General features: G+C 35.8%; 171 protein-coding genes, 17 tRNA genes, 3 rRNA genes, 4 pseudogenes and 3 riboswitches (2 of these 198 only partly in view). Of the genes and pseudogenes, 138 read left to right on the forward strand and 57 right to left on the reverse strand.

Annotated features, from left to right (window positions below):
- The 5 genes from MHI57_RS22290 to MHI57_RS22310 form a co-directional block, all read left to right on the forward strand.
- On the forward strand, positions 1–387 hold the final stretch of the coding sequence (locus MHI57_RS22290) for a branched-chain amino acid ABC transporter permease (protein WP_224935586.1). Its footprint begins 474 nt before the window's first position; 387 of the gene's 861 nt are visible here — the last part of the coding sequence; its start codon lies off the left edge, out of view; the stop codon is at positions 385–387.
- Entirely contained in the window at positions 384–1373 is a 990-nt protein-coding gene (locus MHI57_RS22295; RefSeq protein ID WP_322910052.1) for a branched-chain amino acid ABC transporter permease, read from the forward strand. The genes MHI57_RS22290 and MHI57_RS22295 overlap by 4 nt, the downstream gene beginning before the upstream one ends.
- Entirely contained in the window at positions 1373–2128 is a 756-nt protein-coding gene (locus MHI57_RS22300; protein ID WP_095370061.1) for an ABC transporter ATP-binding protein, read from the forward strand. Before MHI57_RS22295 ends, MHI57_RS22300 begins: the two co-directional genes overlap by 1 nt.
- On the forward strand, positions 2121–2822 hold the full coding sequence (locus MHI57_RS22305) for an ABC transporter ATP-binding protein (protein ID WP_095370060.1): 702 nt from the start codon (positions 2121–2123) through the stop codon (positions 2820–2822). Before MHI57_RS22300 ends, MHI57_RS22305 begins: the two co-directional genes overlap by 8 nt.
- A gap of 276 nt (positions 2823–3098) precedes the next feature.
- The gene (locus MHI57_RS22310) at positions 3099–4391 is read left to right on the forward strand and encodes a globin-coupled sensor protein (protein WP_095373500.1); all 1293 of its coding nucleotides are present in this window, start codon (positions 3099–3101) and stop codon (positions 4389–4391) included.
- An 86-nt stretch (positions 4392–4477) separates the two neighbouring features.
- On the opposite strand, the gene MHI57_RS22315 is transcribed toward MHI57_RS22310, so the two are convergent.
- From MHI57_RS22315 to MHI57_RS22330, 4 genes are all read right to left on the reverse strand, one after another.
- The gene (locus tag MHI57_RS22315) at positions 4478–4636 is read right to left on the reverse strand and encodes a hypothetical protein (protein WP_157733759.1); all 159 of its coding nucleotides are present in this window, start codon (positions 4634–4636) and stop codon (positions 4478–4480) included.
- A 99-nt stretch (positions 4637–4735) separates the two neighbouring features.
- A complete protein-coding gene (locus tag MHI57_RS22320) occupies positions 4736–6085 on the reverse strand; it encodes an MFS transporter (RefSeq protein ID WP_340978205.1) in 1350 nt (449 codons plus the stop codon).
- 3 nt (positions 6086–6088) lie between these two features.
- A complete protein-coding gene (locus MHI57_RS22325; protein ID WP_340978206.1) occupies positions 6089–7279 on the reverse strand; it encodes a hypothetical protein in 1191 nt (396 codons plus the stop codon).
- A 2-nt stretch (positions 7280–7281) separates the two neighbouring features.
- Complete coding sequence (locus MHI57_RS22330) at positions 7282–7749, reverse strand: RNA polymerase sigma factor (protein ID WP_233435280.1); 468 nt, start codon at positions 7747–7749, stop codon at positions 7282–7284.
- Positions 7750–8300: 551 nt separating this feature from the next.
- Between MHI57_RS22330 and MHI57_RS22335 the strand changes: the two genes are divergently transcribed.
- The 4 genes from MHI57_RS22335 (at position 8301) to MHI57_RS22350 (ending at position 12545) form a co-directional block, all read left to right on the forward strand.
- A complete protein-coding gene (locus tag MHI57_RS22335) occupies positions 8301–9026 on the forward strand; it encodes a (Fe-S)-binding protein (protein WP_095370057.1) in 726 nt (241 codons plus the stop codon).
- A 10-nt stretch (positions 9027–9036) separates the two neighbouring features.
- Positions 9037–10473: a LutB/LldF family L-lactate oxidation iron-sulfur protein gene (locus tag MHI57_RS22340; protein WP_095370056.1), complete on the forward strand. Its 1437-nt coding sequence runs from the start codon at positions 9037–9039 to the stop codon at positions 10471–10473.
- Complete coding sequence (locus tag MHI57_RS22345) at positions 10463–11173, forward strand: LutC/YkgG family protein (protein ID WP_340978209.1); 711 nt, start codon at positions 10463–10465, stop codon at positions 11171–11173. The genes MHI57_RS22340 and MHI57_RS22345 overlap by 11 nt, the downstream gene beginning before the upstream one ends.
- A gap of 400 nt (positions 11174–11573) precedes the next feature.
- Positions 11574–12545: a proline dehydrogenase family protein gene (locus MHI57_RS22350; protein ID WP_095370054.1), complete on the forward strand. Its 972-nt coding sequence runs from the start codon at positions 11574–11576 to the stop codon at positions 12543–12545.
- Positions 12546–12646: 101 nt separating this feature from the next.
- On the opposite strand, the gene MHI57_RS22355 is transcribed toward MHI57_RS22350, so the two are convergent.
- Positions 12647–13123 (reverse strand): glutathione peroxidase, encoded by a 477-nt coding sequence (locus tag MHI57_RS22355; protein ID WP_307318038.1) that lies wholly within the window; start codon positions 13121–13123, stop codon positions 12647–12649.
- A 49-nt stretch (positions 13124–13172) separates the two neighbouring features.
- Positions 13173–13889, reverse strand: coding sequence for a FadR/GntR family transcriptional regulator (locus MHI57_RS22360; RefSeq protein WP_340978211.1), 717 nt, complete (start codon positions 13887–13889; stop codon positions 13173–13175).
- Positions 13890–14064: 175 nt separating this feature from the next.
- Between MHI57_RS22360 and MHI57_RS22365 the strand changes: the two genes are divergently transcribed.
- Both MHI57_RS22365 and MHI57_RS22370 read left to right on the forward strand, forming a co-directional pair.
- Positions 14065–15480 (forward strand): FAD-binding oxidoreductase, encoded by a 1416-nt coding sequence (locus MHI57_RS22365; protein ID WP_095370052.1) that lies wholly within the window; start codon positions 14065–14067, stop codon positions 15478–15480.
- On the forward strand, positions 15481–16446 hold the full coding sequence (locus MHI57_RS22370; protein WP_307318035.1) for a bile acid:sodium symporter family protein: 966 nt from the start codon (positions 15481–15483) through the stop codon (positions 16444–16446).
- Between the two features lie 57 nt (positions 16447–16503).
- Here MHI57_RS22370 and MHI57_RS22375 read toward each other — a convergent pair whose 3' ends face one another.
- The gene (locus MHI57_RS22375) at positions 16504–16791 is read right to left on the reverse strand and encodes a YxcD family protein (RefSeq protein ID WP_224935623.1); all 288 of its coding nucleotides are present in this window, start codon (positions 16789–16791) and stop codon (positions 16504–16506) included.
- Positions 16779–17228, reverse strand: coding sequence for a hypothetical protein (locus MHI57_RS22380; RefSeq protein ID WP_095370049.1), 450 nt, complete (start codon positions 17226–17228; stop codon positions 16779–16781). Before MHI57_RS22380 ends, MHI57_RS22375 begins: the two co-directional genes overlap by 13 nt.
- 211 nt (positions 17229–17439) lie before the next feature.
- On the opposite strand from MHI57_RS22380, the gene kynU reads away from it, so the two are divergent.
- The 7 genes from kynU (at position 17440) to MHI57_RS22415 (ending at position 23731) form a co-directional block, all read left to right on the forward strand.
- A complete protein-coding gene (gene kynU / locus MHI57_RS22385) occupies positions 17440–18681 on the forward strand; it encodes a kynureninase (protein ID WP_307318066.1) in 1242 nt (413 codons plus the stop codon).
- Entirely contained in the window at positions 18681–19319 is a 639-nt protein-coding gene (kynB, locus tag MHI57_RS22390; protein WP_095370048.1) for an arylformamidase, read from the forward strand. The genes kynU and kynB overlap by 1 nt, the downstream gene beginning before the upstream one ends.
- A complete protein-coding gene (gene kynA, locus MHI57_RS22395) occupies positions 19319–20167 on the forward strand; it encodes a tryptophan 2,3-dioxygenase (RefSeq protein WP_180316992.1) in 849 nt (282 codons plus the stop codon). Before kynB ends, kynA begins: the two co-directional genes overlap by 1 nt.
- A 287-nt stretch (positions 20168–20454) precedes the next feature.
- Positions 20455–20976: a signal peptidase I gene (locus tag MHI57_RS22400; RefSeq protein ID WP_322910077.1), complete on the forward strand. Its 522-nt coding sequence runs from the start codon at positions 20455–20457 to the stop codon at positions 20974–20976.
- Complete coding sequence (locus MHI57_RS22405) at positions 20973–21869, forward strand: hypothetical protein (RefSeq protein ID WP_180316991.1); 897 nt, start codon at positions 20973–20975, stop codon at positions 21867–21869. Before MHI57_RS22400 ends, MHI57_RS22405 begins: the two co-directional genes overlap by 4 nt.
- A 135-nt stretch (positions 21870–22004) precedes the next feature.
- A complete protein-coding gene (locus MHI57_RS22410) occupies positions 22005–22427 on the forward strand; it encodes a GNAT family N-acetyltransferase (RefSeq protein WP_095370044.1) in 423 nt (140 codons plus the stop codon).
- A gap of 239 nt (positions 22428–22666) precedes the next feature.
- Positions 22667–23731 carry a C45 family autoproteolytic acyltransferase/hydolase gene (locus MHI57_RS22415; RefSeq protein ID WP_095370043.1) on the forward strand — a complete coding sequence of 355 codons (1065 nt, stop codon included), beginning with the start codon at positions 22667–22669 and terminating at the stop codon, positions 23729–23731.
- Positions 23732–23818: 87 nt separating this feature from the next.
- On the opposite strand, the gene MHI57_RS22420 is transcribed toward MHI57_RS22415, so the two are convergent.
- Positions 23819–25153, reverse strand: coding sequence for an ABC transporter permease (locus tag MHI57_RS22420; RefSeq protein ID WP_340978222.1), 1335 nt, complete (start codon positions 25151–25153; stop codon positions 23819–23821).
- Positions 25150–25839, reverse strand: coding sequence for an ABC transporter ATP-binding protein (locus MHI57_RS22425; RefSeq protein WP_095370041.1), 690 nt, complete (start codon positions 25837–25839; stop codon positions 25150–25152). The genes MHI57_RS22420 and MHI57_RS22425 overlap by 4 nt, the downstream gene beginning before the upstream one ends.
- Positions 25840–26023: 184 nt before the next feature.
- On the opposite strand from MHI57_RS22425, the gene hemG reads away from it, so the two are divergent.
- A complete protein-coding gene (gene hemG, locus MHI57_RS22430; RefSeq protein WP_340978225.1) occupies positions 26024–27409 on the forward strand; it encodes a protoporphyrinogen oxidase in 1386 nt (461 codons plus the stop codon).
- A 27-nt stretch (positions 27410–27436) separates the two neighbouring features.
- Here hemG and MHI57_RS22435 read toward each other — a convergent pair whose 3' ends face one another.
- On the reverse strand, positions 27437–29110 hold the full coding sequence (locus MHI57_RS22435) for a BCCT family transporter (RefSeq protein ID WP_340978227.1): 1674 nt from the start codon (positions 29108–29110) through the stop codon (positions 27437–27439).
- Between the two features lie 266 nt (positions 29111–29376).
- Here MHI57_RS22435 and MHI57_RS22440 point away from each other — a divergent pair, with 266 nt between their 5' ends.
- The gene (locus MHI57_RS22440) at positions 29377–30234 is read left to right on the forward strand and encodes an AraC family transcriptional regulator (protein ID WP_322910059.1); all 858 of its coding nucleotides are present in this window, start codon (positions 29377–29379) and stop codon (positions 30232–30234) included.
- Between the two features lie 45 nt (positions 30235–30279).
- On the opposite strand, the gene MHI57_RS22445 is transcribed toward MHI57_RS22440, so the two are convergent.
- From MHI57_RS22445 to MHI57_RS22460, 4 genes are all read right to left on the reverse strand, one after another.
- A complete protein-coding gene (locus MHI57_RS22445) occupies positions 30280–31482 on the reverse strand; it encodes a CynX/NimT family MFS transporter (protein ID WP_340978231.1) in 1203 nt (400 codons plus the stop codon).
- A gap of 87 nt (positions 31483–31569) precedes the next feature.
- Positions 31570–31899: a hypothetical protein gene (locus MHI57_RS22450; RefSeq protein WP_095370037.1), complete on the reverse strand. Its 330-nt coding sequence runs from the start codon at positions 31897–31899 to the stop codon at positions 31570–31572.
- 480 nt (positions 31900–32379) lie between these two features.
- Complete coding sequence (locus MHI57_RS22455; RefSeq protein WP_340978232.1) at positions 32380–32928, reverse strand: hypothetical protein; 549 nt, start codon at positions 32926–32928, stop codon at positions 32380–32382.
- The gene (locus MHI57_RS22460; RefSeq protein WP_095370035.1) at positions 32925–33302 is read right to left on the reverse strand and encodes a hypothetical protein; all 378 of its coding nucleotides are present in this window, start codon (positions 33300–33302) and stop codon (positions 32925–32927) included. Before MHI57_RS22460 ends, MHI57_RS22455 begins: the two co-directional genes overlap by 4 nt.
- A 268-nt stretch (positions 33303–33570) precedes the next feature.
- Between MHI57_RS22460 and purU the strand changes: the two genes are divergently transcribed.
- The 4 genes from purU to MHI57_RS22480 all read left to right on the forward strand — a co-directional run bounded on the left by purU (position 33571) and on the right by MHI57_RS22480 (position 37567).
- Positions 33571–34470: a formyltetrahydrofolate deformylase gene (gene purU, locus MHI57_RS22465; RefSeq protein WP_095370034.1), complete on the forward strand. Its 900-nt coding sequence runs from the start codon at positions 33571–33573 to the stop codon at positions 34468–34470.
- A gap of 230 nt (positions 34471–34700) precedes the next feature.
- Entirely contained in the window at positions 34701–35420 is a 720-nt protein-coding gene (locus tag MHI57_RS22470; RefSeq protein ID WP_322910061.1) for a DUF5058 family protein, read from the forward strand.
- A gap of 12 nt (positions 35421–35432) precedes the next feature.
- Positions 35433–36125 (forward strand): small-conductance mechanosensitive channel, encoded by a 693-nt coding sequence (locus MHI57_RS22475; protein WP_233435276.1) that lies wholly within the window; start codon positions 35433–35435, stop codon positions 36123–36125.
- Positions 36126–36145: 20 nt separating this feature from the next.
- A complete protein-coding gene (locus MHI57_RS22480) occupies positions 36146–37567 on the forward strand; it encodes an amidohydrolase (protein WP_095370032.1) in 1422 nt (473 codons plus the stop codon).
- An 89-nt stretch (positions 37568–37656) separates the two neighbouring features.
- Here the strand turns inward: MHI57_RS22480 and shc are convergent, their stop codons facing one another.
- Entirely contained in the window at positions 37657–39534 is a 1878-nt protein-coding gene (gene shc, locus MHI57_RS22485; RefSeq protein WP_307318010.1) for a squalene--hopene cyclase, read from the reverse strand.
- A gap of 174 nt (positions 39535–39708) precedes the next feature.
- Here shc and MHI57_RS22490 point away from each other — a divergent pair, with 174 nt between their 5' ends.
- The 4 genes from MHI57_RS22490 (at position 39709) to MHI57_RS22505 (ending at position 44696) form a co-directional block, all read left to right on the forward strand.
- The gene (locus tag MHI57_RS22490) at positions 39709–40779 is read left to right on the forward strand and encodes a DUF2515 family protein (protein WP_233435344.1); all 1071 of its coding nucleotides are present in this window, start codon (positions 39709–39711) and stop codon (positions 40777–40779) included.
- Positions 40780–41070: 291 nt separating this feature from the next.
- Positions 41071–42261 carry a hypothetical protein gene (locus tag MHI57_RS22495; protein ID WP_340978234.1) on the forward strand — a complete coding sequence of 397 codons (1191 nt, stop codon included), beginning with the start codon at positions 41071–41073 and terminating at the stop codon, positions 42259–42261.
- 31 nt (positions 42262–42292) lie between these two features.
- Entirely contained in the window at positions 42293–43519 is a 1227-nt protein-coding gene (locus MHI57_RS22500; protein ID WP_370873394.1) for a Zn-dependent hydrolase, read from the forward strand.
- A gap of 1 nt (position 43520) precedes the next feature.
- Positions 43521–44696 (forward strand): amidohydrolase, encoded by a 1176-nt coding sequence (locus MHI57_RS22505; protein WP_095370027.1) that lies wholly within the window; start codon positions 43521–43523, stop codon positions 44694–44696.
- Positions 44697–44779: 83 nt separating this feature from the next.
- Here MHI57_RS22505 and MHI57_RS22510 read toward each other — a convergent pair whose 3' ends face one another.
- Together MHI57_RS22510 and putP are read right to left on the reverse strand one after the other, a co-directional pair.
- On the reverse strand, positions 44780–46060 hold the full coding sequence (locus MHI57_RS22510; RefSeq protein WP_095370026.1) for a PucR family transcriptional regulator: 1281 nt from the start codon (positions 46058–46060) through the stop codon (positions 44780–44782).
- Positions 46061–46198: 138 nt separating this feature from the next.
- Positions 46199–47665: a sodium/proline symporter PutP gene (putP, locus tag MHI57_RS22515; RefSeq protein WP_095370025.1), complete on the reverse strand. Its 1467-nt coding sequence runs from the start codon at positions 47663–47665 to the stop codon at positions 46199–46201.
- Positions 47666–48058: 393 nt separating this feature from the next.
- Here putP and MHI57_RS22520 point away from each other — a divergent pair, with 393 nt between their 5' ends.
- From MHI57_RS22520 to MHI57_RS22555, 8 genes are all read left to right on the forward strand, one after another.
- Complete coding sequence (locus MHI57_RS22520) at positions 48059–49207, forward strand: ABC transporter substrate-binding protein (RefSeq protein ID WP_095370024.1); 1149 nt, start codon at positions 48059–48061, stop codon at positions 49205–49207.
- Between the two features lie 30 nt (positions 49208–49237).
- The gene (locus MHI57_RS22525; RefSeq protein ID WP_095370023.1) at positions 49238–50113 is read left to right on the forward strand and encodes a branched-chain amino acid ABC transporter permease; all 876 of its coding nucleotides are present in this window, start codon (positions 49238–49240) and stop codon (positions 50111–50113) included.
- Between the two features lie 15 nt (positions 50114–50128).
- Positions 50129–51106 (forward strand): branched-chain amino acid ABC transporter permease, encoded by a 978-nt coding sequence (locus tag MHI57_RS22530; protein ID WP_095370022.1) that lies wholly within the window; start codon positions 50129–50131, stop codon positions 51104–51106.
- Positions 51078–51851 (forward strand): ABC transporter ATP-binding protein, encoded by a 774-nt coding sequence (locus MHI57_RS22535; RefSeq protein ID WP_095370021.1) that lies wholly within the window; start codon positions 51078–51080, stop codon positions 51849–51851. Before MHI57_RS22530 ends, MHI57_RS22535 begins: the two co-directional genes overlap by 29 nt.
- The gene (locus tag MHI57_RS22540; RefSeq protein WP_340978243.1) at positions 51844–52554 is read left to right on the forward strand and encodes an ABC transporter ATP-binding protein; all 711 of its coding nucleotides are present in this window, start codon (positions 51844–51846) and stop codon (positions 52552–52554) included. The genes MHI57_RS22535 and MHI57_RS22540 overlap by 8 nt, the downstream gene beginning before the upstream one ends.
- 349 nt (positions 52555–52903) lie before the next feature.
- Complete coding sequence (locus MHI57_RS22545) at positions 52904–53473, forward strand: TetR/AcrR family transcriptional regulator (protein WP_157733756.1); 570 nt, start codon at positions 52904–52906, stop codon at positions 53471–53473.
- 26 nt (positions 53474–53499) lie between these two features.
- Positions 53500–53844 carry a DMT family transporter gene (locus tag MHI57_RS22550; protein WP_095370018.1) on the forward strand — a complete coding sequence of 115 codons (345 nt, stop codon included), beginning with the start codon at positions 53500–53502 and terminating at the stop codon, positions 53842–53844.
- The gene (locus MHI57_RS22555; protein WP_095370017.1) at positions 53844–54155 is read left to right on the forward strand and encodes a DMT family transporter; all 312 of its coding nucleotides are present in this window, start codon (positions 53844–53846) and stop codon (positions 54153–54155) included. Before MHI57_RS22550 ends, MHI57_RS22555 begins: the two co-directional genes overlap by 1 nt.
- A gap of 44 nt (positions 54156–54199) precedes the next feature.
- Here MHI57_RS22555 and MHI57_RS22560 read toward each other — a convergent pair whose 3' ends face one another.
- The gene (locus tag MHI57_RS22560; protein WP_095370016.1) at positions 54200–55036 is read right to left on the reverse strand and encodes a squalene/phytoene synthase family protein; all 837 of its coding nucleotides are present in this window, start codon (positions 55034–55036) and stop codon (positions 54200–54202) included.
- 376 nt (positions 55037–55412) lie between these two features.
- Here MHI57_RS22560 and MHI57_RS22565 point away from each other — a divergent pair, with 376 nt between their 5' ends.
- Positions 55413–57143: an ABC transporter ATP-binding protein gene (locus MHI57_RS22565; protein ID WP_095370015.1), complete on the forward strand. Its 1731-nt coding sequence runs from the start codon at positions 55413–55415 to the stop codon at positions 57141–57143.
- Positions 57133–58953: an ABC transporter ATP-binding protein gene (locus tag MHI57_RS22570; protein ID WP_445293209.1), complete on the forward strand. Its 1821-nt coding sequence runs from the start codon at positions 57133–57135 to the stop codon at positions 58951–58953. The genes MHI57_RS22565 and MHI57_RS22570 overlap by 11 nt, the downstream gene beginning before the upstream one ends.
- Positions 58954–59019: 66 nt before the next feature.
- Here the strand turns inward: MHI57_RS22570 and MHI57_RS22575 are convergent, their stop codons facing one another.
- On the reverse strand, positions 59020–59148 hold the full coding sequence (locus MHI57_RS22575; RefSeq protein ID WP_095370014.1) for a YfhE family protein: 129 nt from the start codon (positions 59146–59148) through the stop codon (positions 59020–59022).
- Between the two features lie 241 nt (positions 59149–59389).
- Between MHI57_RS22575 and MHI57_RS22580 the strand changes: the two genes are divergently transcribed.
- Together MHI57_RS22580 and MHI57_RS22585 are read left to right on the forward strand one after the other, a co-directional pair.
- Positions 59390–59779 carry a hypothetical protein gene (locus tag MHI57_RS22580; protein WP_340978249.1) on the forward strand — a complete coding sequence of 130 codons (390 nt, stop codon included), beginning with the start codon at positions 59390–59392 and terminating at the stop codon, positions 59777–59779.
- Between the two features lie 78 nt (positions 59780–59857).
- Positions 59858–60223 carry a hypothetical protein gene (locus MHI57_RS22585; protein ID WP_340978252.1) on the forward strand — a complete coding sequence of 122 codons (366 nt, stop codon included), beginning with the start codon at positions 59858–59860 and terminating at the stop codon, positions 60221–60223.
- 394 nt (positions 60224–60617) lie between these two features.
- On the opposite strand, the gene MHI57_RS22590 is transcribed toward MHI57_RS22585, so the two are convergent.
- On the reverse strand, positions 60618–61529 hold the full coding sequence (locus MHI57_RS22590) for a TIGR01777 family oxidoreductase (RefSeq protein ID WP_307317995.1): 912 nt from the start codon (positions 61527–61529) through the stop codon (positions 60618–60620).
- Positions 61530–61631: 102 nt separating this feature from the next.
- Here MHI57_RS22590 and recX point away from each other — a divergent pair, with 102 nt between their 5' ends.
- Both recX and MHI57_RS22600 read left to right on the forward strand, forming a co-directional pair.
- Positions 61632–62441, forward strand: a complete 810-nt coding sequence (gene recX, locus MHI57_RS22595) for a recombination regulator RecX (protein WP_307317993.1) — start codon at positions 61632–61634, stop codon at positions 62439–62441.
- A gap of 15 nt (positions 62442–62456) precedes the next feature.
- Positions 62457–62783, forward strand: a complete 327-nt coding sequence (locus MHI57_RS22600) for a YfhH family protein (protein WP_095370010.1) — start codon at positions 62457–62459, stop codon at positions 62781–62783.
- Between the two features lie 35 nt (positions 62784–62818).
- Here the strand turns inward: MHI57_RS22600 and MHI57_RS22605 are convergent, their stop codons facing one another.
- Positions 62819–62977, reverse strand: a complete 159-nt coding sequence (locus MHI57_RS22605; RefSeq protein ID WP_095370009.1) for a YpzG family protein — start codon at positions 62975–62977, stop codon at positions 62819–62821.
- 19 nt (positions 62978–62996) lie between these two features.
- Complete coding sequence (locus tag MHI57_RS22610) at positions 62997–63167, reverse strand: small, acid-soluble spore protein K (RefSeq protein ID WP_095370008.1); 171 nt, start codon at positions 63165–63167, stop codon at positions 62997–62999.
- A 120-nt stretch (positions 63168–63287) separates the two neighbouring features.
- Between MHI57_RS22610 and MHI57_RS22615 the strand changes: the two genes are divergently transcribed.
- Entirely contained in the window at positions 63288–63557 is a 270-nt protein-coding gene (locus MHI57_RS22615) for a YfhJ family protein (protein WP_095370007.1), read from the forward strand.
- Positions 63558–63634: 77 nt separating this feature from the next.
- Here the strand turns inward: MHI57_RS22615 and MHI57_RS22620 are convergent, their stop codons facing one another.
- Positions 63635–64615: a metal-dependent hydrolase gene (locus MHI57_RS22620; protein WP_095370006.1), complete on the reverse strand. Its 981-nt coding sequence runs from the start codon at positions 64613–64615 to the stop codon at positions 63635–63637.
- 87 nt (positions 64616–64702) lie between these two features.
- Here MHI57_RS22620 and mutY point away from each other — a divergent pair, with 87 nt between their 5' ends.
- The 11 genes from mutY (at position 64703) to nikC (ending at position 75979) form a co-directional block, all read left to right on the forward strand.
- The gene (gene mutY / locus MHI57_RS22625) at positions 64703–65809 is read left to right on the forward strand and encodes an A/G-specific adenine glycosylase (RefSeq protein WP_307317989.1); all 1107 of its coding nucleotides are present in this window, start codon (positions 64703–64705) and stop codon (positions 65807–65809) included.
- A gap of 75 nt (positions 65810–65884) precedes the next feature.
- Positions 65885–66637 (forward strand): enoyl-[acyl-carrier-protein] reductase FabL, encoded by a 753-nt coding sequence (fabL, locus tag MHI57_RS22630; RefSeq protein WP_095370005.1) that lies wholly within the window; start codon positions 65885–65887, stop codon positions 66635–66637.
- A gap of 85 nt (positions 66638–66722) precedes the next feature.
- Positions 66723–66878 (forward strand): gamma-type small acid-soluble spore protein, encoded by a 156-nt coding sequence (locus tag MHI57_RS22635; protein ID WP_224935696.1) that lies wholly within the window; start codon positions 66723–66725, stop codon positions 66876–66878.
- Between the two features lie 163 nt (positions 66879–67041).
- Complete coding sequence (locus tag MHI57_RS22640) at positions 67042–67308, forward strand: YgaB family protein (RefSeq protein ID WP_095370003.1); 267 nt, start codon at positions 67042–67044, stop codon at positions 67306–67308.
- A 261-nt stretch (positions 67309–67569) separates the two neighbouring features.
- Entirely contained in the window at positions 67570–68100 is a 531-nt protein-coding gene (gene ntdP, locus MHI57_RS22645; RefSeq protein ID WP_095370002.1) for a nucleoside tri-diphosphate phosphatase, read from the forward strand.
- Between the two features lie 171 nt (positions 68101–68271).
- On the forward strand, positions 68272–70020 hold the full coding sequence (locus MHI57_RS22650; RefSeq protein ID WP_095370001.1) for an ABC transporter ATP-binding protein: 1749 nt from the start codon (positions 68272–68274) through the stop codon (positions 70018–70020).
- A 373-nt stretch (positions 70021–70393) separates the two neighbouring features.
- Entirely contained in the window at positions 70394–71386 is a 993-nt protein-coding gene (locus MHI57_RS22655) for an ABC transporter ATP-binding protein (RefSeq protein ID WP_095370000.1), read from the forward strand.
- The gene (locus MHI57_RS22660) at positions 71383–72366 is read left to right on the forward strand and encodes an ABC transporter ATP-binding protein (protein ID WP_095369999.1); all 984 of its coding nucleotides are present in this window, start codon (positions 71383–71385) and stop codon (positions 72364–72366) included. Before MHI57_RS22655 ends, MHI57_RS22660 begins: the two co-directional genes overlap by 4 nt.
- 17 nt (positions 72367–72383) lie before the next feature.
- Positions 72384–73982 carry an ABC transporter substrate-binding protein gene (locus tag MHI57_RS22665; RefSeq protein WP_095369998.1) on the forward strand — a complete coding sequence of 533 codons (1599 nt, stop codon included), beginning with the start codon at positions 72384–72386 and terminating at the stop codon, positions 73980–73982.
- Positions 73983–74061: 79 nt separating this feature from the next.
- Entirely contained in the window at positions 74062–75066 is a 1005-nt protein-coding gene (locus MHI57_RS22670) for an ABC transporter permease (protein ID WP_340978263.1), read from the forward strand.
- A gap of 19 nt (positions 75067–75085) precedes the next feature.
- Positions 75086–75979 carry a nickel transporter permease gene (nikC, locus tag MHI57_RS22675; protein ID WP_233435343.1) on the forward strand — a complete coding sequence of 298 codons (894 nt, stop codon included), beginning with the start codon at positions 75086–75088 and terminating at the stop codon, positions 75977–75979.
- A 57-nt stretch (positions 75980–76036) separates the two neighbouring features.
- Here nikC and MHI57_RS22680 read toward each other — a convergent pair whose 3' ends face one another.
- From MHI57_RS22680 to MHI57_RS22690, 3 genes are all read right to left on the reverse strand, one after another.
- A complete protein-coding gene (locus tag MHI57_RS22680; protein ID WP_095369995.1) occupies positions 76037–77122 on the reverse strand; it encodes an FUSC family protein in 1086 nt (361 codons plus the stop codon).
- 505 nt (positions 77123–77627) lie between these two features.
- Positions 77628–82097 carry a glutamate synthase-related protein gene (locus MHI57_RS22685; RefSeq protein WP_340978265.1) on the reverse strand — a complete coding sequence of 1490 codons (4470 nt, stop codon included), beginning with the start codon at positions 82095–82097 and terminating at the stop codon, positions 77628–77630.
- A 351-nt stretch (positions 82098–82448) separates the two neighbouring features.
- On the reverse strand, positions 82449–83744 hold the full coding sequence (locus tag MHI57_RS22690) for a glutamate-1-semialdehyde 2,1-aminomutase (protein WP_095369993.1): 1296 nt from the start codon (positions 83742–83744) through the stop codon (positions 82449–82451).
- 262 nt (positions 83745–84006) lie between these two features.
- Between MHI57_RS22690 and MHI57_RS22695 the strand changes: the two genes are divergently transcribed.
- The 3 genes from MHI57_RS22695 (at position 84007) to perR (ending at position 85686) form a co-directional block, all read left to right on the forward strand.
- Positions 84007–84330 carry a potassium channel family protein gene (locus MHI57_RS22695; protein ID WP_340978266.1) on the forward strand — a complete coding sequence of 108 codons (324 nt, stop codon included), beginning with the start codon at positions 84007–84009 and terminating at the stop codon, positions 84328–84330.
- A 76-nt stretch (positions 84331–84406) separates the two neighbouring features.
- Positions 84407–84877: a thioredoxin-dependent thiol peroxidase gene (bcp, locus tag MHI57_RS22700; RefSeq protein ID WP_095369992.1), complete on the forward strand. Its 471-nt coding sequence runs from the start codon at positions 84407–84409 to the stop codon at positions 84875–84877.
- Positions 84878–85245: 368 nt separating this feature from the next.
- The gene (perR, locus tag MHI57_RS22705) at positions 85246–85686 is read left to right on the forward strand and encodes a peroxide-responsive transcriptional repressor PerR (RefSeq protein WP_180317040.1); all 441 of its coding nucleotides are present in this window, start codon (positions 85246–85248) and stop codon (positions 85684–85686) included.
- 127 nt (positions 85687–85813) lie between these two features.
- Here perR and MHI57_RS22710 read toward each other — a convergent pair whose 3' ends face one another.
- Positions 85814–86176 (reverse strand): YgzB family protein, encoded by a 363-nt coding sequence (locus MHI57_RS22710; protein WP_095369990.1) that lies wholly within the window; start codon positions 86174–86176, stop codon positions 85814–85816.
- Positions 86177–86320: 144 nt separating this feature from the next.
- Here MHI57_RS22710 and MHI57_RS22715 point away from each other — a divergent pair, with 144 nt between their 5' ends.
- The 20 genes from MHI57_RS22715 (at position 86321) to MHI57_RS22810 (ending at position 94180) form a co-directional block, all read left to right on the forward strand.
- On the forward strand, positions 86321–87181 hold the full coding sequence (locus MHI57_RS22715; protein WP_251163047.1) for a nucleotidyltransferase-like protein: 861 nt from the start codon (positions 86321–86323) through the stop codon (positions 87179–87181).
- Positions 87182–87462: 281 nt separating this feature from the next.
- Positions 87463–89011, forward strand: a 16S ribosomal RNA gene (locus MHI57_RS22720).
- 387 nt (positions 89012–89398) lie between these two features.
- A 23S ribosomal RNA gene (locus MHI57_RS22725) occupies positions 89399–92332 on the forward strand.
- A 229-nt stretch (positions 92333–92561) separates the two neighbouring features.
- Positions 92562–92679 (forward strand): 5S ribosomal RNA (gene rrf / locus MHI57_RS22730).
- The 16S, 23S and 5S rRNA genes sit together here with 16 tRNA genes alongside, the layout of an rRNA operon.
- Positions 92680–92698: 19 nt before the next feature.
- Positions 92699–92773, forward strand: a tRNA-Asn gene (locus tag MHI57_RS22735).
- Between the two features lie 2 nt (positions 92774–92775).
- Positions 92776–92869 (forward strand) — tRNA-Ser (locus MHI57_RS22740).
- Between the two features lie 15 nt (positions 92870–92884).
- Positions 92885–92959, forward strand: a tRNA-Glu gene (locus MHI57_RS22745).
- A gap of 4 nt (positions 92960–92963) precedes the next feature.
- Positions 92964–93039: transfer RNA gene (locus MHI57_RS22750), tRNA-Val, on the forward strand.
- 10 nt (positions 93040–93049) lie between these two features.
- Positions 93050–93123, forward strand: a tRNA-Met gene (locus tag MHI57_RS22755).
- Between the two features lie 3 nt (positions 93124–93126).
- Positions 93127–93203 (forward strand) — tRNA-Asp (locus MHI57_RS22760).
- 54 nt (positions 93204–93257) lie between these two features.
- A tRNA-Phe gene (locus tag MHI57_RS22765) sits at positions 93258–93333 on the forward strand.
- Between the two features lie 3 nt (positions 93334–93336).
- Positions 93337–93409 (forward strand) — tRNA-Thr (locus tag MHI57_RS22770).
- 11 nt (positions 93410–93420) lie between these two features.
- Positions 93421–93504, forward strand: a tRNA-Tyr gene (locus MHI57_RS22775).
- A gap of 3 nt (positions 93505–93507) precedes the next feature.
- A tRNA-Trp gene (locus MHI57_RS22780) sits at positions 93508–93581 on the forward strand.
- 6 nt (positions 93582–93587) lie between these two features.
- Positions 93588–93663: transfer RNA gene (locus MHI57_RS22785), tRNA-His, on the forward strand.
- Between the two features lie 46 nt (positions 93664–93709).
- Positions 93710–93784, forward strand: a tRNA-Gln gene (locus MHI57_RS22790).
- A gap of 5 nt (positions 93785–93789) precedes the next feature.
- Positions 93790–93864: transfer RNA gene (locus tag MHI57_RS22795), tRNA-Gly, on the forward strand.
- A gap of 19 nt (positions 93865–93883) precedes the next feature.
- Positions 93884–93957: transfer RNA gene (locus tag MHI57_RS22800), tRNA-Cys, on the forward strand.
- Between the two features lie 31 nt (positions 93958–93988).
- A tRNA-Leu gene (locus MHI57_RS22805) sits at positions 93989–94077 on the forward strand.
- Positions 94078–94098: 21 nt separating this feature from the next.
- Positions 94099–94180: transfer RNA gene (locus tag MHI57_RS22810), tRNA-Leu, on the forward strand.
- A 187-nt stretch (positions 94181–94367) separates the two neighbouring features.
- On the opposite strand, the gene MHI57_RS22815 is transcribed toward MHI57_RS22810, so the two are convergent.
- The 5 genes and pseudogenes from MHI57_RS22815 to istA all read right to left on the reverse strand — a co-directional run bounded on the left by MHI57_RS22815 (position 94368) and on the right by istA (position 99378).
- Entirely contained in the window at positions 94368–94658 is a 291-nt protein-coding gene (locus MHI57_RS22815) for a hypothetical protein (RefSeq protein WP_340978268.1), read from the reverse strand.
- A 299-nt stretch (positions 94659–94957) separates the two neighbouring features.
- Entirely contained in the window at positions 94958–95452 is a 495-nt protein-coding gene (locus MHI57_RS22820) for a site-specific integrase (RefSeq protein WP_340978688.1), read from the reverse strand.
- A gap of 558 nt (positions 95453–96010) precedes the next feature.
- On the reverse strand, positions 96011–97177 hold the full coding sequence (locus tag MHI57_RS22825) for an IS256 family transposase (RefSeq protein ID WP_340978270.1): 1167 nt from the start codon (positions 97175–97177) through the stop codon (positions 96011–96013).
- Between the two features lie 83 nt (positions 97178–97260).
- Positions 97261–97827 (reverse strand): annotated as a pseudogene (locus MHI57_RS22830) (ATP-binding protein); the annotation flags it as partial.
- 45 nt (positions 97828–97872) lie between these two features.
- Positions 97873–99378 (reverse strand): IS21 family transposase, encoded by a 1506-nt coding sequence (gene istA, locus MHI57_RS22835; RefSeq protein ID WP_340978273.1) that lies wholly within the window; start codon positions 99376–99378, stop codon positions 97873–97875.
- A 395-nt stretch (positions 99379–99773) separates the two neighbouring features.
- On the opposite strand from istA, the gene MHI57_RS22840 reads away from it, so the two are divergent.
- Entirely contained in the window at positions 99774–100466 is a 693-nt protein-coding gene (locus MHI57_RS22840) for a 4'-phosphopantetheinyl transferase family protein (protein ID WP_340978274.1), read from the forward strand.
- Here the strand turns inward: MHI57_RS22840 and MHI57_RS22845 are convergent.
- Positions 100463–101365: an alpha/beta hydrolase gene (locus tag MHI57_RS22845; protein ID WP_340978276.1), complete on the reverse strand. Its 903-nt coding sequence runs from the start codon at positions 101363–101365 to the stop codon at positions 100463–100465. The genes MHI57_RS22840 and MHI57_RS22845 overlap by 4 nt on opposite strands.
- Positions 101366–102016: 651 nt before the next feature.
- Here MHI57_RS22845 and MHI57_RS22850 point away from each other — a divergent pair.
- The 7 genes from MHI57_RS22850 (at position 102017) to MHI57_RS22880 (ending at position 152247) form a co-directional block, all read left to right on the forward strand.
- A complete protein-coding gene (locus MHI57_RS22850) occupies positions 102017–102712 on the forward strand; it encodes a thioesterase II family protein (protein WP_340978277.1) in 696 nt (231 codons plus the stop codon).
- 10 nt (positions 102713–102722) lie between these two features.
- Positions 102723–107168, forward strand: a complete 4446-nt coding sequence (locus tag MHI57_RS22855; protein ID WP_340978278.1) for an amino acid adenylation domain-containing protein — start codon at positions 102723–102725, stop codon at positions 107166–107168.
- A gap of 171 nt (positions 107169–107339) precedes the next feature.
- Complete coding sequence (gene panD, locus MHI57_RS22860) at positions 107340–107702, forward strand: aspartate 1-decarboxylase (RefSeq protein ID WP_340978279.1); 363 nt, start codon at positions 107340–107342, stop codon at positions 107700–107702.
- 37 nt (positions 107703–107739) lie between these two features.
- A complete protein-coding gene (locus MHI57_RS22865; protein WP_340978282.1) occupies positions 107740–127839 on the forward strand; it encodes a non-ribosomal peptide synthase/polyketide synthase in 20100 nt (6699 codons plus the stop codon).
- 57 nt (positions 127840–127896) lie between these two features.
- Positions 127897–136200: an amino acid adenylation domain-containing protein gene (locus tag MHI57_RS22870; RefSeq protein WP_340978283.1), complete on the forward strand. Its 8304-nt coding sequence runs from the start codon at positions 127897–127899 to the stop codon at positions 136198–136200.
- 245 nt (positions 136201–136445) lie between these two features.
- On the forward strand, positions 136446–148988 hold the full coding sequence (locus tag MHI57_RS22875) for an amino acid adenylation domain-containing protein (protein WP_340978285.1): 12543 nt from the start codon (positions 136446–136448) through the stop codon (positions 148986–148988).
- A gap of 232 nt (positions 148989–149220) precedes the next feature.
- Positions 149221–152247, forward strand: a complete 3027-nt coding sequence (locus MHI57_RS22880; protein WP_340978286.1) for a cyclic peptide export ABC transporter — start codon at positions 149221–149223, stop codon at positions 152245–152247.
- A gap of 853 nt (positions 152248–153100) precedes the next feature.
- Here MHI57_RS22880 and MHI57_RS22885 read toward each other — a convergent pair.
- Together MHI57_RS22885 and MHI57_RS22890 are read right to left on the reverse strand one after the other, a co-directional pair.
- Positions 153101–153226: a hypothetical protein gene (locus MHI57_RS22885; RefSeq protein WP_340978287.1), complete on the reverse strand. Its 126-nt coding sequence runs from the start codon at positions 153224–153226 to the stop codon at positions 153101–153103.
- 91 nt (positions 153227–153317) lie between these two features.
- Positions 153318–154666 (reverse strand): annotated as a pseudogene (locus MHI57_RS22890) (IS3 family transposase).
- 942 nt (positions 154667–155608) lie between these two features.
- Here MHI57_RS22890 and MHI57_RS22895 point away from each other — a divergent pair.
- The 17 genes and pseudogenes from MHI57_RS22895 to MHI57_RS22975 form a co-directional block, all read left to right on the forward strand.
- A pseudogene (locus MHI57_RS22895) lies at positions 155609–156139 on the forward strand (DEAD/DEAH box helicase family protein); the annotation flags it as partial.
- Positions 156140–156265: 126 nt separating this feature from the next.
- A complete protein-coding gene (locus MHI57_RS22900) occupies positions 156266–157141 on the forward strand; it encodes a DEAD/DEAH box helicase (protein WP_340978690.1) in 876 nt (291 codons plus the stop codon).
- A gap of 8 nt (positions 157142–157149) precedes the next feature.
- On the forward strand, positions 157150–157299 hold the full coding sequence (locus MHI57_RS22905) for a hypothetical protein (RefSeq protein WP_340978288.1): 150 nt from the start codon (positions 157150–157152) through the stop codon (positions 157297–157299).
- Between the two features lie 372 nt (positions 157300–157671).
- Entirely contained in the window at positions 157672–158418 is a 747-nt protein-coding gene (locus MHI57_RS22910; protein ID WP_340978290.1) for a hypothetical protein, read from the forward strand.
- A 96-nt stretch (positions 158419–158514) separates the two neighbouring features.
- Entirely contained in the window at positions 158515–159054 is a 540-nt protein-coding gene (locus MHI57_RS22915) for a DUF262 domain-containing protein (RefSeq protein WP_340978292.1), read from the forward strand.
- Position 159055: 1 nt separating this feature from the next.
- Positions 159056–159424, forward strand: coding sequence for a hypothetical protein (locus tag MHI57_RS22920; protein ID WP_340978293.1), 369 nt, complete (start codon positions 159056–159058; stop codon positions 159422–159424).
- A 272-nt stretch (positions 159425–159696) separates the two neighbouring features.
- Positions 159697–160260 (forward strand): hypothetical protein, encoded by a 564-nt coding sequence (locus MHI57_RS22925; RefSeq protein ID WP_340978294.1) that lies wholly within the window; start codon positions 159697–159699, stop codon positions 160258–160260.
- 191 nt (positions 160261–160451) lie between these two features.
- Positions 160452–160537: riboswitch (cyclic di-GMP riboswitch) on the forward strand.
- A 577-nt stretch (positions 160538–161114) separates the two neighbouring features.
- Positions 161115–161600: an HNH endonuclease gene (locus tag MHI57_RS22930; protein WP_340978297.1), complete on the forward strand. Its 486-nt coding sequence runs from the start codon at positions 161115–161117 to the stop codon at positions 161598–161600.
- A gap of 109 nt (positions 161601–161709) precedes the next feature.
- Positions 161710–162675 carry a hypothetical protein gene (locus MHI57_RS22935; protein ID WP_340978299.1) on the forward strand — a complete coding sequence of 322 codons (966 nt, stop codon included), beginning with the start codon at positions 161710–161712 and terminating at the stop codon, positions 162673–162675.
- 160 nt (positions 162676–162835) lie between these two features.
- Positions 162836–163783, forward strand: a complete 948-nt coding sequence (locus MHI57_RS22940; protein WP_340978301.1) for a hypothetical protein — start codon at positions 162836–162838, stop codon at positions 163781–163783.
- Positions 163777–164019: a hypothetical protein gene (locus tag MHI57_RS22945; protein ID WP_340978303.1), complete on the forward strand. Its 243-nt coding sequence runs from the start codon at positions 163777–163779 to the stop codon at positions 164017–164019. Before MHI57_RS22940 ends, MHI57_RS22945 begins: the two co-directional genes overlap by 7 nt.
- A gap of 173 nt (positions 164020–164192) precedes the next feature.
- Entirely contained in the window at positions 164193–164378 is a 186-nt protein-coding gene (locus MHI57_RS22950; protein ID WP_340978305.1) for a hypothetical protein, read from the forward strand.
- A 324-nt stretch (positions 164379–164702) separates the two neighbouring features.
- Positions 164703–164773: transfer RNA gene (locus tag MHI57_RS22955), tRNA-Gly, on the forward strand.
- Between the two features lie 337 nt (positions 164774–165110).
- Positions 165111–165926, forward strand: a complete 816-nt coding sequence (locus MHI57_RS22960) for an ABC transporter ATP-binding protein (protein ID WP_095369988.1) — start codon at positions 165111–165113, stop codon at positions 165924–165926.
- A 63-nt stretch (positions 165927–165989) separates the two neighbouring features.
- Positions 165990–166910 (forward strand): iron-hydroxamate ABC transporter substrate-binding protein, encoded by a 921-nt coding sequence (locus tag MHI57_RS22965; RefSeq protein WP_307318270.1) that lies wholly within the window; start codon positions 165990–165992, stop codon positions 166908–166910.
- Between the two features lie 4 nt (positions 166911–166914).
- A complete protein-coding gene (locus MHI57_RS22970) occupies positions 166915–167955 on the forward strand; it encodes a FecCD family ABC transporter permease (RefSeq protein ID WP_095369986.1) in 1041 nt (346 codons plus the stop codon).
- Entirely contained in the window at positions 167952–168959 is a 1008-nt protein-coding gene (locus MHI57_RS22975) for a FecCD family ABC transporter permease (protein WP_095369985.1), read from the forward strand. The genes MHI57_RS22970 and MHI57_RS22975 overlap by 4 nt, the downstream gene beginning before the upstream one ends.
- 124 nt (positions 168960–169083) lie before the next feature.
- On the opposite strand, the gene MHI57_RS22980 is transcribed toward MHI57_RS22975, so the two are convergent.
- Complete coding sequence (locus MHI57_RS22980) at positions 169084–169749, reverse strand: B3/B4 domain-containing protein (RefSeq protein WP_095369984.1); 666 nt, start codon at positions 169747–169749, stop codon at positions 169084–169086.
- A gap of 87 nt (positions 169750–169836) precedes the next feature.
- Here MHI57_RS22980 and queG point away from each other — a divergent pair, with 87 nt between their 5' ends.
- The 15 genes from queG to MHI57_RS23055 all read left to right on the forward strand — a co-directional run bounded on the left by queG (position 169837) and on the right by MHI57_RS23055 (position 187163).
- Positions 169837–170976, forward strand: coding sequence for a tRNA epoxyqueuosine(34) reductase QueG (queG, locus tag MHI57_RS22985; RefSeq protein ID WP_340978313.1), 1140 nt, complete (start codon positions 169837–169839; stop codon positions 170974–170976).
- A gap of 89 nt (positions 170977–171065) precedes the next feature.
- Entirely contained in the window at positions 171066–171932 is an 867-nt protein-coding gene (locus tag MHI57_RS22990) for an amidase domain-containing protein (protein WP_095369982.1), read from the forward strand.
- 71 nt (positions 171933–172003) lie between these two features.
- On the forward strand, positions 172004–172477 hold the full coding sequence (trmL, locus tag MHI57_RS22995) for a tRNA (uridine(34)/cytosine(34)/5-carboxymethylaminomethyluridine(34)-2'-O)-methyltransferase TrmL (RefSeq protein WP_095369981.1): 474 nt from the start codon (positions 172004–172006) through the stop codon (positions 172475–172477).
- 82 nt (positions 172478–172559) lie between these two features.
- Positions 172560–173309, forward strand: a complete 750-nt coding sequence (gene nfsA / locus MHI57_RS23000; RefSeq protein ID WP_095373493.1) for an oxygen-insensitive NADPH nitroreductase — start codon at positions 172560–172562, stop codon at positions 173307–173309.
- Between the two features lie 460 nt (positions 173310–173769).
- Positions 173770–175665: a PrkA family serine protein kinase gene (locus MHI57_RS23005; RefSeq protein WP_307318272.1), complete on the forward strand. Its 1896-nt coding sequence runs from the start codon at positions 173770–173772 to the stop codon at positions 175663–175665.
- A gap of 64 nt (positions 175666–175729) precedes the next feature.
- Positions 175730–175894: a hypothetical protein gene (locus tag MHI57_RS23010; RefSeq protein ID WP_180316988.1), complete on the forward strand. Its 165-nt coding sequence runs from the start codon at positions 175730–175732 to the stop codon at positions 175892–175894.
- Positions 175895–176202: 308 nt separating this feature from the next.
- Complete coding sequence (gene yhbH, locus MHI57_RS23015) at positions 176203–177375, forward strand: sporulation protein YhbH (RefSeq protein WP_095369979.1); 1173 nt, start codon at positions 176203–176205, stop codon at positions 177373–177375.
- A 266-nt stretch (positions 177376–177641) separates the two neighbouring features.
- Positions 177642–178592 (forward strand): MBL fold metallo-hydrolase, encoded by a 951-nt coding sequence (locus MHI57_RS23020; RefSeq protein ID WP_095369978.1) that lies wholly within the window; start codon positions 177642–177644, stop codon positions 178590–178592.
- Positions 178593–178625: 33 nt separating this feature from the next.
- Positions 178626–179252 (forward strand): NUDIX hydrolase, encoded by a 627-nt coding sequence (locus MHI57_RS23025; RefSeq protein WP_095369977.1) that lies wholly within the window; start codon positions 178626–178628, stop codon positions 179250–179252.
- 66 nt (positions 179253–179318) lie between these two features.
- A riboswitch (SAM riboswitch) is annotated at positions 179319–179419 on the forward strand.
- Between the two features lie 181 nt (positions 179420–179600).
- A riboswitch (SAM riboswitch) is annotated at positions 179601–179711 on the forward strand.
- Between the two features lie 76 nt (positions 179712–179787).
- Positions 179788–181587, forward strand: a complete 1800-nt coding sequence (locus MHI57_RS23030; protein WP_095369976.1) for a PLP-dependent aspartate aminotransferase family protein — start codon at positions 179788–179790, stop codon at positions 181585–181587.
- Positions 181588–181611: 24 nt separating this feature from the next.
- The gene (locus MHI57_RS23035) at positions 181612–182604 is read left to right on the forward strand and encodes an aliphatic sulfonate ABC transporter substrate-binding protein (protein ID WP_322909117.1); all 993 of its coding nucleotides are present in this window, start codon (positions 181612–181614) and stop codon (positions 182602–182604) included.
- Between the two features lie 21 nt (positions 182605–182625).
- Entirely contained in the window at positions 182626–183453 is an 828-nt protein-coding gene (locus MHI57_RS23040) for an ABC transporter permease (RefSeq protein ID WP_233435275.1), read from the forward strand.
- Between the two features lie 12 nt (positions 183454–183465).
- Positions 183466–184194, forward strand: a complete 729-nt coding sequence (locus MHI57_RS23045) for an ABC transporter ATP-binding protein (RefSeq protein ID WP_307318281.1) — start codon at positions 183466–183468, stop codon at positions 184192–184194.
- Positions 184195–184215: 21 nt separating this feature from the next.
- The gene (gene acsA, locus MHI57_RS23050; RefSeq protein WP_322909118.1) at positions 184216–185940 is read left to right on the forward strand and encodes an acetate--CoA ligase; all 1725 of its coding nucleotides are present in this window, start codon (positions 184216–184218) and stop codon (positions 185938–185940) included.
- Between the two features lie 26 nt (positions 185941–185966).
- Positions 185967–187163, forward strand: a complete 1197-nt coding sequence (locus tag MHI57_RS23055; RefSeq protein ID WP_340978325.1) for a homoserine dehydrogenase — start codon at positions 185967–185969, stop codon at positions 187161–187163.
- Positions 187164–187681: 518 nt separating this feature from the next.
- On the opposite strand, the gene MHI57_RS23060 is transcribed toward MHI57_RS23055, so the two are convergent.
- Positions 187682–187906: a hypothetical protein gene (locus MHI57_RS23060; RefSeq protein ID WP_095369970.1), complete on the reverse strand. Its 225-nt coding sequence runs from the start codon at positions 187904–187906 to the stop codon at positions 187682–187684.
- A gap of 157 nt (positions 187907–188063) precedes the next feature.
- Positions 188064–188909, reverse strand: coding sequence for a TetR/AcrR family transcriptional regulator (locus MHI57_RS23065; protein WP_340978328.1), 846 nt, complete (start codon positions 188907–188909; stop codon positions 188064–188066).
- 308 nt (positions 188910–189217) lie between these two features.
- On the opposite strand from MHI57_RS23065, the gene MHI57_RS23070 reads away from it, so the two are divergent.
- The 3 genes from MHI57_RS23070 to MHI57_RS23080 all read left to right on the forward strand — a co-directional run bounded on the left by MHI57_RS23070 (position 189218) and on the right by MHI57_RS23080 (position 194960).
- Positions 189218–192307: an efflux RND transporter permease subunit gene (locus tag MHI57_RS23070; RefSeq protein ID WP_307318288.1), complete on the forward strand. Its 3090-nt coding sequence runs from the start codon at positions 189218–189220 to the stop codon at positions 192305–192307.
- A 196-nt stretch (positions 192308–192503) separates the two neighbouring features.
- A complete protein-coding gene (gene proC / locus MHI57_RS23075) occupies positions 192504–193304 on the forward strand; it encodes a pyrroline-5-carboxylate reductase (RefSeq protein ID WP_307318289.1) in 801 nt (266 codons plus the stop codon).
- A gap of 264 nt (positions 193305–193568) precedes the next feature.
- Positions 193569–194960 carry an L-cystine transporter gene (locus MHI57_RS23080; protein WP_307318291.1) on the forward strand — a complete coding sequence of 464 codons (1392 nt, stop codon included), beginning with the start codon at positions 193569–193571 and terminating at the stop codon, positions 194958–194960.
- Positions 194961–195088: 128 nt separating this feature from the next.
- Here MHI57_RS23080 and MHI57_RS23085 read toward each other — a convergent pair whose 3' ends face one another.
- The 3 genes from MHI57_RS23085 to MHI57_RS23095 all read right to left on the reverse strand — a co-directional run bounded on the left by MHI57_RS23085 (position 195089) and on the right by MHI57_RS23095 (position 198200).
- Positions 195089–196384, reverse strand: coding sequence for an NCS2 family permease (locus MHI57_RS23085; protein ID WP_095369965.1), 1296 nt, complete (start codon positions 196382–196384; stop codon positions 195089–195091).
- A gap of 186 nt (positions 196385–196570) precedes the next feature.
- Positions 196571–197569, reverse strand: a complete 999-nt coding sequence (locus MHI57_RS23090) for an inorganic phosphate transporter (protein WP_095369964.1) — start codon at positions 197567–197569, stop codon at positions 196571–196573.
- A gap of 13 nt (positions 197570–197582) precedes the next feature.
- On the reverse strand, positions 197583–198200 hold the full coding sequence (locus MHI57_RS23095) for a DUF47 domain-containing protein (protein WP_095369963.1): 618 nt from the start codon (positions 198198–198200) through the stop codon (positions 197583–197585).
- Between the two features lie 452 nt (positions 198201–198652).
- On the opposite strand from MHI57_RS23095, the gene MHI57_RS23100 reads away from it, so the two are divergent.
- From MHI57_RS23100 to MHI57_RS23110, 3 genes and pseudogenes are all read left to right on the forward strand, one after another.
- The gene (locus MHI57_RS23100; RefSeq protein ID WP_095369962.1) at positions 198653–200929 is read left to right on the forward strand and encodes a HelD family protein; all 2277 of its coding nucleotides are present in this window, start codon (positions 198653–198655) and stop codon (positions 200927–200929) included.
- A gap of 35 nt (positions 200930–200964) precedes the next feature.
- A pseudogene (locus MHI57_RS23105) lies at positions 200965–201742 on the forward strand (aldo/keto reductase).
- A gap of 111 nt (positions 201743–201853) precedes the next feature.
- Entirely contained in the window at positions 201854–202114 is a 261-nt protein-coding gene (locus MHI57_RS23110) for a GlsB/YeaQ/YmgE family stress response membrane protein (RefSeq protein WP_095369960.1), read from the forward strand.
- Between the two features lie 196 nt (positions 202115–202310).
- Here MHI57_RS23110 and MHI57_RS23115 read toward each other — a convergent pair whose 3' ends face one another.
- The gene (locus MHI57_RS23115) at positions 202311–203222 is read right to left on the reverse strand and encodes an RluA family pseudouridine synthase (RefSeq protein ID WP_095369959.1); all 912 of its coding nucleotides are present in this window, start codon (positions 203220–203222) and stop codon (positions 202311–202313) included.
- A gap of 212 nt (positions 203223–203434) precedes the next feature.
- On the opposite strand from MHI57_RS23115, the gene MHI57_RS23120 reads away from it, so the two are divergent.
- Positions 203435–203806, forward strand: coding sequence for a DUF5365 family protein (locus MHI57_RS23120; RefSeq protein ID WP_095369958.1), 372 nt, complete (start codon positions 203435–203437; stop codon positions 203804–203806).
- Between the two features lie 79 nt (positions 203807–203885).
- On the opposite strand, the gene MHI57_RS23125 is transcribed toward MHI57_RS23120, so the two are convergent.
- Both MHI57_RS23125 and MHI57_RS23130 read right to left on the reverse strand, forming a co-directional pair.
- The gene (locus tag MHI57_RS23125; protein WP_095369957.1) at positions 203886–204359 is read right to left on the reverse strand and encodes a thioredoxin family protein; all 474 of its coding nucleotides are present in this window, start codon (positions 204357–204359) and stop codon (positions 203886–203888) included.
- Positions 204356–204802, reverse strand: coding sequence for a disulfide oxidoreductase (locus tag MHI57_RS23130; RefSeq protein WP_095369956.1), 447 nt, complete (start codon positions 204800–204802; stop codon positions 204356–204358). The genes MHI57_RS23125 and MHI57_RS23130 overlap by 4 nt, the downstream gene beginning before the upstream one ends.
- 272 nt (positions 204803–205074) lie before the next feature.
- Here MHI57_RS23130 and MHI57_RS23135 point away from each other — a divergent pair, with 272 nt between their 5' ends.
- The 4 genes from MHI57_RS23135 (at position 205075) to MHI57_RS23150 (ending at position 210704) form a co-directional block, all read left to right on the forward strand.
- The gene (locus MHI57_RS23135; protein ID WP_095369955.1) at positions 205075–206619 is read left to right on the forward strand and encodes a bifunctional GNAT family N-acetyltransferase/carbon-nitrogen hydrolase family protein; all 1545 of its coding nucleotides are present in this window, start codon (positions 205075–205077) and stop codon (positions 206617–206619) included.
- Between the two features lie 231 nt (positions 206620–206850).
- Complete coding sequence (locus MHI57_RS23140; protein ID WP_095369954.1) at positions 206851–208593, forward strand: phospho-sugar mutase; 1743 nt, start codon at positions 206851–206853, stop codon at positions 208591–208593.
- Between the two features lie 343 nt (positions 208594–208936).
- Positions 208937–210055, forward strand: coding sequence for a GAF domain-containing sensor histidine kinase (locus MHI57_RS23145; RefSeq protein ID WP_340978339.1), 1119 nt, complete (start codon positions 208937–208939; stop codon positions 210053–210055).
- Between the two features lie 16 nt (positions 210056–210071).
- A complete protein-coding gene (locus MHI57_RS23150; RefSeq protein ID WP_095369952.1) occupies positions 210072–210704 on the forward strand; it encodes a response regulator in 633 nt (210 codons plus the stop codon).
- A 49-nt stretch (positions 210705–210753) separates the two neighbouring features.
- Here the strand turns inward: MHI57_RS23150 and MHI57_RS23155 are convergent, their stop codons facing one another.
- Positions 210754–211005, reverse strand: coding sequence for a YhdB family protein (locus MHI57_RS23155; RefSeq protein WP_095369951.1), 252 nt, complete (start codon positions 211003–211005; stop codon positions 210754–210756).
- A gap of 199 nt (positions 211006–211204) precedes the next feature.
- Here MHI57_RS23155 and MHI57_RS23160 point away from each other — a divergent pair, with 199 nt between their 5' ends.
- Both MHI57_RS23160 and MHI57_RS23165 read left to right on the forward strand, forming a co-directional pair.
- The gene (locus tag MHI57_RS23160) at positions 211205–211549 is read left to right on the forward strand and encodes a DUF3889 domain-containing protein (protein WP_095369950.1); all 345 of its coding nucleotides are present in this window, start codon (positions 211205–211207) and stop codon (positions 211547–211549) included.
- 202 nt (positions 211550–211751) lie between these two features.
- Positions 211752–213158, forward strand: coding sequence for a SpoVR family protein (locus MHI57_RS23165; RefSeq protein ID WP_095369949.1), 1407 nt, complete (start codon positions 211752–211754; stop codon positions 213156–213158).
- A gap of 117 nt (positions 213159–213275) precedes the next feature.
- Here MHI57_RS23165 and MHI57_RS23170 read toward each other — a convergent pair whose 3' ends face one another.
- Positions 213276–214139: a YitT family protein gene (locus MHI57_RS23170; RefSeq protein ID WP_095369948.1), complete on the reverse strand. Its 864-nt coding sequence runs from the start codon at positions 214137–214139 to the stop codon at positions 213276–213278.
- Between the two features lie 202 nt (positions 214140–214341).
- Here MHI57_RS23170 and MHI57_RS23175 point away from each other — a divergent pair, with 202 nt between their 5' ends.
- On the forward strand, positions 214342–215253 hold the full coding sequence (locus tag MHI57_RS23175; RefSeq protein ID WP_340978342.1) for a cation diffusion facilitator family transporter: 912 nt from the start codon (positions 214342–214344) through the stop codon (positions 215251–215253).
- Here the strand turns inward: MHI57_RS23175 and MHI57_RS23180 are convergent.
- The gene (locus tag MHI57_RS23180; protein WP_095369946.1) at positions 215250–215561 is read right to left on the reverse strand and encodes an ArsR/SmtB family transcription factor; all 312 of its coding nucleotides are present in this window, start codon (positions 215559–215561) and stop codon (positions 215250–215252) included. The genes MHI57_RS23175 and MHI57_RS23180 overlap by 4 nt on opposite strands.
- A 217-nt stretch (positions 215562–215778) precedes the next feature.
- Here MHI57_RS23180 and MHI57_RS23185 point away from each other — a divergent pair, with 217 nt between their 5' ends.
- Positions 215779–216477, forward strand: a complete 699-nt coding sequence (locus tag MHI57_RS23185) for a response regulator transcription factor (RefSeq protein ID WP_095369945.1) — start codon at positions 215779–215781, stop codon at positions 216475–216477.
- Between the two features lie 58 nt (positions 216478–216535).
- Positions 216536–217873, forward strand: a complete 1338-nt coding sequence (locus MHI57_RS23190; protein ID WP_322909124.1) for a HAMP domain-containing sensor histidine kinase — start codon at positions 216536–216538, stop codon at positions 217871–217873.
- Positions 217874–217920: 47 nt separating this feature from the next.
- Here MHI57_RS23190 and MHI57_RS23195 read toward each other — a convergent pair whose 3' ends face one another.
- Positions 217921–219279: a hemolysin family protein gene (locus tag MHI57_RS23195; RefSeq protein WP_307318311.1), complete on the reverse strand. Its 1359-nt coding sequence runs from the start codon at positions 219277–219279 to the stop codon at positions 217921–217923.
- 501 nt (positions 219280–219780) lie between these two features.
- On the reverse strand, positions 219781–220329 hold the full coding sequence (locus MHI57_RS23200) for a GNAT family N-acetyltransferase (protein WP_095369942.1): 549 nt from the start codon (positions 220327–220329) through the stop codon (positions 219781–219783).
- A 155-nt stretch (positions 220330–220484) separates the two neighbouring features.
- On the opposite strand from MHI57_RS23200, the gene MHI57_RS23205 reads away from it, so the two are divergent.
- Both MHI57_RS23205 and MHI57_RS23210 read left to right on the forward strand, forming a co-directional pair.
- Positions 220485–221714, forward strand: a complete 1230-nt coding sequence (locus MHI57_RS23205; RefSeq protein WP_095369941.1) for a dicarboxylate/amino acid:cation symporter — start codon at positions 220485–220487, stop codon at positions 221712–221714.
- 532 nt (positions 221715–222246) lie between these two features.
- The gene (locus tag MHI57_RS23210) at positions 222247–222714 is read left to right on the forward strand and encodes a helix-turn-helix transcriptional regulator (RefSeq protein WP_340978347.1); all 468 of its coding nucleotides are present in this window, start codon (positions 222247–222249) and stop codon (positions 222712–222714) included.
- Between the two features lie 52 nt (positions 222715–222766).
- Here the strand turns inward: MHI57_RS23210 and MHI57_RS23215 are convergent, their stop codons facing one another.
- A complete protein-coding gene (locus MHI57_RS23215) occupies positions 222767–223273 on the reverse strand; it encodes a universal stress protein (RefSeq protein ID WP_157733753.1) in 507 nt (168 codons plus the stop codon).
- A 102-nt stretch (positions 223274–223375) separates the two neighbouring features.
- Here MHI57_RS23215 and MHI57_RS23220 point away from each other — a divergent pair, with 102 nt between their 5' ends.
- Positions 223376–225376 (forward strand): transglycosylase domain-containing protein, encoded by a 2001-nt coding sequence (locus tag MHI57_RS23220; RefSeq protein WP_322909125.1) that lies wholly within the window; start codon positions 223376–223378, stop codon positions 225374–225376.
- A gap of 102 nt (positions 225377–225478) precedes the next feature.
- Here MHI57_RS23220 and MHI57_RS23225 read toward each other — a convergent pair whose 3' ends face one another.
- On the reverse strand, positions 225479–225799 hold the full coding sequence (locus MHI57_RS23225) for a hypothetical protein (protein ID WP_095369938.1): 321 nt from the start codon (positions 225797–225799) through the stop codon (positions 225479–225481).
- A 240-nt stretch (positions 225800–226039) separates the two neighbouring features.
- Here MHI57_RS23225 and fumC point away from each other — a divergent pair, with 240 nt between their 5' ends.
- Complete coding sequence (gene fumC, locus MHI57_RS23230) at positions 226040–227413, forward strand: class II fumarate hydratase (RefSeq protein WP_340978351.1); 1374 nt, start codon at positions 226040–226042, stop codon at positions 227411–227413.
- A 56-nt stretch (positions 227414–227469) separates the two neighbouring features.
- Here fumC and MHI57_RS23235 read toward each other — a convergent pair whose 3' ends face one another.
- Positions 227470–227670, reverse strand: a complete 201-nt coding sequence (locus MHI57_RS23235) for an alpha/beta-type small acid-soluble spore protein (RefSeq protein WP_157733752.1) — start codon at positions 227668–227670, stop codon at positions 227470–227472.
- Positions 227671–228029: 359 nt separating this feature from the next.
- Between MHI57_RS23235 and MHI57_RS23240 the strand changes: the two genes are divergently transcribed.
- Positions 228030–228290 (forward strand): metal-sensitive transcriptional regulator, encoded by a 261-nt coding sequence (locus MHI57_RS23240; RefSeq protein ID WP_095369936.1) that lies wholly within the window; start codon positions 228030–228032, stop codon positions 228288–228290.
- A 53-nt stretch (positions 228291–228343) separates the two neighbouring features.
- On the opposite strand, the gene MHI57_RS23245 is transcribed toward MHI57_RS23240, so the two are convergent.
- From MHI57_RS23245 to MHI57_RS23260, 4 genes are all read right to left on the reverse strand, one after another.
- Positions 228344–228538 (reverse strand): hypothetical protein, encoded by a 195-nt coding sequence (locus MHI57_RS23245; protein ID WP_095369935.1) that lies wholly within the window; start codon positions 228536–228538, stop codon positions 228344–228346.
- A 51-nt stretch (positions 228539–228589) separates the two neighbouring features.
- Entirely contained in the window at positions 228590–228802 is a 213-nt protein-coding gene (locus tag MHI57_RS23250; protein ID WP_340978352.1) for a YheE family protein, read from the reverse strand.
- 65 nt (positions 228803–228867) lie between these two features.
- Positions 228868–230055 carry a YheC/YheD family endospore coat-associated protein gene (locus MHI57_RS23255; protein WP_340978354.1) on the reverse strand — a complete coding sequence of 396 codons (1188 nt, stop codon included), beginning with the start codon at positions 230053–230055 and terminating at the stop codon, positions 228868–228870.
- Positions 230052–230686, reverse strand: the 3' end of a protein-coding gene (locus MHI57_RS23260; RefSeq protein ID WP_095373491.1) for a YheC/YheD family endospore coat-associated protein. 736 nt of this gene lie beyond the right edge of the window; the window shows 635 of its 1371 coding nt (coding positions 737–1371); the start codon falls outside the window, past its right edge — the gene reads right to left on this strand; its stop codon occupies positions 230052–230054. The genes MHI57_RS23255 and MHI57_RS23260 overlap by 4 nt, the downstream gene beginning before the upstream one ends.

A 230686-nucleotide genomic window follows, 5' to 3' on the forward strand; every position in this document is an offset into this window, starting at 1 on the left:
GCAAAGACAAGAGTAGGAATGATTGTGCGAGCAGGTGTAGATGATATGGAAATGGTATCAGCACTTGGGTTTAATGTGAAAATCATTTTTTCAGGGGTGTTTATCTTTGGTGCTGCTTTGGCTGCTTTCGGGGGTGTGTTAAGTGGACCTATACTTGGAATGTACCCGATGATGGAATGGGAGATTCTTGTTAATTCAATGATTGTCGTCATTATTGGTGGTTTAGGCAGTTGGAAAGGTGCTTTTATTGCTTCAATGATTGTTGGGTTTGTCGATATTTTCGGAAGAATTTATATGCCTACGTTTGCGATGGCTTTTATCTTCATATTAATGGTTGCAATTTTAATGGTTAAACCAACAGGTTTATTCGGAAGGGTGGAATCATGAAAAAAGCATTATTATCAACTATTCTTTTGCTTATCACTGTTTTAATTCTGCCTCACATCATTTCTCCATTTATGGTGTATTTATCAACAGAAATTCTTGTTTTCGCTATTTTTGCAATGAGTTTGGGTCTGATTATGGGTTTTGGAGGAATGCCATCATTAGGACATTGTGCACTATTCGGTTTAGGTGCTTACACCGTTGCTATTTTGAGTGAATATACAGCAAATATCTATTTACTTTTAGGTGCAGCTATACTAATTTCACTTTGTTTCTCACTCGTTACAGGTTATATTGCTATTCGTAATAAAGGGGTATTCTTCTTAATGATTACCTTAGCTTTTACTCAAGTCTTATTTTTAATTACTTCAAGAATGAAGTTCTGGGGTGGAAATGATGGCTATAGTGCAAGTTTGACAGCTAATTTTGGTTTTGGGGAGATTACTTCTAATATCGGTTTATTTTACATGATGGGATTTTTCTTTGTTCTTACTTATTTTCTCTTGAAACTTTTTGTTAATGCCCCAGCAGGCAAAGTGCTAAAAGGCATGATGGAGAATGAAGGCAGAATGATTGCTCTAGGCTATAACCCGAAGACTTATAAAATGTTTGCTTATTTAATTGCCGGTAGTATGGCAGGTTTAGCTGGAGGCTTATACATTTATAAAACACAATTTGTTTCTCCGGCACTGTTCAGTGTGCATATGGGTGCAGAAGTAATGATCATGGTTTTTATTGGTGGTATGGGTACGATTTTTGGTCCGGCATTAGGTGCTGGGGCATTTGTTTTCCTACAAAACTATATTAGTACGATGACAGATCGCTGGCCGCTTATCTTAGGATTATTATTCATAGCAATTGTTCTCTTAAAAAGAGGAGGGATATTGCATCTTCTCCAGTTTGTTGCGACATTTGGCTTAAAGTTATTTAAATCTTCTCGGAATGCTCCTGTAGATAAACATGTTAAAGGAAAGGAGCAAGCAAGCTGATGACATTATTGAAAATTGAAGACTTAAATAAATCATTTAAGGCATTGCATATCTTAAAAGGTGTCAATATCGAAGTAAATAAGGGAGAACGTCATGTGATTATAGGCCCCAATGGAGCTGGTAAAACAACTTTATTTAATTGTATTTATGGTACATTGCCATTATCTTCAGGAAAAGTTTATTTAGCGGGCAAGCGTATTGATCATATTCCTTCCTTTAAAAGAACCGAGAAGGGGATGGGGAGAACTTTTCAGAAGAATAATCTTTTTGAGGAATTAACAGTTGAAGAGAATGTACGTTTAGCGATTATGGGGAAAAAGAAATATCGACTCAATATGTTTAAGCCTATGCAAAATTATAATGATTTAGCAGAAGAGTGTCATAGATTACTAGAAGAGTGGGAAATGACAGAGCGCCGTACTGTATTGGTCAAAGAACTTTCCTATGGTGAACAACGTTTATTAGAAATTATTTTATCATTGAGTACAAATCCGGAAATTATACTCTTGGATGAACCGACCTCAGGAATGTCGCCAACAGAAACAAGTAGATTTGTTAAACTCATCAAAAAAATACCTGATCATATTACTTTGGTTATTATTGAACATGATATGGAAGTTGTGTTTAGTTTGGCTAATAAAATCACTGTCCTTCACCATGGGACAGCGATGATGACGGCTAGCCCTGAAGAAATTCGAGGAAATCAAATGATCCAAGAAATTTACTTTGGTGGAGGAGCGTTGAGTCATGATTGAGCTAAAGGAAGTACATTCATATTATGGTCATAGCCATATATTACACGGTGTTAATTTACAGGTGAAGAAGGGTCAGTGTGTTGCACTTCTTGGTAGAAATGGTGCTGGCAAAACAACAACGATTCATTCTATCGCTGGGCTAGTTGTTCCTAAGGAAGGCACCATCCAGTTTAAGGATAAAGAGCTTGTTGGTAGAACACCAAATCATATTTCTAAAGCTGGTGTTGGTCTTGTCCCTCAAGGGAGACGGGTTTTCCCCTCTTTAACGGTGAAAGAAAATTTGTTAATAGCTGAAAGAAAAAGTATATCTAGTGAAAAACAATGGACAATTGAAGAAGTTTATCAATTATTTCCGATATTAAAAGAACGTGAAGAGAATATGGGCAATGAATTATCAGGTGGGCAACAACAAATGCTAGCCATTGGCCGTGCGCTCTTACTTAATCCAGATTTCTTGTTAATGGACGAGCCATCTGAAGGACTTGCACCTGTTATTATTGAACAAATTAAAAATATCATTTTAGATGTCAAGAAAACAGGATTATCCATGCTAATCGTAGAACAAAATATTGATTTAGCCTGTTGTGTGGCAGATGAAGTGATTATTTTAAACAAGGGAGAAGTCGTTTGGCAAGGGCTTCCTGCTGAGCTATTGCATAATGATGAATTATTAAAAGTCCATTTAGGTGTATAAAGTACCGATGTATAATGAAATGGATTAAGTGTATCGAATCAATCACGAACAGTTCACATTTGAACTGTTTCGTGATTATTTTTATACTGTTTCAAATTACCTCCTACCTTATTTGAGCTTTTTACAATCGAAAATGTTCTCTCGTTTTAAAAGGACCTTTGAATAGAAAGTTGAATTTGATGGGTATTTATATTTATGAAAGAATATGGAATTATTTCAAAAACAACCGATATTAATAGTATAATTTACCTATTAAATCATTCGGGGGAAGCATTCATGAGTTTGTTTAAAAAAAGAACGAGTAAAAAGTTAAATGAAGAGGTTGAAGAAGGAAAGGGTGTATTGGACCTTGGTGACGCATCTAAGTTCACACGACAAATGGAATTAATTCATTTAAGTGAAACTGATTTAGGTCTCATAAACAAGATGCAGCCAATCATTCAAACGCACAGTGAACAATTAGTTAATCAATTCTATGATAATATTTACAAAGAGCAATCACTTATTGAAATTATTGAAGATTATAGTACGGTAGAGCGTTTAAAAGGAACATTGAGGGTACATATTGAAGAAATGTTTGCCGGTATAATAAATGAAGAGTATGTGGCGAAGCGGTTACGGATTGCCCATGTACATGTGAAAATAGGCTTACAAACAAAATGGTATATGTCTGCTTTCCAAGGATTATTATTATCGATTATCCAGCTTGTAGAAAAGATGGAACTTACTTCGCGTGATTGCTGTCTTCTAATTGCTGCCGTAACGAAAATTTTTAGCTTTGAACAACAGCTGGTCTTAGAGGCTTATGATACAGAAATAGAGACTTTAAAAGCAAGAGAAGAAGATAAGAAACAAGAAATAAGGGGAAATGTAGCAACAGAAACAGAAACCCTTGCAGCCATTTCTGAGGAAACTAACGCATCTTTCCAAGAATTAATTGCTCAAGCAGAAGAAGTAGTCGAGCATGCTGAGAAGGGGCAAGATTTTTCTCTAAAAGCGAAGGAGTATGCTGAAAACGGCAAGCAATTTATCAATGAACAAGGTGAATTAATGTTGACGATTGTCGACTCTGTTGCAGAAATTAAACAAGATGTTAAAAGTTTATTGTATGTAATGGATGAAATGCATGAAATTACTACAATTGTAACGGATATATCGAGTCAGACGAATTTATTATCCCTCAATGCTGCTATTGAGGCCGCTAGAGCAGGCGAACATGGACGTGGGTTTTCGGTAGTGGCAGAGGAAGTGAGAAAACTTTCGGATCAAACAAGATCGTCTGTAGAAAATGTCTCACAATTAATCGCTAATACAAATGGACAAATCGATAAATTAAGTGAATCACTTCAAGAAGTAAGTAATACAGTCCAAAACGGTCAATCTCATATGAAGGCGACGGAAGAACATTTTGAATATATTGTTGGTACAATGAAAGATACGATGCAACAGAATCAAAAGATTATGGAAGAAATCGATGGAATTGTTAACGTAGTCCATCTTTTAGGAAAAGGGTTTGAAGAGGTAGCGTTTACAGCAGAGAATTTAACCTCAATTGCTCAAGATATGTGATGATTAGAAAGAATCTTTAATGGGTAAATGAAAAGGTATGCTAAATTTTTTATAAAAATGAGGACAGAAGTGTTGTTCAATCCAGTCTAACTTTTTATCTTAAACTGTACAACACTTTCTATCAATAGAATCTGCTCAGCTATTTGGTCCTTTGTCTTTCTTTGATGTTTGGGTGTTTTTTGTAGGAGTTTTTTTAAATAGTATAAATCACGAAGAAAAAGAAGTTGTTCCGCTGTTGTTAACATGATCAACACTCCTATTTATTTCTGTCCTACTTATTTACCCATTTGTGTAAAAATCAAACAAAATTTATTTAAGTAAAAGCTAGGTACACATAGTTGTACCTAGCTTTTATTACTTTTAACAAATGTGTAAATAGCTGTCTTTTTATTCATGAGAAAAGGTAAAAAAGTTAAAATAATAAGAGATAAGCCACTTACTAAGAATATATTTTGAATCCCAAAAAGGTGAATAAGATAGGCTCCCCCAAGAGGAGAGATGAAAATCGTCGAACTTGTTAATGACTGATAAATACCAGCAATGGAACTCACTTCGTCTTCCTGTGGAATTGTTTGTATACAATAGTTAGTAATAATAATAGAAATGCCAGTTCCTATTCCGCACAAGACACCAAGGAGGAGAATATAGCTAAGGGAAAAGCCCTTTTCTAAAAAACCAAGGCCAGTAAACCCTAAACCAAGACTAAGAAGGGCTAAACTAAGCCATCTCTCTAAGCGCACAAACCTTTCTTTTTTACTAATGATATAGATTGTTAATACTGAACCGCATCCAATGCTTGCAATCAATAGTGTCATATATGCAGGTTTTGTTGGCGCAACTAGTTGAAATAGCGCAGGGAATTGTGCTTCAACTAATTGGATAATGAACATTCCTACTATATTTAATGATAAGACAATCATTAAAGTTGGAGCACGATATAAACTTTTCCAACTGTTTTTCCATTGATTTAAAAATGTATTGTCAACTGTTTCACGCGGTGATTGTGTATACTTTGCTTTTGTTTGTATGATTTTTCTTAAAGAAAATAATAAACAAGCAGAAATCATAAAAGCGAATGCGTTAAATAGTAGTAAATGTTTTGCAGGTAATAAGGTGAGTAATGCACCACCTATTAATGGTGCAATGATTTTTGCTGCTTGATTCACACCTCCATTCCAAGAAACGGCCTTTAGTTTTAAATGAGCTGGAATGAGCTCATGAACTAAACCTTGTTGAGCAGGAAAGTGAACAGTACCGACAAAAGATCGAAGTGCCAATAAAATGAGTGCTAACCAAGGAGTGTTTGCAAAGAATAAGAAAATTGTAAAGAAAACCGTTACTAAATCAGCACATCCCATAAGGATAATTTTATTGCGCTTTTGTACAAAGATGCCAGAAAATTGAGAAAATAAAACTTGTGGTAAAGCATAAGCAATGGGTATGAAAGCAAGTAGAAAAGAACTCGTTTGCCATACATATCCAAATAGGACCATAATTGCTACCATATCAAACCATTGACCAATCATTGATAGACAATAAGAGATAAATAACCTACTGTATCCTCTGATTTCCCATATGGAACGCGCAACTTCTTGTGGTTGCCATGATGAAGGGAACTGCCGAGTGCGAGTTTCCACTGTACTCAGCAATTCTTCTATTTTGATTTTCGCTATTTCAAGAGTATAATGATCCATGGTTTATAAAACAAGTTCGCCAATATTAGTTGCTATTTGCTCATCATGATCTTGTAAAACATGTATTTCACCTTTAAAAGATTGACTGACCTTTTTCTTTAATATCACTTTTGTTGTTTCATCTACAACTAAAATATCCCCTGCTAAAATAATTTCTGAGATATGGTCAATATCTGCATGAGTTAACGTGTCATTTATTGTTAGTTGATCTTGTATGATTATTGTTGTTTGTGGATCTAACTGCTTAAAGTTAGTCGAAAACCATGTCTCCTCTTTTACTGCTATATAGTTTTTAACATAAACAAAAACTTCATTTTCGAGATTGGCTAATTTTTCAAAAAGAATATCTTCTGTACCTTCTGGGCACAAGATATAAGATAAAGAATGAATAGAAGAGAATGCTTCATTCAATCCTTCTCTAGTTATAGTTGAATCAATAAATATAGGTTTAGTTGTATAAATCGATTGTTGTTTATATCTCTTAATATTATGTTTATTTAAATGGGTTTGAGTTGAGAGTACTTGATAGCCTTTTGGGATAATGTTTTGGTTACCGTTAATACTTAATTTTCCTAAGATTAAAGGTTGTTGAAAATCATAATAACGAATCGTACCGTTAATATCTAACCTCGCGATCTTTTCCTTCAATAATGTTAAATCAACATGCTCATCAATTGTTATTATCCCGTTTACTAATAGATTTGTGCCTTCACGTAACCCTTCTAAATATCCTGTTGTTAAATGAAGGTTTCCATTTTCTAATTTAGGTTCTGGCCCTTCATAACTGACTAATGTACCATTTGTTGTTAATAATTTGGATTGAATAGCGCCGTTCAAGTGAGATGGAGAGTAGATGATACCGTTGACAATAAATGTGATGTTTTTTTGCAGAAGTTCTTCTAGTGTGACATCTACATTCACAATGACTGCTCCATTGATAAACACCGTTTCATTGTCACCTACAATTTTTAAATAAGCAGAATCAACCTTGTAGACACCGTTAGCCATTTTCACATTCTTCTCTACCATAATGGTTTGGCCAATATTTTTTACATTTAATTTTGGCACGAGGTATGCATTCTTTTGTGAATAGACGAGTAACCCTACATTATTAATCTTTTCTATTTCTTGAATGCTTTCCTCAGTTGCTTGGATAAGATTTAAAACCCCGACATTACTATATTTTTTTCCCATTATTATTGTTCCTCCTCTAAGATCTTTCGTAGTTTTTTCATTGCTTTTGCTAAATGATACCTAACAGTTGAAGCTGATAAACCAAGCTTTATAGCAATTTCATCACTTTTTAAACCAATCCAGTATTTTTTGAAAATGATATCACTTTCAATAGCTGATAATTGACTAAGTAACTCTACCGTTTCAATTGAGGTTTTCATAAAGGTAGGTAAAATTACTTCTTCATTTTGGTCAATATTCATTTCTCGTTTGAATTTTCTCCGCTGATCAATCAATTGATTTTTCATGACACGGTAAAACCAAGCTTTTTGCTTATATTTTGGCCAAGAAGACAAATCATCTAAATGCATGGCCTTTTCTAAAGCTTGTTGGATCAAATCCTGTGCTTCATGCTCATCATAAGCAATAGACGAAGCAAATTTATATAAATCATCCCGCAATGATATATAAATAGATTGCAATACAATCACCTTTATTCCATGGAAAAGTAGTTTTTCTTCTCAGCTTCATATAGATAACGAAATAGATGCTACAAATGTTGGTGGAGTATAAAAAAATTTTGAGAAAAGTGCAATTTCAAACAACAGATTTAGAAAAATGGCCTCAGCAACAATGTGAAATATAGGCATTTCATAAGAAGTGAATAGGATAATGTATGGCTCACTCACTCTAGCTGAAATGCTGGCACGCTTCCCGTAGAATCCACGTAACTGCAGGATTATCTCTGTCTTTCTCAACTGGAAAGTACAAAATGAAAGCTTTAGAAAAATGGGTTTTGCCGGTCTCCCTTCATTTTGTACATTCCTAAGTAATGAATGATATACATCGTTCTCTTCACCTTTACAATGGCTCCTTCATCTAGCTTACCATTGGAAACGTTCTTTTTACCTTAAAAGATACATCTTTTATTCGTCTTATGAATAGAACGTATTAATATTTAGAATTTAATAAATATACAAACAATGGTACGATAGATAGTAGTTATCTGATTATTTATTAGCGCGATAAGGGGGTTTTTAAGATGAAGGTTTCACTTTTTGCTACCTGTTTAGTCGATATGTTTAACAGTAAAGCAGGGGTAGCAACTGTAGAATTATTAGAAAGGCTTGGCTGTGAGGTGGATTTTCCTGAAAATCAAGTATGTTGTGGTCAACCATCTTACAATAGTGGTTACGTAAAAGAATCAAGGGATGCAATGAAAAGGATGATAGAAACCTTTAGTCATTCTGAATATGTAGTTTGTCCATCTGGTTCATGTGCCTATATGTTTCATGAATATGAGCATATATTTAAAGACGATCCACATTGGGGGCCACAAGCGAAAAAATTAGCTAAAAAAACGTATGAATTAACAGAGTTTATCGTTGATGTGTTAAAAGTTGAGGATGTAGGCGCAAGCTATCAGGCGAAAGCTACTTATCACACTTCCTGTCATATGACACGATTGTTAGGTGTAAAAGAAGCGCCGATGAAATTATTATCACATGTAAAGGGATTAGAGTTTACAGAATTGCCAAATAAAAGTCAATGCTGTGGATTTGGTGGAACATTTTCTGTAAAGATGGGGGCCATCTCAGAGCAAATGGTAGATGAAAAAGTAGCCCATATTAATGAAACAGGAGCAGAGCTTTTAATTGGCGCTGACGGTGGCTGTTTAATGAATATTGGCGGTCGAATTGATAGAGTGGGCGAACCAGTGAAAGTGATGCATATTGCTGAAGTATTAAATAGTAGAACAGAAAGATAGGGTGATTGATATGCCAATGAGGATTGGAAATGAGCAATTTACTGATCGAGTAGCGTCTGGTTTAGAAAATCGCTTTATGAGAGGGGCGGTTTCAGGGGCGCAAGATCGCTTGGAAGTGCGTAGACAGGATGCAGCAAATGAATTAGGCGATTGGGAAGAATGGCGAGCACATGGGGAAGAAATTAGACAACATGTATTAGAAAATCTAGATTATTATCTGTTTCAACTAAGTGAAAATGTAGAAAAGTTAGGTGGACATGTTTTTTTCGCGCAAACACCAGAAGAGGCTAATGATTACATTAAAGGTGTAATTAAGAAGAAAAATGCTAAGAAAGTAGTAAAGTCGAAGTCAATGGTGACAGAAGAAATCGATCTCAATCATCATTTGGAATCGGTTGGGTGTGAGGTCATTGAAACAGATCTAGGTGAATATATTTTGCAAATCGATGATCATGACCTTCCATCACATATTGTTGCTCCAGCACTACACAAAAATAAAGAACAAGTAAGAGATGTGTTTACCAGGAAATTAGGTTACCAGGGGACAGATAGACCGGAGGAATTAACACAACATGCTAGGAAAATGCTAAGAAATGAATATTTAACAGCAGATATAGGTATAACTGGATGTAATTTTGCCGTCGCTGAAACAGGTTCAATCTGCCTCGTAACGAATGAAGGAAATGCCGACTTATCAACTTCTTTGCCCGATACACAAATAACTGTTATGGGAATGGAGAGACTTGTGCCATCGTTTACAGAATTAGAAGTATTAGTAGGAATGCTTTCTCGTAGTGCAGTCGGACAGAAATTACCAAGTTATGTTACCGTTTTAAGTGGCCCAAAAGAAGAGGGAGCAGTGGATGGCCCAGAAGAGTTTCATTTAGTTATTGTTGATAATGGTCGTTCAAATATTTTAGGTGGAGAATTCCAATCGATCCTCCAATGTATACGTTGTGCCGCTTGTGTAAATGTATGTCCCGTTTACCGTCATGTAGGCGGACATTCATACGGTTCTATCTACTCAGGTCCAGTTGGTGCAGTACTTTCTCCATTACTCGGTGGTTATGAAGAATATAAAGAACTTCCTTATGCTTCCACATTGTGCGGGGCGTGTACTGAGGTTTGTCCGGTGAAAATACCATTGCATGACCTTCTTCATAAACATAGGCAAGTCATTGTTGAAAAAGAAGGAAAAGCCCCCATTTCTGAAAAGTTAGCGATGAAAGCTTTTGGTCTTGGAGCAGCTTCTCCTGCTTTATATAAAATGGGTGGGAAATTTGCCTCAAAGGCTGTTGGGCCATTTTCTGATGGGACAAAGCTAACAAAAGGTGTCGGTCCATTAAAGGCGTGGACGGAAATCCGTGATTTTCCTGCTCCGCAAAAGGAAAGATTCCGTGACTGGTTTAAACAAAGGGGCAAGGAGGAAAAGAATCATGGCGATTGAAAATAGAGATATATTTCTTAAGAAAATTGCAACACGATTAGGAAAAGAAGAAGTGAGGAAGAAGATAGAAAAACCCGAGTGGAAATATGCCCCACAAAAGCGGGTGTTAAAGGGGGCATCGCAGTCCGAATTAATTTCGGTCTTAAAGAACCAATGCAAATTAATTCACACGGACTTGATTGAAACAAATCTATCAAACTTGCCGCAAACATTAGAAGACCGAGTGTCAGATTACGGCGGTGAATCCATCGTAACTTGGCGTGATAGTAGATTAAAAGCATGGGGAGTAACAGCCAAGCTTGATGAATTGCATAAGCAAGGGGTAGCGTACTATGAATGGAATCATGAAGTTGAAGTAGAAAATATAGCAATAGCTGAAAAAGCAAACATCGGATTAACGATTAGCGAGATTACCCTTGCAGAATCGGGAACTGTCGTATTATTTAGTGATAAACACAAAGGCAGGACAGTCAGCTTCTTACCGGAAAAATCAATTATACTTGTACCTAGAAGTTCTATCGTACCGAGAATGACACAAGCAGCTGCCTATATCCGGGAAAAAATAAAAGAAACAGGAGTAATTCCTAGTTGTATTAACTTTATAACTGGACCAAGTAATTCTGCTGATATTGAAATGAACTTAGTCGTCGGTGTACATGGACCCATAAATGCAACATATATTATTATCTCTGATTTATAAGGTTACTGAGGAACAAGGGAATATGCGAAATGAGAATCCGAACAAATACTAGGGAATAGTGTTTGTTCGTTTTTTTTATGGAATTGATCATTTTTCTTCATTCGGTTGTTTGTTATGATTTTCGTCAATGCGCTTCCCTAGATTTCGTCCCACGCAATTATCATACATAAATACAACTATTAGAAATGGACATATTTTTATCTTCTTTTCCGCCTTTATTTATTTTTTAAATATAATTTTTTGGTTTGTTTCCTTTCTTTTAGTGGTACAGTTATTTTAAAGAAAGAAATCATTGTTTCTTCTTAAATATAGGAAAAAAATAATTATTCGCAAAATAATTTTTATTGCTAATTTATGATATAATGACCATGTAAAAATTAATAGACAAGGAGTAATCGCTATGCTGAAAGATCTATTTATAGGCTTATCTCAAAATCAATTTTTAAATAGTGCAGCAAAAAAATATGGTTTAAAACTGGGTGCTCAAAGTGTCGTTGCGGGTACAAATATTGAAGAAGCGATTGTTAAGATTAAAGAATTAAATGCCCATGGTATCGCATGTACAGTCGATAATCTAGGGGAATTTGTTAATCAAAAAGAGGATGCGACTGCAGCAAAAGAACAAATCTTAGCAGTTGTTGAAGCGATTCATGAGCATGAAGTCGATGCTCATATTTCGTTAAAACCATCTCAATTAGGTTTAGACATTGATTACTCCTTTTGTTTGGAGAACTTAAAAGAAATAGTAAGTAAGGCTCATGAATATGGCATCTTTATCAATTTTGATATGGAGGATCATGGCCGTTTACAACCTTCATTTGATTTATTGGATGAATTATCAAAAAGTTATGATAATATAGGGACTGTTATCCAGGCCTATTTTTATAGAGCAATAGAAGATATAGAAAAATATAAAAATTATCGTTTGCGTATTGTAAAAGGTGCATATAAAGAACCAGCTGAAGTTGCTTATACTGCGAAGGAAGAGATTGATAGCAACTATATTAAACTAATAGAATATCATTTGTTACATGGTAAATTCACGTCGATTGCAACACATGATCATCATGTAATTAATCATGTGAAGAAATTTGTAAAGGAACATGATATTCCAAATGATCAATTTGAATTCCAGATGTTATATGGATTCAGGAAAGAAATGCAATTAGAGCTTGCGAAAGAAGGCTACAACTTTACCACATATATTCCGTTTGGTGATGACTGGTACGGTTATTACATGCGACGTCTCGCAGAAAGACCACAAAACATCAATCTCGTTGCAAAACAAGTATTTAATAAAAAGACAAATACTATTCTTGGCGTTGCTGCTGGTGCATTCTTACTCGGTAGATTATCTAAAAAGAAAAAATAAACTGATATAATAAAAGGTTCCGAATGGGGGCCTTTTTTTGATCATAGAAAATAGAACATAAGGAAACTCCTATATTTAATAGGGGAATCCTTATGTTAATTTTAGAGCAATTTTTCAATGTCACTCGTTAATTTTTCCGGTTCGGTTGTTGGTGCGTATCTGTCGTATACTTCCCCATTCCGGTCAATAAGAAACTTGGTGAAATTCCATTTAATATTCTTTGAAAGTACACCTTTCTTCTCTTCTTTTAAATAAGAAAACAGTGGTTCTGTGTTATCACCGTTTACATCTATCTTTGCAAACATTGGAAAGGAGACACCATAATTCACTTGACAAAACTCTGTTGTTTCATCGATATTAGCGAATTCCTGGTTGTTAAATTGAGCACATGGAAAACCAAGGATGACAAAGCCTTTATCTTTATATTTTTCATATAGCTCTTGCAATCCTTCAAACTGAGGAGTAAGGCCGCACTTACTGGCAGTATTAACGATTAGGATTACTTTTCCTGCAAAATCTTTTAACTGTTCTGTATGACCATTTGTTTTTTTTACTTCAAAGTCATAAATAGTTTTCATTATTATTCCTCCAAACATCAAGTAGGTTTATTTTAGCCGACTTTATTATTTATAAGTAGGATTCTGCTTGTTCATTGAAAAGCATTGATTCGCTTAATTCTTTTCTTACCCTATTAATATGGTTACTCATTAATTGCCGCGCTTCATTCCCATTTCCTGATGCAATTGCTAAATAAATATCACGGTGCTCTTCCATAGTAGATTTTTCCCGTTTATTGTCTTCTGCAAACCGGTTTGACCTCGTTACTTTTATAGTATTTTTCATATGTTCAGTAAGGTTATTCATAAGTTTGATAAATATAGAATGGTGTGACGCATAAACGATATGTAAGTGAAATTGAAAATCCGCGTGGATGCCGTCTTCGGGCGTGGATGCCGTTTCCATCGCTAAAAGCGAATGGCGGATATTGGCTATATCTGTTGATGTCGCTCTAGATGATGCCAAACCAGCACACTCCACTTCTAAAACTTTTCGTAAATCTAACATTTCATATATATTTGTCTTCGGATTAGCAGAAAGGATAGGTGCTTCAGAAGTTAAACAATCAACTGATCTAATGTATGTTCCACTACCTTGCCGAATCTCTAAGACACCTTTCATTTCTAAAATTTTCAATGCTTCTCTAATTGATGTTCTGCTAGAGGAAAAGAGAGTTGCAAGTACTCTTTCAGGGGGGAGGCGATCTCCTGATGATAGTTGTTGATTGATAATATATCCTTCTAATTGTTCTGTAATAATCATATGTATTTTTTTCTTTTGCGACATGATTTCCACTCCCTTTCATATCATCATACAAAAAAAGGGAAAATGCAGCAATTTTAAATTTTTAATTATTGATTTTTTTGAATTTTCTTGTACAATGAGAACATGTTAGACCAATTTTCTCAAAATTCAATAATTGGTCTGTACAATTTTGATTTGTAAGGAGAGAGACTAAACAATGAAAACAACAGAGGGCAGTCAAACGAATAATCAAGAATTAGTAAGCGCTTTATTGAGCTTTTTAACAGATGAACAAGTATCTATTAATGAAACCATTCTTGACTTACATAGTAAAGATGAATCCTATCATAAAGGTAGTCATCCTGATATTGTTGTTTATCCCAAAAATGCTAGTGAAGTAAGTCAAATTATACAAAAGGCGGGAGAATTCCAAACGCCCATTATTCCTTTCGGGGTTGGTTCGAGTTTAGAGGGACATGTCATTCCTTACAAAAAGGGAATAACGATGAATTTTACTGAAATGAATAGAATTTTAGAAGTTAAGGAAGAAGACTTTTTAGTAAAAGTTCAACCTGGTGTGACACGTTCGCAACTAAATAAAGAGTTAAAAAAATACGGTTTGTTTTTCCCTGTTGACCCAGGTGCTGATGCTACATTAGGCGGGATGGCAGCAACCAATGCAAGTGGAACCACTTCAGTTAAATATGGTGTAATGAGAGATCAAGTACTAGATTTAGAAGTGGTTTTAGCTAATGGGGAGATCATACATACCGGTAGTTTAGCCGCCAAATCTTCTTCTGGCTATCATTTAAATGGACTATTTGTCGGGTCAGAAGGGACTTTAGGCTGCTTTACTGAGTTGACGTTAAAAGTGTACGGTATTCCAGAATTCCAAATGGCTGGTAGAGCAACCTTTCCTACAATTGATGATGCAGTTGGTGCTGTAGTTGGTATCCTACAAGCTGGCATTCCGATTGGCAGAGTTGAATTGGTAGATGAAGCTTCAATTAATCAAGTGAATCTTTTTAGTGAGACTAATTACGAGATTAAGCCAACGCTATTTTTAGAATTTCATGGTAATGAAGCAGGGCTTCAACAAGATGTAGAATTCATGAGAGAAATTGTAGCTGATTTCCATTGTCAAGATATAACATTTGAAACAGATACGGCTGCTCGTAACCTTTTATGGGATGCAAGACATAATTTAGCCTACGCTTATGTACACGGTTATCCAGGAAAGAAAATGATGGTAACAGACGTATGTGTACCGATCTCAGAATTAGCGGGTGCCGTTACTTATGCAAGAAAATGCCTAGATGAGATTAATTTAATTGGTGGCCTGACGGGACATGTAGGAGACGGAAACTTCCATTCGCTTGTGATGATTGATTTGAATAATGAAGAAGAAGTAAACAAAGCTAAACATTTCAATGAACAACTTGTCTTGTATGCTTTAGAAAAGGGTGGCACTTGTACTGGCGAACATGGTGTTGGGGTAGGAAAGATGAAATATCAAGAACAAGAGCATGGGAAGGCATTAGAAGTGATGAGGAACATTAAGAATGTCTTAGATCCAAATCACATCTTAAACCCAAATAAGGTTATTCCTTTTAATTCGGAGGGGGAGAGTTAATTGAAGATTCTGGAAACCGTTAGTAATCTCGCAGGAAAGTATTTTGCTTTTCTTGTTATTATTGCTGCAGTTGTGGCTTATCTCTATCCACCGTTATTCGTAGTCTTCGGTGGATATATCACCTTGTTACTTGGCGTAGTCATGTTCGGTATGGGTTTAACATTAAAACCGGTAGACTTTAAATTAGTATTTTCTCACCCACTCCCAGTTTTACTGGGCTTTGTAGCACAATTTACAATCATGCCTTTGACAGCTTTCGCTATTGCCTACCTTATGCAATTACCGGCAGAATTAGCAGCGGGATTAGTATTATTAGGGTCAGTCCCGGGTGGTACAGCATCTAATGTCATGGTGTATTTAGCAAAAGGAAATGTACCCTTATCGATAACAATGACATCGTTATCCACTTTGATTGCACCAATAGCTACACCGCTCATACTTTTAGCTCTAGCAGGTCAATGGATGCCCGTTGATGCGTGGAGTATGTTTGTATCAATTGTTCAAGTAATTATCGTTCCTATTATACTTGGTTTAGTAGTGAAGAGAATATTCCCGGTTATCGTAGAAAAAAGTATAAACGTTGTTCCACTTATTTCTGTTACAGCAATCATTATTATCGTTACCGCTGTTGTAGGAGGGAATGCTGAGAAAATTGCTTCTTCTGGGCTTTCTGTCTTTATTGCGGTGATGCTCCATAATGCAGCAGGTTTACTATTAGGATACATGGCTGGCGTGCTTTTCAAAATGGATGAAGGTACGAGAAGAGCGATTGCTATTGAGGTGGGCATGCAAAACTCAGGGTTAGGTGTTTCGTTAGCAACTGCTCACTTTGGTCCAGTTGCCGCTATTCCAAGTGCTTTAGGCGCTGTTTGGCATAATATATCGGGTCCTATTTTAGCTACGTACTGGTCAAAAAAACCAGCAAAAGAAAAAGAAGTAATCACTAAACAAACAAAGGTGATTTAACTTATATACCAATAATAAAAGAGCATCCTTTACGGATGCTCTTTTTACAAAACTTGTTTATTGTACAACAGCGATAATTCCTTGTTCATCGTCGAGTACGAGGTTTATACCTGCATATGGATCGCGATTAAGAAATTCATCTAACCATAATCTTAATGCTTCGATCATATTCGCTGTAATCAAGACTTGCTTGCGGCCGCCAACATGAGATTCGGCAGAGAAACCATAATCGTCATCATACATGAGCTCAATTTCGACTTCTTCTAGCTTCACTTGTTTTTTACGAGAAATGTACACACATAATGCATTGACAATATCTTGTTCAGGAATAATTAATTGTTCCATGGATTTGGTTCCTGTTTTTTCTTTTTATCTTTAATCATCGTAAAGATTTTACGAATAATCATAATGACAAAGACGATAGCTAAAACATTGACAAGTAAACCAAGAATACTACCTAACATACCCATATTTCCAAACAGGCCACCAAATAATAATCCCGCTAGTCCACCTAACATAAGTCCTTTCATTAATCCGCCAGAAAAGAAACCACCATTATTCTTTTGTTGTTGATTTGTTGCTGTGTTGTTTTTTTGTTGCTGATTATTTTGAACGTTCGATTGGTTATTATTGTTTGTCGTGCTTTTATTAAAGTTTACACCTTTTTTACCTGATTTATAAGATTTCGCCTCAACAGTTGAAACCTGGTCTTGGAAGATTGTTGTTCCTACTGGTGAAAAGACAAGTGCTGCAGTAAGTATAGCTGCAAAAATTTTCTTCATTATCTATAGTTCCCCCTAATAGTGTATTACTACTTATTATATCAAAATAGGTTAACAATTTGTAAGCAAAATTAGATTGTGCGTTTTTTGACATAAATGATTTAAACGGTTATTCATTGCAAAGATGAAAGAAGTTAGCTATAATTTTCGCGATATAGATAATTTTCAGAAAGGTTGTGTTTGCTTGAACAGATACTCACTTGCGTTTGCAATGGAGAAAGACCAACAAGATCAACTGGCAAAATATCGTAAGGAATTTTACCTGAGAGACGATTTAATATATCTAGATGGAAACTCTTTAGGGTTATTATCTAAAAGAGCTGAAAAATCACTAAATGAAGTAATTCAATCATGGAAGGAATACGCAATTGATGGTTGGACCGAGGGAGGGGCTCCGTGGTATTATATGGCCGAAACAATTGGGGAAAGCTTGGCCAAGCTCGTAGGAGCTAAGAAAGCAGAAGTTATCGCATCTAATTCTACGACAGTTAATTTGCATCAAATATTAGCTACCTTTTTCCAACCAAAAGAAGGTAAAAATAAAATTATCGCGGATGAGCTAAACTTTCCGTCTGATATTTATGCGATCAAAAGTCATCTTCGTATGAGAGGCTATTCAGAGGAACAATTTATTAGTATTCAAAGTAGAGATGGTCAATTTATTCGCGAAGAAGATATTATTGCAGCGATGAATGAAGAAATTGCACTCATTATTTTACCTAGTGTATTGTATCGAAGTGGACAAATTCTCCAAATGAAAAGGTTAGTCGAAGAAGCTCATAAAAGAGACATACTAATTGGCTTTGATTTATGTCATTCCATTGGAGCCATTCCCCATTCATTAACAGAATGGAATGTTGACTTTGCCTTTTGGTGCAATTATAAACATCTAAATGGTGGACCTGGTGCTGTAGGTGGTTTATATATCAATGAATGTCATCATGGAACAGCTCCTGGCTTAGCTGGCTGGTTTGGTTCTCATAAACAGAAGCAATTTGACATGGAACATGAGATGACTGTAGCAGATGACGCAAGTGCATATCAAATGGGCACGCCACAAATTTTAAGTATGGCACCATTATTGGGAGCGCTTTCTATGTTTGATGAAGTTGGGATTAATGCTATTAGGCAAAAGTCTTTGCAATTAACAGATTATATGATGGACTTAATTCACTATGAATTAAAACCTTTTGCCTTTCAACTATACAACCGCACGGATGAGAGTAGAGGGGCACATATTTTACTTGGGCATAAAGAGGCTGCGAGAATTTGCAAAGCTTTAAAGGAGGAAGGTGTTATTCCTGATTTTCGCATGCCAGATGGAATCCGTTTAGCACCTGTGTCCTTATATAATTCGTTTGAAGATGTATGGCGTGCAATAAACATATTGAAGAAAATCATGGAAGAGGAAACATATAAAAAGTTCGAAAATATACGAGGAGTGATTGCCTGATGGGACATTGGATAGATATTTCTCAGCCACTGCACAATGGGATGGCACATTGGCCAGGAGATGAAGCTTTTTCTTTTAACTTATCTGCAACGAGAGAAGAGACTGGTTCGGTTAATATTGGTCAACTGTCTACAAGTATACATATCGGTACCCATGTAGATGCACCGTTTCATTTTATAGAAGATGGTAAAAAGACAAATGAATTAGATATTAATTTGTATATTGGTAGAGCTAAACTGATTGATTTATCAGGTGAAGAAAGAATCACAACCGCCTTATTAGACCAATTCCCATTACAGAATGTAAAGCGACTATTAATCAAAACGAGTAGTGAGCCTAAGCCAAAGCATTTTCCAACAAGGGTCCCTGTCATCAGTGAAGATGTCCCGTTATATTTAAAAAAATGTGGGGTGGAACTGATTGGTGTTGATTTTCCGTCAGTGGATGAATTGGATAGTAAAGCATTACCTATTCACCATAAGCTCCATCAACATAATATTCATATACTAGAAAATATCGTTGTTCATGATATTGTACAGGGAGACTATGAACTGATTGCTCTTCCACTAAGAATTGAAGGCGGGGATGGCAGTCCAGTAAGAGCAGTAATAAGAAAATTAGAAGGAGGGGGTGCATGATGACAAATAAACAGGGGCAGCCCCCGTTTGAGAATGAAAATGGGATACATACCGCATTCGATGAGAATATGACATATGGTGAATACTTGCAACTAGATCAAGTACTGGGCGCGCAAAAAAGGTTGTCTGGTCACCATGATGAGATGTTGTTTATTATTATTCATCAAGTATCTGAATTATGGATGAAACTTATCTTACATGAAATTCAATCAAGTATTGCAGCCATTGAAGCTGATGACTTGTCGACAGCACAAAAATGCTTATCTAGGGTAACGAAAACACAATCTCAAATTATACAGGCTTGGGACGTTCTATCTACTCTCACACCATCTGAGTATATCGAGTTTCGACCTTTCCTCGGCCAAGCTTCAGGCTTTCAATCTTATCAATATCGTATGATAGAATTCGCACTAGGGTATAAAACACCGCATGTGCTAAAAATCTATCAAAAAGATGCTGACTTGAAAGAAGAGTTGTTGAAATCATATGCAGCAAAAAGTCTCTATGATGTCAGTATCCATTGTTTACAGCGTAATGGATTAACAATTGATGAGACGATACTTTGTAGAGATGTAGAAGATACTTATGAATATAATGAATCGGTTAAAGAAGCATGGAAATCGGTGTATTTAAATAACGAGAAGTATTGGGAGCTCTATGAATTAGCAGAGAAACTAGTAGATATTGAGGATTCGTTTCAACAATGGAGATTTAGGCATATGAAAACAGTAGAGAGAATAATAGGCTTCAAGAAAGGTACAGGTGGCTCATCTGGCGTCGGTTATCTAAAGAAAGTCATTGATCAACAGTTCTTCCCTGAGTTATGGATGATTAGAACAGAATTATAAATGAATAAATAGTAATAGTCCAAAAAGCCCTCTATATCATTTGAAGACAGGGGCTTTTTTCTACTTTTATAGCAAATTGTTACGTAAACGAATGATAAGATAGGAATAATAAATCATTAGGTAAAAAGTAGTGGTTTGTTACAGGTTTTGATTTTTATACTTAAATTTCTGAATATTTAGGTATTTACTCTCTTGTCATATTTTCCTAATATTACTATATTTATTCTTAATTGAAGAACAATTGAAACGAGAAGGGAGGAGGAAGTATTCGAAAGGTCATTTCGGTCATTGGTAATAGTTTATTTGTCCTTCTCATTTTATTAGGTGTTCTTTCTTTATACACGCTAATCACTAGTGACCAAAATCAAGAAAAGCCACCATCTCTATTTGGGAGAAGTCTTCTTATTGTATTAACAGGAAGCATGGAGCCGAGTATCTCACCAGGTGATGTTGTTGTGGTTAAACAATCTACGTTTAATCAAATCAACGAAAATGATGTGATTACATACCGAAATGGGGCAGACTTTGTCACTCACAGAGTAACTGAAGTAGCTAAGGATGAATCTGGCTCATTTTTTAAGACGAAAGGCGATGCAAATAATACTGAGGATGAGACGAAGATACGGTCTGAACATCTAACAGGTAAAGTAGAATGGGTGTTGCCGAAAGTAGGCTCTATTGCTGAATTCTTGATCAGTCCAATTGGTTTAAGTTTGATGTTTTTCATTGTTCTTGCCATTATTTTTTCAGACAAGCTATTTAAAAGGAACAAAAAAATCATAAATGAATTTGAGGGGGAGAAGAGTTGAAAACAAAATTATCGTTAAGTTCATTGGCATTATTATTAATTGCTACAGCTATTTTTGGGACAGTTGCTTATTTTTCTAAAAGCTTTACGAGTACAGGAAACACAGTTCAAGCTGCAAAATTTAATGTGAACGCAGTGAATGAAAGCGGTGAGACAATTGGGGATGGACAATTCTCCTTAGGTGAGAATTTTTACCCAGGGATGGATCCTGTCAAAGTTTATGCTTTTGAAATTCAAAAAAATGATACGAAGGTGCCCGTTGAGTATCAAGTAGATTTAATTCCATCGGGTAAATTATTCCCTGCCAATGGCAATTCGCCAATTGTTTTGTCATTAGAAAGAAAAGTGAATGGGGAGTGGAAGGAAATCGATCATACTTCAACATTTAAACCGACAGTGGATAACGAGCAATTTCGTATTTTCGCAAGGTGGCCACATGGTGATAATGATATTAACTTCCAAGGGAAAACAGGAAATTTAAAACTGAAAGTTGTCGCTACTCAAGTAGATGAAGAGGAAGGACCTCCGTATTATACTGGTTCAATCGCTTTTAAGGCAACACCTTCAGGGGATATCAGAACAACAGCAAATAAAGAAGTGAATTTTTATAAAAATGACCAAGGTAATAAGGTCATTGAAGTGAAAATGGGAGAAGGTAATGGGGACTTCGAGAAAAAGGTCGGTAATTTTACAATAACAGAATCACAAGAGGGTGGCAATACATGGTATAAAGTCGTGACAGATCATGAATATTACGCTGGACCAAAAGTTTGGAAATTAACAGCGGATCGTGTCAATACTTCTCAGGCTGGTGTAATCGATTTTAGAAAAGATACGAATGTTTACCTAACTATTGAATCGCAACAGTTATACAAATGGTTTACTTCAAACTAATACTGAAGGCAGGATAACCAGGGTTACTGTAGAATAGTTAGTTGAGAGAGTAAGAAAGGGGCAAGTTGTTTGTTATTATATGAATCAATATATATCTTCTTTTCAGCCTAATCTAACGAGAAAAGGGGTTAAAGAATGATATATACGAGTAATCTACAAGATATAACGATAGACATGCTATCAGGTTTTTTTGTGGGATGGGGGAATTATCCGCAACCGAAAACGCATCTATACCTAATGCACAATAGCTATAAAGCGATTGTGGCCATTGATGAAACGAACGATAGAGTCGTAGGCTTTATTACAGCTATCAGTGATGGTGTGATCTCGGCATACATTCCGCTGCTAGAAGTACGACCAGACTATCAACAGCAAGGTATTGGAGAAACACTTGTAAAGATGATGCTACAGGAACTGAGCGATATTTATATGATTGACTTATCTTGTGATGATGATTTAGTTCCGTACTATGAAAGATTCGCCATGACGAAGGGAAATAGCATGATTATACGCAATTATGAGAGGCAGTCTGGGAGAAATATTAATAAAACGATATAAAGAAGTTCTTGCATTAAAACGGGCAAATGCTATTTCAATAGCTTTGTTCGTTTTTTTTTTTGTATTGGCAAAAGAATGAAATGGAAGGAGTTTACATTAATGATTATGAACACAACAAGTAGAATATTAGTTGAAAAGTTAATGGTTCCCTGCTTTTTAATTTGCACTGGCGAGTTGTCTTTATTTTCCGAAGGACTTCCAGTATGCTTATGTTGAGAGCAACTGTGAGGAGGATACATATGAAGAAAATCTATAGTGATATTATTCAATTTAGAGGCAATCATTATGATTATGGTTTCTTGCAAGGGGAGTTATTAAAGGACTCATTGTCCGTGAAAAATAGAGAAGACCAGTGGAAGGTAAGGAAGCCACGCTTTACTATCAATGTAGAAGAGGCAAAGTCGATGATTACACACTTTGCTCCAGGTGTTTGGGATGAACTAATGGGTTTACAAGAGGCATTAGAATGGCCAATAGAGCGGGTATTACAAGAATACGGTGGCTATCGCGTGAATCATCATAAATCAGGCTGTTCTATATATATAGGTGAGGATTATTTAATCCGCAATTATGATTATCATCCCAAAACATATGAAGGGCGATATACACTATTCCAACCGACTGATGGAATGGGCTATAGTATGATTGGTCCATCGCAACGAGTAACAGGGCGAATGGATGGTATGAATGAGTGTGGTTTAGCAATGGGCTATAACTTTATGAATAGAAGAAGACCAGGTGATGGTTTTATTTGTTGTATGATTGGCAGACTTATTTTAGAGTCATGTCAAGATGTTGAAGAAGCAGTTGCGATGTTAAAAGAAATTCCTCATCGTCATTCCTTTACTTATGTTGTTCATGATCAAAAGGGAAGAAGTGCGGCAGTGGAAACCACCCCAAGAGAAGTGACAGTGCGTGAAACTCTATCCTGTACAAACCATTTTGAGAAACTCTTATCAGAAAACCGTCATCAATTAGCAGATTCAAAGCGTCGTTTAGCTGTTATGGAAGAAAATCGCGCAGCAATGAGTAGTCCAGAGCAAGCTTTTCAATTGATGAATGGTATAGGTAAAGGTGTATTTTCTGATTTGTATGGAAGCTGGGCGGGGACTATTCATACATCTGTATATTTTCCGCGTAGCCTAAAAGTATGGATGGCATTGGGAGGAAATCAACAACCTTATGAGATTGACTTTGCTTCTTGGCTATTAGGAAAAGAGTTATCAATCGAGAGAATGACTGGTAAAGTGGACACGGATATTCCTTTTCTTCATATGGATGAAGGGGCGAATTGGTTTAAGTGAAATGATAAAAAAAGAAAAAGCCAGTTGTGCAAATGAAGAAATGCTCAAAACTGGCTTTAGGGTGGCCTGTTATGGTACTGATTTTGATTATAATTCTCTTCTCATCGCCTTAAGAACATCCACTTTTGTTGCTCTCTTTGCAGGGCGGAGACCTGAGAATACGGTAACGAGTAAACAAATACCGACACTAATAAGGGTCAGTGACCAAGGGATATATGACAATAATAGTCCTTCTGGAGCTGCCTCATCAAATGCTGTTTGAATAATAAATGGTACAGATAAATTGACTAGGAAGCTGACACCATAAGCAACAATCGTCCCAAAGATGGCGCCTAATAAGCCGATATAAGTACTTTCTAATAAAAAGATATTTTTAATTGTATGTGGATGTGCACCAATCGCTTTCATAATACCGATATCCGGTGCCCTTTCCGTTACAGCCATTGTCATCGTATTGTATATACCAATAGATGCAATGATCAATGCAATCGTACCAATAAAGATAAGGCCAATTTTCATAATAAGGAAGATGACATTCATTTGTTTCATTTCATTGGCAATCGAATAAATCATATAGCCTTTATCTTCAAGTGTCTTGTTAATTCCTTCTACTTCTTGAACGTTATTTGCGTATACTTTTACATAATCATAGACGTCTTCCGATTGTTTGGCGTCAAGTTCGCCGCCTTCGTACATTTCAGTGGCCCCGCGCATAACGCCAGTGAATTGTTCAACTTCTTGTAAGATTTCTTCGGAAATAAAGACATGTGCTTCATATGCCCAATCGCGAGCAGGCTTTTCAGCGATTCCTACAATTTTAACAGAAATGGTTTTCTTCGTTTCTTTCCCATCTGTTAATTTAATGACTTCCATGTCCATTTCTTTATTTAGCAAGTCATCAGTATAGACATAGTCCTCGTTGATATTTCCTTCATCATCGTACAATTTCTCAGGGTTAGCACCGTTTTTAATTAAGCTTTCAGTAAAGTGATAACCGACAACAACTTCATTCTCCCCCTCAGGTAAGCGCCCAGAGGCGAGCTTGAAGTCTGCTTTAATCTCTGATGGAAAGTGTGTGACGATGGCATTCGTATTAGATGTATAGTCATCTAGTTGGAAGAAAGGCATCTGCGCCAATTCATTCCTGCGGGTAACGGCTTCCACTCCGTCCATTTCTTCAAAATAAGTAATATCTTCATTTGTTAGTCCTTGTGAATCTTCTTTCCCGTATATCTCCACTTGGGTAACCAATTGGTTTTGCATCATATCAGAAATAATCGATTTATGAAGTCCGAAGCCGACAGAGGCAAGTACAATTAAGAATGCAACACCAATCGCAGTAGCAAGTACTGTCATAAATAACCTAGATTTATTTTTCTTTAAATTTTGTCTAACGAACTTAAACTGATCTTTAAATGTCATTTCCCTACTTCCTCCAATACATGACCGTCAACAATTTCTATTGTGCGATGACCGAACTCGGCAACCTCTTCATCATGAGTAATGATAAGAAAAGTAATCCCTAATTCTTCATTTAATTGTTTAATGAAAGCGAGTAAGCTTTTCTCGGTGTCACTATCTAGGCTACCCGTTGGTTCATCAGCAAGAATAAGAGGTGGATTCACTACAAGTGCACGAGCAATACTGACCCGTTGTTGTTGTCCGCCTGATAATTCGCTTGGGTAATGGTCCTTAAACTCTGCTAGTCCAACACGCTCAAGTGTCTCTAACGTTTTTTGTTTACGTTCCTTTTCATTCATCCCTTTAAAAGTTAACGGCAATTCAACATTTTGGAATGCTGTCATACTTGGAATCAATTGAAAGTTTTGAAAGATAAAACCGATATGCTGAAGTCTAAAGGAAGCAAACTCTCCTTCAGAAAGCTCCGTCACAGTTTGATTATTAATCTTAACTTCACCATCCGTTGGTTTAATAAATCCGCTAATAATATTTAGTAAAGTTGATTTTCCAGATCCGCTTTTACCTACAATGGATACAATTTCTCCTTTGTTAATTTGGAATGATACATCCTTCAGAACAGGTATGACCGTTTTCTTCTCTTTTTTACCTATTTCAAAAGAATGATAAATCTTATTTACCTCAATCATGCATTTTCCCACCTTTTCTTTTGAATACAACTTAATAGACGTAAGTGAAATGAAGTATCCCTACATATTTATCAAAAAAAATCTTTTTTAAATGCAAAAGTCATTCAATTGTTGATAGAGATTGAGTTGAAGTAGTGATGTTGTGATAAACTATTATCATTGAGAAAAAGTTGAGGTGTACGTAATGGAAACGGTGTTGATCGTCGGTGGTGGCATAAATGGTCTGTCAGCTGCCCATGAACTACAAAAATGGAAAAACGCAAACAATCGCGACATTCGCATTATATTAATAGAAGCACAAAATCATCTAGGTGGAAAAATTAAAACCGTTGAAGCGGATGGATTTATGATGGAAACGGGCGCTGATTCTATTGTCTCAAGGAAAGTAATGGGTAGAGAAATCTTTTCAGAACTGAATTTAAGTGATGAGGTCGTTTATAACGGGACAGGTCGCTCTTATTTATTTACCGATGGCGAGATAAAGCCCATCCCAGTTGATGCTGTATTTGGTATACCGACAAGTATTGAGTCATTGGCTAAAACTACATTAGTCTCTGCTGAAGGTAAAGTTCGAGCATTAAAAGACGTTTATCACCATAAGAATCCATTTACAGTTGAAGATAGTATTGGTGACTTTCTTACCTATTATTTTGGCGAGGAATTAGTAGAGAAGCAGATTGCTCCAGTATTATCGGGTGTTTATTCTGGAAAACTACAAGATTTGACGATTTCATCTACCTTACCAGCTGTTTTCGAATATAAAAAGAAATACGGAAGCATTATCATGGGGTTCAATGATCATAAGGAGAAATATCAGAGTAGCGGTGAAAGGAAGTTCCTCTCTTTCAAAAATGGTCTTTCAACAATTATTGACGCATATGAAAAATCTCTTGGGGCAGTGGAAATCAAAAAAGGATACGAGGCACAATCAATACAAAAAGTGAAGCAACATTATAAGGTGAGTTTTTCAAATGGTGAAGTGATGAAAGCAGATCATATTGTCTTGAGCACTCCACATCAAGTTGCGCAACAATTACTTGATGACGCAGCATTGAATCAGTATTTTTCTAACATGAAAAACAGCTCACTCATTAGTGTTTACATAGGATTCGATGTTCCTGATGCGGTCTTACCCAAAGATGGAACTGGCTTTATTACATCAAGCAATAATGAGCTACACTGTAATGCTTGTACATGGACGAGTAGAAAATGGAAACATACGTCTAAAAGTGGGAATCTGCTTGTCCGTCTCTTCTACAAAAGTAGCCACCCTTCATTCGCTAGCGTGAAGGATATGGAAGATACAGGATTACTTGATCTTGCAAGAGAAGATTTACAGAAAAGCTTAAAACTAACAGCTGAACCCATTGTATGGGAAATAACAAAATGGAATGAATTAATGCCTACTTATACACTGGACCACCCGCATTTAATCAAAGGAATTGAACAAACGCTTATAGAAAAATATCCTGGCGTGTATATAGCAGGAAGTTCTTACTATGGTTCAGGGATTCCGGATTGTATGGAGAATGGTATTGAAGTGGCTAGAAGAATAACAGCTACATTGTGAAGAACTAAAAAAACAAGAGGGGGGAGGTTATTCCTCCTTCTTGTTATTTAGTTCTTCCATTTTTTCTTTCTTTTTCTTTTTTAAGCGTTTTTTCTCTTCTTCCATTTTACTCTCAATCCAACGTTTTTCATCTTTTAGTTCTTGTTTGATTAATTGTTTTTGTAACCTTCTTGACATTAGTTTATCTTTGGTTGCGCCTGAAAGCTCTAGTTCTCTTTTTACTTGCTGCAGTTCTTTGATTAAAGATATCGTCATGAGGATCATTACGAACGAAAATGGGAAGGCAGCAATAATCATTGTATTTTGTAGTGCTTGTAGGCCACCAGAATAGAGCAATACAGTGGCGATGGCTGATAGTAAGACACCCCATATGAGTTTATTACGATTCGTCGGATTTAACACACCTTTAACTGATTGCATCCCCAACACAACAGTAGCGGAGTCACCTGATGTAATAAAGAAAATAGCAATCAAGATAAGAGAGAGGACAGAGGTAATAAAACTAATCGGCATCTCTGCTAATGTTCCAAATAGCATTTGCTCTGTAGTCATTGAAGCCAAATCAGCTATCCCTGTCATTTGCATATCGATAGCAGTACCTCCTAAGAAAGCGAACCAAATAAATGTAACAATGGTAGGTACAAGCAATACTCCAATAGTAAATTCACGTATGGTCCTTCCTCTAGATACTCTTGCTATAAATGTGCCGACATACGGTGACCATGCCATCCACCATGCCCAATAAAAAATCGTCCAATTGTTAATCCACTCTCTGCTTTGCTCATTATTGGGTGTTAATCTAAAACTCATCTCTGGCAGTCGTTGTATATATTTTCCAATCGTGTCTGTGAACAAATTTAAGGAATAAACAGTTGAACCAAAAACAATAAAAAAGAGTAGGAGTACGAGCGCAAGTATCATATTGACATTGGATAAGAGTTTGATACCTTTATCAATCCCAGTGGTGGCTGAGATTAAGAAAATGACTGTAATAATGATAATAATCACTAATTGAATGAGAAAAGAATTAGGGATATTCCAAATGTAAGAGATCCCGCCATTAATTTGACTAGCACCAAAACCAAGAGTAGTGGCGATTCCCGCAACAGTGGCAATAATACCGATAATATCTATTAGTTTTCCTAACGGACCATCGGTATTTTTCATAATAGGAGATAGTGTAGAGCTAATTGAACCATCTCCCCCTCGACGAAAATTGAAAAAGGCAAGACAAAGAGCAATAATGACGTATATACTCCAACCATGAATACCCCAATGAAAATAGACATACCTTAAAGCATCCATTGCTGCTTGATCGGTACCCGTTTGCCCTGTAGGAGAGTCAATTGCGAAATGAGAAATCGGTTCTGCTGTTCCCCAGAAAAGGAGTCCTGTACCCATCCCGGCACTAAATAAAAGGGCAAACCAAGTAGGATAACTATATTCTGGTTTTTCATCTGACTTCCCCAGTTTTAATTTCCCATAAGGGCTAACAATTAAAAATAAGCAAACACAGACAAAAACCGTGACTATGATTAAATAATACCAGCCAAAAGTAGAGGTGATGGCTGACTGAATAGCAGCTGTATAGTTTTCCATCACTTTTGGAGCGAATGCACCGATAATAATTAAAACGAGTAAAATACCAACTGACCAATAAAAGACGGCCCCGAATTTCTGATGTTTAGTTTCATTATTCACTGTCATATACCACCTTTTTTATTGTCAAAGCGTAACTCCGGATGATTAAATAGAAGATCCCTACTGTAATTCTTTTACCTTTTCTAGTGTTTCGAATTAATATAAATATTATGTACACTTATCATGTGAAAAATGGTAAGGAATACTGTAGTGATAGGAAGTGTTTGTTCTTTTATGCGACCGTAGTTAACCTATCCAAACAGAGCAATAAATGACAGGAGTAAATAAATGATGCGGTATACAATCGAACCGAAGGAGAAGAGACTATGAGTTGGGTAACAGATATACAAAAAGCGTTGGATTATATTGAAGCAAACCTGTTGAAAAAATTAAACAGTGAGGAGGTAGCAAAACAAGCGAATACTTCTCCTTTTCACTTTCAACGAACGTTTGCCATTTTAACGGATATGACGCTAGGGGAATATATAAGACGACGAAGATTAACGGGTGCAGCTATTGAGCTTGGTAATAATGATGAGAAAATTATTGATATTGCCCTAAAATATGGCTATGAAACCCCAGAAGCATTTACTAAGGCATTCAAGAAGCAACATCATATCTCACCATCAGAAGTAAAGAAATACCGTGGAAAGTTGAAATTATATCAGCCCTTAAAAATACATGTAACATTAGAAGGAGCGGAACCAATGAATCATACAATAATTTCAAAAGATAGCTTTCAAGTAGTAGGCATAAGAAAGAATTATTCCCTTGAAAACGATGCAAACCTAACAGAAATTCCAAAGTTATGGAATCAAGTGAATCAAGATGGGACTTGTGATCGCTTACTTTCATTAAATAATGGCTCAATAAAAGGTGTGCTTGGGGTTTGCGTGGATCATATAAATCATAGGGAAATTGACTATTGGATTGCTGTCAATCATAATGGGCATTCTACTAGTTTTGAAACAATAACGATACCAGCCTCAACTTGGGCCGTATTTCAAGTGCATGGAGAGATGCCTAAAGCAATCCAACACACGTGGAAACAAATATTCTCAGAATGGTTTCCAACGAGCGGTTATAGACATGCGGGAACAGCTGAGTTAGAGGTATATCCTGAAGATGGTTCCAACCGTAGCAATTTTTACTCAGAAATTTGGATTCCTGTAATCAAAGAGTAGTAAGTAAAAAAAGCTGGGTTGTAATTATGAACCCAGCTAAATGATTTAAGAGATTTGCTTGAGGTTTGTGGTTTCCTGCACAAAAACATTTCTTCCAGCCCCGATCCCACATAAAGTAAAAAGAACGGCAATAGTAATAAGGGCAAAAAATGCTGTATGCCATTGGTGAAAAAGGTCATAAAGAAGTCCAAGTAAGAAAGGACCACATGCTGCCAATAAATAACCAAAAGATTGGGCCATGCCAGAAAGAGAGGCAGCCTGTTCACTGTTCATAGATCGTAGACTCATTAATGCTAATGAATGACTTATCGCAGCTCCTAAAGAAAGACCAATGAGGATAATACTTAGAAATGTGATCACCATATTTGAAGTGAGAAATAACCCGCATAAACCTGTAATAAGGGTTGTACCAATCCCTAACCCAATCCATTTTTGATGTGATAATCTTTCTCCTAAAATAGGAATAAAAAAACTCGCTGGTAAACCCGAGATTTGCATGATAGTTAGCATCCAACCACCCATTTCTAACGTGAAACCTTTTACTATCAATATCTCTGGTAACCATGTGGAAAAACCAAAATAGATAAACGATTGCAACCCCATAAAACCGGTGATTTGCCATGCTATTCCCGACCTAAACAATGTAGAGAATGAAAGGAGAGGAACAGGGTTTTTTTTAGGTGTCTTTTTAATAAATGGTATCCATAGAAGACAAGCAAGTAAAATAGGGATTACCCAAATTAGTAGACTGGTTTTCCATGCAATCCCATTGCTAGAAAGTGTTCCACTAATACCTGGTGCAAAGCCAGCAAATACCCCCATTGCTAACGTATATATGCCAGTAATTAGCCCTATTTTTAATGGGAATTGTGCTTTAACAAGACTTGGGAGTAACACGTTACAAATACCTATCCCTAACCCGATCATGAAGGTACCAAGAAATAGTATGAAAATAAAATTAGTAGAGCGCATGAAGACACCTAGACCTATCAGTGTTAGACCGCAGAAAAGCACCCTCTCAATTCCCCATTTTTTTGCAAAAAAAGGAGCAAAGGGGGAGATAGCTGAAAAGGCTAATAAAGGGAGCGTGGTTAGTAAACTCACTGTACTCGTATTAAACTGCAATTCATGTTGTATGTCACCAATAATGGGGCCAACTGAAGTAATCGCAGGGCGTAAATTGAATGCAATTGTGATAATCCCTATAAAAATAAGTATATTCCTACCTTGATCGCTTCTATCTGTCATAATTAACGCCTCTTTTCAAGTAATCCAAGACGCGTTAATTATAATGAATTTTCTGATATTTGTATAGGGCAACGAAATGTTTATCTATTATTTCTTTGTCTTAGGTGGTAATTGGAGGCTTCGTAACAATTGGGTCTCTATACTATTCTGAACAGTATGCTCGATGAAGAAATCACTAATCATTTTCTTATACTTCTCGTCTTCAAACATTTTTTTATTTTGCAATTCCATCTCGGCGAGTCCTTCATATATGGCAATGAGGCAATAGGTATGGTCATTACCGGAAATAGGGCAGAGAATTTCAACCTCGTGACTGTAGTTTTCGTTGCGAAAGCTTTTGATATTAGCGAGATTTTGTATGCCTTCTTGAAAGTTTTCTTGTTTTAGTTGAAATGATTGATATACATAAATACTCATAATGAACATTCCCCAATCTTCTTTTATCAATTTAAACTTCACTCATTTTTGGTCGATATAGAATGATATAGGAGTATTTTGACATTAATATATCACGATTATTCATATTCTTCTTAGAAACTTAAGCAACGTTAGAGAGTTATGTAGCTTTTGCTCTATTTTTTATCGAAATATCTTTATAAGTAGGGGAAAGTCGACTTTTGCTCAATTGAAGAATTTATGCTTTATGTAAGTGTAAATCGAGTTTGTGCAGCTAACATTGTAGAATGCATGATTGATGACTGAGCAAATCAAATTTGCGCAGCAATCTTTCCGATTTTTACACATGATGACCGACAAATTGAATACGAGCAGTTAACTATCTGAAATCGCTCTGATTGGTATGAGGAAACAGTTGCTACTCACTATTTGTTTATGAACGAAGAGTTAGGAAGGCAATAAAAAAGCACCTGATGACATCAGATGCTTTTCCCATGATGGTTATTTCTTAAATACCTTATTTACAAGTTCGTTCATTGACATGTCACTATTTACTTCAAAAGTCCCTGGACGTAGATCATTTTCTAGACCCTTTTTCTCTACGGCATCAAAGAAGTCTTTACCATTTTTAATGATTTTTGCAGACTCAAGTGCATTACCGACGTCGATACTAGTCATACCAGAGGTAACTGTGAGCATCGTACGGTAAACAGCTTTTTCATTTTCATTTTCTTTTGCATCGTTAAGTTGCTTTTTTAGCTTTTCATTTTCTTCTTTAACAGAAGCGATATCTTTCATATCTTTATTAATATTGTTCCATTCTTCTTCACTATGAATAATAAATCCTTGAGATTGTAAGGCTTTTTCCATCTCTTCAGTACTAAGTTCTTCTTTGGTTGCTTCTGCGGGTTGATCGACTTCTTCTGTTGCTTTTGGCTCGGCAGCTTCTGTTTGTTTGCTTTCGGCCGGACTAAGGAAATAAGTAATCCCGAGAATGACTGCTGCGACAATTAAACCACCAGCAAAGCTGCGCATCGTTTTCTCACTCATTGAGCTACTTTACTCCTTTCCGTACTACGTTTTTCGTATGGAGCTAGTAGGTTATTCACTTCTTGTAATGACATCTTTAGTTTTTGAGCGATGCTTTCGTTGGAGTATCCTCTTCTATGTAGGTCAATCATTTCACGTAGAAGTAATCTATGATCCGATTGTACTTCAGATGTACCTGCTTCTACCGCTGTTATCTCAGCATCTATTTCCATGAATTTTACTTTTTGCTGTAGTTGGTGAATTTCATCCATTAAGGAAAAAGAAACCTGGTCAATATGTTGTTCTTGTTCTGATTTCGATTGTTTACCCTTAACAAATGATAAAATGAGCAACACAACAGCTGCACCAAGTAAAATGGCTAATACCCATTCCATCTTATAATTCCTCCTTATATGAAACTATTATCCTGTGATTTTATAATTATACCTTCCTTTTTGTCGAAATACGATTATTTATGTCAAAAATGCCACTAAAGTCATATTTTTGTAACATAAAAACACAGGTTGCATGCTCCTATTATAGTATAAGAGAATGGGGTCTAAATTCAAGCAATGTACAATGAGTGTGTTTTTTTTTGCAAAAGGTTTGCGTCTTTATGAAAGAAAAGGTTAAAATGCAATAAATAGTTTGAAGGAGTGCAACATGAATACATTATTTAATAATCAAGCAAAAGTTTATAAAGAGAAAAATAAAAACAGGGGTCGCTTGCTCATCAAATGCCCTGATCAACCAGGGATTGTCGCCCACATTTCGAAGTTTTTATTTCAACACCAAGCTAATATTATCGAATCCAGTCAATATTCCACTGATCATGAAGGTGGCAACTTTTTTATGCGCATTGAATTTGAGTGTCCTGAACTTCCACAAAAATTTGGACAAATGAAAGAGTCATTTATAAATGTTGCTCAAGATTTTGAAATGGAATGGAAGTTACAACAAAATAGTGAATTAAAAAGAACGGCAATCTTTGTTTCAAAGCAGCTCCATTGTTTAAGAGAGATACTATTAGAATGGCAGAATGGCGACATGATGATGGAAATTCCATTAGTTATCAGTAACCATCTAGAGGCAAAAGAAATTGTTGAGTCATTAGGAATTCCTTTTTACCATATCCCTGCTTCGAAAGAAAATCGTGAAGAAGTGGAAACAAAGCAGCTACAATTACTTGAAGAGTATAATATAGATGTTGTCATTCTCGCTCGTTATATGCAAATTTTGACATCTCGATTTGTTTCTGCTCAAGCTAATAAAATCATTAATATTCATCATTCGTTTCTACCGGCATTTGTTGGTGCGAAACCATATGATCGTGCCTATGCTCGCGGAGTGAAGATTATCGGTGCAACTTCACATTATGTAACCAATGATTTAGATGAGGGGCCGATTATCGAGCAAGATATAAGTCGAGTTGATCATAGGGATGAAGTAGAGGACTTGAAGAGAAAAGGAGCCTCAATCGAACGCAGTGTTCTAGCGAGAGCAGTAAAGTGGCATCTTGAAGATCGCGTGATTGTATATGGTAATAAAACCGTTGTTTTTTAAAAATAAATCGTAATACCTAAATCGGGGAGTTTTCCTCGATTTTTTTATTCTAATAAAACGATGAAAGCGTTTTATTGTTCAAAAAGAATTATTAAAGTAAGTAAATATCCTTATCTTTGCGGAGTTTTAATTGTTAGATTTCCTTACATCATAATTGACAGCTTGTATAAATTGTTTTTCAATATAACTATCATAAAAAACAGAAAATTATAAATTTTAGGAGGATGATGATGGAGGAGGCAATAAAAATAGCAAGCCATCCAGTTGTGTGGATTATCTCACTTACAGTCATTGGTGTAGTCATTTTCCAAGGAATTAAATTTATTCAAATGGCAAAGAAAACAAGTGAAAGTGTAGGTCTAAGTAAGCAAGATGTTAACAGCGCTTTAAAAGTTGGGATGATTAACGCAATAGGTCCTTCATTTGGGATTGTGGTTGTAGCTGTATCTTTAATTACTTTACTAGGTGACCCTTTAACATTAATGAGAATAGGCATTATAGGTTCTGCTGCTACTGAATCGATGGGCGCCAATTTGGCTGCAACCGCTTATGGAACAGAACTTGGATCTGAAAGTTTTACTGCAGAAGCGTTTGCAACTGTCGCATGGGTTTTATGTATTGGTGGATGTGGTTGGCTACTCTTTGTCTTCTTATTTACTAAATCATTAGCAAAGATTGAAAGGAAAGTATCAAATAAACAACAAGCAGATGGCAAACTCCCCATTATGATGATTGTGTCAAGTGCTGCTATGCTTGCGGTTTTTGGTAACTTTGTTGCAGGTGAAATATTCAAAGGGGTGGAAACAGCTATTGTTGCTTTAACAGCGGCTGCTGCGATGCTAATCGTGAGTTTTATTGCAAATAAAAGTCATCAACTCAAATTTTTACATGAATGGTCATTAGGTGTATCGATTATTGTTGGTTTAACAGTTAGTTATTTTGTCCTTTAAGGAGGGAAAAGTATGGCGGTTTCCGAAAGTAATATAGCAGCTAAAAAAAATGAGGTGATTCATTCATATGAAATGTATACTTTTCATCAAAAATCACATTTCTGGGGACGCCTAACTATTGGGTTGGTCATTGTATTGACTATCTCACTTCCTCTATATCTATCCTTTGTATTAGGTATACATCCCGGTTGGCAACCAATTATTACTGGGTTGATAGCTTATGCTGCCGCCATCGGGTATGCCTGGTTTATGGAGCCAATATCATATTATCCAACTTTAGGGATATCTGGTACCTATCAAGCCTTTTTAACAGGAAATATTGCTAATATGTGCTTGCCTTCTGCTGCGGCAGCTCAAAATGCTGTTGGTGCTGAACCTGGAACGAAAAAAGGTGAAATTGTTGCGGCTCTTGCAATAGGAGCAACATCATTAATGAATATGGCCATATTAATTTTCATTATTGTTTCTGGATCTTATCTCGTATCAATTATTCCGGAATCGATTCAAGGAACATTTATATATATTGTTCCTGCTATTTTTGGAGGTATATTTGCGCAGTTTGCCCTTAAGAAGCCGTTATACGGAGGTATTGCATTATCAGTAGGATTATTTGTAAATCTAATACCTATTCCCACTTTTTTTAAAGGAATTATCTGTATCATCTTAACTATCATCATTTGTATATCATTAGAGAAAAGAAAGTAATTATAAAGGAGGAATTTATAATGATCAAAGAAGAACTTATAGATTGGATAAAAAATAAAGAAGAATTTTTTTCAGATATGGCAAAAGATATATGGAATCATCCACAAGTTGCTTATGAGGAAGAATACGCATCGAATTTACAAAAACAAGTCTTACAAGAAGCAGGGTTTGACATTCGAGAAAACGTAGGAGGAGCACAAACAGCATTCGTTGCCGAATATGGAAGCGGGAAGCCTGTTATTGGAATATTAGGAGAATTTGATGCCTTACCAGGACTTTCACAAGCGGTATCTACAAACAGGGAAGAGATTATTAGTGGTGGACCTGGACATGGATGTGGACATAATTTGTTAGGAACCGCTGGTGTGGAAGCTGTTATCGCGATGAGCGAAGCAATGAAAACGAGTGAAATAAATGGAACGATTCGTTATTATGGATGTCCTGCAGAAGAAGTTCTTTCTGGGAAAACATTTATGGCAAGAGAAGGAGTATTTAATGATTTAGACTGTGCATTAACTTGGCATCCAGGTGTAGCGAATTTTGTTGTCAATATGTCAATGCAAGCAATGGTTTCGGTAGAATATCAATTTAAGGGAATAACTGCTCATGCTGCTGGAGCTCCGCATGCAGGGAGAAGTGCATTAGATGCCGTGGAATTAATGAATGTTGGAGCAAATTATATGAGAGAGCATGTATTAGATGGCTCAAGGATACATTATGTCATTACTAATGGCGGCCTTGCACCTAATATCGTACCTGATCAAGCAAGTGTATGGTATTATTTGCGTGCAACTACGAAAGAACAAGTAGATAGTATGTTCAACCGATTAGAGAAAATTGCACAAGGTGCAGCACTAATGACTGAAACAAAAGTTGAGCATCAAGTGAAGGCATATGCGTACAATGTCTTGCCTAATGACACACTTAATAAGGTAATGTTAAAAAATATGGAAGGTGTGTCTTTTTCATTTAATCAAGATGAATTAAATTTTGCAGAAAAGTTGGTAGCAACAGTTGATAACGAAGTTGTTGAAATGTCCAAGAAGCAGTTCGGTATTGAACTAGAAGATCTATTACCAACGGATAAAAATCATTTCAAACATTTGAAAGGGCAATGTATAGGGGGATCAACAGATGTTGGTGATGTAAGTTGGATTACACCTGTAGGTCAAATCATGACAACTTGTGCACCAGTTGGTGTTCAACCCCATTCTTGGCAAGCTACAGCTTCTTATGGGTCCTCCATTGGACTGAAGGGGATGCATTTAGCAGCAAAATCAATGGCATTAACTTTATTTGATTTATTGACGGATACAAATTTAATCGATGTGGCAAGAGAAGAGTTTGTTAAAGAGACTGCTGGAAAGAAATATGAAGCAGCAATTCCTGATGATTTACGACCACCATCGTTAAAAAGCATGAAAGAATTAGTTCGTATGTAGCAGGGAAGTTGATTGGATAGGAATTATTGTGTAGATAAGCCTTAACAATATTCATTAGAATTGCTAAGGCTTTTTTTGTTTTGATTTCCTCATTCCTCTCCATATTTCTCACGATAATGTGATAAGGCTAAAAGAGGGAAAATGTAACGGTAACTGTGATAATGAAAATAAATCGCACCAGCGAGGCCTTGCCCTGCTGGGTAGTCTTCGCTCCAATCGTCATTGTCCAAAGATGTGAGGAGGTATTTTATGCCTCTTTTAATTGTCTCATCTGGCTTCTGACTTACCGAAATTAAAGCATCTATGGCCCATGCAGTATGTGTGAGCGTACTATCACCTAATGGAATATATTTTTTTTGTTTATCACTTAAAGCGGATTCCCCATAACCTCCATCAGCATTTTGAATGGATCGTAGCCAGCTTGTAGCCTTCTTGATCATTTCACTTTTATTATCATATGCAATTGCTGATAATCCCGTAAGAGCTGCCCAAGTCCCGTATATATAGCAAATGCCCCATCTGCCATACCATGAACCGTTCTTTTCTTGGTGTGTTTTAAGCCATTCAATACTTTTGTCGAAATGAGAATGTTGGTGTGGCATTTGTGTGTAATTGCCTAAAAACTCCATGGCTCTTCCTGTTAAATCGGCACTGCTTGGATCGGTGAGAATAAATTCACTATCTTGGATTGGTACTAAAGCTAGTAACTTATTATTGGTATTCTTTTCAAAAGCTGGCCAACCGCCATCATCATTTTGCATGGAAACGAGCCAATTCACGCCTAAATTCCAAGCCTCTTTTATGTTATCATCGATTTTTGCAGAGTTTGTAATTGCACGAAGAGTGGCTGAGGTATCATCAGTATCTGGCTGAAAAGTGTTAATGTTAGAAAATCCCCAAGCTCCTGGTTTTGTCTTGGGATTATGAATGATCCAATCTCCAAATTTATATTGTTGTCTACTAAGTAAATAATTAGTTGCTTTCTTTATCATTGGATCATTTGGTGTTAATCCAGCTTTTTGTAAAGAATAACTGAGCAAGCTTGTATTCCAAACAGAAGCAGTAGTGAATTGGATATGTGTATGACCCTTTACTTTTGTCTTGAATCCGTATAATCCTTTTACCGCATTCTCAATTAACGGATCATCTTTTTTATGTCCTAATGAAAGTAATGCAAACACCATTAAAAATGTCGAGCTAATATAGCCAAATAAGGTCCCGTCAGGTTCTAGGTGATTCATCATATATTGTTTTGCACGGCTCATACTCAGTTGGTGTAACTCTTGTGGTAGGCCTATAATTTTCTTAATACTTGATTTGATTGTTTTGTGTATGGTTCGCCATTCAGAGGAACGGGACCAACTAAAATTTGCTTCCTCTCTCGAAGTGAACAGATCTGATAAATCTGGACTGCTGGCTGTTCGAAAACGAAACTTCTTTTCTGCGATAATCATAATGGGAACTATATTTGCTCTGCCGTATACGGAGATGCTATAGAAATTAATTGGCATGATAGGTTGGATGAGCATTAGTTCAATTGGTAGGGGAAAGAACTTTGGCCATTCATACTGTCCTGTGATGGTAAGAATCAGCTTGGTTAGGAAATGGGTTTCCTCTATGCCACCTTGTTGTAAAATGAATCGTTTTGCTTTTTTCATTCGATCATCTTTTTTATCGATATAACCAGAATACAACAATGCATGATATGCCTCGACAGTTAAGGAAAGACTGCCTCCTCTTTCATCGTAATAATGTTTCCATGCTCCGTTTTCCTCTTGTTTACTTAGTATCCTTTTAACCAATTGTTTTATCATCTCTTCATCATCAATTTCCAAACTTCTTAATAAAATAATCATATACGTATCAGTGGATATACTAGATTCAAAAGGATATTCCCAAGTACCCGAAGTTGTTTGGTCAGCTCTTAAAGTAGTAATTAAATGATTGATTCCATTTGAGACCTTCATGATATTCACCCTTTTCGTTACTTTTCCTAACAATGTAAGCAATATTAATACATGAGTATTCATTGGACAAAATTATCATTCATAATGGTGGTGTTTTCCATATTTTTAATTCATAAATGGCGAAGAAAAAGCTTAAAATCATCTATTACTAGGAGAAAGCTAAAAAAAGAATTAGTGACCTTACTAAAGAAAAACAAGCAGAACACAATAAATGAACTTAATCTTGACGAACAACAGATCCTAGAAAAGATAAACCAACAAACAACAGCTTGTAATCTCAATAATGTGACAAGAACAAATGCTTATCTCGCGTTTTATTTGAAATACCCCCAAGTGCATTGGGCTTTGCTAGCCCATTTCGTCTCCAGAAATGCGGGTTGGAATATGACAGATTTAAAGGGGGATTTATTATCAAAGATATTAAGTGAGACAGAACAGAATGCGTTCTTTCAATTTATGGAACGAGCCAATTGGTTGATTTTTCAAGATGCATATCCACAGTTATTGCTATACGAGGAAAGTGTCAGACAAAGTAAGCCGTTATTTCATTTGCTCTCTCATTTAGGAGTTTCTTCATTTATGCAAGCCGTATGGTCCATTTTTTGGCAGCAAAAGCAATCACATATCCTTACACATGCGCTTATTATTAATGAACAAAACTATATAGAAAAAAGAGTGGTACAAAACCCAATTTTTAAAGAAGAAGTGACTTCAACACTTGAGTTCAAATTACAAGATGTTTTTGCTTTTAACTATATTCTTTTTCCGTATCAGACGCATGGAATATCACAGTTAAAAGGGTTAGTTGTTCATTTATTTACAAAGTTGAATCAGAGAATAGAATTAGGGTATAAATTGTACACACTTCTATACGAAAACCCTTCTCAACTACGAAGCTATGTGAAGTGGGCGAACCAACATCCCCATACAGGGTCAAGAAGTGATTACTGGAGGAATGTCTATTGCGTCGTTCAGGAGGGAATACCGACAAAAACCTATAAGCCAAGAATTGCAGATGGTCATTTAAAAAGCGGTGCGAAAAAGTTATTTAGTCCTGTGCTTGTTCATGTATGGAAAGATACTAGTCATAAGAAGCCGGAGGTAGAAGATTGGTTTCAGAATGAGGGTATAGTGAAAATGCTATTTAAAGAAATGAATGTAAAAGATCATAACGTGAAACTGGCGTATATGAAATCCTTAGAAAGATTGGAGCTAGCAGTTGCTGCGAAAAGTTTATTATCGTAATGCAAAGACATACCTTTTTAATTCAGAGGGTATGTCTTTTTTTTGTACAACAATTTTAAATCTTACCATGCCTAGTAGTTTGACAGTAATCGTTTACCTTAACTTATGTTGAAGAGAAGGGATGAACTAGTTAACAATTATATGCTATTTAAGTGAATTTATAGAAATAAAAGCGCTTTCAAATAAAAAGATTATTAAAAATAATAATAAAAGACAAAATGTTCTTTTAATTTAAAAAGGAGCGTGATACTATTGTAAAATATCAAAATCGAATTTAAAGGAGTGGCATGTATGTCTCAGCTAATGGCTTTTGTAATTGTAATTGGAATTTTATTTATTGGGGATGTGGTAGCTACCAGAACAAAGGCATGGGTGCCATCCATGTTTATATGTGCTTCACTATTTCTCCTTGGATATTGGACGTTCTTCCCTACGGATATTGTTGAAGTGGCTGGTATCCAATCGTCTGTAGCAACATTATTAATGTATTTGCTCATTACTAATATGGGTACATTGCTTTCTTTACGGGAATTAAAGCAGCAGTGGAAAACGGTAGTGATTGCTCTTTCTGGAATCTTGGGCATTATTGTCATTTTATTTACAGTTGGTGTACTACTTTTCGATTTTCAAACAATGGTAGTGGCTATTCCACCACTTGTTGGTGGTGTAGTATCGGCATTATTGATGTCAGACGCAGCTGCCGAAGCGGGACTTGTATCATTATCCGTATTTGCCATTGTTATTTACGTTATGCAAGGTTTTGCTGGTTATCCACTGACATCCTTTGTCTTGAAAAAGGAAGGGAAAAAGCTTCTTCAGCAAGTACGTAAAGGGGAATTGAAAATAAAGGATTCTGTCGAGGAGACAGCAGCCACAACTGAAGAAGTAGAATTAAAGTTGTTTAAATGGCTACCTGAGAAGTACAATACAGACTTTTTTAAGTTTTTCCGTCTAGGTATAGTTGCTTTCTTTGCCTATCTTGTGTCAACTGTATTAACCCCGGTCGTTTCAATTAGTCCGTTTGTCCTCTGTTTATTATTTGGTGTGATTGCTACAAGTTTTGGATTTTTAGAGAAGCAGTCGTTACAAAAAGCAAATGGGTTTGGTTTCGCAATTATGGCATTGATGTTATTTATCTTTGATGGACTAAAGCAAGCAACACCAAGTATGATGCTAGAAATAATTTATCCTTTAATTGCAACAATCGTCATTGGTGTAATCGGTATGTATATTTTCTCAATGATCGTCGGTAAAATTCTTAAGGTAAGTAAAGAGATGGCCTTTGCTGTATCTTTAACCGCATTATACGGATTTCCAGCAGATTACATTATTACCAATGAAGTAATTAAATCATTAACAGATGATGAAGAGGAAAGAAATATCCTCACTAGTCATATGTTGCCACCAATGTTAGTGGGCGGGTTTATAACCGTCACGATCGTCTCGGTTATTTTAGCAGGTCTATTTGTCCAATTCTTATAAATTCGCAATCGAAATGAAGGAGTGATGAATGTTGAGTAATGTATTAACTCGAATTGATCAACATATAAAAACACTTGGTAAGTATACAAGTACGCCCGGAAAAGGTACAACGAGACTTACTTATTCAAATGAAGATTTACAAGCAAGAAACTATTTGAAGGATGTCATGAGAGACTACGGATTAACTGTATCGGAAGATGGTGTAGGGAACATTTTTGGTAAATTGGCTGGAGAGGTGAATGGACCAAGCGTTTTAATCGGCTCTCATTTTGATTCTGTTCCACATGGTGGTGATTATGATGGCCCTGCTGGGGTGGTAGCTGGATTGGAAGTGGCAAAACTATTCCAAGAGAATGGCATTAAACCTAAGTATCCATTGGAAGTTGTGGCACTAGTAGAAGAAGAAGGGTCAAGGTTTGGTGGCGGGTTAATGGGATCTAGAAGTATAACAGGTAAGCTTACAGACCAGACATTTAGAGAGTTGGCGGATTCACAAGGAGTTTCCACAGTTGAAGCGATGAAGAGTATTGGTTTGAACCCAGACCTCGTAAAGAAGCGTGACAGAGATACGATGAAGGCGTACTTAGAACTGCATATTGAACAAGGACCGATTTTAGAAAATGAGAAGACCTCAATTGGTATCGTAGAAGGCATTGTGGGTTTATCACAATTGGAGATAACAATTAAGGGAAAGGCAGGTCATGCAGGAACAACACCAATGGATGGTCGTGCAGATGCGCTTGTAATGGCAGCACATATGATTGCTAAGCTACCTAAGATTGCTGAAACTTACGGAGAGGGGACTGTCGTTACAGTTGGTAAACTATCAGTCTATCCGAATGGAGCAAATGTTATACCTGGGTCGGTTACATTTACGATTGATTTACGGTCAACAGAAGAAGCTAAATTGAAAACTCTACTAGAGGAAACACAAACTTTTATTCGTCAGTTACAAAGTGAGAAAATATCTATCTCTATTGCAGAACAATTATATATGTCACCAACAATATTAGATGATGAGATGAAGAAGCAATTAGAAAAGGGCTGCGAGAAATATAAAATATCTTATCAATCTATTTTCAGTGGGGCTGGACATGATGCCATGGTATTTGCTGAACAAACGAAGGCGGCTATGATCTTTATCCCAAGCAAAGATGGATTAAGCCACTGCCCAGAAGAATGGTCAGACCATCAAGATATTGAAAAAGCAGTATATGTTTTATTTGAAGCAGCAAAACATCTCACGGAGGTGAACTAACATGAACAACTATATTAAAGAGGCAATACTTGCGAGAGCGAATGAAGTGATTCAATTAAGAAGAAAGCTTCATAGTGAGCCGGAATTATCATGGGAAGAAGTAAAAACAACAGAGTTTATTGCTAACTACTTGGAAGATTTACAAGTTCCATATCGGAGAATGAAACCGACTGGTATAGTTGCTGAAATTACTGGCGGTAAGCCTGGAAAAAAAGTAGCTTTAAGAGCGGATATTGATGCCCTACCTGTAGAAGAGCTAAATACAGAATTATCTTACGCATCACAAGTAGAAGGGAAAATGCATGCTTGTGGCCATGATGCACATACAGCCATGCTATTAGTAGCAGCGGATGTTTTAAATAGTATGAAGGAAGAATTAAGTGGAAGTGTTCGTCTTATTTTTCAACCAGCTGAAGAAGCAGCCAGAGGTGCACTAGCAATGGTCGAGCAAGGAGCAATGACAGAGGTTGATCATGTGTTTGGTATTCATATTTGGTCCCAAATGGAGACAAATAAAATTGCTTGTACCGCAGGACCTCAGTTTGCATCTGCTGATATTTTTCATGTAGCTTTTCAAGGCCAAGGGGGACATGGTGCAATTCCACATGATTGTATAGATGCAACAGTGATGGCTTCTTCCTTTGTGCTGAATTTGCAGTCGATTGTTTCAAGAACAATTGATCCACAGCAAGGAGCAGTTGTAACAGTAGGAAAGCTTGAGTCTGGAACTAGATTTAATGTCATTGCTGAAAATGCTAAACTTGAGGGAACCGTTCGTTGTTTTGAACCTGCAGTTAGAGATCACATAGAGGAGCAATTATCTCACTATGCAAATCATGTTGCTGGTCTATACGGTGGCAAGGCAGTGGTTGAGTATACGAGAGGGACCCAAGCAGTAATTAATCATGAGGAGAGTGCTGCGTTAGTCCAAGAGGTGGCAGTCGACTGTTTTGGCCCTGATGTCCTATTTGATGAAAAACCAACAATGGGTGGAGAAGATTTCAGTTTTTATCTGGATTACGCACCAGGCAGCTTTGCGCTTGTAGGAAGTGGAAATAAGGATAAGGATACCGAATGGGCACATCACCATGGTAGGTTTAATATAGATGAAGATGCTTTAGTAACGGGTGCAGAGCTATATGCACAATTTGCCTGGTCTTACTTATTGAAAGTTTAATAAGCTAGCTTCTGTAATCATAAGTAAATCTTAAATGACAATAAAGAAACCAATCATTCAATGATTGGTTTCTTCTTTTCCATTCATAAAGGATTATTATTGTTTAATCCTGAGTTTTGATGGTTGGCTATAATTGATTGTTTGCGCCTCAGTAATTGTAGATCTATAAATAATTGGCATCGTGTATTAAAGTCATCAAAATTAATCGTAGTTAATTGATGTATTTTCTTTAATCGGTACTTTAGCGTATTTTCATGAATGAACAATTCTTCTGCTGTAGGCTTGAGACGACAGTTATTGAGAAGGTAAGCTTCTAATGTATCAATATAATTCGTATGATTATTTTGATCCTTCGTCAATAAAATAACTAAATCTTCATTACTATAATTGGTTTGTTTATTATGTTGTTCAATGATAGCTAAATAGCGTAATGTTTTTAGTTTTCGATAATTGATTGGAAGAGACTGTTCCTTATTAAAAAACATAGCGGTTTGTAAAACCTCAAGAGCCTCTGTATAGCTTTGCCTTAATTTATAGATAGAAGAATACTTATTTCCAATCCCAACGACCAACGATGTATCTGCATATTGCAAACGTATTGACTGTACGAGGTGTTCTGCATTCTCTTCTAAAGAAACATCTTGTTGATCATGACTAGCAAGCAAAACAATCATTTCTAAGTGGTAGAAGAAAATATAGGCAGACTGAGTCATATTATTGACAGATAATCTTACCGTATTAATGATTTCTTCAAAGTTTTTATCATCGCCTTCTTCCACCTTAAATACAGCAACAATAAAAGCTTTAGGCAATGTAACCTTTGCTGAAGCTGCCTCTACCTTTAATTGATGTTTCGTTTGGAATGAGTCTTCGATGACTTTTTCATAAAAATAATGATCTTCTTCAACCTTACCATCTTTAGCGAGCTTGTCACGATTAAGCAAGAATGCGATATGAGAAGAAGCGGCATCCAGGAACGCTAACTCTTTTTCTTTTAACTTAGGTGCTGTTTCTTGTATCCATATATAACCGTAAATGTCATTTTGATAAATAGCGGAAACAACAACCCGTTTATTCAGTGAAATATCTTTCATTGCTTTTATACGAAAAGGTTTCTTATGCTTAGTTAACTGATCAACGATACCTTCATCTGTAAATCTTTCAAAGATTGAGATGGGCCATTGTTTATTAAAGATGGTTTGCTTATTCACTTCATCATAATCCTCGGTAAAATAAGAACTATAGGCAATTAAAGAAAACTGTGCATCTTCAATAACAACAGGTTTTTTAAGTTGGATACTAATCATTTCGGCTATTTCTTCTATATTGGTAGAGGATTCTATTCTATCTAATTGTAAATCCATGCTTTTATCCTCCTTACGATGGACATTCAAGTCACATACCCCATATTATATTAAAAAAGACCTATGAAAGCCAATAGTATAAAAAGAGCAAAAAAAAAGACCTAGGCAACTCGCCTAGGTCTTTTCACTCTCTAGAAATTAAGATTTAATCACTCGTTGATATTCATCGAAATCTTCTTCCACTTTTTTAGGTGGTTTGCTCGTTAAAAGGCTAACCACAATTATAGCTAATAAGCTGATTAGGAATCCTGGAATTATTTCGTAAAGGGTATCAGATAAACCTGCTGCTGACCAAATGATGACTGTCGCAGTTCCGAAAATCATACCAGCTAGTGCACCCCAACTTGTCATACGCTTCCAATATAAACTAAGTAATACTAAAGGTCCAAATGCAGAACCAAATCCAGCCCATGCATAACCGACAAGATCTAAGATCGTAGAATTCTTTTCCCAAGAAAGATATAAAGCAATTACCGAGATAATTAAAACTGACAATCTACCGATAAATACCAACTCTTTATCAGTGGCCGATTTACGTAAGAAGGAATTATAAATATCTTCAGTAAGAGAGCTTGATGTTACTAATAATTGAGATGAGACAGTACTCATGATTGCTGCCAAAATCGCTGCAATAATAAACCCAGTAATTAATGGATGGAATAAAATCTCGCCTAATAGTATAAATACTGTTTCTGGATCATCGATTGAATATTGAGTATTATTGAAGAAACCAATCCCAACGAAGCCAATAAACATGGCACCAATAATACAAAATACCATCCAAATCATACCCATCCATGTTGCCTTTTTCACGTCTTTTACTGATTTAATAGCCATAAAACGAACAATGATATGAGGTTGACCAAAGTATCCAAGTCCCCATGCTAATAATGAGATGATCCCAAGAAATGAAGTTCCGCGAAAGACATCTAGTAGAGCAGGGTCAATTTCTTTTGCTGTATCAACAGCGACACCTAAGCCACCAATCTCAGTTAAGGCAACAATTGGTACTAATACTAAAGCGATAACCATAATTAAACCTTGAACTAAATCAGTTAAACTAACAGCAAGGAATCCTCCAAATAAAGTATAAGCAATTGTTACCCCTGCAATAATTAAGAGTCCAGTATGGTAATTAAGGCCGAAGATACTTTCAAATAAGACGCCACCAGAAACCATCCCGGATGATACATAAAATGTAAAGAATACTAAAATAACAACACCGGAAACCATTCGCAATATTTTGGCTTTTTCGCCAAAACGATTTTCTAAATATCCTGGAATAGTAATAGAGTCATTCGCAATTTCTGTGTACACACGTAATCGTGGTGCCACATAAATCCAGTTTAATAAGGCCCCAACTGTTAATCCTACAGCAATCCAGCCCGAACTTAACCCTGTGGCAAACATAGCACCAGGAAGACCCATTACAAGCCAGCCACTCATATCTGAGGCTCCGGCACTAAGTGCAGTTGTTAATGGTCCTAAATCTCGTCCACCTAGCATATAATCATTTAAATTAGATGTTCTTTTATAGGAGTAATACCCTATATAAAGCATACCTAGCATATAAATTGCTATAGATATTATAATTCCTGTTTCCATTCTTTTTCTCCTTCCACATTCCAATACAATTTTTTCTAGTTTAATAATTAACATTCCAAAAAAAGAGGGAATTTATTTATATAGAAAAGACAATAAAAAAAAGACGTACAAATAGGGCTTCTCCCTCAAAATTTTTTTAGAAAGTCAATTATAGTAACTACCCAAATGCTCACCTTATTAATCATATATTTTTATATGAGCTATATCAATATATTTTCAACACAATGATATGGTCATTCTTTTGTCCCATATAGACAAAAGAAGATAATATTTAGTATATTAATGGATTTGTGTACTGAATTTTTAAAATATTTTATTTACAATGCAATATATTTATATTTTAATAGTAATATAGTTTTGAAAAATGAATTAATTTCTCGGGGGGCAAGGAAAATGAGAGGTTTAATGAAAAAATTAGTAGGATTTACAGCGCTTTCAAGTGTGCTTTTTTTAACCGCATGTGGAGGCGGCGGTAATGAAGAATCAAGTGGTACTGAAGGAGGAGAGGTTTCAGCAGACGTTGGAGTGGTCTCCTTTTTAACTGGATCAGGTGCTGCATACGGTGAAGCTATACAAGGTGGTTTAAAGTTAGCTCAGGAAGAAATAAATGCAAAAGGTGATGTGAAAATCAATCTAATCTTTGAAGATTCAGCAGGTAAGCAAGACCAAGCCTTAACTGCTGCTCAAAAATTAATTAACTCAGATAATGTAACAGCAATTATTGGTCCGACACTTAGTACAGAAATGAATGTCGTTGGACCAGAAGCAGACTTAAGTGGTGTGCCGATTATCGGAACGTCTACAACTGCTGAGGGGATCCCTCAGATTGGCGATTATGTTTTCCGTAATTCTATTCCTGAAGCGTTGGCTATTCCTGCATCAATGCAACAAGCAATAGACAAATATGATGTGAAGAAGGTGGCTATTCTTTACGGGAATGATGATGTGTTTACAAAGTCTGGTTATGACACGATGAAGAAAACGGCTGAAGAAATGGGACTTGAAGTCTTAACGACAGAAACGTTCCAAAAAGGTCAATCGGATTATAATGCCCAATTAACGAAGATTAAAAATTTGAATCCCGATTTAATTCTTGCTTCAGCGCTTTATAACGAAGGGGCAGTCATTATGGACCAAGCACGGAAAATGGGGATTGATGTTCCGTTTGTTGGTGGTAACGGATTCAATTCTCCGGAAGTTATCAATATTGCCGGTGAGTCTTCAAATGGGTTGATAGTAGCAACACCATGGTATAGCGAAAAAGAAGATGAAAAGGTACAGGAATTTGTGACGAAATTTGAAGAGGAACATGGTCATGTTCCAGATCAATTCGCTGCTCAAGCCTATGACGCATTATACATTCTAGCAGATGCACTTAAAAATGCCGGAAGTTCAGATCGTGATGCTGTAAGAGATGCATTAGCAAAAACAAAGGATTTTGAAGGAATTCTCGGCAATTTCTCTTTTGACGAAGAGGGCGATGTATTAATGGACCCTACGGTGTTAGTTATTGAAGGAGAAAAATTCGTTGAATTTAAGTAAGAAGAAAAATGTGTTAGAAGGTGAGACACCGTGTTAATAGAACAATTAATTAATGGACTAACATTGGGCAGCATTTATGCAATTGTTGCCCTTGGATTTACTTTAGTATTTGGCGTTTTAGGTATTATCAATATGGCACATGGCGAGATCTTTATGTTTGGAGCATTTATTGGAGTAATGATTACATCTACATTAAATGCGCCTTTATGGGTTGCTTTTCTGGGTGCAATCATCATTACGGCTATTATGGGTTACTTATTAGAGAGGTTTGCTTTAAGACCGTTAAGGCATAAACAAGGTGTATCACATCTAGCCCCACTAATAAGTACAATAGGTGTTTCTATTCTTTTAGAGAACTTATCACACCATCTTTTTGGTGCAGGGAATCATCCATTTAGAACAAGCTTTGCTGAAATCAGTTTTCAAATAGGATCAATCACCGTTTATTTAGTACAAATCGTTATTTTCGTCATTTCTATCGTGTTAATGCTCGTATTAACATTTTGGTTAGGTAAAACAAGAGCTGGAAAGGCATTAAGAGCCACGGCAGAAAATCTAGAAACGGCGAGTCTCTTAGGTGTGGATACGAAAAAAACCATCCTGATGACAGTAATCATTGCTTCAGCCATGGGTGGAATAGCTGGTATATTGGTCGGAATGGCTTTTAACTCAGTAACGCCGCAGATGGGTCTATCAATGGGCTTAAAAGGTTTAGCGATTATCATTCTTGGCGGAATGGGCAGTGTGAGAGGAGCCATGTTCGGTGGCCTCATTTTAGGATTAGCGGAAACCTTCATCGTTGTATACGGAGATTCAGGCTATCGAGATGCTATTGCATTCTTAGCTATTATTATTATTCTTCTCATTCGGCCTCAAGGGTTGTTTGGCCAGAAAATTTCAACGTAAGAAGGTGAACGCAGGATGCTAGCAGAATTAATTAATCCGTACTATTTACAAGTAGGTTGCTTTATTTTAATTAATATTATTTTAGGTATCAGTGTATATATAACACTATCAACAGGACAGTTATCATTGGCGAATGCTGGTTTCATGGGAATTGGCGCTTATACATCAGCACTATTAACGATTCATTTTGAGTTGCCTATTATCATCGGTATTATCATCGGTGCATTAGTTGCCGCTTTATGTGGAGTACTTATTGGTATTCCAACATTAAGGCTTCAGGGTGTTTATTTAGCCATTGTAACCTTAGGTTTTGGAGAAGTTATTCGTGTGATTTTTGTCAATTGGGAAAGCGTAACGAATGGCTCAGTAGGTATATCAGGAATCCCTCATATAGGAAGAGAAATACTGAAAACATTACAAGGATTTGGTTTTCAACCGAGCTCTATTGGATTACAAAATAATCAATTTATATTTTTAAGTATTTTTATCCTTCTGTTATTAATTACCATTTTTGTGATTTGGTTTTTCAGAAGACAGCACCAATCAAGAGTGGGAAGAGCTTTTGCTGCTATCAAATTAGATGAAAAAGCTGCGGAATCAATGGGAATCAATATCACTTATTATAAGGTTTTAGCCTTTGCACAAGGTGCACTTGTTGCCGGTTTTGCCGGGGCAATGTATGCTCATATACTTGCTTATATTAGCCCTGCCGATTTTGCCTATCATCGTGCGGTTGAAATTTTAATCTTTGTTGTGTTCGGTGGTAGTGAAGTGATTTGGGGTCCAATATTCGGAGCATTCTTCTTAACATTAATGCCTGAGGTGCTAAGGTTTATTAGCGAGTATCGTTATATGATTTATGGACTGATTATCATTATTATGATGGCTGTCCGCCCACAAGGACTTATCGATGTGCCATTATTGAAGGCTTTAAGTAAAAAGGGTAGAAAAAGGGGGCAGAAGCATGGTACTGGAAATCACAAAAGTATGTAAAAATTTTGGTGGATTAAGTGCTTTGACTGATGTTACCTTCTCAATAAATGAGGGAGAAATATTTGGTTTAATAGGCCCTAATGGTGCCGGTAAAACAACGATGTTCAATTTGATTACGTCTATGTTTACACCAACTTCAGGACAAATTACTTTTAAAGATGAAGATATTACAACGATGAAATCACATAACATTACCGAAAAAGGGATATGCCGAACGTTTCAAAATATCCGTTTATTCCCTGAAATGTCGGCCCTTGAAAATGTCATGGTCGGGCAGCATTCCCGCACTCGCTCAGGTGTGTTAAAAAGCGTCTTTCGTACAGCTTCACAAAAGAAAGAAGAAGCAAAAATAAAAGGTATAGCAGAAGAACTTTTAGACTTTGTCGGATTATCTACTTTTTCTGATGTTACTTCAGAAAATCTCGCCTATGGACAACAAAGGCGGCTCGAGATTGCACGTGCACTTGCTAGTGAGCCAAAAGTACTCCTGCTTGATGAACCGGCAGCTGGTATGAATGAGACTGAAACAAGCGACCTGTTTGATTTAATTAAGAAGATTCAACAGAAGGGCATAACGGTTTTAATTATTGAACATGATATGCCACTTGTGATGAAATTATGTGATCGCATAGCTGTATTAAACTTTGGCAAGAAGATAGCAGAAGGTACTCCGATTGAGATACAGAACCACCCAGAAGTAATTGAAGCTTATCTCGGTAAGGAGGAGGAAGATCAATATGCTTGAAGTTAGTGGTATTCATGCCGGTTATGGGAAAATTCAAGTGTTAAAAGATGTATCGCTAGAAGTGGAAGAAGGAACGATTGTCACCATCTTAGGGGCAAATGGCGCTGGGAAATCAACCACAATGAAAAGTGTATCCGGATTATTAAAACCTTCGGCAGGGAAGATCTTTTTCCTTGGTGAAGATGTAACGGGGTTACGCCCTGATCAGCTCTTAAGAAAGGGTATTGCCCTCGTTCCTGAGGGGAGACAGATTCTTGCAGGCATGACAGTGCTAGAGAATTTAGAAATGGGTGCTTATCATAGGAAGGATACGGAGATAGACTCAGATTTAAATAAAATGCTCGAGCGCTTTCCTATTTTGAAGGAACGAGAAAAGCAGCTTGGGGGAACATTATCTGGTGGTCAACAGCAGATGCTTGCAATTGCTCGTGCGATTATGAGTAGGCCGAAATTGTTGCTATTAGATGAGCCTTCAATGGGATTGGCTCCACTTGTTGTTGCCGATATTTTTAAAATCATTAAAGAGATTAATCAATCAGGAACGACTGTATTGTTAGTAGAACAAAATGCGAGACAAGCTCTGAAAATCTCAGATAAAGGTTATGTGCTTGAAACTGGAAAAATGGTTGCAAGTGGTAATGCAACAGAGTTATTAAGTGATGCGCGTATTATGGAAGCGTATCTTGGAAAGAAATCAAGTTAAACTAATGTAGTTCAACTTAGCATATAATCACATCCGAAGACTAGAGGAGATCGTTTAAAAAACGGTCCCTCTGGTCTTTTTATTTTGTGAATTTGTCTCAGTTTGATATTTGTAGTGATTATTGTCAATTTATAAAAACAAGTGACAATAAATTGGAAGCGAGATGAAAAAGGAAATTTGGAGATAATGAGAAGGTGGGGCTTCATAGGGGTTTGAGGAATTGATCAATTTCTGTAAGGCAAGATGGGCAATAATTGAAAGTGAAGTAACCAAATGTCATTATTGACTTTCATATTATCCTGTGAAATAATCTACCTAACGGTCGTTAGTTGAAGGGGTGTGATAATTGGTGAGTGCAGAACTTATTCGTGATGTTGCGCTAGTCCATTTCGCAGATAAGGGATATGAGGGAGCATCTTTACAGGATATAGCCACAGATGTAGGTATTAAGAAACCGTCGATATATGCTCATTTTAAAGGAAAAGATGACTTATTTTTACATGTTGCAAACTATGTGTTTCAGCAGGAAAAGCGGAAGATGATTACCTTATTTGCTTCGAGGAAAGATCATTCATTAGAAGAGAATTTAGTTTATTTTTTTGATTGGATTGTCGAGGAAAACAAGCATAACGAGCATGCAAAATTCTTACTGAGGGTGTCTTACTTCCCTCCAGCGAAACTTTATAATGAGTTAATGCGAATAGTCAATCCATTCTTTGCAGATATGGAACGGTTGTTAGCAAAATATATGAGGAAACACTCGAGTGAAGAAAATGACCAAAAGAAGTATCTAAAGGAAGCACTTGCTTATATTACGATTGTTGATGGTGCGGTTATTGATCTTATTTTTAATGGAGAAGACAGCTATTACAGAAGAGTTCGTGCTATCTGGCCGATATACTTTAAAGGCGTACAATGATAAACAACTAGAAAGAAGGGGTATAGATGACTAGGCATTGGTTACTTGTATTTTTAGCAGGCGTGTTAGAGGTTGGTTGGGTTTCAGGATTAAAATATGCTCAAAACACACTGGAATGGATTGCTACTGGAATTATAATTACATTAAGTTTTATAATATTAATTCTTGCTACGAAGCATTTACCAGTAGGAACTGTTTATGCAGTATTTGCTGGTTTAGGTACGGCGGGTACAGTAATAGTAGAAATGGTCGTTTTCGGGGAGCCATTTAAATTGATGAAAGTACTATTAATTATTATGCTTCTAGCAGGTGTGGTCGGGTTGAAGTTATTATCTGACCGTGCACCGGTTGAGAAAGGAGGATCTCAATAATGTACTGGATTGCCTTAGTTGTTGCAGGGTGCTTTGAGGTTCTCGGTGTATACCATTTGAAGAAAGTAGCTGATAAGCAATGGAAATCTATTATTTTCCTTGCTTTATCATTTGCGATCAGTTTTTCTTTACTTTCATTTGCAATGACGGATATTGCTATGGGTACTGCTTACGCTATCTGGACAGGAATAGGTACCGTTGGAGCAGCGATAGTAGGAATGGTCGTTTTTAATGAACCGAGAGAATGGAAAAGACTTGTTTGTATTGCGCTTATCTTAGGCGCAGCAATTGGATTAAAATTAATCTCCTAGATGTGAAAATAAAAGGCAGCGAAGTTTACAGTCGCTGCCTTTTATTATGATGTTTTCTTTATTACTTTATTAACAGTTTCATTTACTTCATCACGAGTCATTTTTTCTCGACCGTCTACTAACGCTTTTAATGTTCCATGGGCAAGTGAAAGTGGTATTTGACAGAAATTCACGATTGTCTCTGTCTCGATACTCGCTACGTATTCGTCAGCTCGAGATAGATTTTTATGCGCATAATCAAACATATCGTCTAGGCTATAACTATCTGGGAAAAAGCTTACACCGCGTTCTGCATCTTCTTTATAATTTCTTAAAATGTTAACAGCTTGAAGTCCACGACCGAAACCAATTCCAAGCTCTTTATCAGCTTCAGTTCCGTCATACCATTTCCATATGTCGGTTAACATCACACCAACTAATCCAGCAACTGTATACGTATATTGATCAAGGTCCGCTTCTGATTGTATTTGCCAATCTTTATCAACCCAATCACCCATCCCAGATGCCATGATTGCAGTTGACTCAACTACTTTTACTCTAATTTCATCTGGACAGAAAGAAATCCAATCATATAGGCGAAGAGTAACTTCTGGTAATTCGTTTTCAAATGGCTTGAACATCTTAATAAAGGTTTCTTTATTGTATTGAGCGGATTGAAGGACGTCACCGATATTATGCAATAGTTTGCTTTTTAAAGCTGGTTCCAAATCAGGATGATCTTCAATTTCATCAATTGCGCGCATACAAAGGTAAGCAGATGCAACGGTTTCTCGTAACTCTGTTACTAATAAGCTGATTGGAATGAAAAAAGTGCGGCTTGTCTCCCTTAATGTTTCAATAACATCATTATGTAATTGTTGGTCGTGATTCGTATTTTTCACCTTTTATCGCATCCTTTAGTTTTATAATTATAAGTAAGTTACTTTTTTAACCATTTTGAGAATACATTACACATGACATGATGCATGTTAGTATATGGATTACAAAGAAAATTTAGTCGTATAGTTAAAAAATCCCTTATGATTGAATAATAGGTTAAATGCTTAGTAAGCATTGAAAAATGTTCAAGGTAAGTATGCTAAATTGTGTTAAAAACGAAGAACAACTTTTGAAAAAGTCAATGTTCTCTACCTCTAAAAATTTTAACATAACATTAAAGAAATAAAAATCAGAATGAATTATTTAAAAATTATGTAAAAAGGTATATGATAGTTCATATCTATTTAGTTAAACGAAGTATTAGTTTGGGGGAAAGCTATGACAAAGATACTCAAATTTATTAAACCTTATCGAGTCGCGGCATATATTGCATTAATACTTATGCTTATTGAGTTATCAGTTGAATTGCTTCAACCATTATTAATCGGCAAAATTATTGATGAAGGTATTCTAAATAATGATATGAGTGTGGTCCTTTATTGGGGAGGTATGATGCTCCTACTATCATTAATTGCCTTCTTCTCAGGGATTACAAACTCATATTATGCAGCCTTCGTTGGACAAAATTTAGGATTTAGTATTCGAAAGAAACTAATGAAAAAGGTGCAATCTTTTTCATTCGCCAACTTTAATACCTTTCCTCACGCATCCTTGATTACAAGAATGACTAATGATGTGACACAAGTGCAAAATATCGTGTTTATGGGCTTAAGAATTATGTTAAGGGCTCCTTTACTCATTATAGGTAGTCTTATATTAGCTGTCCTAGTGAATTGGCAGTTAGCGCTTATTTTTCTAATTACCATACCGGTTGTAGTGATCTTCCTTGTTATTGTGATGACTAAAGGCGGTAAGATGTTTAGGTCTGTTCAACAAAAACTGGATACAGTCAATAATGTCATGCAGGAAAGTTTAATAGGATTAAGGTTGATTAAAGCGTATAACCGCAGAACTCATGAAGTAAAAAAGTTTATGAATGTAAGTAATAACTTAAAGGAACAAACAGCAAGCGCTCTAAGATTGATGGAAGCAGCTATGCCTGCATTACTATTCATAATGAATGTTTGTATTATCTTTATTTTATGGATCGGTAGAGAACAATTGCAAGCGACAAATATAGAAGTGGGGGAAGTCGTTTCAATTATTAATTATGCTACGAGAATGACTACTGCCTTTTCAATGTTTTCATTCATCATTATGGCTTTTTCGAGAGCGCGTGCTTCATCTGAACGGATTGTTGAAGTACTTGAGGCGAAGATTGATTTAGAAGATGAAGAAGATGGCAAAAGCCTTGAGCAGTTAAAAGGAGCGGTTACATTTGAGCATGTCTCATTTAGGTACCCAGGGATGTCTACATATGTCTTAAAAGATATTAGTTTTCATATTCGTCCAGGAGAAACTGTCGCTATATTGGGTAGTACAGGTGCTGGTAAAAGTTCTATTCTACAACTTATTCCTAGATTATATGATCCTACTGAAGGTGCAGTTTATGTGGATGGTATGAATCTGAAAGATGTTAAAATGGATGATTTACGAAAGAGAATTGGTTTTACCCCTCAAGAGTCCATCTTATTTAGTGGTACAGTGGAAGAAAACTTAGCATGGGGTAAATCAGACGCGACTTTATCTGAAATGAAAGCGGCGGCACAAGACGCGCAAATACATGAAACCATTACTGATTTAAAAGATGGCTATGAAACAAAATTAGGACAAAAAGGAATTAATCTATCAGGAGGTCAAAAGCAAAGATTATCGGTTGCTCGTGCTTTAATTAGAAAGCCTAATATTCTCATATTGGATGATAGTACGAGTGCTTTGGATTTACAAACAGAGTCCAAAGTATTGGATGCGATTGATAAATATAAATGTACTTTATTCATTGTCACACAAAAATTAAGTACGGCCAAGAGAGCGGATAAAATTATGCTTATAGATGATGGAAAAATCATTGAAGAGGGAACACATGATCAATTGATGAATACGTCTACTCTTTATAGAGAAATAGCGTATTCTCAGTCAGAACAGGGGGCTATGAATAGTGTTTACTAAAATAATGGCCCCATTCAAACAACCAAAGATACATAATCAAATAAATAACGATAGGAACAAAAAGCAACGTAAGCCCAATGACTTCAGTGCTGTCATTAAAAGAATTTGGTCTTACCTTGCCATCTATAAAATACGGCTATTATTACTCTTTTTTATGATTGTCATTAGTTCAGCGATGTCTTTACTTGGTCCCTTTTTAGTAGGAATAACAATAGATACTTTTATAGAAGAAAATGAAGCGGTTGTTTTCGTTTGGTTATTACTAGGTTTACTTGTAACTTATATCGTTCAATCATTGTCACTATGGCTACAAAACTATTGGATGATCGGTGTGTCTCAAGACACTGTATTTAATATGCGCGCAGATTTATTCCGACAAATACACCGCTTACCTGTAGCTTTTTTTGACAAAAGACAACTTGGGGAATTGATGAGTAGGATTACAAATGATATTGAAAATGTTAGTGCGACTTTAAATAGTTCAATTATCCAAATCATATCTAGTGTTTTCACACTCGTTGGTACGATTGCAGTCATGTTATGGTTGAGTCCGTTGCTAACAATTCTAACTCTTTTAATCATACCGATGATGTTCTATGGAATGAAATGGATTACGAAGCGAACAAGTATGTTGTTTAAAGAGCAGCAAAAAAACTTAGGAGAAATGAATGGCTATATTGAGGAATCTATTTCTGGGCAGAAATTAATCAAAATGTTTTCACAAGAAGAGAAAGTGATGGATGATTTTTTGCATAAAGCAGAAAACCTAAGAATTTCTGGATTTTGGGCACAAACATTCTCAGGGTTTATTCCTAAGTTGATGCATTTATTGAATAATTTCAGCTTTGCCGTCATTGCTGCGATTGGCGGAATACTTGCATTAAACGGTGGAGTGAGCATTGGTACAATAGTTGTTTTTACCGAGTATTCTCGACAGTTTACAAGACCACTCAATGATTTAGCCAATCAATTTAATACGTTATTATCTGCCATTGCTGGAGCTGAAAGAGTTTTTGAGCTGATTGATGAAAAAGATGAATTAACGAGTGAAAAAGATAAGCAGATGCTTGAAAATGTAAATGGTGAGGTTATTTTTGATAACGTATCGTTTACTTACGGGGAAGACAGAGAAATACTTTCTCATATATATATTGAAGCCCGTCCTGGTGAGACTGTTGCTCTAGTAGGTCCAACAGGCGCAGGTAAAACAACCATAATTCAACTTATTAGTCGTTTCTATGAAGTGAGTAAAGGGAGAATATTATTAGATGATCGTGATATCTCCACAATACATAAAGAGAGCTTACGATCATATATGGGCTTTGTTCTGCAAGATTCCTTTCTTTTTCAAGGGACCGTCAAGGATAATATCCGCTATAGTCATCTTGAGGCAACGGATGAGGATGTTATACAAGCTGCAATGAAGGCAAATGCTCATTCATTTATTATGAAATTACCACAGCAGTATGACACGACTTTGAGTTTTAATGGCAGCGGGATTAGTCAAGGACAGAAACAATTAATTAGTATCGCCCGTGCTTTTTTGGCACAACCAAAAATTTTAATTTTAGACGAAGCTACGAGTAATATTGATACGGTTACAGAGGTGAAGATTCAACAAGCATTACAAAAGTTGATGATTAATCGAACATGTTTTGTCATTGCCCACCGGTTAAATACTATTCAAAATGCGGATAGAATCTACGTATTAAAAGATGGAAAAATAATAGAAGAGGGTACACATCAATCATTGCTGAAAGAAAAAGGTTTCTATCATCAATTGCAAAATAGTAAAGAAAGAAGTGGTTAATTAAAGATGCCAGTACATCAACCTTGTGTTTGATGTACTGGCATCTTTTTTGATGAGAAAATAAATCTAATGTCTTTGCTGAAGGGGGTTTTTGGCTGCACGATCAGCACGTTTAAATTCTTTTGCATATGTAACTTCTTGCATGCTTGAAAGACCACTAAAGCTCCGTTCTTTCCTCTTTTTATCATTTGCCATAACATTCACCCTTTCTTATTAGTAGTAAACTTTATTAGATTGCCCTATTTTCACGAGTACCATACGATTGAAGTAAGAGATGAGGAAGTAAATAGAGAATAAAGTGTTCGAGAAGGGGAGAGAATCGCGAAAGTGTTGGCTTTTTAGAAGGGAAAGAAACTGAGAGTGTCGCAAGAGGAAGAATAGCCTTCCTGTCGTCCTTAGAGGAGAAAAAGGAGAACTGCAGACAAGCCGTGTATATGTGCAAAATGCAGTAAGAAAAGGGGGAGAACTGCGCGCAAACAGAAGATACGCGCAAAATGCAGCAAGAAAAGGGAGGGAATTGCGCGCAAAAAGTGGATACGCGCAAAAGACAGAAAGAAAAGGAAGAGAACTGCGCGTAAATGGTATATACGCGCAAAAGACAGAAAGAGAAGGAAGAGAACTGCGCGCAAACAGAAGATACGCGCAAAATGCAGCAAGAAAAGGGAGAGAACTGCGCGTAAATCGTATATACGCGCAAACAGTATATACGCGCAAAAGACAGGAAGAAAAAGGAGGGAACTGCGTGCAAAACGAAGATACGCGCAAAAGACAGAAAGAAAAGGAAGAGAACTGCGCGCAAACAGAAGATACGCGCAAAAGGCAGTAAGAGAAGGAAAAGAACTGCGCGTAAATCGTATATACGCGCAAAAGGCAGGAAGAAAAGGGAGAGAACTGCGCGCAAAACGTGGATACGCGCAAAAGGCAGCAAGAGAAGGGAGAGAACTGCGCGCAAAACGTGGATACGCGCAAAAGGCAGAAAGAAAAGGGAGAGAACTGCGCGCAAAACGTGGATACGCGCAAAAGGCAGAAAGAAAAGGGAGAGAACTGCGCGCAAACAGTATATACGCGCAAAAGACAGGAAGAAAAAGGAGGGAATTGCGCGCAAAACGAAGATACGCGCAAAATGCAGAAAGAAAAGGGAGAGAACTGCGTGCAAAACGTGGATACGCGCAAAAGACAGAAAGAAAAGGGAGAGAACTGCGCGCAAACAAAAGATACGCGCAAAAGACAGCAAGAAAAAGGAAAAGGACTATACCTAAATAGATTTTAAATCCAAAAACACAAAAAATCGCGAAAAAGCAGTTTTGTATTAATTTCCATAGGAGTACAAACAATCAAAAAGTACTTTGCTAGCTTGAAATTTATACAGAAATTCACGAGAGTGAGGAAATAGGAGAAATCATCGTCCTCAGAAAAGAATCATGCCCCAGATCGTCCTAGGGAAGAATTTCTTCCCCGAAAAAGTTCAATTAACTTAACGGAGAAGCACGGCGAATGGATAAACGACCACTCTTAGTAGAAAAGTGGTTAAAAGAAAAATCAGAGCAAAAAAAGTGAAAGAAATGGTCTATTTACGTAAACAAAAGATGCGTGACCACTCAAAAGAATCACTTATCTTCTGTATTTAATCAATAGAGTGTATTTGTAACATCAAAATATAAAAGCTACTTCTGATAAATATCTTCTAATGCTTCTTTTAAATGAGTAAAATGAAAAGGGTAATCATGACTCAGAAGCTTATTTGGTGTAACTTTTTGCCCTTCAGTTACGAGCTTACTCATTTCACCAAGGATAGCTTTTACTGCAAATGAAGGGACAGGTAGCCAATGTGGTTTATGGAGCACAGTGCTTAATGTATGGCCAAACTCATTCATGGTTACTGGGTTTGGAGCAGTAAAATTGACGGGACCTTCTATTGATTCATGTTCAATCATATAAACGATTGCGGAGATAACGTCATTAATATGAATCCAAGAAAGCCATTGATTACCACTACCAATTCTACCTCCAGCAAAGAGTTTATATGGAAGGGCCATCTTAGGTAACGCCCCTGCATTTTTATCGAGAATGATGCCAAAACGACAACATATCGTGCGTATATTCCAATCTTTTTCGGCAGTTTTTGCTATATCCTCCCAGTTTTTAACGACAGTACTTAAAAAATCCTCACCAGAATAAGGACTTGCCTCGTCAAATGTACGCTTTTCTGATGTGCCATAATAGCCAACAGCACTTGCATTAATAAGGGTGTATGGCTTTTCGTTTAGATGATCGATTAGGCGTATTACCTCATTTGTAGCATGCATTCGACTATGGTATATTCGTCTTTTTCTTTCTTCAGTCCAACGACCACTGTTGATTGATTCCCCAGCTAAATTAATGAGGACATCTATTCCTTCTAGCATTTCTTCTGGTTCATCCCCTTCATTTAACCATTGAACAAAGTGGAGACCTTGTTTTTCTTGCTTCTTTCCTTTATTTCTTGTAAGTATATAAACTTGGTGATTTTCTTGTAATAATTGGTCAGTTAGTTTTTGTCCAATAAAGCCCGTTCCGCCTGTTAAAGCAATTTTCATGTTGACCCCTCCGCAAAAATTCTCTTCTATTTCTAAATGAATTCAATGAAAAGTGGATTTAAACCTGTTTTTTTTGTGGTAAAGTTAAAGTGAGGTGAGGATATGCCTACAATTACTAAAATTACGATTCAAAAGAAAAATAAAGATCGCTACAATATCTATACCGACAGTGAGCATGGAGAGACGTATGCCTTCAGTGTGGATGAAGATGTGTTAATTAAATATAATATGAAAAAAGGGAAAGAGATTGATTCCTTACTCATCGGAGAAATTCAATTCCAAGATGAGATTAGAAAGGCGTACAATACGGCCATCCATTATCTTTCTAGTAGAATGCGTTCTGAATCTGAAGTTCGTACACATTTAATCAAGAAAGAGTATGCTGTTGAGTTGATAGATGAAGTGATCCATAAATTATATCAATACCAATTCTTGAATGATGAAGAATTCGCTATTGCATTTGTGAGAACCCAAAAGAATACGACAGATAAAGGTCCAAATATAATTAGACATGAATTGAAAGATAAAGGTATAGCTGAAAAAATCATACAAGATGTTATAGAACTATACCCAAAGGAAGAGCAAGTTGAAACAGCCATTTCTCTTTGTCAGAAATATACGCTTAAATATAAAAAAGATTCCTCAAGAATGATGCAACAAAAAATAGAGCAAATGTTAACGAGAAAAGGCTTTAGTTATGATATGATTCAGTTGGCACTTGAAGAAATACAATTAGATAAAGACGATGATGAGGAGATGGGAGCTCTGAAACGTCAAGCTGAAAAAATAAGTAGAAAATATAATCATGAAGAACCATTCATCTATGAGCAAAAGTTAAAGCAAGCGTTATTTCGAAAAGGGTTTCCTTTGCATTTAATTGATGCCTATTTAAAAGAAAATAAAGATGTATGAGGAGGTCTTTTTACTATGCAAGAAAAAAGGTATAGCCAATTGAGCGAATATGAGCTAAAACAAGAAATTGCTCAATTAAGAGAAAAATCTAGAAAAGCTGAGCAATTAGGAATGGTTAATGAATTCGCTGTACTGGAAAGAAAAACAGTGATGGCTAAGTCGTATTTGCTCAATCCCGATGACTTTATTACAAATGAAATATATGAAATAGAGGGAGATCCAGGCTCTTACTTTAAAATTGATTATATGAATGGCGTTTTTGCTTGGGGTTATCGCTTATCTGGAGATCAAGAGCAAGAAGCTTTACCGATTGCAATGCTCGGCAAGTTGAAAAATCTTTAAAAAGAGGATGACGTATTTATCATCCTCTTTCAGTGTTAAGGGGTTTTTTGTAAAGTTCGCTTGAGCTTAATAAGATTTTGCGTTTGTTGTGTCTCTCCATTTACTTGGTAATGTGCCTTTTTCGGATTGAAATGTCCGGATGCAAACGGACTGTTAAATTCGTTTTCACCAAAGATTTCTTTTTTGTTTACCATGTAAATTAACCCCCTAAGTTTAAAAATCAGTTGTATTGCTATTGCGATTTGATGATGCCTTCATCCGTTCCTGTGGCTGTGTTTGTATCGTTCCATCTGCTCTTTTGGAAGCAAACTCAGCTTTGGCACGTGGCTCACCGTCAAACTTATTGTGGTTCTGATTAGGGAAATGAGCGGCTTTATTACGCATCGTTTTTGCCTCATTTCTAAAAATATTTGCGAAGCGTCATTTATTCACTTCGCCTATTCATTAGTATAAGCAAATACGTATTTCACACACGGAAAAAATAATTTGGAAGTAGGGTAAAAGATGAATGAATTTCAAAATAAACTTCTTAATCGTTTATTGGAAATAAATGATCAATTGTCTGTTCACATTGCCAGAACATGGATTGAATTGCTTTGGGAGGATTTTGAAGCGACCTATGCGAAGGCAGGAAAAAAATATCAGGGTGAAGAGATGACTGCTAAAGTAGTCAGCCAATGGATTGAAAATCATGGGGCTAAATTACATGAGTTTATCGCAAAAAATCCAAAATATAAGCATTTACTTGAGGAAGATAAAAATAAAATGAATTAAGCCATAAAAGAGAGCTCCCCCGTTCGTTAATAGGAGCTAATGGGGGAGCTTATTTGTTGTGTTTGCACATTTACTGTTTAATTTGTAATAATATCTAATTTCTTCTTCAATTTCTCCTCACTAAATATCCAGCCCGTATATGAGTTGATGATCGTTAAATCCTTGTCTAAATGGGCAACAGCAACAAATGGATAATATTCATTGCTACGATATCTTAAATCGATAAATCTAATTTCTACAATGTTTTCGATTGTCTCAATTTCCCATCTATATACTGGAGAAAAGGAAAGAAAGGCAGAGATATTCTTATCTTTCGTTGCTGCGTTAAAAATCGGTGTTTTTGGTATAGGTACACGCTTAAACTGATCAACAATACGAACTTGACCTCTAAGGGCGCGTCCAACAAAAAAGCTATCTTTATTTTTTATAGCAATTCTCCATTGGTTGTATTTCATAGTTGGTGATATAATGATTTCTGTTGCGTCAGGGATGAGCTTTTGAACTTTCGCTTCAACGGATTTCTTTGCAAAATAACGTAAAATATAATAAATAAATAAAATACAATAAATAACTAGGAATGTATATCCTGGGTCCATTCCGAATATCCACAGAAACAAGCCAAAGACGTGCATGGCAAAAATAAACGGATCAAATGTATTGATCATACCTAATGCTACCCATCTCGATGAAAATGGCCTTAAAGCTTGTGTGCCATAAGCATTAAAAATATCGACAAATACATGTAAAAATACAGCTATAAAGGTCCATAACCAAAGGTGAAAAAGATTTGTTTCCGGAAAAAATAAATAAATAACACCTGTTATTAGTAATGGCCATAGTATCACCGCTGGAATGCTATGAGTAACACCCCGATGATTTCTTATATATGAAGCATTATTTTTTAATTTTAATATGGTATCGATATCTGGTATTTGTGATCCAATTATTGTACCGACCATTACACTTGCTGCTGTTATTGAACTATTGGCAACAACGGGGTCAAGTGTTGCAAGTCCTCCGAGCGCCAGTCCCATGACTACGTGAGTTCCGGTATCCAAAAGAGGAATTCCTCCTTTTTGTTTTTAATATTTTATTTAGTATATTCCCTAATTAACATAGTTTCAAATCATGGAGGTTAAAAAAAAATGAACAATTCTCAACTAAAAGATAATCCTATAGATATTTATGCATTTCAACAGGATTTATTATCTTGGTTTGAAAAAGAGCAGAGAGACCTACCATGGAGAAAGGATAAAGATCCATATAAAGTATGGGTGTCTGAAATCATGCTCCAACAAACAAGAGTCGACACCGTTATCCCGTACTTTTTACGTTTTATGGAGGCGTTTCCTACAGTGAAAGATCTTGCAGAAGCGGAAGAAGAAAAGGTGCTGAAACTTTGGGAAGGTCTTGGTTATTATTCTAGGGCAAGAAATTTACAATCTGCAGTCAGAGAAGTACAGGAACAGTATGACGGAGTAGTACCTAACAATATTAAGGATATTTCTGCATTAAAAGGTGTTGGCCCTTACACTGCTGGTGCGATATTAAGTATTGCCTATGGCGAGCCAGAACCTGCAGTTGATGGCAACGTGATGCGTGTTCTTTCACGTATTCTCATGATCGAGGATGATATCGCTAAAGCTTCAGCGAGAAAAATATTTGAAGCAGCGGTAAGAGAGTTAATTTCTCATGACAACCCATCGTATTTTAATCAAGCTTTAATGGAGTTAGGTGCGCTTATATGTACGCCAACTTCCCCATCTTGCTTATTATGCCCAGTGAGGGATCATTGTCATGCTTTTTATGAAGGTAAGCAAGCGGAATTACCTGTAAAAACTAAAAAGGTGAAAAAAAAGCATGTTCAGATTGCTTCCGCCATTCTCTCTAATAGTAAGGGGCAGTTATTAATCCGCAAAAGGCCAAATAAAGGATTATTAGCTAATTTATGGGAGTTTCCTAATGAAGAAATTCATCTTCAAATCGATTCAGATAAACAGCAACTCCAAAATCAATTATCTAAGTCATACGATACGCATTTGAAAATTAAACAGCGTATTGGTCAAATCGATCATGTGTTCACGCATCTTACATGGCATATCAATTTGTATGAAGGGGAAATTCATTCAGTAACCGAAACAGAAAATGTAAAGTTAGTATCCTTAGAAGACATAAAAAAATATCCATTTCCCGTCTCCCATCAAAAAATGTTCAAGCAGTACATGCAGTATAAGGGGATAATGGATGAATGAGATTGTCAATCATAACACAACAAGATAAAATGGGTACGATGGAAGAATTGAACATTGAAAGGAGCAAGTTTTTAGATGAATGAAGGAAAAGTTGCACTAATTACAGGAAGTAGCAGAGGCATTGGCAGAGCTACTGCATTGAGACTTGCACAAGAGGGTTATGATATTGTTTTAAACTATGCTCGTAGTCGTTCACAAGCGGAAGAAGTCGCTCGGGAGATCGAATCATTAGGAAGAAAAGTATTAACAATTAAAGCAAATGTCGGCGATAATGAAAAAATAAAATCAATGTTTGCGCAAATAGATGAAACGTTTGGCCGTTTAGATGTTTTCATTAGTAATGCTGCATCAGGCGTACAAAGACCTATCATGGAACTAGAGGAAACTCATTGGAATTGGACAATGAATATTAATAGTAAAGCGTTGTTATTTTGTGCGAAAGAAGCAGCTAAGTTAATGGAGAAAAATGGCGGTGGAAAGATTGTCAGCATTAGCTCACTAGGTTCTATTCGCTACTTGGAAAATTATACTGTAGTCGGTGTTTCTAAAGCTGCTGTTGAGGCTTTAACAAGATATTTAGCTGTTGAATTAGCACCGAAAAATATATGTGTAAATGCCGTATCAGGTGGAGCAGTGGATACAGAGGCATTAAAACATTTTCCGAATAGAGAAGAGTTATTAGCTGAAGCAAGTGAAAAAACGCCAGCAGGTAGAATGGTCTCTATTGATGATATGGTCAACTCGGTCATGTTTTTAGTATCTGATGATGCTAGCATGATTCGTGGACAAACGATAATAGTGGATGGTGGCATCTCATTATTGGTTTGATGTAATATTCGGAATATAATTACTTCGAAAAAAATGGATAATTCCTCTCGCTCTGGTTAAATTAATGAGCGTGGAGGTGATTAGGATGGCTAAAAAGCAAAATCAACAACAACAAAACCAACAACAATATAATCAAGAATTTGCGAGTGAAACAAACGCTCAAGAAGTAAGACAACAAAATCAACAAGCTGAAGCTAATAAGCAAAAAGCGAAAAACCAAAACAACCAAAATCAACAATAGTTCTTCATAAAAGGCGCTCCTTTTTTTCAAAAGGGGTGCTTTTTTATATTTAGTCTTCTTTTATTTCGACAAAAGTTCTATCTCATCAACAATAATCTGCAAAGGAATCGATACAAAAAAGATAGAATAGGTTAGAAAAGACTTTAAAGGCTGGTGTATTTTTATGAAAGAATTTCAAGCATTGGTTGAAGAACAAATGAAAACAATGGATCATTTACTTTATTTGCAAAGTGAAGTGGAGAGATGTCATGAACTTCAAAATGAACTTTCTCGTTTACGCTCTAGAACAGCTGTAAGCGATATTCACAGTGAAATCCAAAAAATGAATGATGAATTAGATGAAATAGTGGCTGTATTCGAACAGCAAACGAATGAAGTTGTGAAATTGTTTCGCAAACAAAATATGAAAAATGCAAAGATTATCGTTTAGTAAACATATGTTAAAGGCAAGAATGATACAATAGGATGAGCATTACATACCCAATTACTGCTGAATCTACCGACAATTAAGCTGTCTTTGTTTTAAAATTCATTTTTTAACGTTATAATAAATAGAAAATAGGATCTGCACTTTGTTACCTTTAAGCATCAATCAACTTATCGGAAGCATTATAGAAGGTAATAAGTTTGAGAGGATGTCCTTTTTAATAAAAGGTTCCAAAGCTTCCAGAAAGGAAAGTAGGGGAAAAGAATGGCGGTACCCATAGAAGGTGAACCGGTACAAATTCATAGTTATAAACATAATGGGCACATCCATCGCGTCTGGGAAGAGTCAACAATCCTTAAAGGTACGCAAAACTTAATTATTGGAGCAAACGATCGTACAATGGTTACTGAATCAGATGGTCGAACTTGGATTACGAGAGAACCGGCAATCTGTTATTTTCACTCACAATATTGGTTTAATATTATCGGAATGCTGAGAGAAGATGGCGTGTACTATTATTGTAATTTAAGCTCTCCTTTTATTTACGATGGAGAGGCGGTTAAGTATATTGATTACGATTTAGATATTAAAGTTTTTCCGGATATGACGTTTAATTTATTGGATGAAGATGAATATGAGCGTCATCGGCAAGAAATGCGTTACCCCACACCGATTGATAAAATCTTGTGGGCAAATGTGGACAAGTTGATATTCTTAATCAGACAACGAAAAGGTCCTTTTGCACCGGATTTTGTGGATGGTTGGTATGAAAGATACTTAACTTACCGAAGATAAAATGTTTTATTTGCGCCTGTTGATATGATAAACAACAGGTTTTTATTTGGCATGAAAAATAAATGGTATTATCTTTACATAATGAATATCTAGAAGGCTTGAAGAAGAAATGAATCATGACAATCTGGATAGATTAAAAGATAAATGAACAAAAAGGGTGACAGGCTAAAATTGAACATAATTAAAAGATATATGCATTTTGTTAAGCCGTATCGCCTACAGATTTTCTTAACAATACTAATTGGTATTGTGAAATTTGCAATACCATTGTTAATCCCGCTGTTAATTAAATATGTAATCGATGATATAGTCGGAAATGATGCGCTTACACAACCTGAAAAAATGACACAACTTTTAACGATCATGGGTATGATGTTGATTATTTTTATAATTGTAAGGCCACCAGTAGAATATTATCGACAATATTTCGCACAATGGGTAGCGAGCAAGATTTTATTTGATATTAGAGATAAACTTTTTACTCATATTCAGAAATTAAGCTTTAAATTTTATGCGAATAATCGATCAGGTGAAGTGATATCTAGAATCATAAATGATGTAGAGCAAACAAAGAATTTTGTTGTTACAGGACTGATGAATTTATGGCTGGATATGGCCACCATTATTATAGCTGTTGCAATTATGTTTACGATGGATGTTAAATTGACGATTGTATCGCTTATTTTAATGCCGTTCTATGCATTAAGTGTAAAGTATTTCTTTGGAAATTTACGAAGGTTAACAAGAGATCGATCACAAGCTTTAGCTGAGGTTCAAGGTTATTTACACGAAAGAGTTCAAGGAATGGCCGTTATTAAAAGTTTTGCCACAGAAGATTATGAACAAAGAAATTTCACGAAGCATAACAGTAACTTTTTATCAAAGGCTATTGATCATACAAAGTGGAATGCGAAAGCATTTGCAGTCGTGAATACAATTACTGATATTGCTCCACTCCTAGTAATTGCTTTTGCTGGATATCAAGTAATACAAGGACAAATCACTTTAGGTGTTATGATGGCATTTGTAGCTTATATTGACCGTTTATATAATCCACTTAGAAGGCTAGTCAATTCATCGACAACATTGACACAAGCTATCGCTTCAATGGACCGTGTGTTTGAATTAGTTGATGAAAAATATGATATTGATGATAAAGAAAATGCTATCCCTTGTAGAAATGTAGCTGGCCATATTGAGTTCAAAGATGTTCATTTTAAATATAATAATGAAGATGGTGCTGTTCTTCGTGATATTAATTTAGATGTGAAACAAGGGGAAACCATTGCACTTGTTGGAATGAGTGGTGGAGGAAAATCTTCACTAGTTAGTTTAATTCCCCGCTTTTATGATGTTTCAGGTGGGCGAATATTACTTGATGGTGAAGATATTCGTTCTTTCCAAGTAAGAAGTTTACGAGATCATATTGGTATGGTACTACAAGATAATATTTTGTTTAGTGAATCAGTAAAAGCAAATATATTACTCGGAAAGCCTGATGCTAGTGATGAAGAGGTCATTAGAGCAGCTAAGGCAGCTAATGCACATGGATTTATAATGGATTTGCCTGAAGGGTATGAAACGAAAGTGGGAGAACGAGGAGTAAAGCTTTCCGGTGGGCAAAAACAACGAATTGCTATTGCACGTATTTTCTTGAAAAACCCTCCAATTCTTATTTTAGATGAGGCGACCTCAGCATTAGACTTAGAAAGCGAACATCTTATTCAAGAGGCATTAAATGATTTGGCAACGGATCGAACGACGTTTATCGTCGCTCATAGATTATCTACAATCACACATGCCGATCGCATTGTTGTTGTTGAATATGGTGAAATTGTGGAGACGGGCTCACATGAGGAATTAATGGAGAGACAGGGTCATTATTATAAGCTTTTCCAAGTACAACAACTCGAATCGTAATTAGATGGTAACGCTATCGAAATCACATTCATGTAAAATTCTTTTTAGAATTTAGACATGTATGTGATTTTTTAGTTTCTGTTGGCTTGAGTTAGTATCTGAAAACAGGTAGTTCCTAAGATACACTCGAATGTAAATGCAGATAAGGCTTGTGACTCCCGACTCTATAAAATATATAAATTGCTATTTTATTATATTAATAATTGGAAAATTCGGAATTATATTATAAAAAAATAATAAACTAGCGTAATTTTAAAGAATTATAATTATATTTAAATATTTCTGAAAAAACAATAGACTTATTCTTACATATTTTATAAAATATTAAAAAACGGAGGGAGAATGTAGAAGAAACTGATAAAGGGGTGACATAGTGACGCAATCTCCAGTATTAGAGGTAAGAAATCTAGAAACTTCGTTTGTAACTAAAGACGGAGAAGTAACCGCCGTCGATCAGGTAAGTTTTACTATTCATAAAGGAGAGGTAATAGGGATTGTTGGTGAATCAGGTTGTGGTAAAAGCGTAACATCATTGTCTATTATGAAGCTTGTGCCGCAACCACCTGGGAAAATAGTTGGCGGGGAAATACTACTTAACGGTGAGAATATAGTAGGGGCTAATGAAAAGAGAATGAGAGAAATTCGTGGTAATGAAATTGCTATGATCTTTCAAGAGCCAATGACTAGCCTCAATCCGCTTTTTAAAATAGGGGAACAAATGACAGAAGGCATCAAAATACATATGAAAAAGACAAAAAAAGAAGCAAATGAAATCGCACTTAAAATGCTAAAGCTAGTAGGCTTACCAAGGGCAGAGGCGATAATGAAAGAGTATCCGCATCAGTTGTCTGGTGGAATGAGACAGCGGGTAATGATAGCCATGGCACTGTCCTGTAATCCCGAAGTACTAATAGCTGATGAACCAACAACTGCTTTGGATGTAACCATTCAATCGCAAATTCTTGGTCTGATGAAAGAGCTAAATAAAACTTTGCAAACTTCTATTATGATGATTACACATGACCTTGGAGTAGTGGCGCAAATGTGTGAGCGTGTCATTGTAATGTACGCAGGACAAGTGGTAGAAGAAGCAAAGGTAGGAGATTTATTTAAAAACCCAAAGCATCCTTATACACAGGGGTTATTAAAGTCGGTTCCAGATATTAGGGGAGAGCATTCCAGATTATATTCTATTCCAGGCAATGTACCGAAACCAGGCTCAATTACAAAAGGTTGCCGTTTTGCTGAAAGATGTGAATTTGCTCATGAACGCTGCGTAATGGAAGACCCTGTATTGTTTATGGAAGATGGTGAAGAGCATACGGTAAGATGCTTTCTACATGAGAAGAGGAGGGAAGTCTCATGAGTAAAGCAATATTAGAAGTAGAAAATCTAAAAAAATATTTTCCGATTACTGCTGGCGTTTTTAATCGCAAAGTTGCGGATGTAAAAGCAGTAGATGATATTAGTTTTTTTGTTAATGAAGGAGAAACATTAGGAATCGTTGGTGAATCGGGTTGTGGGAAGTCAACAACTGGACGGATGTTGATGAGATTAATTGAGCCAACCGAAGGGAAAATTTCATTTAACGGTAAAGAAATTACGAAATTATCAGATTATGAGATGAGAAAATTGAGAAAAGACATGCAAATGGTCTTTCAAGATCCATTTGCTTCACTCAATCCACGTCACTCAGTCGAACAAATATTAGAAGAACCTTTAATTGTTCATGGGATTGGAGATAAAGCTACACGGAAGAAGCAGGTAAGAGAGATGCTTGAAGTTGTTGGATTAAGTGGTTACCATGCTAAACGCTATCCCCATCAATTTAGTGGGGGGCAAAGACAACGGATTGGAATTGCGCGCGCATTAATGACCAGACCCAAATTAATTATTGCTGATGAACCTGTGTCTGCTCTAGATGTATCCATACAGGCACAAGTATTGAATTTATTAGAAGATTTACAAAAAGAATTCGGTCTGACCTATATATTTATCGCCCATGACCTAGGGGTGATCAAACATATTAGCGACCGTGTAGGAGTTATGTATTTAGGAAGAATGGTTGAGTTAACAACCGCTAAACAATTGTATGATAAGCCACTTCATCCATATACAGAAGCACTTCTAAGTTCCGTTCCGATCCCTGATCCAGAAATAGCTGTTACTCAGGGAGTGCTATCTGGAGATATCCCTAACCCTGCTGATCCACCAAACGGTTGTGCTTTCCATACGAGATGTTCAAAATGTATGGAGATTTGTAAGCAAGAACGACCACTTTTGCAGGAAATAGAAGATGGACATATGGTGGCTTGCCATTTATATGAGAAAGAGATTGCAAATTAGAAGGGAGAGAATGAAGAATGAAGAAAAAGAAAAGTTTTTGGCTACTTATTGTATTAATGGTTAGTACGCTTATTTTTGCTGGATGTAATAGTTCTACGTCAGGTGATAATGGAGATGAAGGCGGAGAAGCAGATGAAGGGAGCACTGGAGGAACACTTGTTTTTGGTCGAGGAGGAGATTCAACTTCTCTTGACCCAGCAATTACAACTGAAGGTGAAGCTTTTAAAGTAACGAAAAATATTTTTGAAACGCTTGTTGAATTTGGTGAGCAAGATACGGAGCTTCATCCTGGTCTAGCAACAGATTGGGAAACAAGTGAAGATGGGTTGACTCAGACACTTAAACTACGTGAAGGAGTTAAGTTCCATGATGGAACAGATTTTAATGCGGAAGCTGTCGTATTCAACTTCGAACGTTGGATGGCAGGGAATAAAGAACAATTCTATTATTACAATTCTCAATTTGGAGATAAGGTTGATAGTGTAACAGCAGTTGATGATTATACGGTTGAAGTCAAGTTAAATACAGCAATTGCACCGTTCTATAAAAACTTAGCGATGTCACCATTTGGTATCGCCAGTCCAACAGCCATTGAAGAGCATGGTGATAAATTCCTTGAAAACCCAGTTGGAACGGGTCCATTTAAATTTCAAGAATGGAAAAGAAATGACAGAATCACAATCGTAAAAAATGAAGAGTATTGGGATGAAGGTTTACCAAAATTAGACTCAGTCATTTTCAGATCTATTCCTGAGAACTCTGCAAGACTAAACGCTTTAGCTTCAGGAGAAGTTGATTTAATTGATGGTGTGAATTTCAGCGACGTCCAACAAATTGAAGATAATCCAGACCTACAAACATTTGAGAGACCGACAATGAATGTTGCTTATGTTGGATTAACGAATACGAGAGGTCCTTTACAGGAAAAGTTAGTCCGTCAAGCACTTAACCATGCGGTGAATAAAGAAGAAATCATCGATGCATTCTATGCTGGCGCAGCGGACCCAGCTGTAAATCCAATGCCACCGGTAATCTCTGGTTATAATGATGAAATTGAAGACTATCCATACGATCCAGAAAAAGCAAAAGAATTACTTAAGGAAGCTGGATATGAAGACGGATTTGAGATGGAATTATGGGCAATGCCAGTTCCAAGACCATATATGCCGGACGGCCAAAAAATAGCTGAAGCCCTACAAGCTGATTTTGCTGAAATTGGCGTTAAAGCTAAGATTGTTTCATATGAATGGGGAACATATTTAGAAAAAGCTAATAATGGAGAAGCTGATTCATTCTTACTTGGATGGACAGGTGATAATGGTGATGCAGATAACTTCTTGTATGTATTATTAGATGAAGATGCCATCGGTTCAAATAACTACACTTACTACAAAAACAGTGAAGTACATGATTTATTATTAGAAGCGCAAGCAACTACTGATCAAGCGAAAAGAGATGAGTTATACAAACAAGCACAAGTAATTATAAAAGAAGATGCACCATGGATTCCGCTTGTACATTCACGTCCTATTTTAGCTGGGAAATCTAATATTAAGAATTTCCTACCACATCCGACAGGGTCTGATTTGCTTTCACATGTGGAGGTCAGTCAATAAATCAATAGAGATAGAAAAAGGGAGTGGCACACTCCCTTTTCTATTCATCTGATAATAATGTAGTAATAGAGGTGAGAAGATGTTTACTTACACAGTTAGGCGGTTAATTGCATTAATACCCGTTCTATTAGGTTTATCACTGATTGTTTTTCTAATGATTCGTGCAATTCCCGGTGATCCAGCTCAAATCATATTAGGGCAATTAGCTACGGAAGAGGCGATAGATGCCTTAACGCAACAGCTCGGGTTAGATCAACCGTGGTATATTCAGTACTTTACATATTTGGGAGATTTATTGACTGGTGATTTGGGAGAATCAATCAAAACCAATACAGCGATAAATCAGGAAATTTGGCCATACTTAGCAGCAACTTTAGAGTTATCCTTTTGCGCAATGTTAATTGCCATTTTTATAGGGGTTAATGCTGGTATCATAAGTGCATGGTTTCAGCATTCTTGGTTTGATTACATAGCGATGATTTTAGCACTGATCGGTGTTTCTATACCTATTTTTTGGTTAGGTTTGATGGAACAATGGTTCTTCTCTATTCAGCTTGATTGGTTACCGACATCTGGAAGGGAAGAGGTAAGGAACCCTGTTACATCTATAACAAATATATATTTAATAGATACATTGATTCAAGGTAGGTTTGATCAATTTGTTGATGTGTTACGTCATTTAATATTGCCAGCGTTTGCTTTAGCTACAATTCCAATGGCCATCATTGCTAGAATAACGAGATCTTCAATGTTAGAGGTAATGAAATCTGACTATATTAGAACAGCAAGAGCTAAAGGAATAAGAATGTTTTGGGTTGTGTACAAGCATTCATTAAAAAACGCAGTGATTCCTGTTCTTACTGTGATAGGTTTGCAAACAGGATTATTGTTAGGTGGTGCGATTCTTACCGAAACGATATTTAGTTGGCCGGGTATGGGCAGATATATTTACGATGCGATTAGTGCGAGAGATTATCCTGTCATTCAATCTGGAATATTAGTGATTGCATTTATATTTGTCATGATTAATTTATTCATAGACTTATTGTACGCTGCAATCGATCCGCGAATTAATTATCGTTAAGGGAGGAATAGACGTGGAAGTGTCAGTAAATAATAAACCACCTATTCAGCCAAAAAATAATGAAGATAAAGTACAATCGCCTTGGGTGGAGGCGTTACAAAGCTTCATGAAAAACAAAATTGCCTTAGTCGGTACAGGGATTGTTGTATTTTTTATACTGTTAGCCATTTTTGCACCATTCATTGCGCCACAGGGCATTAATGAGCAGAATATGGCAAATAGGCTTCAAGCCCCATCAGCGGAACATTGGTTTGGAACTGATGATTTTGGGAGAGATATTTTTTCGCGAGTGATTTTTGGTGCGAGAATATCGTTATGGGTTGGTTTTTTAGCGGTAATGGGTTCGGCTGTTGTGGGTTCTTTATTAGGGATTATTGCGGGGTATTACGGGAGATGGATCGATACGATTATCTCAAGGATTTTTGATATAATGCTTGCTTTCCCAAGTATTCTTTTGGCAATTGCTATTGTGGCCGTCTTAGGACCATCACTGCAGAATGCATTAATTGCGATAGCTGTTATTAATATTCCTAATTTTGGGAGGTTAATTCGTTCAAAAGTTTTAAGTGTTAAACAAGAGGAGTATATTGTAGCCGCGAAGGCAGTTGGGATGAAAAATAATCGAATTCTATTTAGGCATGTACTTCCCAATAGTATGGCACCTATTATCGTTCAAGGAACTCTGGCAATTGGTACGGCTATTATTGAAGCAGCAGCTCTAGGGTTCTTAGGTTTAGGAGCAGAGGCACCGAATCCGGAATGGGGTAAAATGCTTTCAGATGCAAGAGTGTTACTTATCCAAGCACCGTGGACAATGATATTCCCTGGCATAGCCATTATGTTAACAGTTCTCGGCTTTAACTTAATGGGGGATGGATTAAGAGATGCCTTAGATCCGAGGATGAAGAATTAGAAAAATTTAGAGGAAAAGAGGCTATCGGAGATTTTATATCCGGTAGCCTCTTATTGATTATTGTTCGTCAACGGCTTCATCTAATGTTAAAGAAGAGTCTTCTTTATGGAACTTTTGAAAGCTACTAATAAGGCAATTCAATCGTTCCACTTGTTCATTATAATCCATCATTGCAGATACAATATGCATAGTATGAGCTAATTCTACCTGCCCATCATCTGAAATGAGATGTTGTTGTTCTAAAAAGAGCGTGAAAAGTTCCTTTCTGCTTAAAGTAATATCGCCTTCTTCAAAAACGACTTCCGGTCGAACTTTCCCAATAAATTTTAATACCGCATGTTCATGATAATGAGTAATAATATCCAATTGTTGCTGGATAAGGTGTTGAAAATCTTCCGGCATTTCTGCTAAATCATTCTCAAAGCGATGCATCTTTGTTAAAGTTTCTAGAGCTTTTTTATTCGCGGCATTCATTTGCCGGTAAATGACTAATTTTCTCGGTTTGGAATGGTTCTTCTTTTTAAAGTAATTACGTTCTTCTTTATATAAAGAAAAAAGCGTATCAATCTTTGTTAATCCTTCTTGCATGGTCCGTATATCATTCTTTAATAAATGATGTTCAGAGGCATGCCTTATATTTAAGCGAATCCACTTTGTAATTTCTTCGGTTAGATTAGAAATCTTTACATATAACTTCTTCTCATATTTCGGTGGAATAAACACCAGATTAACAATAAATGCAGAAAATATCCCGAGGATAACTGTCGAGAACCTAAGAATGGCAAACTCAGTAAAGGTATCTCCTGGTGTGACCATAATCGCTACCATTGTAACGAGTGATAAACCAATAGTGTTATCAAGTTTTAATTTTAAATTAATCGTAATAACCACTATTGCTGCTAAACCGATAATGAGAATTTCATGACCAAATAATAGTACAAATAATACCGCGATTACTGCTCCGATTATATTTCCTTGAATTTGTTCAAGTACCGATAAATAAGAACGATAAATCGTTGGTTGCAGTGCAAAAATAGCTGCAATCCCTGCAAAAACAGGAGATGGGAGTTGAAAAAGTTCTGCTAAAAATAAAGATAGTATGATTGCGATCCCCGTTTTCAGAATGCGGGCGCCAAGCTTCATATTTAAATAATCCTTTCTGCTCAATCATTAGTATGGCTGTCATGATAAACACCCACTCTTACTTTATACGTTTTTTTTCTTTATTAAACAATTATGTACTATACATGGATATTAGTATAAGTTCAATAGACAAATATGAAAAGTCGTTAAAATTAATAAAAAATTAAAGTTGATTAATTCTAAATGAAAAAATAGAAATACATCAAAAGGCAAGCAAGAGGGAGAAATTTGTTTGGACTAGCAGAGAATCGCATCAAAATCCAGCAAGAGAGAATAATTAGCTAGAAATGAGGCGAAATATCAATTAACTTCAGATTGGCATTTAAAGACAAACGGATAACCGATAATGTTGAAGCCCGAATCTGTTTCCGCACTCCCAGTGAAATGAGTCACATAAATTCATAAAGAAACACGAGAAATTCATCATTAGAATTCCTCGTGTCTCAAGTTTAGCAGAAAAACAAAATCAAATTAGTATTTCTTAGCAAAAGAAATGTATGTTATATCACTCAGTTGAAACAGAAGGATCGGCTTGTTCTTTAACTGGAACAACTTGCAAAAAGTGACTACTTAAATCTGATAAAAGAGCTTTTAAACCAATTGCTTCTTCTTCTTGGTTTTGATCCATCAATAGATTGATATATTTTTCTAATAGTTCTTTTACATCATCTAGTCCATTTTGGTCAAGCTCGGTTACGTTTACTTTTGCACCTTTAGCTATTCTTCTTTCAATTGCCGCTTTTGTTAATCCCATTTCAGGTTGATGTCTTAAGTAGACGACGCCACCTGTCATCCCTGCACAAATCCATGGGCCCGGATCACCTAATACAATGCCGCGACCGTTTGTCATATATTCAAACGCAAATCCCTTAATATTCGCATTTGTACCGATTTTCCCAAATTCCTTCTCTGGAATTGCACTTGTTAGTTGTCCACCGATAATCATATCAGCTCCAGATAGACGAATACCAGCTCTTGCATCAGCGTTTCCTTGGGCAACGAGAAGTCCCACTTGTGCACCATAGCCAAAACCTTTTCCAACAGATCCATTATAATACTGTCCATTCTTACCTTTCGATTTAAAAATTAAGATTTGACCACCGAAGGAAGTTTTACCAATACCATCTTGTGCACCGCCTGCTACTTCGATGTTTATGCCGAAACTGTTATAGGCTCCTAATCCGTTACCAGGGATAGACCCATCATTATATTTGAGGTCAACTGGAGGAAGGGTTTTATATGATCCATCTAAGCGTCCTCTTACACGGTGACAAGATACACGACTACCAAGCACCCTTTGCTCTGAAGTAACATTAGAGAAGGTACGCGATTGGTGTAATTCTTCTACACTCTTGTCTAGATATTCAGCACCAACAGCTACTTGTAATTGTGCCTCACTCACTTCTTTAGGTTGTTCATTATTGGTGAGCTGTGAAATCTCTAATGTACGAAGTAAGTAGTCTAAATTCAATTGTTCTTTTCCTTTTATTTGTTCAAGTAAATCTGTACGTCCAATGGCATCTTGTAAATTGCGAATACCGATGCTACCCGCAAGTGCTTGCAGTTCTTTACCGAAAGCAGAAAATAAGTTAACTAAACCTTGGACAGCAGATTCAAATTGACGAGGAACGAATCTTCTTAACCCATGTTCTTTTGCTTGTGCCTCTGAATCAATTTGCGTAGCAATTCCAACATGACAAGTATCTAGATGACACCCACGGCAAGTTGTACAACCAATGGCTAACATTGATAAAGTACCAAACCCGACTCTATTTGCACCGAGTAACATCACTTTTAAAACATCACTAACACTTTTTAAGCCGCCGTCTGCCCATAGCTCAACATAATCTCTTAATCCAGCTTCTAGTAAGGCGTTGTGTGCCGCTTTAACACCAATTTCAACTGGTAATCCAACATGTTGGAGCGCGTGGATTCTAGCTGCACCTGTACCGCCATCAAACCCACTTAAAGTGATAATATCCGCACCAGCTTTAGCGATCCCTACAGCAATTGTTCCAATATTAGGCACAACAGGAACTTTAACTGACACTTTCGCCTTATCGTTCGCTGTTTTTAATTCATGAATCATTTGTGCTAAATCTTCAATAGAATAAATATCATGATTATTTGAAGGTGAAATTAAATCAGATCCAATTGTTGCATTTCTAGCTTCAGCTATTTTAGCTGTTACTTTAGAGCCTGGTAGATGTCCACCTTCACCTGGTTTTGCTCCTTGGCCGATTTTAATCTCAAGGAGGTTAGAAGAGTTAAGAAGCTCAGCGTTTACTCCAAATCGTCCTGAGGCAACTTGCTGACCTCTTGTACGAGGGTATTTCCCGAGCATATCTTTTATTTCTCCGCCTTCGCCATTTAAACTAATCATATTTAGTCTTTCTGCACCTTCTGCATAGGCTCTAAAAGCAATTTCATTTTGAGAACCAAATGACATAGAAGAAATAACGAATGGTAAGTTATGATCTCCAACAGAAATATTAACATCCTCTGGTGAAATTTTGGTTTCTGATTGTTTAAAATCAGTTAGGTGACGGATGGTTGTTGGGTTCTGAGCTTCTTGTTCGCTTATCTTTTCACGGTAAGCATCATATTCACCTGTGGATGCAACTTCACCAATTGCTTTCCAAATTCTCGGGAATAGATGGAAGGTTTTCCCGATTCTGTTTTTCTCGTTAATAAAGTCTTCAGCTCTTAATAAAGCATCTTCTTTCATGTGACCAAAATTGTATTTAAGCTCACCTGAACCAAAGAAATTGATGATATTTAAATATTCAGCGATTTCTTCGTTTAAGCCAATAGTTGAGAATAAGCGACCATATCCTCTTAGTTCATGAATACCGATTGTAGAGATTACCTTTTCCAACCCTTTTGTTAAAGCTGAATATAAGTTAACAAGAGGAGTTATTTCTTCGTTAGCAACAGTTACAAACATATAATATGGGCTAATTAAATCTGCACCTAAACCGTAAGCTGTAATAATATCATGTAATGACCTGATAGAAGCGGAACGTAAAAGTAAAGAACAGTCTCTCCTTATTGTTTCTTTTACTAATGCTTGATCAATGGCAGATACGACTAAGTGTGGATCCATCCAGTAGGAATCTTCTTGATGAGCACTAGCATCATTCAAGACAATAAGTGTTTTACCAGCTTTAACTGATTCAATCGCTTCTTTTGATAAGCGTGAAATTGACTCTTTAATCGTTTCATCTTTTGAAAAAGTGATAGAAAGATAGGCAATTTTCTTTTGTGCTTGATAATATTCAGTTACTTGATCATAGCTAGGCTGATTGATTTCCTTAACACACTCGTATCCTAATTTTCCTTCTATTAATAATGGTGTTTGTAATTCAAGTACATCTATTGATTCTTCATTATTAAAGAGCGACGGTCTTTTACCGATAATTGTTCTAGTAGAGAAATGTTCTGTTTCTCTATCTCTATCGATGGCAGGGTTCGTAACAACTGCGACACTTTCTTTAATAAAATCAGCGATATTTGTTCTCTCACCATTTAAAGCAGCTAATGGAGCATCATGGCCAAGTGAACGGATAGGTTCCGCGCCTTTTTCTGCCATTTGTTCTACTAAGTTCACATGGTCTCTTTCCCAACCAAACGCTTTATATTGACCATTATGAATTTTTGTAGGGAAAGCCATTGTAGTTACTTTATTCAAAACTGGCGCACTTAAACGATTTTTATAATCTTTAACATTTACACGAGAAGAGAAGCGATTAAATGTTTCTTCCTGATAGTTTTCATGTTCATATTTTTCTAGTTTATTACCGTTCCATTTGAAGCCAACTTTTTCACCAGGAGATAAGGGCTTTGGTTCATTTACATATTCACTCGATGAAATAATCCCTGGTTCAGATGAGAATAAATAAGAACTTTCAGTCTCTAACATCCAAAGGGGTCTTAATCCAAGGGAGTCTACACTATATACTGCTTCGTCTCCGAATCTTGAGATAATTCCAGCAGGCCCTTGAGCGAAATGTCCCCATGCTTCCCTTATATAAGTATATAAATCTTGCAAATGAGGAGGGTATGACTTGATTTCGTTAATGATTGGAGGGAAGAGTACGTCCATCGCTTCAAATAATGAATAGCCATCTCTACAAATGAGTGTTTCAATGGTTCTGCTTAAATCTTGGGAATCACTACCTCCTCTAACGAGTGGTACATTAATCATTCTAGCTTCGTCGCGTAATTTTGCAATCGTATTAATTTCACCATTATGCCCTAAGACGGCAAATGGTTGCACACGAAAAAAGCTTGAGAGTGTATTAGTCGAATAACGATTATGGCCAAGAGTCATAGTCGAAGCTACCAATGGGTTTGCTAGGTCATGGTAGTATTTAGGTAAAATATCGCCAGCTCCCATTACTTTATATACAGCATGATACTGACTAAGGGATGCTACGTGAATAAATTCATTTTTTTCTGCTTCTACAATAACTTCTAATATCGCTTGATTCAGATCTGTTTCATTTTTATCAACCATACATGCAATTTGCCAAAAAACAGGGTTCTCTTGAATCGCTATTGGGCCAAGTGCAGAAGAATCTGTCACTTCATCTGATTCGAAAATTAAAGAAAACCCTTTATCATCAAGAAGTTGGCGTACTTCTGTTTTGAAGGTTTCACTTTGTTCATTACGAGTGAAAAAGAGATGACCGACGACAAAATTGGGTGTGTCAACAACTGTTGAATCGATTTGAGCATTTTTAAGTTTTTCTTTCCAGAGTGTACGGGGGATATCGATATGAATCCCGACGCCATCTCCTTCTCCATTAATAAATCCTGCACGGTGGTTCATTGTTACTAATGCATCTATACAACTGAAAATATTTTCACGTGTTGGAATTTTTTCTTTTTCTAATGAAGAAACAATCCCACATGCATCGTGTTCTTGATTATTAAAATTTTTGAATTGGGAAGGGGTCCATTGTTGAGTCATAGTATTCGGCTTTTTGAGGCAATGCCTTAAGCCGTTCACCTCCTAGTTTAGTAATGTTTTTGAGGTTGCTAGATTGTTAAGATTTCTAGCGAAGTTAATTGAAATGTTATTTAACTGGGTAACGCATTAAAGTGTTTCGGTAACGAAGGAATTATACAGAATATTTTCATTATCATATCACATGAATTTTCAGAAATCAATTATTTATACATTTTTATGGATATGGAAAAGGTTGAGAATGTATAAAAATGTATAGCGGAATCTATATTTGTAAACGTTTTCATAGTATGTATCAAGAGAAAAAGAGAGCTAGTAGGCTCTCTTTTTGTGTATAAAAAATGAATATTTTATTTATTGGTTGGCTAATTCTTCGAAAGTATCATGGACTGCTTGAATGGTAGCGTCAATATCTTCTTCTGTATGAGCAATTGTAAGGAACCATGCTTCATATTTGGAAGGTGCTAGGTTGATGCCTCTATTTAACATAAGCTTGAAGAACTTAGCAAACATCTCACCGTCCGTATTTTCTGCTTGTTCATAGTTGATTACTTTTTCATCAGTAAAATAAACAGTTAATGCCCCTTTTAATCGATTAATTGATATGGAAATATTGAACTGCTTGGCCGCATTCATGATGCCATCTTCAAGCTTTTCACCTAATCTATCTAAGTATTCATATACCCCAGGTTGTTTTAATACTTCTAAGCAAGCAATTCCAGCTAAGATTGATGCAGGGTTTCCTGCCATTGTTCCTGCTTGATAGGCGGGACCTAGTGGAGCAACACTCTCCATAATCTCTTTTTTTCCACCGTAGGCACCAATGGGTAAGCCGCCGCCAATGATTTTTCCTAATGCTGTGAGGTCTGGTTGCACACCTAATAAATCCTGTGCACCTCCATAGTGAAAACGGAAAGCGGTAATAACTTCATCATATATAACGAGTGAACCATGTGAATGACTTATCTCATTTACCTCTTCCAAGAACCCTGGTAAGGGCTCGACAATACCGAAGTTCCCTACAATCGGTTCTACTAAAACTCCTGCAATCTCATGTCCCCATTTATCCATAGCTTGTTTAAATGAATCAATGTCATTAAAAGGAACGGTGATTACTTCTTTTGCAATCGATTGAGGTACCCCGGCAGAATCAGGTGTACCAAGGGTTGACGGACCAGAACCAGCTGCAACTAGTACTAGATCTGAATGTCCGTGATAACAGCCGGCAAATTTAATTATTTTATCTTTTCCTGTATACGCTCTTGCAACCCTTATGGTTGTCATCACAGCTTCCGTACCGGAATTCACAAATCTTACTTTTTCTAAATTAGGCATCGCCTCTTTTAGCAATTTAGCGAAGTCTACTTCATACGGAGTAGGTGTGCCAAATAGTACTCCTCTTTCGGCAGCTTCTTTAATGGCTTTCGTTATATGAGGGTGAGCATGTCCTGTAATAATGGGTCCATAGGCTGCTAAATAATCAATATATTGATTCCCATCTACATCAAAGAAGTAAGCACCTTGGCCTCTCTCCATTGCAACAGGTGATCCTCCACCAACCGCTTTATAAGAACGAGAAGGGCTGTTTACGCCCCCGACAATGTGTTCAACAGCTTCTTTATGTAGTCGTTCGGAATTGATAAAATGCATCAATATTCCTCCTTAAGTAATATAATCTCCCTTTATATTTTAACATGTAAGCTATCGATATGTTAAAAGCAAAATATTTTCATATCTATAGTCAGTAAGACAACTTGTCATACTCTCAAAAGGTTGAACGTATAATGGTAATACCGTCACGAGAGAGGTGAGGTTAGTCTTGCTATTTTTTTTCGTTATTTTTACTGTTACATTATGTATTTTTATGAGTATGCAAAGCCTCTTAACCCCTAAAAGAACGAAGGGAAGATGGGTGTCATTAGATAACTTTTTTTATTTAATTTGTCTATATGCTACGATTTTAATTGCTTTTGGGTTAATATATATTATTCTCGATTTAAATGGGCATGTTGTGCTAATAGATGAAACAAGCTATGGAGGTATTAATTTCTTAGATCGTCTTGCATCAGGTTTTTATTTTAGTGCTGTTACTCTTTTTTCATTGGGTTATGGAGATGTTATCCCTGTGGGTTTAGGCCGTATGGTTGCGATGGTTGAAGCGTTGATAGGTTATGTCATTCCAACAGCATTTGTCGCAAGAGTTGTTTTTAATATTGATAATAAGAATGATCAATGAGAAGAAGGGTGTTTACTTGTATTTCACTCTTGTTTTTTATAGTCTAAGAAAAACGTGGTTAAGGAGTGAACGATTTATGAGTATAGAACTTGGAGAAAAAGCACCCGCATTTACATTAGAAGCAAGTAATGGAGAAGTTGTTAATCTAGAAGATTTTCGCGGGAGAAATGTCGTATTATATTTTTATCCTAAGGATATGACACCTGGTTGTACGACTGAGGCATGTGATTTCCGCGATAAGCATAATGACTTTTCTGATGTGAATACGGTCATTATTGGTGTCAGTCCTGACCCAATTAAACGTCATGAGAAATTTATTGAGAAACATGGGTTACCATTTCTTTTGCTTGCAGATGAAAATCATGAAGTTGCAGAAAGCTACGGAGTTTGGAAGTTGAAAAAGAATTTTGGTAAAGAATATATGGGGATTGAACGCTCTACATTTGTGATTGACGAGGAAGGCAGACTAATAAAAGAGTGGCGAAAAGTGAAAGTAAAAGGACATGTAGAGGATGCATTGCATTTCTTACAGGATAGAAAAGGTTAGGCTTTTAAATAACATGATAATAACTTGCCCATTTTAAAAAATTTAAGGCTTTTGTCCACGCAAGTAAAGCTAGTTTGAATATGATTAAACTAGGGCATACCTCCTCAAATATATTTTCCGGACTTTTAAAATGAGTCCGGAATTTTTTATGATGACAGGTTAGATCTGTTGATTTGTGGGATGAGAAATACAAAGGTATTAACAAAGTTAAGTTTATTAAAGATGGAATATTAGATGAGTTTAGTCTATATGATAAAATAAGAAAAACATACTTCTTGAAACGCGGTTATTGACAACTTTCAATAATTATTAGTAAACTATTTATAAAGATTATAATTTAAGAATGAATAGAAGAGAGGTGCATGACGGTGGCGCAAACACATCTTAAAGAAGCATTGGATACGTTAAAAGATACAGGGGTTCGCATTACTCCACAGCGTCATGCGATACTTGAATATTTAATAAACTCAATGACGCACCCAACAGCTGATGACATATACAAAGCATTAGAGGGAACGTTCCCAAATATGAGTGTGGCTACAGTTTACAATAATTTAAGAGTATTTCGTGAGGTTGGGTTAGTAAAAGAACTAACCTATGGAGATTCATCCAGCAGATTTGATTTTGTAACAACACAACATTATCACGTCATTTGTGAAGGTTGTGGTAAAATTGTTGATTTTCATTATCCTGGTTTGGATGAAGTTGAACAATTAGCAGCACATGTGACTGGCTTTAAAGTAAGTCACCATAGAATGGAAGTTTATGGGGAATGTCCAGAGTGTTCAAAGAAAAAAGAAATGCATTAAAAAATGTCTAAAGCTGTCAGCGTACTGCTGCCAGCTTTTTCTCTGTATTTTTTTGTTTAGTTTTCTATACAAATGAGTAAACATATTGTTTGTTTTAAGATTTACATCCTTTTTGGCGTGTGAAAATCTACTGTTTTAATGAAGTATCTTTTCGATTATATTTTTCGTCAAAATCTTTTCCTTCTAGTGAGCGATCGAGCGTTAGTGGTTCACGACAATGCATGCACATATCAACCCGTCCTAATATTTTGGTTGGCTTGTTACAATTTGGGCAAACAACTTGTATTGCTTTAGTTGAAAGGATGCCAATCCACAAGTAAATAACCGTACTAGCAATAATGAATAATACACCAAGCAGCATACATAAAGACATAATTAATGGTGAAGTTCTGAAAAAGATACCTATGTACATGACAATAAATCCAACAAATATTAAGCTTAAAGCGAAGGTTCTTATTTTATTTATTTTACTCGAATATTTTTTTGCCATTTTGTTCCCTCCTAAACACTAACTATATCATATCATTGTAAGAAAAAATAAAAAAATTGTCACTATTTGTTGGTGTTTATCAAAGGAAATTTAGATGAATTGTCGAACTAATATATATTAATACGAAATTATGGGGGCGTTATGATGGAAGATATACTCCGTCCTATTTATCAAGAAAGAGCTAGTCAACTAAATACACTAGGTGTGTTAATTGTAGAGGGAAATGAAAAGACAATTTCAAATAGAGATACGTTTGATGCAATACTATTAATTATCGTAGAAAATGCGGATACGCCTATTTTTGTGAAGCATTACACATTTGAAGATAAGAAAGCCTCAATGCAAATAATAACGAAGCAACAATTGGATCAATGGATACTTATGGGGAGTAATAGGAAGATTTTTGACTGGCTTTATAGTGGGAAGGTTTTATTTGATCGCAATGAATATATAGGAAACTTGCGTGATAAATTAAACGAATTCCCTTTCAAGGACAGAAAGCTCAAAATGGGACTAGAGTTTGCTAAGCTGATAAGAAGATATACAGATGGGAAAACTTTGTTTGAAAATCAGAATTATTTCGATGCTTATAATAATGTTGTTCATTCTTTGCATCATTTAGCAAGGCTTTCAATTATAGAAAATGGTTTCCATCCAGAAGTAACATTGTGGAATCAAATTCGCCATATGGAACCAGAAATAATGAAACTTTATGAAGAGTTAGTACAAAGTCATGAGCCGCTTGAGAAAAGGTTAGAGCTATTATTTTTAGCTAGTGAATTTTTAATTCATTCACGAACAAAGGCTGGAGTTGGCCATTTACTTGAAGTTTTAGCAGAACAATCAGTTTGGACAATTCAAGAAATCATCCAGCATAAAGAACTGAGACACTACTCAGTGGATTTGGTGATTCTACTAGAATACTTAATTGATAAAGGGTTTATTAAAGTGATTAGTGAAGAAACAAAAGGAAAAGGGATTAAACACCGATATTACAGTTTGTAATAAATTATATTAAAAAAGCAAAAAGTGGTTGACCCAGGAAAAAAATGATGATATATTAATAACCGTCGCTAATAACTGTATGAAAAACAGCTAACGCGACGGATGATTTAAAAAAGTATTGACTCCATAATAATAGATATGTTATTATTGGAAAGTCGCTTCTAAAGCGAACGAGATTGTTCTTTGAAAACTGAACGAACGTAAAACGTCAAGCGTAATTCTAAAAAAGCTGATTTATCAGCAACAAAGCACCATAGGTGCAAATGAGCTAATCAAACACTTTATTGGAGAGTTTGATCCTGGCTCAGGACGAACGCTGGCGGCGTGCCTAATACATGCAAGTCGAGCGAATCTGAGGGAGCTTGCTCCCAAAGATTAGCGGCGGACGGGTGAGTAACACGTGGGCAACCTGCCTGTAAGACTGGGATAACTCCGGGAAACCGGGGCTAATACCGGATAATATCTATTTATACATATAATTAGATTGAAAGATGGTTCTGCTATCACTTACAGATGGGCCCGCGGCGCATTAGCTAGTTGGTGAGGTAACGGCTCACCAAGGCGACGATGCGTAGCCGACCTGAGAGGGTGATCGGCCACACTGGGACTGAGACACGGCCCAGACTCCTACGGGAGGCAGCAGTAGGGAATCTTCCGCAATGGACGAAAGTCTGACGGAGCAACGCCGCGTGAGTGATGAAGGTTTTCGGATCGTAAAACTCTGTTGTTAGGGAAGAACAAGTATCGGAGTAACTGCCGGTACCTTGACGGTACCTAACCAGAAAGCCACGGCTAACTACGTGCCAGCAGCCGCGGTAATACGTAGGTGGCAAGCGTTGTCCGGAATTATTGGGCGTAAAGCGCGCGCAGGCGGTTCCTTAAGTCTGATGTGAAAGCCCACGGCTCAACCGTGGAGGGTCATTGGAAACTGGGGAACTTGAGTGCAGAAGAGGAAAGTGGAATTCCAAGTGTAGCGGTGAAATGCGTAGAGATTTGGAGGAACACCAGTGGCGAAGGCGACTTTCTGGTCTGTAACTGACGCTGAGGCGCGAAAGCGTGGGGAGCAAACAGGATTAGATACCCTGGTAGTCCACGCCGTAAACGATGAGTGCTAAGTGTTAGAGGGTTTCCGCCCTTTAGTGCTGCAGCAAACGCATTAAGCACTCCGCCTGGGGAGTACGACCGCAAGGTTGAAACTCAAAGGAATTGACGGGGGCCCGCACAAGCGGTGGAGCATGTGGTTTAATTCGAAGCAACGCGAAGAACCTTACCAGGTCTTGACATCCTCTGACAATCCTAGAGATAGGACTTTCCCCTTCGGGGGACAGAGTGACAGGTGGTGCATGGTTGTCGTCAGCTCGTGTCGTGAGATGTTGGGTTAAGTCCCGCAACGAGCGCAACCCTTGATCTTAGTTGCCAGCATTTAGTTGGGCACTCTAAGGTGACTGCCGGTGACAAACCGGAGGAAGGTGGGGATGACGTCAAATCATCATGCCCCTTATGACCTGGGCTACACACGTGCTACAATGGATGGTACAAAGGGCTGCAAGACCGCGAGGTTTAGCCAATCCCATAAAACCATTCTCAGTTCGGATTGTAGGCTGCAACTCGCCTACATGAAGCCGGAATCGCTAGTAATCGCGGATCAGCATGCCGCGGTGAATACGTTCCCGGGCCTTGTACACACCGCCCGTCACACCACGAGAGTTTGTAACACCCGAAGTCGGTGGGGTAACCTTTTGGAGCCAGCCGCCTAAGGTGGGACAGATGATTGGGGTGAAGTCGTAACAAGGTAGCCGTATCGGAAGGTGCGGCTGGATCACCTCCTTTCTAAGGAATATACGGAATTAACTTGATGTTAGACTGTTCGTTCAGTTTTGAGAGTATAATCTCTCAAAATAAGGTGAAAGTAGCGAAGGATTCAAGGAAGCGTAAGCTGACGAGAATACCAAAGCTTACCATTCATCAATCGTTCTTTGAAAACTAGATAATGTAATGAAGAAGATTACCGAGTAATCGCCACCTTAGTTATTTTCTCTCTATATAATAGAGTAGAGATACTAAACTTTTTTTAAAAACATACAACCGTGAGGGTTGTGAGAAGCAAGCAGTTCAAGGAAGCGAGCGAGGAAACACCGGAGTGTGCGTCTTGTGCACATGAGGATGTTGACGAGTGAGCTGACGCCGAAATGCGTAGCTTATCGCAAGCCGAACAATGGTTAAGTTAATAAGGGCGCACGGTGAATGCCTTGGCACTAGGAGCCGATGAAGGACGGGACTAACACCGATATGCTTCGGGGAGCTGTAAGTAAGCTTTGATCCGGAGATTTCCGAATGGGGAAACCCCCTATCCGTTATGGGATAGGATCCATACCTGAATACATAGGGTATGGAAGGCAGACCCGGGGAACTGAAACATCTAAGTACCCGGAGGAAGAGAAAGCAAACGCGATTCCCTGAGTAGCGGCGAGCGAAACGGGATTAGCCCAAACCAAGAGGCTTGCCTCTTGGGGTTGTAGGACATTCTATACGGAGTTACAAAGGAACGAGATAGACGAAGAGGTCTGGAAAGGCCCGCCATAGGAGGTAAAAGCCCTGTAGTTGAAACTTCGTTCCCTCCAGAGTGGATCCTGAGTACGGCGGGACACGAGAAATCCCGTCGGAAGCAGGGAGGACCATCTCCCAAGGCTAAATACTCCCTAGTGACCGATAGTGAACCAGTACCGTGAGGGAAAGGTGAAAAGCACCCCGGAAGGGGAGTGAAAGAGATCCTGAAACCGTGTGCCTACAAGTAGTTAGAGCCCGTTAATGGGTGATAGCGTGCCTTTTGTAGAATGAACCGGCGAGTTACGATTACATGCGAGGTTAAGTTGGACAGACGGAGCCGTAGCGAAAGCGAGTCTGAATAGGGCGAATTTAGTATGTGGTCGTAGACCCGAAACCAGGTGATCTACCCATGTCCAGGGTGAAGTCCAGGTAACACTGGATGGAGGCCCGAACCCACGTACGTTGAAAAGTGCGGGGATGAGGTGTGGGTAGCGGAGAAATTCCAATCGAACTTGGAGATAGCTGGTTCTCTCCGAAATAGCTTTAGGGCTAGCCTCATGCGTAAGAATCTTGGAGGTAGAGCACTGTTTGGACTAGGGGCCCTCATCGGGTTACCGAATTCAGACAAACTCCGAATGCCAAAGATTTATCCATGGGAGTCAGACTGCGAGTGATAAGATCCGTAGTCAAGAGGGAAACAGCCCAGACCACCAGCTAAGGTCCCAAAGTATACGTTAAGTGGAAAAGGATGTGGAGTTGCTTAGACAACCAGGATGTTGGCTTAGAAGCAGCCACCATTTAAAGAGTGCGTAATAGCTCACTGGTCGAGTGACTCCGCGCCGAAAATGTACCGGGGCTAAACGTATCACCGAAGCTGTGGATTGAACATCGTTGATGTTCAGTGGTAGGAGAGCGTTCTAAGGGCGTTGAAGCTAGACCGTAAGGACTGGTGGAGCGCTTAGAAGTGAGAATGCCGGTATGAGTAGCGAAAGATGGGTGAGAATCCCATCCACCGAATGCCTAAGGTTTCCTGAGGAAGGCTCGTCCGCTCAGGGTTAGTCGGGACCTAAGCCGAGGCTGAAAAGCGTAGGCGATGGACAACAGGTTGATATTCCTGTACCACCGTATTCTGTTTGAGTGATGGGGGGACGCAGGAGGATAGGGTAAGCGCACTATTGGATGTGCGTCTAAGCAGTTAGAGGGACCATGAGGCAAATCCCATGGTCATATACCTTGAGCTGTGATAGCGAGGGAAATTTAGTACCGAAGTTCTTGATTCCACACTGCCAAGAAAAGCCTCTAGCGAGGAATAAGGTGCCCGTACCGCAAACCGACACAGGTAGGCGAGGAGAGAATCCTAAGGTGAGCGAGAGAACTCTCGTTAAGGAACTCGGCAAAATGACCCCGTAACTTCGGGAGAAGGGGTGCTCATTAGGGTGTTAAAGCCTTGATGAGCCGCAGTGAATAGGCCCAGGCGACTGTTTAGCAAAAACACAGGTCTCTGCGAAGCCGCAAGGCGAAGTATAGGGGCTGACGCCTGCCCGGTGCTGGAAGGTTAAGAGGAGAGGTTAGCTCACGCGAAGCTTTGAATCGAAGCCCCAGTAAACGGCGGCCGTAACTATAACGGTCCTAAGGTAGCGAAATTCCTTGTCGGGTAAGTTCCGACCCGCACGAAAGGCGTAACGATCTGGGCACTGTCTCAACGAGAGACTCGGTGAAATTATAGTACCTGTGAAGATGCAGGTTACCCGCGACAGGACGGAAAGACCCCGTGGAGCTTTACTGTAGCCTGATATTGAATTTTGGTACAGCTTGTACAGGATAGGTAGGAGCCTTAGAAGCCGGAGCGCTAGCTTCGGTGGAGGCGTCGGTGGGATACTACCCTGGCTGTATTGAAATTCTAACCCACATCCCTTATCGGGATGGGAGACAGTGTCAGGTGGGCAGTTTGACTGGGGCGGTCGCCTCCTAAAGAGTAACGGAGGCGCCCAAAGGTTCCCTCAGAATGGTTGGAAATCATTCGTAGAGTGTAAAGGCACAAGGGAGCTTGACTGCGAGACCTACAAGTCGAGCAGGGACGAAAGTCGGGCTTAGTGATCCGGTGGTTCCGCATGGAAGGGCCATCGCTCAACGGATAAAAGCTACCCCGGGGATAACAGGCTTATCTCCCCCAAGAGTCCACATCGACGGGGAGGTTTGGCACCTCGATGTCGGCTCATCGCATCCTGGGGCTGTAGTCGGTCCCAAGGGTTGGGCTGTTCGCCCATTAAAGCGGTACGCGAGCTGGGTTCAGAACGTCGTGAGACAGTTCGGTCCCTATCCGTCGTGGGCGCAGGAAATTTGAGAGGAGCTGTCCTTAGTACGAGAGGACCGGGATGGACGCACCGCTGGTGTACCAGTTGTCTTGCCAAAGGCATCGCTGGGTAGCTATGTGCGGAAGGGATAAGTGCTGAAAGCATCTAAGCATGAAGCCCCCCTCGAGATGAGATTTCCCATAGCGCAAGCTAGTAAGATCCCTGAAAGATGATCAGGTTGATAGGTTAGAGGTGGAAGTGTGGCGACACATGCAGCTGACTAATACTAATCGATCGAGGACTTAACCAAAAACGAAAAGCGAAAGCGCCTATCTAGGCGCTGTAGCTGGACAATACGAAATGCGGGCGGCTTCAAGCCGCCGCAGCTAGACAGCACTACGTAAGTAGTCGCGTCAGCACGCATTCAGGCGATTACTCAAAACAATCTTCTTCAACATTACCTAGTTTTCAGAGAATGATTTAAAATTTCTCTTGAAAATTTTATTAAAGACGTTATAATAATATATGTCTTTAAAAAGTCCGGTGGCGATAGCGAGAAGGTCACACCCGTTCCCATACCGAACACGGAAGTTAAGCTTCTAAAGCGCCGATGGTAGTTAGGGGCTGTCCCCTTGTGAGAGTAGGAAGTTGCCGGGCATACATACTATTAAATTATTCCGCAGTAGCTCAGTGGTAGAGCATTCGGCTGTTAACCGAACGGTCGTAGGTTCGAATCCTACCTGCGGAGCCAATGGAGAGCTGTCCGAGCTGGCCGAAGGAGCACGATTGGAAATCGTGTAGGCGGTTTATAGCCGTCTCAAGGGTTCAAATCCCTTGCTCTCCGCCATTAAACATATAAATTGGCCCCTTGGTCAAGCGGTTAAGACACCGCCCTTTCACGGCGGTAACACGGGTTCGAATCCCGTAGGGGTCACCATTTTGGAGGATTAGCTCAGCTGGGAGAGCATCTGCCTTACAAGCAGAGGGTCGGCGGTTCGATCCCGTCATCCTCCACCATTCATATTATCGCGGGGTGGAGCAGTCCGGTAGCTCGTCGGGCTCATAACCCGAAGGTCGCAGGTTCAAATCCTGCCCCCGCAATTTGGTCCGGTAGTTCAGTTGGTTAGAATGCCTGCCTGTCACGCAGGAGGTCGCGGGTTCGAGTCCCGTCCGGACCGCCACTACATAAATTCACACAAATTAATTTAAAACATATTGTAAAACGTATAAGTTTTGGCTCAGTAGCTCAGTCGGTAGAGCAAAGGACTGAAAATCCTTGTGTCGGCGGTTCGATTCCGTCCTGAGCCACCATTTGCCGGCCTAGCTCAATTGGTAGAGCAACTGACTTGTAATCAGTAGGTTGGGGGTTCAAGTCCTCTGGCCGGCATTGTTTTTTATGGAGGGGTAGCGAAGTGGCTAAACGCGGCGGACTGTAAATCCGCTCCTTCGGGTTCGGCAGTTCGAATCTGCCCCCCTCCACCATCTAGGGGTATAGTTTAATGGTAAAACGAAGGTCTCCAAAACCTTTGATGTGGGTTCGATTCCTACTACCCCTGCCAATTATGGCGGTTGTGGCGAAGTGGTTAACGCATCGGATTGTGGTTCCGACATTCGTGGGTTCGATTCCCATCAGCCGCCCCATTATTTTAAATTCACATTTTTTGCTTTCATGCATAGAATATACAAATGGGCTATAGCCAAGTGGTAAGGCAACGGATTTTGATTCCGTCATTCGCAGGTTCGAACCCTGCTAGCCCAGCCAGATCTGCGGAAGTAGTTCAGTGGTAGAACATCACCTTGCCAAGGTGAGGGTCGCGGGTTCGAATCCCGTCTTCCGCTCCAAGTAGTTATTTATATTGATGGCGGCATAGCCAAGTGGTAAGGCAGAGGTCTGCAAAACCTTCACCACCGGTTCAAATCCGGTTGCCGCCTCCAATACATATTCACTCATTTTTATACACCTCATGCCGGGGTGGCGGAACTGGCAGACGCACAGGACTTAAAATCCTGCGGTAGGTGACTACCGTACCGGTTCGATTCCGGTCCTCGGCACCATAATTAAATAAAAGAATATTTGCCGGTGTGGCGGAATTGGCAGACGCGCACGACTCAAAATCGTGTTCCGTAAGGAGTGTCGGTTCGACCCCGACCACCGGTATTCTGACGTTCAAATACGTCCATTTTAAAAAACGTTAAAAGCTCACAAATGTTGATTTATCAAGGTTTGTGAGCTTTTCTCTTTTTTGAGAACACGATAGAAAACGATAAGAATTGATTTCTTTTTACACAAATTTTACACATAGAAATCCCTTGATGACATTGATTTATTTAGATGTAAGTTGCATCTATGTTTTACACAAAATGGTCCCTAAGCGCATCAATGAGTAACTAATTATTAATTTTTCTCTTTTTTTAAGAATTCTTTCTTGGAATGCTATGTAGCGTTCTATGGTAAGGAGGTAATGTGCTTCAGACTTTGAAAATTCTTTTTCAATAGTTTCTCTCATAATGTTAGTAATTTGACTCTCACCCTTATAGATGCCTTTATTGATTAATCCATTTAAACGGCCTTCATAGTCACGAGCAGACTTTTCACCAATCTGATACTCCTTCATAAGAAAATCTTTAAATTTCATCGTAGAATTCCCCCGTTATCATTTTTAAAACAAATAGGACAGGTAAGTACCTTTGCATTTATGACAATTTGGCTTCCAATCTTAATGGTTGGGTTCGAATAAGTTAGCTCTGTTTCACACCTAAAGCACCTATTGTTTACAACTTGATAATTCCGAGTATATTTTCATTGACGATAATCCATATTTTTCATGGGATATCACCTCAACTTGATTATACAATTAATAACATTTGATAGCAGGGTATTATAAAAAAAACGCATACTTGAAAAACCTGATATGCGTATAATGATACTTGGGTTCTAAGCAGATAACATATTACCGAAAATAGCTGTTGTTACCTTGGCATCCTCAGAACGTAATTCTTTTGTTACATGTGAATAGTCTTTTAGTGTGGTTTGAATATCTTTATGTCCTAATCGTTCACTGACATAATAGATAGAAACCTTTTTGTAAAGCATTACACACGCATGAGTATGTCTTAACCCGTGTATAGTAATCGGCTTGATACCTAAATCGATCAGCTTTTTCCTTAAAAGTTTGTTTGCATTCGTATTGCTAATAACTTTGTATTTTGAGCCTGCACTGTAAAAAACGAGTCTGTATGGGGTATTAATGTTCATGCTTTTACATAATTCTTCAAACTTGGACATGGTGATTTCATCAACATCAATGGTTCTGATTGACTGTTCATTTTTTGTTGGTCCAAATCCTACTTCCATTCGATTGTTATATCCCCATGTCTTATTTACATTAATCGTATTGTTAAAGTCAAAGTCCTCTACAGTGAGTCCAATAAGCTCTTCAAAGCGTAGTCCTGTGGGTTAACCCTAAGAAAAGGAGGTAGTAACCTAGCCCTTTGTGAAGACGATTGAGGAGTTCTTTTAATAGCAACTCACTCTCACTAACATCAAGGTGTTTTTCGGCCCCTTTCTTTGCAGAAACGGTGAAATATAGCACAGCATTTCTAGTGAAGGCATGTGGAATGATATCTTCTTCCATTGCATCTTTTACACTGGCTCGAATATGAGTATTTACTTTCTCAACCGTTTCCTTTGCCTTGTTTTCTCCAAATTGATTCAAGAATGCTTGATAATTATTTTGTTTGATTTTCTGTAAAGGTTTGCTGCCAAAGTATTCTTTTTTATAGTCAAGTCCTTAATATTGTGTAAAATTCTAAACCACTGTTTTCAACTATTAATTAGTGATATGATTTATCCCCTTACATTTTTTGAGGGAATCTTCCATGGTTCTATTCCTTCATAGCCAGGGTGGGATGTCAAAGGCTCCTGACTTTGACAATCCACCCTGGCTATGAAACCATCTATAATGGAAGTTTCACTCAAATGTAGAGGCTATTTGCATAAGGATTTTCTCTTTGAGTAAACCGTTTGTTGATAATGAAGTAAGATAGCTCCCACTAAACGAAAAGCGGACTGAGTGTTAGGAAAAATCCGTATGACTCTATCCCTTCTGCGAACTTCTTGATTTAACCGTTCTAATGAATTCGTACTTCTTATATGAGGCCAGAGAGCTTGTGAATGTCCCATATATTGAATGGTATCTTCAAAGCCTTCATCAAGAATTTTTAAGGCGTTTGTGAATTTAGGGTTTTCACCGAATTGGTTCATAAGTTCCTCTTTGAAATTCCTCATATCCTCTATAGTTACCGCTTCAAAAATCTGATTGACCATCGTCCTAATATCACCAGAATCTTTCTTTGGGAGTTTCTCGATAATATTACGTTTAAAATGTACATTACATCTCTGCCAGCTAGTGCCGATAAACTCCCGTAGAATTGCTTTTTGAAGACCTTGATGAGCGTCTGAAATAACGAGCTTTGGAGACTGAAGTCCACGGGATTTAAGCTGTTGAAAAAATCGACACCAGCTACCATAGTTCTCAACATGATCAACTTGAAGACCAAGAATCTCACGAGTGTTTTTATCAGTCAGGGCGGTCGCAATATAGATCGCTTTGGAGACGACTCGATGGTGCTCACGCACCTTAATATACATAGCGTCCACAAAGATAAAAGGATAGTAGGAGACATTAAGTGGTCTCTTGGCCCAGGCGTTAACGATAGGATCTAGCTTTTGAGTAAGAGAGGAAACAAAAGACTTTGAAACGTTCTCCCCACAAAGCTGTTCCACAATATGTGTAACCTTACGAGTAGATATACCATTAATCACCATTTCGACCATTGAGATAACGAAGGCTTGATCACAGCGTGCATATTTTTCAAAAACGGAAGTTGAAAATTCACCATTTCTAGTGCGTGGTACTTTAAGTTTTAGCTTCCCAATACTCATCGTAAAATCACGTTCGTAGTAGCCATTACGATAATCTAAACGGTCAGTCGTGCGTTCGTAACCAGCAGCTTGTATATATTGATCTCTTTTTTTATCCATGTATTCATTTAAAACAAGGACAATAGCAGATCTAACCACAGTATCAATATTTGAGTTTATAACGGCTTCTTTTAAAACATCCAAATCTAGGTTAAACTGTATTTGAGTCATTCTTATTCCTCTTTCATTGTTTATCGTCGTTGAAAACAGTGTTGACAAGAAGGAATAAAATGACTCTTCTTTTTACACAATTATAAATCGTTTATTAAATGAAAGAACATGTTTGCCTCCTGCTGGTTCATCGCCATAAACATCAAATCGTCTATTATCACTAAAAAAGCCTCTATTCTTTTCATTCTAGCTTTCGATTTACGGGTAAATTCTTCGGTTTTTAGATTGTGTACCAAATCCCCCATTGAAGTGAAAACTGCCTTATATCCTTGATTTATAGCTTCAATACCTAATCCTATTGCCAGGTGTGTTTTGCCTACACCTGGCGGTCCTAATAGTATGAGATTATATAGTTGCTCTATCCAATTTAAGTCTTTTAATCTATTTAACTGCTTACTACTCAATGATTTCTGTTCTTTTAAATTATATTCATCTAACGTTTTATGGAAGGAGAATGTTGCCCACTTCATTCTATTGTTAAATTGCTTTTCTTCTCTACAGGCTTGCTCATATGCTGTCACATCAATTAAGAATTGTGTAAATAAATGGTCATTTTGTTCAGCTTCTCTGATTAAGATAGGGAGATGCTTAGCTGTCTCAACAAGCCTTAGTGATTTTAGAGTTTCTTGTAATTGCTGGAGTTGATTCAATAGTAATCACCCTCCATTAATTCAGTGTAAGTTTTCAACTTCCTTTTATATGCTTCTGTTTCTAATACCAGAATGGTTTACAGGTTTAATTTCTTTATCCTCTGATGTTTCATGTAACGGTCGCTGACGTTTAAGGTAGGCAACGATATCGCTGAAATCTGTTGCACTATATAACTTTCTTTTTACACATTCCTCTAATGCTTTGGATAGTAAACCCGAACTTGTCTCTTTTGTATCCCGTAGTATTATTTGTAATATATCTTTAATATATCTAGAATATTTTTCTCTAACCTTGTTAATATATTGATAAGCTAATTCTTTATCTTTAAATTTAAGAGCTACTGTTTCTATAAAAGAATCTACTCCTTTGTTACGATTTCTACTATGTTTCCGATCTTTAATTAGAAGACCTTTTCCATCAGGTATAGAATGTTTAGCTATTATTTCACCAGTTTCCGGTATATAAACAATTAATTGCTTATCCTCTGTTTCTTTCACACAAACCTTTTTTCGTTTGTTAAATGTACCAAGAGGAAGAGAATACCTATTAGATTGATAGCGAATGGTGTTGTCCTTATGGACATGTCTTGATATACTTGTATCATGGTTATTTGAAATATTTATTTCATGGGAGACTGGCTTTAAGTGTTGCTTTTCGAGGAGAAACACTTCTACCGGTCTCTTTTTTGTCGTATTATGAATTTTGCAGTTGCCGGTTCTAGTTAACCACTGCCAGTTCTGCTCATTCCAAGAATCAATATAATGAAAAACTCTATGTTTCGCAAAGTTTTTCTTCACAAATCCAACTACATTCTCAATTCTACTTTTGCTTTCTGGGTCTGCCTTACGACATACCCTTAAATTGATTCCTCTAGACTCCCGATAATATTGGAACTCTTTTGTTAAGATTAAATCTCCACCGTTTTCACTTATAACCATCAAACTGTCTTGGTCGTATACAAACTCATTTGTCATACCGCCGAACCAGTTAAATGCATTTTCATGAGCTTTGATTACATCTTGTGTAGTAAATGGTCTATCCAACCATTCTGTGTATTTATATCTACAATGGGATAAAACAAAAGCAATAAAACTAAGTTTAACTTCTTTATTATCGATTGTATTTTGCTTAGTGTGTCCAAAATCGACTTGGAGTTGTTCCCCCATTGATGGATCTGGAATAGCTTCATACGATCTAGGTAAGGTAACTTTATCAATCTCATACTCTTCTCTTAAACCTTTCACATATGTCCTTACTGTACTTTCTCCAATTTCAAAGTCATCATACTTTTCTTGTAACCAGTCTAGCACTTGAGCAGCTGACATATCAGGATGTTGTCTAAGCCATGATAAAATAAGTTCTTTGTGAGGATCCAATAACTTCTTTCTAGTCTCTAATGAGTCAATCCAATCTGACATTTCCGAAGGAGTTTTCTTCAAACGTCTATATACAGTTGTTAAAGATATATCTAACTTTTCTGCAATTTTTGTTTTACTAAATCCTTGCTTTAATAACTGTTGTATTTCCATGTACATTTCCCACTTTTCCACCTTTTCTGACCTCCACTGTATAGTTAAATTACTTCTACATTTTACAGTGATAGGTTAATATATTTGGCTGGTATATTTGGGTAAATAGGTGTTCCATCTTATCAAGCAAAAACTGTACACTTTTATTTTAGCAGTCACACCAGCATATAAACTGTTTTAAATGTTGAAAAATTGTTTTATATTGATTGTAATTACAATTAATTTAAATGAACTTTCATAACATTTTACTAAGATGTATCAATCAGTTTGGATTGTCTTAAACACTAACTGAATTTGCCGATTAAACTTTGCAGAACCTTTTGGGATGAATAAGCTGCATTAATTTATTTGATAAGAAATATAAGTATAGTTAATATTTCCATAGCAAATTAACTTTGTTGAAGGAGCGAATGCAAATGCAGATCTTTGCAGTTAGAGTACCCAATCGTATTTCGGTTGACTTAATAAGTATCTTAAAATCTAACCTCAATAAGAGGAATGTGAAGTATAAACTAACTAAAGATCTAGTGAGGACCCTAATTGGGGAGCTAGTTGTCAGAGTAGAATTTCTAAAAAGATACAATAATAGAAATGAAGAAATTATATTTATAACGAATAAATACGGTAAACCATACATCGAACAACAGATTGATTTTAAATTTAATGTTTCACATTCTAATGAATGGGTTGTTGTTAGTATTGATAATGAGGAAAATGGGATAGATATTGAAGAAATTTCACCAATATCCTTCCATGTTGCAAAACATTTTTTTTCTCAACAAGAATATATTGATTTGATGTCTATAAATGAAGAGATACGAATTCAATATTTTTATGATTTATGGACTTTGAAAGAAAGCTATATAAAGGCTGTAGGAGAAGGATTACATATTGATTTAGATTCGTTTACGATTAGAAAGATAGGAACTTTTATTTCTATTAGTAAAAGAGAGAGTAGAGGGGAACCTTATTTTTTCAAGCAATATAATATAGATGAAAAATACAAACTTTCGGTTTGCTCGAAACAATCAACATTCCCCGATAATGTAATTTTTTATGATTTTAATTATTTATTAGAGGTTTTTTTAACATTCATTACAATTGATTAAATAAAATTAGTTTTATTTATCATTTCAATGATTTCATTAGTAACTAAATTTGGCTGGTCTAAATGTATATCATGACTAGCATTTATCGCAAAAGTTAATTTTGCATTTTTATAGAGGTGTTTTTGTTCAATAATTAATTCATGCCATGTTTGCTCTAATAGTTCAGCTTCATTAATTGGATTTCCGAATTGCACACTTTCAGATACACACATTCCCTTATCGCGGCCAATGATGGTTACTGGAAAAGCACCCCGAAATTTTATATTTTTTATTATCTCTGCATCACTTTTCCAGTTTTCTATCTCCTTAATCATTGTTTTATATAACGTAGGGTTAGTGTAAAATGCTATTATTTTTTTTTGTGTTTCTACAGATAGCATTCTTTGCTTATCGGTTAAAATTGGATTTAAAGTATTATAAAGTTCTTCAGGAGAAAGACTTGAATATCTTTTACACTTTTCAATCCATGCAATATCAGAATCGTTTTCATTCATATACGGTAATTCTAATTGGTCTAGTTTGTGTAAATTAACAGAAGTTGAATCTAATAATAACAAACCTCTTATTTTATCTGGGTATAACTTTGTGAAGTGCTGCGCGCACAACCCCCCATATGAATGACCTACTAGAATAATCGGTTCATTAATATCTAAATATTCTAATAAATATATTATTTCTTGGGTAACTTTAAGCGTTGCACGTGTGTCGTTTGTATATTCGCTTTCACCCAATCCTGGCCTATGGTACATTAAGACTCTATACTTATTTGATAGTTTTGTGATAATTTTATCCCATTCGTATATTGAACAACCCATTCCAGATAGTATTAAAATAGTTGGTTTGTTAACCCCTTTGTATAAAATTTCGATTTTTTTATTGTTTATATCAATATAGACCAAAAATAACAATCTCCTTTTTTATTTTTTTGAATAGTCTTATTATAGCAGGTTAGGAATTAGATAATATACCTTTTTATATTTTCTTACTTTATAGAATGGTACAACTTTTACATCTTGATGTCTCTGTTCTTATTTAACTTAAGGGCCATCTAACAACGAAGTTGGTGTGGACTGACATGCAATAGATCCGTATTCTTGTCGGATGTTAAGTAATTGTACCACGATCCAACCTTATTTGACGGAATCGGTTTTTTCCACTGAAAAAATTTCAGCTTGTCTCGAACTAATAACTTTTCTCCTTGGTTAGTGAAGTTAACCACTATGTGTTAGAATCTCTAATTTCTAATAATTTGCCTCATTTTTTAACCTTTTACCCTAGTTTATATTTGATGAATCTTAATATGCTGTTCTCACTACTAGTAAATATTCAATTCACTATCCTACCAATATTCGTAAAGAATAATGTATTATCTGTCCTAAATGAAGAATGGAAAAGGGTAAATTAAACTTCAAAGTTACCTGTCGAATGTATAAATATAATGTTAATTTAAGAAAGTATAATTGTAAAATTGAACTATAATTCGATTTATTTTTAATATTAGAGAATTTATCATATAATGTAAATTAAAAGAATACTTAAGGGGGAATTAAATGATTTTAATATGTTTACCTTATGCTGGAGGTTCTTCAGTGAATTACTTACCTTGGCAATCGAAAATTAATCTCAAAATAAAATTACATCCTGTAGAGTTAAAAGGTAGAGGAAGAAGATTAAATGAAGGGTTACCTTCAAGCATAGATGAGGTTGTAGAGGATATATTTAATAAGGAATTTTTAAATCTTATAAATAAGGAAGAATATGCTTTATTTGGTCATAGTATGGGTGGGGTTATAGCCTATGAACTATATTTAAAGACACTTAAACTAGGAAAGCGTTTACCGAAACATATATTCTTTTCTGGGTGCGAAGCTCCATATACACGTTCAACTAATGATATTTCTCATAATTTACCTGATGAAGAATTCATTAATAAAATAGTCAATTTAGGTGGAACCCCAAGGGAGGTTGTGGAGGACATCAATTTTAAAAGGTATTTTCTTCCTATTATAAAAAATGACTTTAAAATACTAGAGAACTACAAAACTGTTTTTAAAGGTGAGTTACTGTGTGATTTTTCAATTTTATATGGAAATAAAGACTATACCATTACAGTCGAAGGACTTAAAAGTTGGGGGGGATATTCAAAGAATAAATTAAATCTATATAAGTTCGAAGGAGACCATTTTTTTATAAATACTGATGTTGATAATATTTTAAACCTAATTAACAAAATACTAACTGATTAAGGAGGTACTTATGAGCGAAAAGAAAATAAGACTCAGTATGTCTCAGAAGAGAATCTGGTACACAAAGAAATTATTTCCGAATGATTCTATTCATACAATAGGAGGAACTTTATATATTGATGGAAAAGTGGATTTCCCTATTATAAATAAAGCTGTAAACTTTTTATTTGAAACAAATGAAGCATTAAGAGTGGATATTTTAGAAGATAATGAAAATGTAATACAGGTCATTCAAGATTATAGTTATAAAGAAATAGATTTTAAAGATTTTAGTGAGATGCCTAATCCAGAAGAGGAATTTAAAAAATGGTCAAATCATAAATTTGAAAAATTCCATAAGAATAATGAATTGTTTAAGTATTTTTGTATTTGTAAGTTGGCTGATTGTAAATATAATGTTTTGGTATGTTTAGATCATATTATTTCTGATGGTTGGTCAATCAATATTTTATTTGAGGAATTAATTGAAAGAATAGATAATTATGAACAAAAAATAAAAAAAACAAATGATAGGTTGTACGAAAATTTTATAGAAGATGAGTATGCTTATCAAAAGACTAAACGATATATTAAAAATAGAACATATTGGAATTCTGCTTTCAATAATCTAGAGGAGCTTTTGATTAATAGCAGTTCAAAGAAATTAGAAGGTTCTAGGAGTAGGTTTTATGTTGATAGTATTCTTATGAAAGAAATAAATGAATACGTATCGAAAAAAAATATATCTGTTAATTTATTCTTTATAACGTGTTTATATATATATTTGTCTAAAACAAGTAAAGAAAATGTTATAGCTTTGCCAATATATAATAGAACAGGTCCGTATAAAAATTTGGTTGGAATGTTCACTAATATTCTCCCTGTAGTGTTTTCGGTTAATCCGTTTAAATCGGTTAACGAAATTTATAATGAGGTTAACTCAGTGTTAAAAAAATCCATGATTAATCATAAGTACCCATATGATTATTTGCTGAGAGATTTAAGTGAAAAAAATGGACGTATAGATAGATTGTACAATATTACTTTTAATTACCACAATACGAAGTTTTCGAATTCATCAAACGACATAAACACAAGGATAGAAGAATTATATGCAGGAAGTCAGACTTACTCTTTGCAAATGTCTGTCAATCAATGGGAACAAGATAACACTTCCATTGTTTTTGACTATAAAATAAATGATTATTCAGAGAATGATATTGAGTATTTTTATAACAGTTATGTAACCCTAATTAAAAATATATTGTTAGAACCAAATTTAAAGGTGAAGGAATATAAAATTGAGTCAGATGAAGGGATTGAGAATAAGCTAACTAATATTAATGATACTAGTATTAACTATCCAAAAGGAAAATCTATTTACCATCTATTTAATGAAATAGTATTATTAGAACCTAAAAGAGTAGCTATAAAGTGGAATGGTAAAATGTATACTTATAGAGAATTATCAGAACGAGTTCAAAATTTTTCTGAGTTCTTAAGATATAAAGGTATAAAATTAAATTCTAGAGTCGCTGTAATTGCGAATAATTCACCAGAGCTGATTATTATGCTATTAGCTATAATAAAATGTGAAGGTACATTTATTCCTATAGATGCTAATCTACCAAAAAATAGAATTAAGTATATTTTAGATGACGCAGAGCCTAACTTAATATTAACAAATACTATCCTAGAAAGTGAGGTTACTAATAACCGAAACTATTATAATTATTATGAAGTTGTTATGGAGAAATATACATACGATAATTTTGACGTTCCAATCGATAACACGAAATGGATTTCCTATATTTTGTATACATCAGGATCTACAGGAAAGCCAAAAGGCGTGTTAATAAAAAATGAGAGTATAATTAACTACATAAATTGGGCGAAAAAAAGTTATATAAATGGAAGAGAGGTTTTTCCGTTATTTACCTCTATTTCATTTGATCTAACGTTAACATCGATTTTTACTCCATTAATTAGTGGTAGTACATTAAAAATAATCGATGAGAGTCAATTTGGATATAGTATAATTGATGTTTTTATGGACGAGGAACTTACTATTATTAAATTGACCCCTTCACATTTGAAAGTTCTTAAAGAATTAGAAATTAAGAAGACTTCATTAAAATTATTAATAGTTGGTGGTGAAGAACTTGATGTAAAACTAGCTAGGAACATTTATCAGAAATTTAAAGGAAATATAAAAATAATAAATGAATACGGTCCGACAGAAGCTACTGTTGGTTGTACTTACTATTGTTTTAACTTTAATGATTCCTATTCTTCTGTTCCAATAGGAAAGCCTATAGATAATATGGAAATATACATTTTAGATGGTGACAATAATATTGCAGCTAACGATGTTATTGGAGAGATCTGTATCGCTGGGGTAGGGGTAAGTGCTGGATATTTAAACGATCCCAAATTAACAGCTAATAACTTTGTTTCAAATTTTTTTAAAACTGGTGACGTGTTATATAGAACAGGGGACTTGGGTAAATATTCTAGAACTGGTGATATAATTTATATAGGTAGAAAAGATAGCCAGATAAAAGTAAATGGTTACAGAATTGAAGTAAAAGAAATAGAAAGTGTTCTTTTAAATAACCCACTAGTAAAAGAAGTATATGTTGGTGTGCTATCTAGGAAAGAAAATATAATATCAGCATATATAGTTAAGAAATCAGAGAGTTTAACCTTGGAACAAATCAAACACTGGTTATTAGAATATTTGCCAATATATATGGTACCGAAAAACATAAATTTCATTGACAAAATACCTTTGAATATTAACGGTAAAGTTGATACTTCTTATATAGAAAAGTTAGATAAACAACAATTTAGTGCAATAAATAAAGATAACGACATTGAAACTTTGAATAGCAAAGAAAAAATTCTATTAAAAGTTATAAAAGAGATTTTCTTACTAGAACATATTTCCATTTATGATAGTTTTTTTGAAATCGGTGGAGACTCAATTAAAGCTATACAAACATCAGCTAAATTAAAGTCAGAAAATATAGATTTGTTAGTCCAGGATATTTTGAAACTAGATACATTAAGAGAAATTGCAAAGAAAATGGAATATAATGATAAGAAAGAAAATAATCAAGATATATGTTCTGGCACTATTGAAAAAACTCCTATAATCAATTGGTTCTTTTCTTTAGAAGATGATAATAAAAATCATTGGGTTCAATCTGTTTTAATAAAATTAAAATTTAATTTAACGACATCTCAAATTAATAATATAATTGAGGTCTTAATAAAGCATCATGATATGTTAAGGGCTAACTATAACAGGGAAAAAGAATGTTTTTATTACAATAACACACATTTTAATAATAAAGGTTTTGTTGAAGAATACGATCTTTCTAATTTAAATTACCTAGAACAAAATAAAAGAATAATAGAGATTGGTAAGGATATTAAGTCAAGTTTCGAAATAGAAAATTCCTTATTGTTTAAAACTAGTATATTAAATCTGGGAGATAACAATAAACTAATACTATTCGTGGCCCATCATCTTGTGATAGACGGCCTCTCATGGAGGGTAATATTAGAAGACTTTTCAAATACGGTATTACTGATGAAAGAAAAAAAACCTCTTGTATTACCAAGTAAAACTCAACCTTTTCAGAGTTGGGCTAAATCGTTATTGCAATATAAAGGAAAAATAAATAAAGAAATAAAAGAATATTGGTCAAATTTAGATGATATTAAACCGTTTAAGAAGAATTTTGACGTAGTTACTTATAATGACATTTCAACAGTTAACCTAGCTATAAATGACACTAAATTACACTCACTAAAAAAATTGCAAGAAATTTATAAAATGAACCTAAATGAGTTGTTAATTTTCCTATTTGTATATAGTTTAAAGGAACATAATAAAAATCAATCAGTTTCAATGGACATAGAAACACATGGAAGAGATTTAAACTTAGATGTTTCTAGAACTGTTGGTTGGTTTACCAATTTTTATAACTCTACTTTTGATTTAAATAAAAAAAATTTAAAGGAAAATCTAAAATATTTCAAGGAGGTTTATAGAGGAGTACCAAACAATGGTTTAGAATATGGGCTGTTGAGTAATTCATTTCAAGGTTTTATTGATAACTCAAGAGGAGACTTTAGATATAATTATTTGGGAGACTTTGATAATGCTTCTAATAGTGTGTTTAGCTTTCTTAATATAGATACTGGCGAAGATATTGCTTTATCGAATAATTTCTATTATCTGATTGATATAGTTGGAATGAAACTCAACAATGAAATTAATTTCTCTCTAAGTTTCAGCGAGAAAAACATTAGCTTCAAAAATGTCATTAATTTAACTGAAACCTTTAATAACAATTTGGATTATCTTGTTGATAGTTATGATACCGATGAAATTGTGTACTCAAGATCAGATTTTAAGGAAGTGAGTATTTCACAAGATGAGTTGGATATTATATTTGATACTTAATGTACTTTTTGTTGTTAAAGATATGAGATTATTCTGTATTTTATTCCTATACTTATATAAAAAGTGTTTATGCAAATGACTAGTATACTTTCGAACGTCCAAACAGTTAATTTTTAGAGTGCAAGTATTTTCAAGGAATTATGAATATCAATTATTATGGGAGTGATATATTTGTATAGAGAAATGCTTAAATCAAAGATTCATAGAGCAACAGTGACTGATGCAAATCTTAATTATGTTGGAAGTGTTACAATTGATAAGGAGTTAATGGAACACGCAGATATTTTACCTAATGAAAAGGTTCATATTGTAAATATTAATAATGGAGCAAGATTCGAAACTTATGTAATAGAGGGTGAACGTGGAAGTGGCATGGTATGTTTGAACGGAGCGGCAGCTAGACTAGTTCAACCAGGTGATTTAGTAATTATCATTTCCTACAGTTTTTTTAAAGAAGATGAAATATTTAATCTTCAGTCTAAAGCAGTATTGGTAGATGAAGAAAATAAATTAAAAGAATTAATAGAATACTAAAGTCTTATTATAAATGAGTTTGAAGGAGTGATATACGATGCTTAAGCAAGGAAATGTTCAGGATATTTTATACTTGTCTCCTTTACAGGAGGGGATATTATATCACTATCAAAGAAATCCACAATCTAGTGAATACTATCAGCAATTATCACTTAAAATAAATAGAGTGATAGAATTAGACAAATTCAAAAAAGCTTGGGAACATGTAGTTAGAAGTAACGAATGTTTAAGAACTGTGTTTAAATGGAAAAAATTAAGTCGGCCTGTCCAGGTTGTTATACAAAGAAGTGATTTGAATTTTAATATTTTAGATATAAGTGATGAAGATGAATCCAATCAACATAACCTTGTTCGAGATTATAAAGGGATGGATAAGAACAAAATTTTCTCTTTAGATAAAGAGCCTCCTTTTAGAATTCAATTAATTAAAATGTCCGATACTAGTTATGAGCTCTTAATAAGTTATCATCATATTATTTTAGATGGATGGAGTTTGGGGATAATACTAAAAGAGTTTTTAGAGTCTTACGACAATGAAGTATCTGGGCTTCCTCATAACTATATAAATAAAGGAAGTTATAAAGAGTACATTAACTATATTAATGAGTATAATAAAGATAAAAATTTAGCTTTTTTTTGGCTTGATTATTTAAAGGACGTAAGTCCTAACTATTTAGGTATTGATAATGAAAATACACCTAAAAAAATGGAATATCAAAGTCTAGTATTTAGCTCGGAATTATTTTTAAATATTGAAAAGTATTTAAAAGAAAATAAGGTTACACTAGCTGCTTTTATCTATTCTATTTGGGGGATTTTATTACATAAATATCATAATAAAAATGATATAGTATTTGGAACTACTGTTTCGGGTAGAAGCAGTAATATAAGTAATTTAGAAAATACAGCAGGTTTATTTATTAATACAATACCGTGTAAAGTAGCGGTTAATCCTAATCAAACAGTGAGAGAAATTATTTCCAAAACTAATATGGAATTAATTGATAGAAGTTTACGCGAAAATACTTCCCTTGTTAATATAAATAATTATCTAGATTTAAAGAGAGGCCAGCAATTATTTGACTCCTTAATAGTAATAGAAAATTATCCGTTAGATAATTTGTTAAATAATTATGGTCATCATTTGAACTTCGATAGTTTTTCGATAGAGGAAGAGACCAATTACAATTTAGTTCTTACAGCCAATTTAATAGATGGTTTAAATATTACATTTTCCTATAATAACGCTGTGTTTCCAATTAATGAAGTAGATTGGCTTATTAAAAAATTCTATTCTTTGGTTGAACAGGTTGTTCAAAATTACGACATTTCTCTTACTAAATTATCACTTTTATCATTTGAGGAACAAAAACAGATTCTGGAGGAATTTAATGATACTCAAGTAGACTATCGAAAGGATCTTACGATCCAGGCTCTGTTTGAAGAACAAGTAGAGAAAACACCAAATAAGGTGGCAGTAGTAGTCGGTAATCAAGAAATGACTTACAACGAACTAAATGCACGATCGAACCAACTAGCACATACATTACGAGATCGTGGTGTAAAGCCAGATGATGTGGTAGCTATCATGGTGGAACGTTCGTTTGAAATGATTGTAAGTATAATGGGAGTACTCAAAGCAGGTGCAGCTTATTTACCAATCGATCCAGAGCTACCAATAGAGCGAATTAATTACATGTTGAAGGATAGTCGAACGGAGATTTTAGTAAGTCAAGTAACACCGTCAGAGGAGTTAACGTTTGAAGGAGTATGTCTGAGTTTAGAGAAGGAAAGTGTCTTTTCTAGGATTCGAGAGAATCCAATATATGTCAATAAGGCACAGGACTTAGCATATGTAATATATACATCAGGTTCAACGGGTAAGCCAAAGGGTGTAATGATTGAACATCAATCGGTTATTAATCGACTAATGTGGATGCAACGAAAGTACCCATTAAGTCAAAGTGATAGTATTTTACAAAAAACACCATATATGTTTGATGTATCGGTATGGGAATTATTCTGGTGGGCTTTAAGTGGGGCAAGGCTATGTTTCTTAGCTCCAAACGAGGAAAAGAATCCAAGTTCTGTAATCAATGCAATTAAGAAGTATGGAATCACAACAATTCATTTTGTGCCAACAATGTTAGATATTTTTGTTAAGCAGGTTAAAAATAATCAATCAAAAAATACATTAGTAAGTTTGAGAAGGATATTTGTTAGTGGAGAAGAGCTAAAATGGAACCAAGTACAACATTATAACCAAGTAATAGGTAAAGAATATTCAACAGAATTAATTAACCTCTATGGTCCAACAGAAGCAACAGTAGACGTCTCTTATTTTGATGTAAAAGAATTGACAGATAAAGTAGTTCCTATTGGAAAACCAATTGACAATATACATTTATATGTTGTAAATGAACATGTACAACTCCAACCAATTGGAGTGCCAGGAGAACTGTGTATCGCTGGGGACGGAGTCGCCCGAGGTTATCTTGGGAATCCAACCTTAACGGCAGAAAAGTTTGTCGAGAACCCATTTGTTCCGGGAGAACGGATGTATAAAACAGGAGATTTAGCTCGTTGGTTACCAGATGGAAATATAGAGTTTTTAGGAAGAATTGACCATCAAGTAAAAATTCGAGGGTTCCGTATCGAATTGGGAGAAATTGAGAATACGCTTCTATCTCATCCTTTGGTTCAAGATACGGTGGTTATCTCTAGGAAGGAAGTGTCGGATGAAGATTTCTTATGTGCGTATATAGTAGCATCGCAAGATGCATCTGTATCTGAATTACGCACTCACTTAGCTAAAACGTTGCCTGACTATATGATTCCATCGTATTTTGTACCAGTAGATGCCTTGCCGTTAAATGCCAATGGAAAAGTGGATCGTAAAGCGCTTCCTGAACCAAAGGGCTATCTTGCATCTGAGGTACCGTATGTTGCACCACAAACTGATATCCAACAGATGGTAGTGGATATTTGGCAAGAGGTATTGGGAGTGGAACAACCAATTGGAATCCATGATAACTTTTTCGAATTAGGGGGACATTCTTTACGGGCAACAACCGTGATGGCAAAAATTCATCAAAATATGGATGTGGAAGTACCTCTTCGGGTGATTTTCCAGAGTCCAACGATTGAAGAAATTGCATCCTACATTGAAAAAGCACAAAAACAACAATTTAAGTCCATTAAAGTCGTGGAAAAACAGCCTTATTATCCAGTCTCAGCGGCACAGAAACGAATGTATATTTTAAACCAAATGGACAAACAAAGTACTTCGTACAATATGCCCGCAGTGCTTACTTTAGAAGGAAGTGTAGACTTCACACGGTTAGAGAATGCATTTAATCAGCTGGTGGAACGCCATGAAGCATTCCGTACGGAATTCATTATAAAAGATGGTGTACCAGTTCAACGGGTAGTAGATTCAGTTCCTTTTTCAGTCCAGGTCTTAGAAAAGACGGAGGTCGCTGTAGAAGAACAAATCCAATCGTTTATTCAACCTTTTGATCTACAACAGGCACCGTTACTAAGGGTGGGACTTCTTCAGGAGTCTGAAGAACAGCATATTTTAATAATTGATATGCATCATATCATTTCCGATGGCCATTCATTAACCTTGTTAACTGAAGAATTTTCAACACTTTATGCCGATGGAGCGTTACCAGACCTACGAATTCAATATAAGGATTATGCTGTATGGCAACAATCCCAATTAAAAAGCGATGAGATGAAGGAACACAAGGAGTACTGGTTGAAACAGTTTGAATCCGGTATTCCAATACTGGACTTACCAACTGATTATCCACGTCCAGCTGTTCAGAGTTATGAAGGGGATAGTGTGGATTTCACCCTTAGTCAAGAGGTCACAGAGAAACTCCGAGAAATCGCAAAGAAACACAATGTAACGATGTACATGCTTCTGTTCGCTGCGTACAACACGTTATTGTACAAATATACGGGCCAAGAAGAAATAGTGGTAGGGACACCGATTGCGGGAAGAACTCACGCGGATATGGAGAAAATCGTGGGAATGTTTGTCAATACCTTGGCATTAAAGATGAACCCGCGAGGGGACATGGCGTTTTCAGAGTTTCTAGCACAGGTTAAAAGTCAGACTCTTGAGGCATACCAACACCAAGATTATCAATTTGAAGAATTAGTTGAACAACTAGATGTAGAACGAGATATGAGCCGACACCCGTTATTTGATACCATGTTTAATTTTGAAACGATTGATAGCCAAGCATTAAGTATGGCCGATCTTATAGTTGAGCCGTATACCTATGAATCATTGATTACGAAATTTGATTTAACACTTGGTATTACAGAAACTAATGATGGATTGATGGGTGCAATTGAATTCAGTCAAAAGTTATTTAAACGAGAAACAATCGAACGATGGAAAACACACTTTATTGAGCTATTAACTCAACTTTCTGTCAACGGAGAAGACCAACGAATAGCGGATATTGGAGTGCTAACTCAGTCAGAACGAAAACAGATTCTGGAGGAATTTAATGATACTCAAGTAGACTATCGAAAGGATCTTACGATCCAGGCTCTGTTTGAAGAACAAGTAGAGAAAACACCAAATAAGGTGGCAGTAGTAGTCGGTAATCAAGAAATGACTTACAACGAACTAAATGCACGATCGAACCAACTAGCACATACATTACGAGATCGTGGTGTAAAGCCAGATGATGTGGTAGCTATCATGGTGGAACGTTCGTTTGAAATGATTGTAAGTATAATGGGAGTACTCAAAGCAGGTGCAGCTTATTTACCAATCGATCCAGAGCTACCAATAGAGCGAATTAATTACATGTTGAAGGATAGTCGAACGGAGATTTTAGTAAGTCAAGTAACACCGTCAGAGGAGTTAACGTTTGAAGGAGTATGTCTGAGTTTAGAGAAGGAAAGTGTCTTTTCTAGGATTCGAGAGAATCCAATATATGTCAATAAGGCACAGGACTTAGCATATGTAATATATACATCAGGTTCAACGGGTAAGCCAAAGGGTGTAATGATTGAACATTTAGGAATTCATAATCTTGTAAAGTTCATGGAGCGGTTTGCTTATTTAAATGAAAAATCTCGTATTATCCAATTTGCAACTTTTTCTTTTGATGCTTCTATCTATGAAATTTTTGCAACTTTTATTTGTGGAGCTAAATTATATATACCTAGTAAAGAAGAGATTTTATCTGTTAATCATTTATCCGAATTTTTACAAGAAAACAACATAACTCATGGTCTATTTCCACCTGCAGTTTTAAATCAATTAGATCAATCAATACTAAAAGGGTTAGAGGTTATTATTTCTGGTGGATCTAGATGTAGTAAAGAAATAGTCGCGAAATGTTCGGAACATTCAACGTTTATTAATGCATATGGCCCATCAGAAATAACAGTTATTGCTACGGCAGGGGAATTTGTAGGAGAACATTTTTCTATTGGAAAACCAATTAATAATACTAAAATCTATATTTACGATTCTGATAATAACTTACAACCAATAGGAGTACCAGGAGAATTGTGTGTTGCTGGGGACGGAGTGGCCCAAGGTTATTTTGGGAATCCAACCTTAACGGCAGAAAAGTTTGTCGAGAACCCATTTGTTCCGGGAGAACGGATGTATAAAACAGGAGATTTAGCTCGTTGGTTACCAGATGGAAATATAGAGTTTTTAGGAAGAATTGACCATCAAGTAAAAATTCGAGGGTTCCGTATCGAATTGGGAGAAATTGAGAATACGCTTCTATCTCATCCTTTGGTTCAAGATACGGTGGTTATCTCTAGGAAGGAAGTGTCGGATGAAGATTTCTTATGTGCGTATATAGTAGCATCGCAAGATGCATCTGTATCTGAATTACGCACTCACTTAGCTAAAACGTTGCCTGACTATATGATTCCATCGTATTTTGTACCAGTAGATGCCTTGCCGTTAAATGCCAATGGAAAAGTGGATCGTAAAGCGCTTCCTGAACCAAAGGGCTATCTTGCATCTGAGGTACCGTATGTTGCACCACAAACTGATATCCAACAGATGGTAGTGGATATTTGGCAAGAGGTATTGGGAGTGGAACAACCAATTGGAATCCATGATAACTTTTTCGAATTAGGGGGACATTCTTTACGGGCAACAACCGTGATGGCAAAAATTCATCAAAATATGGATGTGGAAGTACCTCTTCGGGTGATTTTCCAGAGTCCAACGATTGAAGAAATTGCATCCTACATTGAAAAAGCACAAAAACAACAATTTAAGTCCATTAAAGTCGTGGAAAAACAGCCTTATTATCCAGTCTCAGCGGCACAGAAACGAATGTATATTTTAAACCAAATGGACAAACAAAGTACTTCGTACAATATGCCCGCAGTGCTTACTTTAGAAGGAAGTGTAGACTTCACACGGTTAGAGAATGCATTTAATCAGCTGGTGGAACGCCATGAAGCATTCCGTACGGAATTTATTATAAAAGATGGTGTACCAGTTCAACGCGTAGTAGATTCAGTTCCTTTTTCAGTCCAGGTCTTAGAAAAGACGGAGGTCGCTGTAGAAGAACAAATCCAATCGTTTATTCAACCTTTTGATCTACAACAGGCACCGTTACTAAGGGTGGGACTTCTTCAGGAGTCTGAAGAACAGCATATTTTAATAATTGATATGCATCATATCATTTCCGATGGCCATTCATTAACCTTGTTAACTGAAGAATTTTCAACACTTTATGCCGATGGAGCGTTACCAGACCTACGAATTCAATATAAGGATTATGCTGTATGGCAACAATCCCAATTAAAAAGCGATGAGATGAAGGAACACAAGGAGTACTGGTTGAAACAGTTTGAATCCGGTATTCCAATACTGGACTTACCAACTGATTATCCACGTCCAGCTGTTCAGAGTTATGAAGGGGATAGTGTGGATTTCACCCTTAGTCAAGAGGTCACAGAGAAACTCCGAGAAATCGCAAAGAAACACAATGTAACGATGTACATGCTTCTGTTCGCTGCGTACAACACGTTATTGTACAAATATACGGGCCAAGAAGAAATAGTGGTAGGGACACCGATTGCGGGAAGAACTCACGCGGATATGGAGAAAATCGTGGGAATGTTTGTCAATACCTTGGCATTAAAGATGAACCCGCGAGGGGACATGGCGTTTTCAGAGTTTCTAGCACAGGTTAAAAGTCAGACTCTTGAGGCATACCAACACCAAGATTATCAATTTGAAGAATTAGTTGAACAACTAGATGTAGAACGAGATATGAGCCGACACCCGTTATTTGATACCATGTTTAATTTTGAAACGATTGATAGCCAAGCATTAAGTATGGCCGATCTTATAGTTGAGCCGTATACCTATGAATCATTGATTACGAAATTTGATTTAACACTTGGTATTACAGAAACTAATGATGGATTGATGGGTGCAATTGAATTCAGTCAAAAGTTATTTAAACGAGAAACAATCGAACGATGGAAAACACACTTTATTGAGCTATTAACTCAACTGTCTATGAACGGAGAAGACCAACAAATAGCGGATATCGAAGTGCTAACTCAATCGGAACAAAAACAGATTCTGGAGGAATTTAATAATACCCAAGTAGACTATCGAAAGAATCTTACGATTCAGGCTATGTTTGAAGAACAAGTAGAAAAGACACCAAATAAGGTGGCAGTAGTAGTCGGTAATCAAAAGATGACTTATCGAGAGATAAATGAAAAAGCTAATCAATTAGCATACTATTTACACGGAAAAGGTATCTCACGTAATAAACTAGTAGGGGTTTTATTAGAAAAATCTTTTGATTTTATAGTTAGTATTCTAGCAATTATGAAGGCTGGGGGAGGTTTTATGCCTCTTGAGCCTAAAATGCCTAAGGAACGAGTTAAACGTATAGTAGATAATAGTGGAATTTCCTTTTTACTAACAAATAAGTCCAATATTGACCTTGTTAAAACTATAGACGTTTCCGTAATTCGTGTAGATACTTTTTCAGTATTCTCTAATAGAATAGATAACTTAAAAAATGAAAACCGAATTACTGATTTATTATATGTACTGTATTCTTCTGGTACAACAGGTACGCCAAAAGGAATTATGCAAAATCACAAAACTTTAGGGAACCTTCTATCCTATGAGGAAAAACAACTAAAATTACAGTCTAGTGTTATTAGTCAATTTGCTTCTATCGGTTTTGATGTGTGTTATCAAGAAATATTTAGTGCACTATTGTTCGGTGGAAAACTAGTTTTAATAGATGATGATGCAAAAAAAGACACTAGAGAATTATTAAATATCATAGAGTACAATAAAGTAAATATTTTATTTTTACCAACAGCATTTTTAAAATTTTTTGGTAGGGATAAGCAATTTTTAAATGCCTTGTCCTCTAGTATTAACCATATTATTGTTGCTGGTGAAACTTTAGTAGTGCCCGAGGAACTGAAGAGATTTTTGAAAGTCAGAAACGTTTATTTGCACAATCATTATGGACCGACTGAAACACATGTTGTGACTGCTAATGTTATAAATGCTAATGAGGGAATCGATACCTATCCATATATTGGAAAGCCGATTAATAATACTAAAATCTATATTTACGATTCAGATAATAACTTACAACCAATAGGAGTACCAGGAGAATTGTGTGTTGCTGGGGACGGAGTGGCCCAAGGTTATCTTGGGAATCCAACCTTAACGGCAGAAAAGTTTGTCGAGAACCCATTTGTTCCGGGAGAACGGATGTATAAAACAGGAGATTTAGCTCGTTGGTTACCAGATGGAAATATAGAGTTTTTAGGAAGAATTGACCATCAAGTAAAAATTCGAGGGTTCCGTATCGAATTGGGAGAAATTGAGAATACGCTTCTATCTCATCCTTTGGTTCAAGATACGGTGGTTATCTCTAGGAAGGAAGTGTCGGATGAAGATTTCTTATGTGCGTATATAGTAGCATCGCAAGATGCATCTGTATCTGAATTACGCACTCACTTAGCTAAAACGTTGCCTGACTATATGATTCCATCGTATTTTGTACCAGTAGATGCCTTGCCGTTAAATGCCAATGGAAAAGTGGATCGTAAAGCGCTTCCTGAACCAAAGGGCTATCTTGCATCTGAGGTACCGTATGTTGCACCACAAACTGATATCCAACAGATGGTAGTGGATATTTGGCAAGAGGTATTGGGAGTGGAACAACCAATTGGAATCCATGATAACTTTTTCGAATTAGGGGGACATTCTTTACGGGCAACAACCGTGATGGCAAAAATTCATCAAAATATGGATGTGGAAGTACCTCTTCGGGTGATTTTCCAGAGTCCAACGATTGAAGAAATTGCATCCTACATTGAAAAAGCACAAAAACAACAATTTAAGTCCATTAAAGTCGTGGAAAAACAGCCTTATTATCCAGTCTCAGCGGCACAGAAACGAATGTATATTTTAAACCAAATGGACAAACAAAGTACTTCGTACAATATGCCCGCAGTGCTTACTTTAGAAGGAAGTGTAGACTTCACACGGTTAGAGAATGCATTTAATCAGCTGGTGGAACGCCATGAAGCATTCCGTACGGAATTTATTATAAAAGATGGTGTACCAGTTCAACGCGTAGTAGATTCAGTTCCTTTTTCAGTCCAGGTCTTAGAAAAGACGGAGGTCGCTGTAGAAGAACAAATCCAATCGTTTATTCAACCTTTTGATCTACAACAGGCACCGTTACTAAGGGTGGGACTTCTTCAGGAGTCTGAAGAACAGCATATTTTAATAATTGATATGCATCATATCATTTCCGATGGCCATTCATTAACCTTGTTAACTGAAGAATTTTCAACACTTTATGCCGATGGAGCGTTACCAGACCTACGAATTCAATATAAGGATTATGCTGTATGGCAACAATCCCAATTAAAAAGCGATGAGATGAAGGAACACAAGGAGTACTGGTTGAAACAGTTTGAATCCGGTATTCCAATACTGGACTTACCAACTGATTATCCACGTCCAGCTGTTCAGAGTTATGAAGGGGATAGTGTGGATTTCACCCTTAGTCAAGAGGTCACAGAGAAACTCCGAGAAATCGCAAAGAAACACAATGTAACGATGTACATGCTTCTGTTCGCTGCGTACAACACGTTATTGTACAAATATACGGGCCAAGAAGAAATAGTGGTAGGGACACCGATTGCGGGAAGAACTCACGCGGATATGGAGAAAATCGTGGGAATGTTTGTCAATACCTTGGCATTAAAGATGAACCCGCGAGGGGACATGGCGTTTTCAGAGTTTCTAGCACAGGTTAAAAGTCAGACTCTTGAGGCATACCAACACCAAGATTATCAATTTGAAGAATTAGTTGAACAACTAGATGTAGAACGAGATATGAGCCGACACCCGTTATTTGATACCATGTTTAATTTTGAAACGATTGATAGCCAAGCATTAAGTATGGCCGATCTTATAGTTGAGCCGTATACCTATGAATCATTGATTACGAAATTTGATTTAACACTTGGTATTACAGAAACTAATGATGGATTGATGGGTGCAATTGAATTCAGTCAAAAGTTATTTAAACGAGAAACAATCGAACGATGGAAAACACACTTTATTGAGCTATTAACTCAACTGTCTATGAACGGAGAAGACCAACAAATAGCGGATATCGAAGTGCTAACTCAATCGGAACAAAAACAGATTCTGGAGGAATTTAATAATACCCAAGTAGACTATCGAAAGAATCTTACGATTCAGGCTATGTTTGAAGAACAAGTAGAAAAGACACCAAATAAGGTGGCAGTAGTAGTCGGTAATCAAAAGATGACTTATCGAGAGATAAATGAAAAAGCTAATCAATTAGCATACTATTTACACGGAAAAGGTATCTCACGTAATAAACTAGTAGGGGTTTTATTAGAAAAATCTTTTGATTTTATAGTTAGTATTCTAGCAATTATGAAGGCTGGGGGAGGTTTTATGCCTCTTGAGCCTAAAATGCCTAAGGAACGAGTTAAACGTATAGTAGATAATAGTGGAATTTCCTTTTTACTAACAAATAAGTCCAATATTGACCTTGTTAAAACTATAGACGTTTCCGTAATTCGTGTAGATACTTTTTCAGTATTCTCTAATAGAATAGATAACTTAAAAAATGAAAACCGAATTACTGATTTATTATATGTACTGTATTCTTCTGGTACAACAGGTACGCCAAAAGGAATTATGCAAAATCACAAAACTTTAGGGAACCTTCTATCCTATGAGGAAAAACAACTAAAATTACAGTCTAGTGTTATTAGTCAATTTGCTTCTATCGGTTTTGATGTGTGTTATCAAGAAATATTTAGTGCACTATTGTTCGGTGGAAAACTAGTTTTAATAGATGATGATGCAAAAAAAGACACTAGAGAATTATTAAATATCATAGAGTACAATAAAGTAAATATTTTATTTTTACCAACAGCATTTTTAAAATTTTTTGGTAGGGATAAGCAATTTTTAAATGCCTTGTCCTCTAGTATTAACCATATTATTGTTGCTGGTGAAACTTTAGTAGTGCCCGAGGAACTGAAGAGATTTTTGAAAGTCAGAAACGTTTATTTGCACAATCATTATGGACCGACTGAAACACATGTTGTGACTGCTAATGTTATAAATGCTAATGAGGGAATCGATACCTATCCATATATTGGAAAGCCGATTAATAATACTAAAATCTATATTTACGATTCAGATAATAACTTACAACCAATAGGAGTACCAGGAGAATTGTGTGTTGCTGGGGACGGAGTGGCCCAAGGTTATCTTGGGAATCCAACCTTAACGGCAGAAAAGTTTGTCGAGAACCCATTTGTTCCGGGAGAACGGATGTATAAAACAGGAGATTTAGCTCGTTGGTTACCAGATGGAAATATAGAGTTTTTAGGAAGAATTGACCATCAAGTAAAAATTCGAGGGTTCCGTATCGAATTGGGAGAAATTGAGAATACGCTTCTATCTCATCCTTTGGTTCAAGATACGGTGGTTATCTCTAGGAAGGAAGTGTCGGATGAAGATTTCTTATGTGCGTATATAGTAGCATCGCAAGATGCATCTGTATCTGAATTACGCACTCACTTAGCTAAAACGTTGCCTGACTATATGATTCCATCGTATTTTGTACCAGTAGATGCCTTGCCGTTAAATGCCAATGGAAAAGTGGATCGTAAAGCGCTTCCTGAACCAAAGGGCTATCTTGCATCTGAGGTACCGTATGTTGCACCACAAACTGATATCCAACAGATGGTAGTGGATATTTGGCAAGAGGTATTGGGAGTGGAACAACCAATTGGAATCCATGATAACTTTTTCGAATTAGGGGGACATTCTTTACGGGCAACAACCGTGATGGCAAAAATTCATCAAAATATGGATGTGGAAGTACCTCTTCGGGTGATTTTCCAGAGTCCAACGATTGAAGAAATTGCATCCTACATTGAAAAAGCACAAAAACAACAATTTAAGTCCATTAAAGTCGTGGAAAAACAGCCTTATTATCCAGTCTCAGCGGCACAGAAACGAATGTATATTTTAAACCAAATGGACAAACAAAGTACTTCGTACAATATGCCCGCAGTGCTTACTTTAGAAGGAAGTGTAGACTTCACACGGTTAGAGAATGCATTTAATCAGCTGGTGGAACGCCATGAAGCATTCCGTACGGAATTCATTATAAAAGATGGTGTACCAGTTCAACGGGTAGTAGATTCAGTTCCTTTTTCAGTCCAGGTCTTAGAAAAGACGGAGGTCGCTGTAGAAGAACAAATCCAATCGTTTATTCAACCTTTTGATCTACAACAGGCACCGTTACTAAGGGTGGGACTTCTTCAGGAGTCTGAAGAACAGCATATTTTAATAATTGATATGCATCATATCATTTCCGATGGCCATTCATTAACCTTGTTAACTGAAGAATTTTCAACACTTTATGCCGATGGAGCGTTACCAGACCTACGAATTCAATATAAGGATTATGCTGTATGGCAACAATCCCAATTAAAAAGCGATGAGATGAAGGAACACAAGGAGTACTGGTTGAAACAGTTTGAATCCGGTATTCCAATACTGGACTTACCAACTGATTATCCACGTCCAGCTGTTCAGAGTTATGAAGGGGATAGTGTGGATTTCACCCTTAGTCAAGAGGTCACAGAGAAACTCCGAGAAATCGCAAAGAAACACAATGTAACGATGTACATGCTTCTGTTCGCTGCGTACAACACGTTATTGTACAAATATACGGGCCAAGAAGAAATAGTGGTAGGGACACCGATTGCGGGAAGAACTCACGCGGATATGGAGAAAATCGTGGGAATGTTTGTCAATACCTTGGCATTAAAGATGAACCCGCGAGGGGACATGGCGTTTTCAGAGTTTCTAGCACAGGTTAAAAGTCAGACTCTTGAGGCATACCAACACCAAGATTATCAATTTGAAGAATTAGTTGAACAACTAGATGTAGAACGAGATATGAGCCGACACCCGTTATTTGATACCATGTTTAATTTTGAAACGATTGATAGCCAAGCATTAAGTATGGCCGATCTTATAGTTGAGCCGTATACCTATGAATCATTGATTACAAAATTTGATTTATCATTTGGTATTACAGAAACTAATGATGGATTGATGGGTGCAATTGAATTCAGTCAAAAGTTATTTAAACGAGAAACAATCGAACGATGGAAAACACACTTTATTGAGCTATTAACTCAACTTTCTGTCAACGGAGAAGACCAACGAATAGCGGATATTGGAGTGCTAACTCAGTCAGAACGAAAACAGATTCTGGAGGAATTTAATGATACTCAAGTAGACTATCGAAAGGATCTTACGATCCAGGCTCTGTTTGAAGAACAAGTAGAGAAAACACCAAATAAGGTGGCAGTAGTAGTCGGTAATCAAGAAATGACTTACAACGAACTAAATGCACGATCGAACCAACTAGCACATACATTACGAGATCGTGGTGTAAAGCCAGATGATGTGGTAGCTATCATGGTGGAACGTTCGTTTGAAATGATTGTAAGTATAATGGGAGTACTCAAAGCAGGTGCAGCTTATTTACCAATCGATCCAGAGCTACCAATAGAGCGAATTAATTACATGTTGAAGGATAGTCGAACGGAGATTTTAGTAAGTCAAGTAACACCGTCAGAGGAGTTAACGTTTGAAGGAGTATGTCTGAGTTTAGAGAAGGAAAGTGTCTTTTCTAGGATTCGAGAGAATCCAATATATGTCAATAAGGCACAGGACTTAGCATATGTAATATATACATCAGGTTCAACGGGTAAGCCAAAGGGTGTAATGATTGAACATCAATCGGTTATTAATCGACTAATGTGGATGCAACGAAAGTACCCATTAAGTCAAAGTGATAGTATTTTACAAAAAACACCATATATGTTTGATGTATCGGTATGGGAATTATTCTGGTGGGCTTTAAGTGGGGCAAGGCTATGTTTCTTAGCTCCAAACGAGGAAAAGAATCCAAGTTCTGTAATCAATGCAATTAAGAAGTATGGAATCACAACAATTCATTTTGTGCCAACAATGTTAGATATTTTTGTTAAGCAGGTTAAAAATAATCAATCAAAAAATACATTAGTAAGTTTGAGAAGGATATTTGTTAGTGGAGAAGAGCTAAAATGGAACCAAGTACAACATTATAACCAAGTAATAGGTAAAGAATATTCAACAGAATTAATTAACCTCTATGGTCCAACAGAAGCAACAGTAGACGTCTCTTATTTTGATGTAAAAGAATTGACAGATAAAGTAGTTCCTATTGGAAAACCAATTGACAATATACATTTATATGTTGTAAATGAACATGTACAACTCCAACCAATTGGAGTGCCAGGAGAACTGTGTATCGCTGGGGACGGAGTCGCCCGAGGTTATCTTGGGAATCCAACCTTAACGGCAGAAAAGTTTGTCGAGAACCCATTTGTTCCGGGAGAACGGATGTATAAAACAGGAGATTTAGCTCGTTGGTTACCAGATGGAAATATAGAGTTTTTAGGAAGAATTGACCATCAAGTAAAAATTCGAGGGTTCCGTATCGAATTGGGAGAAATTGAGAATACGCTTCTATCTCATCCTTTGGTTCAAGATACGGTGGTTATCTCTAGGAAGGAAGTGTCGGATGAAGATTTCTTATGTGCGTATATAGTAGCATCGCAAGATGCATCTGTATCTGAATTACGCACTCACTTAGCTAAAACGTTGCCTGACTATATGATTCCATCGTATTTTGTACCAGTAGATGCCTTGCCGTTAAATGCCAATGGAAAAGTGGATCGTAAAGCGCTTCCTGAACCAAAGGGCTATCTTGCATCTGAGGTACCGTATGTTGCACCACAAACTGATATCCAACAGATGGTAGTGGATATTTGGCAAGAGGTATTGGGAGTGGAACAACCAATTGGAATCCATGATAACTTTTTCGAATTAGGGGGACATTCTTTACGGGCAACAACCGTGATGGCAAAAATTCATCAAAATATGGATGTGGAAGTACCTCTTCGGGTGATTTTCCAGAGTCCAACGATTGAAGAAATTGCATCCTACATTGAAAAAGCACAAAAACAACAATTTAAGTCCATTAAAGTCGTGGAAAAACAGCCTTATTATCCAGTCTCAGCGGCACAGAAACGAATGTATATTTTAAACCAAATGGACAAACAAAGTACTTCGTACAATATGCCCGCAGTGCTTACTTTAGAAGGAAGTGTAGACTTCACACGGTTAGAGAATGCATTTAATCAGCTGGTGGAACGCCATGAAGCATTCCGTACGGAATTTATTATAAAAGATGGTGTACCAGTTCAACGCGTAGTAGATTCAGTTCCTTTTTCAGTCCAGGTCTTAGAAAAGACGGAGGTCGCTGTAGAAGAACAAATCCAATCGTTTATTCAACCTTTTGATCTACAACAGGCACCGTTACTAAGGGTGGGACTTCTTCAGGAGTCTGAAGAACAGCATATTTTAATAATTGATATGCATCATATCATTTCCGATGGCCATTCATTAACCTTGTTAACTGAAGAATTTTCAACACTTTATGCCGATGGAGCGTTACCAGACCTACGAATTCAATATAAGGATTATGCTGTATGGCAACAATCCCAATTAAAAAGCGATGAGATGAAGGAACACAAGGAGTACTGGTTGAAACAGTTTGAATCCGGTATTCCAATACTGGACTTACCAACTGATTATCCACGTCCAGTTGTTCAGAGTTATGAAGGGGATAGTGTGGATTTCACCCTTAGTCAAGAGGTCACAGAGAAACTCCGAGAAATCGCAAAGAAACACAATGTAACGATGTACATGCTTCTGTTCGCTGCGTACAACACGTTATTGTACAAATATACGGGCCAAGAAGAAATAGTGGTAGGGACACCGATTGCGGGAAGAACTCACGCGGATATGGAGAAAATCGTGGGAATGTTTGTCAATACCTTGGCATTAAAGATGAACCCGCGAGGGGACATGGCGTTTTCAGAGTTTCTAGCACAGGTTAAAAGTCAGACTCTTGAGGCATACCAACACCAAGATTATCAATTTGAAGAATTAGTTGAACAACTAGATGTAGAACGAGATATGAGCCGACACCCGTTATTTGATACCATGTTTAATTTTGAAACGATTGATAGCCAAGCATTAAGTATGGCCGATCTTATAGTTGAGCCGTATACCTATGAATCATTGATTACGAAATTTGATTTAACACTTGGTATTACAGAAACTAATGATGGATTGATGGGTGCAATTGAATTCAGTCAAAAGTTATTTAAACGAGAAACAATCGAACGATGGAAAACACACTTTATTGAGCTATTAACTCAACTTTCTGTCAACGGAGAAGACCAACGAATAGCGGATATTGGAGTGCTAACTCAGTCAGAACGAAAACAGATTCTGGAGGAATTTAATGATACTCAAGTAGACTATCGAAAGGATCTTACGATCCAGGCTCTGTTTGAAGAACAAGTAGAGAAAACACCAAATAAGGTGGCAGTAGTAGTCGGTAATCAAGAAATGACTTACAACGAACTAAATGCACGATCGAACCAACTAGCACATACATTACGAGATCGTGGTGTAAAGCCAGATGATGTGGTAGCTATCATGGTGGAACGTTCGTTTGAAATGATTGTAAGTATAATGGGAGTACTCAAAGCAGGTGCAGCTTATTTACCAATCGATCCAGAGCTACCAATAGAGCGAATTAATTATATGTTGAAGGATAGCCGAACGGAGATTTTAGTAAGTCAAGTAACACTTTCAGAGGAGTTAACGTTTGAAGGAGTATGTCTGAGTTTAGAGAAGGAAAGTGTCTTTTCTAGGATTCGAGAGAATCCAATAAATGTCAATAAGGCACAAGACTTAGCATATGTAATATATACATCAGGTTCAACGGGTAAGCCAAAGGGTGTAATGATTGAACATCAATCGGTTATGAATATATTTTTTAGCATGTTAAATAATTTAAATTTCAATGGAGACTATACGACATTAAGTTTAACAACTATTTCTTTTGATATTTTTGTACTAGAAACTATTTTCCCAATTACTAGCGGTATGAAAGTGATAATTGAAAAAGAAAAACACGATGAGGTATTTCTGAAAGAATTAATAGGGGATTCTAACATTAATACTTTACAACTTACGCCATCAAGATTTAAGAGTTTAATGAGATTTGAAGGATTCTCTGAACTTTTGTCAAACATTGAAACATTATTAATTGGTGGTGAAGCTATATCAAGAGATTTAATAGAAATTATTAAGAGACATACTAAAAACGATATTTATAATGTGTATGGACCGACTGAAACGACTATTTGGTCAACTGTTAAAGTATTATCTCATGGTGACGAGTTATCCATCGGGAAACCAATCAATAATACAAGGATTTATATTTACGATCCGGAGAATAATTTACAACCGATCGGCATTCCAGGAGAACTGTGTATCGCTGGAGACGGAGTCGCTCGAGGTTATCTTGGGAATCCAACCTTAACGGCAGAAAAGTTTGTCGAGAACCCATTTGTTCCGGGAGAACGGATGTATAAAACAGGAGATTTAGCTCGTTGGTTACCAGATGGAAATATAGAGTTTTTAGGAAGAATTGACCATCAAGTAAAAATTCGAGGGTTCCGTATCGAATTGGGAGAAATTGAGAATACGCTTCTATCTCATCCTTTGGTTCAAGATACGGTGGTTATCTCTAGGAAGGAAGTGTCGGATGAAGATTTCTTATGTGCGTATATAGTAGCATCGCAAGATGCATCTGTATCTGAATTACGCACTCACTTAGCTAAAACGTTGCCTGACTATATGATTCCATCGTATTTTGTACCAGTAGATGCCTTGCCGTTAAATGCCAATGGAAAAGTGGATCGTAAAGCGCTTCCTGAACCAAAGGGCTATCTTGCATCTGAGGTACCGTATGTTGCACCACAAACTGATATCCAACAGATGGTAGTGGATATTTGGCAAGAGGTATTGGGAGTGGAACAACCAATTGGAATCCATGATAACTTTTTCGAATTAGGGGGACATTCTTTACGGGCAACAACCGTGATGGCAAAAATTCATCAAAATATGGATGTGGAAGTACCTCTTCGGGTGATTTTCCAGAGTCCAACGATTGAAGAAATTGCATCCTACATTGAAAAAGCACAAAAACAACAATTTAAGTCCATTAAAGTCGTGGAAAAACAGCCTTATTATCCAGTCTCAGCGGCACAGAAACGAATGTATATTTTAAACCAAATGGACAAACAAAGTACTTCGTACAATATGCCCGCAGTGCTTACTTTAGAAGGAAGTGTAGACTTCACACGGTTAGAGAATGCATTTAATCAGCTGGTGGAACGCCATGAAGCATTCCGTACGGAATTCATTATAAAAGATGGTGTACCAGTTCAACGGGTAGTAGATTCAGTTCCTTTTTCAGTCCAGGTCTTAGAAAAGACGGAGGTCGCTGTAGAAGAACAAATCCAATCGTTTATTCAACCTTTTGATCTACAACAGGCACCGTTACTAAGGGTGGGACTTCTTCAGGAGTCTGAAGAACAGCATATTTTAATAATTGATATGCATCATATCATTTCCGATGGCCATTCATTAACCTTGTTAACTGAAGAATTTTCAACACTTTATGCCGATGGAGCGTTACCAGACCTACGAATTCAATATAAGGATTATGCTGTATGGCAACAATCCCAATTAAAAAGCGATGAGATGAAGGAACACAAGGAGTACTGGTTGAAACAGTTTGAATCCGGTATTCCAATACTGGACTTACCAACTGATTATCCACGTCCAGTTGTTCAGAGTTATGAAGGGGATAGTGTGGATTTCACCCTTAGTCAAGAGGTCACAGAGAAACTCCGAGAAATCGCAAAGAAACACAATGTAACGATGTACATGCTTCTGTTCGCTGCGTACAACACGTTATTGTACAAATATACGGGCCAAGAAGAAATAGTGGTAGGGACACCGATTGCGGGAAGAACTCACGCGGATATGGAGAAAATCGTGGGAATGTTTGTCAATACCTTGGCATTAAAGATGAACCCGCGAGGGGACATGGCGCTTTCAGAGTTTTTAGCACAGGTTAAAAGTCAGACTCTTGAAGCATACCAACATCAAGATTATCAATTTGAAGAATTAGTTGAACGATTAGGATTAGAAAGAAATACTGGAAGACACCCATTATTCGATACGATGTTTGTTTTACAAAATAATAATAAGGTTGAACTTGAATTTAATGAAATTAAGCTTACTTCATCGTTTAAAGCTAATAAAACATCAAAATTTGATTTATGGTTAGGTGCAGAAGAAAATCAGAATAAAATAAATCTCACTTTAGAATATTCATCAAAATTATTTCATAGGAAATCTATTGAGGTGTTTATCAATCATTTTCAGCAAATACTAACTTATATAACAACTGATGATAAACTAAAAATAGAACAAATCAAATTGAATTATGACTCTTTCGTACCAAATAATAATATTTTTATAGATGAAGAAAAACCTTTTAGTTTTAGCTGATTTAATAAATTATCAAGGGGATTATTTATAAATCCCCTTCTGAAAGGAGCTATCTCAATGACTATAGGTAATAATACATCAAACTTAGAGGTTGAAAAGGAATATTGGTTGAAAAAATTAAGTGGGGAAATAGATGTAACACAGTTTCCTATTATAAAATCCCATAATATTGATGGAAGGCTTATAAAAGATTTTAAATTTCAATTAGATCGTAATGACTATGAACAAATTATGAGCATTTGTAATAATTCTTTACATAGTTTACATTCGTTTCTGACTACTGTATTAAAAGTAATTTTGTATAAATATTCGGGGAATAAAGATATCTGTATTGGTACGCCTATTTTTATCGATAATTATGAAAAAGAATATTTGAATAATATTTTAATTCTTAGAAATCAAGTTACTGATTATCAAAGATTTAAGGATTTTCTTTTAAGTGTTCACCAAACTACAACTGAAGCTTCAAGAAACCAAAACTTTCCTATTACGCAGTTGGGTAATAAATTGAACATTCAAAGTAATAATGTTTACGATTTATCTAATGTGATTATTGTTTTAGATAAATTACAAAGTGAGAATGTGTTAAAAAATGAAAATTACGATATAGCTTTTTGCTTCGATAAACAGGATAAAGGACTTATGATAAACATTAAATTTAATTCATATTTGTATTCTGTTAATTATGTTCAACAACTAGCATTACACTTTATTAATCTAATAAAAAGTGTTATATCTGATTTGAATCAACCAGTAAAAAACATAGAGTTACTATCTATCAAGGAAAAAAAACAGATTCTGGAGGAATTTAATGATACTCAAGTAGACTATCGAAAGGATCTTACGATCCAGGCTCTGTTTGAAGAACAAGTAGAGAAAACACCAAATAAGGTGGCAGTAGTAGTCGGTAATCAAGAAATGACTTACAACGAACTAAATGCACGATCGAACCAACTAGCACATACATTACGAGATCGTGGTGTAAAGCCAGATGATGTGGTAGCTATCATGGTGGAACGTTCGTTTGAAATGATTGTAAGTATAATGGGAGTACTCAAAGCAGGTGCAGCTTATTTACCAATCGATCCAGAGCTACCAATAGAGCGAATTAATTATATGTTGAAGGATAGCCGAACGGAGATTTTAGTAAGTCAAGTAACACTTTCAGAGGAGTTAACGTTTGAAGGAGTATGTCTGAGTTTAGAGAAGGAAAGTGTCTTTTCTAGGATTCGAGAGAATCCAATATATGTCAATAAGGCACAGGACTTAGCATATGTAATATATACATCAGGTTCAACGGGTAAGCCAAAGGGTGTAATGATTGAACATCAATCGGTTATTAATCGACTAATGTGGATGCAACGAAAGTACCCATTAAGTCAAAGTGATAGTATTTTACAAAAAACACCATATATGTTTGATGTATCGGTATGGGAATTATTCTGGTGGGCTTTAAGTGGGGCAAGGCTATGTTTCTTAGCTCCAAACGAGGAAAAGAATCCAAGTTCTGTAATCAATGCAATTAAGAAGTATGGAATCACAACAATTCATTTTGTGCCAACAATGTTAGATATTTTTGTTAAGCAGGTTAAAAATAATCAATCAAAAAATACATTAGTAAGTTTGAGAAGGATATTTGTTAGTGGAGAAGAGCTAAAATGGAACCAAGTACAACATTATAACCAAGTAATAGGTAAAGAATATTCAACAGAATTAATTAACCTCTATGGTCCAACAGAAGCAACAGTAGACGTCTCTTATTTTGATGTAAAAGAATTGACAGATAAAGTAGTTCCTATTGGAAAACCAATTGACAATATACATTTATATGTTGTAAATGAACATGTACAACTCCAACCAATTGGAGTGCCAGGAGAACTGTGTATCGCTGGGGACGGAGTCGCCCGAGGTTATCTTGGGAATCCAACCTTAACGGCAGAAAAGTTTGTCGAGAACCCATTTGTTCCGGGAGAACGGATGTATAAAACAGGAGATTTAGCTCGTTGGTTACCAGATGGAAATATAGAGTTTTTAGGAAGAATTGACCATCAAGTAAAAATTCGAGGGTTCCGTATCGAATTGGGAGAAATTGAAAGTGTTTTAGATCAAAATAACGAAATATTTAAAAGTGTAGTTCATTTATACCGTAATTCAGAGGGCGAACAAGATATTGTTGCTTATTTTATTCCTAGAAAAGATAAGAGTTCAATATATTTAGATGATATTGAAAGTAAGACATCTGGTTGGAGAGATATTTGGGATAATACATATGAGGATAGTAAAGATTTAAATGATTTCAATACAGTTGGATGGAATAATAGTTATGATGGTGAAAAGATACCTGAAGAAGAAATGAAAGAATGGTTAGATAACTCTGTAAGGAGAATTATGTATCATAACCCAATGAATGTGTATGAAATTGGTAGTGGTACTGGGATGTTGTTGTTAAGAATTGCAAGAGCATCTAATTATTATTTAGGTAGTGATTTTTCCTTCGAGGCTATTAAATATTTGAAAAGTGTTATACAAACAAACAATTTATTAAATACAGAAGTGTTACACCAAGAGGCATTGGACTTTTCTAATATAAAAAATAAAAATTTAAATCTGATAGTAATGAATTCTGTTGTACAATACTTTCCGAATTCTAATTATTTAGTTACGGTTATTAGGAATTGTATAGAGTTTATTAATGACAAGGGAACTATTTTTATTGGTGATGTAAGGAATTTAGATTTATTAGAAGAATTTTACTTTTCCTTATTATTAAATAAAAAACAAAAATTGTCGCTTAGTGATTTTAAACGTTCAAAGAACCAATTAGAGTTGTCCGAATCCGAATTGATAATTGATCCATTATTTTTCTTCTCATTACTAAATGAAATGCGTGATATCACACATGTTGAAATAAAACTTAAAAATGAGTTGAACTTTAATGAGATGACTAGATATAGATATGATGTTGTATTACATGTAAATAAATCAAAGGATGTTAAGCCAGTTGGATTTAATTCATATCAGAAGCTTACTTGGAATAATGATATTCAAAGTGATGACGAAATAATTAAATTTATAGAGAAAGAGAGTAAGAATTATATTCTTATAGAAGGAATACCTAATGAAAAGGTATTTAGTATAACACAAAAGCTTAAAGTGTTAAAGGGAAAAGGGATAATTGAAAATAATAACAATACTTCTGCAATGCGTACTTTAGATCTGATTTCATTAAGAGAGAAATTATCTAAAGAATATGAGTTGGAGAAAATTTGGTCTGGTCCAAATAACAATGAGTTTTATAATCTAGTTATTTTTAAAAAGTCTATTCTTTTGTCAAATAATCAGTTTACTCTTCCATCATGGAATCATAGTAACTTTGAACTAAAACATTGGAGTGAATATACTAACATTCCTACTAAAAGTGTCTATAATCAAATTTTAATAAATAATATAAAAAAATATCTAAAATCAAAATTACCTAACTATATGATTCCATCGTATTTTGTACCATTAGATGCCTTGCCGTTAAATGCCAATGGAAAAGTGGATCGTAAAGCGCTTCCTGAACCAAAGGGCTATCTTGCATCTGAGGTACCGTATGTTGCACCACAAACTGATATCCAACAGATGGTAGTGGATATTTGGCAAGAGGTATTGGGAGTGGAACAACCAATTGGAATCCATGATAACTTTTTCGAATTAGGGGGACATTCTTTACGGGCAACAACCGTGATGGCAAAAATTCATCAAAATATGGATGTGGAAGTACCTCTTCGGGTGATTTTCCAGAGTCCAACGATTGAAGAAATTGCATCCTACATTGAAAAAGCACAAAAACAACAATTTAAGTCCATTAAAGTCGTGGAAAAACAGCCTTATTATCCAGTCTCAGCGGCACAGAAACGAATGTATATTTTAAACCAAATGGACAAACAAAGTACTTCGTACAATATGCCCGCAGTGCTTACTTTAGAAGGAAGTGTAGACTTCACACGGTTAGAGAATGCATTTAATCAGCTGGTGGAACGCCATGAAGCATTCCGTACGGAATTCATTATAAAAGATGGTGTACCAGTTCAACGGGTAGTAGATTCAGTTCCTTTTTCAGTCCAGGTCTTAGAAAAGACGGAGGTCGCTGTAGAAGAACAAATCCAATCGTTTATTCAACCTTTTGATCTACAACAGGCACCGTTACTAAGGGTGGGACTTCTTCAGGAGTCTGAAGAACAGCATATTTTAATAATTGATATGCATCATATCATTTCCGATGGCCATTCATTAACCTTGTTAACTGAAGAATTTTCAACACTTTATGCCGATGGAGCGTTACCAGACCTACGAATTCAATATAAGGATTATGCTGTATGGCAACAATCCCAATTAAAAAGCGATGAGATGAAGGAACACAAGGAGTACTGGTTGAAACAGTTTGAATCCGGTATTCCAATACTGGACTTACCAACTGATTATCCACGTCCAGCTGTTCAGAGTTATGAAGGGGATAGTGTGGATTTCACCCTTAGTCAAGAGGTCACAGAGAAACTCCGAGAAATCGCAAAGAAACACAATGTAACGATGTACATGCTTCTGTTCGCTGCGTACAACACGTTATTGTACAAATATACGGGCCAAGAAGAAATAGTGGTAGGGACACCGATTGCGGGAAGAACTCACGCGGATATGGAGAAAATCGTGGGAATGTTTGTCAATACCTTGGCATTAAAGATGAACCCGCGAGGGGACATGGCGTTTTCAGAGTTTCTAGCACAGGTTAAAAGTCAGACTCTTGAGGCATACCAACACCAAGATTATCAATTTGAAGAATTAGTTGAACAACTAGATGTAGAACGAGATATGAGCCGACACCCGTTATTTGATACCATGTTTAATTTTGAAACGATTGATAGCCAAGCATTAAGTATGGCCGATCTTATAGTTGAGCCGTATACCTATGAATCATTGATTACAAAATTTGATTTATCATTTGGTATTACAGAAACTAATGATGGATTGATGGGTGCAATTGAATTCAGTCAAAAGTTATTTAAACGAGAAACAATCGAACGATGGAAAACACACTTTATTGAGCTATTAACTCAACTTTCTGTCAACGGAGAAGACCAACGAATAGCGGATATTGGAGTGCTAACTCAGTCAGAACGAAAACAGATTCTGGAGGAATTTAATGATACTCAAGTAGACTATCGAAAGGATCTTACGATCCAGGCTCTGTTTGAAGAACAAGTAGAGAAAACACCAAATAAGGTGGCAGTAGTAGTCGGTAATCAAGAAATAACTTATAACGAACTAAATGGACGAGCAAATCAATTGGCAAGAATGTTAAATCAAAAATATGGGGTCTTAGCTAAAGATGTTGTGGCAATAGATACTGAAACTTCATTGGAAACAATAATTGGAATGTTAGCTATATTTAAATTGAATGCAATATGTTTGCCGTTGGATTTGCAATTACCTAGTAAAAGAATTTCTCATATTTTAAATGAAAGTAAACCTACTATACTAATAGGAAAAAAAGGATTGGATAAGAAATTTAAATTAAACTTAGTTGTGCCAACATTAGAAGAAATGAAGAATTATAAGAAGGACAATCTAAAGATAGTTGGAGACGCAAAGGACACTATATATATTATTTACACTTCAGGTTCAACGGGAGTTCCTAAGGGGGTAATGTTAACTAATTATGGAATTGTAAACCATGCTTACATGAAAGTACAAGAATTGAACTTAACTAGTAGTGATATAGTTTGCCAGAATTTAAGTATGAATTTTGTGGCATCGATATGGCAAGTAATATCTCCGTTATTAATAGGGGCTAGAACTATATTATATAATGAATCTGTGAAAAAAGATGTCTATTCTTTGCTTCAAAGAGTTCAGGCAGACAGTGTTACGGTTCTTGAAGTTGTGCCTTCTTTAATTAGCACCTTAAAGGACAATATAAATTTCAACAGAAATAAAACTATAGATTTTCCGTCTTCTCTAAGAGTATTGATTTTAACAGGAGAAAGAGTAAAGAGGGAAGTAGTGGACCAATTTAGAGAATGGAATGAACTAGAAATATTTAATGCCTATGGGCAAAGTGAATGTTCGGATGATACTTTGCACTTTAGAGTTTCAAATGACTATAAAGGAATAAATATTCCAATAGGAAGACCATCGCATAATACGAAAGCATATATATTGAATAAAAATAATAAAATCCAACCTATTGGAGTACCAGGGGAATTATGTATCGCTGGGGACGGAGTGGCCCAAGGTTATCTTGGGAATCCAACCTTAACGGCAGAAAAGTTTGTCGAGAACCCATTTGTTCCGGGAGAACGGATGTATAAAACAGGAGATTTAGCTCGTTGGTTACCAGATGGAAATATAGAGTTTTTAGGAAGAATTGACCATCAAGTAAAAATTCGAGGGTTCCGTATCGAATTGGGAGAAATTGAGAATACGCTTCTATCTCATCCTTTGGTTCAAGATACGGTGGTTATCTCTAGGAAGGAAGTGTCGGATGAAGATTTCTTATGTGCGTATATAGTAGCATCGCAAGATGCATCTGTATCTGAATTACGCACTCACTTAGCTAAAACGTTGCCTGACTATATGATTCCATCGTATTTTGTACCAGTAGATGCCTTGCCGTTAAATGCCAATGGAAAAGTGGATCGTAAAGCGCTTCCTGAACCAAAGGGCTATCTTGCATCTGAGGTACCGTATGTTGCACCACAAACTGATATCCAACAGATGGTAGTGGATATTTGGCAAGAGGTATTGGGAGTGGAACAACCAATTGGAATCCATGATAACTTTTTCGAATTAGGGGGACATTCTTTACGGGCAACAACCGTGATGGCAAAAATTCATCAAAATATGGATGTGGAAGTACCTCTTCGGGTGATTTTCCAGAGTCCAACGATTGAAGAAATTGCATCCTACATTGAAAAAGCACAAAAACAACAATTTAAGTCCATTAAAGTCGTGGAAAAACAGCCTTATTATCCAGTCTCAGCGGCACAGAAACGAATGTATATTTTAAACCAAATGGACAAACAAAGTACTTCGTACAATATGCCCGCAGTGCTTACTTTAGAAGGAAGTGTAGACTTCACACGGTTAGAGAATGCATTTAATCAGCTGGTGGAACGCCATGAAGCATTCCGTACGGAATTTATTATAAAAGATGGTGTACCAGTTCAACGCGTAGTAGATTCAGTTCCTTTTTCAGTCCAGGTCTTAGAAAAGACGGAGGTCGCTGTAGAAGAACAAATCCAATCGTTTATTCAACCTTTTGATCTACAACAGGCACCGTTACTAAGGGTGGGACTTCTTCAGGAGTCTGAAGAACAGCATATTTTAATAATTGATATGCATCATATCATTTCCGATGGCCATTCATTAACCTTGTTAACTGAAGAATTTTCAACACTTTATGCCGATGGAGCGTTACCAGACCTACGAATTCAATATAAGGATTATGCTGTATGGCAACAATCCCAATTAAAAAGCGATGAGATGAAGGAACACAAGGAGTACTGGTTGAAACAGTTTGAATCCGGTATTCCAATACTGGACTTACCAACTGATTATCCACGTCCAGCTGTTCAGAGTTATGAAGGGGATAGTGTGGATTTCACCCTTAGTCAAGAGGTCACAGAGAAACTCCGAGAAATCGCAAAGAAACACAATGTAACGATGTACATGCTTCTGTTCGCTGCGTACAACACGTTATTGTACAAATATACGGGCCAAGAAGAAATAGTGGTAGGGACACCGATTGCGGGAAGAACTCACGCGGATATGGAGAAAATCGTGGGAATGTTTGTCAATACCTTGGCATTAAAGATGAACCCGCGAGGGGACATGGCGTTTTCAGAGTTTCTAGCACAGGTTAAAAGTCAGACTCTTGAGGCATACCAACACCAAGATTATCAATTTGAAGAATTAGTTGAACAACTAGATGTAGAACGAGATATGAGCCGACACCCGTTATTCGATACCATGTTTAATTTGTTAACTTATGACAAATCATCTTATAGCAAATCAACATTAAGTAGTATGAAAGCTCAGTCGCATAATTTAAGTAGATCAAATTCTAAATTTGATCTGTCTATGCTCATAGAAGACCATATAAAGATAATTAAAATTAATTTGGAATATAATACTGATTTATATAAGGTAGAAACTATTTATCAAATTCGAGATCGATTTTTAAGGTTAATGGATATAATTATTACAGAATTTGATAAGGAAATTAAAAATATTGAATTATTATCAGACAAAGAAATTAGAGCTATAAATGAAATACTAACTAATCATCGTAAGTCCTTAAGTGTGGATTTAAATCTATAATAAATATAAAAATTATAAGATTTATTTATACGCTTTAGATACTTATAATACCAAATATTCTAGTTTTGTAAGTAATATTGCTATTGAATGGATAACATGAAAAATTAAGTAATACTACTGCAGATGAATTAGGTGCAATATAGCTAAAAGTAATATCTAAAGTCAACTTGCTCATTGGTATATTGCACCTATATATTACGAAATAATGATCGTAATTCAAGATTATATAAAGTGAGGTATTATATATGGGAATGCTCTTAAAAGATTCAAAAGAATACATTCAATCTCTAGAATACTGGAAAAGAACACTTTCTTTAGAAATGGAACATATCAAAGTTGAAAAAGATTTCAAAGAAAAAAGTGAATATCATTATAAAAGCCATAAGTTTAATTTAAATTCCAGTATTTCAAACAAATTAAATGAAATTACAAATGATAATGATTTGTCTCTTTACATAATATTGTTATCAGCTTTTAAAATATTCTTATCTAAAATCACTAATAGAAAAGATATACTTATATTTTCTCCAATTTATAAGAATAATGGGATTAAACAATTTCTACCTTTCCAGACCTTCGTAGATAGTAATACTTCTTTCGAAAATATAGTGAATAGCATTAAGGATACGGTTATAAATGGGTATGAAAATCAGTTTTTTCCATTAAATAGTTTAAATGACTCTACAATGAATATAAATAATGCTAAAAGTTCTATTATGTTAATTTTAAATAATATTCACAGTGAGTACGAATTGAGTGAGTTAAAAAATGAGTTCACAGTAGTTTTTAGTAAAATAGATAATAGGATTACCTGTGAAACAAGGTATAATTGTTCCTATTATAAAAAAGATACAATCGTTTCACTTATGCAAATGTTTATTTTCATTATTGAACAAGTAATAAAGAATGCCAAAATAATTATTTCGGAAATAAATTTGGTACCGGAAGACGAACTTCTCCAAATCAATCAAAAGTTTAACAATACTAAGCAATTTAATAAAAAGTATAAGCCATTACATAAACAGTTTGAAGAACAAGTAGAAAAGACACCAAATAAGGTGGCAGTAGTAGTCGGTAATCAAAAGATGACTTATCGAGAGATAAATGAAAAAGCTAATCAATTAGCATACTATTTACACGGAAAAGGTATCTCACGTAATAAACTAGTAGGGGTTTTATTAGAAAAATCTTTTGATTTTATAGTTAGTATTCTAGCAATTATGAAGGCTGGGGGAGGTTTTATGCCTCTTGAGCCTAAAATGCCTAAGGAACGAGTTAAACGTATAGTAGATAATAGTGGAATTTCCTTTTTACTAACAAATAAGTCCAATATTGACCTTGTTAAAACTATAGACGTTTCCGTAATTCGTGTAGATACTTTTTCAGTATTCTCTAATAGAATAGATAACTTAAAAAATGAAAACCGAATTACTGATTTATTATATGTACTGTATTCTTCTGGTACAACAGGTACGCCAAAAGGAATTATGCAAAATCACAAAACTTTAGGGAACCTTCTATCCTATGAGGAAAAACAACTAAAATTACAGTCTAGTGTTATTAGTCAATTTGCTTCTATCGGTTTTGATGTGTGTTATCAAGAAATATTTAGTGCACTATTGTTCGGTGGAAAACTAGTTTTAATAGATGATGATGCAAAAAAAGACACTAGAGAATTATTAAATATCATAGAGTACAATAAAGTAAATATTTTATTTTTACCAACAGCATTTTTAAAATTTTTTGGTAGGGATAAGCAATTTTTAAATGCCTTGTCCTCTAGTATTAACCATATTATTGTTGCTGGTGAAACTTTAGTAGTGCCCGAGGAACTGAAGAGATTTTTGAAAGTCAGAAACGTTTATTTGCACAATCATTATGGACCGACTGAAACACATGTTGTGACTGCTAATGTTATAAATGCTAATGAGGGAATCGATACCTATCCATATATTGGAAAGCCGATTAATAATACTAAAATCTATATTTACGATTCAGATAATAACTTACAACCAATAGGAGTACCAGGAGAATTGTGTGTTGCTGGGGACGGAGTGGCCCAAGGTTATCTTGGGAATCCAACCTTAACGGCAGAAAAGTTTGTCGAGAACCCATTTGTTCCGGGAGAACGGATGTATAAAACAGGAGATTTAGCTCGTTGGTTACCAGATGGAAATATAGAGTTTTTAGGAAGAATTGACCATCAAGTAAAAATTCGAGGGTTCCGTATCGAATTGGGAGAAATTGAGAATACGCTTCTATCTCATCCTTTGGTTCAAGATACGGTGGTTATCTCTAGGAAGGAAGTGTCGGATGAAGATTTCTTATGTGCGTATATAGTAGCATCGCAAGATGCATCTGTATCTGAATTACGCACTCACTTAGCTAAAACGTTGCCTGACTATATGATTCCATCGTATTTTGTACCAGTAGATGCCTTGCCGTTAAATGCCAATGGAAAAGTGGATCGTAAAGCGCTTCCTGAACCAAAGGGCTATCTTGCATCTGAGGTACCGTATGTTGCACCACAAACTGATATCCAACAGATGGTAGTGGATATTTGGCAAGAGGTATTGGGAGTGGAACAACCAATTGGAATCCATGATAACTTTTTCGAATTAGGGGGACATTCTTTACGGGCAACAACCGTGATGGCAAAAATTCATCAAAATATGGATGTGGAAGTACCTCTTCGGGTGATTTTCCAGAGTCCAACGATTGAAGAAATTGCATCCTACATTGAAAAAGCACAAAAACAACAATTTAAGTCCATTAAAGTCGTGGAAAAACAGCCTTATTATCCAGTCTCAGCGGCACAGAAACGAATGTATATTTTAAACCAAATGGACAAACAAAGTACTTCGTACAATATGCCCGCAGTGCTTACTTTAGAAGGAAGTGTAGACTTCACACGGTTAGAGAATGCATTTAATCAGCTGGTGGAACGCCATGAAGCATTCCGTACGGAATTCATTATAAAAGATGGTGTACCAGTTCAACGGGTAGTAGATTCAGTTCCTTTTTCAGTCCAGGTCTTAGAAAAGACGGAGGTCGCTGTAGAAGAACAAATCCAATCGTTTATTCAACCTTTTGATCTACAACAGGCACCGTTACTAAGGGTGGGACTTCTTCAGGAGTCTGAAGAACAGCATATTTTAATAATTGATATGCATCATATCATTTCCGATGGCCATTCATTAACCTTGTTAACTGAAGAATTTTCAACACTTTATGCCGATGGAGCGTTACCAGACCTACGAATTCAATATAAGGATTATGCTGTATGGCAACAATCCCAATTAAAAAGCGATGAGATGAAGGAACACAAGGAGTACTGGTTGAAACAGTTTGAATCCGGTATTCCAATACTGGACTTACCAACTGATTATCCACGTCCAGCTGTTCAGAGTTATGAAGGGGATAGTGTGGATTTCACCCTTAGTCAAGAGGTCACAGAGAAACTCCGAGAAATCGCAAAGAAACACAATGTAACGATGTACATGCTTCTGTTCGCTGCGTACAACACGTTATTGTACAAATATACGGGCCAAGAAGAAATAGTGGTAGGGACACCGATTGCGGGAAGAACTCACGCGGATATGGAGAAAATCGTGGGAATGTTTGTCAATACCTTGGCATTAAAGATGAACCCGCGAGGGGACATGGCGTTTTCAGAGTTTCTAGCACAGGTTAAAAGTCAGACTCTTGAGGCATACCAACACCAAGATTATCAATTTGAAGAATTAGTTGAACAACTAGATGTAGAACGAGATATGAGCCGACACCCGTTATTTGATACCATGTTTAATTTTGAAACGATTGATAGCCAAGCATTAAGTATGGCCGATCTTATAGTTGAGCCGTATACCTATGAATCATTGATTACAAAATTTGATTTATCATTTGGTATTACAGAAACTAATGATGGATTGATGGGTGCAATTGAATTCAGTCAAAAGTTATTTAAACGAGAAACAATCGAACGATGGAAAACACACTTTATTGAGCTATTAACTCAACTTTCTGTCAACGGAGAAGACCAACGAATAGCGGATATTGGAGTGCTAACTCAGTCAGAACGAAAACAGATTCTGGAGGAATTTAATGATACTCAAGTAGACTATCGAAAGGATCTTACGATCCAGGCTCTGTTTGAAGAACAAGTAGAGAAAACACCAAATAAGGTGGCAGTAGTAGTCGGTAATCAAGAAATGACTTACAACGAACTAAATGCACGATCGAACCAACTAGCACATACATTACGAGATCGTGGTGTAAAGCCAGATGATGTGGTAGCTATCATGGTGGAACGTTCGTTTGAAATGATTGTAAGTATAATGGGAGTACTCAAAGCAGGTGCAGCTTATTTACCAATCGATCCAGAGCTACCAATAGAGCGAATTAATTATATGTTGAAGGATAGCCGAACGGAGATTTTAGTAAGTCAAGTAACACTTTCAGAGGAGTTAACGTTTGAAGGAGTATGTCTGAGTTTAGAGAAGGAAAGTGTCTTTTCTAGGATTCGAGAGAATCCAATAAATATCAATAAGGCACAGGACTTAGCATATGTAATATATACATCAGGTTCAACGGGTAAGCCAAAGGGTGTAATGATTGAACACAACAGTATTATAAATATTTATTCTTCTTGGAGAGAAAAATATAAATTAAATGCTAATACAAGATTAATTCAATTAGCAAAAGTATCTTTTGATGTATTTACTGGTGATCTCTGTCGAAGCTTGTTGATTGGTGGAACTATGGTTATTTGTCCTTCAGATATAATATTAAATCAAAAGGAATTATATAGAGAATTAGAAAATCAGCAAATAAATATAATCGAAGCAACGCCTTCTGTAATCTTGCCACTTTTAGATTATACATTTTCTAATAATTTAGAATTAAATTTCCTGAGATTTTTAATAATAGGATCAGATATATTATCAGTATTTGAATTTAATCAAGTAACAAAAAGGTATAGTGAGGCCATAAGAATTATTAATTCTTATGGTGTTACCGAAGCAACAATTGATTCAAGCTACTATGAAGCTTCAAAGGATAAACCTCTAAATACTACTAATGTGCCCATAGGAAAGCCTTTTAGTAATGTATATTTATATATATTAAACAATAATAACAAAATCCAACCAATAGGAGTACCAGGGGAATTATGTATCGCTGGTGAAGGAGTCGCTCGAGGATATCTTGGGAATCCAACCTTAACGGCAGAAAAGTTTGTCGAGAACCCATTTGTTCCGGGAGAACGGATGTATAAAACAGGAGATTTAGCTCGTTGGTTACCAGATGGAAATATAGAGTTTTTAGGAAGAATTGACCATCAAGTAAAAATTCGAGGGTTCCGTATCGAATTGGGAGAAATTGAGAATACGCTTCTATCTCATCCTTTGGTTCAAGATACGGTGGTTATCTCTAGGAAGGAAGTGTCGGATGAAGATTTCTTATGTGCGTATATAGTAGCATCGCAAGATGCATCTGTATCTGAATTACGCACTCACTTAGCTAAAACGTTGCCTGACTATATGATTCCATCGTATTTTGTACCAGTAGATGCCTTGCCGTTAAATGCCAATGGAAAAGTGGATCGTAAAGCGCTTCCTGAACCAAAGGGCTATCTTGCATCTGAGGTACCGTATGTTGCACCACAAACTGATATCCAACAGATGGTAGTGGATATTTGGCAAGAGGTATTGGGAGTGGAACAACCAATTGGAATCCATGATAACTTTTTCGAATTAGGGGGACATTCTTTACGGGCAACAACCGTGATGGCAAAAATTCATCAAAATATGGATGTGGAAGTACCTCTTCGGGTGATTTTCCAGAGTCCAACGATTGAAGAAATTGCATCCTACATTGAAAAAGCACAAAAACAACAATTTAAGTCCATTAAAGTCGTGGAAAAACAGCCTTATTATCCAGTCTCAGCGGCACAGAAACGAATGTATATTTTAAACCAAATGGACAAACAAAGTACTTCGTACAATATGCCCGCAGTGCTTACTTTAGAAGGAAGTGTAGACTTCACACGGTTAGAGAATGCATTTAATCAGCTGGTGGAACGCCATGAAGCATTCCGTACGGAATTTATTATAAAAGATGGTGTACCAGTTCAACGGGTAGTAGATTCAGTTCCTTTTTCAGTCCAGGTCTTAGAAAAGACGGAGGTCGCTGTAGAAGAACAAATCCAATCGTTTATTCAACCTTTTGATCTACAACAGGCACCGTTACTAAGGGTGGGACTTCTTCAGGAGTCTGAAGAACAGCATATTTTAATAATTGATATGCATCATATCATTTCCGATGGCCATTCATTAACCTTGTTAACTGAAGAATTTTCAACACTTTATGCCGATGGAGCGTTACCAGACCTACGAATTCAATATAAGGATTATGCTGTATGGCAACAATCCCAATTAAAAAGCGATGAGATGAAGGAACACAAGGAGTACTGGTTGAAACAGTTTGAATCCGGTATTCCAATACTGGACTTACCAACTGATTATCCACGTCCAGTTGTTCAGAGTTATGAAGGGGATAGTGTGGATTTCACCCTTAGTCAAGAGGTCACAGAGAAACTCCGAGAAATCGCAAAGAAACACAATGTAACGATGTACATGCTTCTGTTCGCTGCGTACAACACGTTATTGTACAAATATACGGGCCAAGAAGAAATAGTGGTAGGGACACCGATTGCGGGAAGAACTCACGCGGATATGGAGAAAATCGTGGGAATGTTTGTCAATACCTTGGCATTAAAGATGAACCCGCGAGGGGACATGGCGTTTTCAGAGTTTCTAGCACAGGTTAAAAGTCAGACTCTTGAGGCATACCAACACCAAGATTATCAATTTGAAGAATTAGTTGAACAACTAGATGTAGAACGAGATATGAGCCGACACCCGTTATTTGATACCATGTTTAATTTTGAAACGATTGATAGCCAAGCATTAAGTATGGCCGATCTTATAGTTGAGCCGTATACCTATGAATCATTGATTACGAAATTTGATTTAACACTTGGTATTACAGAAACTAATGATGGATTGATGGGTGCAATTGAATTCAGTCAAAAGTTATTTAAACGAGAAACAATCGAACGATGGAAAACACACTTTATTGAGCTATTAACTCAACTTTCTGTCAACGGAGAAGACCAACGAATAGCGGATATTGGAGTGCTAACTCAGTCAGAACGAAAACAGATTCTGGAGGAATTTAATGATACTCAAGTAGACTATCGAAAGGATCTTACGATCCAGGCTCTGTTTGAAGAACAAGTAGAGAAAACACCAAATAAGGTGGCAGTAGTAGTCGGTAATCAAGAAATGACTTACAACGAACTAAATGCACGATCGAACCAACTAGCACATACATTACGAGATCGTGGTGTAAAGCCAGATGATGTGGTAGCTATCATGGTGGAACGTTCGTTTGAAATGATTGTAAGTATAATGGGAGTACTCAAAGCAGGTGCAGCTTATTTACCAATCGATCCAGAGCTACCAATAGAGCGAATTAATTATATGTTGAAGGATAGCCGAACGGAGATTTTAGTAAGTCAAGTAACACTTTCAGAGGAGTTAACGTTTGAAGGAGTATGTCTGAGTTTAGAGAAGGAAAGTGTCTTTTCTAGGATTCGAGAGAATCCAATAAATGTCAATAAGGCACAAGACTTAGCATATGTAATATATACATCAGGTTCAACGGGTAAGCCAAAGGGTGTAATGATTGAACATCAATCGGTTATGAATATATTTTTTAGCATGTTAAATAATTTAAATTTCAATGGAGACTATACGACATTAAGTTTAACAACTATTTCTTTTGATATTTTTGTACTAGAAACTATTTTCCCAATTACTAGCGGTATGAAAGTGATAATTGAAAAAGAAAAACACGATGAGGTATTTCTGAAAGAATTAATAGGGGATTCTAACATTAATACTTTACAACTTACGCCATCAAGATTTAAGAGTTTAATGAGATTTGAAGGATTCTCTGAACTTTTGTCAAACATTGAAACATTATTAATTGGTGGTGAAGCTATATCAAGAGATTTAATAGAAATTATTAAGAGACATACTAAAAACGATATTTATAATGTGTATGGACCGACTGAAACGACTATTTGGTCAACTGTTAAAGTATTATCTCATGGTGACGAGTTATCCATCGGGAAACCAATCAATAATACAAGGATTTATATTTACGATCCGGAGAATAATTTACAACCGATCGGCATTCCAGGAGAACTGTGTATCGCTGGAGACGGAGTCGCTCGAGGTTATCTTGGGAATCCAACCTTAACGGCAGAAAAGTTTGTCGAGAACCCATTTGTTCCGGGAGAACGGATGTATAAAACAGGAGATTTAGCTCGTTGGTTACCAGATGGAAATATAGAGTTTTTAGGAAGAATTGACCATCAAGTAAAAATTCGAGGGTTCCGTATCGAATTGGGAGAAATTGAGAATACGCTTCTATCTCATCCTTTGGTTCAAGATACGGTGGTTATCTCTAGGAAGGAAGTGTCGGATGAAGATTTCTTATGTGCGTATATAGTAGCATCGCAAGATGCATCTGTATCTGAATTACGCACTCACTTAGCTAAAACGTTGCCTGACTATATGATTCCATCGTATTTTGTACCAGTAGATGCCTTGCCGTTAAATGCCAATGGAAAAGTGGATCGTAAAGCGCTTCCTGAACCAAAGGGCTATCTTGCATCTGAGGTACCGTATGTTGCACCACAAACTGATATCCAACAGATGGTAGTGGATATTTGGCAAGAGGTATTGGGAGTGGAACAACCAATTGGAATCCATGATAACTTTTTCGAATTAGGGGGACATTCTTTACGGGCAACAACCGTGATGGCAAAAATTCATCAAAATATGGATGTGGAAGTACCTCTTCGGGTGATTTTCCAGAGTCCAACGATTGAAGAAATTGCATCCTACATTGAAAAAGCACAAAAACAACAATTTAAGTCCATTAAAGTCGTGGAAAAACAGCCTTATTATCCAGTCTCAGCGGCACAGAAACGAATGTATATTTTAAACCAAATGGACAAACAAAGTACTTCGTACAATATGCCCGCAGTGCTTACTTTAGAAGGAAGTGTAGACTTCACACGGTTAGAGAATGCATTTAATCAGCTGGTGGAACGCCATGAAGCATTCCGTACGGAATTCATTATAAAAGATGGTGTACCAGTTCAACGGGTAGTAGATTCAGTTCCTTTTTCAGTCCAGGTCTTAGAAAAGACGGAGGTCGCTGTAGAAGAACAAATCCAATCGTTTATTCAACCTTTTGATCTACAACAGGCACCGTTACTAAGGGTGGGACTTCTTCAGGAGTCTGAAGAACAGCATATTTTAATAATTGATATGCATCATATCATTTCCGATGGCCATTCATTAACCTTGTTAACTGAAGAATTTTCAACACTTTATGCCGATGGAGCGTTACCAGACCTACGAATTCAATATAAGGATTATGCTGTATGGCAACAATCCCAATTAAAAAGCGATGAGATGAAGGAACACAAGGAGTACTGGTTGAAACAGTTTGAATCCGGTATTCCAATACTGGACTTACCAACTGATTATCCACGTCCAGTTGTTCAGAGTTATGAAGGGGATAGTGTGGATTTCACCCTTAGTCAAGAGGTCACAGAGAAACTCCGAGAAATCGCAAAGAAACACAATGTAACGATGTACATGCTTCTGTTCGCTGCGTACAACACGTTATTGTACAAATATACGGGCCAAGAAGAAATAGTGGTAGGGACACCGATTGCGGGAAGAACTCACGCGGATATGGAGAAAATCGTGGGAATGTTTGTCAATACCTTGGCATTAAAGATGAACCCGCGAGGGGACATGGCGTTTTCAGAGTTTCTAGCACAGGTTAAAAGTCAGACTCTTGAGGCATACCAACACCAAGATTATCAATTTGAAGAATTAGTTGAACAACTAGATGTAGAACGAGATATGAGCCGACACCCGTTATTTGATACCATGTTTAATTTTGAAACGATTGATAGCCAAGCATTAAGTATGGCCGATCTTATAGTTGAGCCGTATACCTATGAATCATTGATTACAAAATTTGATTTATCATTTGGTATTACAGAAACTAATGATGGATTGATGGGTGCAATTGAATTCAGTCAAAAGTTATTTAAACGAGAAACAATCGAACGATGGAAAACACACTTTATTGAGCTATTAACTCAACTTTCTGTCAACGGAGAAGACCAACGAATAGCGGATATTGGAGTGCTAACTCAGTCAGAACGAAAACAGATTCTGGAGGAATTTAATGATACTCAAGTAGACTATCGAAAGGATCTTACGATCCAGGCTCTGTTTGAAGAACAAGTAGAGAAAACACCAAATAAGGTGGCAGTAGTAGTCGGTAATCAAGAAATAACTTATAACGAACTAAATGGACGAGCAAATCAATTGGCAAGAATGTTAAATCAAAAATATGGGGTCTTAGCTAAAGATGTTGTGGCAATAGATACTGAAACTTCATTGGAAACAATAATTGGAATGTTAGCTATATTTAAATTGAATGCAATATGTTTGCCGTTGGATTTGCAATTACCTAGTAAAAGAATTTCTCATATTTTAAATGAAAGTAAACCTACTATACTAATAGGAAAAAAAGGATTGGATAAGAAATTTAAATTAAACTTAGTTGTGCCAACATTAGAAGAAATGAAGAATTATAAGAAGGACAATCTAAAGATAGTTGGAGACGCAAAGGACACTATATATATTATTTACACTTCAGGTTCAACGGGAGTTCCTAAGGGGGTAATGTTAACTAATTATGGAATTGTAAACCATGCTTACATGAAAGTACAAGAATTGAACTTAACTAGTAGTGATATAGTTTGCCAGAATTTAAGTATGAATTTTGTGGCATCGATATGGCAAGTAATATCTCCGTTATTAATAGGGGCTAGAACTATATTATATAATGAATCTGTGAAAAAAGATGTCTATTCTTTGCTTCAAAGAGTTCAGGCAGACAGTGTTACGGTTCTTGAAGTTGTGCCTTCTTTAATTAGCACCTTAAAGGACAATATAAATTTCAACAGAAATAAAACTATAGATTTTCCGTCTTCTCTAAGAGTATTGATTTTAACAGGAGAAAGAGTAAAGAGGGAAGTAGTGGACCAATTTAGAGAATGGAATGAACTAGAAATATTTAATGCCTATGGGCAAAGTGAATGTTCGGATGATACTTTGCACTTTAGAGTTTCAAATGACTATAAAGGAATAAATATTCCAATAGGAAGACCATCGCATAATACGAAAGCATATATATTGAATAAAAATAATAAAATCCAACCTATTGGAGTACCAGGGGAATTATGTATCGCTGGGGACGGAGTGGCCCAAGGTTATCTTGGGAATCCAACCTTAACGGCAGAAAAGTTTGTCGAGAACCCATTTGTTCCGGGAGAACGGATGTATAAAACAGGAGATTTAGCTCGTTGGTTACCAGATGGAAATATAGAGTTTTTAGGAAGAATTGACCATCAAGTAAAAATTCGAGGGTTCCGTATCGAATTGGGAGAAATTGAGAATACGCTTCTATCTCATCCTTTGGTTCAAGATACGGTGGTTATCTCTAGGAAGGAAGTGTCGGATGAAGATTTCTTATGTGCGTATATAGTAGCATCGCAAGATGCATCTGTATCTGAATTACGCACTCACTTAGCTAAAACGTTGCCTGACTATATGATTCCATCGTATTTTGTACCAGTAGATGCCTTGCCGTTAAATGCCAATGGAAAAGTGGATCGTAAAGCGCTTCCTGAACCAAAGGGCTATCTTGCATCTGAGGTACCGTATGTTGCACCACAAACTGATATCCAACAGATGGTAGTGGATATTTGGCAAGAGGTATTGGGAGTGGAACAACCAATTGGAATCCATGATAACTTTTTCGAATTAGGAGGTAATTCTTTAAAAATCATAAAGTTATTTACGAAAATAAAGTATATGTTTTTACCTGATTTAAGCTTAAAAGACCTATTCTTAAGTAACACAATTGAAAAAATTTCTCTAAAAATCGATGGGAATTCGACTAGTATAACTCAAGAGGGCTTTACATTAATCAATAGACAAGGGGGAGAAGATGTTTTTTGTTTTCCTCCTTTATACGGATATGGATTGATATATAAAGATTTAGCAGATTTATTAGATAGCAAACTATATATAACTAATTATTATGAGGATGAGGAGGATATAATAGAATATTATTCACAGAAGATAATAGATACTAATAATTTTGGTGAATATACTCTATTAGGTTATTCAGCAGGTGGTATATTAGCGTACCAAGTTGCAGAAAACTTAGAAAAAAAAGGTTTCAAGATAAAAAGAATAATTATGATAGATACATTACCATTGGAAGAAAATAAGGAAATAAATATTGTAAACTTAGATTTATATGAAGAAGAGCTAAGACAGAGTTTGAAAGATTATAATTTACCATTTAGTTTGGAAGCAGTGGTTAGAAAGTCTACAATGTATTACAAATATTTAACTAATACACAAATAAATGGTTGTATCAAAGCCGAAATGTTAATTATTAGTTCTTTAAGTAATGAACCTGAAGTATTCAAAACGTGGGGCAAATATACAAAAGAAAATATTAAAATCTACCCGGGATACGGTGTACATTCGAATATGTTAAATACTGAGTCAGTCAAACAAAATGCAACTGTGATTAATCGATTATTATAAGGTTTGAATTTTTGAGTTATAAATATATCATGGACACGACTCAATAGAGTTCGAGAGAAAAAATATTCAGAATTTATGAAAGTTGTGTCCATATATATAGAATAGTTAATTTAAATGTGATTAATTATAGTATTGTCCTAAAATTTAACAAAGAGGAATTAAAGGTCAATGAAATATTGAAATAAATATTTAAAATATACCCAATTTTAAAAGTGGTAACAGGGAGAAGATTATGAGAAGAATATTTACAATATTACTTATAAGTCTCATACTTTGTAATATAAACCCTTCCTATATTCATGGAATAGAAGAAAAGAACGATAGGGTTAATGAAATATCTAATTATATTGAAAATAATTTCGATAAACTTGACGTACCAGGTTTAAGTATTGGAATTATTAAAGACGGAGAAATAAACTACCTAAATTTTGGTTATTCTAATTTAGAAGAGAAGATTCCAACAACAAATAATACAAATTTTGAGGTAGGTTCTATAACAAAGTCATTTACAGCTTTGAGTATTCTAAAACTAGAAGAAGAAGGCAAGCTATCATTAAAAGAAAATGTATCTAAGTACTTCCCAAATTTTTTTGTACTGTATGATGGTAATAAATATGACATAACTATTGAACAATTATTAAATCAAACCAGTGGAATCGGTGAGAAGTCAATAAATTTAATCCGGGAAAATCCTGATGATGACGCCTTAGAACAACTTGTGAATAAGATTAAAGGTATCCAACTAACATCGAGACCGGGTACTCACTTTGCGTATACTTCTATTAACTATGACATTCTAGGAGCTGTTATTGAAAAAGTTACAGGAAACAAGTATGAGGAATATATTTATTCAAATATCTTACTACCTTTAGATATGGATAATTCCTATATAGGGGCTAAGAGATTAGATAAAGATCTTGCAATAGGTTATAAGATAAGTTATTTTACTCCAAGAGAATATCAACCTCCAATTTTTAGAAATAATTATCCTGCTGGTTATTTAGTTTCAAATACTGAAGATATGATGAAGTGGTTAAAAGTACAATTAAGAATTACCAATAGTGATTTAAGTAATTTGGCTGTAAACACCCAAGAACCTAATAAGAATGTTTCTTCTAAGAATAATATGTTTTACGGAAATGGATGGTACATTACTACAAATAGATTTGATGAGATTAATCACAGTGGAAGTAATCCTAATTTTTCTTCATATATATCCTTTAGTAAGCAAAAAAATATGGGTATTGTTATTTTAGGGAATTCAAATTCAGAGAATTTTTTTGAGTTAGCTACATATATAACATCGTTTCTTTATGGAGATCCTTTACTGGAATTAGTTAATAGTTCAAGTAAAATAGATACTATTCTTTCTATACTATCCTTTATTTTCTTTATTCTATGCCTGCTATTAGTATTTTATAGTGGATTTATTATATATAGAACTATATTGGGGCATAGGTATATCGAATTCAAAAAACTGAAAAAAAGAAAATTATTTGTATTTCTTGCTTTCCTAATTCCGATATTATATGGAATTTACCTCTTTCCTGAAGCATTTGCAGGGATAGATTGGTATAATGCAATTGTATGGGGACCAGCTAGTTTTAAATTCTTTATGATTAGTATTCTATGCCTATTAGGGTTAGTATATATCGTTTACATTTTACTGTCATGTTTTCCAAGCAAAAATATTTATTTAAAAGATGCTCCCGAAATTTTGACTCTAGGAGTAATATCTGGCCTATGTAATACATTAATAATAGTATTAGTTACAACTGCAATTAACGGTTATAGTGAGAATAAGTTTTTAATTTATTATTTTATTTTATTTTTAATTATTTATATAATAGGGAGAAGAACTTTAGAGGTTAAGTTAGTAGATATTACTCAATCGATAATAAAATCTCTAAGAGAAAAGGTCTTTGATAAACTATTTAAAACTAAATACGAGGATTTTGAAAAGATGGAATCTGGTAAAATCATAACAACAATTACAGATGACATTAATCGCATTGGTGATCTTGCTGGGTTTGCAGTTATGATTGTAACTAGCTTAATTACTATTATCTCGGCATTCATTTATTTGGGTACCATATCAAAATCGGCAACATTAGTCACAATATTAATAGTTGTTATATTAGTTGCAATTTATTCAATTTTTGATGGTAGAGCAAGCTCTTATTTTAATGTTGCAAGGGAAACACAAAATAAACTAATGGCAAAAGTAGAGTCATTTATAATTGGATTTAAAGATCTTTCTCTCCATAAAGCGAAAAGATATGAATACAAGGATGAATTAATAAAGGTAAATTCTGAATACAAGTTAAATAATGTAAATGCGTTTAAAATGTTTATAAACGCTTTTATGTTTGGAGAATCATTATTTATTATAGTGCTTGGGTTTATAGTATTTAGTTATTCAAGTATTTTCAATCATATAAGTCTGGTTGAACTGACTACATTTGTAATGATTTTGCTTTATATATTAGGTCCTATTAACACGATTCTAAATGCATTACCTCAAATAGCGCAAATTAGAGTGGCTATAGATAGGGTGAAATCATTATTATACCAATTTCCTGAAGTAGCAGAAGAGGAAAATGTTGAATTAGAGATTAGGTATAAGATAAAAAAATTAACTGTAAATAATTTAACTTTTGAATATAGTGATAATGGTATAGGGTTTAAAATTGGACCTATTAATTTTAATGTAAATGAAGGAGAAGTGTTATTTATAATTGGTGGTAATGGTAGTGGGAAAACTACACTAATAAAATTGATAACAGGATTATATAGGCCGAATAGTGGAAAAATTAAGATTAATGATAAAGAAATAAACGTACAATCTATTAGTGAACAAATATCTGCAGTATTTTCTGATTCATTTTTATTTGAAAGAATATATAATACTGATTTGATCAATGAAGATAAAACTATAGGTGATTATTTAAAACTTTTGGAATTAGATTCTGCAGTTAAAGTCGAGGGGAATTATTTTAGTACTACTTTGTTATCTACTGGACAGAAAAAAAGAATGCATTTATTAAGGTGTTATTTAGAGGGTAAACCGATATTTATTTTTGACGAATTAGCTGCAGATCAAGATCCACATTTTAGAAAAATATTTTACCGTGAACTAATACCAAGGATGAAAGCTGAAGGAAAAATAGTTATTGCAGTAACGCATGATGACCAATACTTTGATGTTGCTGATAAAATTTTTAAGGTGGATATGGGAAAAATGGTTACTTATCATTAGGGTAAGACTGATGTAGAAAATTGAAGAAGAAGATAAATTCTGTAATTGTTAAAATATATTGGAGTAAAAATAGGGGACCAAGACAAAGAACCTTTTAAAAGTGAATAAACCGCATATAATCAAATCGTGGTTACTCCCGAAAGTTAAAGTTTTTATTATGCAGCTGATTGGCTGGATTGAGTTCGGTATTAGACTGGACTCAATCCAGCTAATTTTTCTTTAGAACGTTCATGATTCAGTAGATATATTCTTCAATCCGTCTTTTTAATTTTTAATAGCTTACTAATTCTTCCCCATAATACATTTCTTACTTTAAAATCCCAAAGTAATTCTCCACCGAAGCGCGTTATCTGCCAGGTTGCTTTTAATCGCTTTAAAACTGTTCAGTTATAGTGCAGTATGTCAAAGACAAGACAATATAGGAGGTAATTCATACAGTAAGTTTTCAATAATTCTTTGATATATAAAGAAGTTTGGCCAAATTAGACTTTATTCATAATGATTCTAATAATTCTCTCCTCAAATTGAAGCGGAGGATCGTTTCATTCATAGTTCAAAATAATAAGTAATAAGAAAAACCAAGAATTAATCCATCAAACTATCGCTAAAACAACAAATAAATTAAACTCATTGGGTTATTATAAGTAAATCGATTTGTATACACTATATATATAATTATAGAATATTAATTTAGTTTTTGAACACCCATTAAGAGTAAGGATTGAAAAAGACGAATTAGTGGCAATTAATTATTAAAAAGCTAATGTCTAAAATTAGGACCTTATTTCCTCTTTTCTTACCTAAAGGCATTTACAGAGTCTCATAAGATCCAGAAACCCCAAAATCATTGGGGTTAGGAAGCATGAATTACATCATGCCGCCCATAAGGTGAGAGTGTGTATGAGACCCCAACATCTTCATACTTGTCTAATAATCTATCAACCCTGCCTTCATTCAGTTCATTTTTATCTTCTGTCATTTGAACTATCCTCCGTATGTCACTAATAGCAAGAAGGCCGGAGCACATAGTTGAGATATATAGTGACCCCTAAAAGTTAGACACAGTTATTTCATGAGGCAACTTGTTCAAAATGAGTTCGGTATTGTACCGGACTCATTTTCAATTTTCCCTTTAACCGTTTCCTATTATAGTATTCTATATATTTTTCTAATTCTAGTTTAAAGTGGTTCACACTTTCAAATTCCTTAAAATAAAGGAATTCTGACTTCAGTATCCCAAAGAAGTTTTCCATTACAGAGTTATCGTAACAGTTACCTTTACGTGACATACTCTGTTTAATCCCTTTTGCTTGAAGCAAGTTGCGATATTGTTTCATTTGATAATGCCATCCTTGGTCGGAATGCATGAGTAATTGATGCCTTTCTGGTAAGGATTCTAATGCTTTTTCTAACATGTCCAAAACTAATGAATACGTTGGTCGAGAACCGATGGTATACGTAATAATTTCCCCATTAAATAAATCTAATACAGGCGATAGATACAGCTTTTCACCAAATAGCTTGAATTCTGTAATATCTGTTACCCATTTTTCATTCGGTGCGTCCGCACTAAATTGACGCTCTAAATGATTTGGCGCTATTTTACCGACTGTGCCTTTATAAGATTTATACCTTTTCATCCGCACTAGGCATTTTAAACCCAGCTCTTTCATGATTCGTTGAACCTTCTTATGATTTACTTTTTTCCCACGATTCACTAGCTCATCCCGAATACGACGGTAACCGTAACCACCTTCATGTTCTTCATAAATGGCTTGGATTTCTCCTTTTATATCGGTGTCTGGATCAGGTCGATTCATTCTTTTTACTAAATCATAATAGTGCTGAGTGGAATGCCAGCAAGTTTTACGAGTGACTTCACCGAATACTTATGCCTTAACTCATAGACTACTTGTGCTTTGTCTTGTTTGGTGCTTTTTCCTTGTTTTGAACTAAGGCATTCAACTTTTTTAAATACTCATTTTCCATTTCCAGTTGTTTTATTCGATTTTCTAGTGCTTCAAAAGAACTTTCAGTAGAACTTTGTTTATTTGAATCTTTTTTCATGGATAGACGCCCCTGTTCCTGTGACTGAAGGGCATCTATCCCTTGTGTTTCAAACTTTCTTTTCCATACAGCTAGAGTGGAATGCGCTGGGATATTAAAAATAGCTGCCGTTTCACATAGAGAAGTACCATTTTCAGTCATATATTGTAGTACCTCTAGTTTAAACATTTGTTTATAACTTGTACAAAAGTTTCACCAATGCCTCTGCACCATTGTAGTTGAATTGTCTTACCCATTTAACAATCGATTTGTGATCTATTCCAATAGATTTTCCAATTTCTCTGTAACTTTCTTTTCCGCTTAAATAGCGAGTCACGGCTTGTAGCTTCATTTCCGCAGTAAATTTGGACAAAAAAACTGCACCTCCAATTGTTGTAGATAGTGTCTAACAATTGGGGGGCAGTTCAATAACGTTGTGGTCTTCGCTTGTTTTGTTACGTTATTTAATTTAAATTAACCGGTTAATCAAAAATCAGTATATCTTGTGAAAACTGTTATTTTAAGTGTTAACTTAATAATTTCTCAAAAAAAGAGAAGGAACGCTCAAAAGGCATTGCTTCACTTTCAAACATAAATTGTACTAACAAATTTAGTATTTGCATTTTGTCAAAAGATATACCAATTAGTTAAAAAATGTCTAATATAGATTAGTTTGTGTAAAAAATTCGCAATATTTGTAGAAAAGGGTGTGGGGAAATTATACAATTAATAAAAGGGATTGTTAACATTAACTAACAAGGGGAATGTGAGACCCAATGATAAAGTCAAGTTATCATCATGAGGTTATTAAAAAATATCAATTCAGTAATTTATTACTTAGGGTCTGGCTTTAACACCTTATATAGTTAAGGACTGGAGAAGTGATTTATGATAAAAGTGACTATACCAGAATATATAAAAATTATTTACAAGATGCCAAGGAAAAAGAATTATTAAACAATTTATTTCTAGTCCCAAAACAATTGAAGGAAAAATATACGAAACTAGCAAAAAGTACTTTTTGTTAGAGTGTGAAGGTAGCTTATATTGCTTCACAACTGATACAAGATATATAGATGATTCTGCAACATATGTATTACTCATAAATAATATTAATTTAGTTGAAGGAATAAAAGACCAAAAAATTGACGTATTACGATGGTTAAGGCATCCAAATGATCAAATTAATGATACGAGTCAAGGTATTCTAAAAAGTTGGAAGGATCAATTCAATTTTAAAGAAGAAGTATTTGAGGATGATATAAAAGGACTAAGAAGACCACAAATTGCCGCATTATATTCTATTCTTAGTCATATGAAAGTTTCTAAGGAAATTGCAACAGTTGTAATGCCAACAGGAACAGGAAAGACAGAAACGATGATGTCCACTATGATATCAGCTCAATGTGAACGCTTGTTGGTAACAGTACCAAGTGATGCTCTTAGAACTCAGATATCTGATAAGTTTATTACATTAGGTCTTTTAAAAGATTTTGGAATAGTAGGAAATAGATCAAAATACCCTAAAGTTGGAATTATCTATGAAGGGTTTAAAGAATTGGAATAATTTGAACTATTTATTAATAATTGTAATGTTATAGTTACAACAATGCAGTTATTAGCATCGATGAATGAAGAGATGAAGAATATGTTATCGAATAAGTTAACTAATGTGTTTATCGATGAGGCTCATCATGTTAAAGCAAAAACATGGGAATCTTTCCGTAAAGTTTTTGACAATAGAAAAATAGTTCAATTTACAGCCACTCCATTTAGAAACGACGGCAAAAATTTAGATGGCAAGATTATATTTAATTTTCCTCTAAGTGAAGCACAAAAGGACGGTTATTTTACCAAGATTGAATTTATACCTGTAAAAGAATATAATAGTCAAAAAGCGGATGTCTTAATTGCAGAAGAGGCGGTTAAGAGACTAGAAGTTGATATCAGTAAAGGATTACCACATATTCTTATGGCTCGTTGTGAAAATAAAAGAAGAGCTGATTCTGTGTATCAAATATATTTAAAATATAAACATTTAGATCCAGTATTGATATATTCAAATATTGAGAATGAGAAGACTATCCTCGAGAATATTAAACAAAAGAAACATCGTGTAATAGTTTGTGTAGATATGCTAGGAGAAGGCTTTGATTTACCAGAATTAAAAGTGGCTGCACTACATGATATAAAGAAAAGCTTACCTATTACATTGCAATTTACAGGAAGGTTTACTAGGACTAAACACGATAAAGAATTAGGTAGTGCAGCATTTATAGCAAATATTGCTGACTTAAATGTATCTAGTGCTTTAGAAGATTTGTATAGTAGCGATGCTGATTGGAATGAACTATTATCTAACTTTAGTAGCGCTAGTATTGAAAATGAAGTTAATTATAAAGAATTCTTAGAAGGCTTCAGTAATTTAAACTCATCCATCTTTTCTTTTCAAAATATTAAATCACAATTAAGTACAGTGGTTTATAAAAGTAAAACAGAATATTGGTATCCTAAATCTTTGAAAATCCAGTTTTTAGAAAACCCTAATCTTGAATATGCCTTCTTCGACCTGAATGAAAGTGAAAATGTTGTTGTTATCGTTTATGCAAGGAGAAATATGTTAGATTGGCTTAGTGATAAAAATGCCTTCAATCTAACTTGGAGTTTATTAATTCTCATTTGGGAACCTAAGCTGAACTTGCTTTTTATTAATAGCTCTGATAACGACAGTTTGTTTAAAGAATTAGCAGAAATTGTAGTGAAAGATCCAGTTTTAATTAATCAAATGGATGTCTTTAAAGCATTACATAATATTAAACGTATTAAGTTACAAAATGTAGAGACATAAGATATCGGATGAGCGTGGGCAGTGATATAGGTGAAGCATTGCCACTAACCGAAAAGCAACGTAGTCAGAAAGCGTATATAGTAGGTGCTGGATATGAAGGTGGAAATCCTGTAAATATAGGTGTTTCTTACAAGGGAAGAATATGGACAAAGTTGTAAGGAAATATAAAACACTTTAAAGATTGGTGTATTAATGTTGGGGAGAAATTAATAAATCCAACTATTGATGCAAACGAAATTTTAAAGGAATGTCTAGTTCCTACTATGATCTTAGAAATGCCAAAGATAGTCCCTATAAGTATTGATTGGGATTATGAGATTTATAGCGAGGCAGAAACTAAATGTGAATTTAAATATGGAAAATCTTCTTCATTTAATGTAGGTGAAGTTGACCTATCAATTGAAAACTATAATGTAGGGTCAGAAATAATCATATCTTTACGATCCGATATCTTTACGATCCCTATTAGATATACTATTTTTAACAGAACTGAATCAGAGCCGCATTATCCTGATTTTTAATTTGAAATTTTGCCAGATGAACATGTTGAAGTACATTTTGGAACAAGAAAATGTTCTTTAATACAATTTTTAGACAAATATAACCCAACTATATGGTTTGCTGATGGTTCAGCTCTAACTGGAAATGAGTATGTCAAATTAAGACATGATATAAATTTATATGACAGTGAGTTACTTATTTCCCATAATTGGTCAAACACAGATATCTCAAAGGAATCACAACAGGTTAATCCTATTCGGACTGATTCTATACAATATCAATTTATTGAGAAGCTGAAATCAGAAGATTTTCATATTATTTACGATGATGATGGTAGTGGGGAAATTGCAGACGTTCTGACTATTAAGGAAGAGGACAACACTTTAAAGATTCAAATGTATCACTTAAAGTATGCTAAGGGTGGGAAAATTTCTAATGACATAGGTAATCTATACGAGGTTTGTGGACAAGCTCAAAAGTCAACACATTGGAAATATAAAGATGGAAGAGAGTTCTTTAAGCATCTCTTGAGAAAAAAAGTAAAACATCATAATAAGTTATCCTGTAGTCGTATTGTTAAAGGTTCAGAAGAAGAATTAGAGATTCTAAAAGATAAAGCTAAACAAAGAATCCCTATGTCTTATGAGATATTTATTGTTCAGCCAAGTATTTCTAAAAGCAATGTTAATGAAGATATTTTAAACCTATTAGGAGTGACTGAGAATTATATTAAAGAAACGACGAGTATTGATTTAAAAGTAATTTGTAGTGCCTAATTTATTAGTAGCACTCTGTTATATTTTTATTACTGAAGGCAATAAGTATTCTAATAATATATCAAATTTAGAAACAAGCACCAAGGAGGATGATTTATGAGTAAGCTAATAGACAATTGCATAACAATTTTTGAAGCATTGCAGAATATCAAGAATGGTAAATATGTAATGCAAGCATTCCAAAGACAATATGTTTGGAGCATGGAACAAATAGAGAAACTGTGGGACTCTATCTTGTTGGACTATCCGATTGCAACTTTCTTGTTCTGGCGTGTTGATGATTCTAATGTTACGTGGGATACATATTTTTGTAATTTTCTATCAGACGTAACTTTTGATAGTAGAAAGACTGCGGATAGTGTTAATTATGAATTAACAAGCATAAATGTGAAGAATACAAATACTGCAATCCTTGATGGACAACAAAGGTTAACCTCTTTATTCTTATCGTTGTTTGGCGAGGCAAATATACGTCCTAAAAATGCTAGAAAAAATAGTGGGAGCATAATCCGTACTAAACTTTTGATTGAATTAAATAAGAATAAGATAACAATAGATGAAGAAGAGTATAACAGTAAAAAATACGATATTAAGTTCAGTGATAAAATAGGAAAATTAAGCCCATACTCAGTTTGAATTGAAAGATATACTTAGTGAAAATTTCCAAAAGGAAGCCACAAGAGAAACAGCGATTGAGGAAGCAATTGCTAATGTTCCAACTGATAGCAAAGAATACGCAAGAAACATTTTGCAGTTATTATATAATAAGATTTTTATAGCAAAGCTCGTTAGATATACTGAGATTACAGACATGAAACAAGATGATGCTCTTGAAATGTTTGTTAGATTTAATAGTGGTGGAAAACCACTTCGCAAATCGGAAATTACGATGTCAATTCTAGAGGCATATTGGCCGAGTGCGAGAAGCGAGTTTGGTAAAATTCTTGTCGATTCATATGAGAAATACGATACGGACTTTATAATTCGTTCAGCCTTGATGTTATAAAATCAAATATTAACAAAGGTATTGCAGAGACTTTAAAAAATGATTGGAGCGAATTCAAAAGAGCGCTAACAAACTTAGAGAGGTTACTTCATGAGTTGAAAATAGATGTTAGACATTTTTCAAGTAGTTGGAACGTTCTGCTACCGATAATATACTACTACATTTATTATAATCCCGAATATAGCAATAATATAAATGCGGTTCGTGTATATTTACTTAGAGCAATATTTTTCACTTATTTCCAATCTGGTACTACAGGAAAGCTACAACAAATGAAAAGTTATATTAACAGCTTTGATCATGAAATCACTATCGAAATGCTTGATCAAATCAATGATTTGAGAATAACTGAAGGCAAAACAGAGGATGTCCTTAACTCAGAAAAAGGAAGCAGGGTTGCTGGGGAAGTTCTATATTATTTGAGTCTTGATTGGAGAAATAAAAGATTTAAATATGAACAAGACCATCTTCATCCGGCCAGTCGCTTTGATAATAGTAAACCTCATACGATTTCAATGGATGAATGGAGAAAATGGAGAAGTATGCGAAATAAACTTCCTAATCTTCATCTACTTGAAGGAAGAAGTAATGGTAGCAAAAATGATATGAGGCTTATTGATTATTACAACGATATGAATGATGAACAAAAGGCAAGATTTCATGAAGAAGCAATCATTTCAAACGATGTTTCACTTGAATTTGAAGATTTTGAAAAGTTTTATGAAATGCGCAAGGAAATCCTTACAACGGAGATTCGTGCGTTGCTGGGTGATATGAGGTCTATAAAGCCATTGAAATACGTACGAAGTGTAAGAAATTACACACTTCCTTCTTAGTGTCTGTACGGAGTATGTATAAAAATTTAATTTAGCTATGGAAATAATCAAAAGTGCGAAATGGAATATTATCGCACTTTTTTGGATATATATGGATATTTTTTGTGTTTTAATATCAAAACTCTTACAAAAAATGACAAAATTTTTAATGGTTAGATAGTAATATATTTATAAGAAATTTGAACTTTAAATATTGAAAAAGGCAAACTTATCGAAATGTAAGGACGCAAAGCTACGAGTCTAAAGTCCTGTAGGATATGATAGTCGGGTTGCCAAAGACAGTAATATTAGTTTGTCTGGCTATTCCGATTGTATATGGATAGCTTTTTTAATAAATTAAAGTATAACAATTTAAAAATACAAATTTGAATAATAGTTGTCTAATAGATTAGTTTATTAAATTATGCTTGTAGAATGCTGTCATTAATAATGGGGAATAAAGAATGAGTTTATTTTGAACAATTGGAAAAGGTGTTGGAACTGTCGGTGGAGGGGTTATTGGTGGCACTGTTAAAGTAGCTAGAAAAGCTGTAGGAAGTAAATGGAAAGGCTCTGGTGAATGGTTAGAGGAAGTTGGAGAAAGTGTTCAATCCGCTTCTAAAATAGCTTTAGAAAATGCAGGACAGTTTGTTGATGGTGCGGTACAAGGTACATATGGTGCTATTAAAAAAGATGAGAATTATAAACAAAAGGGATTAAATGATATAAAGGATTCAGCAGGTAAAACGATAAAGGGAATTGGTTCTGCCCTAAAATACACTGTTAATAATGCTGGAAGCACCTATAAAGGATTTACAAGCGGAGATAAAGAGCAAGCAATAAAAGGGTTGAAGAATCTTGGAAAAGTAGTATCTGTGTCAGGCCATGCTATTGGTATAGTAGATTTAGTAGATGGGGCAGATATTGTTGAAGCAGAGGAAATTGAAACTAGAAATGATCATTTAAACTGGTATGAACATCCAGAAACAGGAGTAGCTTTTGTTGAAAAAACAGTTGATCTACCTAATGGACAAGTTATTGGAGGTACATTCCCTATATTTGATGAAACCTTCAATGTCGTGATTATGGAAAAATTGTATTTAGAAAGTGATGATGTACACTTTAAAGTAGCTAATGATACATTGCTTCAAGGTATTTCAGAGAATCCAAACCTTGCCAATGAACTAGGTTTCTCACAAGCTGATATTCAAGGTCTTGCAGACGGACGAACACCTGAAGGATACACTTGGCATCATAATGAGGAACCGGGTGTTTTGCAGTTAGTAGATGAAGAGACTCATGCTCAAACTGCACATACAGGTGGGAGAGCAATTTGGGGCGGTGGAAGTGAAAACCGTTAATACTATAAAGAAATTATGCCTAAAAGGATTAAGCTAGCTTAATAAATAAATTTAAAGAGAAAGACTTTATATTTTGACCTTGTATCTATAAGAATAGGAGAGATATTTAATGTTAAATAGCTCATTAAAAAAAGAAGCGGTAAGAAAACTACAAAATGCTGTATATAAATATGAGAAACCCTCTAAGGAATTACAAAATAATGCAATTAAATTACATAATGTAAGAACTTATGCAGAAGATGTAATTCAAAAAGTAGAAGATTATATAAATACTTTGGCTAATACTCCAAAGGAGTTTGACAAAACCTTCGAAGAAGTCCATGTAAATCTTGCAAGCTTCAAGGCACTTAGCGAAACCTCATATGATGAGAAAGAAATGATTAAGTTAGCATGTGGAGGTACAGCAGCGGGTGTTGCAGCAGGAGTAGCTACAGCGGCACTTGCTCCAACAGCAGCAATGGCGATTGCTACTACTTTTGGAACTGCATCAACAGGAGCAGCTATTTCTGGTTTATCAGGAGCAGCAGCTACTAATGCGGCTTTAGCTTGGTTAGGTGGTGGAGCTTTAGCTGCAGGTGGTGGCGGAATGGCCGGGGGAAGTGCCTTACTAGCATTAGCAGGTCCTATTGGTTGGGGGATTGGTGCAGCTAGTTTAGCGGCAGGTGGTTTCTTTGCAAGTAAAAAGAATAAGGAAGCGGCCATCAAAGCAGATAAGGAACGAGTTGAAATTGTAAAGTCTACTAGAGTTCTTGATGCTACATCTAAAGAGATTACCAATTTAAAATCTACTACACAAACATTGGCTACGAACTTAGAGCAAAGTTTGATTGCATTTATTAGTAAAACGAAAAATGTAAAGTCTTTCACAGCTTTTTCACAGGATGAACGTAATTTAATAAGAGCCATAATCAATAACACAGAAAGCTTGGTAAGTAAGATGTCCACAAATGTTTGGAAAGACCAAATAACTGCAGCTGGAGTGGATGGGTTTAACCAATGGCAAAGTCTATCCATCGCTAAACAGTTAGATCAAATCGTAAAGAAAAATTGGTTAATTAGCAACAGCAAAATATAAATTTTGAAACTGCATTGAAACATATGTTCCCTCAGAGCCAAAGAATATACTAAGTTCTGAACAAACGAAACATGGCGAAGTAGCAGAACATCTAGAAGTTAATGTTCGAAATGCTTGGGCGGCCTTAAAAGGTCAAAGTGAAGTTGCTACATTTGATGGAGTGGCTCGTACTGCACCAGAGGACTTCATATTAGATGGTATAAAGTATCAATCTAAATTTATCAATGTTTCAAATAACACACTTAAACATATACTTGATCATTATGGTAAGTATCAAGATAGTTCCATGAATAACTCTATACCAAAAGATCAATATAAGGTTATTGAAGCTATTAGATCAGGCCAAAATCCTAGTAACTTAAACGATAAATCGATTCGTGCCATTCTTCAAAAGGTAGAAGAACTAGAGCGTCAGACAGGTAGAAGTTTTCAAGAAATCGTAAAACCGTCTGTTTCAAATTATAGTGAAGCTCAATTAGGTACAGCTTGGGAAACGGTATCAAAACATCAGGACCAAATTGTTGACGAGAATCAAAAAATTCAAGATGAAATTCAAAAAGATGCAAGTGAAAAAACAAAATCTATTGAGGCTAAAAAAGGACCTTCAATTGGTGAAGGAGTTAAAGTTGCTGGTACAGCAGCAGCCATTGCAGCTTCGTTAAATACAAATACAGTAATTTATACTAAGGTGAAAAATGGGAAAAAAATTCAGGATTTTAATAAAGATGATTGGAAGGAAGTCGGTATAAGGTCTGCAGGTGCAGGTGCCAAAGGTGGTGTTACTGCTGGGAGTATATACGCTTTAACTAATTTAACCTCTCTGTCAGCTCCGTTTGCAGGTGCTGTTACAAGTGCAACCATGGGGTTATCATCTTTACTTGCGGATTTAAATAAGCACCAAATCTCTATGGATGAATTTGTCACACAAGGTCAAATCCTTTGTATTGAAGCAGGTATTGCAGCTACAGGTGGAGCAATAGGACAAATGCTAATACCTATTCCAGTATTAGGCTCTGTTATTGGTACAGTTACAGCAAATTTCGTCTGGGGATTTGCAAAAGACAAATTAGGCACGAGAGAACAGGAATTAAAGAAAAGAAAATGCTAGATTCCTACACAGAATCTATTATTTTAGTAAAGGTAGATAAAGCGTATCAGGACATTAATTCTAAAATAAACACAAAATATGCTCATTATAATTCACTTATTGAAGCAGCGTTCGATGTTCATGTAAATTCAGCCGTTCTAGCTGCTGCTTCAGTAAATTTAGCAGTTGAGTTAGGTGTGCATGAGCAAAAAATCTTAAAAAATGATGCTGATTTAGATGCTTTTTTCTTATGGTAATAAGATTAATGAAATTCGTAATATTTAAATAGCCTTGGTGAAAGACAAAATGATTTATAGATTTGGTTTATTTCTTCTTAATATTTTTCAATAGAAAGGAAGAAGCATTTGGAGAAAAAATTGAATTTTTATATGAAGGCAACAAAATAAGTTATGAAGAAGATGGCATGGGTATGAAGCTTTTGATTAATGGTGTCTTTCAAGATAAACATATCTTCGTGACTCCATTTGGTACATCAATGAAAGGAAAACTAGAAGACAAAAAAGTTGAAGTGATTTGTGAAAGTAGGTTGTTATACTATTTGACTGAATTACATATAGACAATAAATTAGTTGAATCAAGAAAAACTTTAACATGATTGAAGCTGTATTAGATCTTAATTTATCTTTTAAATGCTAACAAATTGCTAACGCAATCCCATAAAAAACGGTAAATCCCGTTAAAGATGTTACAGTAAATAATATCCAAAACGTTGACTTACCGCACTTTTTGCACCTCATGTTAACAATATTACACTCTAGCAGACTACTGGCGGCATGATGTAATACAATAAAACGAAAAGTCATCTCGTTAAATAATTTACAAACGTAAAAATCATTTACACAAATTTTACACAAACTCATCACGAGTCATTGTAAAATCAGTGTTTATCAAACTTCTTATATCCCGACCACCGGTATTTGCGGGTGTAGTTTAGTGGTAAAACCTCAGCCTTCCAAGCTGATGATGAGGGTTCGATTCCCTTCACCCGCTTATATGGAAGTAAAGGACTGTAGACAATCTCTATTTATTAGCAGATTGTCTACAGTTTTTTTAGTTGAAGTGATTAGTTTTGTTGTTTTTTACTAACCTTAACGAAGTGCATAATGAGTGAAGAGAATGGATGAAAGGCTTCAGTAACGAGAAATGCATTCTCCTTAAAAAATATATGCAGAATACAGGTTGGTTAACAAGAAATATGGTGGAAATGAAAACTTTTCGTATTGATGGTTGACAGGATAGCTTTTATTAGATAAAATTTTCTTTGAAGTTGATAATCATTATCAATGACATGATGATGATCTAAAATGTTCGGATGGAGTGAATGACCTTGTCTAGATTATTTACTGAAGACTTAAGAATTGCATACGGTGATAGAGAGATTGTGAAGAACTTAAACATGATGATACCAGACGGTGAGATTACGGCTATTATTGGGCCGAATGGTTGTGGTAAATCGACTGTCTTAAAGACGATTGCAAGAATTATCCAAGCCAAAGCTGGGTCTGTATATCTTGATGGAAAGCAAATCAGTAAGGAATCGACAAAAGCGATTGCACAAAAAATGGCCATTCTTCCTCAATCTCCTGATGCTCCTGAAGGCTTAACGGTTTCAGAGCTAGTATCTTATGGAAGATTTCCATATCAAAAGGGTATGGGGAGATTAACAGCAAAAGATCGCCAGGTGATAGATTGGGCACTCCAAGTAACAGGAATTGCAGAATTTAAAGATAGAGAAGTAGATGCATTGTCTGGTGGACAGCGGCAAAGAGTATGGATCGCGATGGCTTTGGCTCAAGAGACTGATATAATCTTATTAGATGAGCCGACTACATATTTAGATATGTGTCATCAATTGGAAGTATTAGAACTGTTAAAAGAGCTTAATCAGTTAGAAAATAGAACAATTGTTATGGTTATTCATGATTTAAACCATGCAGCAAGGTTTGCTGATTATTTAATTGCTATGAGAGCAGGCAAAATTATTAAAAATGGTGCTGCGAAGGAAGTTATGAATAAGCAGATTTTAAGAGAAGTATTTAATATTGATGCAGAAATTGGTATTGATCCACGTACACAAAAACCAATCTGCTTAACTTATGATTTAATTGATAGTAGGATGGTAGTTCAAGAGCAAGTCGTTTAATGATTTGCTTCTTTTTTTGACTATAATTGAGAATGATTATTATTTTAAAGGTGGATGGAGAACTTGAAAAAGCAATTGGTATTTTTATTTTTTATTCTATTATTAGTTTTAACAGCTTGCGGAAATGGTGGGAATGAATCGTCAGGTGAAGGCAGTAAGGAAACGGAAAAAGAAACATTTACATATAAATCAGAAAATGGAGAAATGGAGTTACCAGCTAATCCTGAAAGAGTAGCATCTATGGCTTACACTGGTAATGTTCTATCATTAGGGATTACGCCAGTAGCAATAGATGAGTGGTCTAAAGCGAACAAATTTTATGGTGATAAACTGAAAGATTCTGAAGTCATTACAGCAGATAATGTAGAGAAATTATTAGAATTAGAACCAGATTTAATTATTGCATATTCAACTGACGAAAATTTAGATAAATACAAAGAAATCGCGCCAACCGTCACATTAACTTATGAAAAATATGGCTATTTAGATCAACACCTTGAAATAGGTAAGGTGTTAGGAAAAGAGCAGGAAGCACAAGCATGGGTGGAAGAGTGGAAAGAAAAGACAGCTGCTGAAGGTGAGAAAGTAAAAGAGGCAATTGGTGATGATGCGACTATTATGGTATTTGAGACATTTGGTAAAGACATGTATGTGTATGGTGAGAACTGGGGACGCGGAACAGAAATCATTTATCAAGCACTTGGTTTAAAAGCACCTAAAGCGGTAGAAGAAGAAGTATTTGGACCAGGGTACTTAGCTATATCTTCAGAAGTCATACCAAAATATGCTGGAGATTATATTTTCCTAGGAGATGGACAAGGAGCCGATAATTCCTTTACTGAAACAGATGTTTGGAAAGGCATCCCAGCAGTGGAAAATGACCGCGTGTTTACATTTGACTCTTCTTCTTTCTATTTCAATGATCCCATTTCATTGGAAGAAGAATTAGCATTTATCGTTGAAAATTTACTTGGGGCTAAGTAATATAATGAAAAATAATACTTTTAATGAAGCAAAGGAAAAGAAAATATATGCACGTCCTGCAATTGCTTCTATTATTCTAGCACTAAGCTGCCTACTTTTAGTAGGTAGCTTAGTTTTGGCTATTTCGGTTGGAGCAGCGAGTATTTCATTTGCAGATGTTTGGCAAGCTGTATTTGCTTATGAACAAGGAAACGAAGACCACCAAATTATAAGAAGTATACGATTACCTCGTGAGCTAGGAGCTGCTGTTGTCGGCGCGGCTTTTGCTGTTAGTGGTGCCATTATGCAAGGAATGACAAAAAACCCTTTAGCAGATCCGGGTTTACTAGGTTTAAATGCAGGTGCAAGTTTAGGACTAGCGATTGCCTTCTCGTATGTAGGCAATACAAATTATATGATTATTATGTTATTCTCATTTATTGGAGCAGGGATTGCTGCTTGCTTAGTATTTGGATTTAGCGCAATGAAAAGAGGTGGGATGAGTCCACTAAAAATAACGTTAGCTGGTGCGGCAGTTACTGCATTTCTTTCATCGATTGGAGAAGGGATAGCACTTATAAATAAATTATCACAAAGTATTGCCTTTTGGACTGCTGGTGGCGTTTCAGGAACAACATGGGCACAGTTGCAAATTGTTACACCTACAGTACTTTTCGGTATTATAATTGCCATCATGCTCTCAAGAAGTTTGACTGTATTAAGCTTTGGAGAAGATGTGGCTAAAGGCTTAGGGCAAAGAACTTTTATTGTTAAGGCTGTGCTCATGACGGTTGTTCTTATATTAGCAGGTGCCGCGGTTTCTCTTGTTGGGGCGATTGCTTTTGTTGGTTTATTAATTCCTCATATCGTGAGATTTTTAGTCGGTACGGATTATAGATGGATTATTCCGTGTTCAGCCGTAATAGGTAGTGTGTTTTTAGTTTTAGCCGATACGGCAGCAAGAATGGTTAATCCTCCTTTTGAAACACCAATGGGAGCAATTGTAGCAATACTTGGCCTACCTTTCTTCTTGTACCTTGCAAGAAAGGGGAGATCATTAATATGATTAGTGCCCGCCACTTTAAACGTTCAATTATTATCATTATCTCGACGTTCGTGTTACTATTGCTTATCTTTACAATTAGTGTAGCAACAGGATTTGCCTCTTTAAGTCCCGATCGTCTTTTGCCAACATTACTTGGTAATGGAACGGCGAAGGAAAACCTGATTTTATTTACCTTTAGATTGCCGAGGATACTGATTGCGGTGCTCGCAGGCATGGGTTTAGCTTTGTCGGGGGCAATATTACAGAGTATTACGAGGAACCCGTTAGCAGATCCGGGAATACTAGGAATTAATTCAGGTGCCGGTTTGTTTGTCGTTTTCTTTGTTTTGTTATTTGGAAATAGTACAGGCAATCATTTATATTTGTTGCCACTATTCGCTTTAATTGGAGGATTAATTACCGCTATATTCATTTACCTTCTCTCTTACAAGAGAGGGGAGGGCATTCAACCTGGTAGAATGCTTTTAGTTGGTGTAGGATTAGCTGCTGCTATAAATGGTGCATTGTTAACTCTTGCTTCTAAAATGGCTAGAGAAGAGTATGATTTCTTCGCCAACTGGGCTGCAGGGAGAATATGGGGAGATGATTGGTTATTTGTCTTTGCTCTCCTTCCTTGGCTTGCAATATTAATCCCGTTCATTTACTTTAAATCAAATACGCTAAATACGATGGCTTTAAATGAAGAGCTTTCTGTAGGTCTTGGAGTTAAAACGAATAAGGAAAGGTATATACTGTTATTGGCTTCCGTGGCCTTGGCAGCTGCGTCAGTATCCGTTAGTGGTGGTATAGCATTTATCGGTTTGTTAGCACCCCATATTGCAAGAAGCTTAGTCGGTCCTAGACATCAGTTGTTTTTGCCTGTTGCGGCAATGTTTGGGGGCTTACTTTTACTTTCAGCAGATACGGTTGGCAGAGTTTTACTTGATACGATTGGCATACCAGCGGGAGTAATTGTATCATTTATTGGGGCGCCGTATTTTCTATATTTAATGGCTAAGAAATAATAGACTTAAAAATCGAACAAAATAAGAGTGAAATGCACCCCACTTGCTAGACACAATCTAACAAGTGGGGTGCATTTTTTCTATAGCCAAATTTAATGCTGTAGAAAAATAGGATATTATTTTTTTAAACTATTACCTCAACTTGACCATTACCTCCATGAACTTGGATAAACATATCTTTTAGTGAGTTGAGCAGTGCTTGTGCCTCAACTGTTTCAATTGAATGTCTTAAAAAGACGACTTGTAATGCATTGGTTGTCTGTTCATTAACATTTGTTCTAGTAGAATCTACAAATGGACTACCAAATGGCCCAAGTGAATCACTTAAAATAATTAAGTTTTTTAGTGAATTATCACGTCCGTTTAATCCTCCGTAAACTTCTCCATCAGCTCCGATTCTCACATCAATATTTCCGTTGATACAATCTAAATCGTATATGCCAATCGGGACTTCGTATTTTAATGAGAAAAAATTATTAATATCAGCGGCACTGTTGATGCTCTGTAGGTAGTTCTGTTTTTTAATTCTTCGATACATTGCTTCAGCAGAATGACGATATTTGTTGGGGTCTTTACCTGTTTGTTTGAAAATACTTCGCCATTCTTTTATCCCTGCAAATTCAGTTATATTCTTTTCTTCAAGATCAAAAAATAATGACTCTTGAAAGAGTTGTAAGCGGCCCTTTACCATTTGGGGAGAACCTGATATAGTGATATGATTGTATGTAATGATGCCTATTTTGAATTGAGGGAATAAGGTCTTTAAATCTTTTGAAATGTTGATTACCAATGTTTACACCTCCTGATTTTATAATAACTAGTTTATCATGAGAGGGAAGATGAATCACATGGAAAACCAAGGAGGAGTGAATAATCCTTGAATATAGCTGAACTAAAAGAAGAAATCATTCGCTATAGTAAGACGATTGGAATAGATAAGATTGGATTTACCACTGCATCAACTTTTGATGGTTTGCGGAATAGATTAATGAAACAACAAGAGCTCGGATACCAATCAGGTTTTGAAGAGCCTGATATAGAAAAGAGAGTCAACCCTGCGTTATTGATGGATCAACCGATGTCGATTATTAGTATTGCCCTAGCTTATCCAACAAAGATGAGAGAGCGCGTAGTGAGTAAACCGGGTGAGAGAAGAGGTATTTTTTGCCGTGCTTCTTGGGGAGATGACTATCATTTAGTGTTGAAGGATCGTCTAAGTAAGTTAGAAGCCTACTTGGAAGAGCTTGTTCCTGATGTCCGATTTACATCAATGGTCGATACAGGTGCTTTATCTGACCGTGCTGTAGCTGAGCGAGCGGGTATAGGGTGGAGTGGAAAGAATTGTTCTATCTTTACACCTGAATTCGGCTCTTACGTCTATTTAGGTGAAACCATCACAAATATTCCTTTTGAACCGGACGAGCCACTAGAGTCAAAGTGTGGGACTTGTACGAAATGTATTGATGCTTGTCCTACAGGTGCACTCGTTCAAGGCGGGCAACTAAATGCGCAACGTTGTATTTCCTTTATTACGCAAACAAAAGGATTTATGCCCGATGAGTTTCGCGAAGAATTAGGGAATCGAATTTATGGCTGTGATACTTGTCAAACGATTTGTCCAGAAAATAAAGGCAAGGATTTTCATTTTCATGAAGAAATGGAGCCAGATTCAGAAATTGTCAAACCTTTGTTAAAACCGATACTTCATATGAGCAATAGAGAGTTTAAGGAGAAGTTTGGTCGTCTTTCTGGTTCGTGGAGAGGGAGGAAACCTATTCAGAGAAATAGTATTATCGCTCTAGCTCATTTTAAGGATGAATCAGCTGTGGGAGATTTAATCATGTTAATGAAAAAAGACCCACGACCAGTAATTAGAGGAACAGCAGCATGGGCATTAGGGAAAATTGGAGGCGAAGAGGCAGAAAAAGCTTTACAAGCAATGCAAGCTACAGAAGAGGATCATGAAGTCCAACAAGAAATCGAAAAAGGTTTAAAGATGTTTAATCCTATTATGTAGTATGTGAGAAAGTAATGCGATTACTTTCTCTTTTTTTATCGTTAAACCCCTCTTATGAACATATGCATGTTAATGGAGGGAGTGATACGATGAAAGAACAATTGCAAGAACTATTAGAAAAAAGAGTCAGGCAATGTGTCAGCAATGAGAGAGAATCTATTCATACTTGTATGAAGATAAAAAATAAAAAAAGAAGTTTAGAAAAAAGGGGAGCAAGTATCGTAAAGGCAAAGGCAATTGGAAAAATCAAAGGAGAGCCGCACATTCAAGAAGATAGTAAATATATTTCGTATAAGGCGCATTTTCAATATTTAATTAAGCAAGGAAAGACTTTTTATATTGAAGAAGAGGTGGAAGAACGAGTGGCTGAGTTTTATAAAGAAACGCTCGTTGAGGATAAAGAAAAGTTGGTTCTTTATGATCAAGACACGGTTGATATCTTAGAGGAAGATTCGCGTTCATCTTATCCATTTCATTTTGACCGCAGAAAAGCGGTACAATACGCAGAAAAATGGTGGAATAGCCATAATCCACAGTTTCATGCATTTGATGTCGATTGTACGAATTATATCTCTCAATGTCTACATGCAGGAGGAGCCCCGATGCGCGGATTTCCTGCTAGAGGAACGGGGTGGTGGATGCGCAGTAAAAATTGGAGCTATAGTTGGAGTGTAGCTCATTCTATGCGTATTCATTTAGCTAACTCGACAATTGGATTACGAGCGAAAGAAGTGGAGCGTCCTGAGGAATTATTGCTAGGAGATGTCATTTGTTATGATTTTCAAGGAGATGGTCGTTTTGACCATACGACGATTGTGACGGCTAAAGATGAACAGAATATGCCGCTTGTAAATGCCCATACGACTAATAGTCGCAAACGCTATTGGGATTATGAAGACTCTACCGCTTATACTGAAAATATTAAATATAAATTCTTTACGATTTATGATGCCTAGCACTTACCTTTCGTAATGAGCTGAAGAAGTGTATAATAAGAGCGAGATATTATAATAGAGGTGAACAGTTAGTGTCAGTGAATGTGGTTTTATATCAACCAGAAATTCCAAGCAATACAGGTAATATCGCTCGTACTTGTGCAGCTACTTATACAACGCTTCATTTAATTCGACCATTAGGGTTTTCAACGGATGATAAGATGTTAAAAAGAGCGGGTTTAGATTATTGGACGTATGTAGATATTGTTTATTATGATTCGTTAGAAGAATTTTTAGAGAAAAATAAAGACGGCGAATTTTTCTTGTTAACAAAACATGGGAAACAACCGCATACTACTTTTGATTATAGTGATCAATCAAAAAATTACTTCTTTATCTTTGGAAGAGAAACAACTGGCTTACCAAAGGAATTTATTCAAGCGAATCTTGATCGCGCTTTAAGAATACCTATGAATGAGCATATGCGCTCACTAAATTTATCAAACACAGCAGCTATTTTGATTTATGAAGCCCTGCGTCAGCAAGGATATCCACGAATGAGCTAGCGTGAATAAGAAGGTCTGCTCTTACATTTGGCAAGATCTTCTTTTTATATACTAATTTTTTTTACATAGGGGAGATGAGATGATGAATGAAATGATTCAATTGATGAAAGACCATCGTTCAGTACGCCATTTTGAGGATAAACGTTTAACGAAAGAGCAAATTAAGGAGATTGTGACAGCCGCTCAGTCTGCTTCTACTTCAAGTTTTGTACAAGCGTATTCTATTATAGGTGTTTCCGACCAACAGAAGAAGGAAAAGTTGGCCGAATTGGCAGGAAACCAAGGGTTTGTTGCAGACAGTGGGCATTTCTTTGTGTTTTGCGCAGATCTTCATCGTCATGAAGTCATTGCAGAACTAGAAGGGATAGATTTAACTGAGTCCATTGAAAGTACGGAAAAATTTATGGTGGCTTTAATCGATGCAGCTTTAGCAGCCGAAAACGCAAGCTTAGCAGCTGAATCCATGGGTCTTGGCATTTGTTATGTTGGTGGCTTACGGAATCAACTTCAAGAAGTAAGCGAAGTATTAAAAACACCTGATCATGTGATACCATTATTCGGACTAGCAGTTGGGTACCCAGCGAAAAGGAATGCGCAAAAGCCGCGTCTACCAATGAACCATATTTATCATGAAAATGAATATGAACAGGACAAGGACATATATATTCAAGAATTACAAGCATACAATGAGGTGATTTCTGCTTACTATAAAGAGCGAACAGCAGGTAAGCGTGATGATACTTGGACAAGTCAGATTGCTGGTATGTTTGAGCGTAAAAAGAGAATGTACATGAAGCAATTTGTTCAAGAAAAAGGTTTAGATAAACGATAAAAAAACTGCGGGAGTTAGACTCTCGCAGTTTTTTTTTGTGTTAGCGCATATTATTTAATGTGCTTACCAGGCTTATCATCATAGCCCGCTGTGAAAATTGAAACTAAAAATGCCACCATCACACCTAAAATTAGGACTGTACCCATTATGTATGGCCTCCTTTTTCCTAAAAATAGAAACACAACATATAACTTTATTATATCCTAATAAATTTAAATAGTGAATGCAAATCATGGATATTATTGGACAGTTCTGCATAGGAATGTGTATTAGATATTAGCGTTATTCAAGACCCACTTTTTACAGATCTTGGGGGATGGATAATCTAATGTTGTTTTTATTTGTAAAAGCCCTTTAACCGACTAAATTTTTTGTCATTTGTTTTCGGTAAGCATGTTTGTTTTTCTTCAAGCATAGATTGTAATAATCGTCTCTGATAATGTGACAGGGGGAGGTCCATATGGATATTCTAAAAAAAGTGGAGTTGTATAGACGAGAAGAGGAAAAGTTGAAATGGGAAGGGACTTTTGGAGAGTACTTAGAAATCATAAAAGAAAAGCCATGGGTTGCCCAGTCCGCACATTCACGGGTTTATAATATGATCAAAGACGCTGGTGTTAATGATGTGAAAGGGCAGAAAACATATGAATTCTTTAGCAATCAATTATTTGGCCTAGAAGAGTCATTAGAACGACTTGTCGAAGAATATTTTCATCCGTCGGCGAAAAGATTAGATGTGAGAAAGCGGATATTATTATTAATGGGGCCCGTAAGCGGCGGGAAATCAACCCTTGTGACGATGTTAAAGAGAGGGTTAGAAGCCTATTCATTAACAGATAAAGGAGCGGTATATGCCATTAAAGGCTGTCCAATGCATGAGGACCCACTTCATCTTATCCCACATCATTTGCGCAAAGACTTTTTAGATGAATATGGAATTAGAATTGAAGGAAACTTATCACCACTCAATATGATGAGGCTTGAACAAGAATATAATGGAAAAATTGAAGATGTAATAGTCGAAAGAGTGATGTTTTCAGAAGATAAGCGGGTAGGGATTGGTACATTTAGCCCCTCTGACCCTAAATCTCAAGACATTGCTGATTTAACAGGAAGTATAGACTTCTCCACAATTGCCGAATATGGTTCCGAGTCTGATCCAAGAGCTTATCGATTTGATGGGGAACTGAATAAGGCCAATCGGGGTATGATGGAATTCCAAGAAATGCTTAAATGCGATGAAAAATTTCTATGGCATCTCCTATCATTAACGCAAGAAGGAAACTTCAAAGCAGGCCGGTTTGCCTTAATATCAGCGGATGAATTGATTGTTGCTCATACAAATGAAACGGAATATCGTTCGTTTATAAGTAATAAGAAAAATGAGGCACTGCATTCACGGATTATTGTGATGCCAATTCCATATAATTTGAAGGTAACCGAGGAAGAGAAAATTTATGAGAAAATGATTTTTGAAAGTGATGTGTCAGATGTTCATATTGCTCCCCATACATTAAAAGTTGCTGCTATGTTTACAATATTAACAAGAATGAAGGATCCGAAAAAAGGCGATATTGACTTAGTTAAGAAGATGCGTTTATACGATGGTGAAAGTGTAGAAGGTTTTAATCGTGCAGACGTAGAAGAAATGAAAAAAGAACATGCAGATGAGGGAATGAGTGGCATCGACCCCCGTTACGTAATCAATCGCATTTCCTCTACCATCATTCGTAAAGAGATGACGTCGATTAATGCCTTAGATGTATTAAGGTCATTAAAAGAGGGATTAGATCAACATCCATCCATTACTGCTGAACTGAAAGAACGATATTTGAACTTTATTTCACTTGCTCGAAAAGAATACGATGAAATTGCGAAGAAAGAAGTGCAAAAGGCATTTGTTTACTCTTATGAAGAATCAGCGAAAACATTAATGGAGAATTACCTTGATAATGTTGAGGCTTATTGCAATAAGGCTAAACTAAGAGACCCACTTACTGGAGAAGAAATCAATCCAGATGAAAAACTAATGCGCTCGATTGAGGAGCAAATCGGGATTTCAGAAAATGCTAAAAAAGCATTTCGTGAAGAAATTCTCATTCGTATTAGTGCTTATGCTAGAAAAGGTAAACGATTTGATTATAATTCGCATGATCGCCTGCGTGAAGCTATTCAAAAGAAATTATTTGCTGACTTAAAGGATGTCGTCAAAATTACAACTTCTTCAAAAACACCGGATGAACAACAATTGAAGAAGATTAATGAAGTAGTCGCACGTCTTATTGATGAACATGGCTATAATTCCACATCTGCAAATGATTTACTTCGTTATGTGGGTAGTCTATTAAATAGGTAAACCGTCCAGCCTATTGTTTAAAAAAGACAGAAATAGGGTATTTAAACAATAGAGGTGACGAATAATGTCAAAAGAAGAAAAAGTACCGGAAAATAGCTCAATGGCAAGCAATGAAGAAGAAATAGAAACTCTTGGAAAAGAAATGGAACAAATGAAATCGAAAGAAGAATTGAAAGAAATGCAAAAAACACCTGATCCTAAACAGGAAGTCGGTAAGCGAAAATCATAAAAGCTACAAACAATGAAAAAAGCAATGGACCCCATTGCTTTTTTCATTATATTCATATTTTGTATTAGTTGAACGATGGATGATAGATAGTAATCGCCCAACTTTAATAATTGTCTAAATAATATGTAAATAATTCTGTTTTAAAGCATAGGATAGAGTAATCAACATTTTTTGAACCTAGCTATAAGTAAATATTTTCAGGTTAGCAATGGACACTCGTCATATTGTATGTTTTTGGGTGAGATATGTGAATGAATTCCGTAAAATCCTTAAAGTTTTTTAAAAACAAAAAAGGAGGGCAAATGAGAATGACCGAAAAAAATCAAAACCATCAGTTTGTCGTGTCACAGGAAGATTGGTCCCTCCATCGTAAAGGGCATGATGATCAACAACGCCATCAAGAAAAAGTACAGGATGCCATCAGAAACAATTTACCTGACCTGATTACAGAAGAAAACATTGTCATGTCCAATGGTCGTGATGTCGTTAAAATACCGATTCGTTCCTTAGATGAATATAAAATTCGCTACAATTATGATAAGAATAAGCATGTCGGTCAAGGTGATGGCGATAGTCAAGTTGGTGATGTAGTAGCGAGAGATGGGTCAGGTCAGAAAGGGCAAGGTAAAGGGCAAGGTGCAGGGGATCAAGCGGGTGAGGATTACTTTGAAGCAGAAGTCTCTTTAATGGAAATTGAGGAAGCGTTATTTAAACAATTGGAGCTACCGAACTTAAAGAAAAAGGAACAAGATCAAATTGTCGTCGAGAATATTGAATTTAATGATATTCGCAAAACTGGTCTTATGGGGAATATAGATAAAAAGAGAACAATGATGTCAGCTTTTAAGCGAAATGCGATGCACGGGAAATCAGCTTTTCACCCCATTTATCAAGAAGACTTAAAGTTCAAGACTTGGAATGAAGTCGTGAAGCCTGAATCGAAAGCAGTTGTGCTAGCAATGATGGATACAAGTGGTTCGATGGGTATCTGGGAGAAATATATGGCGAGAAGTTTCTTCTTTTGGATGACTCGGTTTTTACGAACGAAATATGAAACGGTAGAAATTGAATTTATTGCGCATCATACAGAAGCAAAGGTAGTATCAGAAGAAGATTTCTTTTCTAAAGGAGAAAGTGGCGGCACAATCTGTTCGTCTGCTTATCGTAAAGCATTGGAGTTAATTGATCAAAAGTATAACCCAGTCAGATATAATATATATCCATTCCATTTCTCAGATGGGGATAATTTAACTTCAGATAATGCAAGATGTGTAAAACTTGTTGAAGAGTTAATGAAAGTATCAAGTATGTTTGGCTACGGGGAAGTGAATCAATATAACCGCCATTCCACTTTAATGTCAGCATACAAAAATATAAAAAATGATTTGTTCCGTTATTATATTTTAAAGCAGAAGGCTGATGTATTCCATGCGATGAAAGGCTTTTTTAAAGAACAAGAACAGAAGGAAAAGTTGGCTTAATGAGAGCCTGTTTTGAAAGGTTCGCAACTAAGTTCTGAAGTGTAATAGCTTACTTACGAGCGTTTCGGAGGCAGGTTTTGAAAAATGATGAGAACAAAGCAATCGAGCTTTTTAGTTATATCACAGCGATTGATGCTGTGTTTTTTTTTGCTCAACTGACTTAGCACTATGTAGATTTGAGCACTTTTATCTGTAATTCTTTTAAGTAGCTCTCTTCATCTACTTATGTCATAATTTTCATAAAGAGTAATATGGAGGGGTTTCCTTTGCACAAAATTCAAGATTTAGGTAATGATATTCAATTGATTGATTTAATGGATTTACAAACACCTGAGCGTACGGGGGCGTATATATTAGGTGCTGAAGAATTAACAGTGATTGAAACAAGTGCTAGTCCTTCGATTCCCCATCTTATAGAAGGAATGCAGGAATTGAACATTAACCTTGAAGACATCAAGCATATTATTGTCACTCATGTACATTTAGACCATGCTGGGGGAACTGGTTTGTTCTTAGAACAATGTCCAGAAGCAAAAGTATATGTTCATCCAAGAGGTAAACGGCATTTAGCTGACCCTAGTAAATTAATTGCTGGTGCTAGAATGGTATATGGCGATGATTTTGATCAACTATTTAATCCGATTGTGCCAATTGATGAGAAGAGATTAGTCGCGATGGAAGAGGGACAATCATTGGATATCGGTGGGCGTTTGTTAACTTTCTATGATACCCCTGGCCATGCAAAGCACCACTTTTCAATCCATGATTCGAAAAGTAATGGCTTCTTTACTGGCGATACAATTGGCGTATTTTATCCTAACATAGCAAGAAAAGGTTATCCATTAGTTCTGCCATCGACTTCTCCTAATCAATTTAATCCAGAGGCGATGTTATCTTCTGTTGAAAAAATCGAATCACTTCAACCACAACATATCTTTTTTGGGCATTATGGTGAGGGCCCTGAACCAAAGGATGTTTTTACTCAAATTCGTTATTGGTTACCTATATTTACTTCAGTTGCAGATGACGTTTTTCTCCAAGGAAATGACATAATAAAAATGCAAGAAGCCATACAATCGGAATTGTTGGAACAAGTAAAACATTATTTATTAACAGCGCACGATGTTGAACTTAGTGCAGAGGATAAGAAGCTAATAGGCTTAGATTTAAATGTCTGCACAATGGGGATGATTGATAGATTGCAGAAAGTGAAATAAAGATTTAAGTCGTGTGGTTTGGAGGTAATTAACATGGATTTGGAAGAAATAAGATCAGAGATACAGCATCGTCAATCAGATATATTGGGTAGCTCCAGATTGGTTAAATTCGCTGTTCTTCTTCCCCTAATAGAAAAAGATGGAGAAATACATATTTTGTTTGAAGTACGGTCTTTATCTATGAGAAGACAGCCAGGGGAAATTTGCTTTCCTGGGGGGAAAATGGATCAAGACGATGTGGATTTAATAGAGACGGCAAAAAGGGAGACCAGTGAAGAGTTAGGTATCCCAATTGGAGAAGTCTCTGTTTTTTCAGAACTTGATTATGTAGTGACACCTTATGATACAGTGATTTATCCGTTTGTAGGCACAATAGAGAGCATCAGTGATCTTAAGCTAAATCCAGAGGAAGTGGATCAAATTTTCACAGTACCACTTGCTTATTTTTTGAAAGAGGGACCATCTATTCATTATATTGAGATGAAGCCAGAGCCTAATAGTAGCTTTCCCTATCATCTCATTCCTAATGGGGAAAAATATAAATGGCAAACGCGGAGGATGCAAGAAATTTTTTATACTTATAAAGGTCATGTGATATGGGGGTTAACAGCTAAGATACTGTATCATTTTTTGACGCTTATCCAGGATGAAAATAAATAAATTTTCAAAATGTTATTGACGATTCCCTATAAAAGGGTATATGATGTTAAACAAATAAATATGAACTTCTTATCCAGAGAGGCGGAGGGACTGACCCAGAGAAGCCTCGGCAACCAGCAATCTTTTGTATGGTGCTAATTTCAGAGGATATTATCCAAAGATAAGGAGAAGGTGAGCTCGTTAATTCAAAGCCCTTCTGCCTCTTCTAGGTAGAAGGGCTTTTTATGTGATAGAGCTAATATTTTATTGGAATATAAAATATATTCAGATTTCATATTGACGACAAATCATTTTTTGGATATAATTCTATTTGTAATTAAAGTATTAACGCTTTAAAAAATAAAATATTTCTTATCGAGAGTGACGGAGGGATCAGGCCCTATGAAGTCCGGCAACCTTCAAGCAATTGCTTGAAAAGGTGCTAAATCCTGCAGGCAGTAAATGTCTGGAAGATAAGATGAGGCAACCCCCTCTTCTTATGAAGAGGGGGTTATTTATTTTAATCATCCGACTAAAAAGTAGAGGAGAGTATATAATGACGAATCAATTTAACACTTATGATGATGAGACGATTTTATTACATGGAGGTCAATCACCAGACCCGACAACGGGATCTCGTGCAGTTCCTATTTATCAAACAAGTTCATATGTTTTTCATAATACAGACCATGCGCAAAGCCTATTTTCATTAGATGAGACGGGAAATATCTATTCACGAATCGGTAATCCAACGGTAGATGTATTAGAAAAACGTATTGCTTTATTAGAAGATGGGGTAGCGGCAGTAGCGACTTCATCTGGAATGGCAGCTATAGCTCTTTCAATTATGAATATTGCCCAAGCGGGTGATGAGATTGTTGCAGCGTCGAACCTTTATGGTGGAACATATAATCTTTTTGCCATAACACTTCCGAAATATGGGATTAAAGTTCATTTTGTTGATGGATCTGACCCTGAGAATTACCGTAAAGCGATTACGCCAAAAACTAAGGCTTTATATGGAGAGATTATTGGGAACCCAAGTCTTCATGTCCTAGATGTAGAGGCAGTTGCAAATATTGCTCATGATAATGATATTCCTCTTATTATTGATAATACTTTCGCTTCACCTTATCTTTGCAAACCAATCCAATGGGGAGCAGATATTGTCATTCATTCGGCAACAAAATGGATTGGTGGTCATGGAACAACAATTGGCGGACTTGTAGTTGATGGCGGACGATTTAATTGGAATCATGATAAGTTTCCTGGTTTTACTCAGCCAGATCCAAGTTATAACGGTATTGTTTATGCGAATGAGTTTGGTACACTCGCTTTCAGTACAAAACTTCGTGTTCAGTTGCTGCGCGATTTTGGGTCATCATTAAGCCCACATAGTGCATTTCTTTTACTCCAAGGATTGGAAACACTCCATTTACGTATAGAGAAACATACGGAAAATGCAGCGAAGATAGCCCATTTCTTAAACGCTCATCCAGCTGTTGATTGGGTCGCATATCCAGGTTTAGCAGAGCATCCAGCGCATGAACTCGCGAAGAAATATTTAAACACTGGCTTCGGTTCCATTGTGAACTTCGGTATTAAAGGTGGCCGAGATGCAGGTAAAAAAGTGATAGATACAATTGCATTGTGGTCTCATGTAGCCAATGTAGGTGATGCGAAGTCACTCATTATTCATCCGGCTTCAACCACACATCAACAGTTAAGTGCAGAAGATTTAATTAAAAGCGGTGTAAGTGAGGAACTCATACGTTTATCAGTTGGGATTGAATCGGTTAGAGATTTAACCAATGACTTAGATCAAGCCTTCTATGAAGCGACTGGTATTTCTTCGAAGGGAGAACAAAAAGGAGAAACAGCAGTAAATGATGAAGGTGTTATTCGATGGGCATTACAATCATCCTCATTAAAAGAAGATGTGGATGGCAAAGAACTGCAAAGAGCAAAAAGGATAGCTGTTGTTGGATTAAGTGGAAATCCTGCTAGACCAAGTTACCGTTTAGCAAGAAAAATGCAAAGATTAGGTTATCAAATCGTGCCAGTTAATCCAAGAGAAACAGAAGTATTAGGTGAACAGGCATATCCAAATTTAAAATCCATTCCTTTTACCATTGATATTGTGCAAGTATTTAGAAGCCCTGAAGCTGCGATAGAAGTGGCGAAAGAGGCAGTAGAAATCCAACCGAAAGTTTTCTGGCTACAAGAAGGTGTCATTTCACCAAAAGCAGTTGAAATAGCAAAAGAAGCCGGACTTGAAGTGGTACAAAATCGCTGCACATATAAAGAGGCACAGAGATTAAGAGGTTCTATTGTAACCTTTGCTTGTGAAATTTAAAACCGAGATTGAGGAGAGTCATCGATGAAAAAATGGTTCGTATTTTTAATTGTCGTTTTATCAATTGGATTCATTAGTGCTTGCGGGGATAGTGAGGCAAGCACTGATGATAGTAATGGCGAAGGAAAACCAGAAAAAATTGTTTTAGACTATGCCTATTATTCTCCAACAAGTGTAGTTTTAAAGAAATTCGGCTGGGCAGAAGAAGCGTTTGCCGAAGATGATATTGATGTTGAGTTTGTCCTCAGTCAAGGGAGTAATAAGGCACTTGAGTTTCTTAATAGTAGCAGTGTTGATTTTGGCTCAACTGCAGGTGCAGCGGCATTAATTGCAAAAGCAAATGGTGCTCCAATTGAATCAGTCTATATATACTCAAAACCAGAATGGACGGCATTAGTTGCACCGAAAGAATCAGCTATCAAATCAGTTGAAGACTTGAAGGGAAAGAAAGTAGCAGCAACGATTGGAACAGATCCATATATCTTTTTACTGCGCTCATTAAATGAAGCCGGATTAACATCAGCGGATGTTGAAATCGTTAACTTGCAACATGCTGACGGTGGAACGGCATTAACAACAGGGCAAGTAGACGCTTGGGCTGGTTTAGATCCACATATGGCTAAATTAGAACTTGAAGCAGACACAGAATTTATTTATCGAAATATCGATTTTAACACTTATGGCACATTAAATGTGAGAAGCGAATTTGCTGAGAAGTATCCTGAACAAGTGAAAAAAGTAATTGAGCTTTATGAAAAAGCTCGTACATGGGTATTAGAAAATCCTGAAGAAGCGGCAGAGATACTGGCAGAAGAAGCACAAATCACCCTAGAAGTAGCGAAAAAAGAATTAGAGAGAAATGACTTTAATGAACCAATACCTGGTGAAGTGCAAATAGAAGCATTAAATGCTGCTGGTGAGGTTTTAAAAGAAGAAGGCATTATTAAGAGTGATGACGTAGGTAAAGTGGTTGATGAATTAATAAACCCAGATTTCTCAACAGAGGTCATTCAATAGGGTTGGTAAAGGAGAATGAATATGAAGGAAGTCATAGCGATCCCCAAAGTAAATGAGGGTAAGGAGAAGCATAGAAAAATTAACCCTAGTATTCAAAGGGTATTACTTGGAAGTATCGTGCCAATCTTACTTATTCTTGCATGGGAGTACTTGAGTCGGATCGGTGTGTTCCCTCCTCATTTACTCCCGGCTCCATCAATCATTTTGCAATCACTTATGACAATGACGACAGATGGAAGTTTATGGACACATACGAGCATTACATTATATCGCCTTGTGCTTGGTTTCTTATTTGGCACTGCTGCAGCTTTAATTATCGGCGCCGCTGTTGGCTACTTTTCAACAGTTGAAAGTTTATTAGATCCGCTGATCCAAGCTTTTCGTTCCATACCTTCATTGGCATGGGTGCCATTATTTATTCTTTGGATGGGAATTGGGGAACCTTCCAAGGTGGTTTTAATCGCTGTCGGTGTTTTCTTCCCAGTTTATCTAAATATTGTTTCAGGCATTCAAGGAATTGACCGTAAACTAATTGAAGTGGGGAAAATCTATCATTTTAGCTCATGGCAATTAATTTGTAAGATTATCTTACCAGCAGCTTTGCCATCTTTTTTAGTAGGGCTGAGAAGCGGATTGGGACTTGGTTGGATGTTTGTTGTTGCAGCTGAATTAATGGGAGCTTCTACAGGTATTGGCTACTTGCTTGTTTATGGCCAAAACACTTATGCACCGGAATTAATTATTTCTAGTATCGTCTTATTTGCCATATTAGGAAAAATAACAGATGCCATTTTAAAAGGGTTAGAGACAAAAACATTGCATTGGCAAGATACGATCGTCAAGAAGTAGGAGGTGGCAAGATTGTTATCAATTGAGCGAGTGTCTAGAACTTTTTCAAATGGAACAACGGGATTCAAAAATATTGACTTAAAGGTAGAAAAAGGTGAAGTCATTGGAATCTTAGGAACAAGTGGTTGCGGTAAAAGTACGCTCTTACGTGTATTATCCGGCTTGGATAAACAATATGATGGCCAGGTTGTAATAGATGGCGAAACTGTCCATGATGTTCATAAGAAAATCGGGATGATTTTCCAAGAACCTAGATTGATGCCTTGGTTAAAAGTTTATGACAATATCGGATTCGGTCTACAAAAAAAAGTTCAAAGTAAAATAGCGCAATATATTAAAGCCGTTGGGCTAGAAGGGTTTGAAAACCATTACCCGAAAGATTTATCTGGCGGGATGGCGCAAAGGGTGGCCATTGCCAGAGCCCTCGTTACCTCACCAGAAATATTACTTTTAGATGAACCGTTTAGTGCATTAGATGCTTTTACAAAAATGCAATTACAAGATTTATTACTGAATCTCTGGCAAACCTATCAATCAACTATCCTCTTAGTAACGCACGATATTGATGAAGCATTATATTTAGCCGATCGCATTATTATTCTTAGGGGACAGCCGGGAGAATTATATCAAGAAATAAAAATTGAAAAATCAAAACCAAGATCAAGAGGAGATAAAGATCTTGCTGCACTAAAAGATGAGATTTTGCAATTATTAGATTTATCTCATTCGAAAGCAATCTAAAGATAAAGGAGCTAATGAATTATGACAGTGATAGAGCGGCAACAGCTTGCCCCCATTGAAGGAGATTACAACTTAACGAACTATGAAGAGGCATGTCAAAATATTTCATGGGATGAGGTTAAACAACAGTTTAGCTGGAGCCAATCAGGTCTAGTCAATATGGCTCATGAATGTATTGATAAACATGTGGTTGACGGTTATGGAAACAAAATAGGGTTGCATTATGTGAATGGTTCATATGAAGAGACATACACATTCGCAGAGATTAAAGAAAAAACGGATCATATCGCCACCGTTTTAAGAAACCAAGGGGTGAAAAAAGGTGATTTCGTTTTTATTTTTCTACCTAAACATCCCGATTGTTATTTTACAATGATTGCCACCATTAAACTCGGCGCAATTGCGGGTCCTCTTTTTGAAGCATTTATGGAGGAAGCAGTAAAAGATAGAATCTCTGATTGTGATGGGAGATTTTTGATTACGGATACTGACTTACTTAACAGGGTACCAAAGAACGAACTGCCTTGTTTAGAGAAGATATTTCTTACTGATGCTGATGACGTACAATTATTAGGTGAAAAAGAAATTTCACTCATCAAAGAATTAGAGAAAACAGTAAAAGAAGAAGATATCACGACGTGGGTTGATCTCGAGCATGGTTTAAACATCCACTATACGAGCGGTTCAACAGGAAAGCCAAAAGGAATTATTCATGCTCATAGAGCGATGGTTCATCAATATCAAACAGGGAAATGGGTACTCGATTTAAAAGATGATGATGTGTATTGGTGTACCGCACATCCAGGTTGGGTTACGGGAACTGTGTATGGCATTTTCACACCTTGGTTAAATAGAGCGACAATTGTTGTTAATGGTGGCCGCTTTGATGCAAAGGGTTGGTATCATACATTAGAAACAACTGGAGTATCTGTATGGTATAGTGCACCGACAGCATACAGAATGTTAATGGCAGAAGGAAATGACCTACCAAATGATTATGATTTATCCAACTTAAGACATTTATTAAGTGTTGGTGAGCCGTTAAATCCTGAGGTCATTTATTGGGGACAAGAAACGTTAGGGAAAAGAATTCATGATACATGGTGGATGACTGAAACAGGGGCACAATTAATTGTCAATTTACCTTCAGAAGTAATTAAACCTGGATCAATGGGTCGACCATTTCCTGGTATAAGCATCGCTATCCTCGATGATGATGGTGTCGAACAATCAAGAGGGTCGATTGGTCACTTAGCAATTAAAGCACCATGGCCAGGAATCATGAAAGAAGTATGGAAGAATGAGGAGAAATACCAGTCATATTTTCCTTTTGAAGGTTGGTATGTATCAGGAGATCTAGCTGTTCAAGATGAAGATGGATATATATTCTTCCAAGGTAGGAGTGATGATATGATCAATTCTTCCGGGGAGAGAATCGGACCTTTTGAGGTTGAAAGTAAGCTCATTGAACATCCTGCTGTAGCAGAAGCTGGAGTCATTGGAAAACCAGATGCATTAAGAGGAGAAATCGTCAAAGCCTTTATTGTCCTAAGAAAAGGATTTACAGGCAGTGATGTACTACTTGAAGAGATTAGAAGGTTTGTAAAAACAAGATTAGCTGCTCATTCTGCCCCACGAGAAATGGAAATTGTCACAGAACTACCTAAAACAAAAATCAGTGGAAAAATATTGCGCAGAGAATTAAAGGCAAGAGAGCTTGCCAAACTTAGTCAAAAATTACAGTAATATGATGTAATGGGAGGTAAAGGGTTTTGACGATAAATATCGCTTTACTTGGCTATGGTACTGTTGGTAAAGGCGTTTACCGTACAATTCAACAGCATCAAGGGCGTTTACAAAAGTTATTAAGTGAAGAAGTAAAGGTTGTTGCTATTCTAGTGAGGGACATTAAGAAGCATACTGCCCCCGATCAGTCAGTTATGTTGACAAACCAATATGAAAAAATCCAACAATTGGAGAATATTGATGTAGTAATTGATGCAATTGTTGGTATTGAACCGGCTGCAACTTATTTACAAAGTGCGATTGAAAAAGGTCGCCACGTAATTACGGCAAATAAAGAGATGTTTGCAGAAAAAAGTAATATCTTAAGAGAATTAGCAAAAAAATATCATGTCTCAGTCGGCTACGAGGCTACTGTAGCAGGCGGTATTCCTATTATTCAAACTTTAAAAAAACTACTAAATGCTAATAAAGTAACGAAGGTTGAAGGCATATTGAATGGTACATCTAATTTTATATTAACTAAAATGAGAGAAGAGCAATTATCATTTGATAATGCTCTGGCGCTAGCGCAAAAATTAGGTTATGCGGAAGCGGATCCGACGAATGATGTTGAAGGCTTTGATGCGTATTATAAAGCTGCTATCTTAAGTGAGTTGATTTATGGAGAGAAACCAAAAAGCGAGCAGATTGAAAGAAACGGGATTGCGAGTATTGCTAAATCAGATATTACTTTCTTTAATGAATTAGGTCTTAGATACAAGCACGTGGCAACTATTGAATACGCTCATTCTCAAGTAAAATGTGCTGTTCGGCCAGTGTTAGTTGAAAGTAACCATCCTTTATATCAGGTGGAAGGTGTGCAAAATGCTATCCATATCGAGGCGGATATTGTCGGGAGTATTAGTTTGCAGGGGCCAGGTGCAGGTATGTATCCAACAGCAAGTGCAATTATAGAAGATTTGATTCATTTATCAGAAAAGGATCAGGAGTATACTTTTCATGAAGAGTCCACCCTTGATCAACAGCGTAGTGCGAAAACGAGTTGGATTGCATATGGACGCTCTGCCTTACAGCAATTACCTGAAGGAGCAGAAATTATGAAGATGATTGCTAATGATACATGGGTAGTAGAAATAGAGGGGGATTTACGTATAGAAGATGCATCCTTAATTCAAATATTAGGTGATGCTACAAGATTAAAAGAAATGAAAAAAATCCATTAAAGTAGTGGATGATAAATCCTTATAATTCTATTGATAAAACTAGACAATTTCAAGTATCAGTATCATGGTCAAATTTACTTACCTTGTTCAACTTGAGGAATCGTTCGTTGAACAAGGTAAGTATTTTTATGGCTCTGTTAACATTAGTCAATAACAATAACTAAGCAGTGAAAGAAATCATATTTGCGAAGAATATGAATATTTGTAGGGTTCTTTTTGAAGTCCTGCTTAACTAAAATGAAAAAAAGCAGTATCTCAGTATTCATCAAAGTAAATAAAATAATAGAATGAATATTCTTATGTGGAAAGGCCATACCGTTAAAAAATGAAAATAACTAGTGTTAATAAGCAAAGGATGAAGGAAAAATTTTTTCTGTAAACTTTTAAATCATCAACAACGAACTGTTTTATTTCATAAATGTATCGTTGATTATCTAAATAAAAAAGGATAACTAGCCTTTATTTATAGACTAACTATCCTAGGAAATATAATCTTTAATAAGATTTCTCACCAGTTTTTAGACGGATTGCGATGGTGTTTTTACTGATTGGTTTGGAAGTAACGTTTGATTGATTTCTGAATATAAATCCTTTATATTGACAGTGACAATTTTGGCTCCGATCTGTACGTGAACCATATTATCAAAGACAGCTGTAACGAGACCATTTAAAGACACGCTTGTTCCGATACTTACATCTTTCTTTTCATTCTTTCTGATATTCGTAACTTTGTTATTTGCCATATTCTCCACCATCCATTCTTATAAATTATAAGTACAGAAGTCTTCTACTTCATTTACACTATATCTCTTTATATTACCTGTTTATAGTAAAATAAACGTTAAAAGTGAAAATGTCCAGTAAAAAGGTTGGTCTTTTTATCGACAAATTTCTCTCATTCTATATTTGTAATAAATCATTCAATTGCTTCTTTAAATGAGGATATTGATTAAAGTTTGTAATCATTCCTTTAATGACTGGAAGTCTGGGATATTCCCTTTGGGTTTCTTCTTCTATCATATCGAGGGAGACCTCTAATGTTTCCTTATCGTCGCATGCTTGTATTTGTTTTCTAATATCTGCGATGGTAGTCGATGGACTAGTATTTGGTAAACATATATTAAAATTATGCAGGAAACGGTTCATCTTAGCTTCAGTGATCAAAGGTTCTTCTTTTTTTAGACCTTCTGCTAAAGAGTCCATTCTATTTAATAAATAATCAGTCACATGCTCAGGCTTAAATATTTCTTTGTCAATGATTAATATTTTTACGTATGAATGAAAAAGACCATCAAGGAGTTGAGATAAATCCCATAAATAAGGAGTCATTTCTTCTCCATATATAGAAGATAAACTTTTGCGGTAAAATTCATTCATTTCAATTTGCTTTGTGAATAATAATTCTTTAATTGATTCATTAATAGGTATGGTTTGTTCTCTTGTTTGAGTAATAATAAAATCCTTATGTTGGATTAACATATCAATGGTTGTATTGATTTGTGCCTTGAATTTTTCTCTGGCTGTGAGGTTCTTATTGTCCCACTGCATGATTTCTTCAGTTAATTGATCAAAATAATATATTAATAAGGACTCTAACAATTTTTCTTTTGATTTAAAATATAAATAAAACGCACCTTTGGAAATGCCGCTATCAGTGGCGATATCTTGTACAGATGTGGCAGTATATCCTTTTTTAGCGAACAATTTAATCGCAGCTTCAATAATTATTTTTTCTTTTTCTTTCATCTGTAACAACTCCTTAACCGAAGAAGAATCTCCGTGTTAACAAAAACTTCACAATAATATAATTGACACTTGACTGACCGGTCAGTTATATTTATTGGTGATGTGACCCACTAGTCATATTCTATAGGATACCCGAGATTGGCGTCAAGAAAACAAACAAAATAGATTCTATAGAACCAGTAACGATTTTTTTTGGGTATGATAGTGAGTATTCCTATATGTAAGACTTCATTTACGCTGATTTCTACTATATACATAATGGTTATCGGGTAAAGGAAAATCGAATTAATAAAAAAAGAGGTGTCAATGTGAAGGGCATAGTCAATTTCGTTTTAAAGAATAAGCTCGCTGTGTGGTTATTAACCATAATTATTACAGTTTCAGGTGTTTACTCAACTACACAGATGAAAACTGAAACAATCCCGGATATCTCTATTCCATTTTTAATGGTAAATGGTGTTTATCCTGGTGCCACACCTGAGCAAGTGATGGAAGAGGTTTCAGTGCCAATTGAACAGGCAGTTGAAGGGCTAGATGATGTCAATGCTGTTTATTCTAATTCAAGTGCGAATGTAGGAAGTATTCAAGTAGAATATAAATATGGCGTTGATATGGATGATAAAAAGGTTGAACTAGAAAGAGCGATTGCTAATCTAAATCTTCCTGAAGATGTGGAAGAGCCGACTGTGACATCTATCAGCATGAATATGATGCCAGTAGTTGCACTTTCAATTAGTAGTACAGAAGAAGATATAGTTGGACTGACTGAATTAGTTGAAGATGTGATCTTGCCTGATATTGAAAAGATTGAAGGAGTAGCATCTGCAACAATGACTGGTCAACATATTGAACAAGTTGAATTTACTTGGGATGAAGAAGAGCTAGCCAAGTTTGAATTGAATCAAGATGATGTAAAAGAACTGATTCAAGCAAGTGATATGGCATTATCTTTAGGGCTATTTGATTTTGAAGAAGCTGAAGAAGCTGTTTCGGTAGATGGGAAAGTAACAACTGTTGATGAGTTGAAAGAAATGATGATCCCAGTAACGCCAACTGCCGACCACCCACAACCGTTTGTTGAGCTAAGTGAACTTGCTCAAATTGAACAAGTAGGTAAAGTAGAGTCTGTTTCTCGTACAAATGGAGAAAATGCGATTGCGATCCAAATTGTAAAAGGACAACAGGATAACACAGTAGATGTAGTTAATCGTGTAAAAGACTATGTTGAAGAAGAAACAGAAAAGTATGATGGCCTTGCCATTGATATTTCTTTAGACCAGGGTGAACCGATTGAAAAGTCTGTTAGCACAATGGTCGAAAAAGCACTTTTTGGTGGTTTAATTGCTGTATTAATTATTCTACTCTTTTTAAGAGACTTTAAGTCAACGATTATATCCATTGTTTCCATTCCGGTGTCGATTTTTATGGCATTTTTAGTCCTTAATTGGTTGGATATTACGTTAAATATTATGACTCTTGGAGCGGTTACAGTAGCAATTGGTCGTGTAATCGATGACTCGATTGTTGTTGTTGAAAATATTTATCGTCGCTTACATTTGAAAGAGGAAAAATTAAATGGTCGTGCTTTAGTAAGGGAAGCGACTATTGAAATGTTTAAGCCGATTCTTTCATCTACATTAGTAACTGTGGCCGTTTTTGCGCCGTTAATTTTCGTAGGTGGAATGGTTGGTGAGCTATTTGTTCCGTTTGCTTTAACGATGACATTTGCATTGGGTGCTTCATTAATTGTTGCGATTACAATTGTCCCAGCCCTATCTCATTTCTTATTCAAGAAAAAACTTTACGGTAAGAAAGAGGAGAGCAATCATAAAGAAGTAGGTAAACTTGCTTTATGGTATAAAGGCATTCTAAGTAAAGCGTTAAACCATAAAATTATTACGTCAGCTATCGCTATTCTTTTATTAGCTGGATCATTAGCATTGACTCCATTAATCGGTTTTAGCTTCCTTGGAAGTGAAGAAGAGAAGGTAATGTATTTAACATATACACCTGAAACCGGCGAAAAGATGGATATAACAGAAGAGAATATTTCTGAAGTAGAAGAAGAGTTATTAAAACGCGATGATATTGATATACTACAATTGTCCATTAATGACCCAGACAATGTAGATCCTGCTGCTATGATGATGGGTGGGGGCGCTAGTGGGGCTCTTATGTATCTAATTTTTGATCCAGATATGAAGAACTTCCCAGAGGTAAGAGAAGAAATTGAAGAATATGTATTTAATATAGAACAATCTGGTGAGTGGAAATCTCAGGACTTTTCTTCAATGGGTGCGAATACTAGTGAAGTAAGCTATACATTGTATAGTGAGAATTTAGATAAACTAAATGATGCCGTGACACAAGTGGAAGATGTCATGCATGATACTGATAACTTAGATGATATTTCATCTACGGCAGAAGACGCTTATGTAGAACATATCTTAAAAGTTGAGCAAGCAGATGTCATGCAGTATGGCTTAACGACAGGTCAAATCGTTATGGCGTTAAACGATAAAGGTAATAGTGAAGTGCTGACAACTGTTCAAAGTGATGGTAATGAAATAGATGTCATTATTCAAACCGAAGCTGCTGAGCCTGCGAAATCAATTGATGAGTTATTAGATACAGAGGTTCCGACTGCGACAGGCCAAGAAATGCCATTATCTGAGCTTGTTAATGTAGAAGAAGGAACAACATTAAATACATTGTCTCGTAGTAAAGGTGAGTACTATGCAACAGTTTCTGCAACAGTAACTTCAGATAATTTATCCAAAGTTACGAGTGAGCTGGATAAAGGTATCGATGATTTAGACTTGGCACAAGGGGTAACTCTTGATGTTGCTGGTGTAACTGCAGATATGAATGAAACGTTTACGCAATTAGGTTTAGCAATGCTTGCCGCTATTGCGATTGTATATTTCATCTTAGTTGTTACATTTGGTGAGGGTGTTGCACCGTTTGCCATTCTGTTCTCACTACCGTTTGCAGTAATTGGCTCATTTGTCGGATTATACATTGCAGGGGAAACAATCTCTGTTACGGTTATGATGGGTCTACTCATGTTAATCGGTATCGTTGTTACGAACGCTATTGTATTGGTTGACCGGATTATTCATATGGAAAGAAACGGTATGACGATGAGAGACGCTATTCTAGAAGCGGGTGCCACTCGTCTTCGTCCGATACTAATGACAGCTATTGCTACAATGGGTGCGCTGGTTCCATTATTATTTGGTTCAGGCGGTGGAGGCTTAATCTCTAAAGGATTAGGTATCACAGTTATCGGGGGTCTTGCAAGTTCGACCTTATTAACTCTAGTTGTTGTTCCTATTGTGTATGAAGTATTATCAAAAATGTTTAAAAAGAATCGAAAAGATGTTCAAGATAATTAATTAAAAAATAACCCAAAGCATTGATGCTTTGGGTTATTTTTTTTGATGAAGTTCATCTAATGAATAAGGTAAGCTTGTAGCAAATATAGTATCATTTGTTCTACGTTTGTCTTAAAGAAGTAGATTAAACACTTTTTTGAATACAGCTGTGTTCATGTTAAAATGAACCAGAGCATGGAAAAGGTGAGTGATAATAATGGAAAAAAAGATAGGGTTTATCGGTTGTGGAAAAATGGCACAAGCGATTATTGGAGGTATATTAAAAAACGGTTTAGTCAGTCATCATGAAATTATTTCAAGTGCAAGAACGAAAGAAACACTACATAAGGTAGAAGCAAAGTATGCGATTCATACAACCCACTCCAATAAAGAAGTGGCAAGAAACGCCGAAGTGATCTTTTTAGCGGTTCCTCCTAAGGATCATAAGGAAGTAATTGATGAAATAAAAGAAGTAGTAAATGAACATAGCATTATCGTAACAATTGCTGCTGGCATTACTCTAAATGATATCGAAGAGTACTTTGAGCGAAATGTAATGGCAGTACGTACAATGCCAAATACACCTTCACTGGTTGGTGAGGGAATGAGTGTGCTAAGTAGCAACCAGTATATTAATGAAGAGAAATTAAATAAAGTAATACGCATCTTTTCTGCTATCGGGAAAGTGGAAGTAGTTGACGAGTCATTAATGGACGGCATTCCAGCAATTAGCGGTTCTTCTCCTGCATATGTGTTTTTATTTATAGAAGCACTGGCCGATGGAGCAGTAAAGGACGGTATACCAAGAGACACTGCTTATAAGCTAGGTGCTCAGGCAGTATTAGGTGCAGCAAAGATGGTGCTTGAATCTGGTAAACATCCTGGAGTGTTAAAAGATGAGGTTTGTACCCCTGGAGGTGCGACTATTGATGCGGTCAGCAAGTTAGAAGAAACAGGATTTCGTTCATCTGTTCTCACTGCTATGAAAGCTTGCAGCGAGAAGGTAAGAAGCTTATAAGTAATAAGAGTTTTGATTTTAGCTGTAGCATCGTTAGCTTATTTTAAGCGATGCTGCAGCTTTTTGCCTTTCAAAGGGGAATAAAAAAATATGTAAACAGTTGAAAATGTTAAATAAGAGAAGGCCAATAGATAGATTGGTATATATTCATGAAAAAAGCATATACCATAAAGGATAATTAAATCTGAATTCATACTTGACGTATAGGAATAATCGTATTATCATATGAAATTGTGCAAAAGTAAGATATTAGGAGGGGTAATGATGGATAATGTATGGTTTATTATTAACTTAGCATTAATGATTGGTTTTATTAGTTTATTATTTATTATGCAACGTAAACATATTTCATTTTCTAAAAGAGTCTTTACGGCATTGGGAATAGGTATATTGTTTGGTTTAGCATTGCAACTGATTTATGGACCAACTTCAGAAGTATTGGCAAGGTCAACAGATTGGTTTCAACTAGTTGGTGGGGGTTATGTTAAATTCTTACAAATGATTGTTATGCCACTTGTGTTTATTTCCATTTTAGGAGCGTTTACAAGATTGAGCCTCTCAAGTAATATTGGTAAAATTAGTGTATTAATTATCGGAATACTACTTGGGACTACAGCTTTGGCTGCTATTGTAGGTATTGGTTCGGCGACTGTCTTTAATTTAGAAGCCATCCAAATTGAAGAGGGAGATGCAGAAATCAGTAGAGGGACACAAATGGAAGAAACATCTCAATCACTAGCAGCTCAAACATTGCCTCAACAAATTTTAGAGTTACTTCCTGCAAACCCTTTTCTTGACTTAACAGGAGCGAGAGCGACTTCAACGATATCGGTCGTTATATTTGCAGCAATCTTAGGTATTGCCTACTTGGGCGTAAGAAGAAAAACACCTGAGCAAGCAGAGGTATTTGCAAAAATTGTCGATGCCTTTTATAGCATTATTATGCGTGTGGTTACACTAATCCTTAGATTAACTCCTTATGGCGTGCTAGCTATTATGACAAAGACAGTTGCATTAAGTGATTTCTCTGCAATCTATAATTTAGGAAAATTTGTCATTGCTTCATATGTAGCGTTAGCGGTTATGATGCTAATTCATTTGTTATTATTACTATTTGTCGGATTAAGTCCACTACAATACTTAAGAAAAGCTTTTCCAGTGCTTGCGTTTGCCTTTACGTCAAGAACAAGTGCTGGGGCATTACCTTTAAATATTAAGACGCAAAAATCATTAGGGGTGTCAGATGGAATAGCCAATTTCGCTGGCTCATTTGGTCTCTCGATTGGACAAAATGGTTGTGCGGGTATTTATCCGGCTATGTTAGCTGTTATGATTGCACCTACGGTCGGGATTAATCCATTACAACCAAGTTTTCTACTTTCTGTTATCGTTATAGTTGTTATCAGCTCATTTGGCGTTGCGGGAGTAGGTGGAGGAGCTACTTTTGCAGCCATTCTCGTCCTTTCAGCTTTAGATTTACCTATCGCGCTTGCGGGCTTATTGATTTCAATTGAACCGTTAATTGATATGGGAAGAACAGCGGTAAATGTAAGTGGTTCTATGACTTCGGGTATATTAACGAGTAAAATTACGAAAGATATCGACCAAGAAGTTTATAATAACCCACATAATAAAATTGAAGAGGTAGAAGTCTAACTCATTCAATCCTATATTGGTAAAAAAGAAAATCCGAACACTCATCAATCAGATGCTTAAATTGCTTTAGCATTTGGTGAGGTGTTCGGATTTTTTATTTAGCTAATATATGTTTTAATCATTCAACTTTAATGTGGTAAAAAGAGCAATTGAATGAGAAATAATACAGCGAAAATATAAACGAGTGGATGAACTTGTTTACCTTTGCCTTTAAATATTTTTAAGATTGGATGTGTTATAAACCCGAGTGCAATACCTGTAGCAATACTAGAAGTGAGCGGCATCGTCAAAATAATTAAAAAGGCTGGGAAAGCTTCATCAAACTCACCCCATTTAACTTTAACTAAGCTTCCCATCATTAAGCTACCAACAATTATGAGTGCAGGCGAAGTAATGGCAGCAATGCCTGAAACCGCACTGACAAGTGGACTAAAGAATGCAGCAACGATAAAAAGGATACCTACTGTCAAAGAAGTTAGTCCGGTTCGTCCACCGGCGGCAACTCCACTAGAAGATTCAATGAAAGCAGTTGTAGGGCTTGTTCCGAACATAGAACCGACAGATGTGGCTAATGAATCAGATAATAAAGCCTGTCTTGCACGTGGCAATTTATTCCCCTTCATTAAACCAGCTTGTTGGGCAACACCAATCATTGTTCCGGTTGTATCAAATATTGTTACTAATAAAAACGAGAAAACAACCGCATAAAGGCCATGAGTGATGACGTCCCCAATAGCTGAAATGGGGTTGAATACTAAAATGCCTTCTGGAAGCGAAGGTAAAGATGTAAGCCCGTCACTAAACTGTAGTTGCCCAGTAAAGAACGCGATTAAGCCTGTTATAATCATGCCGAAAAACAGTGCTCCAGATACATTTAGTGCGATTAAAATGAGTGTGATGACTAAACCAACTAGCGTTAATATTGCCGAAGTTGCTGTTAAATCCCCTAGAGCAACAAGATTGCTAGGATCACTTGTAATAATGCCGGACATTCGCAGTCCAACAAATGCAATAAATAAACCAATACCAGCTGAAATTCCAGCTTTTAAGTTTTCGGGAATGGCTTCAATTAATTTTTCACGAAAAGCAGTTAAAGATAAAATCACAAAGATTAGTCCGGCTACGAAGACGGCAGCAAAAGCTGTTACATAATCTAAGCCCCCACCAACAACAGAATAGGCGAAATAAGCATTTAATCCCATACCGGGAGCAATAGCAATTGGATAATTAGCAAAAAGGGCCATCCAAAGTGTACCAACAACTGCTGCAATAATCGTTGCAGTAAAGACTTGATCAAATGGGACACCAGCGTCAGAAAGAATGACTGGGTTAACAACAACAATGTATGCCATTGTTAAAAAAGTTGTAAAACCGGCGAGTATTTCTGTTTTTGCTGTAGAATTGTTTTCTTTTAACTTAAACATTAGAATCCTCCAAGCTGTAAATACATGGTCGTGTGTAATAATACGAACGAAAAAAGGTCACATGGACTATAGTATTCGTTTTTATGAAGATTTTCAAGTTCTTTATAGTATTTGTTATATATGTGTTCTTATTAGAAGAAGACAAAAAATCCTTAAAGGATATAAACCCTTAAGGATTTGTTTGCATTATAAGAAAGAACTCAAAATCAAATAAGTTAATCCAGCTATTGTTGCTGAAATCGGCAAAGTAATAACCCAAGTAATTAACATACGTTGTGCTGTTCCCCATTTGACTCCTTTTACTCGATGGGCTGAGCCTACACCGAGGATAGATGAAGAAATAACATGAGTTGTACTAACTGGCATATGTAGTGCGGTTGCACCAAAGATGACCATTGCCCCCGTAATGTCTGCTGCTACTCCGTTAACAGGGCGAATCTTCATGATTTTACCGCCAACTGTTTTAATAATTTTCCAACCACCAACAGATGTACCCAGTCCCATCGCGATTGCACAAGATAATTGGACCCAAAAAGGAATGTCCGTTGAAGTTACATAGTTATTGGAGATTAACGCTAGTGTGATAATCCCCATCGCTTTTTGTGCATCATTTGTACCATGGGTATATGATTGCAATGCAGCGGTGAATATTTGTATCGTTCTAAAATTTCTATTTGTCTTTGTTAAATTATTATTTCTAAAAACAATTTTAAAAATGCTATAAATAATAAATCCGGCTGCAAAAGCAATCAGTGGTGAAAAAATGAGTGCCTGTATAATACCGATAAATCCACTATAGTTTAATGCAGAAAAGCCAGCTGACGCAATGGCAGCACCTGCGATTGAACCAATTAAAGCATGAGAGGATGAACTTGGTATGCCGAAATACCAAGTCAAAAGGTTCCAGAAAATCGCTGCTATAAGGGCAGATAGAATGACAATTGAGCCGTTTTGTAAGGTGAAAGGATCGACAATATCCTTCGTAATCGTTTTCGCAACACCTGTAAAAGTCATTGCACCTACAAAGTTCATTGTTGCAGCTAGTATAATAGCATGTCTAGGTTTCAAAGCTTTCGTTGACACTGAAGTTGCAATAGCATTCGCTGTATCGTGAAATCCGTTAATAAAGTCAAAGACTAAAGCAAAAATGACGATTAATACTGTGATAATTAAAATTGCATCCATTAGTTATTGCTCCTCACGCGTTTTTCATTATAATTGTTTCGAATGCGTTGGCAACTGTTTGGCAGCTGTCAGCAATTTCCTCTAGGTTTTCGTAAATTTCTTTCTTCTGAATGATGCGAATTGGATCTTTTTCAACAGAAAAAAGATGTTTAATAGATTGGCGTAATACGCCGTCGCATTTTGATTCTAGGTCTTTGATTTTAATTGCATGATCTCGTATTTTTAGCAACTTTTTAGAGGATAATAGCTCAACTGATTTTTCAATTTCTACTGCACTTTGTTGAATAGCTTCTACAAACTTTAACATATATTCATCAGCATTAATGATGGAGTACATTTCAAATAAATCTGCTGTTTGTTCAAAACCATCTAATACGTCATCCATTGCCATTGCAAGATGAAGAATATCTTCTCTTTCAATTGGTGTAATGAAGGCATTGTTTAATTCTTTAATTGTTTCATGAACAAGTGTGTCGCCTTTTGTTTCGTATTCTTTCATTTTTTCTGAGAAAATTTTTAAGTCACTAATGTTATTTAGCTTATAATCGGCGAAATACATAGCTCCTTCTTTTAAGTTGATTGCAATATCACTTAACAATTTATTGAATTTATCTTGTTTTTTAAAAACCATCATTAATACCCCCAGTAATTTTCGGAAAATAAACCCTTCAAACGTTATTATTTTAAACGAAAAATTTTATTGTATAAAGCGTAATTTTCGGGTCTAGAAGAAAAATGTCGAATTATGTTCAAATGTAATCTAATTGTAATGTTTCTTATTATTTAATTAAATACCTTTATATCCCTTGTTATTACTAACTTTCTAAGAGTATGAGTGAGTGGAATCCATACTATTTTTCATGAATTGGTTGTATTCGCCTTTACAAAAAATTAATAAAGTTTTTCTTTACTTTTACATTATTCCTTAACTTAATTAATATCTATTCATATTGGAATGTCTTAAAAGTACTGCGCATTTATTTGATTGTTATGCATTTTTCTGATAATATATATTTCTTCTCACTTACACAACGTCAGATTACTCTCCATCAGCGGCTAATTATTAAAATGGAGGTAAATGATATGACAACGGTACATCAACACCCCGATTACAATGAAGAAAACCAGCGCTTAGAATATACAAAAAGATATATGGAAGCTGTTATTAAAACAGCAGAGACATCGAAGGATAATTTTCAAGACAATATGAAAGCAGCCTTTAAAGACGTCGATTCCAGCTTAGGTTATTCGTCCTTATTAACGAATGCTCGCTTTTTTGATATGTCAAAAGAAGAGCTATCAAGTTTGAAAAAGTCCCGTCTCAAACCTTATTTTGCAAGAATTGATTTTTCCAGAGATGATCAACCGGCGGAAGAAGTTATCTATATTGGGAAAACGTCTTTATACTCAAGAGAAAATCAGGATCAATTAATTGTCGATTGGCGTTCACCAATAGCAAATCTTTATTATGAAGGCAGACTAGGGGATGTTTCGTATGTCTCTAATGGAGAGAATTTTAACGGTGAGCTTTTATTAAAAAGACAATTTATGATGGAGCGAGGCCTCCTAACTGAGATTCGTGATATTGATTTGACAACAAATGATCAATTGTTACAAGAAACCCTAGCTGGAAGTGCAAGTAATCGCCTCACAGAAATCGTATCTACTATACAAGAGGAACAAAATAAAGTTATCAGAGCTGATTTGAATAAACCTATCATCGTTCAAGGCGGTGCGGGAAGTGGTAAAACGACGATTGCTCTACACCGAATTAGTTATTTTATCTTCCAATACAAAGAAAACTTTCAACCTGAGCAATTGATGATTATTGCTCCAAGTAATCTATTCCTTGATTATATTTCCGAAGCGCTACCTGAGCTTGGTGTTGAGAATATTAAGCAAAAAACGTACGAGGATTATGTAATAGGAGCGTTACAAAAGGAAAATATAAAATTGAAAAAAGATGATAAGTTAATTCAATTATTAGAGAAAAATCATCAAAAGGAAACAGTTCATGCGCTTCAAATATCAAAATTGAAGGGGTCTAAAGTTTTTCAAACAATACTGAATGAATATATGAAAGAAATATTTCTAACTTTTCATCCGCCTACTGATTTTTATGTTGATAAGTATCGATTATATAAAAGTGCAAGATTTGTGCAATTATTGGAAGAAGATTTTTATTATTTACCTTTGTATAAGAGAATAAATAAGTTACGTTCGATATTACAAAATGAAATAAAACATAAAAAAAAGAAAATGCTTGAGAAAATTGAAATGTTTTATGATGACAAAATTGAAAGAGCATTATATCAAGCGAAAGATCCCGTGAAGAGAAAAAAATATGTATCACAAGCCCTTGATAAGAAAGAAGCAAGGTTGAATGAAATGAAAACGGCAATAAAGACATCGGTAGCTACATATATGAAGCAATTTCCTAAAAAGAATATTTGGTCCTATTATAAAGATTTATTTCAAAATCCACAGCAATTAGTAAAACGCTCACATAATCAGTTAACACAAGTAGAAGCAGAAAATATTATACGGTATCAACAAGACTTGTTTAAGAGGCGAATGTATGAAAGAGAAGATTTAGCTTTATTATTGTATTTGCAGGTTCATTTGTTTGGAATTGAAAAAGAGTGGAAAGTAAAAAACATAGTCATCGATGAGGCGCAAGATTATACGTTCATGGAACTTCTTTCTCTTAAGAAAGCAGCTGATACCGATATGTTTACATTAGTGGGAGACTTAGCACAAGGTATTCACTCTTATAGAGGGCTTACATCTTGGGAAGACGTAAAGGCTGAGATTTTCCCTCGAGCCACTTATACAGAATTACAGAAGAGTTACCGGACTACTGTAGAAATTATGGAAGCAGCTAATCATATATTAAAAAAACTGCCGTATACCTTTCCTGAAGTAAAGCCTGTTGTTAGACATGGAGAGCATCCGCAGTTTATCCCATCCCCCGAAGGCAAGCACTATATAAATGTCTTAGAGGCTAAATTACTTAAAGTAAAAGAAGAAGGGTTTAAAACTTTTGCATTAATTGGGAAAACGATGAACGATTGTATGAAGCTTTATCAACAATTTGAAAAAACTGGCGATATGGTGGTTTATTTACTAGGAGAACATGGACAAATTCCTAAAGAATCAGTCGTCATTGTTCCGGCTTATTTAGCAAAAGGTTTAGAGTTTGACGTAGTATTTATCTTTTCGATTGATGAAGTATTTACCTCAAAAGCTCCTTTAGAAATACAGTTGTTATATGTGGCAATGACTCGACCGCTTCATCGTTTATATTTTTATGGAAATAAAAAAACAGACTTTTTACTTGAGGAGGATGAGGGATGGTAAAAATACCTAATGTAAAATTAGCAAATGGGGTCTTGATGCCCCAATTTGGTTTAGGAGTATATAAAGTAGAAGAAGGTAAGGAAGTGGAAAATGTCGTAAGGAATGCGATTCAACTAGGTTATCGCTTAATCGATACTGCCAGCTTCTATGATAATGAAGAAGGTGTAGGCAGAGCAATAGAACAAAGTGGCATACATAGAGAAGAGCTGTTTATTACGACAAAGGTTTGGAATGATGATCATGGATATGAGCAGACGATTGCAGCCTTTAAGAAAAGTTTGAAAAAATTACATTTATCTTATATTGATTTATATTTAATTCATTGGCCCATGCCAAAAAAGTATAAAGAATACGTGGCGAGCACTTGAGTATTTGTATGAAGAAGGGTTAGTAAAGGCAATAGGCGTTAGTAATTTTCACGAACATCACTTAGAAGAAATAAAAAAAGACGCAAATATAATGCCAATGGTAAATCAGGTTGAATTGCACCCGCAATTATCACAACAACCACTTCGTGAGTATTGCTGGAGTAATAACATTCAAGTGGAGGCGTGGGCGCCAATTGCAAGAGGTGAACTGTCTAAGGAGCCACAATTTGTTACCTTAAGTGAAAAATATAATAAAACAGTCTCGCAAATTATTCTGCGTTGGCATATACAAAATCAAGTAATTGTTATACCTAAAACAACGAAATTAAAGAGGCTAGAGGAAAATCAAGCTATATTTGATTTTGCTCTGTCTGACGAGGATATGAGTGTTATTGACGAATATAATAAAAATAAACGGATGGGTAAAAATCCTGACGATTTGTAATTGATATTTCCATATTAGGAAAAAAGTGAATGAATGATTTATTAAATGCTTTCACAACCTAAGTGTACATCTAATGAAGATGAAATAGATGTAATGAAGGAGTGAAGAGCATTGTTTAGCTTTTTATGGTCATTAATTATAGGTGGACTTATCGGTTGGGTAGCGAGTTTAATCGCAGGTAGAGATATCCCAGGAGGAGTTATAGGCAATATTATTGCTGGCTTCATCGGTGCTTGGTTAGGGACTCTTATTTTAGGAGACTGGGGGCCAGTAATCGCAGATTTTGCTATAATTCCAGCGATCATTGGTGCGATTGTGCTTGCCTTTGTCGTAAGTTTCATCATGAGGTCCATGAGGAAATCGACAGATTGAATAAGTAAAACGAACAATTTGAACTGTACTCCAATTGTTAGAAACATGAGCTAACAATTGGTGGTACAGTTTTTTTATGGCTATTTAAGGGGGCACTTTCACTTCAGAATTTGCTCGTTGTATTGTGTTGTGTTTTTATTATCGATTGTAAATAGATACATAAAGGAGCTTATAATTGACTTGTACTTTGTTTCCTTTATGGACATAATGAGCGGAAGTCTGCTGGTGCCGGACAAGTGATTTCCTGTTTTTCTTTTGTGAAGGGGTGCTGCCACTCGAGTTTATAAGCATGCAATGCTTGTCTTGTTAGCAGGTTCTTACCTCCATATAAATGATCACCAACGAGTGGATGTCCGATATGACTTAAATGGACACGAATTTGATGGGTTCTGCCTGTATCAAGTTGACAAGTAATGAGTGAAATATTTCTTTTGCTGTCATAAGCTTGGACGTCATAGGTCGTTTTGGCATATTGCCCTGTAGTTGAGACTCTCCGCTTATTGGAATGATGGCGATCCTTTCCGATGGGGAGTTCAATACTATCATGTTTATTTTTAAGTTGGCCATGGACGAGAGCCATATACGTGCGCTTGATAGTTCTTTGTGCAAGTTCTGTATCAAGGATAGCACCTGCTAAAGAATGTTTGGCAAATAGTATCACACCAGATGTCTCCTTATCTAATCGGTGAATATGTCGGATGTAAGTAGATTCACCCTGGAGTTGCATATAATATTTGGCTGCATCTAAAAGGGTATTTTTTTGGACTAAGGTGTGTGGGTGTGTTTCCATCCCAGCAGGTTTGTTAAAAATGATTAAATGATCATCCTCGTACCTAACATCTACATCTGTATAGAAACCATCATTCTCAAGATTTTCTACCTGATGATCCGTTAAAAGTTTGAATTGTAACCGATCTCCATGGATTAGTGGCTTTTCCCATATAATAGGGTTGTTATTCTTTTTTACGCATTGTTCCATGCGCATTTGATGAGTCAGCTTTTTAGGGGCGCCCCAAATCTCTCTAAACAATTGCGTTGCAGATTGTCCAGCCCATTTTTTTGGAATGGTTAATTCAAACCATTCTCCTTTTTTACTTACTGTTACCATTATTTACTTCCTTCCTTTTAAGCATTTCATATAGTGTTTATTCATATAGATGAAAGTGTATTTAACAAGGATTATTTAAGTTCTCTTTTAGAAAACGATAATTGCATCAATAGTATATAAAATCATGGTGATAATTACCACCGAGAGGCAAAAGTAGTTTATGCTATTCTATTGGTAATCATGAAGTATTAGTGAACAAAGGTGGGTTACTTGTGAAAGTAGTTTTTGCGGCAACAACAGAACAAGAGGAGCAAATTGAAGCATTGGTCGATAAAATGTTTCATCATGTTTTACCTCATTATTTTTCAGAAAAAGAATTACAGGCATTTGGTGACATGAATATTTTAAAGCCGACAGAGAAGTGTATGGAAACTTTAGGAGATGCTTACTCGGTATTGGCTAGTTTACAAACTTTAATGCACCTTCTTGAAGATGCAGGGTTGAAGAAAGAACATTGTGAGTTATTTAAAAGAAATACTGAGATTTTAAATCGTTTTGATATCTCTTTTCCATTTTCCTTTCATCATTTCCTTCCTGAACAAACGAAAGAGCCAATAAATATAGACCAAGCATACTTACAGTAAGAATCATTAAAGGGAAATACAAAAAAACGACCAAATGTTCAAAAATAAATTTGGTCGTTTTTTTAATTTTAATCCGTTTTTATTCTGTTACGTTTTCCTCAAACCAATCTTGAAATACAGCTTCCTCTTGGTATCCTGTAATACGAGCTACTTCTTTTCCATCTTCATAATGCACGATAGTTGGTGTTTCTGAAATACCAAAGTCATTCCAACCTTGATCGAATTCTAGTAAGTTGTATTGTAATAAGTCAACGCCTAAGTCATCAGATAAAGGAGCAACAATTGGAGTTGTTCTTTGGCAGTGAGGGCATGTCGGACTAAAAAAGTATACTGTAGCTTCGCCGCTTTCACTTAATTGACTTTCTAAATCCTCCGGTAACACAATATTGCTATAATTAGGATCATCTAACTGATCAATCGTTTCTTGCTCTAAATCAGTTGTTCCGTAAGGGTTGTCCCCTGAAACTTTTTGATCGTTCTGCATTTTTGTTAACAGTGCAACTCCACCAAAAAGAATAATAATGACTGCTAAGAATATGATAATTTTTTTCATTCGGTCTTCTCCCCCTTTGTTTTTTTCCATATCATGACACTACAAATAAAAATAATAATAAATGCAACCAATGCTAGAAATGGAATAGTGATAAAGCCCAACCAGTTAATATACTGTCCCGTACAAGGAACTCTGCCACATGCTGGCGCGCTTTCAGTTAAAAAAGAAAACTTTTGAATACCGTAATGGTAAATAGAGATGAGTCCTCCAATTCCAGATAAAATCATCGTATAAAAGCTGATTCGAAAGTCTTTTTTAACTACTGCTATGCCTAAAATGACAATTAGAGGATACATAAGAATTCTTTGGTACCAGCATAATTCACATGGCTCATACTGTCTAATTTCCGAAAAATATAAACTGCCGAAAACAGCAATGACTGAGGCAGCCCATGCTGTAAACAGTATACTTTCCCTAGCATCCTTCTTTTCTGTTGGTTTCATAACGTTCTCCCTTTTTTCATATTTATAGGCTTTATAGGCGAAATGAAAAATATGTATACTAACGTATTTTAACAAATTATACGTCTCTTTAACGTAAAAATAAACGATGCTTGAGAAAATTCTATAAAAAGTCATAAAATCAACACAAATCAAGCATAGTTATGTGTTGACAAATGAATCTATAGGGAGACCATTTGCCTAAGATTAGAAAAGGGAAAATAGGGGTATAAGAGTAACAAACGTTTGTTTCAATGAAAATAAGGGGAGTATTTATGAGAAAATTAGATTTAAGCAAATTTGAGAAAAAAATGATTATTAGAAATATGAAAGAAGAAGATATCGACAAAATTATTGCGCTACAAGAGGTATGTTTTCCAGGAATGGATCCATGGAAAAGAGATCACCTTGAAAGCCATTTAAATATATTTTCGGAAGGACAATTTGTAGCAGAGTATGATGGTGAAATCATTGGTTCTTGTTCCAGTTTAATTATTAATTTTGATGAATATGATGATCGCCATACATGGGCTGATGTCACTGATGACGGTTATATAACTAACCATAACGATGATGGCTACAATCTGTATGGTATTGAAGTAATGGTTCATCCTGAGTATCGTAGAATGAAGATTGGTCACCGTCTTTACGAGCAAAGAAAGGAGCTAGCTCGGGAGTTAAATCTAAAGAGTATTATTATTGGAGGGCGAATCCCTAATTATCATAAGCATGCAAAAGAGATGAGTCCGAGAGAATATGTTAATGAAGTATCACTTCATAAAATATATGACCCTGTATTATCGTTTCAATTATTAAATGGTTTTACACTGATGAGGATAAACCCTAATTACTTGCCAGATGATAGGCAATCCAATAAATACGCAACGTTAATGGAATGGAATAATGTTGATTATAAATCGACAACGAAAAGATTTTATAAAACAAGTTATCCAGTTAGAATTTGTGTCGTACAATATATGATGCGCCAAATTCAATCGTTTGAAGACTTCGCTAGTCAAGTCGAGTATTTCACAGATGTTGCGTCAGATGCAGAAGCGGACTTCGCAGTTTTTCCAGAGATATTTACGACGCAATTAATGTCATTTCTGGACGAGAAAGTACCGAGTCTTGCCATAAGGAAGCTTACTGAGTATACGGAAGAGTATATTCAATTATTCACTGATTTAGCTGTTAGGTATAACATAAATATTATAGGTGGATCTCATTTTGTAAAAGAGGATGAGGATAAAATTTATAATATAGCCTATTTATTTAGACGTGATGGTACGATTGAAAAGCAATATAAACTCCATATTACTCCTAATGAAAGAAAATGGTGGGGGATATCCCCAGGTGACGCTGTCCGCGTTTTTGATACAGATTGTGGAAAAATTGCGATTCAAATTTGTTATGATATTGAATTCCCTGAATTAGCTCGAATTGCGACTGATTTGGGAGCAAAAATTATATTCGTTCCTTTTTGTACCGAGGACAGAGAAGGTTATTTACGTGTTCGATACTGTGCACAAGCTCGGGCAATTGAAAATCAAATTTATACAGCAATATCAGGTACAGTAGGGAATTTACCACAAACAGAAAATATGGATATACAATATGCACAATCAGCGATTTTTTCACCTTCAGATTTCGAGTTTGCTAAGGATGGAATTGTCGGGGAGACGAATGCAAATATTGAAATGGTGCAAATTGGTGATGTAGACTTAGAGGTATTAAGAAGGAAAAGACAGGACGGTACAGTAAGACATTTGAAAGATAGAAGGCATGATATTTATCAAATTCAATATCGTAATCATAAATAAATTCTATAGATAGCTATCCTTGCACGAACAAATTTATTTGTTCGTGTTCTTTTTGGAAAATGATGAATGTGGACTCTTAGGGATATATCCTTTAAAGAAATTGAAACAGAAACTGCAGTAATTTATTGAAAATTTTATAAAAATCCACTATTTTTAATAAGAGAGAATAGCTTACAAAATGGATTATTTTAGTCGATAATGGAAAGAGGCATTTAACTAGGGGGGAAAACGATGGATTGGAAAAGCAATGTAGATAGATGGAATACATATTCGCAATTGACTTCTGAAATGAAAGAAGAATTAATTCAATTAAATGACAATGAAAACCATTTGGAAGATGCATTTTATAAAGACCTCGAGTTCGGAACAGGTGGGATGAGAGGAGAAATCGGTGTAGGCACAAATAGAATGAATATTTATACCGTTAGAAAAGCATCTTACGGTTTAGCCAAATACATAATTGAAAAAGGGCAGGAAGCAAAAGCAAGAGGTGTGGTGATTGCCTATGATTCAAGACATATGTCACCAGAATTTGCTTTAGAAGCGGCAAAAACGCTTGCTTCAAATGATATTCAAACATATATCTTCGATGAGTTAAAACCCACACCTGAGCTTTCGTTTGCTGTAAGGTATTTGCATGCATATGCTGGTATTGTCATTACGGCTAGTCATAATCCAAAAGAATACAATGGTTTCAAAGTATACGGGCCGGATGGAGCACAATTGATACCAGAAGATGCCGATACAGTTATAGCAAAAGTAAATCAAATTGAAAACGAGTTACTTATTGAAGTAGAAGAAGAAGCACTGTTAAGAGAGAGAGAACTGATTGTTACAATCGGCGCATCTATTGATCGTGCTTATGTTCAAAAGTTACAGACAATTTCAGAAGACCGTTCTATAGGAGAAAAAACGGATCTTTCTATCGTATTTTCTCCATTACATGGCACTGGCAATAAACCGGTTAGAGAAGGGCTTGCAAGCTTGAATTATAAGCATGTTCATATTGTAGAGGAACAAGAAAAACCTGATGGTGATTTTCCTACAGTAGATAGCCCTAATCCTGAAGAAAGGTCTGCATTTACGTTGGCTATAAAAAAAGGGAAAGAGGTAAATGCTGATTTACTTATTGCTACTGACCCCGATGCGGACAGATTAGGAATAGCAGTTAAAAATGATAAAAATGAGTATGAGCTTCTGACAGGCAATCAGACAGGTGCTCTAATTCTTTACTACATGCTAGCACAAAAGAAGGATAAAGATAGCATTCCGTCAAATGGAATTGTATTGAAAACAATTGTAACTTCAGAGCTAGGAAGAGAAATTGCAGCTTCGTTTGGTTTAACTACAAAAGATGTACTTACAGGCTTTAAATTTATTGCTGAGAAAATAAAAGAATATGAAACAACAGGTGAGTATAAATTCCTTTTTGGTTATGAAGAAAGCTATGGTTATTTGATTGGTGATTTTGCAAGAGATAAGGATGCTGTTCAAGCAGCACTATTAATTGCTGAAGCAGCTGCTTTTTATAAAGAAAAGGGCCAAACCCTTTATGATGTATTAATGATGATTTATGAAAAGTATGGTTATTTCCGTGAAGGATTAAAGTCGATAACTTTAAAAGGCAAAGCAGGTACAGAAACAATTGCAAACATACTCTCTACGTTTAGAAATGCATCTTCAATTGATATAGAAGGTCTTAGTCATATCGCGACAGAAGATTATTTAACAAGTATTCGTACAGAAAGTGATCATCGTTCGGATATTCATCTTCCGAAATCTAATGTATTAAAGTACTTCTTCGCTGATGGTACATGGATTTGTTTACGCCCATCAGGAACGGAACCAAAGATTAAGTTTTACTTCGGTGTTAAAAGCGAATCATTAAGCTTGAGTCAAGAAAAGCTTGACCATGTTCAAGTGGAACTAATGAAGAAAGTGGATCAATTGATACAAGAGGAATTGAAAAACTAAAAAAATTCGAACATCATTCAAATCTTAAAGGATGAGAATATGTTCGATTTTTTTATTCAAGTAATGGCCTTGTTAATCCCTCATGAACCCTAGGGTAAATAAAAGTAAAGTTCATTAAAGAGATCATTGTAGTAAAGGTTTGTTTTAGCAGTAGCTTATTTAAAGCCAAACAAAGTGGATTCGCGTTTTGAGGATAATTGCTGAGGATTCACCAATTTTAGTTAAAAGTAGTAGCAAATAAGCTTCATATATACGACCTTAGGCTGAGATATTTTCATCGATGCGAATGAAGATCATTACATAAATACTCGTTATAATAGTCATAAAGAGAGGGTTAAAGAGAATGGCGGATCAACAAATTCGTGAAGCAGTCATACTTAAGGAAATAGCGGAATTACTTAATGAAGGAAGCGAAATGAAAGAAACATTGTCTGCTGTATTAGAAAGATTGCTACAAGTCACTCAATTACAAACAGGCTGGCTTTTTTTAATCAAGAACCATGAACCAACACTAATCGCACATCATCAATTGCCCCAAGCATTAACAACAAATCAGTTAGCTCCGATGTGTTCGAAAGAATGCTGGTGTGTAAATCGTTACAATAACGGTGAATTAAACCGTGCGAGTAATATTATCAATTGTAAAAGAATTGAAGAGGCAAAAAAGAATGGATATGCTGACATTGAAGGTTTAACCCATCATGCAACAGTTCCCCTTCGCTTTGGTGAAGAAATGTTCGGCATTTTAAATGTAGGAGCTCCGAATAAAATTCATTTCACAGAAAAGGAACTTTCTTTATTAGAATCTGTTGCTTTTCAAATAGGATCGACATTAAAAAGAATGGCATTAACTGAGAGGGAACGAGAAATGGCACTTATTGAGGAAAGAAATCGCCTTGCACAGGAATTGCATGACTCTGTCAATCAATTGTTATTTTCGGTTAGTTTAACGGCTCGAGGAGGAAGAGAGATAACAAAATCTAAAACTGTTCAAGAAACATTTACTTATATACAAGAGCTTTCCCAACAAGCACTTCATGAAATGCGTGATCTGATCTGGCAGTTACAACCAAAAAGTCTAGAAAACGGGTTGCTTACATCATTAAAAGAATACAGTGAAATGCTTGGGCTTCAGTTACATTGTCATGTTAATACATTAACAAATATTCCTCCACAAACAGAAGAAACTTTATGGAGGATAGCTCAAGAGGCAATGATGAATTGTAAGAAGCATTCTGGTCAGGATAAGATTGATATTGCAATTGATTTCAACCAGGATAAACAAATAATACAGATGAGTATAACTGATCAGGGTGTAGGATTTAATTACAGTCCATCTGTATTCTTACCTTCTCATGGATTGCGAAATATGCGTCAACGAGCTGAACGGCGGAATGGTACAATGGAAATAACTACTAGTGAAGGGGAGGGGACGAAGATCATTATACGCCTGTTCAATTGAGAGGAGGGTCTAACGGGTGAATGTATTAATTATTGACGATCATCATGTTGTAAGAAAAGGGCTTATCTTTTTTTTGAAAACACAAAAGGATATCCATATTGTTGGTGAAGGAAGTACTGGAGAGGAAGCAATAAAATTAACAGAACAATGTATGCCTGATCTTATTTTAATGGATCTTGATATGCCTGACATGAATGGAATCGAAGCAACTAAAGCAATTAGAAAGAAATTTCCTCAAGTAAAAATACTCATACTGACAAGTTATTCAGATCAAAGCCATTGTATCCCTGCAATAGCAGCCGGCGCATCAGGTTATCAACTTAAGGATGTTGAACCAGATGAGCTCGTAAAAACGATGAATGAAATAATGGACGGGGAAAATTATATCCACCCTAAAGCGACCACTCATTTAATGTCAAAATTCTCACATGAAAATGAGGACATACATTTATGGCATGAACTTACAAAAAGAGAAAAAGAAGTATTATCCGAAATGGGTAAAGGTAAATCCAATAAAGAAATAGCGACCGATTTATTTATAACAGAGAAAACGGTAAAAACACATGTGTCTCATATATTATCAAAGTTAGACGTCGATGACCGCACGCAAGCGGCCATTTTTGCAGTGAAAAATAACTTTGTCAAATAAAAGAAGAGCACTACAAATAGATAGTGCTCTTACATTATTTGGTGGAATTCTACATAAAATAGGGTGAAGCTGTTTTCATTTCTTCTTCCGATAATTGATTGGCGTGATCAATATAACGTAGAAGTGTATATAGATGCTGTTCGATAATCGTGTAATCTTTTTCAAAATTGTACGCATGTAGAAAATGCTCGATTTTTTTCGCTAAAAATTGATCACTTGTTCTAACCATAAGAATGAGTAAATTATCCCATTCGGATCGGTGAGTATAATATAACGCACGGTCATAATCCACTTTATTCATTTTCATTCTCCTCCCTTGGGAGTTAAGATTAGTTTGAGCCATAATGAATTATTTTTTCAACCAAAAATTTGGTCAACCTGTTATTGCACGTTTATCAAGTTTTACCTGTATAAAAATAAATTTCTTACATTGATACATAATCGAGTTACAATTTGAAAAAGATAGAAGTAGTAATTTTAGATAAACGGGGGTTTATTGTATGAAAAAGCTACTTTTATTGTTACTTACTGTAGTATGTTTAAACTACATTCAGGCACCAGTATTTGCCGACGTACATACACATGGAGAACATAAAGAGAAAGTCGATTATAAAAAATACGGCAGAATTGCAACAGTGGTTGTGAAGGAAGATTACCCAGAGGAAGAAGTTGTTGATTATCAGTATGCTGGAAGACGGATGATTTCAGAAAATGAAGTCATTGATACTTTTATATTTCAAGTAAAAGAGGATGGAAAAGATTTGACTGTGCTTGTTAAAGTAACTCATCGACTAGACGATAGTAAATTTTTAAATTTAACTGTTGAAGAGCAGGAGCGAAAGTGAAAAGAATGTAGTAAACGCCTAGCGTCTCCTTTAGAAAAAAATAATTATTTCACAAAGGATGCTCATTTTAAGGGCATCCTTTGTTTGTCTAAATGAGGATTAAATGGATCACTAAAAGTCTTGTTTGAAAGACTGAAGTATACTCATCATTCTCTTTTTTCTATCATAGATTATGTTAAAGGTGAAGATAGGGAGTGAGAGAATGCTTGGTAGTGAACATAAATCGTTAGAGTATGCAATAGACGAAATCACAGAAATCGCCACAGGTTTTGGGCTGGATTTTTATCCGATGAGATATGAGGTATGTCCAGCAGAAATAATTTATACTTTTGGTGCTTATGGGATGCCAACAAGGTTTTCCCACTGGAGTTTTGGAAAGCAATTTTTTAAGATGAAACTACATTATGATCTCGGTTTGTCGAAAATATATGAATTGGTGATTAACTCTGATCCCTGTTATGCTTTTTTATTAAATTCCAACTCTTTAATTCAAAACAAATTAATTGTCGCACATGTCCTTGCTCACTGTGACTTTTTTAAAAATAATGTTCGATTCCAAAATACAAAGAGAGATATGGTTGAAAGCATGTCTGCTACGGCAGAGCGTATTAGAAAATATGAAATTGACTATGGAAAAAAAGAAGTAGAGACATTTTTAGATGCCATTTTAGCTATTGAAGAGCATATAGATCCTTCTCTTATGCGCCCGAAATTTATTTGGGATCATGAAGAAGAAGAAGAGAGCTCGTCTTTCCATGTTGAAACGCCTTATGACGATTTATGGGGACTTGATCAAAAAGAAGTAAAACAGAAAAAGAAAAAAATGAAGAAGTTCCCACCTAAGCCAGAAAAAGATATACTTTTATTCATTGAACAATACAGCCGTGAATTGACTGATTGGCAGAGAGATATCTTAACAATGATGCGAGAAGAGATGCTCTACTTTTGGCCACAACTTGAGACGAAAATTATGAACGAAGGCTGGGCCTCCTTTTGGCATCAACGAATTTTAAGGGAGATGGATCTTACTTCTGGAGAAGCTTTGGAATTTGCGAAATTAAATGCTGGTGTTGTGCAACCATCAAAAACAAGTATTAACCCTTATTACCTTGGCTTGAAGATTTTTGAGGATATTGAAGAACGATATAATCACCCTACGGAAGAAATGATTAGGAGAGGAGTAGAGGTTGGCTCTGGTAGGGAAAAAATGTTTGAAGTACGAGAAATTGAATCTGATATCTCGTTTATCCGGAATTACTTGACAAAAGATTTAGTGATGAGAGAGGATATGTATTTATTTCAAAAGCAAGGAAAAGATTATAAAGTTGTCGATAAAGGATGGGAAAATGTGCGCGATCAGCTAGTTAGTATGAGAGTAAATGGGGGATTTCCTTATCTGACGGTAAATGATGGAGATTATATGAAGAATGGTGAGTTGTATTTAAAGCATTGGTTTGAAGGGATTGAGCTTGATTTGAAATACTTAGAGAAAGTTCTGCCTTATGTATATCAGTTATGGGGAAGAGCGGTTCATATGGAAACAATTGTAGAAGAGAAGGAAATGGTTTTTACTTATGATGGAAAGGCGCTTCATAGAAAATATCTATAAAGGTGACCACTGAAAATTCAATGATCATGACAAATACGAACAGTTGAGGATTCGCTTCTGTTCGTATTTTTATGGGTGGTGGTTAAACAGCAATAGATGAATGGCAGTATTTTAAAACTAATGAAGAGCAGATTTGAATTTACTACCTCGTGCTTCTTGTGTGTCCATTATGGTTGTAAAAGCAAGAGGATCAATCTCAGCAATGATAGTTTTAAGTTTAGATATTTCTAATCGAGTCACAACAACATAAATAATTTCTTTATCAGTATTAATATATCCACCTTTGCCGTTCAACTTCGTCACACTTCTTCCTAGCTTTGTAATAATACAATCAGCCATCTCCTTATAATGGTCAGAAACGATGAGCACAGCTTTCGTATCTCCTTCAAAACCTTGTACAACCATATCAATCGTTTTAGAAGCAATATAGTAAGTGATGATTGAATACATGGCTTGTTCCCACCCCAAGACGAATCCTGCCCAGACAAAAACGAAAATATTAAAGAACATGATAAATTCCCCTATAGAAAAGGGGATTTTTTTTGTTAAAAGAATTGCCATAATATCAGTTCCATCTAACGCACCACCATGTCGAATGACTAGCCCCACTCCTGCTCCTAGGATGACACCTCCGAATACTGTTGCCAGTAACGGGGTAGATGTAAAAGGAGAGGTATGATGAAATAGTGATTCGACTCCTGCTAAAGAGATAATGCCTATTAGGGAAGCAAGAAAAAAACTTTTTCCTAATAGCTTATAACCAGCAATTAAAAAAGGAATATTAAAACAAATAAATAATACACCGAAATGGATGGTTGTTAAATGGTTAACGATTAAGGAAATACCAATAATGCCACCATCTATAATCAGATTTGGTATAAGAAATAATTCAATTGATAAAGCAGCAAGTGTAGCACCAGCAATGATCATTAAGAACTTATAAATAAAATATGCTTTACGGTTGATGAGTGCTTTTATCATGAAAAATCCTACTTTCTGTTGAAGAAGCTTTGTTCGTATGGTTTTGTTATTATGTGTAAAATATTATTTTTGTAAACAATACCATATTTTGGACTATAAACAAACTTTTCATTCGATTTCATACAAAACAGTTGAACAATTTCGTTTAGTTCTTCATAATGTAATATATGAACATATATTCATATATAAGAGGTGAATTATAATGAGTCATGATCATTCCCATTCTCATCATCATCATTCGTCTAACAATCAAAATGTATTATTACTTACCTTCTGTTTAATTTTTGGATTCATGATTATTGAGTTTATTGGTGGTCTGTGGACGAATAGTTTAGCACTTTTATCAGATGCAGGCCATATGTTAAGTGATGCAGGAGCGTTAGGGTTAAGCTATATTGCCATCAAGATAGCTCAAAGGGAATCAACCAACAAAAAAACATTCGGATTTAAAAGGTTTGAAATTTTAGCGGCGGCGATAAATGGGGTAACATTAATAGTCATCGCTATTCTTATCATGATTGAAAGTGTGAAAAGGTTTATCTCACCGCCAGAAGTAGCAAGCTTAGGTATGTTAACAATTGCTACAATTGGTTTTCTTATCAATATAGTAGCAGCTGTTATCTTAATGAAAGGTGACAAAGATGAAAACCTTAATGTGAAAAGTGCGTTTCTTCATGTAATTGGAGATTTACTAGGCTCTGTAGGAGCGATTATAGCAGGTTTACTGATCTACTTTTTTGACTGGGGTATTGCTGACCCAATAGCAAGTTTAATTGTTGCTATTTTGATTATAAATAGCGGCTATAGAGTGACAAAAGAAGCCTTTCATGTATTGATGGAAGGGGTACCTGACGGGATGCAAATTGAGGAAATTAAAGCCTCCATCAAAACACTTCAAAATGTAGAGGATGTACATGATATACATCTCTGGACGATTACTTCAGGATTCCCTGCTTTTAGTTGCCATATTGTCTTAAATGATGATGGGCACCATGATACTGTCCTCAAAGAAACAAAAGAATTACTTTCTCATCAATTTGGCATCAATCATAGTACAATCCAAGTTGAAGGCAGAAGCAGTGGTTGTCCAAACCATGAGGACGTGTGTAATTAAGAATGGCGAGTATGTTCTATTGTTTGTTTTAATAAATGCATAACATGTTCATCATCGTGACTATAATATAAAGTAGTTCCTTCACGTCGGAATTTAACTAGCCTCAAGTTTTTTAGGAATCTTAATTGATGGGAGACAGTTGATTGCAACAGAGAGAGCTTATCGGCAATCTCATTTACCGAGTGTTCTTCGTGAAAAAGTAAATGTAGGATTCTAAGCCTTGTCGGATCAGATAAGGCTTTAAAAGTTTGTGTGACTAAAAAAAGAGTTTCTTCGTCTAATTCGTTATAAGATGGATTGTCGTTCATTATTTTATTCACCTTCCTATTTATCATAAGTATACCTTTGTTAAAATCGAAAATAAATATCGAAGTCATCTTTCGATTGCATTTAGTGATGACGAAATGTGACTTTCATATTTTTAACACCGTTTTGACACATAAATGAGATATAATTCTTTTATTAAAATGAAAATATACCTATACAATAAACTTAGATTACCTGTTTAAAGGATGGTGGTTATACATGAATTTATTAGTAGTTGAAGATAATGAAAGTGTTTGTACAATGCTTGAAATGTTTTTCATGAAAGAAGGATATAAAGGAACCTTTGTCCACGATGGACAATCAGGATTTGAGGCGTTTAATAAAGGAGAATGGGATTTAATTATACTCGATTGGATGCTCCCAGCTATGGACGGTGTAACATTATGTAGAAAGATCCGTGATATTAGCAGTGTGCCCATTATTATGTTAACAGCGAAAGACAGTGAATCTGATCAAGTACTTGGACTTGAGATGGGTGCGGATGATTATGTGACGAAACCATTTAGCCCGTTAACTTTAATGGCGAGGATTAAAGCCGTATCTAGAAGATTTCAATCAGATACAACAGAGAAGGATCATCACTTTACGACAAGCCATTTTTTCAAAATTAGTAAAGAAGCTAGAGAAGTCTACTTTAAAGATGAACTGCTTTCAAATTTAACACCTAAAGAGTTCGATTTATTGTATTACTTTATTACCCATCCAAAACAAGTATTTTCGAGAGAGCAATTACTCGATAAAGTATGGGGATACCAATTTTATGGAGATGAAAGGACAGTCGATGTTCATATTAAACGTTTAAGGAAAAAGATAGGCAGTGCAGATCAACCATTTATCCATACTGTGTGGGGTGTAGGTTACAAATTTGATGAGTCGACGGATACCTATGAGAAATAAATATTTTCTTAAACTGCTATCCAGTCATGTTCTTATTCTAATACTGGCGTTTCTATTAATGGGTTTGATTTTTTCACAATTTGTAAGAAGTTATATATTCGAAAACAAAGTGGAAGAATTAAATGAATATGGCCAGCAGATTTTAGAAGATGTATCCATTCATGAAGAAAGTCCACAAACTTTTTTGAATAAATATAGTAAGCTACTTGAAGCAAGAAATATTCAATATATTTTATTCGATAGTAATGCAGATATCATCTACCCCAATGTTTCTATGGACCCTAGTATACGCCTTTCCCAAAAAGAGTGGGAAAAGTTGTCAAAAGGTGAGTCTGTAACAATCCTTCATGATATTAAACGGTTTGAACAGGAAGTATCATTAGTAGCTTTACCGTCAATGGAAGGTGAAAACATAACCGGTGGAATTTTATTACTTTCGCCGATAAGTACGTCTTTAAAAATGATTGGACAGCTTAATCAATATTTATTGTATACGATTGCTATAGCTGCAACGGCAGCAATCTTTTTAAGTTTAATCTTCTCCCGTAACTTATCAACTAGAGTGAGAGCGTTTAGAAAAGCAACTTCAATGATTTCATCAGGCGATTATAATGTAAATGTGCCAGATGATTCCAAGGATGATTTAGGTTATTTAGCAAGGGATTTTAATGAGATGGTTGTGCAATTAAAAAAATCTCAAGAGGAAATTGAAAGGCTAGAAAATCGCAGACAAAAATTTCTTGCCGATGTCTCACATGAATTAAGGACACCATTAACGACTATTAGTGGATTAGCAGAAGGAATTAAAAATCAATTGATTCCTGAAGAGGAAGTTGATAAAGGGATGAATTTAATTGACCGTGAAGCTAAAAGGTTGATTAGATTAGTAAATGAAAACTTAGACTATGAGAAGATTCGTTCAAACCAATTAGAATTACATATGATTGATATTCAAGCTATTGAGGTATTTGAAGTCGTAAGTGAACAGCTTCTAATGCAAGCAGATGAAAAAAATAACCAAATTTATATTGAGGCAGCAGATGATATCTATATTCATGCTGACTATGACCGCTTGATTCAAATTCTTATTAATATTGTTAAAAATAGTATTCAATTCACAGAAAACGGATGGATATCCATGCGCGCCTTTGAGAATGAGCATGATATTTGTATTGAAATTGAAGATAATGGAATTGGTATAGATCCAAAAGAAGTTGATTGGATTTGGGAAAGATTCTACAAGGCGGACAGTTCAAGAACGAACAGTTATTTTGGTGAATTTGGGATTGGTTTGTCAATCGTAAAACAATTAGTTTCTTTACACCGTGGTAAAATAGATGTTCAAAGTGAAACAAATAATGGAACCATTTTCCGATTGTTTTTTCCTAAAAAATGAATGGCAAAATAAAAAAATCGCGCTGAATTTCAGCGCGGTTTTTTATTTCATATTTGGACTTGTGATTCTGTAGACAAAGGAATTTGGGAAGGAGCTATTTCTTCAATTACTGGTTTCTTGTATACCTCCACTAATTTGATATGGTGATCTTCCATTTCTACAATAGTAAACACAAAGTTCTCCTGTTCAATAAAGTCGCCTTCTTTGGCTTCATAATTCTCAGTTAACAACCAACCACCTATTGTGTCAACATCTTCATCATTGATGGAAATATCTAAAATATCGTTAATTTGGCTAACTAAAACTTTTCCATCTAAGATATAATGATTATCTTTCACTTTTTGAACACTTGGTACTTCGTCCACATCAAACTCATCTCTAATATCACCGACAATTTCTTCGATAATATCTTCAACGGTCACCAATCCTGAAGTTCCACCATATTCATCCATCAATATAGCCATATGGATACGTTCTTTTTGCATTTTTAACAACAAATCATGAATCGGTGTAGAATCGATTACACGAATGATAGGACGAATATAAGTGGATATCGGTTTTATTGTTGACTGAGACTTAGAAGAAATTAGGTCCGTTAAGATTTCTTTCACATTGATCATACCGATGATATGGTCTTTATCACCGTCTATAATGGGATACCGTGTGAACTTTTCATTCTTGGCGGTAGGTAAAAATTCCTCTAGGGTATCATCTTTAGAAATAGAAATAATCTCTGTACGTGGGACCATAATTTCTTTCGCAATGCGGTCATCAAAATCAAATATTTTGTTCACATATTTAAATTCCGATTGGTTGATTTCCCCGCTTTCATAACTTTCTGAAAGAATAATCCTTAATTCTTCTTCAGAGTGAGCCATTTCGTGTTCAGAAGCAGGTTTTAGCCCAATCATTTTTGTTAACAATCTGGCAGATCCGTTTAGCACCCAGATAAATGGGAACATAATGCGATAGAACCAAATTAAAGGCTTGGCTACCATTAATGTGACCGTTTCGGCTTTCTGAATAGCAATTGTTTTCGGCGCAAGCTCTCCAACGACAACATGTAAAAATGTAACGATGGTAAAGGCGAATGCAATAATCAAAATATGAGATAATGAGGCAGGTATATGAAACAACTGGAATATCGGTAAAAGTAGATTTTCAAATGTTGTTTCACCAAGCCAACCGAGAGCTAATGCCGTAATCGTAATACCTAATTGACAGGCAGACAAATACTCATCTAAATGAGTAGTTACTTTTTTTACTGAGATGGCTCTCTTGCTACCTTCTTCGATTAATTGATCCACTTTTGAGCTCCGTACTTTCACAATAGCAAATTCTGAAACGACAAAGAATGCCGTTAAGCCAATTAAAATGGCAACAATAACCAAGTTTAATATGTCCAAATAAATTCCCCTAAACCCAATAAAGGGTAGGGTGTCACCTCCTGAGAATTGAAAAATAGATGAGCTCCTATAACAAGCAATCGAAGCAATCAATGAGTTAAGTATCTATTTGATATATACTTAAATTTTCCTATTTCAAATTTAGAGGTAAAGATTTATCGTCTTTAATTTAAAAAAATATGGAATAGCTTCGATTACCATGTAAATCACTGTATTTCTTTTCCATAGTAAGTTCATCATCATAAATAGAAAAAACTTCATTTAAGACTATTTCATGCAATAACTTAATTTTCGCTAATCCACCGATGCGATAGAATATCCCATTTTACCACCTCAGTTTGAATATTTTAAAAATAATTATACGTTAAGAAAATATAATCAGTCAAAGGGTAACTTCTTATTTAAGACTATTTTATTCGAAAATTCTGTAAATATGAAGGTCGAAAGAACGAATTACTGTTCCATTTAGGCTCAATTAAGGGTATAATATTCATACATCTTTTACCAATTGTGATCTGTACTTAACAGAGAATAAAGAACAAGGTCATGAAAATGGTTATTAATGTATTCGTTGTCTCTGAGAATACCTTCTTGAGTAAAACCTAATCTTTCTGGTATTTTACGGCTTTTTTCATTTTGTACGGCACATTTGATTTCTAGGCGGTGAAGATGTAAAAGAGAAAACGTATAGTTAATGAGGTGATTAGCTGATTTCGTAATAAGACCTTTTCCTTGATGTGTCTGGTCTAATAAATAACCAATGCTTGCTTGCTTATTTTGCCAGTCTATTGTATGAAGACTAATAGAACCGATTAATTTTTGATTTATAAATATACCTAAAAAAATCCCGTTCTGTGTATGATATTGTTGGAGCCATGAGGAAATCATTGCACTTGTTTTTTCAATACTATCTGTGAATTGCACCCATGGCAACCACTCAGCTAAATACGCACGATTTTTTTCGATTAATAAATAAAAATCTTCTGAATGATAAGGCTCTAATAAGTGAAGTTTAAGAGAGGAATCGATACTCATTTTCCACTTCGACAAAAATCTCACCCTTTCGACATTTAAAAGTAAAATAAAACCATTATTATGGGTATAAAGTTCTATTTTTTATCACGAATGGACAAAATGTTTTGCAGAAACACACTTTTATATATTACGATTGTAATTCGAGTATATTATTTTATGGGAGGACTTCTATGAAAATTACCACAAAAATTATTATTGCGTTACTTGTCGGTGCAGTTGTTGGAATTATCTTAAATGTAACCGCTCCAAACGTATTTGAAGTACTAGATACGTGGTTATTTTATCCACTTGGACAAATTTTTCTTAATTTAATTAAGATGTTAGTTGTACCAATAGTTTTATTCTCAATAATTCTCGGATTTACTGGACTAGGGGATCCGAAAAAATTAGGGAGAATCGGTGTTAGAACCATTTCATATTTCCTTGTAACAACTGCAATAGCTATTGTCATTGCAATTTCTTTGGCTTTAATATTTAAGCCTGGCGAAGTTGGCACATTTGACACAGCTAATGCTGAATTCAATGCAGAAGAAGCACCACCAGTAAGTGATACCTTACTTAATATGATTCCTGCTAATCCATTTGCAGCGATGACTTCTGGTGATATGTTACAAATCATTGTTTTTGCAGCATTTATTGGTTTTGCTCTAACGATGTTAAGAGAAAAAACACAAGGTGTTATAAAGCTAATTGAACAAGGCAATGAGATTATGATGTATCTTGTTGGTGTTGTAATGAAATTTGCACCATACGGAACTTTTGGTTTAATTGCTTCAGCAATTGGAAGTCAAGGTTTCTCAGCAATTAAAGCAATGGGCTTATACTTCATCCTAGTTGTTGCTGCACTAATCATACATTTAATTATTGTATATGGAGGTACAGTATACTTCTTAGGTGGTAGAAAAAATCCTTTGAAGTTCTTTAAAGGGTTTACACCGGCAATGGGAGTGGCATTTAGTACATCTAGCAGTAATGCTGTTTTACCAATCTCAATGGAAGTAGCCCAAGAGAACTTAAAAGTACCTAAGCATATTAGTAGTTTCGTTCAACCTTTAGGAGCAACGATTAATATGGATGGAACAGCGATTATGCAAGGTGTAGCGACTATTTTTATTGCTCAAGTATATGGTATTGATTTAAGTATTGGTCAATTAGTGACAGTAGTTCTAACAGCGGTCCTTGCTAGTATTGGGACAGCAGGCGTACCGGGTGTAGGTTTAATTATGCTTGCCATGGTATTACAATCAGTTGGTTTACCTGTAGAGGGAATTGCGTTAATTCTCGGAATTGACAGATTATTAGATATGGCGCGTACAGCTGTGAATATTACAGGGGATGCAGCTTGTGCAGTTTATAATACAGCTGCAGAAGAAAGACGCGAAAAAAAATTAGCTAAATAATAATTAATAATGCATAAATAATTCATGCGTCATGCATTACTTCCGAACAACATGTGAATTCTTCTTAAAGGAGATTCACATGTGTTCGGTTTTTTTATGGGTTTTAAAGGATAAGTTTATAATTGAAATAATATTATTAAGCGGTTATGAATAGGAGAAGGATGCCATCATACATATGAGGAACGTACTTTTTGACAAAAAATAATAATATTTGATCAGTGGTAGGTGGTGGTGAAAATTGCCTGCTTCTCTTTAAAAATAATCCATTTTATATAGTCCGTATTTCTTAATTATTTGCAATTAGGTTATGTTCATTTGAGTAATCTTTCTTGCAATGTTAATATGATTATCAATCGATGTGGATTGGACTTTTAAATATTTTTATAACACAAAATGACATTTGTTAAAAAAATGTATGATGTATATTTTTATTCATTTCGATTTTTATTTGAAAGGTTCGAAAAATTTAATTATAATCGATATGAAAAGGTGTAAAAATACACGAAAAATAAATCAAGGGAATGAAATGATTTTGACTAGAGATGAAATCATATTAAAAGTTTCGGAAAAGATGCGCTTAATTCGTACTGAAGCTGGTTATACACAGGACAAAATGGCAGAAATCGTTGGTGTTTCAAAAAAAACACTTGTACAAATTGAAAAAGGCCGGGCCAATGCTGGTTGGTCGACTGTCGTTGCTGTATGTGCATTGTTTAGAGAAACAGAGACAGTAAGGTTTTTGTTCGGAAACGAGCCTTTAGAGGTAATTGAAACAGTAGTGAGAGAGGGAATTGATTTTCGTAAAGAGAAAACTCTAGGTGGAAAGATTTGGTGGAAAGAAATACAGAATAAAAGCGGCTATGTTTTGCAACAAAATATCATTAGTCAACATTACCGAATTATTGACGAAGAGCATTTCCGTATTTATAGTAGCTTTGATGAAACTTCTGCCAGGGAGAGATTCGCTGAAGTCATTGAAGAACTTCAACATCAATATTAATTCATTTAATACATAGCTGCAAAAAACCCAACAAAGTTGGGTTTTTTACTTATTATTTGACGACCATTACGCTACATGGCGCTTCTTTTGTTATTTTTTCACTATTGCTTCCTAAGAAAATTCTTTTTAATCCTTCTTTTGAGGAACTTCCTACGAATATAATGTCTGCTTTTAATTCTTCAGCTAATTCGCATATGGCATCTGCCGGTTTGCCTCCCAATATTTTTATTTCTAATTTTTTTCCAGCTTCATCAGCAATTTGTTTAGCATGTGTAATCGCTTGGTCGACGCTGTTAATTATTGTTGAATGTGTCGTCTTTTCTTCTGCGTGATTACTAATATGGAGCGGCTGTATTTGCATGCCTTCAACAATCATATTATTCGATCTTAACTGAGGGTTTTTTTCAGTTGCTGAATAAGAATTTTCAATCACTTCTTCATCAGCATGAGCTAAAATGATTTTTGTGTCAGTCGTAGAGAAAGAAAGTGCTTTTTCCAATGCGTGACGGCTGTTTTCAGAATCATCATACCCGACAATAATTGTTTGAAAGTTTAACAATCTTATCACCCTTTCGTCTTATGTTATACTTTACCCTTATTGATGAAGTATAATCCTATAATAATAGAAATTTTCTTGCTAGGAACATAAGGTGGAGATGTTATGAAAAGGGAAAAAACACCATTTGTTTGGTTGAAAAACATGATAAAGAAATTGCATATATGGCAGGTAATATTATTACTCATATCACTGGGAGTCCTTTTTGGTTTAATCTATATCATTCCATTTGCAACAAATAATGATATTGAAGGTCTAAATAGTCAATTAAGCAAGCCAACGATTATTTATGATAAAAATGGTGAAGTAGCTAGTAAGGTTTCTGCTAACAAAAATGAAGGAGTAGCCTTTGAAGAGATACCGGAATCACTCATACACGCTGTTATTGCTATTGAGGATCATCGTTTTTTTCAACATGAAGGCGTCGATTATCAAGGGATAGGCCGCGCTTTTTTAACCAATATACGAGCTGGTAGAATTGTTGAAGGCGGAAGCACAATCACTCAACAACTTGTAAAAAATGAACTTCTAACTGCAGAAAAATCATATGACAGAAAGCTTCAAGAGTTTTTTATAGCTAGAGAAGTAGAACACCAATATAGTAAAGAAGAAATACTACAAATGTATTTGAATAGAATTTATTTTGGTGAGGGTGCGTATGGGGTGAAAAAAGCAGCTAATAAATACTTTGCTAAAGATTTAGGCGAATTATCGTTAAGTGAATCTGCAATGTTGGCTGGTTTAATTAAAGCACCTTCTACGATTAATCCATACAATGACAAACAAAAGGCAATAGCAAGAAAAAATCTTGTTTTAAAGCAAATGAAGCAACATGGATATATTAATGAAGAGGAAATGAATCAAGCAATAAATGTAGAAATGAGTTTTAAAGAAGGGGAAGCTGATCCAATGAAAGGAAAGTACCCTTATTATGTTGATGCTGTTCTCGAAGAAGCAATGAATCGATATGATCTCTCATTAGATGAGTTGTTAACGCAAGGTTATCAAATATATACCGAATTAGATCCTAGTATGCAAGCTGATATAGAGTCTACTTATCAAAATGATGCGATTTTTCCTTCAACAACAGGGGAGCGACCGGTTCAAAGTGGGATGATATTAATGGATCCTGAAACTGGTGGCATTCGTGCTTTAGTTGGTGGGAGAGGTGAGCATACGCTCCTTGGACATAATAGAGCCATTCACCCTGTGGGAGAACCAGGTTCAACGATGAAACCGATTATTCCTTATGCTGCTGCAATTGAAGCTGGATGGGAAAATACAGATATGTTGAAAGATGAGAAATTATCATTTGGTGAGTATGCTCCAAATAATTATAATAACCAATATCTAGGTGAAGTACCAATGTATGAGGCTGTGATGCATTCTATCAATTTACCGGCTGTATGGTTATATAATGAAATAGGTGTAGATAGAGGAAAGAAGATGGCCGAGCAATTCGGCATTCCGAAGAATGTATTGGATGGAGGCCTAGCTCTTGCTTTGGGTGGGACAAGCCGTCCTGTGTCTCCTAAAGTGATGGCTGAAGCTTATAGTGTTTTTGCTAATGGTGGTAAGAAAGAAGAAGCTCATACAATTATTGAAATAAAAACCCAATCTGATGAGCCTTTCGTTCAATGGGAAAGTAAGAAGGAAACAGTAATCTCTGAACAAACAGCAAATCAAGTGACAGCAATGCTATTAGGTGTCGTCGATTATGGTACAGGGAAAGCTGCTAAAATTGATGGAGTTGAAATCGCAGGGAAAACTGGTTCAACACAGTTAGGGATTGAAGGTTTAAGTGGGACAAAGGACCAATGGTTTGTTGGTTATACTCCTCATCTAGTAGGTGCCATCTGGGTTGGCTATGATCAAAGTGATCGTAATCATTATTTGACGACGAGTAGTAGTGAAGGCACAGCGCCAATTTTCAAGGAAGTAATGGAAAAAGTGCTTCAAGGAAAACCGATTGAAAGCTTTAATGTCGATAAAATCGATGATAAATATAAAAAGCAGCAACGTAACAAGGAGAAACAGGAACAGAGGGATGAAATAAGAAACTGGTTAGAAGATAAAAGGAATCAGTTTTTTGACTGGTTTAATTAAATATGATATTTAAAGGGAAATAATGAAAAATCTACTGAGAGAATCTTTATTCTCATGGAGAATCTTTCTTATTTCCCTATACCTTTACTAAAATAAGATATCTTATACATGTACACTTCTGTTCAATAATAAACTTTTAGGCTCTGCTGTAAAGTGAACATCATTCGTACACAACGTTTTAATTTGAATAAGTATTTCTTCTGGCTCAGTACCTTCCACAATCACTTTCAATTCGTCTTTCGGTCGGACCATCATCAGAAAGGTTACTAGTTTTGACAAGTGAGAAGGGATCACTACATTATGTTGATAAAGAAAATAAATTGTGCCGTCGTATTTATATGCAGTTTGGTATATAGCAATCATTTTCTTTATATTTAATGATTTTTCAAATTTTAAACTGGAAGAGATAATTTTTCTATTCATGATATGTAACTCCTTTTAAAAGAACTTAATAAAAAATTACCCCTTTATTTTTAAGTTAAACATTTTATAATTAGAATGTTTTACGTTTATTCTTTGTCGGATTTATTAATAGAAAAGTCGAATAACTTGATTCTGTTGATTAGGAATGTAAAACTAAGGATGGAGCTTTTATAAACCTATTTTAAAATGCTTTAAATTAGGAAAATAATAGATAGACAAGAATTTTTGGGAGGTAGTAAGATGACTGAATATCGTGTAGAGAAAGATACGATTGGTGAAATTAATGTGCCTGCTGAAAAATATTGGGGTGCACAAACAGAAAGAAGTCGCAATAATTTCAAAATAGGTATTGAAAAAATGCCATTAGAGTTAATTTATGCTTTTACTACGATTAAACGCTCAGCAGCGATAGTCAATCATGAATTAAATAAGTTATCAGAAGAAAAGAAAAATGCAATTGTTGCAGCGTGTGATGAGGTGTTAGCTGGGAAATTTGATGAACATTTCCCTTTAGCTGTATGGCAAACAGGCAGTGGAACGCAAACAAATATGAATGTCAATGAAGTAGTGGCAAGACGGGCAAATGAATTATTGGATAATGAAGATATTTCTATTCACCCAAATGATGATATAAACATGTCGCAAAGTTCTAATGACACTTTTCCAACAGCGATGCATATTGCAGCACTGAACAGTGTGGATAAACATTTAATTCCTGCGCTTATTCGTTTAAAGGATGTCATTCTACAGAAGGAAAACGATTTTGCAGATATCGTAAAAATAGGAAGAACTCATCTTCAAGATGCAACTCCTCTTACATTAGGACAAGAAATAAGCGGTTGGCGTTATATGTTAGAGAAGGATGAGCGCCTTATCAATGAAGCGAAACTAGCACTAGGAGAACTGGCTATCGGTGGAACTGCTGTCGGAACAGGTATTAATGCTGACCCGTCGTTTGGTGATAAGATGGCTAGTGAGATTTCTAAATTAACGAAGCTCTCGTTCAGTTCTTCTCCTAATAAATTTCAAGCACTAACAAGTCATAGTGAGATTGTTCATCTTCATGGAACTTTAAAAGGTTTAGCTGCAGATTTAATGAAGATTGCTAATGATGTTAGATGGCTTGCGAGTGGACCAAGAAGTGGGATTGGTGAATTAACGATACCTGCTAATGAACCAGGAAGTTCAATTATGCCAGGAAAAGTAAACCCAACACAAAGCGAAGCGTTGACAATGATTTCAAGTCAAGTATTTGGAAATGATGCAACGATAGGCTTTGCTGCCAGTCAAGGTAATTTCGAATTAAACGTCTTTAAGCCAGTAATCATTTTTAATTTGCTTCAAAGTATTACATTACTTAGTGATGGTATGAATTCATTTAATAAAAATTGCATTGTTGGTTTAGAAGCTAATACTGAAAAAATCTCTCTGTTTGTCAATCAATCCCTCATGTTAGTGACAGCTTTAAACCCCCATATCGGGTATGAAAAAGCAGCTGAAATTGCTAAGTTAGCTTTTAAAGAGGAGCTAACATTGAAGGAAGCGGCATTAAAATCAGGATATATTACTGAAGATCAATATGATAAATGGGTTGTACCAGAAAAAATGATCTAAACAAATAAAGCCCCCTAGGTGATAGGGGGCTAATCCATATTATTAAGTTTTGCAGCTTAGAACTTTCCGCCACCAAGTTGTTGTTCAGCCATTTGAACAAGACGCTTAGTAATTTCTCCACCTACAGAACCGTTCGCACGAGATGTTGTTTCAGCGCCAAGGTTAACTCCGAATTCACTTGCGATTTCGTACTTCATTTGATCTAAAGCTTGAGCTACTCCTGGTACTACTAATTGATTTGAAGATTGGTTTGCCATAATGTGTTTCCACTCCTCTAAATTTTTTTTTGGCTGGGTTAGTTGGCAATGAACCAACGCAATTTTCTTTGCACCATATTTGGTTTAACCCATCGATAGTAGAAGTTTTAAGCGTGTTTGCCGCTTGTAATAGTTATTATGGTTGATATTTAAAAGATTATGCCTGAATATTTTTAGGGAATTATTTCCTTATAAATGTTTTGTTGTCTTTTTATTGTGCATAGGGAGGAACAGTAGAAACATGATATAATATAAATCATCATAATCGTCATTAAAATTATGGGTATGCTTTTACATTCGCTAACACAGATGATTAATGATGACCCTAATCATTGAAAATGAGGTTAGAAGGTGAATAAATGGATTATACAGAGGATATGAAAAACAGGCTTAAAAGATTAGAAGGTCAAATGAGAGGCGTATTACGGATGATGGAAGAAGAGCAACATTGTAAAGATGTCGTTACTCAGCTTTCAGCTATTCGCTCGGGCATTGACCGAACGATTGGTTATGTTGTCGCAAAGAATTTGGAAGCTTGTATAAGAGAAGCAAATTCAGAAGGTAGAAATGCAGAAGAAGAGATACAACAAGCTGTTAATATGATTGTGAAAAGTAGGTAAGATGTTTTTGGTAAAAGGAAAGGAACGATTGTGAACAATCGTTCCTTTTTAGTCTATTCTTCATCACAGCAATGCGGAGGTTGTTCTTTTTCTAGTTCTCTCGCTTCTTCGATATTCGTATGTCCTCCACTAACATGCACAGTACCTCCGGACATTCCTTCGTTAATATAACGATCAACATCGAGAAAGGCTTCATCGCGTCCTTCATATGGTAAATCTTTTTCTAAATCGTCTTTTTTGTTTGCCATAAATGAACCTCCTTAATTTCAGAAGAATGGTTCATATTCTTCCACAATTCTTTACCGGTCATACACATGGTAAAGCATGAGTTCGTGAATATGGCTTTTTAACTTTTCTTCATGATTTTGGTCCGGAACAGTGGATAACCATTCAATTTTTCCATCACGATGATATACACCTAAATACTTTTTGCCATGATGAAAAAAAGAAAATTTCCATCCTGGTAATTCTTTGTTTTCATATAATGATTGAAATTGAAAATGTGAAATCATGATTATTCCCCCTTGTTCTCATTTTAACTTGAATAGAGGAGTTCTGAAATGAAAATAAACATAATTTAATGAGGAAAAGTGGGAAAACCGCTTAATTGCATACATAAGTGACAAATTGCTTTGATTCGTTTGTTTTCAATATGCTCTTCATCAAAACTCATAGGCTTGGAATTTACTTCATACAAGTAGAATTTACCGTTCGCACCTACACCTATATCTAAAGAGAATTCCCCGAATAAACCAAGTTGTTCATTTAATAAATGACCCACCTCTTGTATGATTGAATTGAAAAATATATAGTCCTCTTCTTTAGCAAATAGTTCATAAGGCAATATCTTCCCGCCATTGGGTACATGTGTTGTGACTTGTTGGTGACTGCTAGATTGCCTTATACCAATCCCAGAAATGACAAAATTGTTCTTCTCTTTATGTGATAATATTCTGAAATCATATCTTGATTCATCATATAATGCTGGTTCAATTGCTTCTTGTATGATATATCGGTCCTTAGCTAAATGAACTTTTAATTCATTCCATAATTCGTTTAAGGTAGCGAACTCTTTTGTTAGATGAACACCTTCCATTAAATAGTGATTTTCCTCTAGGGAGATTCGAAAGATTCCTTTTCCCTTTGCACTACTAACGGGTTTGATATATATTTTTTGTTTGTCTTTCAGCCAATCATGTAGCATTTCTTCAGAAGTTAATAACAAAGTTTCTGGTAATAAAGGTTTTAATGAGGAAGATTTCATTAATAAATGATGCATTTCCAATTTATTTATAAAACAGGGATTGAAAAAAGGAATATTATGTTTTTGTAAGAACGATGTAAGTGCAGTAAAATCAGTTTCTTTTTCTAGGTTGCGGAAAGGAATACGGTTATATATGACATCAGGTAGTGGGGATGAGACCTGTATCCATTTTCCTAGAGATGGATGAAATGTATAACCAGTTACAAATGATACTCCAAAATCATCTGGCGTAAAGACAATGGGTAATGCGCCTATTTTTGAAAATTGTTGGACAAGAGATAAAAATAGCGGACCATTGCCCGCTAATTTTTTATTTTTTCCTTTGCTTGTTAAGATCCCTATAATTGGACCGATTCGATGAGAATCTTCATTTAATGAGAATGGCAACCATTTTTTTGAAGAATGAAAGAGTTTTTCTGTTTTTATTTTATTGTTTCCAAACATTTTTTCCTGCGCGTGATACCACTTTTGAGATAAAGGGTCATAGTAGGAAGTAGTCATCTAAACAATGCCTCAGGGCTTTTCATTGCTTGTTCTGTTAGGTAGATACTATATGCTAAAGAAAGTTTTCGTGTTAAGAAATCAAATTTTTTCATACTTGGATGAGTAAAGATTGAACGTCCTGGTTTTGAATTCGCTTCGAAAAACCAAACTTTTCCTGACTGGTCTATGCCTAAGTCAAAGCCTATTTCTGCGACAAGACCTTCCATATTATTTTCTATTGCTTCGCTTAACTTTAAGGAAGCTGTTTGCAATTTATTAGCAATTTCTTCTCTTTCAATTGGATCCTCGAAAATTTCATCTAATGATTGAATCGTACCTCCACTTTTTACATGGGTTGTAACACTTCCATTTCCAGCTACTTTTGCTGCACAAGCAGTAACAATCCACTGTCCTGTTGAATCTTTATTCGTGTGTAACCGAAAATCAATGGAGCATTTCTCTTTCTTCAACAGATATATACCCTGTTGGATAATCATTCTTTCGAGGTTTTTACCTGCAAAAATATGCTTCATTAACCCTTCTAGACTAGAGAATTTCTTTAGTTTATTCATACCAGCTTTTAAATCTCTGTACCGACAATAATAAGCACTGTCTTCTCTGTTATAAATAATCTGATGAATACCTAATC

It is taken from the genome of Cytobacillus sp. FSL K6-0129 (assembly GCF_038007625.1).
Classification (GTDB): Bacteria; Bacillota; Bacilli; order Bacillales; family Cytobacillaceae; genus Cytobacillus; species Cytobacillus kochii.

Bases quoted from the DNA above. Each gene is read 5' to 3' on its own strand.
- MHI57_RS22295 (WP_322910052.1), top strand. From the start codon at position 384: ATGAAAAAAGCATTATTATCAACTATTCTTTTGCTTATCACTGTTTTA.
- MHI57_RS22300 (WP_095370061.1), top strand. From the start codon at position 1,373: ATGACATTATTGAAAATTGAAGACTTAAATAAATCATTTAAGGCATTG.
- MHI57_RS22305 (WP_095370060.1), top strand. From the start codon at position 2,121: ATGATTGAGCTAAAGGAAGTACATTCATATTATGGTCATAGCCATATA.
- MHI57_RS22310 (WP_095373500.1), top strand. From the start codon at position 3,099: ATGAGTTTGTTTAAAAAAAGAACGAGTAAAAAGTTAAATGAAGAGGTT.
- MHI57_RS22315 (WP_157733759.1), bottom strand. From the start codon at position 4,636: ATGTTAACAACAGCGGAACAACTTCTTTTTCTTCGTGATTTATACTAT.
- MHI57_RS22320 (WP_340978205.1), bottom strand. From the start codon at position 6,085: ATGGATCATTATACTCTTGAAATAGCGAAAATCAAAATAGAAGAATTG.
- MHI57_RS22325 (WP_340978206.1), bottom strand. From the start codon at position 7,279: ATGGGAAAAAAATATAGTAATGTCGGGGTTTTAAATCTTATCCAAGCA.
- MHI57_RS22335 (WP_095370057.1), top strand. From the start codon at position 8,301: ATGAAGGTTTCACTTTTTGCTACCTGTTTAGTCGATATGTTTAACAGT.
- MHI57_RS22340 (WP_095370056.1), top strand. From the start codon at position 9,037: ATGCCAATGAGGATTGGAAATGAGCAATTTACTGATCGAGTAGCGTCT.
- MHI57_RS22345 (WP_340978209.1), top strand. From the start codon at position 10,463: ATGGCGATTGAAAATAGAGATATATTTCTTAAGAAAATTGCAACACGA.
- MHI57_RS22350 (WP_095370054.1), top strand. From the start codon at position 11,574: ATGCTGAAAGATCTATTTATAGGCTTATCTCAAAATCAATTTTTAAAT.
- MHI57_RS22355 (WP_307318038.1), bottom strand. From the start codon at position 13,123: ATGAAAACTATTTATGACTTTGAAGTAAAAAAAACAAATGGTCATACA.
- MHI57_RS22360 (WP_340978211.1), bottom strand. From the start codon at position 13,889: ATGTCGCAAAAGAAAAAAATACATATGATTATTACAGAACAATTAGAA.
- MHI57_RS22365 (WP_095370052.1), top strand. From the start codon at position 14,065: ATGAAAACAACAGAGGGCAGTCAAACGAATAATCAAGAATTAGTAAGC.
- MHI57_RS22375 (WP_224935623.1), bottom strand. From the start codon at position 16,791: ATGGAACAATTAATTATTCCTGAACAAGATATTGTCAATGCATTATGT.
- MHI57_RS22380 (WP_095370049.1), bottom strand. From the start codon at position 17,228: ATGAAGAAAATTTTTGCAGCTATACTTACTGCAGCACTTGTCTTTTCA.
- kynU (WP_307318066.1), top strand. From the start codon at position 17,440: ATGGAGAAAGACCAACAAGATCAACTGGCAAAATATCGTAAGGAATTT.
- kynB (WP_095370048.1), top strand. From the start codon at position 18,681: ATGGGACATTGGATAGATATTTCTCAGCCACTGCACAATGGGATGGCA.
- kynA (WP_180316992.1), top strand. From the start codon at position 19,319: ATGACAAATAAACAGGGGCAGCCCCCGTTTGAGAATGAAAATGGGATA.
- MHI57_RS22410 (WP_095370044.1), top strand. From the start codon at position 22,005: ATGATATATACGAGTAATCTACAAGATATAACGATAGACATGCTATCA.
- MHI57_RS22415 (WP_095370043.1), top strand. From the start codon at position 22,667: ATGAAGAAAATCTATAGTGATATTATTCAATTTAGAGGCAATCATTAT.
- MHI57_RS22420 (WP_340978222.1), bottom strand. From the start codon at position 25,153: ATGACATTTAAAGATCAGTTTAAGTTCGTTAGACAAAATTTAAAGAAA.
- MHI57_RS22425 (WP_095370041.1), bottom strand. From the start codon at position 25,839: ATGATTGAGGTAAATAAGATTTATCATTCTTTTGAAATAGGTAAAAAA.
- hemG (WP_340978225.1), top strand. From the start codon at position 26,024: ATGGAAACGGTGTTGATCGTCGGTGGTGGCATAAATGGTCTGTCAGCT.
- MHI57_RS22440 (WP_322910059.1), top strand. From the start codon at position 29,377: ATGAGTTGGGTAACAGATATACAAAAAGCGTTGGATTATATTGAAGCA.
- MHI57_RS22445 (WP_340978231.1), bottom strand. From the start codon at position 31,482: ATGACAGATAGAAGCGATCAAGGTAGGAATATACTTATTTTTATAGGG.
- MHI57_RS22450 (WP_095370037.1), bottom strand. From the start codon at position 31,899: ATGAGTATTTATGTATATCAATCATTTCAACTAAAACAAGAAAACTTT.
- MHI57_RS22455 (WP_340978232.1), bottom strand. From the start codon at position 32,928: ATGAGTGAGAAAACGATGCGCAGCTTTGCTGGTGGTTTAATTGTCGCA.
- MHI57_RS22460 (WP_095370035.1), bottom strand. From the start codon at position 33,302: ATGGAATGGGTATTAGCCATTTTACTTGGTGCAGCTGTTGTGTTGCTC.
- purU (WP_095370034.1), top strand. From the start codon at position 33,571: ATGAATACATTATTTAATAATCAAGCAAAAGTTTATAAAGAGAAAAAT.
- MHI57_RS22470 (WP_322910061.1), top strand. From the start codon at position 34,701: ATGGAGGAGGCAATAAAAATAGCAAGCCATCCAGTTGTGTGGATTATC.
- MHI57_RS22475 (WP_233435276.1), top strand. From the start codon at position 35,433: ATGGCGGTTTCCGAAAGTAATATAGCAGCTAAAAAAAATGAGGTGATT.
- MHI57_RS22480 (WP_095370032.1), top strand. From the start codon at position 36,146: ATGATCAAAGAAGAACTTATAGATTGGATAAAAAATAAAGAAGAATTT.
- shc (WP_307318010.1), bottom strand. From the start codon at position 39,534: ATGAAGGTCTCAAATGGAATCAATCATTTAATTACTACTTTAAGAGCT.
- MHI57_RS22495 (WP_340978234.1), top strand. From the start codon at position 41,071: ATGTCTCAGCTAATGGCTTTTGTAATTGTAATTGGAATTTTATTTATT.
- MHI57_RS22505 (WP_095370027.1), top strand. From the start codon at position 43,521: ATGAACAACTATATTAAAGAGGCAATACTTGCGAGAGCGAATGAAGTG.
- MHI57_RS22510 (WP_095370026.1), bottom strand. From the start codon at position 46,060: ATGGATTTACAATTAGATAGAATAGAATCCTCTACCAATATAGAAGAA.
- putP (WP_095370025.1), bottom strand. From the start codon at position 47,665: ATGGAAACAGGAATTATAATATCTATAGCAATTTATATGCTAGGTATG.
- MHI57_RS22520 (WP_095370024.1), top strand. From the start codon at position 48,059: ATGAGAGGTTTAATGAAAAAATTAGTAGGATTTACAGCGCTTTCAAGT.
- MHI57_RS22530 (WP_095370022.1), top strand. From the start codon at position 50,129: ATGCTAGCAGAATTAATTAATCCGTACTATTTACAAGTAGGTTGCTTT.
- MHI57_RS22535 (WP_095370021.1), top strand. From the start codon at position 51,078: ATGGTACTGGAAATCACAAAAGTATGTAAAAATTTTGGTGGATTAAGT.
- MHI57_RS22540 (WP_340978243.1), top strand. From the start codon at position 51,844: ATGCTTGAAGTTAGTGGTATTCATGCCGGTTATGGGAAAATTCAAGTG.
- MHI57_RS22550 (WP_095370018.1), top strand. From the start codon at position 53,500: ATGACTAGGCATTGGTTACTTGTATTTTTAGCAGGCGTGTTAGAGGTT.
- MHI57_RS22555 (WP_095370017.1), top strand. From the start codon at position 53,844: ATGTACTGGATTGCCTTAGTTGTTGCAGGGTGCTTTGAGGTTCTCGGT.
- MHI57_RS22565 (WP_095370015.1), top strand. From the start codon at position 55,413: ATGACAAAGATACTCAAATTTATTAAACCTTATCGAGTCGCGGCATAT.
- MHI57_RS22575 (WP_095370014.1), bottom strand. From the start codon at position 59,148: ATGGCAAATGATAAAAAGAGGAAAGAACGGAGCTTTAGTGGTCTTTCA.
- MHI57_RS22590 (WP_307317995.1), bottom strand. From the start codon at position 61,529: ATGAAAATTGCTTTAACAGGCGGAACGGGCTTTATTGGACAAAAACTA.
- recX (WP_307317993.1), top strand. From the start codon at position 61,632: ATGCCTACAATTACTAAAATTACGATTCAAAAGAAAAATAAAGATCGC.
- MHI57_RS22600 (WP_095370010.1), top strand. From the start codon at position 62,457: ATGCAAGAAAAAAGGTATAGCCAATTGAGCGAATATGAGCTAAAACAA.
- MHI57_RS22605 (WP_095370009.1), bottom strand. From the start codon at position 62,977: ATGGTAAACAAAAAAGAAATCTTTGGTGAAAACGAATTTAACAGTCCG.
- MHI57_RS22610 (WP_095370008.1), bottom strand. From the start codon at position 63,167: ATGCGTAATAAAGCCGCTCATTTCCCTAATCAGAACCACAATAAGTTT.
- MHI57_RS22615 (WP_095370007.1), top strand. From the start codon at position 63,288: ATGAATGAATTTCAAAATAAACTTCTTAATCGTTTATTGGAAATAAAT.
- mutY (WP_307317989.1), top strand. From the start codon at position 64,703: ATGAACAATTCTCAACTAAAAGATAATCCTATAGATATTTATGCATTT.
- fabL (WP_095370005.1), top strand. From the start codon at position 65,885: ATGAATGAAGGAAAAGTTGCACTAATTACAGGAAGTAGCAGAGGCATT.
- MHI57_RS22635 (WP_224935696.1), top strand. From the start codon at position 66,723: ATGGCTAAAAAGCAAAATCAACAACAACAAAACCAACAACAATATAAT.
- MHI57_RS22640 (WP_095370003.1), top strand. From the start codon at position 67,042: ATGAAAGAATTTCAAGCATTGGTTGAAGAACAAATGAAAACAATGGAT.
- ntdP (WP_095370002.1), top strand. From the start codon at position 67,570: ATGGCGGTACCCATAGAAGGTGAACCGGTACAAATTCATAGTTATAAA.
- MHI57_RS22660 (WP_095369999.1), top strand. From the start codon at position 71,383: ATGAGTAAAGCAATATTAGAAGTAGAAAATCTAAAAAAATATTTTCCG.
- MHI57_RS22665 (WP_095369998.1), top strand. From the start codon at position 72,384: ATGAAGAAAAAGAAAAGTTTTTGGCTACTTATTGTATTAATGGTTAGT.
- MHI57_RS22670 (WP_340978263.1), top strand. From the start codon at position 74,062: ATGTTTACTTACACAGTTAGGCGGTTAATTGCATTAATACCCGTTCTA.
- MHI57_RS22680 (WP_095369995.1), bottom strand. From the start codon at position 77,122: ATGAAGCTTGGCGCCCGCATTCTGAAAACGGGGATCGCAATCATACTA.
- MHI57_RS22685 (WP_340978265.1), bottom strand. From the start codon at position 82,097: ATGACTCAACAATGGACCCCTTCCCAATTCAAAAATTTTAATAATCAA.
- MHI57_RS22690 (WP_095369993.1), bottom strand. From the start codon at position 83,744: ATGCATTTTATCAATTCCGAACGACTACATAAAGAAGCTGTTGAACAC.
- bcp (WP_095369992.1), top strand. From the start codon at position 84,407: ATGAGTATAGAACTTGGAGAAAAAGCACCCGCATTTACATTAGAAGCA.
- MHI57_RS22710 (WP_095369990.1), bottom strand. From the start codon at position 86,176: ATGGCAAAAAAATATTCGAGTAAAATAAATAAAATAAGAACCTTCGCT.
- MHI57_RS22715 (WP_251163047.1), top strand. From the start codon at position 86,321: ATGGAAGATATACTCCGTCCTATTTATCAAGAAAGAGCTAGTCAACTA.
- MHI57_RS22815 (WP_340978268.1), bottom strand. From the start codon at position 94,658: ATGAAATTTAAAGATTTTCTTATGAAGGAGTATCAGATTGGTGAAAAG.
- MHI57_RS22825 (WP_340978270.1), bottom strand. From the start codon at position 97,177: ATGACTCAAATACAGTTTAACCTAGATTTGGATGTTTTAAAAGAAGCC.
- MHI57_RS22840 (WP_340978274.1), top strand. From the start codon at position 99,774: ATGCAGATCTTTGCAGTTAGAGTACCCAATCGTATTTCGGTTGACTTA.
- MHI57_RS22850 (WP_340978277.1), top strand. From the start codon at position 102,017: ATGATTTTAATATGTTTACCTTATGCTGGAGGTTCTTCAGTGAATTAC.
- MHI57_RS22855 (WP_340978278.1), top strand. From the start codon at position 102,723: ATGAGCGAAAAGAAAATAAGACTCAGTATGTCTCAGAAGAGAATCTGG.
- MHI57_RS22865 (WP_340978282.1), top strand. From the start codon at position 107,740: ATGCTTAAGCAAGGAAATGTTCAGGATATTTTATACTTGTCTCCTTTA.
- MHI57_RS22870 (WP_340978283.1), top strand. From the start codon at position 127,897: ATGACTATAGGTAATAATACATCAAACTTAGAGGTTGAAAAGGAATAT.
- MHI57_RS22875 (WP_340978285.1), top strand. From the start codon at position 136,446: ATGGGAATGCTCTTAAAAGATTCAAAAGAATACATTCAATCTCTAGAA.
- MHI57_RS22880 (WP_340978286.1), top strand. From the start codon at position 149,221: ATGAGAAGAATATTTACAATATTACTTATAAGTCTCATACTTTGTAAT.
- MHI57_RS22885 (WP_340978287.1), bottom strand. From the start codon at position 153,226: ATGACAGAAGATAAAAATGAACTGAATGAAGGCAGGGTTGATAGATTA.
- MHI57_RS22900 (WP_340978690.1), top strand. From the start codon at position 156,266: ATGGCTCGTTGTGAAAATAAAAGAAGAGCTGATTCTGTGTATCAAATA.
- MHI57_RS22905 (WP_340978288.1), top strand. From the start codon at position 157,150: ATGAGCGTGGGCAGTGATATAGGTGAAGCATTGCCACTAACCGAAAAG.
- MHI57_RS22915 (WP_340978292.1), top strand. From the start codon at position 158,515: ATGAGTAAGCTAATAGACAATTGCATAACAATTTTTGAAGCATTGCAG.
- MHI57_RS22925 (WP_340978294.1), top strand. From the start codon at position 159,697: ATGAAAAGTTATATTAACAGCTTTGATCATGAAATCACTATCGAAATG.
- MHI57_RS22935 (WP_340978299.1), top strand. From the start codon at position 161,710: ATGTTAAATAGCTCATTAAAAAAAGAAGCGGTAAGAAAACTACAAAAT.
- MHI57_RS22945 (WP_340978303.1), top strand. From the start codon at position 163,777: ATGCTAGATTCCTACACAGAATCTATTATTTTAGTAAAGGTAGATAAA.
- MHI57_RS22950 (WP_340978305.1), top strand. From the start codon at position 164,193: ATGAAGCTTTTGATTAATGGTGTCTTTCAAGATAAACATATCTTCGTG.
- MHI57_RS22970 (WP_095369986.1), top strand. From the start codon at position 166,915: ATGAAAAATAATACTTTTAATGAAGCAAAGGAAAAGAAAATATATGCA.
- MHI57_RS22975 (WP_095369985.1), top strand. From the start codon at position 167,952: ATGATTAGTGCCCGCCACTTTAAACGTTCAATTATTATCATTATCTCG.
- MHI57_RS22990 (WP_095369982.1), top strand. From the start codon at position 171,066: ATGAAAGAACAATTGCAAGAACTATTAGAAAAAAGAGTCAGGCAATGT.
- nfsA (WP_095373493.1), top strand. From the start codon at position 172,560: ATGAATGAAATGATTCAATTGATGAAAGACCATCGTTCAGTACGCCAT.
- MHI57_RS23005 (WP_307318272.1), top strand. From the start codon at position 173,770: ATGGATATTCTAAAAAAAGTGGAGTTGTATAGACGAGAAGAGGAAAAG.
- MHI57_RS23010 (WP_180316988.1), top strand. From the start codon at position 175,730: ATGTCAAAAGAAGAAAAAGTACCGGAAAATAGCTCAATGGCAAGCAAT.
- yhbH (WP_095369979.1), top strand. From the start codon at position 176,203: ATGACCGAAAAAAATCAAAACCATCAGTTTGTCGTGTCACAGGAAGAT.
- MHI57_RS23025 (WP_095369977.1), top strand. From the start codon at position 178,626: ATGGATTTGGAAGAAATAAGATCAGAGATACAGCATCGTCAATCAGAT.
- MHI57_RS23030 (WP_095369976.1), top strand. From the start codon at position 179,788: ATGACGAATCAATTTAACACTTATGATGATGAGACGATTTTATTACAT.
- MHI57_RS23035 (WP_322909117.1), top strand. From the start codon at position 181,612: ATGAAAAAATGGTTCGTATTTTTAATTGTCGTTTTATCAATTGGATTC.
- MHI57_RS23040 (WP_233435275.1), top strand. From the start codon at position 182,626: ATGAAGGAAGTCATAGCGATCCCCAAAGTAAATGAGGGTAAGGAGAAG.
- acsA (WP_322909118.1), top strand. From the start codon at position 184,216: ATGACAGTGATAGAGCGGCAACAGCTTGCCCCCATTGAAGGAGATTAC.
- MHI57_RS23060 (WP_095369970.1), bottom strand. From the start codon at position 187,906: ATGGCAAATAACAAAGTTACGAATATCAGAAAGAATGAAAAGAAAGAT.
- MHI57_RS23065 (WP_340978328.1), bottom strand. From the start codon at position 188,909: ATGAAAGAAAAAGAAAAAATAATTATTGAAGCTGCGATTAAATTGTTC.
- proC (WP_307318289.1), top strand. From the start codon at position 192,504: ATGGAAAAAAAGATAGGGTTTATCGGTTGTGGAAAAATGGCACAAGCG.
- MHI57_RS23080 (WP_307318291.1), top strand. From the start codon at position 193,569: ATGGATAATGTATGGTTTATTATTAACTTAGCATTAATGATTGGTTTT.
- MHI57_RS23085 (WP_095369965.1), bottom strand. From the start codon at position 196,384: ATGTTTAAGTTAAAAGAAAACAATTCTACAGCAAAAACAGAAATACTC.
- MHI57_RS23090 (WP_095369964.1), bottom strand. From the start codon at position 197,569: ATGGATGCAATTTTAATTATCACAGTATTAATCGTCATTTTTGCTTTA.
- MHI57_RS23095 (WP_095369963.1), bottom strand. From the start codon at position 198,200: ATGGTTTTTAAAAAACAAGATAAATTCAATAAATTGTTAAGTGATATT.
- MHI57_RS23100 (WP_095369962.1), top strand. From the start codon at position 198,653: ATGACAACGGTACATCAACACCCCGATTACAATGAAGAAAACCAGCGC.
- MHI57_RS23115 (WP_095369959.1), bottom strand. From the start codon at position 203,222: ATGGTAACAGTAAGTAAAAAAGGAGAATGGTTTGAATTAACCATTCCA.
- MHI57_RS23125 (WP_095369957.1), bottom strand. From the start codon at position 204,359: ATGAAAAAAATTATCATATTCTTAGCAGTCATTATTATTCTTTTTGGT.
- MHI57_RS23130 (WP_095369956.1), bottom strand. From the start codon at position 204,802: ATGAAACCAACAGAAAAGAAGGATGCTAGGGAAAGTATACTGTTTACA.
- MHI57_RS23135 (WP_095369955.1), top strand. From the start codon at position 205,075: ATGAGAAAATTAGATTTAAGCAAATTTGAGAAAAAAATGATTATTAGA.
- MHI57_RS23140 (WP_095369954.1), top strand. From the start codon at position 206,851: ATGGATTGGAAAAGCAATGTAGATAGATGGAATACATATTCGCAATTG.
- MHI57_RS23145 (WP_340978339.1), top strand. From the start codon at position 208,937: ATGGCGGATCAACAAATTCGTGAAGCAGTCATACTTAAGGAAATAGCG.
- MHI57_RS23155 (WP_095369951.1), bottom strand. From the start codon at position 211,005: ATGAATAAAGTGGATTATGACCGTGCGTTATATTATACTCACCGATCC.
- MHI57_RS23160 (WP_095369950.1), top strand. From the start codon at position 211,205: ATGAAAAAGCTACTTTTATTGTTACTTACTGTAGTATGTTTAAACTAC.
- MHI57_RS23165 (WP_095369949.1), top strand. From the start codon at position 211,752: ATGCTTGGTAGTGAACATAAATCGTTAGAGTATGCAATAGACGAAATC.
- MHI57_RS23170 (WP_095369948.1), bottom strand. From the start codon at position 214,139: ATGATAAAAGCACTCATCAACCGTAAAGCATATTTTATTTATAAGTTC.
- MHI57_RS23175 (WP_340978342.1), top strand. From the start codon at position 214,342: ATGAGTCATGATCATTCCCATTCTCATCATCATCATTCGTCTAACAAT.
- MHI57_RS23180 (WP_095369946.1), bottom strand. From the start codon at position 215,561: ATGAACGACAATCCATCTTATAACGAATTAGACGAAGAAACTCTTTTT.
- MHI57_RS23185 (WP_095369945.1), top strand. From the start codon at position 215,779: ATGAATTTATTAGTAGTTGAAGATAATGAAAGTGTTTGTACAATGCTT.
- MHI57_RS23190 (WP_322909124.1), top strand. From the start codon at position 216,536: ATGGGTTTGATTTTTTCACAATTTGTAAGAAGTTATATATTCGAAAAC.
- MHI57_RS23205 (WP_095369941.1), top strand. From the start codon at position 220,485: ATGAAAATTACCACAAAAATTATTATTGCGTTACTTGTCGGTGCAGTT.
- MHI57_RS23220 (WP_322909125.1), top strand. From the start codon at position 223,376: ATGAAAAGGGAAAAAACACCATTTGTTTGGTTGAAAAACATGATAAAG.
- MHI57_RS23225 (WP_095369938.1), bottom strand. From the start codon at position 225,799: ATGAATAGAAAAATTATCTCTTCCAGTTTAAAATTTGAAAAATCATTA.
- fumC (WP_340978351.1), top strand. From the start codon at position 226,040: ATGACTGAATATCGTGTAGAGAAAGATACGATTGGTGAAATTAATGTG.
- MHI57_RS23235 (WP_157733752.1), bottom strand. From the start codon at position 227,670: ATGGCAAACCAATCTTCAAATCAATTAGTAGTACCAGGAGTAGCTCAA.
- MHI57_RS23240 (WP_095369936.1), top strand. From the start codon at position 228,030: ATGGATTATACAGAGGATATGAAAAACAGGCTTAAAAGATTAGAAGGT.
- MHI57_RS23245 (WP_095369935.1), bottom strand. From the start codon at position 228,538: ATGGCAAACAAAAAAGACGATTTAGAAAAAGATTTACCATATGAAGGA.
- MHI57_RS23250 (WP_340978352.1), bottom strand. From the start codon at position 228,802: ATGATTTCACATTTTCAATTTCAATCATTATATGAAAACAAAGAATTA.
- MHI57_RS23255 (WP_340978354.1), bottom strand. From the start codon at position 230,055: ATGACTACTTCCTACTATGACCCTTTATCTCAAAAGTGGTATCACGCG.